The sequence below is a fragment of the Zhihengliuella flava genome (genome assembly GCF_015751895.1).
In the GTDB taxonomy this organism is placed as follows: Bacteria; Actinomycetota; Actinomycetes; order Actinomycetales; family Micrococcaceae; genus Zhihengliuella; species Zhihengliuella flava.
Window position 1 is genome coordinate 747,387 of the sequence record NZ_JADOTZ010000001.1, and the last position, 230,686, is coordinate 978,072.

At 67.4% G+C, this 230,686-nt stretch carries 203 protein-coding genes, 2 tRNA genes and 1 riboswitch (2 of these 206 only partly in view); of the genes, 82 read left to right on the plus strand and 123 right to left on the minus strand.

Annotated elements, in window-relative coordinates; translation table 11 throughout:
• Both IW252_RS03500 and IW252_RS03505 read right to left on the minus strand, forming a co-directional pair.
• On the minus strand, positions 1–575 hold the 5' portion of the coding sequence (locus tag IW252_RS03500; RefSeq protein WP_196835299.1) for a biotin--[acetyl-CoA-carboxylase] ligase. 283 nt of this gene lie to the left of the window's left edge; the window shows 575 of its 858 coding nt (coding positions 1–575); it begins with the start codon at positions 573–575; the stop codon falls past the left edge of the window.
• Between the two features lie 3 nt (positions 576–578).
• Positions 579–1,463 carry an SDR family oxidoreductase gene (locus tag IW252_RS03505; RefSeq protein ID WP_196835300.1) on the minus strand — a complete coding sequence of 295 codons (885 nt, stop codon included), beginning with the start codon at positions 1,461–1,463 and terminating at the stop codon, positions 579–581.
• Between the two features lie 289 nt (positions 1,464–1,752).
• Between IW252_RS03505 and IW252_RS03510 the strand changes: the two genes are divergently transcribed.
• The 8 genes from IW252_RS03510 to IW252_RS03545 all read left to right on the plus strand — a co-directional run bounded on the left by IW252_RS03510 (position 1,753) and on the right by IW252_RS03545 (position 13,855).
• Positions 1,753–3,348 carry an acyl-CoA carboxylase subunit beta gene (locus IW252_RS03510; protein ID WP_196835301.1) on the plus strand — a complete coding sequence of 532 codons (1,596 nt, stop codon included), beginning with the start codon at positions 1,753–1,755 and terminating at the stop codon, positions 3,346–3,348.
• A gap of 10 nt (positions 3,349–3,358) precedes the next feature.
• Positions 3,359–3,610, plus strand: a complete 252-nt coding sequence (locus IW252_RS03515) for an acyl-CoA carboxylase epsilon subunit (protein ID WP_196835302.1) — start codon at positions 3,359–3,361, stop codon at positions 3,608–3,610.
• Between the two features lie 52 nt (positions 3,611–3,662).
• Positions 3,663–5,375, plus strand: coding sequence for a DUF885 domain-containing protein (locus IW252_RS03520; protein ID WP_196835303.1), 1,713 nt, complete (start codon positions 3,663–3,665; stop codon positions 5,373–5,375).
• A gap of 167 nt (positions 5,376–5,542) precedes the next feature.
• A complete protein-coding gene (locus IW252_RS03525; RefSeq protein WP_196837075.1) occupies positions 5,543–6,925 on the plus strand; it encodes a dicarboxylate/amino acid:cation symporter in 1,383 nt (460 codons plus the stop codon).
• A 153-nt stretch (positions 6,926–7,078) separates the two neighbouring features.
• Positions 7,079–7,753: a TetR/AcrR family transcriptional regulator gene (locus IW252_RS03530; RefSeq protein WP_196835304.1), complete on the plus strand. Its 675-nt coding sequence runs from the start codon at positions 7,079–7,081 to the stop codon at positions 7,751–7,753.
• Positions 7,754–7,786: 33 nt separating this feature from the next.
• Entirely contained in the window at positions 7,787–11,155 is a 3,369-nt protein-coding gene (locus IW252_RS03535) for an MMPL family transporter (RefSeq protein WP_196835305.1), read from the plus strand.
• Between the two features lie 91 nt (positions 11,156–11,246).
• Positions 11,247–11,927, plus strand: a complete 681-nt coding sequence (locus IW252_RS03540) for a Maf family protein (protein WP_196835306.1) — start codon at positions 11,247–11,249, stop codon at positions 11,925–11,927.
• A 158-nt stretch (positions 11,928–12,085) separates the two neighbouring features.
• Positions 12,086–13,855: an acetyl/propionyl/methylcrotonyl-CoA carboxylase subunit alpha gene (locus IW252_RS03545; RefSeq protein WP_196835307.1), complete on the plus strand. Its 1,770-nt coding sequence runs from the start codon at positions 12,086–12,088 to the stop codon at positions 13,853–13,855.
• Positions 13,856–13,943: 88 nt separating this feature from the next.
• Here IW252_RS03545 and IW252_RS03550 read toward each other — a convergent pair whose 3' ends face one another.
• Positions 13,944–15,179 carry an ROK family transcriptional regulator gene (locus tag IW252_RS03550; protein WP_196835308.1) on the minus strand — a complete coding sequence of 412 codons (1,236 nt, stop codon included), beginning with the start codon at positions 15,177–15,179 and terminating at the stop codon, positions 13,944–13,946.
• Between the two features lie 113 nt (positions 15,180–15,292).
• Between IW252_RS03550 and IW252_RS03555 the strand changes: the two genes are divergently transcribed.
• Genes IW252_RS03555 through IW252_RS03570 form a run of 4 tightly spaced genes read left to right on the plus strand, consistent with a single transcriptional unit; the run spans position 15,293 to position 20,144 of the window.
• Complete coding sequence (locus IW252_RS03555; protein ID WP_196835309.1) at positions 15,293–16,564, plus strand: ABC transporter substrate-binding protein; 1,272 nt, start codon at positions 15,293–15,295, stop codon at positions 16,562–16,564.
• Between the two features lie 29 nt (positions 16,565–16,593).
• Positions 16,594–17,511, plus strand: a complete 918-nt coding sequence (locus tag IW252_RS03560; RefSeq protein ID WP_196835310.1) for a carbohydrate ABC transporter permease — start codon at positions 16,594–16,596, stop codon at positions 17,509–17,511.
• A 2-nt stretch (positions 17,512–17,513) separates the two neighbouring features.
• Positions 17,514–18,410: a carbohydrate ABC transporter permease gene (locus IW252_RS03565; protein ID WP_196835311.1), complete on the plus strand. Its 897-nt coding sequence runs from the start codon at positions 17,514–17,516 to the stop codon at positions 18,408–18,410.
• Between the two features lie 27 nt (positions 18,411–18,437).
• Positions 18,438–20,144 (plus strand): glycoside hydrolase family 13 protein, encoded by a 1,707-nt coding sequence (locus IW252_RS03570; RefSeq protein WP_196835312.1) that lies wholly within the window; start codon positions 18,438–18,440, stop codon positions 20,142–20,144.
• Positions 20,145–20,216: 72 nt separating this feature from the next.
• Here IW252_RS03570 and IW252_RS03575 read toward each other — a convergent pair whose 3' ends face one another.
• Both IW252_RS03575 and IW252_RS03580 read right to left on the minus strand, forming a co-directional pair.
• Positions 20,217–21,638 carry an MFS transporter gene (locus IW252_RS03575; RefSeq protein ID WP_196835313.1) on the minus strand — a complete coding sequence of 474 codons (1,422 nt, stop codon included), beginning with the start codon at positions 21,636–21,638 and terminating at the stop codon, positions 20,217–20,219.
• Between the two features lie 147 nt (positions 21,639–21,785).
• On the minus strand, positions 21,786–23,186 hold the full coding sequence (locus IW252_RS03580; protein ID WP_196835314.1) for an NAD(P)H-quinone dehydrogenase: 1,401 nt from the start codon (positions 23,184–23,186) through the stop codon (positions 21,786–21,788).
• Positions 23,187–23,301: 115 nt separating this feature from the next.
• Between IW252_RS03580 and IW252_RS03585 the strand changes: the two genes are divergently transcribed.
• From IW252_RS03585 to IW252_RS03610, 6 genes are all read left to right on the plus strand, one after another.
• Positions 23,302–24,111 carry a purine-nucleoside phosphorylase gene (locus tag IW252_RS03585; protein ID WP_331271427.1) on the plus strand — a complete coding sequence of 270 codons (810 nt, stop codon included), beginning with the start codon at positions 23,302–23,304 and terminating at the stop codon, positions 24,109–24,111.
• A gap of 8 nt (positions 24,112–24,119) precedes the next feature.
• Entirely contained in the window at positions 24,120–25,871 is a 1,752-nt protein-coding gene (locus IW252_RS03590) for a phospho-sugar mutase (RefSeq protein WP_196835316.1), read from the plus strand.
• Positions 25,872–25,904: 33 nt separating this feature from the next.
• Positions 25,905–26,576: a deoxyribose-phosphate aldolase gene (gene deoC, locus IW252_RS03595; RefSeq protein WP_196835317.1), complete on the plus strand. Its 672-nt coding sequence runs from the start codon at positions 25,905–25,907 to the stop codon at positions 26,574–26,576.
• A 40-nt stretch (positions 26,577–26,616) separates the two neighbouring features.
• Positions 26,617–26,862, plus strand: coding sequence for a hypothetical protein (locus IW252_RS03600; RefSeq protein WP_231365887.1), 246 nt, complete (start codon positions 26,617–26,619; stop codon positions 26,860–26,862).
• 212 nt (positions 26,863–27,074) lie between these two features.
• Positions 27,075–27,368 carry a YtxH domain-containing protein gene (locus IW252_RS03605; RefSeq protein WP_231365888.1) on the plus strand — a complete coding sequence of 98 codons (294 nt, stop codon included), beginning with the start codon at positions 27,075–27,077 and terminating at the stop codon, positions 27,366–27,368.
• 34 nt (positions 27,369–27,402) lie between these two features.
• On the plus strand, positions 27,403–27,732 hold the full coding sequence (locus IW252_RS03610; RefSeq protein ID WP_196835319.1) for a hypothetical protein: 330 nt from the start codon (positions 27,403–27,405) through the stop codon (positions 27,730–27,732).
• Positions 27,733–27,756: 24 nt separating this feature from the next.
• On the opposite strand, the gene mfd is transcribed toward IW252_RS03610, so the two are convergent.
• Positions 27,757–31,356 (minus strand): transcription-repair coupling factor, encoded by a 3,600-nt coding sequence (gene mfd, locus IW252_RS03615; protein ID WP_196835320.1) that lies wholly within the window; start codon positions 31,354–31,356, stop codon positions 27,757–27,759.
• A gap of 235 nt (positions 31,357–31,591) precedes the next feature.
• Here mfd and IW252_RS03620 point away from each other — a divergent pair, with 235 nt between their 5' ends.
• Both IW252_RS03620 and IW252_RS03625 read left to right on the plus strand, forming a co-directional pair.
• Complete coding sequence (locus IW252_RS03620; RefSeq protein WP_196835321.1) at positions 31,592–32,092, plus strand: DUF2505 domain-containing protein; 501 nt, start codon at positions 31,592–31,594, stop codon at positions 32,090–32,092.
• Positions 32,076–33,200, plus strand: a complete 1,125-nt coding sequence (locus IW252_RS03625) for a hypothetical protein (RefSeq protein WP_196835322.1) — start codon at positions 32,076–32,078, stop codon at positions 33,198–33,200. Before IW252_RS03620 ends, IW252_RS03625 begins: the two co-directional genes overlap by 17 nt.
• A 5-nt stretch (positions 33,201–33,205) precedes the next feature.
• On the opposite strand, the gene lepB is transcribed toward IW252_RS03625, so the two are convergent.
• The 5 genes from lepB to IW252_RS03650 all read right to left on the minus strand — a co-directional run bounded on the left by lepB (position 33,206) and on the right by IW252_RS03650 (position 37,102).
• The gene (gene lepB, locus IW252_RS03630) at positions 33,206–33,976 is read right to left on the minus strand and encodes a signal peptidase I (protein WP_196835323.1); all 771 of its coding nucleotides are present in this window, start codon (positions 33,974–33,976) and stop codon (positions 33,206–33,208) included.
• A 27-nt stretch (positions 33,977–34,003) separates the two neighbouring features.
• On the minus strand, positions 34,004–34,450 hold the full coding sequence (gene sufU, locus IW252_RS03635; protein WP_196835324.1) for a Fe-S cluster assembly sulfur transfer protein SufU: 447 nt from the start codon (positions 34,448–34,450) through the stop codon (positions 34,004–34,006).
• The gene (locus IW252_RS03640) at positions 34,447–35,757 is read right to left on the minus strand and encodes an aminotransferase class V-fold PLP-dependent enzyme (RefSeq protein ID WP_196835325.1); all 1,311 of its coding nucleotides are present in this window, start codon (positions 35,755–35,757) and stop codon (positions 34,447–34,449) included. Before IW252_RS03640 ends, sufU begins: the two co-directional genes overlap by 4 nt.
• A gap of 126 nt (positions 35,758–35,883) precedes the next feature.
• Positions 35,884–36,468, minus strand: a complete 585-nt coding sequence (gene pth, locus IW252_RS03645) for an aminoacyl-tRNA hydrolase (protein WP_196835326.1) — start codon at positions 36,466–36,468, stop codon at positions 35,884–35,886.
• A 16-nt stretch (positions 36,469–36,484) separates the two neighbouring features.
• Positions 36,485–37,102, minus strand: a complete 618-nt coding sequence (locus IW252_RS03650) for a 50S ribosomal protein L25/general stress protein Ctc (RefSeq protein ID WP_196835327.1) — start codon at positions 37,100–37,102, stop codon at positions 36,485–36,487.
• Between the two features lie 252 nt (positions 37,103–37,354).
• On the opposite strand from IW252_RS03650, the gene IW252_RS03655 reads away from it, so the two are divergent.
• Together IW252_RS03655 and IW252_RS03660 are read left to right on the plus strand one after the other, a co-directional pair.
• Positions 37,355–37,663, plus strand: a complete 309-nt coding sequence (locus IW252_RS03655; RefSeq protein WP_196835328.1) for a PqqD family protein — start codon at positions 37,355–37,357, stop codon at positions 37,661–37,663.
• Positions 37,664–37,769: 106 nt separating this feature from the next.
• Entirely contained in the window at positions 37,770–39,353 is a 1,584-nt protein-coding gene (locus IW252_RS03660) for a polysaccharide biosynthesis tyrosine autokinase (protein ID WP_196835329.1), read from the plus strand.
• A 1-nt stretch (position 39,354) separates the two neighbouring features.
• Here the strand turns inward: IW252_RS03660 and IW252_RS03665 are convergent, their stop codons facing one another.
• The 9 genes from IW252_RS03665 to IW252_RS03705 all read right to left on the minus strand — a co-directional run bounded on the left by IW252_RS03665 (position 39,355) and on the right by IW252_RS03705 (position 47,463).
• Complete coding sequence (locus tag IW252_RS03665; RefSeq protein ID WP_196835330.1) at positions 39,355–39,963, minus strand: arsenate reductase/protein-tyrosine-phosphatase family protein; 609 nt, start codon at positions 39,961–39,963, stop codon at positions 39,355–39,357.
• Positions 39,964–40,086: 123 nt separating this feature from the next.
• Positions 40,087–41,067, minus strand: a complete 981-nt coding sequence (locus IW252_RS03670) for a ribose-phosphate diphosphokinase (protein WP_196835331.1) — start codon at positions 41,065–41,067, stop codon at positions 40,087–40,089.
• Positions 41,068–41,109: 42 nt separating this feature from the next.
• Entirely contained in the window at positions 41,110–42,552 is a 1,443-nt protein-coding gene (gene glmU / locus IW252_RS03675) for a bifunctional UDP-N-acetylglucosamine diphosphorylase/glucosamine-1-phosphate N-acetyltransferase GlmU (protein ID WP_196835332.1), read from the minus strand.
• A gap of 84 nt (positions 42,553–42,636) precedes the next feature.
• A tRNA-Gln gene (locus IW252_RS03680) sits at positions 42,637–42,708 on the minus strand.
• Between the two features lie 133 nt (positions 42,709–42,841).
• Complete coding sequence (locus IW252_RS03685; RefSeq protein WP_196835333.1) at positions 42,842–43,417, minus strand: hypothetical protein; 576 nt, start codon at positions 43,415–43,417, stop codon at positions 42,842–42,844.
• 178 nt (positions 43,418–43,595) lie between these two features.
• Complete coding sequence (locus IW252_RS03690; RefSeq protein WP_196835334.1) at positions 43,596–44,639, minus strand: heparan-alpha-glucosaminide N-acetyltransferase domain-containing protein; 1,044 nt, start codon at positions 44,637–44,639, stop codon at positions 43,596–43,598.
• Positions 44,640–44,715: 76 nt separating this feature from the next.
• On the minus strand, positions 44,716–45,231 hold the full coding sequence (locus IW252_RS03695) for a hypothetical protein (protein WP_196837285.1): 516 nt from the start codon (positions 45,229–45,231) through the stop codon (positions 44,716–44,718).
• Between the two features lie 185 nt (positions 45,232–45,416).
• A complete protein-coding gene (locus tag IW252_RS03700; protein WP_196835335.1) occupies positions 45,417–46,376 on the minus strand; it encodes an AraC family transcriptional regulator in 960 nt (319 codons plus the stop codon).
• Positions 46,377–46,458: 82 nt separating this feature from the next.
• Positions 46,459–47,463 carry a LacI family DNA-binding transcriptional regulator gene (locus tag IW252_RS03705; RefSeq protein ID WP_196835336.1) on the minus strand — a complete coding sequence of 335 codons (1,005 nt, stop codon included), beginning with the start codon at positions 47,461–47,463 and terminating at the stop codon, positions 46,459–46,461.
• Positions 47,464–47,531: 68 nt separating this feature from the next.
• Here IW252_RS03705 and IW252_RS03710 point away from each other — a divergent pair, with 68 nt between their 5' ends.
• Positions 47,532–49,607 carry a beta-galactosidase gene (locus IW252_RS03710; protein ID WP_196835337.1) on the plus strand — a complete coding sequence of 692 codons (2,076 nt, stop codon included), beginning with the start codon at positions 47,532–47,534 and terminating at the stop codon, positions 49,605–49,607.
• On the opposite strand, the gene IW252_RS03715 is transcribed toward IW252_RS03710, so the two are convergent.
• The 4 genes from IW252_RS03715 to IW252_RS03730 all read right to left on the minus strand — a co-directional run bounded on the left by IW252_RS03715 (position 49,604) and on the right by IW252_RS03730 (position 54,548).
• A complete protein-coding gene (locus IW252_RS03715; protein ID WP_196835338.1) occupies positions 49,604–51,427 on the minus strand; it encodes an ABC-F family ATP-binding cassette domain-containing protein in 1,824 nt (607 codons plus the stop codon). The two genes, IW252_RS03710 and IW252_RS03715, sit on opposite strands and share 4 nt — an antisense overlap.
• 53 nt (positions 51,428–51,480) lie before the next feature.
• Positions 51,481–52,431, minus strand: a complete 951-nt coding sequence (locus tag IW252_RS03720) for a 4-(cytidine 5'-diphospho)-2-C-methyl-D-erythritol kinase (protein WP_196835339.1) — start codon at positions 52,429–52,431, stop codon at positions 51,481–51,483.
• Complete coding sequence (gene rsmA / locus IW252_RS03725) at positions 52,428–53,300, minus strand: 16S rRNA (adenine(1518)-N(6)/adenine(1519)-N(6))-dimethyltransferase RsmA (RefSeq protein WP_196835340.1); 873 nt, start codon at positions 53,298–53,300, stop codon at positions 52,428–52,430. The genes IW252_RS03720 and rsmA overlap by 4 nt, the downstream gene beginning before the upstream one ends.
• Before the next feature lie 81 nt (positions 53,301–53,381).
• Positions 53,382–54,548: a resuscitation-promoting factor gene (locus IW252_RS03730; protein WP_196835341.1), complete on the minus strand. Its 1,167-nt coding sequence runs from the start codon at positions 54,546–54,548 to the stop codon at positions 53,382–53,384.
• 308 nt (positions 54,549–54,856) lie between these two features.
• On the opposite strand from IW252_RS03730, the gene IW252_RS03735 reads away from it, so the two are divergent.
• Entirely contained in the window at positions 54,857–55,960 is a 1,104-nt protein-coding gene (locus IW252_RS03735) for a TlpA family protein disulfide reductase (protein WP_196835342.1), read from the plus strand.
• Between the two features lie 19 nt (positions 55,961–55,979).
• Here IW252_RS03735 and IW252_RS03740 read toward each other — a convergent pair whose 3' ends face one another.
• The 3 genes from IW252_RS03740 to rsmI all read right to left on the minus strand — a co-directional run bounded on the left by IW252_RS03740 (position 55,980) and on the right by rsmI (position 59,501).
• Positions 55,980–56,840 (minus strand): TatD family hydrolase, encoded by an 861-nt coding sequence (locus IW252_RS03740; protein WP_196837077.1) that lies wholly within the window; start codon positions 56,838–56,840, stop codon positions 55,980–55,982.
• 157 nt (positions 56,841–56,997) lie between these two features.
• Positions 56,998–58,479: an NAD-dependent succinate-semialdehyde dehydrogenase gene (locus tag IW252_RS03745; protein WP_196835343.1), complete on the minus strand. Its 1,482-nt coding sequence runs from the start codon at positions 58,477–58,479 to the stop codon at positions 56,998–57,000.
• A 122-nt stretch (positions 58,480–58,601) separates the two neighbouring features.
• Complete coding sequence (rsmI, locus tag IW252_RS03750; RefSeq protein ID WP_196837078.1) at positions 58,602–59,501, minus strand: 16S rRNA (cytidine(1402)-2'-O)-methyltransferase; 900 nt, start codon at positions 59,499–59,501, stop codon at positions 58,602–58,604.
• A gap of 77 nt (positions 59,502–59,578) precedes the next feature.
• On the opposite strand from rsmI, the gene IW252_RS03755 reads away from it, so the two are divergent.
• On the plus strand, positions 59,579–61,264 hold the full coding sequence (locus IW252_RS03755; protein WP_331271428.1) for a dolichyl-phosphate-mannose--protein mannosyltransferase: 1,686 nt from the start codon (positions 59,579–59,581) through the stop codon (positions 61,262–61,264).
• A 25-nt stretch (positions 61,265–61,289) separates the two neighbouring features.
• Positions 61,290–63,218 carry an AMP-dependent synthetase/ligase gene (locus IW252_RS03760; protein WP_231365889.1) on the plus strand — a complete coding sequence of 643 codons (1,929 nt, stop codon included), beginning with the start codon at positions 61,290–61,292 and terminating at the stop codon, positions 63,216–63,218.
• A gap of 70 nt (positions 63,219–63,288) precedes the next feature.
• Here the strand turns inward: IW252_RS03760 and IW252_RS03765 are convergent, their stop codons facing one another.
• The 3 genes from IW252_RS03765 to IW252_RS03775 all read right to left on the minus strand — a co-directional run bounded on the left by IW252_RS03765 (position 63,289) and on the right by IW252_RS03775 (position 66,322).
• Complete coding sequence (locus IW252_RS03765; protein ID WP_196835344.1) at positions 63,289–64,359, minus strand: TIGR01906 family membrane protein; 1,071 nt, start codon at positions 64,357–64,359, stop codon at positions 63,289–63,291.
• Between the two features lie 20 nt (positions 64,360–64,379).
• Complete coding sequence (gene ahcY, locus IW252_RS03770) at positions 64,380–65,849, minus strand: adenosylhomocysteinase (protein ID WP_231365890.1); 1,470 nt, start codon at positions 65,847–65,849, stop codon at positions 64,380–64,382.
• A gap of 68 nt (positions 65,850–65,917) precedes the next feature.
• Positions 65,918–66,322 (minus strand): DUF3499 domain-containing protein, encoded by a 405-nt coding sequence (locus tag IW252_RS03775; RefSeq protein ID WP_456243196.1) that lies wholly within the window; start codon positions 66,320–66,322, stop codon positions 65,918–65,920.
• A gap of 117 nt (positions 66,323–66,439) precedes the next feature.
• Here IW252_RS03775 and IW252_RS03780 point away from each other — a divergent pair, with 117 nt between their 5' ends.
• On the plus strand, positions 66,440–66,958 hold the full coding sequence (locus IW252_RS03780; protein WP_231365891.1) for a metallopeptidase family protein: 519 nt from the start codon (positions 66,440–66,442) through the stop codon (positions 66,956–66,958).
• A gap of 2 nt (positions 66,959–66,960) precedes the next feature.
• Here the strand turns inward: IW252_RS03780 and IW252_RS03785 are convergent, their stop codons facing one another.
• From IW252_RS03785 to IW252_RS13445, 3 genes are read right to left on the minus strand one after another with little or no spacing between them, the layout of a single operon-like run.
• A complete protein-coding gene (locus tag IW252_RS03785) occupies positions 66,961–68,598 on the minus strand; it encodes a DUF5719 family protein (protein WP_196835347.1) in 1,638 nt (545 codons plus the stop codon).
• Positions 68,595–71,933: a glycosyltransferase gene (locus IW252_RS03790; protein WP_408065778.1), complete on the minus strand. Its 3,339-nt coding sequence runs from the start codon at positions 71,931–71,933 to the stop codon at positions 68,595–68,597. The genes IW252_RS03785 and IW252_RS03790 overlap by 4 nt, the downstream gene beginning before the upstream one ends.
• A complete protein-coding gene (locus tag IW252_RS13445) occupies positions 71,933–72,481 on the minus strand; it encodes a WhiB family transcriptional regulator (protein WP_231365892.1) in 549 nt (182 codons plus the stop codon). Before IW252_RS13445 ends, IW252_RS03790 begins: the two co-directional genes overlap by 1 nt.
• Before the next feature lie 272 nt (positions 72,482–72,753).
• On the opposite strand from IW252_RS13445, the gene IW252_RS03800 reads away from it, so the two are divergent.
• A complete protein-coding gene (locus tag IW252_RS03800; RefSeq protein WP_331271429.1) occupies positions 72,754–73,494 on the plus strand; it encodes a TIGR03089 family protein in 741 nt (246 codons plus the stop codon).
• A 1-nt stretch (position 73,495) separates the two neighbouring features.
• On the opposite strand, the gene IW252_RS03805 is transcribed toward IW252_RS03800, so the two are convergent.
• Positions 73,496–74,062, minus strand: a complete 567-nt coding sequence (locus tag IW252_RS03805; protein ID WP_196835349.1) for a GtrA family protein — start codon at positions 74,060–74,062, stop codon at positions 73,496–73,498.
• 200 nt (positions 74,063–74,262) lie between these two features.
• Here IW252_RS03805 and IW252_RS03810 point away from each other — a divergent pair, with 200 nt between their 5' ends.
• The 4 genes from IW252_RS03810 to manA are packed head-to-tail and all read left to right on the plus strand — an operon-like array spanning position 74,263 to position 78,978.
• Positions 74,263–75,420: a 5-(carboxyamino)imidazole ribonucleotide synthase gene (locus tag IW252_RS03810; protein ID WP_196835350.1), complete on the plus strand. Its 1,158-nt coding sequence runs from the start codon at positions 74,263–74,265 to the stop codon at positions 75,418–75,420.
• A 57-nt stretch (positions 75,421–75,477) separates the two neighbouring features.
• Complete coding sequence (gene purE / locus IW252_RS03815) at positions 75,478–76,017, plus strand: 5-(carboxyamino)imidazole ribonucleotide mutase (RefSeq protein WP_196835351.1); 540 nt, start codon at positions 75,478–75,480, stop codon at positions 76,015–76,017.
• A 9-nt stretch (positions 76,018–76,026) separates the two neighbouring features.
• Positions 76,027–77,679: an LCP family protein gene (locus tag IW252_RS03820; RefSeq protein WP_196835352.1), complete on the plus strand. Its 1,653-nt coding sequence runs from the start codon at positions 76,027–76,029 to the stop codon at positions 77,677–77,679.
• 21 nt (positions 77,680–77,700) lie between these two features.
• Positions 77,701–78,978, plus strand: coding sequence for a mannose-6-phosphate isomerase, class I (gene manA, locus IW252_RS03825; protein WP_196835353.1), 1,278 nt, complete (start codon positions 77,701–77,703; stop codon positions 78,976–78,978).
• Here the strand turns inward: manA and glpX are convergent.
• On the minus strand, positions 78,975–79,997 hold the full coding sequence (glpX, locus tag IW252_RS03830; RefSeq protein WP_196835354.1) for a class II fructose-bisphosphatase: 1,023 nt from the start codon (positions 79,995–79,997) through the stop codon (positions 78,975–78,977). The genes manA and glpX overlap by 4 nt on opposite strands.
• Positions 79,998–80,106: 109 nt before the next feature.
• Here glpX and IW252_RS03835 point away from each other — a divergent pair, with 109 nt between their 5' ends.
• The 3 genes from IW252_RS03835 to IW252_RS03845 all read left to right on the plus strand — a co-directional run bounded on the left by IW252_RS03835 (position 80,107) and on the right by IW252_RS03845 (position 82,862).
• On the plus strand, positions 80,107–80,685 hold the full coding sequence (locus IW252_RS03835) for a DUF4245 domain-containing protein (RefSeq protein WP_196835355.1): 579 nt from the start codon (positions 80,107–80,109) through the stop codon (positions 80,683–80,685).
• A 55-nt stretch (positions 80,686–80,740) separates the two neighbouring features.
• Complete coding sequence (locus tag IW252_RS03840; protein WP_196835356.1) at positions 80,741–81,367, plus strand: carbonic anhydrase; 627 nt, start codon at positions 80,741–80,743, stop codon at positions 81,365–81,367.
• An 85-nt stretch (positions 81,368–81,452) separates the two neighbouring features.
• Complete coding sequence (locus IW252_RS03845) at positions 81,453–82,862, plus strand: class II fumarate hydratase (protein ID WP_196835357.1); 1,410 nt, start codon at positions 81,453–81,455, stop codon at positions 82,860–82,862.
• Here the strand turns inward: IW252_RS03845 and IW252_RS03850 are convergent.
• Positions 82,859–83,362 (minus strand): prepilin peptidase, encoded by a 504-nt coding sequence (locus IW252_RS03850; protein WP_196835358.1) that lies wholly within the window; start codon positions 83,360–83,362, stop codon positions 82,859–82,861. The two genes, IW252_RS03845 and IW252_RS03850, sit on opposite strands and share 4 nt — an antisense overlap.
• A gap of 143 nt (positions 83,363–83,505) precedes the next feature.
• Here IW252_RS03850 and IW252_RS03855 point away from each other — a divergent pair, with 143 nt between their 5' ends.
• Together IW252_RS03855 and IW252_RS03860 are read left to right on the plus strand one after the other, a co-directional pair.
• A complete protein-coding gene (locus IW252_RS03855; RefSeq protein ID WP_196835359.1) occupies positions 83,506–84,198 on the plus strand; it encodes a hypothetical protein in 693 nt (230 codons plus the stop codon).
• Positions 84,199–84,205: 7 nt separating this feature from the next.
• Positions 84,206–84,865: a GNAT family N-acetyltransferase gene (locus tag IW252_RS03860; RefSeq protein WP_196835360.1), complete on the plus strand. Its 660-nt coding sequence runs from the start codon at positions 84,206–84,208 to the stop codon at positions 84,863–84,865.
• Here IW252_RS03860 and IW252_RS03865 read toward each other — a convergent pair.
• On the minus strand, positions 84,862–86,256 hold the full coding sequence (locus tag IW252_RS03865; RefSeq protein ID WP_231366208.1) for a PhoH family protein: 1,395 nt from the start codon (positions 86,254–86,256) through the stop codon (positions 84,862–84,864). The genes IW252_RS03860 and IW252_RS03865 overlap by 4 nt on opposite strands.
• Positions 86,257–86,568: 312 nt before the next feature.
• The gene (locus tag IW252_RS03870; protein ID WP_196835361.1) at positions 86,569–87,342 is read right to left on the minus strand and encodes an isoprenyl transferase; all 774 of its coding nucleotides are present in this window, start codon (positions 87,340–87,342) and stop codon (positions 86,569–86,571) included.
• Between the two features lie 135 nt (positions 87,343–87,477).
• On the opposite strand from IW252_RS03870, the gene trhA reads away from it, so the two are divergent.
• Entirely contained in the window at positions 87,478–88,230 is a 753-nt protein-coding gene (gene trhA / locus IW252_RS03875; protein ID WP_196835362.1) for a PAQR family membrane homeostasis protein TrhA, read from the plus strand.
• On the opposite strand, the gene IW252_RS03880 is transcribed toward trhA, so the two are convergent.
• The 3 genes from IW252_RS03880 to mca form a co-directional block, all read right to left on the minus strand.
• On the minus strand, positions 88,205–90,376 hold the full coding sequence (locus tag IW252_RS03880; protein WP_196835363.1) for a thioredoxin domain-containing protein: 2,172 nt from the start codon (positions 90,374–90,376) through the stop codon (positions 88,205–88,207). The two genes, trhA and IW252_RS03880, sit on opposite strands and share 26 nt — an antisense overlap.
• 75 nt (positions 90,377–90,451) lie before the next feature.
• On the minus strand, positions 90,452–90,775 hold the full coding sequence (locus IW252_RS03885) for a hypothetical protein (RefSeq protein WP_196835364.1): 324 nt from the start codon (positions 90,773–90,775) through the stop codon (positions 90,452–90,454).
• Between the two features lie 43 nt (positions 90,776–90,818).
• A complete protein-coding gene (gene mca, locus IW252_RS03890; protein ID WP_196837085.1) occupies positions 90,819–91,706 on the minus strand; it encodes a mycothiol conjugate amidase Mca in 888 nt (295 codons plus the stop codon).
• Between the two features lie 147 nt (positions 91,707–91,853).
• On the opposite strand from mca, the gene IW252_RS03895 reads away from it, so the two are divergent.
• A complete protein-coding gene (locus tag IW252_RS03895) occupies positions 91,854–92,279 on the plus strand; it encodes a DUF4307 domain-containing protein (protein WP_196835365.1) in 426 nt (141 codons plus the stop codon).
• Between the two features lie 152 nt (positions 92,280–92,431).
• Positions 92,432–92,923 carry a transcription elongation factor GreA gene (greA, locus tag IW252_RS03900; protein ID WP_196835366.1) on the plus strand — a complete coding sequence of 164 codons (492 nt, stop codon included), beginning with the start codon at positions 92,432–92,434 and terminating at the stop codon, positions 92,921–92,923.
• 73 nt (positions 92,924–92,996) lie between these two features.
• Here greA and ilvA read toward each other — a convergent pair whose 3' ends face one another.
• The 22 genes from ilvA to IW252_RS04010 form a co-directional block, all read right to left on the minus strand.
• The gene (gene ilvA, locus IW252_RS03905; protein WP_196835367.1) at positions 92,997–94,244 is read right to left on the minus strand and encodes a threonine ammonia-lyase; all 1,248 of its coding nucleotides are present in this window, start codon (positions 94,242–94,244) and stop codon (positions 92,997–92,999) included.
• Positions 94,237–95,442 carry an AI-2E family transporter gene (locus IW252_RS03910; RefSeq protein WP_196835368.1) on the minus strand — a complete coding sequence of 402 codons (1,206 nt, stop codon included), beginning with the start codon at positions 95,440–95,442 and terminating at the stop codon, positions 94,237–94,239. Before IW252_RS03910 ends, ilvA begins: the two co-directional genes overlap by 8 nt.
• Entirely contained in the window at positions 95,433–96,380 is a 948-nt protein-coding gene (locus IW252_RS03915) for an aldose 1-epimerase family protein (RefSeq protein WP_196835369.1), read from the minus strand. The genes IW252_RS03910 and IW252_RS03915 overlap by 10 nt, the downstream gene beginning before the upstream one ends.
• Before the next feature lie 188 nt (positions 96,381–96,568).
• Positions 96,569–97,402 (minus strand): Bax inhibitor-1/YccA family protein, encoded by an 834-nt coding sequence (locus tag IW252_RS03920; RefSeq protein ID WP_196835370.1) that lies wholly within the window; start codon positions 97,400–97,402, stop codon positions 96,569–96,571.
• A 148-nt stretch (positions 97,403–97,550) separates the two neighbouring features.
• Positions 97,551–97,624: transfer RNA gene (locus IW252_RS03925), tRNA-Leu, on the minus strand.
• A 20-nt stretch (positions 97,625–97,644) separates the two neighbouring features.
• A complete protein-coding gene (locus tag IW252_RS03930; RefSeq protein WP_196835371.1) occupies positions 97,645–99,087 on the minus strand; it encodes an NAD(P)/FAD-dependent oxidoreductase in 1,443 nt (480 codons plus the stop codon).
• A gap of 85 nt (positions 99,088–99,172) precedes the next feature.
• Positions 99,173–100,669 (minus strand): S8 family serine peptidase, encoded by a 1,497-nt coding sequence (locus IW252_RS03935; protein ID WP_196835372.1) that lies wholly within the window; start codon positions 100,667–100,669, stop codon positions 99,173–99,175.
• 42 nt (positions 100,670–100,711) lie between these two features.
• A complete protein-coding gene (locus IW252_RS03940; RefSeq protein ID WP_196835373.1) occupies positions 100,712–101,668 on the minus strand; it encodes a Ppx/GppA phosphatase family protein in 957 nt (318 codons plus the stop codon).
• A gap of 64 nt (positions 101,669–101,732) precedes the next feature.
• Positions 101,733–102,437, minus strand: a complete 705-nt coding sequence (locus tag IW252_RS03945; protein WP_331271550.1) for a DUF501 domain-containing protein — start codon at positions 102,435–102,437, stop codon at positions 101,733–101,735.
• Positions 102,438–102,523: 86 nt separating this feature from the next.
• On the minus strand, positions 102,524–103,201 hold the full coding sequence (locus tag IW252_RS13625) for an FtsB family cell division protein (protein ID WP_331271430.1): 678 nt from the start codon (positions 103,199–103,201) through the stop codon (positions 102,524–102,526).
• A gap of 102 nt (positions 103,202–103,303) precedes the next feature.
• Positions 103,304–104,584: a phosphopyruvate hydratase gene (gene eno, locus IW252_RS03955; RefSeq protein ID WP_196835375.1), complete on the minus strand. Its 1,281-nt coding sequence runs from the start codon at positions 104,582–104,584 to the stop codon at positions 103,304–103,306.
• A gap of 65 nt (positions 104,585–104,649) precedes the next feature.
• Entirely contained in the window at positions 104,650–105,399 is a 750-nt protein-coding gene (locus IW252_RS03960) for a MazG nucleotide pyrophosphohydrolase domain-containing protein (RefSeq protein ID WP_196835376.1), read from the minus strand.
• 5 nt (positions 105,400–105,404) lie between these two features.
• Entirely contained in the window at positions 105,405–106,595 is a 1,191-nt protein-coding gene (locus tag IW252_RS03965) for an adenosine deaminase (RefSeq protein ID WP_196835377.1), read from the minus strand.
• Positions 106,596–106,638: 43 nt separating this feature from the next.
• The gene (locus IW252_RS03970) at positions 106,639–107,268 is read right to left on the minus strand and encodes a DedA family protein (protein WP_196835378.1); all 630 of its coding nucleotides are present in this window, start codon (positions 107,266–107,268) and stop codon (positions 106,639–106,641) included.
• A gap of 124 nt (positions 107,269–107,392) precedes the next feature.
• Complete coding sequence (locus IW252_RS03975; RefSeq protein ID WP_196835379.1) at positions 107,393–108,703, minus strand: thymidine phosphorylase; 1,311 nt, start codon at positions 108,701–108,703, stop codon at positions 107,393–107,395.
• A 19-nt stretch (positions 108,704–108,722) separates the two neighbouring features.
• Positions 108,723–109,118, minus strand: a complete 396-nt coding sequence (locus IW252_RS03980) for a cytidine deaminase (RefSeq protein WP_196837087.1) — start codon at positions 109,116–109,118, stop codon at positions 108,723–108,725.
• An 18-nt stretch (positions 109,119–109,136) separates the two neighbouring features.
• Positions 109,137–110,420, minus strand: coding sequence for an ABC transporter permease (locus tag IW252_RS03985; protein WP_196835380.1), 1,284 nt, complete (start codon positions 110,418–110,420; stop codon positions 109,137–109,139).
• A complete protein-coding gene (locus IW252_RS03990) occupies positions 110,417–111,640 on the minus strand; it encodes an ABC transporter permease (protein WP_196835381.1) in 1,224 nt (407 codons plus the stop codon). The genes IW252_RS03985 and IW252_RS03990 overlap by 4 nt, the downstream gene beginning before the upstream one ends.
• Positions 111,637–113,217, minus strand: coding sequence for an ABC transporter ATP-binding protein (locus IW252_RS03995; protein ID WP_196835382.1), 1,581 nt, complete (start codon positions 113,215–113,217; stop codon positions 111,637–111,639). The genes IW252_RS03990 and IW252_RS03995 overlap by 4 nt, the downstream gene beginning before the upstream one ends.
• A 127-nt stretch (positions 113,218–113,344) precedes the next feature.
• Positions 113,345–114,409 carry a BMP family lipoprotein gene (locus tag IW252_RS04000; protein ID WP_331271431.1) on the minus strand — a complete coding sequence of 355 codons (1,065 nt, stop codon included), beginning with the start codon at positions 114,407–114,409 and terminating at the stop codon, positions 113,345–113,347.
• A gap of 219 nt (positions 114,410–114,628) precedes the next feature.
• On the minus strand, positions 114,629–115,837 hold the full coding sequence (locus IW252_RS04005; RefSeq protein WP_196837089.1) for an amidohydrolase: 1,209 nt from the start codon (positions 115,835–115,837) through the stop codon (positions 114,629–114,631).
• A 177-nt stretch (positions 115,838–116,014) separates the two neighbouring features.
• Positions 116,015–117,127, minus strand: a complete 1,113-nt coding sequence (locus IW252_RS04010) for a mannose-1-phosphate guanylyltransferase (protein ID WP_196835383.1) — start codon at positions 117,125–117,127, stop codon at positions 116,015–116,017.
• A gap of 263 nt (positions 117,128–117,390) precedes the next feature.
• Here IW252_RS04010 and sdhC point away from each other — a divergent pair, with 263 nt between their 5' ends.
• The 5 genes from sdhC to IW252_RS04035 all read left to right on the plus strand — a co-directional run bounded on the left by sdhC (position 117,391) and on the right by IW252_RS04035 (position 121,707).
• The gene (gene sdhC / locus IW252_RS04015; RefSeq protein ID WP_196835384.1) at positions 117,391–117,771 is read left to right on the plus strand and encodes a succinate dehydrogenase, cytochrome b556 subunit; all 381 of its coding nucleotides are present in this window, start codon (positions 117,391–117,393) and stop codon (positions 117,769–117,771) included.
• Positions 117,772–117,774: 3 nt separating this feature from the next.
• Complete coding sequence (locus tag IW252_RS04020) at positions 117,775–118,227, plus strand: succinate dehydrogenase hydrophobic membrane anchor subunit (RefSeq protein WP_196835385.1); 453 nt, start codon at positions 117,775–117,777, stop codon at positions 118,225–118,227.
• Positions 118,228–118,276: 49 nt separating this feature from the next.
• Positions 118,277–120,064 carry a succinate dehydrogenase flavoprotein subunit gene (gene sdhA / locus IW252_RS04025; RefSeq protein WP_196835386.1) on the plus strand — a complete coding sequence of 596 codons (1,788 nt, stop codon included), beginning with the start codon at positions 118,277–118,279 and terminating at the stop codon, positions 120,062–120,064.
• A complete protein-coding gene (locus IW252_RS04030) occupies positions 120,064–120,843 on the plus strand; it encodes a succinate dehydrogenase iron-sulfur subunit (RefSeq protein WP_196835387.1) in 780 nt (259 codons plus the stop codon). The genes sdhA and IW252_RS04030 overlap by 1 nt, the downstream gene beginning before the upstream one ends.
• Before the next feature lie 99 nt (positions 120,844–120,942).
• Positions 120,943–121,707, plus strand: coding sequence for an alpha/beta hydrolase family protein (locus tag IW252_RS04035; protein WP_331271432.1), 765 nt, complete (start codon positions 120,943–120,945; stop codon positions 121,705–121,707).
• A 27-nt stretch (positions 121,708–121,734) separates the two neighbouring features.
• Here IW252_RS04035 and IW252_RS04040 read toward each other — a convergent pair whose 3' ends face one another.
• The 9 genes from IW252_RS04040 to IW252_RS04080 all read right to left on the minus strand — a co-directional run bounded on the left by IW252_RS04040 (position 121,735) and on the right by IW252_RS04080 (position 129,207).
• On the minus strand, positions 121,735–122,883 hold the full coding sequence (locus IW252_RS04040) for a YihY/virulence factor BrkB family protein (protein ID WP_196835388.1): 1,149 nt from the start codon (positions 122,881–122,883) through the stop codon (positions 121,735–121,737).
• Positions 122,870–123,427 carry a 2'-5' RNA ligase family protein gene (locus IW252_RS04045; protein ID WP_196835389.1) on the minus strand — a complete coding sequence of 186 codons (558 nt, stop codon included), beginning with the start codon at positions 123,425–123,427 and terminating at the stop codon, positions 122,870–122,872. The genes IW252_RS04040 and IW252_RS04045 overlap by 14 nt, the downstream gene beginning before the upstream one ends.
• A 35-nt stretch (positions 123,428–123,462) precedes the next feature.
• Positions 123,463–124,533 carry a tryptophan--tRNA ligase gene (trpS, locus tag IW252_RS04050; RefSeq protein WP_196835390.1) on the minus strand — a complete coding sequence of 357 codons (1,071 nt, stop codon included), beginning with the start codon at positions 124,531–124,533 and terminating at the stop codon, positions 123,463–123,465.
• 20 nt (positions 124,534–124,553) lie between these two features.
• The gene (locus tag IW252_RS04055; RefSeq protein ID WP_331271433.1) at positions 124,554–125,402 is read right to left on the minus strand and encodes an exodeoxyribonuclease III; all 849 of its coding nucleotides are present in this window, start codon (positions 125,400–125,402) and stop codon (positions 124,554–124,556) included.
• Between the two features lie 32 nt (positions 125,403–125,434).
• Complete coding sequence (locus IW252_RS04060) at positions 125,435–125,983, minus strand: hypothetical protein (protein WP_231365894.1); 549 nt, start codon at positions 125,981–125,983, stop codon at positions 125,435–125,437.
• A gap of 100 nt (positions 125,984–126,083) precedes the next feature.
• Positions 126,084–126,446: a VOC family protein gene (locus IW252_RS04065; RefSeq protein ID WP_196835391.1), complete on the minus strand. Its 363-nt coding sequence runs from the start codon at positions 126,444–126,446 to the stop codon at positions 126,084–126,086.
• A gap of 65 nt (positions 126,447–126,511) precedes the next feature.
• Positions 126,512–127,372: an ABC transporter permease gene (locus tag IW252_RS04070; RefSeq protein ID WP_196835392.1), complete on the minus strand. Its 861-nt coding sequence runs from the start codon at positions 127,370–127,372 to the stop codon at positions 126,512–126,514.
• 1 nt (position 127,373) lies between these two features.
• On the minus strand, positions 127,374–128,273 hold the full coding sequence (locus IW252_RS04075) for an ABC transporter permease (RefSeq protein WP_231365895.1): 900 nt from the start codon (positions 128,271–128,273) through the stop codon (positions 127,374–127,376).
• The gene (locus IW252_RS04080) at positions 128,266–129,207 is read right to left on the minus strand and encodes an ABC transporter ATP-binding protein (RefSeq protein ID WP_196835393.1); all 942 of its coding nucleotides are present in this window, start codon (positions 129,205–129,207) and stop codon (positions 128,266–128,268) included. Before IW252_RS04080 ends, IW252_RS04075 begins: the two co-directional genes overlap by 8 nt.
• A 225-nt stretch (positions 129,208–129,432) precedes the next feature.
• Between IW252_RS04080 and IW252_RS04085 the strand changes: the two genes are divergently transcribed.
• Positions 129,433–131,037, plus strand: a complete 1,605-nt coding sequence (locus IW252_RS04085) for a Na+/H+ antiporter NhaC family protein (protein WP_231365896.1) — start codon at positions 129,433–129,435, stop codon at positions 131,035–131,037.
• Here the strand turns inward: IW252_RS04085 and IW252_RS04090 are convergent.
• The 3 genes from IW252_RS04090 to glyA all read right to left on the minus strand — a co-directional run bounded on the left by IW252_RS04090 (position 131,034) and on the right by glyA (position 134,210).
• Positions 131,034–131,924 carry a macrolide 2'-phosphotransferase gene (locus IW252_RS04090; protein WP_196835394.1) on the minus strand — a complete coding sequence of 297 codons (891 nt, stop codon included), beginning with the start codon at positions 131,922–131,924 and terminating at the stop codon, positions 131,034–131,036. The two genes, IW252_RS04085 and IW252_RS04090, sit on opposite strands and share 4 nt — an antisense overlap.
• Before the next feature lie 103 nt (positions 131,925–132,027).
• Positions 132,028–132,915 carry a bifunctional methylenetetrahydrofolate dehydrogenase/methenyltetrahydrofolate cyclohydrolase gene (locus IW252_RS04095; protein WP_196835395.1) on the minus strand — a complete coding sequence of 296 codons (888 nt, stop codon included), beginning with the start codon at positions 132,913–132,915 and terminating at the stop codon, positions 132,028–132,030.
• Positions 132,916–132,920: 5 nt separating this feature from the next.
• Entirely contained in the window at positions 132,921–134,210 is a 1,290-nt protein-coding gene (gene glyA / locus IW252_RS04100) for a serine hydroxymethyltransferase (RefSeq protein ID WP_331271434.1), read from the minus strand.
• Positions 134,211–134,267: 57 nt separating this feature from the next.
• Positions 134,268–134,356, minus strand: a riboswitch (ZMP/ZTP riboswitch).
• 190 nt (positions 134,357–134,546) lie between these two features.
• On the opposite strand from glyA, the gene purU reads away from it, so the two are divergent.
• On the plus strand, positions 134,547–135,425 hold the full coding sequence (gene purU / locus IW252_RS04105; protein WP_196835396.1) for a formyltetrahydrofolate deformylase: 879 nt from the start codon (positions 134,547–134,549) through the stop codon (positions 135,423–135,425).
• A 137-nt stretch (positions 135,426–135,562) separates the two neighbouring features.
• On the opposite strand, the gene rlmC is transcribed toward purU, so the two are convergent.
• Entirely contained in the window at positions 135,563–136,735 is a 1,173-nt protein-coding gene (gene rlmC / locus IW252_RS04110) for a 23S rRNA (uracil(747)-C(5))-methyltransferase RlmC (protein WP_196835397.1), read from the minus strand.
• Between the two features lie 57 nt (positions 136,736–136,792).
• On the opposite strand from rlmC, the gene IW252_RS04115 reads away from it, so the two are divergent.
• The 3 genes from IW252_RS04115 to IW252_RS04125 all read left to right on the plus strand — a co-directional run bounded on the left by IW252_RS04115 (position 136,793) and on the right by IW252_RS04125 (position 139,348).
• Positions 136,793–137,308, plus strand: coding sequence for a gamma carbonic anhydrase family protein (locus IW252_RS04115; RefSeq protein WP_196835398.1), 516 nt, complete (start codon positions 136,793–136,795; stop codon positions 137,306–137,308).
• A 67-nt stretch (positions 137,309–137,375) separates the two neighbouring features.
• Positions 137,376–138,017: a winged helix-turn-helix domain-containing protein gene (locus IW252_RS04120; protein WP_196835399.1), complete on the plus strand. Its 642-nt coding sequence runs from the start codon at positions 137,376–137,378 to the stop codon at positions 138,015–138,017.
• Positions 138,014–139,348 carry an MFS transporter gene (locus tag IW252_RS04125; protein ID WP_196835400.1) on the plus strand — a complete coding sequence of 445 codons (1,335 nt, stop codon included), beginning with the start codon at positions 138,014–138,016 and terminating at the stop codon, positions 139,346–139,348. The genes IW252_RS04120 and IW252_RS04125 overlap by 4 nt, the downstream gene beginning before the upstream one ends.
• On the opposite strand, the gene IW252_RS04130 is transcribed toward IW252_RS04125, so the two are convergent.
• Positions 139,345–140,337, minus strand: a complete 993-nt coding sequence (locus IW252_RS04130) for a bile acid:sodium symporter family protein (RefSeq protein ID WP_196835401.1) — start codon at positions 140,335–140,337, stop codon at positions 139,345–139,347. The two genes, IW252_RS04125 and IW252_RS04130, sit on opposite strands and share 4 nt — an antisense overlap.
• Positions 140,338–140,524: 187 nt before the next feature.
• Here IW252_RS04130 and IW252_RS04135 point away from each other — a divergent pair, with 187 nt between their 5' ends.
• From IW252_RS04135 to IW252_RS04150, 4 genes are read left to right on the plus strand one after another with little or no spacing between them, the layout of a single operon-like run.
• Positions 140,525–142,201, plus strand: a complete 1,677-nt coding sequence (locus IW252_RS04135; RefSeq protein ID WP_196835402.1) for an ABC transporter substrate-binding protein — start codon at positions 140,525–140,527, stop codon at positions 142,199–142,201.
• Positions 142,202–142,234: 33 nt separating this feature from the next.
• Complete coding sequence (locus IW252_RS04140) at positions 142,235–143,206, plus strand: ABC transporter permease (RefSeq protein WP_196835403.1); 972 nt, start codon at positions 142,235–142,237, stop codon at positions 143,204–143,206.
• Complete coding sequence (locus IW252_RS04145; RefSeq protein ID WP_196835404.1) at positions 143,203–144,036, plus strand: ABC transporter permease; 834 nt, start codon at positions 143,203–143,205, stop codon at positions 144,034–144,036. The genes IW252_RS04140 and IW252_RS04145 overlap by 4 nt, the downstream gene beginning before the upstream one ends.
• Positions 144,033–145,757 (plus strand): dipeptide ABC transporter ATP-binding protein, encoded by a 1,725-nt coding sequence (locus IW252_RS04150; RefSeq protein WP_196835405.1) that lies wholly within the window; start codon positions 144,033–144,035, stop codon positions 145,755–145,757. Before IW252_RS04145 ends, IW252_RS04150 begins: the two co-directional genes overlap by 4 nt.
• 84 nt (positions 145,758–145,841) lie before the next feature.
• On the opposite strand, the gene IW252_RS04155 is transcribed toward IW252_RS04150, so the two are convergent.
• The gene (locus IW252_RS04155) at positions 145,842–148,064 is read right to left on the minus strand and encodes an NADP-dependent isocitrate dehydrogenase (RefSeq protein WP_196835406.1); all 2,223 of its coding nucleotides are present in this window, start codon (positions 148,062–148,064) and stop codon (positions 145,842–145,844) included.
• Between the two features lie 257 nt (positions 148,065–148,321).
• On the opposite strand from IW252_RS04155, the gene IW252_RS04160 reads away from it, so the two are divergent.
• On the plus strand, positions 148,322–149,248 hold the full coding sequence (locus IW252_RS04160) for an N-acetylglucosamine kinase (protein WP_196835407.1): 927 nt from the start codon (positions 148,322–148,324) through the stop codon (positions 149,246–149,248).
• A 13-nt stretch (positions 149,249–149,261) separates the two neighbouring features.
• Here IW252_RS04160 and purH read toward each other — a convergent pair whose 3' ends face one another.
• From purH to IW252_RS04175, 3 genes are all read right to left on the minus strand, one after another.
• The gene (purH, locus tag IW252_RS04165; protein WP_196835408.1) at positions 149,262–150,935 is read right to left on the minus strand and encodes a bifunctional phosphoribosylaminoimidazolecarboxamide formyltransferase/IMP cyclohydrolase; all 1,674 of its coding nucleotides are present in this window, start codon (positions 150,933–150,935) and stop codon (positions 149,262–149,264) included.
• Between the two features lie 139 nt (positions 150,936–151,074).
• Entirely contained in the window at positions 151,075–151,743 is a 669-nt protein-coding gene (locus IW252_RS04170) for a DUF4303 domain-containing protein (RefSeq protein ID WP_196835409.1), read from the minus strand.
• 138 nt (positions 151,744–151,881) lie between these two features.
• Positions 151,882–153,159, minus strand: a complete 1,278-nt coding sequence (locus IW252_RS04175; protein WP_196835410.1) for an Nramp family divalent metal transporter — start codon at positions 153,157–153,159, stop codon at positions 151,882–151,884.
• 236 nt (positions 153,160–153,395) lie between these two features.
• Between IW252_RS04175 and IW252_RS04180 the strand changes: the two genes are divergently transcribed.
• From IW252_RS04180 to IW252_RS04200, 5 genes are all read left to right on the plus strand, one after another.
• Entirely contained in the window at positions 153,396–154,748 is a 1,353-nt protein-coding gene (locus tag IW252_RS04180; RefSeq protein WP_231365897.1) for an MFS transporter, read from the plus strand.
• Between the two features lie 36 nt (positions 154,749–154,784).
• The gene (locus tag IW252_RS04185) at positions 154,785–155,966 is read left to right on the plus strand and encodes a S8 family serine peptidase (protein ID WP_196835411.1); all 1,182 of its coding nucleotides are present in this window, start codon (positions 154,785–154,787) and stop codon (positions 155,964–155,966) included.
• 132 nt (positions 155,967–156,098) lie between these two features.
• A complete protein-coding gene (locus IW252_RS04190) occupies positions 156,099–157,520 on the plus strand; it encodes a hemolysin family protein (RefSeq protein WP_196835412.1) in 1,422 nt (473 codons plus the stop codon).
• Entirely contained in the window at positions 157,517–158,536 is a 1,020-nt protein-coding gene (locus IW252_RS04195; RefSeq protein ID WP_196835413.1) for a CNNM domain-containing protein, read from the plus strand. The genes IW252_RS04190 and IW252_RS04195 overlap by 4 nt, the downstream gene beginning before the upstream one ends.
• Before the next feature lie 9 nt (positions 158,537–158,545).
• Positions 158,546–158,803 (plus strand): hypothetical protein, encoded by a 258-nt coding sequence (locus IW252_RS04200; protein WP_196835414.1) that lies wholly within the window; start codon positions 158,546–158,548, stop codon positions 158,801–158,803.
• A 15-nt stretch (positions 158,804–158,818) separates the two neighbouring features.
• On the opposite strand, the gene IW252_RS04205 is transcribed toward IW252_RS04200, so the two are convergent.
• Entirely contained in the window at positions 158,819–159,241 is a 423-nt protein-coding gene (locus IW252_RS04205) for a DUF1801 domain-containing protein (RefSeq protein ID WP_196835415.1), read from the minus strand.
• Between the two features lie 65 nt (positions 159,242–159,306).
• Positions 159,307–159,873 carry a phosphoribosylglycinamide formyltransferase gene (gene purN, locus IW252_RS04210; RefSeq protein WP_196835416.1) on the minus strand — a complete coding sequence of 189 codons (567 nt, stop codon included), beginning with the start codon at positions 159,871–159,873 and terminating at the stop codon, positions 159,307–159,309.
• Positions 159,874–159,904: 31 nt separating this feature from the next.
• On the opposite strand from purN, the gene IW252_RS04215 reads away from it, so the two are divergent.
• Positions 159,905–160,471, plus strand: a complete 567-nt coding sequence (locus tag IW252_RS04215; RefSeq protein WP_196835417.1) for a DinB family protein — start codon at positions 159,905–159,907, stop codon at positions 160,469–160,471.
• Here the strand turns inward: IW252_RS04215 and IW252_RS04220 are convergent.
• From IW252_RS04220 to IW252_RS04230, 3 genes are all read right to left on the minus strand, one after another.
• The gene (locus IW252_RS04220; protein WP_196835418.1) at positions 160,458–161,648 is read right to left on the minus strand and encodes a hypothetical protein; all 1,191 of its coding nucleotides are present in this window, start codon (positions 161,646–161,648) and stop codon (positions 160,458–160,460) included. The genes IW252_RS04215 and IW252_RS04220 overlap by 14 nt on opposite strands.
• A gap of 109 nt (positions 161,649–161,757) precedes the next feature.
• A complete protein-coding gene (locus IW252_RS04225; protein ID WP_196835419.1) occupies positions 161,758–163,071 on the minus strand; it encodes a cell division protein PerM in 1,314 nt (437 codons plus the stop codon).
• Positions 163,072–163,164: 93 nt separating this feature from the next.
• Entirely contained in the window at positions 163,165–163,965 is an 801-nt protein-coding gene (locus tag IW252_RS04230; protein ID WP_231365898.1) for a sulfite exporter TauE/SafE family protein, read from the minus strand.
• A gap of 65 nt (positions 163,966–164,030) precedes the next feature.
• On the opposite strand from IW252_RS04230, the gene IW252_RS04235 reads away from it, so the two are divergent.
• Positions 164,031–165,179 carry a glycosyltransferase family 4 protein gene (locus tag IW252_RS04235; RefSeq protein ID WP_196835420.1) on the plus strand — a complete coding sequence of 383 codons (1,149 nt, stop codon included), beginning with the start codon at positions 164,031–164,033 and terminating at the stop codon, positions 165,177–165,179.
• An 11-nt stretch (positions 165,180–165,190) separates the two neighbouring features.
• On the opposite strand, the gene IW252_RS04240 is transcribed toward IW252_RS04235, so the two are convergent.
• Positions 165,191–166,009 carry an aldolase/citrate lyase family protein gene (locus IW252_RS04240; protein WP_196835421.1) on the minus strand — a complete coding sequence of 273 codons (819 nt, stop codon included), beginning with the start codon at positions 166,007–166,009 and terminating at the stop codon, positions 165,191–165,193.
• Positions 165,994–166,779, minus strand: a complete 786-nt coding sequence (hpaH, locus tag IW252_RS04245) for a 2-oxo-hept-4-ene-1,7-dioate hydratase (protein WP_196835422.1) — start codon at positions 166,777–166,779, stop codon at positions 165,994–165,996. The genes IW252_RS04240 and hpaH overlap by 16 nt, the downstream gene beginning before the upstream one ends.
• A gap of 255 nt (positions 166,780–167,034) precedes the next feature.
• Between hpaH and IW252_RS04250 the strand changes: the two genes are divergently transcribed.
• Positions 167,035–168,867 carry an amidohydrolase gene (locus tag IW252_RS04250; protein WP_196835423.1) on the plus strand — a complete coding sequence of 611 codons (1,833 nt, stop codon included), beginning with the start codon at positions 167,035–167,037 and terminating at the stop codon, positions 168,865–168,867.
• On the opposite strand, the gene IW252_RS04255 is transcribed toward IW252_RS04250, so the two are convergent.
• Positions 168,864–169,553, minus strand: a complete 690-nt coding sequence (locus IW252_RS04255; protein WP_196835424.1) for a CE1759 family FMN reductase — start codon at positions 169,551–169,553, stop codon at positions 168,864–168,866. The two genes, IW252_RS04250 and IW252_RS04255, sit on opposite strands and share 4 nt — an antisense overlap.
• Positions 169,554–169,697: 144 nt before the next feature.
• Here IW252_RS04255 and IW252_RS04260 point away from each other — a divergent pair, with 144 nt between their 5' ends.
• Positions 169,698–170,363 carry a DNA alkylation repair protein gene (locus IW252_RS04260; protein WP_196835425.1) on the plus strand — a complete coding sequence of 222 codons (666 nt, stop codon included), beginning with the start codon at positions 169,698–169,700 and terminating at the stop codon, positions 170,361–170,363.
• A gap of 70 nt (positions 170,364–170,433) precedes the next feature.
• Here the strand turns inward: IW252_RS04260 and IW252_RS04265 are convergent, their stop codons facing one another.
• Complete coding sequence (locus tag IW252_RS04265) at positions 170,434–172,281, minus strand: calcineurin-like phosphoesterase family protein (RefSeq protein ID WP_331271435.1); 1,848 nt, start codon at positions 172,279–172,281, stop codon at positions 170,434–170,436.
• Between the two features lie 144 nt (positions 172,282–172,425).
• Positions 172,426–173,061, minus strand: coding sequence for an ASCH domain-containing protein (locus IW252_RS04270; RefSeq protein ID WP_196835426.1), 636 nt, complete (start codon positions 173,059–173,061; stop codon positions 172,426–172,428).
• A 159-nt stretch (positions 173,062–173,220) separates the two neighbouring features.
• Here IW252_RS04270 and IW252_RS04275 point away from each other — a divergent pair, with 159 nt between their 5' ends.
• Positions 173,221–174,612, plus strand: a complete 1,392-nt coding sequence (locus IW252_RS04275) for an acetamidase/formamidase family protein (protein WP_331271436.1) — start codon at positions 173,221–173,223, stop codon at positions 174,610–174,612.
• Between the two features lie 99 nt (positions 174,613–174,711).
• Here IW252_RS04275 and IW252_RS04280 read toward each other — a convergent pair whose 3' ends face one another.
• The gene (locus IW252_RS04280; RefSeq protein WP_196835427.1) at positions 174,712–174,885 is read right to left on the minus strand and encodes a hypothetical protein; all 174 of its coding nucleotides are present in this window, start codon (positions 174,883–174,885) and stop codon (positions 174,712–174,714) included.
• 152 nt (positions 174,886–175,037) lie between these two features.
• On the opposite strand from IW252_RS04280, the gene IW252_RS04285 reads away from it, so the two are divergent.
• Positions 175,038–175,754 carry an alpha/beta hydrolase family protein gene (locus tag IW252_RS04285; protein ID WP_196835428.1) on the plus strand — a complete coding sequence of 239 codons (717 nt, stop codon included), beginning with the start codon at positions 175,038–175,040 and terminating at the stop codon, positions 175,752–175,754.
• An 82-nt stretch (positions 175,755–175,836) separates the two neighbouring features.
• Here the strand turns inward: IW252_RS04285 and IW252_RS04290 are convergent, their stop codons facing one another.
• The 3 genes from IW252_RS04290 to IW252_RS04300 form a co-directional block, all read right to left on the minus strand.
• The gene (locus IW252_RS04290; protein ID WP_196835429.1) at positions 175,837–180,297 is read right to left on the minus strand and encodes a lamin tail domain-containing protein; all 4,461 of its coding nucleotides are present in this window, start codon (positions 180,295–180,297) and stop codon (positions 175,837–175,839) included.
• Positions 180,298–180,391: 94 nt separating this feature from the next.
• A complete protein-coding gene (locus IW252_RS04295) occupies positions 180,392–181,096 on the minus strand; it encodes an alpha/beta fold hydrolase (RefSeq protein ID WP_196835430.1) in 705 nt (234 codons plus the stop codon).
• A 113-nt stretch (positions 181,097–181,209) separates the two neighbouring features.
• Positions 181,210–182,418 (minus strand): MFS transporter, encoded by a 1,209-nt coding sequence (locus IW252_RS04300; RefSeq protein WP_196835431.1) that lies wholly within the window; start codon positions 182,416–182,418, stop codon positions 181,210–181,212.
• Between the two features lie 146 nt (positions 182,419–182,564).
• On the opposite strand from IW252_RS04300, the gene IW252_RS04305 reads away from it, so the two are divergent.
• On the plus strand, positions 182,565–183,140 hold the full coding sequence (locus IW252_RS04305) for a helix-turn-helix domain-containing protein (protein ID WP_196835432.1): 576 nt from the start codon (positions 182,565–182,567) through the stop codon (positions 183,138–183,140).
• A gap of 6 nt (positions 183,141–183,146) precedes the next feature.
• Here IW252_RS04305 and IW252_RS04310 read toward each other — a convergent pair whose 3' ends face one another.
• A complete protein-coding gene (locus IW252_RS04310; protein ID WP_196835433.1) occupies positions 183,147–183,986 on the minus strand; it encodes an SDR family NAD(P)-dependent oxidoreductase in 840 nt (279 codons plus the stop codon).
• 114 nt (positions 183,987–184,100) lie between these two features.
• Here IW252_RS04310 and IW252_RS04315 point away from each other — a divergent pair, with 114 nt between their 5' ends.
• The 3 genes from IW252_RS04315 (at position 184,101) to IW252_RS04325 (ending at position 186,866) form a co-directional block, all read left to right on the plus strand.
• The gene (locus IW252_RS04315; protein WP_196835434.1) at positions 184,101–184,406 is read left to right on the plus strand and encodes a hypothetical protein; all 306 of its coding nucleotides are present in this window, start codon (positions 184,101–184,103) and stop codon (positions 184,404–184,406) included.
• 101 nt (positions 184,407–184,507) lie between these two features.
• Entirely contained in the window at positions 184,508–185,725 is a 1,218-nt protein-coding gene (locus tag IW252_RS04320; RefSeq protein WP_196835435.1) for a hypothetical protein, read from the plus strand.
• A 154-nt stretch (positions 185,726–185,879) separates the two neighbouring features.
• Positions 185,880–186,866: a ribonuclease HI gene (locus tag IW252_RS04325; protein ID WP_196835436.1), complete on the plus strand. Its 987-nt coding sequence runs from the start codon at positions 185,880–185,882 to the stop codon at positions 186,864–186,866.
• A 67-nt stretch (positions 186,867–186,933) separates the two neighbouring features.
• On the opposite strand, the gene IW252_RS04330 is transcribed toward IW252_RS04325, so the two are convergent.
• The 6 genes from IW252_RS04330 to IW252_RS04355 form a co-directional block, all read right to left on the minus strand.
• On the minus strand, positions 186,934–187,422 hold the full coding sequence (locus tag IW252_RS04330) for an SRPBCC family protein (RefSeq protein WP_196835437.1): 489 nt from the start codon (positions 187,420–187,422) through the stop codon (positions 186,934–186,936).
• Positions 187,423–187,600: 178 nt separating this feature from the next.
• Positions 187,601–188,713 carry an NAD(P)/FAD-dependent oxidoreductase gene (locus IW252_RS04335; protein ID WP_196835438.1) on the minus strand — a complete coding sequence of 371 codons (1,113 nt, stop codon included), beginning with the start codon at positions 188,711–188,713 and terminating at the stop codon, positions 187,601–187,603.
• Complete coding sequence (locus IW252_RS04340) at positions 188,706–189,764, minus strand: Gfo/Idh/MocA family protein (protein WP_196835439.1); 1,059 nt, start codon at positions 189,762–189,764, stop codon at positions 188,706–188,708. Before IW252_RS04340 ends, IW252_RS04335 begins: the two co-directional genes overlap by 8 nt.
• Positions 189,764–190,528 carry an amino acid ABC transporter ATP-binding protein gene (locus IW252_RS04345; RefSeq protein ID WP_196835440.1) on the minus strand — a complete coding sequence of 255 codons (765 nt, stop codon included), beginning with the start codon at positions 190,526–190,528 and terminating at the stop codon, positions 189,764–189,766. Before IW252_RS04345 ends, IW252_RS04340 begins: the two co-directional genes overlap by 1 nt.
• Positions 190,525–191,259, minus strand: a complete 735-nt coding sequence (locus IW252_RS04350; protein ID WP_231366236.1) for an amino acid ABC transporter permease — start codon at positions 191,257–191,259, stop codon at positions 190,525–190,527. Before IW252_RS04350 ends, IW252_RS04345 begins: the two co-directional genes overlap by 4 nt.
• Before the next feature lie 89 nt (positions 191,260–191,348).
• Positions 191,349–192,212, minus strand: coding sequence for an ABC transporter substrate-binding protein (locus IW252_RS04355; RefSeq protein WP_196835442.1), 864 nt, complete (start codon positions 192,210–192,212; stop codon positions 191,349–191,351).
• 133 nt (positions 192,213–192,345) lie between these two features.
• Between IW252_RS04355 and IW252_RS04360 the strand changes: the two genes are divergently transcribed.
• Entirely contained in the window at positions 192,346–193,428 is a 1,083-nt protein-coding gene (locus IW252_RS04360; protein ID WP_196835443.1) for a LacI family DNA-binding transcriptional regulator, read from the plus strand.
• Positions 193,429–193,434: 6 nt separating this feature from the next.
• Here the strand turns inward: IW252_RS04360 and IW252_RS04365 are convergent, their stop codons facing one another.
• The 5 genes from IW252_RS04365 to pdhA all read right to left on the minus strand — a co-directional run bounded on the left by IW252_RS04365 (position 193,435) and on the right by pdhA (position 200,646).
• Positions 193,435–196,044: an ATP-dependent RNA helicase gene (locus IW252_RS04365; RefSeq protein WP_231365899.1), complete on the minus strand. Its 2,610-nt coding sequence runs from the start codon at positions 196,042–196,044 to the stop codon at positions 193,435–193,437.
• An 8-nt stretch (positions 196,045–196,052) separates the two neighbouring features.
• Entirely contained in the window at positions 196,053–196,673 is a 621-nt protein-coding gene (locus tag IW252_RS04370; RefSeq protein WP_196835444.1) for a TetR family transcriptional regulator, read from the minus strand.
• 208 nt (positions 196,674–196,881) lie between these two features.
• Positions 196,882–198,324: a dihydrolipoamide acetyltransferase family protein gene (locus tag IW252_RS04375; RefSeq protein WP_196835445.1), complete on the minus strand. Its 1,443-nt coding sequence runs from the start codon at positions 198,322–198,324 to the stop codon at positions 196,882–196,884.
• Between the two features lies 1 nt (position 198,325).
• Positions 198,326–199,429 (minus strand): alpha-ketoacid dehydrogenase subunit beta, encoded by a 1,104-nt coding sequence (locus tag IW252_RS04380; protein WP_196835446.1) that lies wholly within the window; start codon positions 199,427–199,429, stop codon positions 198,326–198,328.
• Positions 199,426–200,646 (minus strand): pyruvate dehydrogenase (acetyl-transferring) E1 component subunit alpha, encoded by a 1,221-nt coding sequence (gene pdhA, locus IW252_RS04385; protein ID WP_196835447.1) that lies wholly within the window; start codon positions 200,644–200,646, stop codon positions 199,426–199,428. Before pdhA ends, IW252_RS04380 begins: the two co-directional genes overlap by 4 nt.
• A gap of 300 nt (positions 200,647–200,946) precedes the next feature.
• Here pdhA and IW252_RS04390 point away from each other — a divergent pair, with 300 nt between their 5' ends.
• Both IW252_RS04390 and IW252_RS04395 read left to right on the plus strand, forming a co-directional pair.
• Positions 200,947–201,399 (plus strand): Lrp/AsnC family transcriptional regulator, encoded by a 453-nt coding sequence (locus tag IW252_RS04390; RefSeq protein WP_196835448.1) that lies wholly within the window; start codon positions 200,947–200,949, stop codon positions 201,397–201,399.
• A 31-nt stretch (positions 201,400–201,430) separates the two neighbouring features.
• Entirely contained in the window at positions 201,431–202,132 is a 702-nt protein-coding gene (locus tag IW252_RS04395) for a class I SAM-dependent methyltransferase (protein ID WP_196835449.1), read from the plus strand.
• Positions 202,133–202,469: 337 nt separating this feature from the next.
• On the opposite strand, the gene IW252_RS04400 is transcribed toward IW252_RS04395, so the two are convergent.
• The 9 genes from IW252_RS04400 to paaA form a co-directional block, all read right to left on the minus strand.
• Entirely contained in the window at positions 202,470–203,099 is a 630-nt protein-coding gene (locus IW252_RS04400; RefSeq protein ID WP_196835450.1) for a superoxide dismutase, read from the minus strand.
• A 156-nt stretch (positions 203,100–203,255) separates the two neighbouring features.
• Positions 203,256–203,792, minus strand: a complete 537-nt coding sequence (locus tag IW252_RS04405) for a flavin reductase family protein (protein WP_196835451.1) — start codon at positions 203,790–203,792, stop codon at positions 203,256–203,258.
• Between the two features lie 103 nt (positions 203,793–203,895).
• On the minus strand, positions 203,896–204,345 hold the full coding sequence (gene soxR, locus IW252_RS04410) for a redox-sensitive transcriptional activator SoxR (protein ID WP_196835452.1): 450 nt from the start codon (positions 204,343–204,345) through the stop codon (positions 203,896–203,898).
• 10 nt (positions 204,346–204,355) lie between these two features.
• Complete coding sequence (locus tag IW252_RS04415) at positions 204,356–205,138, minus strand: enoyl-CoA hydratase/isomerase family protein (RefSeq protein ID WP_196835453.1); 783 nt, start codon at positions 205,136–205,138, stop codon at positions 204,356–204,358.
• 12 nt (positions 205,139–205,150) lie between these two features.
• Complete coding sequence (gene paaE / locus IW252_RS04420; protein WP_196835454.1) at positions 205,151–206,308, minus strand: 1,2-phenylacetyl-CoA epoxidase subunit PaaE; 1,158 nt, start codon at positions 206,306–206,308, stop codon at positions 205,151–205,153.
• On the minus strand, positions 206,305–206,796 hold the full coding sequence (gene paaD / locus IW252_RS04425) for a 1,2-phenylacetyl-CoA epoxidase subunit PaaD (protein ID WP_196835455.1): 492 nt from the start codon (positions 206,794–206,796) through the stop codon (positions 206,305–206,307). The genes paaE and paaD overlap by 4 nt, the downstream gene beginning before the upstream one ends.
• Before the next feature lie 5 nt (positions 206,797–206,801).
• Positions 206,802–207,674, minus strand: coding sequence for a 1,2-phenylacetyl-CoA epoxidase subunit PaaC (gene paaC / locus IW252_RS04430; RefSeq protein ID WP_331271437.1), 873 nt, complete (start codon positions 207,672–207,674; stop codon positions 206,802–206,804).
• Entirely contained in the window at positions 207,671–207,961 is a 291-nt protein-coding gene (paaB, locus tag IW252_RS04435; RefSeq protein WP_196835456.1) for a 1,2-phenylacetyl-CoA epoxidase subunit PaaB, read from the minus strand. Before paaB ends, paaC begins: the two co-directional genes overlap by 4 nt.
• A 3-nt stretch (positions 207,962–207,964) precedes the next feature.
• Positions 207,965–208,942: a 1,2-phenylacetyl-CoA epoxidase subunit PaaA gene (paaA, locus tag IW252_RS04440; protein WP_196835457.1), complete on the minus strand. Its 978-nt coding sequence runs from the start codon at positions 208,940–208,942 to the stop codon at positions 207,965–207,967.
• Positions 208,943–209,133: 191 nt separating this feature from the next.
• Between paaA and IW252_RS04445 the strand changes: the two genes are divergently transcribed.
• Positions 209,134–211,395: a S9 family peptidase gene (locus IW252_RS04445; protein WP_231365902.1), complete on the plus strand. Its 2,262-nt coding sequence runs from the start codon at positions 209,134–209,136 to the stop codon at positions 211,393–211,395.
• A gap of 74 nt (positions 211,396–211,469) precedes the next feature.
• Here IW252_RS04445 and IW252_RS04450 read toward each other — a convergent pair whose 3' ends face one another.
• Positions 211,470–212,861, minus strand: a complete 1,392-nt coding sequence (locus IW252_RS04450; RefSeq protein WP_196835458.1) for a DUF3100 domain-containing protein — start codon at positions 212,859–212,861, stop codon at positions 211,470–211,472.
• A gap of 189 nt (positions 212,862–213,050) precedes the next feature.
• Here IW252_RS04450 and IW252_RS04455 point away from each other — a divergent pair, with 189 nt between their 5' ends.
• A complete protein-coding gene (locus IW252_RS04455) occupies positions 213,051–214,514 on the plus strand; it encodes a chlorohydrolase family protein (protein WP_196835459.1) in 1,464 nt (487 codons plus the stop codon).
• Here the strand turns inward: IW252_RS04455 and IW252_RS04460 are convergent.
• The 3 genes from IW252_RS04460 to IW252_RS04470 all read right to left on the minus strand — a co-directional run bounded on the left by IW252_RS04460 (position 214,508) and on the right by IW252_RS04470 (position 217,529).
• Positions 214,508–215,731: an amidohydrolase family protein gene (locus IW252_RS04460; protein ID WP_196835460.1), complete on the minus strand. Its 1,224-nt coding sequence runs from the start codon at positions 215,729–215,731 to the stop codon at positions 214,508–214,510. The genes IW252_RS04455 and IW252_RS04460 overlap by 7 nt on opposite strands.
• Positions 215,732–215,812: 81 nt before the next feature.
• Positions 215,813–216,463 carry a GntR family transcriptional regulator gene (locus IW252_RS04465; protein WP_331271438.1) on the minus strand — a complete coding sequence of 217 codons (651 nt, stop codon included), beginning with the start codon at positions 216,461–216,463 and terminating at the stop codon, positions 215,813–215,815.
• A 79-nt stretch (positions 216,464–216,542) separates the two neighbouring features.
• Positions 216,543–217,529, minus strand: coding sequence for an ornithine cyclodeaminase family protein (locus tag IW252_RS04470; RefSeq protein WP_196835462.1), 987 nt, complete (start codon positions 217,527–217,529; stop codon positions 216,543–216,545).
• Between the two features lie 236 nt (positions 217,530–217,765).
• Between IW252_RS04470 and paaI the strand changes: the two genes are divergently transcribed.
• The 5 genes from paaI to IW252_RS04495 all read left to right on the plus strand — a co-directional run bounded on the left by paaI (position 217,766) and on the right by IW252_RS04495 (position 222,726).
• Entirely contained in the window at positions 217,766–218,200 is a 435-nt protein-coding gene (paaI, locus tag IW252_RS04475) for a hydroxyphenylacetyl-CoA thioesterase PaaI (RefSeq protein ID WP_408065779.1), read from the plus strand.
• 29 nt (positions 218,201–218,229) lie between these two features.
• Positions 218,230–219,555: a phenylacetate--CoA ligase family protein gene (locus IW252_RS04480; RefSeq protein WP_196835464.1), complete on the plus strand. Its 1,326-nt coding sequence runs from the start codon at positions 218,230–218,232 to the stop codon at positions 219,553–219,555.
• A 19-nt stretch (positions 219,556–219,574) separates the two neighbouring features.
• Positions 219,575–220,210, plus strand: coding sequence for a TetR/AcrR family transcriptional regulator (locus tag IW252_RS04485; RefSeq protein WP_196835465.1), 636 nt, complete (start codon positions 219,575–219,577; stop codon positions 220,208–220,210).
• A 22-nt stretch (positions 220,211–220,232) separates the two neighbouring features.
• Positions 220,233–220,925, plus strand: coding sequence for a hypothetical protein (locus IW252_RS04490; RefSeq protein ID WP_196835466.1), 693 nt, complete (start codon positions 220,233–220,235; stop codon positions 220,923–220,925).
• A gap of 127 nt (positions 220,926–221,052) precedes the next feature.
• The gene (locus IW252_RS04495) at positions 221,053–222,726 is read left to right on the plus strand and encodes a thiamine pyrophosphate-dependent enzyme (protein WP_196835467.1); all 1,674 of its coding nucleotides are present in this window, start codon (positions 221,053–221,055) and stop codon (positions 222,724–222,726) included.
• Between the two features lie 57 nt (positions 222,727–222,783).
• On the opposite strand, the gene IW252_RS04500 is transcribed toward IW252_RS04495, so the two are convergent.
• The 3 genes from IW252_RS04500 to IW252_RS04510 form a co-directional block, all read right to left on the minus strand.
• On the minus strand, positions 222,784–224,517 hold the full coding sequence (locus tag IW252_RS04500; protein WP_196835468.1) for a BCCT family transporter: 1,734 nt from the start codon (positions 224,515–224,517) through the stop codon (positions 222,784–222,786).
• 187 nt (positions 224,518–224,704) lie between these two features.
• Positions 224,705–226,816 carry a phenylacetic acid degradation bifunctional protein PaaZ gene (gene paaZ, locus IW252_RS04505; protein WP_196835469.1) on the minus strand — a complete coding sequence of 704 codons (2,112 nt, stop codon included), beginning with the start codon at positions 226,814–226,816 and terminating at the stop codon, positions 224,705–224,707.
• Between the two features lie 56 nt (positions 226,817–226,872).
• Positions 226,873–228,537 carry an ATP-binding cassette domain-containing protein gene (locus tag IW252_RS04510; protein ID WP_196835470.1) on the minus strand — a complete coding sequence of 555 codons (1,665 nt, stop codon included), beginning with the start codon at positions 228,535–228,537 and terminating at the stop codon, positions 226,873–226,875.
• A 324-nt stretch (positions 228,538–228,861) separates the two neighbouring features.
• Here IW252_RS04510 and IW252_RS04515 point away from each other — a divergent pair, with 324 nt between their 5' ends.
• The gene (locus IW252_RS04515; RefSeq protein WP_196835471.1) at positions 228,862–230,406 is read left to right on the plus strand and encodes a pyridoxal phosphate-dependent decarboxylase family protein; all 1,545 of its coding nucleotides are present in this window, start codon (positions 228,862–228,864) and stop codon (positions 230,404–230,406) included.
• A protein-coding gene (locus IW252_RS04520; RefSeq protein ID WP_196835472.1) for a lysine N(6)-hydroxylase/L-ornithine N(5)-oxygenase family protein crosses the window boundary here: on the plus strand, positions 230,403–230,686 show its start. Its footprint extends 1,024 nt past the window's final position; the window shows 284 of its 1,308 coding nt (coding positions 1–284); the start codon lies at positions 230,403–230,405; its stop codon lies beyond the right edge, outside the window. The genes IW252_RS04515 and IW252_RS04520 overlap by 4 nt, the downstream gene beginning before the upstream one ends.

Sequence of the window (230,686 nt, forward strand, 5' to 3'; positions counted from 1 at the left end):
GCGTCCAGCGAGGCCGCGTACCCCGCCGCCGTCAGGCTCGTGGCGGTCGGCACGGGCAATTCTTGGGCGCTGACGTTGACGTTGATCCCAGCGCCGACGACGACCGCGGTCCGTTGGTCGGCGGCAACCGGCGGCACCAACTGCGCGAGCAGGCCAGCGACCTTCCGCCACGGCCCGCCGTCGGGCGAGGCAATCAGGACATCGTTCGGCCACTTCACGGCGGCGTTGACGCCGCGCGCCTCGAGGGCACTCACCAAGCTGAGGGCGCACAGCATCGAGAGCCACCCGTAGGCACCGTCCTCGAATCGCTCCGGAGCAAACTTGATGGACACCGCGAGAGAACTGCGCGCCGGCGCGGACCAGCCGCGGCCGAGGCGCCCCTTGCCCTGACTCTGATGCGTCGCGATCAGCGCACTGCGATCCCCCGCGGTGGAATCGGCGACGAGATCGGCGTTGGTTGACCCCGTTTCCTCGACGACGTCGATCCGGCTGTAGGGCCCGGCGGGCGCGCGCAAGGCGTCAAAAGCCGCGGAATCAAGTGCGGCACGCCGCGGCGAGGGGTCTGCGGTAGTCATGGACTACACGGTAGCCGGGCCACCTGACAAGAAGATATCCGGTAGCAGAGGACCGCCTGAGTGGTAGGCGCTGAAGTCCGTCACTCCGTCCTCAGCGAGGACCTGCTCGTCCGTGAAGAAATTCCCCGTCACCTCGCCTGAGGATCGGCCGAGGAGGCTGATGGCGGCGTCGGCTACCACCTGTGGCGAACGCGAGGCCGCGGCCATCCGCGCCCCGTCGGGCAGGGCGCGGATCGCCGCCGTGTCGATCAGCGTCGCCGGCCACAACGAATTCACGCCGATCCCGTCACCGCGCAGCTCCTCGGCGAGGCCCAGCGTCGTCATGCTCATCCCGTACTTGGCCATGGTGTAGGCCAAGTGTTTGCCAGCCCATTGGGGGTCCAAGGTCCCGTCGGGACCGCTGGCGATGGGCGGCGAGAGCGTGAGGATGTGGGGGTTGCGGCCAGCCCGGGCCGAATCACGTAGGTGCGGCAGGGCCAGCTTCGACAGGAGGAAGGTCCCGCGCACGTTGATGTCCTGCATCAGGTCGTAACGCTTCATCTCCACCGCGTCCGTCGTCGACAGATCGATGGCAGAGGCGTTATTAACGACGACGTCGATGCCCCCGAACGCGTCGACCGTGGCGGCGACGGCGGCGGCGACGTCGTCGTCATGACGCACGTCCCCCACCACCGGCAGCGCGCGGCCGCCGGCCGCCTCCACGGCCTCTGCGGCGGTGTAGACGGTGCCTTCGAGCTGGGGGTGCGGCTCAGCCGTTTTGGCCAGCAGCGCGATGTTTGCTCCGTGACGGGCCGCGGCGCAGGCGATCGCGAGCCCAATGCCGCGACTTCCGCCGCTCATGATCAGGGTGCGTCCAGCCAGCGCGGGCGTGGGGGTGTTCTCACTCATGCCGATCAGCGTAACGCGGATCACACCAAAAAGTTACCCGCCAGTAGCGTTTCCAGCGCCGGTCGCCGAGGCGCGCGCCGCGAACATTGCCCGCGTTTTTGTAGGCTTCCTACAGCCACACCGCAGCCCTAGCTCACTAGACTTGCCAGAGTGGGCGCTTGGATTGTGTTGTTCCTACAGTGCGAATCTCAGGAAAGCCCGCGCGCCGTCGGGGTGACGGGCGGGCCACGCCCCACCCCAACCGGCAGCCCCGCATGACCCGTAGGACGAGTGAAGGAGCCCTCGAAGGATGAGCGACGCCGCAGCGATCGATCTAAACACCACGGCTGGCAAGATCGCCGAATTCCGCCGTCGCCAGGCAGAAGCGATGCTCCCCTCCGGCCCTGAAGCCGTCGAGAAGCAGCACGCCCGCGGGAGGAACACCGCACGCGAGCGCATCGAGATGCTGCTAGACCAGGGCTCGTTCGTCGAGTTTGATGCCCTCGCCGTCCACCGCACCACCGCCTTCGGCATGGGCAAGCGCCACCCCCTCGGCGACGGGCTAGTCTCCGGCTACGGCACCGTCGATGGCCGCCCAGTGGCCGTCTACTCGCAGGATTTCACCGTCTTCGGCGGCTCGCTGTCCAAGGTCAATGGGGAAAAAATTGTCAAGGTCCAAGAGTTCGCCCTGCGCAACGGCTGCCCCGTGATCGGCATTAACGACGGTGGCGGCGCACGCATCCAGGAGGGCGTAGCCTCCCTCGCCATGTTCGCGGACATCTTCCGCAACAACGTCCACGCGTCCGGCGTGATCCCGCAGATCTCCGTCATCATGGGCCCCTGCGCGGGCGGCGCGGCGTATTCACCCGCGCTGACGGACTACGTGATCATGGTGGACAAGACCAGCCACATGTTCATTACCGGGCCGGATGTCATCAAGACCGTCACGGGCGAGGACGTGGACATGGAGACGCTCGGCGGGGCCCGCCAGCACAACGCCACCACCGGCACCGCCAGCTACCTGGCCTCGGATGAGACGGATGCGTTCGAATTTGTCCGGGACCTGCTGGACCACCTGCCGTCCAATAACCTCGCCGAGGCCCCACAGCTGGAGTTCACCGATGAGCCGGAACTCACCGAGGATGACCTGGCGCTGGACGCTCTCATCCCGGATTCGGCCAACCAGCCCTATGACATGCGCACCGTCATCGAGCACGTGGTTGACGACGGCGAATTCCTCGAGATGCAGGCGCTCTACGCGCCCAACGTGATCATCGGATACGCACGCGTCGAGGGACGCTCCGTGGGCATCGTCGCCAATCAGCCCCTGCAGTTCGCGGGCACGCTGGACATCGCCGCCTCGGAAAAGGCCGCTCGTTTCGTGCGAAATTGCGACGCCTTCGACATTCCGATCCTGACCCTCGTCGATGTTCCGGGCTTCCTCCCCGGCAAAGACCAGGAATTCCAAGGCATCATCCGCCGCGGCGCGAAGCTGCTCTACGCCTACGCCGAGGCCACCGTCCCCAAGCTCACCGTGATCACGCGCAAGGCCTACGGGGGCGCGTACATTGTCATGGGTTCGAAGAAGCTCGGGGCCGACATCAACCTCGCCTGGCCCACGGCACAGATTGGCGTGATGGGCGCCCAAGGCGCCGTCAACATTCTCTACCGCCGCGACTTGGCACAGGTCGAAGCCGAAGGCGGCGACGTAGAGGCCAAGCGAACCGAAATCATTGAGGGATACGAGGCAGAGCTGCTCAACCCGTACCAAGCGGCTGAGCTCGGCTACGTGGACGCGGTCATTGCCCCCAGCGAGACGCGCCTGCAGATCATCCGCGGCCTGCGCGCCACCCGGGACAAGCACGCCTCGATCCCGGCCAAGAAGCACGGCAACATTCCGCTGTAAGGAGCCGGGCATGAGCGAATCATCAGGAGAAAACCCCACGACGACGACCGCCGAGGCGGCCCCTCACGCCTTCGAGGTCACCCGCGGCCAGCCCACGGCCGAGGAGCTGGCCGCGTTGGCCGCCGTCGTCCTCTCCGCGGCTGCCTCCGGCGAGGAAACATCCCGAACCGGGCGGACCCGCAAAGACACGATCAGGACGCGAGTGCGGGATAGCCGCCGCATGGTCTCGATGCCGGGGGCGTGGCGCAGCGGCCGGTTCTAGCCCGCTGCCGCAGCAGTGACCGCAGTGGCCCCGCTCACGATAGGCTCGGGCCATGACTGTCACCACCGAGACGCCGAGCCGTGCCTCGTCCCGCATTGATGCCGTCGCCAACGAGTACTACGACCAACTGCTCCGCCTGCACCCCGAGTTCGCCACCATGCTGGGGCTGGAGGGCCGGGAAAGCGAATACGCCGATTACTCCCCCGCTGGACGTGCCGCGGATGCCGAGGCAGCCCGCCAGGCGCTGGATGCCCTCGAAGGACTTGAGCCGGTCGACGCCGTCGACGCCGTCACGCTGGATGCGCTGCGTGAGCGGCTCGGACTGGAGCTGGAAATCCACGCCACGGGGATCACCGAGCTCAATAACTTGGCCTCCCCTGCGCAATCTATCCGCAGCATCTTTGACCTGATGCCCACCGAGACCGTGGAGCAGTGGCAACACGTCAGCACCCGGCTGGCGAACCTCCCCGAAGCGCTCGGCGGGTACACCACCTCACTGCGCACGAGCCGTGATGCAGGTCAGGTCCCGGCCCGCCGGCAAGTGGAGACCGTCATCGGCCAATGCCGTGAGTATGCGGCCGAGGACGGGTACTTCGAGCAACTTGCCCAGAACGCCAGCCCCGCCGAGGGGACGCTGCCCGCCGAATTGCAGGTGGACTTGACCACCAATGCGCGCATCGCCGCCGAGGCGTACGGCACGTTCGCCGACGTTCTCGAGACGGACCTGCTCCCGCACGCGCCGGATCGAGACGCCGTCGGACGCGAGTACTACCAGCTCATGTCGCGCTATTTCCTCGGCGCCACGGTGGACCTCGAGGAAACCTACGCCTGGGGCATTGCCGAACTCACCCGGATCATCCGTCAGCAGCAAGAGGTCGCCCAGGCCGTCCGCCCGGGCGCCAGCGTCGCCGAGGCCAAAGAGATCCTCAACAGCGACCCGGAGCGCACCCTGCACGGCACGGACGCGTTGCGGACATGGATGCAGGACCTCTCTGACACCGCACTGAAGGCCCTGCAGGACGTGCACTTTGACATTCCGGCGCCGATGGACCGGATTGAGTGCATGATCGCCCCGACCCAAGAGGGTGGGGTCTACTACACCGGCCCGTCGGATGACTTCTCCCGCCCAGGCCGCATGTGGTGGTCCGTCCCAGCCGGTGAAGAAGACTTCACCACGTGGGCCGAGACGACGACGGTCTACCACGAGGGCGTGCCGGGCCACCACCTCCAAATTGCCACGCAAACGCGGCTCAAAGACACGCTCAACAATTGGCGCCGCAACGTGTCCTTCACCTCCGGGCACGCCGAGGGATGGGCGCTCTACGCCGAGCAGCTAATGCTGGAGCTGGGTTTCCTCTCCGACCCGGGCGATCACCTCGGCATGCTGGACATGCAGCGGATGCGCGCAGCGCGCGTGGTCTTCGATCTGGGGGTGCACCTGGAGTTGGACCTGCCCGCGGACTGGGACGCGGAGCTCATGGGCGCTGGCGCGCCGGGTCAAACGTGGGATCCGGAGCTGGGCTATGCCTTCCTCAGTCAGCACCTCGACATCTCCCCCGGGCAGCTCAACTTTGAGTTCATCCGCTACTTGGGGTGGCCGGGACAGGCGCCGTCGTACAAGATCGGCCAGCGGCTCTGGGAAGAAATTCGCGCCGAGCGGCAGCGCCGCGAAGGCGAGGACTTTGATCTGAAGGCCTTCCACACCGAGGCTCTCGCCGTCGGCTCGGTGGGCCTCGATACGCTGCGCAACGCCCTCCTCGGTTAAGCGCGCCTCGCGGGTGGGCAAGCCCTCCGCCCCACCCGCGAGGTGATGCTGGGCACATGAGTGTCACAAAGCGCCATAGAGGCTTCATCTTCTTGGCGTGGGACACTTAGTCTCTCTCGGTGACCACTCAACCTTCTGCTTCAACGAAACCCCGCCTGCCCCGCTGGATGACAGCGTTTGGCCCGCAGGTCATCGCCGCGCTCGTCGTCGGCGTGGTCCTGGGCCTCATCGCGAAGGCCACCGGCAGCACCGCCGACGACCCCAACGCGCTGGGCCAGACCCTGCAAATCATTGGCTCGTCCTATGTGTCCCTGCTGCGCACCGCGGTGATCCCGCTGATTTTCTTTGCGATCATCGCCTCGATCGCCAACCTCTCGCAGGTCTCTAACGCCGCTCGGCTCGCGTGGAAGACCCTGCTGTGGTTCATGATCACCGCGCTCATTGCCGTGGTGATCGGCATCGCCTTGGGCACTATTTTCCAGCCAGGCGTCGGCACCGGTCAGGAAACCCCCGCCGGTTACGAGGGCGGCACGGGCAGCTGGCTCGGGTTCCTGCAGGGCCTCATCCCGGCCAACTACCTCGGCCTCGACGTGTCCGCCGGGTTCTCCGCCGATGAGCAGTCCGTGTCCACGCGCGTGAACTTCAACGTCCTGCAGATCATCGTCGTGGCCATCGCCGTCGGTATTGCCGCGCTCAAGGTGGGCGCGGCGGCCGACCCGTTCCTCAGCTTCGCCCGCTCCACGCTGGCCATCATTCAGAAGGTCCTGTGGTGGATCATCCGCTTGGCCCCGCTGGGAACGATCGGCTTGCTGGGCAACGCCACCGCGACGTATGGCTGGGACACCATTGGGGCCCTCGGCCAATACACGCTGGCCATCTACGTCGGCCTCGCCGCCGTGCTCTTCATCGTCTACCCCATCCTGCTGAAGGTCAGCGGCCTGTCCTTCCGCAAGTACTTTGCGGGCGCCTGGCCGGCGATACAGCTGGCTTTCGTGTCCCGGTCTTCGGTAGGGACCCTGCCGCTGAGCCAGCGAGTCACCGAGCGCAACTTGGGGGTGCCGAGCGGCTACGCCTCCTTCGCGGTGCCGCTCGGCGCCACCACCAAGATGGACGGCTGCGCGGCCATCTATCCCGCCATCTCTGCCATCTTCGTGGCACAGTTCTTCAACGTTGATCTGAACATCATTCACTACCTGCTGATCGTGTTGGTCTCGGTCATCGGTTCCGCGGCGACCGCGGGCACGACCGGCGCGACCGTGATGCTGACGCTGACCCTCACCACGGTGGGCTTGCCCCTCGAGGGCGTGGCTCTGTTGCTCGCCGTCGACCCGATCTTGGATATGGGCCGCACGGCCGTGAACGTCGCCGGACAGATCCTGGTTCCCACCATCGTCGCCAAGCGCGAGGGCCTTCTGGACGAAGACGTGTACAACGCATCCAACCCCCTCGACCCGTTTGAGGACGACGCCGCCGCGGACACGGCTGATGCTGCCGACGGCGTGCGCGCCGACGAGGACGAGGCGCGTGACCTGAGTCAGTCGCGCGCGTAAATTCATCGCCGCGCTTCACCCCGCAGCCGATGGCTGCTGATCGACCCACTGGGCCGGTACTGCACTGCAGTGCCGGCCCAGTGGTATGAGATGGGTCTCACTGACTACCCATGAATTGCACAGCGTGCAAAGTTGCACGTAGTGTAATTCTTTGTGACCACTCCACCGCACTCCGTCTCCCGCCGCGAGCAAAACAAAGCAGCCACCCGCGCCGCCATCGTTGAGGCGGCGCTGGACCTCGTCCGCCGAGCCCCCACCGAGCCGGTCACGGCCGAGAGCATTGCCGAAGCGGCCAACATCTCCCGGCGGACGTTCTTTAACTACTTCAGTTCGGTCGAAGCCGCCCTCAACGTTCCGCTCGACGACTTCCTGGAGTCCGCCGTGGCGCACCTTGCCACCGGGCCGGAGAGCTTGCCCGCCGCCGAGGCGGCCATCCGGGCGCTGCGAGAGAGTTTCACCCCCGAGCGCCTCGAGCCCGTCGCCGAGCTGTTCTTGCTCGCCCAGACGAATCCGCAGCTCTCCCGGATGCAAATGGAATCGTGGAACGACTGCGCCGAGCGCGTCGTCGACTTCCTGCGCACTGCGGCGCCCGATGCTCCAGCCCTCGCGTCGGCCGCCTTTGCCCACGCCGTCGTGGGCGTCGGCCGGGCCGCTTTCCTGCACTGGGGGCAACGGTTCGACGACGCCGCGGTGCTCGACTCGGCTCCACCGAGTGCTCACCGCTTCCGCCCCGATCACGAGGCCACCGAGGAGCTCCACGAGCTCCTCCTAGAGGCCATGACCCAATTGCGGGACGGCTTTAGCGCCCTACAAACCCGCGCCCAATAACCCACCCCCTCTGCTCTTCGAAAGGTCCAACCCGTGGCTTCTTTCCTCTACCGGCTCGGCCGCGCCGCAGCCCACTTCCGCTGGTGGTTCGTCAGCGCGTGGGTGGCGGTCATCGCGATCGTCGCGCTGGGCGCGTCCATGTTCATGGGCACGCTGACCAATCAGTTCTCCATCCCGGGAACGGAAACGCAGCAGACGCTGGACCGGCTCCAGGAAGAGATGCCGGACGCCGCTGGCGGCACGGGCACCATCGTTTTCCAAACCCAGGACGGTAGCGAGTTCACCGAGGAGCAGCGCGCCGAAGTTCAGCGCGCCCTCAAAGAACTGGCCGCGCTCGACGAGGTGAACGAGGCCCGCGACCCGTTTGCGTTGCAGGACGACCTCGACGACGCCGTCACGCAACTGGAGGACGCTCGAGAGGAAATCGCCTCCGGCGAAGAGGAGCTAGCCGACGGCCGCCAACAGCTGGAGGACGGCAAAGAGCAACTCGCCGACGGACGGGCCGAGGTCGAAGACGGGCGCGCCCAGTTGGAGGAGGCCCGCGCTGAGGTGGCCGACGGCTGGGAGCAGCTCGAAGCCGGTCAGGCGGAACTCAACGCCGGTGCTGCCGAGCTCGAAGACGGACGCGCTCAGCTCAACAGCGGCCGTGCCCAGCTCGAGGACGGCAAGGAGCAGCTCGCCGCCGGAGAGGCACAGTATCAAGACGGTCTCGCCGAGTATCAGGCCGGCGCCGCGCAGGTTGCCGACGGCCGCGAACAGCTCACGGCCGCAGAGCAACAGCTCGAGGAAAGCGCCGCGCAGCTCGAGGCCGGTCAGCAGCAGTACGAGGCGGGCGTAGCCGAGCTCACCAGTCAGTTCGGTGTCTCGACGTTGGAAGAGGCCTCCGCCGCGCTCGATGCGCAGCAAGAGCAGCTCGACGCCAACACGGAGCTCTCCGACGCCGAGCGCGCGGCTGCGCAGGAGCAGATCGATACGGGCCGCGCCGGCATCACCGAGTTGCAGGAGTCCTCCGCGCAGCTGGAGGCGGGCCGCGCCGAGCTGGAGTCGGGACGCCAGCAACTCGAAGCCCAGCGCTCCGAGTTGGAGGCGGCCGCGGCCCAGCTGCCCGCGGCCAAGCAGGAACTCGACGCCGCCCGCGCCGAGCTCGACGCAGCCGCGGCCGAGATCGAGACCAACGAGGCGCGCCTACAACAGGCCGCCGCGGAGATTGCGGCGGGCGAGGACGAGCTCGCCGCCGGCCAGGCGGAAATTGCGGAGAACCGCGCCAAGCTTGAGGCCGCGGAGCAAGAAATCGCGGACAACGCGGCCCAGCTCGACGAGGCGGAAGCAACCCTCGACGAGGAGGAGGCCAAGCTGCCCGAGGCGGAGCAGGAGCTCGCCGACGGTGCCGCCGAGCTAGAGCAGGCGCGCGAGGACATTGCCCTCGGCACCCGCCAAGCCGCGGCCAGCGAGGGTCTGCGGTTCATCTCCGAGGACGGCACCACCGCGGCCGCCACCATCCAGTTCTTCGGGCAGACCGACGCGCTGGACACTGAGACGCGCGACGAGATTCGTGCCATCGCCACCTCCGTCGAGTCGGCCGGAGTGCAGGCCGATTTGTCCCAGCAACTCGTCCAAGACGTCTCCGAGGTGTTCGGTATCGCCGAGGTGATCGGCTTGGCGATTGCCGCCGTCGTGCTCCTGGTCATGCTCGGCACGGTGGTGGCGGCAGGACTGCCACTCATCATGGCGGTCTTGGGCGTCGGCGTCGGCGTCGGCGGAACGCTGGCGTTCTCCTCATTGATCGAGATGCCCTCGATCACCCCGGCCCTAGCGCTCATGCTCGGCTTGGCGGTCGGCATCGACTACTCGCTGTTCATCGTCCATCGCCACCGCACCCAGCTCCTCGGTGGCATGGAGCTGCGCGAGTCGATCGCTCGTGCCACCGGCACCAGCGGCAACGCTGTGGTCTTTGCGGGCCTGACGGTGGTCATCGCGCTGGCCGCCCTCGTGGTCCCGGGCCTGCCGTTCCTGTCCATTTTGGGCCTGTCCGCGGCCTTCACGGTGGCCGTCGCCGTGCTCATGTCCGTGACACTCACTCCGGCGGTGCTGTCCGTGATCGGCATGCGCCTGCTGTCCCGCAAGGCCCGGGCCAAGGCGGCCGTCGCAGCGCAGGCACCGGTGCCCGCGGCGCACGAGTCCCGCACGTCCTCCCCGCGGGGCTGGGGCGCCGTCGTCACGCGCCACCCGTGGCTGACCACGATGGCGACAGTCCTGCTGCTCGGCGCCGTCGCGCTGCCCGCCACCGACCTGCGGACCGCACTGCCCGACGGCGGTGCAGAACCGGCCGGCAGCACCGCGCGGACGGCGTACGACACGATGAGCGAGCGCTTCGGCGCGGGGTACAACGGACCACTGCTCGTCGTCGCCGATCTGCCCCGGGACGAGTCGGGCGAGCCTCTGAACGACGACGATGCCCTGCGCGCCAACCTGGACGTCGCTGACTACTTGCGGGACGTCGACGGCGTCGTGGCAGCCGTTCCCGCCTCCATCAACGAGGACAACACGGTCGGCATCCTCCAAGTGGTCCCCGAAGAGGGGCCCGCGTCTGAGGAGACGGAGGCGCTCGTCCACGAGTTGCGCGACGCCGCGGCGGACATCGAGGCGGCGACGGGCGCCGACGTGGCCCTCACCGGCCAGGTCGCAGCCCAGATCGACGTGACCGAGAAGCTCATGGACTCCCTGCCGCTGTACCTCACGGTCGTCGTCGGGCTGTCGCTGGTCCTGCTGCTGCTCGTGTTCCGGTCGATCGTGGTTCCGCTGCTGGCCACGGCAGGGTTCCTGCTCTCGCTGTTCGCCGCCTTCGGCGCCACCACGGCCGTCTACCAGTGGGGTTGGCTCTCCTCGGTCTTCGGCGTGGATTCGCCCGGTCCGATCATGAGCTTCCTACCCATCCTCCTGATCGGCATCCTCTTCGGCCTGGCCATGGACTATCAGGTGTTCTTGGTCTCCGGTATGCGCGAGGCGTACGTCCACGGCGAGGATCCGCGCCGAGCCGTCACCTCCGGGCTGAAGCAGGCCGCGCCGGTGGTCACCGCGGCAGCCCTGATCATGGCCAGCGTCTTCGCCGGCTTCATCTTCAGCCATCTGACCATGATCCGCGCCCTCGGGTTCTCCCTCGCGGTCGGTGTGCTGGTCGACGCGTTCCTCATCCGCATGACGTTGACGCCGGCGGTGATGTACCTGTTGGGCAGGCACGCCTGGTACCTGCCCAAGTGGCTGGACAAGATGCTGCCGGACGTGGACGTCGAGGGCGCCAAGCTCAACGAGCACCTGCCCGGCGCGGACAGCCCACGCTCGCCGGAAACGGCCGAGCTGCCGGCAACCTCCTATGCTGAGGCCGGAGCGGGCAGCTCGCGGTAACTCGGAGGCCACCCCGTTGAACGGCCGTCGCCCGTGTCGCAGCCAGCAGGCTGCCGCACCGGCGGCGGCCGTTGCCGTATACGGTGGTGCCATGACCGAGATTGCCTCCGCACCGGACGAGTCCCCGCTACCCCTGCTGATCCTCGCGTCCCAGTCGCCGGGCCGCGCCCGCATTCTGCGCGATGCGGGCCTTGCCTTCGAGACGATCGTCTCCGACGTCGACGAGGACGCCGCACTGGAGTCGGCGCGCTCCCGGTTCGGCGAGCTTTCCCCCGCGGACGTGGCACTCTTGTTGGCTCGCGCCAAGGCCGAGGCCGTGGCCGGGCTGGATGCGGCCGACGGCGCCGTCGTCTTGGGGTGTGACTCGGTCTTCGAACTGCACGGCATCGGCTACGGCAAGCCGTACACCGAGGAGGAGACCCGCAGGCGGTGGGTTGGCCTGCGCGGCCAGACCGGCGTGCTGCATTCGGGTCACTGGCTCATCGACAATCGCGCCCCGGGGCCGGAGGACGACGCCGGAAGCGGCGTCACCGACGGTGCTGTCGCCTCGGCGGCGGTGACGTTTGGGCGCCCCACGGACGAGGAGGTGGCCCGCTACGCGGCCTCCGGCGAACCGTTGCACTGCGCGGGAGCCTTCACGATCGACGGGCGCGCCTCCGCCTTTATCGAACGCGTTGAGGGAGACCCGCACGCCGTGGTGGGCCTCTCCGTGTCGACTCTGCGCGGACTGCTGGAGCCCATGGGCCTGTCCATCACCGACCTCTGGGAGTAGGTCCCCCGAACCTCGACGCGCTGGCACCGCGAGCTCCCGGTTGTAGGGACCCTACAAAGTTGCGGCGCAGGCACGCGGAAATACGCCGTTTGTCCGGTTGAAACCCCACAAGTGGCGGTAGGCTCCCTTGTGTCCAAGAGAAGGAGACCGCACACACTATGGCCACGCTGTCCAAGGTCCTCATCGCCAATCGGGGCGAAATCGCCGTCCGCGTGATTCGCGCCGCCCGGGACGAGGGCATTTCCTCCGTCGCTGTCTACGCCGACCCTGATCGCGACGCGCTGCACGTCCGCCTCGCCGACGAGGCCTACGCCCTCGGCGGAGAGAGCGCCGCTGATTCCTATCTGGTGATGGACAAGATCCTCGACGCCGCCGCGGCCTCCGGCGCCGACGCGATTCACCCCGGTTACGGGTTCCTCTCCGAAAACGCGGAATTTGCCCAGCGGGTGATCGACGCGGGGTTGACCTGGATCGGGCCACCCCCGCAGGCCATCGCGCAGCTCGGGGACAAGGTCCAGGCCCGCCACATCGCCGAGAAGGTCGGTGCCCCTCTGGTCCCGGGCACCAAGGACCCCGTCGAGTCCACCCAAGAGGTCCTCGATTTCGCGGACGAGCACGGACTTCCCTTGGCCATCAAGGCCGCCTACGGAGGCGGCGGGCGCGGCATCAAGGTGGCCCGCGATCGCGAGGAGATCGCCGAACTGTATGAATCGGCGGTCCGCGAAGCCACGGCCGCCTTTGGCCGCGGCGAGTGCTTCATCGAGCGTTTCTTGGACGCACCCCGCCACGTGGAAACCCAGTGCCTCGCGGATGCGCACGGCGACGTCGTCGTCGTCTCCACTCGAGATTGCTCCCTCCAGCGGCGCAACCAAAAGTTGGTCGAGGAGGCTCCCGCCCCCTTCCTGACCGACGCGCAGAACGAACGCCTGTACGCCGCCTCCAAGGCCATCCTCAAGGAGGCCGGGTACGTCGGTGCCGGCACCTGCGAATTCCTCGTGGGGCAGGACGGCGTGATCTCCTTTCTGGAGGTCAACACGCGCCTGCAGGTGGAGCACCCGGTCTCCGAAGAGGTTACCGGGATTGACTTGGTGCGCGAACAGTTCCGGCTCGCTCGCGGCGAGGCCCTTGGTTATGCCGACCCAGAGACCCGGGGTCACTCCTTCGAGTTCCGGATTAACGGCGAGGATGCGGGCCGCAACTTCATGCCGGCGCCGGGCACCATTTCCTGCCTGAAGCTGCCCACCGGACCCGGCGTCCGCATCGACTCCGGAGTGGAAGAGGGCGAGACCGTCTCGGGGAACTTCGACTCGATGATCGCCAAGCTGATCGTCACCGGCTCCACCCGCGCCCAGGCCGCGACGCGTGCCCGCCGCGCGCTGGCCGAGCTGATCATCGAGGGCATGCCGACGGTGGTCCCCTTCCACCGTGCCGTGATGGCCGACGCCGCCTTTGTCCCCGACGAGGGCCCGTTCAGCGTTCATACCCGATGGATCGAGACCGAGTGGGTCAACGAGGTCCCTGCGTTCGACGCCGCGACGGCGGCTTCAGCCGAGGACGCGGAGGAACGTCAGGCCGTCACGGTCGAGGTTGGCGGCAAGCGCCTCGAAGTCGTCCTGCCCGCCGGGTTCGGCGCCGCGGCCGCGGCCAAACCTGCCAAGGCCAAGCGCAAGCGCGGCTCGCGCTCGGGCGGCTCCGCGGCGGCGGGGGCGTCCGGAGATGCCTTGGCGTCGCCCATGCAGGGCACCATCGTCAAGGTAGCAGCCGCAGACGGCGATGAGGTGGCCGAGGGAGACCTGATCGTCGTGCTCGAGGCCATGAAGATGGAACAGCCGCTCACGGCTCACAAGTCCGGCACCGTCAAGGGGCTCACGGCCACCGTCGGCGCCACGGTATCGGCCGGCGAAGCCGTAGCCAGCATCGTCGACTAATCCGCTAGCAGTCCGCACGACGGCGGGGCCCGCCAGCTGCATCCCGCAGCCCGGTGGGCCCCGCCGTCGTCGATGGTGAGGCCGCCAGCTAGGACGCCGCAGTTCCCAAGGGGCCAGAGCGAACCATCGCGATCGCCGCTTCCACTGCCCCCTGAAGCACGACGCCGTTTCCCCACGTTGAGGCCACGAGTTCTGCATGGGACATCGTCACGTCGTGCGCCATGATCTGCCGGGCGCGCTGCAGGACGGGCTCGATGGATTCGGCCACGGCGCCGGCGATGATGATCCGGTCGAGGTCCAGCAGACCGGAGAGCAGCATCACGACGGGTGCTAACCGCTCGCCGAGCGCGTCCACGACCTGAAGCGCCAGCGCGTCGCCGCAGCGCGCCGCGGCGAAGACGTGGTGGGCCTCGATCTGGTCCCGCTCAAGGTTGCCCAAGGCGCTCTCCTCCAGGAGTCCCCGCTCGGCGGCGGCCTGAATCTCTTGACGCGCCCAGTGGGCTAGCCCGTGCGGGTCACCCACCCCGGACACCATGTCGAGGACCCGCATTTCGCCAACCCCGCCGCGGGAGCCGCGCAGCAGGCGTCCATCCACCACGATTCCGACGCCGAATCGCTCGCCGGAGAGCAAGGTCGCGTACGCGTTGACTGCGTCGCCGGACCCGGCCTCGGCGAGCGCAGCCAGGTTCGCATCATTGTCGACGATGACGCTCCAGTCTCGTTCAGCGAAGACCGTCACGAAGTCCGGGTTCATGCGCGGCCAGAAGTTCTCCGCTGCGTCCGAGGGCGAATGGCCGTCGAGATCCACCGGCGCGGGCGCACCAATGACGACGCCGGCAATGCGCTCGGCGGATACCGCGGCGTCGGACAGGGCCTCATCCACGACGGTGGCGAGCTCGGCGCGCCGCGCGGGTCCATCGGCCGCCGGGTCCTGGGGCCGGCGGGCCCGCCCCAGGACTCTGCCCTGCAGGGTGGCCACGTGCGCCTTGAACGAGTGCTGGCCGGCGTCGACGCCGACCACCAAGCGCGATGCGGGGGCGAAGCGATACCGCAGGGCTGGCCGTCCACGGGCGTATGAACCCGCCTTGCGGGCGTCGTCCTCCTCGGTCAACCAGCCCGCGGTGACCAGCTCCTTGCACACGGAGAGCACGGTGGCACGAGTTAGTGCGGTCCGGTCCATCAGTTCGCTGGCGGTGCGTGGCTCACCATCCCACGCCGCTGCGAGAATCCGGCGCGCAGTGGCCTCACGCTGTGATGACGTGGCCCCCGGCAGACGTTCCGGACGGGCCCGATGACCGGTCTGTACCCCCGCTAAAGTCTTCACCCTCCGCAGTATAGACACCCCTAAATTTAGGTGCTAAATTTAGGGCCGCGACTTAGTGGTCACCATCACATTTTGCGAACAACTCACTAGCACTTCCCGACAAGGAGATGGACATGGGCGTGAAGCCACCATCGACTCTCTCCCGGCGAACGCTCCTGACTGGCGCGGCCGGCTTGGCCGGCCTCACGCTGGCCGGCTGCGGCACGGGTGCACAGCAGGCGACCGAGATTCGCTTCTATCAAACTAAGCGAGAAGTCATCACCTACATCAGGGATCTCTTGGAGGACTTTCACACCGAATATCCCGCGATCCAGCCGATTCACGACACGAGTGAGGGAACGCTGAACGGGCAGTTCGTCCGCAGCTCTCCGCCGGACCTCTCCCTGCATCTGTACAACTATGAAATGGCTCGCTTCCAAGAGCGCGGCGAGCTCAGCGACCTCTCCGATCTCCCCGCGGCGCACAACGTCACGGAGTCGGTGCTGGAACAGATCAAGCTCTTCCCCACGTACCCGGGGAGGATGTCCGTGCTGCCGTATTCCATGATGTCCGCGGCCGTGATCTACAACCGGGAGATTTTTGCCGAACACGGCGTTGACGTGCCCACCACGCACAGCGAGTTCATCGCGGCCTGCGAGACGTTTGCGGCCGCCGGCATCACGCCGATCTACGGCACGTGGGCCGATCCCTGGACCCTCGCTCAGGGCCTCGTGGATTACAGCGTGGGAGGCATGGTGGACGTGATCAGCCTCTTCCAGCAATTGCGCGAGGCGGGCGCCGACGTCGGCCCCGACTCCCCCGTGTCCTTTAGCCGCACGCTCCGCGAACCACTGGAAAAGATGCTCACGCTCTTGCCCTACCACCAAGCTGACGCCAAGGGCCGCAACTACGGCGACGGGAATAACGCGTTCGCCAACGGACAGGCGGCCATGTACCTGCAGGGCCCCTGGGCGCTGGTCGAAATTCATAAGATCAACCCCGACGCCCAGGTCGGCACGTTCCCTCTGCCCATGACCGAGGACCCGGCGGACAACAAGGTACGGATCAACCTCGACTTGGCCCTGTGGATCCCCGAGGGTGCGCAGCACCCCAGCGAGGCGCGCGAGTTGGCGAACTACCTGACCCGGCCAGAGATTCAGGACGCGTACAACGAACACGCGCTCGGTTTCGGCGTCCGGAAGGACGCGCCAGCGGTAACGGATCCGCGCATTCTCGACATGCAGCCGTTCGTCGACCGCGGCGCCGTCTATCAAGGGGTGTCCCAAGGCATCCCCACCACCATTCCGTTCTACAACTACTGCCAAGACCTCGTCTTCGGTGCAGACCTTGAGCGCATGCTGGCCACCCTCGACGCCGACTGGGCGCGCCTCGCCCAACGGGCCTAACCGGCGGATCGAATCAGGAGAACCCTTCCATGACGTTGATGACCCCACCCGCTCGCCACACGGCGCGCCCCCACGGTCTGCGGCCAACCCCCAAGAAGCGCCCAGACCCCACACACTTCTTGTTCCTGATCCCGACGCTCGTCGCCTTTACGCTGTGCATCGCCCTGCCCGCCGTGATGGGCATCTTCTTCAGCTTCACCAACTCGGTCGGCTATGGCGACTGGGACTTCGTGGGGCTGGCGAACTACCAGCTCATGTTCACGGACCCAGCCATCATGGCGTCCTTTTGGTTCACCCTCTGGTTCTCGGCCGTCACCGTGATCGTCACCAACGTGATCGCGTTCCTGCTGGCGGTCGGCCTCACGTCACAGATCCGCGCGCGCGTTCCGATGCGGGCCATCTTTGTGATCCCGATGGTGGTTTCCCCCATCATCATCGCGTTCGTCTTCCAATTCCTCTTCGCTAAAACACTCCCGGCCGCCGCGCAGGCCGTGGGATTCGGTCCGCTCGAGGAATCCATCCTGGCCAACCCTGACCTCGCGTGGGCCTCGATCGTGGTGGTGACCGCCTGGCAGGCGATCCCGCAGGCGCTCCTGATCTATATCGCCGGACTGCTGGCGATCCCGGCGGACTTGTACGAGGCCTCGGCGCTCGACGGCGCCGGCGCCTGGCAGCAAATGCGTATGATCACCATCCCCCTCATGGCCAGCTACATCAGCATCAACGTGATCATCGCCTTCAAAAACTTCTTGAACGCCTACGACATCATTGTGGGCTTGACCGAGGGCGGGCCTGGCACGTCTACCCGGTCCGTCGCAATGACCATCTTCTCCGGATTCGAAACGGGCGACTACGCCTATCAGATGGCCACAGCCACGATCTTCTTCCTCATCACGCTGGCGATTGCCCTCGTGCAACTGCGGCTGACGCGCCGAAAGGACCAGTGACCATGTCTGCATTGACCATCGATTCAATTGGCACCACGCGCAAAGTCCCCACCAACCGCGCGAAAGGGCGGATGAGCCGGGACAAGTTCAACATCCCGCTGACGGTGACCCTGGCACTGTGTACGCTGGCGGTTCTCATCCCGCTCTTCGTCACGGTCAACATGGCCTTCAAGACGGGCTCGCAAGCGGTACAAGGCGAGGCCTTCGTCCTGCCCAGCCCCCTCAGCATCGAAGGGTTCGTTCAGGCGTGGGAGCTCACCAACTTCCCCGTGGCGTTCGGCCTGTCCGCCTTCGTCTCCGCCATTGCCGTCGCGGGCGCCGTCCTGATCAGCAGTATGGCCGCCTACGCCATTCACGCCAATTGGGAGCGGACATTCTTCAGGTTCGCGTTCTTCTACGTTTTGGCGGCCATGTTTCTGCCGTTTCCGGTGCTCGCGCTCTCTCAGATCAAGCTCAGTGGACTCGTCGGGCTCGACACCCCGCTTGGCGTCGGCATCCTGCACATCATGTTCATGCTGGGATTCAATGTCCTGCTGCTCACCACCTTTCTGCGCGGCATGCCGCAGGAGTTGGAAGAGGCAGCGCGCATCGACGGCGCCTCCACGTGGCAGACCTTTTGGCGGGTCATTTTTCCCGTGCTCTCCCCCATGGCCGCCACCGTGGGGATCTTTGCGTTCCTCTTCTCCTGGAACGACTTCATGATGCCGTCGATGATCATCGCCGACCCGGCGTTGCAGACGCTGCCCGTGGTGAACCAGTTGTTCCAAAGTCAGTTCAGCAGCAACTACCACGTGAGCTTCGCCTCTTACCTCATGGCGATGGCGCCCGCCATCGTCGCCTTTATCTTCACCCAGCGCTGGGTCCTCGCGGGCGTCACGCAGGGTGCTGTGAAGTCCTGACCCCCCCATGATCGAAAGGATCCTCCTGTGACTCTCACCGATGCACGCCCCACGTCCACGCCGCGCTCAGACGACGCCAACTGGTGGCGCCAGGCGGCCGTCTACCAGATTTACCCACGCAGCTTCGCTGACGCTAACGGCGATGGGATCGGCGATCTGGCCGGCATCATCTCCCGGGTCCCCTACCTCGCCACGCTGGGGATCGACGCCGTGTGGCTCAGCCCGTTCTACCCCTCAGAGCTGGCCGACGGCGGCTACGACGTCGCCGACTATCGAGACGTGGACCCGAGGATCGGCACACTGGCCGAGTTCGATGAGATGGTTACCGCGCTCCACGCAGAGGGGATCAAGGTGGTCATCGACGTCGTCCCCAACCACTCCTCGGACCAGCACGCGTGGTTCCAGGCCGCTCTGGCCGCCGGCCGGGGCAGCGCCGAGCGCGAGCGGTACATCTTCCGTGAGGGCACCGGGCCCGACGGCTCCGAGCCCCCAACCGACTGGCAGAGCATCTTCGGCGGCCCGGCGTGGACTCAAGTGGAGGACGGGCAGTGGTACCTGCACCTGTTCGCCTCGGAGCAGCCGGACTTCAACTGGTCCAACCCGGAGGTGCGGGCCGATTTCCTCCACACCCTGCGGTTCTGGTCCGACCGCGGCGTGGACGGGTTCCGCATCGACGTCGCCCACGCCCTCACCAAGGACCTGACCGATCCGCTGCCCTCTCGCGCTGAGCTGGACGCTATCCCGCGCGGCGACGGGCAGCACCCCATCTGGGACCGGGACGAGGTGCACGAGATCTACGCCGAGTGGCGGCAGGTCTTCGACGCCTACGATCCTCCCCGCACGGCCGTGGCGGAGGCGTGGGTGGAACGCCACCGCCGTCCGCGCTACGCCAGCGCTGACGGACTCGGCCAGGCGTTCGAGTTTGACCTGCTGACACAGGAGTTCGACGCCGCCGCGTTCCGTGAGGTGGTGACGGACAGCCTCGCGCTGGCTGCGGAATCCGGTTCCTCCTCCACGTGGGTCTTGTCCAACCACGACGTCGTCCGGCACGCGACCCGCTACGGGCTGCCACCGCTCTCGGCGACGGCGGGAAGCACCGAGCAGGACCGCAAGCAGGGGGCGGACTGGCTGCTCGCCGGCGCCCCGGAGGCGGAGCTCGACCGGGAGCGCGGCCTCGCCCGCGCCCGAGCGGCCTCCCTCTTTGAACTCGCGCTGCCGGGCTCCGCGTACCTCTACCAGGGCGAGGAGCTTGGCCTGCACGAGGTCGGGGACATCCCTGAAGCGGCGCGCCAAGACCCGACGTTCTTCCGCAACCCGGGCGTGGACATCGGCCGCGACGGCTGCCGGGTCCCCCTGCCATGGGAGCGTTCAGGATCGTCGTTCGGCTTCGGCCCCGGCAAGGCGCACTTGCCGCAGCCAGACTGGTTTGGCGCGTCCTCCGCGGCAGCGCAAGACGGCGTCGCGGGATCCACTCTGGAGCTCTACCGCCGGGCGCTGCAGCTGCGCCGGGCCCTGCAAACGCAGGAGACTCTCGCGTGGATCGAGACCTCCCGCCAGGACGTCCTTGCTTTTGAGCGTCCGGGAGGCTGGGTCACCGTCACGAACTTCGGTTCCGAGCCTTGGGTCCTACCGGCAGAGTTGGCCGCCTGCGAGCTGCTCGTGGCCTCCAGCGACCTAGAGGGCCACGCCGTGCCGGCAGAGGCCACGGTCTGGCTCCGCCGGCGGGCCGCCTAACGGCACGATGCACGACGGCGCCGCTCACCGTGCAATGGTGAGCGGCGCCGTCGAGCGGTTTCTCCTGAGGGCCTACGCCACGTTGTTGTCGTAGTCCACGTCACGCGTTTCACGCGTGAGCCAGAGGGCAATAAGCGTGGCGATCGCGGCGATGCCGAGGTAGACGCCGACTAGGACGGTGGATCCGCCGCCGGCCTGCCACAGCGCGATGGCCACAAAGGAGGCCGGCGCCGCGCCAATGACGGATGCGAGGTTGTAGGCGATCGCCGAGCCCGTGTAACGCACGTTGGCCGGGAACAGCTCCGGCAGAATCGCGGCCATTGGCCCGAACGTGAAGCCCATGAGGGTGAACCCGATGATCAGGCCCACCATGGCCGCGGCAGTCCCGGGGCCAAAGAACAGAGACCACGCCAGTCCGAAGACCAGGATGCCCGCCGTGACCCAGAGCAAGAACTTCCGGCGCCCGAATCGCTCGGCCAGCGGCCCGGAGACCACCGTGAAGATGCCGAAGAACACCACGCCGATGATCAGCATGGTCAAGAACAGCGGCCGTTCGATGCCGAGGCCGGGCACGAACGCGGCGGCGTCGAAGGCCTCCCCCGCGGCGGCGGCCTCCGCGCTGGCTTGCTCGGTGGTCTTGGCCGTTCCGTAGGTCAGCGTGAAGGAGGTCATCAGATAGAACAGCACGTAGGTGGCCACCATGATGAACGTCCCGGCGATGACGGGGCGCCAGTGACGGGTCAGCGTGGCGGCCAGCGGGGACTTGGCGACCTTCTTCTGGGCCACCACGTTGGTGAAGGAGACGGATTCGACCAGTTTGAGGCGAACGTAGAGGCCCACCAGCACCATGACGGCGGAGAAGATGAACGGCACGCGCCAGCCCCACGCCTGGAATTGCTCGGCATCCAGGCCCAATTGCAGGCCAACGAACATCAGGTTGGCCACGATGAAGCCGATCGGGGCCCCCAATTGCGGAAAGGTGCCGTAGATGGCGCGCTTACCCTCCGGAGCGTTTTCCGTGGCCAACAGCGCGGCGCCGGACCACTCGCCGCCCAATGCGAGGCCCTGCGCGAAACGGAGCAGCACCAGCATGAGTGGCGCGAGCACCACGAAGCTCCCTTGGGCCGGAGGCAGGAAGCCGATCAGGAACGTGGCGATGCCCATGGTCAGCAGGGAAGCCACCAGGGTGCCCTTGCGGCCGATCTTGTCACCGAAGTGGCCGAAGACGATGGAGCCCAACGGGCGGGCGACGAAGGCGACGCCGAAGATCGCAAACGCGCTGAGGATGGCGTTAATCTCGGTGGCATCCGGAAAGAACAGGGCCGGGAACACGAGGACCGACGCGGTGGCGTAGATGTAGAAATCGTAGAACTCGATCGTGGTGCCGATCAGGCTCGCGAAGATCACGCGGCCGCGCGTGTTTTGCTTCGGCACGTGGGCTGTTGGTGCTGACACGGGTTTTCCTTCTTTCACTGTGCAGTCGATGCTGAGCATCAATCTGGGTCAACATCCTAGAAAGTGTCACCATATTCTGGACAGCTCGTCCATATTGTGGACACGTCGCGGCGTGCGTAGGGAAGACAAAAGCCCGATCACCCTGAAGGGGGTGATCGGGCTCAGCCGGCGTGGGGCCAGTTCCTCCTACAGGTGCACGTGCAAGCGACGCGCAGCCTCCGAGATCGACCCAGCCAGCGAGGGGTACACGGTGAAGGTCTCGGCGATGTCGTCCACGTGGAGGCGCTTATGGACGCCCAGCGAGATCGGGAAGATCAGCTCCGAGGCACGCGGGGCAACCACCACGCCGCCGATCACGGTGCCGGACCCCTTGCGGGCCAGAATTTTGACGAAGCCCTCGTGGACATTCATCATCTTCGCCCGCGCGTTGGTCGCGAGGTTCAACTTGATGATGTCCGCCTGATACTTCCCCTCCGCGACCTCGGCCTCCGTGACGCCGACGGTAGCGATTTCCGGGGAGGTAAAGATGTTGGCGGAGACCTCGTTGAGCTTCAGGGGACGCACGCCGTCGCCGAGTAGGTGCGCCATCGCGATGCGACCCTGCATGGCGGCGACCGAGGCGAGGGCAAAAACTCCCGTGCAATCGCCTGCGGCGTAAACATTCGGCGCCGTCGTGCGGGAGACGCCGTCGACCTTAATGTGCCCGGAATCGGTCAGGGCCACGCCGGCCTCCTCGAGGCCCATGTTTTCCGTGTTGGGAATCCCGCCGACCGCGACGAGGCAGTGGCTGCCGTCCAGCACTTCTCCGGACGAGAGCTTCACCTTCACCCGCTCGCCGTCGCGCTGCACGGCCTCGGCACGCACCCGGGATTTCACCGTGATGCCATGCCGCTCGAAGGCGCCCTCCAAGACGTTGGCCGCGTCCGCGTCCTCCCCCGGCAGCACGCGATCGCGCGAGGAAACCAGCGTGACCTTGGTTCCCAACAGGTTGTACGCGGACGCGAATTCGGCACCCGTGACACCGGAACCGACCACGATCAGGTGCTCGGGAATCTCCTGCAAGTTGTAGATCTGCGTCCAGTTGAAAATCCGCTCGCCGTCCGGCTGGGCACTCGGCAATTCGCGCGGGTGCGCACCCACCGCCAGCAAGACGGCGTCGGCCTCCAGCGTGGTGGTGGCGCCGTCGTCGCCCGTCACCTCAACGGTGCGGTGATCCACGAGGCGCCCCCTGCCAATGAGAACCTTCGCGCCCGCGCGCTCCAGCCCGGCGTGAATGTCTTCCGACTGGTTTTTGGCCAGATCCAAGAGGCGTTGGTTGACCACACCGAGGTCCGCTGTGGCCTCCTCCGCGCCGACTTGGACACCGAAGTTCACCGCGGTGCCGACCCGGCGCATCGCATCTGCGGTGGCGATCAGCGTCTTGGACGGGACCACGTCCGTGAGCACTGCCGAGCCGCCCATGCCATGGCGTTCAACCACGGTGACCTCGGCTCCGAGCTGGGCGGCGACCATGGCCGCCTCGTAGCCACCGGGGCCGCCACCGAGAATGACAAGTCGAGTCGTAGAAAGCGCATGTGTAGTACTCACGCCCCCTATTGTTCACGACGGGCGCAACACATGCACACCGCCGGGGGTGAAACGCGGCACATTCGCCGCCCGTGACCGGGTGCCGAGAGCGCACATTACCGGTAAGTTGGGGTGCGTGAGCGAACATCTCGAAAACCCCTTTGACCTAGCGGACCGCGCGGCGGCCGCGATTGCCGAGACCACCGGCATTGAATCCCACGACATCGCCCTCGTGCTGGGCTCCGGGTGGGGCGGCGCGGCCGACCTGCTCGGCGAGACCACCGACACGATCGACGCGGCGACGCTGCCGGGTTTCCATGCCCCGGCCGTCGCTGGCCACGTGGGGACCATCCGCTCCATCGTGACCTCCAGCGGCAAACGCCTGCTCGTCCTCGGCGCCCGTACGCATTTCTATGAGGGCAAGGGGGTGCGCGCCGTCGTCCACGGTGTGCGCACGGCGGCAGCGGCCGGCTGCCAGTCCCTCGTGCTGACCAACGGCTGTGGCGGGCTCAATCCCGACTGGGCTCCGGGAACGCCCGTGCTCATCAGTGACCACCTGAACCTGACGGCCACCTCCCCGCTCGAGGGGGCCACCTTCGTCGACCTGACGGACCTGTATTCGCCGCGGTTGCGCGCCATCGCCCGCGAGGTCGATCCCTCGCTCGCCGAGGGCGTCTACGCGCAGTTCCCCGGGCCGCACTATGAGACTCCCGCCGAGGTCCGCTACGCCAAGACCATCGGGGCGGATTTGGTCGGCATGTCCACGGCGCTGGAGGCCATCGCGGGCCGGCACGCCGGACTGGAGGTCTTTGGCATTTCGTTGGTCACGAATCTGGCCGCGGGCATCAGCGACGAACCGCTGAGCCACGAGGAAGTGATCGAGGCCGGCCAAGCCGCCGGGCCGAGGATTTCCGCCCTGCTCGCCCAGATCGTCGAGCGCGCCTGAGTCCCGCTATGGCACACACTCCTGTCCCGGACGATCGCTTCTACCCACCGGCCGATGTGCTCACGGAGGCCCGGCGCTGGGCGGCGGAAGAACCCGATGCCACGACGGCGTCCGAGCTCGGCCGGATGATCGATGCCGCCGCCGCGGGTGACCCTGCCGCCGAGGCGGAGCTGACCTCACGCTTCGCCGCGACCCTGGCCTTCGGCACCGCCGGACTCCGCGCGGAGCTCGGTGCCGGTCCGAACCGGATGAATCGCCAGGTGGTGCGCCGCACCGCCGCCGGGATCGCCGCGTTCATCACCGAACGCGCGGCCGGTCAGTACACGCCGCGGGCGGTCATCGGATTCGACGCCCGCTACCATTCGGACGTCTTCGCCGAGGAAACCGCCGCCGTTTTTGCCGCCGCCGGCATCGAGGCGCACCTGATGCCCTCGGCCCTGCCGACGCCGGTTCTCGCCTACGCCGTCCGCCGCCTCGAGGCAGAAGTGGGGGTCATGGTCACGGCCAGCCACAATCCTCCTCGGGACAACGGCTACAAGGTCTACCTCGGCGGCCGCGCGGTGGAGACGGACGGCCGCGGAGCTCAGATCGTCGCTCCGGCCGACGCCGAGATCGCGTCCCACATCAGTTATTCCGGGGCCCTGGCGGACATTCCCCTCGCTGAGTCCGGATGGCACACCATCGAGACGGCGACGATCGACGCCTACGTGCGCGACGTCGTCGCCCTTTCCCCCGCCACGCCGGCCAACCGGGCCGTGCGGCACGGGCTTCAGGTGGTGTTGACCTCCATGCACGGTGTGGGGGCCGACACCATGGGCAGAGTCTTCGCCGCCGCCGGATTCACCGCGGTGACTCCCGTCGAAGAGCAGGCGCAGCCGGACCCGGACTTCCCGACCGTGGACTTCCCCAACCCAGAGGAACCGGGAGCCATCGACCTCGCTCTGGCCACCGCCGAGCGCGTGGGCGCAGACCTCGTGATCGCGAATGACCCCGACGCGGACCGGTGCGGTGCAGCGGCGCGGTTCCCGGACGGCTGGCGGATGCTCCGCGGTGACGAGGTGGGCGTCTTGTTGGGCGCGCACGCCGCCGAGACCGCGACGGCCGAGGGCACGGCGGGCGCGCAGGTTTTTGCCAACTCGATCGTCTCCTCACGGCAGTTGAGCCGTGTGGCTGCCGCCCATGGCATTTCCCATCGCCAGACGCTCACGGGCTTTAAGTGGATTTCCCGTGTCCCGGGCTTGACCTACGGGTACGAGGAGGCCCTCGGCTATTGCGTCGCTCCGGAGCTCGTCAAGGATAAGGACGGCATCTCGGCTGCCCTGTTGCTCGCCGATCTGGCCGCCTCGCTGGCGGCGGCGGGTTCGTCCATCCCGCAACGTTTAGAGGAACTCGCGGCCCAGACGGGAGCGTTCGCCACAGACCAGCTCTCCGTGCGAGTGGACAACCTCGCGCTGCTGACGGACCTGATGGCCCGGCTGCGCGCCGCACCGCCCACCGCCCTCGCCGGGGCCGCCATCGCCGAGACGCAAGACCTCAACGACGGCGCCGATCTGCCACCGACCGACGCCCTGTTGTACGTCACGGAGGATGACTCACGAGTCATCGTCCGCCCCTCCGGGACCGAGCCCAAGCTCAAGGCGTACCTCGAGACCGTCGAACCGGTCGCCGAGGGCGAGGCTGTGGCCGCAGCCCGGGACCGTGCCACCGACCGCTTGGCTCGAGTGCGCGCGGACATCGCCGCCGCACTCGGCCTTTCATGACCCGCCCGAATTCACGACCTGAAAGTAGGCTCCATGACCACCATCGCCAGCTACATTGACCACACCCTGCTCAAGCAGGACGCCTCGGCCGAGGACATCCTGGCCCTTGCCGGGGAGGCGAAAAAGTATCAGTTCAAGTCCGTGTGCGTGAACCCGGTGTGGGTCCCCACCGTCGCCGAGGCACTGGCTGGGACCGACGTCCTGACCTGTTCCGTCATCGGTTTCCCCTTCGGCGCCACGCTGCCTCAGGTCAAGGCCTTCGAAGCGGCCGAGGCCATCAAGGCCGGCGCCCAAGAGATCGACATGGTGATCGACATCGCCGCGGCCAAGCGCGGCGACCGTGCGGCGCTCGTCAATGACATCAGCACCGTGGTCAAGGCAGTGCATGCTGGCGGAGCGATCCTTAAGGTCATTATCGAGACGGCCATGCTGGACGACGACGCCAAGGTGCTCGCCTGCCAGGCCTCGGTTGAGGCTGGCGCCGACTTCGTGAAGACCTCCACGGGCTTCGGTGGCGGCGGTGCCACGGTCGAAGACGTCACGCTGATGCGCCAGACGGTGGGCCCCAAGATGGGGGTAAAGGCTTCCGGCGGCGTGCGGTCACTGCAAGATGCGCAGGCATTCATTGAGGCCGGTGCGACGCGGCTCGGAGCAAGCTCTGGAGTTGCTATTGTAGAGGGCGAACAATCTTCGGCCGCGTACTAATCGGCCACATCAGGATGGGCCTGCGGCCCGCACAAGGAGCGTGACAGTGTACTCGGACGGTAAGAATCGGGCCTACTCCGGCCAGGGCCAGTTTGCATCGAACATCGCCGCCTTCGCGGTGATGTTTGTCCTCTTCATCGCTTCGCTGTACGTCCTGAGCTTCTGGACCTTGGAGAACGCTTGGTGGCCGGGCATCACCTGCTTGGTGCTGGCCACCGCAGCATTCCTCATCCCTCAGCAGATCATGGGCCGTTCCGACATCAAGGTCGAACGCGAACAGCGCTAACGCGGCGTCGCCGCCTCGAGCCCACGTCTGGGGCCGGTTCCCGTTCCGCGGGAACCGGCCCCAGACTTTTGTGCTCCCCTTCCGCGCCCGTGGCCGGTGGCCCCGACGGGCGATTCGCGGCAGATTCTTGCGCGCGCCAGCGCAGATGTGCGTACTGTAGATGACACAGATGGCATTCCGATGCCACCGAGCGAACCGGTCTGAGGAGGCCAATGATGCGTATTTTGACGTTTCTCACGGGAGCCGCGGTGGGCTATGTGCTGGGCGCCCGCGCCGGTCGTGAAAAGTACGAGGCAATCCGCGCCAAGGCTGCCGAGCTGTGGGATGACCCGCGGACCCAGCAGCAGGTCTCCAAGGTCACCGCTGCCTGCGAGGAGAAGGCCCCTCAGGCCACCGCCTTCGTGAAGGAAAAGTCGCCCCAGGTGGCGTCCTTCGTCAAGGAAAAGGCACCGCAAGTCGCGGACAAGGTCCGCCAAACGTCCGCTAAGGTCGCCGGCACCGCGTAGGCGGCGTGGCCGGCACGTTGAAAGGGGAACCCTGGTGAGCGCATCAGAGCAGGAACACCACGCCTCGGACGAGTACGACGCCGGCTTTGAGCAGGCGCACGACGGCCCCTTCCGTGCCGCGGCGCGGTGGGCGACGGGCCTCGTGGACGTCTTTTGGGGCGGGGACGGTTCGGAGGCCGCAGGCGCCACCGTCGTCGTCCGTCGCATTGACGACGACGCCGAGATCCTCCACATTACGGGCTACAACATCACCGAGGCCGAAAGCCTCTTAGCGCTCGTCCGCCATGATCTTGCGTCCATGAGCCGCGAGGACTTCCTCGCCACGTGGCATGCCAAAGACGGGGTCGAGACCCGGGAACTGTAGCTCGGCGGCCTCGAGAGCCCCGCCTCAATCCTCGAACAGCGCCTTGAGGACGCCGGAGGCCCACTCGAGGATCTCCCCGTCGGCCAGATCCCGTCCGCCGACGGGAGCGGTTTTCGGCTTGGGAATCAGGACGGCGTTGTTGAGCGCGGGCTTGACCTGAGCACCCTTGTAGATGCGGTTCATCCGCAATTGCTTGGACTCGGGCAGCTCGGCCGGGGCGAACTTGATGAAGTTCCCTTGGCTCGCCACGTCGGTGAGCCCTGCGGCGCGGGCCCGGACCCGGAATCGGGCCACCTCGATGAGGTGGCGCACCGGCTCCGGCGGCTCGCCGTAGCGGTCCTGAAGCTCCTCCACCACCGCGTCGATCGCCTCAGGGTCCGAGGCCGCGGCCAATTTGCGGTAAGCCTCGAGGCGCAGCCGCTCACCGGGCACGTAGTCGTGCGGCAGGTGAGCATTGACCGGCAGCTCAATCTTCATTTCCACCGGCTTCTCGTCGGCCTCGCCGCGGAAGTCCGCCACGGCCTCACCCACGAGACGCAAGTACAGATCAAAGCCCACACCGGCGATGTGGCCAGACTGCTCCCCACCCAGTAGGTTCCCAGCGCCACGGATCTCGAGGTCCTTCATCGCCAGCTGGTAACCGGATCCCAACTCGTTGTGCGCCGCCACCGCCTTGAGTCGTTCGAGCGCCACCTCGCCGAGCGGCTTCTCCGCGTTCCAGAGGAAATACGCGTACGCGCGCTCGCGACCGCGCCCGACGCGCCCGCGCAACTGGTGCAGCTGGGAGAGTCCGTAGGAATCGGCGCGGTCAACGATCAGCGTGTTGGCATTGGAGATGTCGAGCCCCGTCTCGATGATCGTCGTCGAGACGAGCACGTCGAACTTCCGTTCCCAGAAATCGACGATGATGCGTTCCAGTTGGGCCTCGCTCATCTTGCCGTGTGCGACCTCCACGCGGGCCTCTGGCACGAGCTCACGCAGCTGGGCGGCGACGCGGTCGATCGAGGACACCCGGTTATGCACGAAGAACACCTGCCCCTCGCGCATGAGCTCACGCCGGATGGCGGCCGTGACCTGTTTGTCCGTGTACGCGCCAACGTAGGTCAGCACGGGGTGGCGCTCCTCCGGCGGCGTGGCGAGCGTCGACGTCTCCCGGATACCGGTCAGGCTCATCTCCAGCGTGCGCGGGATCGGTGTGGCCGACATGGCGAGAACATCGACGTTGGTGCGCAGGTGCTTGAGCGCTTCCTTATGTTCGACGCCGAAGCGCTGCTCCTCGTCAACGATGACCAGGCCGAGATCCTTGAACTCGATCTCCTTGGAGAGCAGGCGGTGCGTGCCGACCACCACGTCCACCGTGCCGTCTTTCAGCCCCGCAGTGATCGACTTCGACTCCTTGGGCGTCTGAAAGCGGGAGAGGGCCTCCACCCGCACGGGGAACCCCGCGAAGCGCTCCGTGAAGGTCTCGTGGTGCTGCCGGGCCAAGAGCGTCGTCGGGACCAAAATCGCGACCTGCTTGCCGTCCTGGACGGCCTTGAACGCCGCGCGGACGGCGATTTCCGTCTTCCCGAAGCCCACATCGCCGGAGACCAGACGGTCCATGGGAATCTCTCGCTCCATGTCAGCCTTGACCTCATTAATCGTGGTCAGCTGATCCGGCGTCTCAATGTAGGGGAACGCGGCTTCAAGCTCGCCCTGCCACGGGGTGTCCGGACCGTAGGAGTGGCCGCGGCTGGCCATGCGCGCCGAATAGAGGCGAATGAGCTCCGAGGCGATCTCCTTGACCGCACGCTTGGCCTTGGACTTGGTGTTGGACCAGTCAGCCCCGCCCATCTTCGACAGCGCCGGCGCGTCGCCGCCGACGTAGCGCGTAACTTGATCCAACTGATCGGTGGGCACGAACAAGCGGTCCCCCGGAGCTCCCCGCTTGGCCGGGGCATATTCCAGCACCAAGTACTCGCGCATCGGCGCGGTGGGACCGCCGCCGACCTTGCGCTGGATGAGTTCAACGAACCGGGCGATGCCGTGCTGCTCGTGCACCACGAAATCGCCCTCGGTCAGTTGCAAGGGGTCGACGGCGTTGCGGCGCTTCGCGGCGAGCTTGCGGCCCTTCTTGCCCGCTGCGTAGGCACTGGAACGGCCCAGCAAGTCGGCCTCGGTCAGCAAGCCCAGCTTCAGCGAATCGAAGACGAAGCCGCGGCCGGCCACCGCCGTCGTGATTTCGATCAGCCCCGGGGTCGGCTCGGTGTCGAGGGAATCGATGCGGTGGCACGGAATCTCGGCGTCGTGGAAGAGCTCCGCCAAACGCTGGGCTGGGCCCGGCCCGTCCGTCGCGACCACCAGCCGCCACCCGTCGGCTACGCGGGAACCGATGAATTCGGTCATTTCGGCAACATCCCCGCGGTACCCGCGCGGCTCGCGCGCCGCGACGGCCAGCGAATCGATGTCCAGCACCACGTCTTCGTCCCGCTCCAGTGACGTCATGGACCACCAAGAGACCTCGGCGGCGAGGGCGGATTCCAGCGTCGTCGCGAGGTCGGCAAAGCTTCCGGCCTCAAGGGCTTCGGCGAGTCCGGACTGGGCGAGATCGACGGGCGCATTGCCGCCGTCGGATGCAGTGGACCACGCGGCGGCGAGGAACTCCTCATTGGTGGCCACCAGGTCGTGCGCCCGTGCACGCACCCGCTCCGGCTCCATCACCATGGCGATCGAGTCCGCCGGCAATTGCTCGACGAACGGGACCATCGCGTCTACGAGCACGGGGGCCAGGGACTCCATGCCCTCCACCGCGATGCCCCCTGCGACCTTTTCCAGCAAGTCGGCGGCGGCTGGCATCGTGGCCTTGAGCTTGGCGGCACGGGACATGACCTCGGGGGTGATGAGCAGTTCGCGGCACGGCGGCGCGTAGAGAGTCCTCGGCTCTTCACCGTCCTCGGCGGTGAGCGATCGCTGGTCGGCGACGGCGAACCAGCGCATCTGTTCCACCTCGTCCCCGAAAAATTCGATGCGCAGCGGGTGATCCTCCGTCGGTGGGAAGACGTCGAGGATGCCACCGCGCACCGCAAACTCGCCGCGCTGGGTCACCATGTCCACGCGTGCGTAGGCGGCATCCGCGAGGGACCGGACCACCGCGTCAAAATCGCGCTCCTCGCCCACGCGCAGGTGGACTGGTTCCAAATCCCCCAGCCCGGCCACCAGCGGCTGGACCACGGAGCGGATGGGCGCCACCACGACTTTGAGAGTGCCGTCGGGGTGGGCCAGCTGGCGCAGCACCGACAGGCGGCGTCCTACGGTATCGGAACGGGGCGAGAGGCGTTCGTGCGGCAAGGTCTCCCACGCGGGGAACTGAGCCACCGAGCCGGCCGGGAGGTACGCATCCAGCGCGCCAACGAGGTCTTCGGCCTCCCGGCCCGTGGCCGTCACGGCGAGCACGATGGCGTCCTGCCGGCTGGCCCCGCCGGCCAGGCCGTCGACGGCCTCGGCGACGACGGCGGCACGGAGCCCTGCCGGGCCGGACACTTCGAGGTCCTTGCTCCGCGTGTCAAAGGCACGCGAGGCGTACTGGCGGACCTTGGCGTAGGTCGAATCGGCAGAAAGCGCGGCGCGCAGACCGGACAGAGACATGGGGGTTCGCCTTTCACAGCCGCCAAAAGAGCAACACAAATACCCGGTCACCAGCGTCGCGGTCCGTCTCACGGCGCATCGGGCTGGCTCCGGGGAGCCTTCCCAGCTTACCGCGCTGGCGCGGGGGCCGCGGCGGCGCGAATTTGTGTCCCGCCTCGCATAGCATGGGAGCCACGTACAACACGCACACTCCACCGGGCACACCGTCCGGAACCTAGTCGAAGAGGAGCTTCACGTGGCCCTGAAAGCCAGCACTACCCTGCCGTACGCGCCGAACGAGGTCACCGAAGCATTTACCGACCGCGGATTCATCGAGCAGGTCAGCGCGAAGGTGGGCGGTGAGCTGACCGACTTCTCGGTCTCCGGCCCGACGACGGAGGCGTTCACCCTCACCGTCGTGCGCGCGATGCCCACGGACCGGCTTCCCGATCTGGCGCGCAAGGTCGTCGGCTCCACCATGAAGGTGACCCAGACCGAGCAGTGGTCCGCCCCCGCCCCGGATGGCGGCCGCACCGTCCAGATCTCCATCTCGGTGGCCGGCGCCCCCGTGGACGCCCGGGCCACGCAGCAGTTGGTAGCCCAGGACGGGTCCACCGTCGTCGAGCTCGACGGCGAGGTCACCTCCTCCATTCCGTTCATGGGCAAGAAGATCGCCGCGGCGGCCGAACCGTACCTCGGCAAAGCGCTGAACCTCCAGGCGTCGCAGGCGCAGGTCTGGCTTGACGCTCGCTCCTAAGGCAGCCCCACCGGCAGAGGCGCTGCTGGCGGTTTCCGCCCGCGCCCTCGGCGGAACGGTGTGGGCGCACGGGCTGACCCGGGCCGAGGCTGCCGAGCTGACCACCACGTGGTCCCGCTGCGCTCCACAGCAAGTCGGTACCGCGGAGGCACCCCACACTGCCGAGGCCGTGGAGCGTGGCTCCGGCGACTGGGCCGTCTTCCACGAGCGGTTCGTCTACAAGGCCACCGCCACCGCCATCGCCTCCGGACGCGGCCACTACATGATGTTTCACGCGGCGGCCGTCAGCGAGCAGGCCTCCGGCCGCTCCGTGGCCCTCGTGGCCAGCAGCGGTACCGGGAAGACAACGGCCACGAGGGTCCTCGGGCAGCACTTTGGCTACCTGACCGACGAGACGGTGGCCGTCGACCCCGAGCGCGTCGTCAGCACCTTCGAGAAGCCGCTTTCGCTGCTGCCCGCGACGGGGCGCCGACCGAAACGTCAGGCGGGCCCCGACGAGCTCGGCCTCTTGACCGCCAGCGAGCGCCCCCGACTGACCCGGATGGCGGTGCTGGACCGCAGGCCGGGGCTCGATGCGGCCCGGGTGGAACGCCTCAGCCTCCTCGCCGCCCTAGAAGAGCTGGCCCCCCAAAGTTCTGCGCTAGCCTCCCTTGATCACGGCGTGGACCGGCTCTGCGGGCTGTTGCGGGACTGCGGCGGCGCGGTGCGCTTGATCTATTCCGAGGCCGAACAGCTCATTCCGGTGGTCCGGGATCTTCTCGCGGCCGATCCGGAGCCGGCTACCGACCACTGGGAGCGGTTACCGACCACCGTGTCCGGCGCGGACCTTCCGTCCGGCGCCGACCAGTATCGCCGGGTCCCCGTGGACGACGCGGTGGCTGTGGACCAGGCCGACACCTCGGCCGTGGTACTCCTCGACGGGGAAGAGTTGACGCTCCTGCACGGCTTCGGTCCGCTGCTTTGGGAGGAGTGTGCGCGGTGGCGAAGTTTCGAGGAGCTGCTGGCGCTGGTCACCACGGTCGCCGGGGGTCACCCGCAAGCGCGCATTCTTCTGCGCGAGCAGCTCGCGGCGTTGCAACGGCGCGGGCTGCTCGAGGCCACGTCTTAACGCCCCTAGCCGCTTCCCTCTGCCGGATTCTCGTCGAGGCCCTCCCTGCCCAGCGGCCACATGGTGAGCACCACGCGCCCCACGACGGCCTCCTCCTCGACAGTCCGGGCGCACGTTTCCGCCTTGGTACGCCCGCGACAGCTGATGACCGAATCGGCAGAATTGGCGCGATGATCCCCCAAGACCACGTACTGCCCCTCCCCCACACGCACCGGGCCGAAGCAGCGGGCCGACCGTGCCGGCGTCGTACAGTCCTGCACTCCCGGCGAGAACGGATAGTCGTTGTACACGTAGGGTTCGTCCAGCGGCGCGCCGTTGACGGTCACCGCCCCCTCTGCGGTGCAACACTCCACCGTGTCCCCGGGGGTACCAATGACGCGCTTGACGAGGTAGTGGGTGCTCGACGGGCCGATGCCCGTGAGGTCGCCGAACCACTCAGCTGCTTGCCGTAGACCTCCGCTTGGCTCCCGGCTCGGCTCCCAGTCGCCCTGGGCGGAAAAGACCACGACGTCGCCCGTCTGCGGCGCGGATCCGGTGTAGGCGAGGCGATTGACGAGGATTCGGTCCCCGACGTTCAGGGTCTGCTCCATCGAACCACTGGGGACGTTGAACACCTTGACGACGAACGCTTGGACGAGGGAGATCACCACCAGCGCCACGATCAGGTTCAAGGCAAAGCTCAGCCAAAACGGACGCTCGCGGCGCGGGGCGGCCTGACCCTCTGGCGGGGTGGGGCCGGCAGGCCCGTTACTCGGCTCACGGTCCTGATCCGGCATTCGTCTCCTCTACCCGGGGTGCTGCGCCTACGCTGCGGCCAGCAACGCGTTCTCAGCGGCGACCCACGCCAGCATGGCGCACTTCACGCGCGCCGGGAACTTTGCCACACCGGCGAAGGCCGCGCCATCGCCCAACACGTCCTCGTCTGCCTCCACGCTACCGCGCGACCGCATGACGTCACGGAACTGGTCGATCAGCGAGACCAACTCATCGCGGCTCAGCCCCTCAGCCAGCTCCGTCAGGACGGAGGCCGATGCCATCGAGATGGAGCATCCTGAGCCTTCCCACGAGATGCGCACCATGCGGTCCCCCGCGGTCTCGACCCGCAACGTGATCTGGTCGCCGCAGATGGGGTTGTGTTGACTGGATTCACCGTGAGCGTGACCCGCCTCTGCCTCGACCAGCGGCTCGCCGAGACGCCGTTTCGAGTGATCCAAGATGATCTGTTGGTACAGCTGCTCGAGCCCGCTCATGCGTTCACTCCAAAGAATCCGCGGACGTCGGCCAGCGCGCTGAGCATCGCGTCGACGTCCTGTTCCGTGTTGTAGAGGTAGGTGCTGGCCCGCGTGGAGGCGTTCACGCCCAACGCACGATGAAGCGGCTGCGCGCAGTGGTGCCCCACGCGCACGGCGACGCCGGCCGCGTCGAGGAACTGCCCGACGTCGTGCGGATGGACCCCGTCCACGTCGAACGCGGCCGTGCCGATGCGCGGCACTCCTGCTGGCCCCAGCAGGCGCACCCCGTCCAATGGCTCGATTCCGGCGGCGAGCCGGGCCCCCAGCTTCTCTTCCCACGCGGCGATGCGGTCCATGCCCACCTCGGAGAGGTACCCGACGGCGGCCGCGAGGGAAACGGCTTGGGCGATGCGTTGGGTGCCGGCCTCGAACCGGTTGGGCGCCTCGAGGAATTCGGCGCGTTCCATGGTGACGGTCGTGATCATCGACCCCCCGGTGAGGAACGGGGGCAGGGCATTGAGCAGCTCGCGCCGACCGTAGAGCGCGCCGATGCCAGTGGGGCCCAGCATCTTATGCCCGGAGAAGGCCATGAAGTCCACGTCTAGGGCCTTGACGTCGACGGGGAGGTGCGGGACCGACTGGCAGGCATCGAGCACCGTGACCGCGCCGGCCGCCCGGGCTAGTTCCACGAGCCGGGCCACGTCCGTAATGGTGCCGAGCACATTGGACACGTGGGTGAACGCCACCACCCGAGTGCGTTCGCCGATCACCTGCGGCGCGAGGTCCATCCGCAGCGCGCCGTCCGCTGCGACGGGAATATAGGTCAGCGTAGCGCCGGTGCGCAGCGCGAGCTCCTGCCACGGGATCAGGTTGGCGTGGTGCTCCTGTTCGGTCACCACAATTTCGTCACCAGGGCCGAGCCGGAACGGTTCCGCCGCCGCTCCCCCGCGTCCCGCGGAGGCGTTGGAGAACGCGTACGCAACGAGGTTGATCGCCTCCGTGGCGTTGGAGGTCCACACCAACTCATCGGGGCTGGCCCCCACGAATCCGGCGACGGCGGCCCGCGCGTCCTCGAAGTGATCCGTGGCCTCGACGGCGAGGCTGTGGGCGCCGCGGTGCACGGCGGCGTTGAACTGCTCGTAGTACTGCTGCTCCGCTTCAAGGACGCACCGGGGCTTTTGGCTGGTGGCCCCTGAATCGAGATAAATCAGGTCGCGGTCACCGATTTTGCGGGAGAGAATCGGGAAATCGGCGCGCAGACGCTCAACCTCGGCGGCGTCGAGGGAACGTGCTGCGTCGCGAGTCGGGACGTCGGGTGGGACCACGGATGCATCCTTCGGTTGGGAACGAATTCCGCTTCAAGTCTGTGCGCTTATCATCCCACTTGTGCTGCGAGGGCACACGTGAGCCGATCCTAAGTCGGCGTCTCGCCGGCGACGGGGAAGCAGGTGCTAGGTGCGATTGAAGCGGTCTTGGGCGGCGTCGAAGCCCGCGGCAACGATCGCCTCGGCGGCGTCCGCGGCGTCGTCGATCACGAAGGGCAGCAGTGACTTCTTCTCCGTGGCGCTGAAATCTTTGAGCACAAAGGCGGCTGCGTCCATGCGGCCGGGCGGTCGCCCGACGCCGATGCGGACGCGGAGGTAGTTCTTGGTGCCGAGCGTCTTGGACAGGTCCCGCAGTCCGTTGTGCCCGCCTTCGCTGCCGCCCTGTTTGAGGCGCACGGTGCCGGCGTCGAGGTCGATGTCGTCGTGGAGCGCCACGACGCGCTCGGGCGGAATCGAGAAGAACTTGGCCAGGGTCGCCACCGGACCCCCGTTGAGATTCATGTAGGTGCTGGGCTTGGCGATGACCAGCCGGGGACCACCGATCCCCGCGCGCCCCTCGGCGACGACGGCACGGGCCTTGTGGGTCTTGAAGGTGGCGCCGAGGCGCCCGGCCAGCTCGTCTGCGACGCGCTGGCCAATATTGTGCCGATGACCGGCGTAGCCGGGCCCGGGATTCCCGAGCCCGGCTACCAACCAGGTGTCTTCAGACATCGTGAGTCGACGAGTCTTACTCTGCGGACTCCGCCTCAGCGGCGGACGCCGTGGTCTCGCCCTCTGCGGCGTCATCGGCCGACGCTGCGGTCTCGGCGCGCGGCGCGTGGACGGTGGCGACGACGGCGTCGTCCTCGATCTGCAGCTCGACACCGGACGGCAGGACCAGGTCGGAGGCGTGCATGACGTCGCCCACTTCCTTGCCCTCGACGTTCAGGGTGACGTGCTCCGGCAGGTGCGTGGCCTCGGCCTCGACGGTCACGGTGAAGAGCTCCTGCTCGAGCAGGCCGCCCGGCGCGATCTCGCCCTCGGTGTGGACATTGATATCCACGGAGACCTTCTCGCCCTTCTTGACCACGAGCAGGTCGACGTGGACCAAGAAGCCGCGGATCGGCTCGCGCTGGATGTCCTTGGCGAGCACCAGCTGCTTCTTGCCCTCGATGTCCAGTTCCAGCAGGGCGTTGCTGTGGCGCAGGGCCAGCGCGCCCTCGTGGGCCGGCAGCAGCACGTGCACGGGCTCGGAGCCGTGGCCGTAGATGACGGCGGGAACCTTGCCGGCCGCGCGGGCACGGCGGGCGTACCCCTTGCCGAATTCGGTGCGGAGCTCGACGGGGAGCTTGATCTGATCAGTCATGATGACTCCAATGTTGCGTGGTTTCAGGACACACGCCCGGGTGCCGATCAGTGGCGGCGGAGTACGCGGCCGGAGGCCATCACGTGCTCCGGCGCCGAAGAATCTCTGGGTCACCGCGCAGAAACGGTGCCACGAGCCTTGTCGATCACGGAACGGTGATGACCGTTCCCTCGCCTGGGCATACGCAGACATCTTAGCAGTCTTCGCAGACGCCGCTGACCGCCGGCGCCGGTCCCGCCTAGGATGTGGCGTATGGACTCCCTCACACACCCCGGAGCGGTCCGGTGGCGGCGCGCTGAGCACGTCGCTGAGGTCTCCACCGCAGCGAACCGCGTGGCCGTCCTGCCGTTGGACGCCGATGTGCACGTCCCTTACCTGCTGACGGGCACCGCGGCGGCGATCTGGTCGGAAACCCAGCGTGCGGCCACCGCCGAGCAAATCGTGACAGCGCTCGCGCCGCAGTACGAGGTACCCGCCGATGAGATTCGCGAGCACGTCGGTTCCTTCCTGCGGCAACTCGAGGCCTGTCACTTAGTGATCGCGACCACGGAATCCGGCTAGACTCGCGAACAACGGAAGTACTCGGGCCCGACGTCGCCGCTACTCAGCGCCGGGCCACACGAGATCAACGGAACGCGAGCGGCACAATTCTTCGAGGACGTACTACGTGGACACAACAGACGTCGAGACGGCCGCAGGGCCCGACCTGAGGCACTACCTGTCGATCCTGCGCGGATACTGGCGCGGCATCGTAACCATCCTCGTCGCCGCCGTGCTGGTGGCCTTCGTCTGGACCCTGACACAGCCCAAGATTTACGAGGCCTCGTCCTCCGGGCTCGTCGCGGCCAGTGGAGCCACCAATCTGGGCCTGGCCACGGCCGGTGACACGCTCGCCAAAAGCAAGGCCACCTCTTACGCCTCGATCGCCAGCACCCGACCGGTCGCCGAGGCTGTCAAGGACGAGTTGGGCCTGACGACCAGCGAGAACCAGTTGCTGAATGACGTCTCGGTGCAGGTCCCCGCTGACACGGCAGAGATTCGAGTCAGCGCCCTGTCCGAGGACCCGGCGCAGGCGCAGGAGATTGCCAACGCCTGGGTGCAGGTTCTCGCTGAGGAGGCCGCGCAGATCGAGGCCGGCGAGGACGAGGCCTCCCCCGTGCTGGTGCGCCTCATGCCGTTGGGCCGAGCCGCCTTGCCGACGGCGCCCGTTTCCCCCGACACCCGACTCGCGCTGGCCATCGGCGCCGTCGCCGGGCTGGCGGCCGGACTCGGCTACGCACTGATTCGCCACCACTTGGACCGCCGCATTCGCTCGGTCGACGCGGTCAACCGGCTCGGCCAATCGGTGGTCGGGACGATCCCGGCCGATGAACGCCTGGGTGCCGATCGTCAGATCGTCGATTCCGGCAACGCCAAAACGCGTGATCGCGCGGCCCACGCGTTCGCCGAGTCGTTGCGCGAGTTGCGCACCAACCTGGCCTACATGGATGTCGATCACCCACCGAAGATCATGGTGGTGACGTCCTCCGTGCCTGGGGAGGGAAAGTCCTCCATCGCCTCGAATCTGGCGGTGGCGATCGCGGCCACGGGCCGACGCACGGTGCTCATCGACGCCGACCTGCGCCGCCCGGTCCTGACGGACCTCTTTGGCTTGCCGTCCGGCGCGGGCCTGACCGATGTGCTCTCCGGCGCGGCCGAGATCGACGACGTCTTGATGCCGTACGCCAACGCGCCAGCCCTCGAATTGTTGGGGTCTGGGCGCGTGCCCCCCAACCCATCTGAGCTCTTGGGCTCCAACGCGATGAAGTCACTCCTGCAGGAGTTGGCCCAAGATGCGGTGGTCCTGATCGACGCGCCCCCGCTGCTGCCCGTGACGGATGCGGCGATCCTCGCCAAATCCGCGGACGGGGCCCTCGTGACCATTAAGGCGGGCAAGACGACCATCGACGAGCTCGAGAAGTCGCTGCAGAACCTCAACAAGGTCGGCGCCCATGTCCTCGGGACGATCTTGAATCAGGTCCCCACCTCGGGCGCGGACTCGGCGCAGTACGGCTATTACGGCCAGTATTACTACTACGCCAGCTCGGACGATTCCGCATCGTCCGCGGCCGGTCCCGACGCCCCGTCCCCGGGAGCGCATCGCTCCACCGCGCCGGACTCTGCATCGTCCCCCGCACCACCGCAGCCCGCCGTGGCGGCGGTGGGCGCCCCGATGAGCCGGCGCGCCCGCCGGGCCAACAGCGCTGACTAGCTCAGCCCCGGGCGAATCGCTCCTCGAACGCAAGGATCGCCCGCAGGGCTGGAATGAGCTGGTCCGCCATCTCCTCATAGACGGCATCAGCGCGGCGATACGGGTCCGTGACGTCGTCGTCCGCCGGACCCCCTGTAGCGCGCGTGCGCAACAGGGTGGCGTACTTGATGACCGCCTTCCACCGCCGATCCACCGCCTCGGGCTCAGCCCCCGTGGGGATCAGCCCCGCATGCTCGGCCTCGATCAGCTCCAGTAGGCGCGCCAGCTCCCGCACCGTATAGGCGCGCTTCAGGAGCCGAGGGCTGCGCGCAATGATGCTGTCCCGGTGCTCCCGGCTCATGGCCAAGACCAGGTCGACCGCACCGAGATCCACGTCCTCGATGCGCCGGGCCGTGAACGAATCCACCGAATAACCGCCGTCGGGAACATCCGTGGCCGCGAGGATGGCCGCACTGCGTTCGTCCATGCTCTGCCCAGTCAGGCCCGCCATACCGGCGCTGGAGATGTGAAAGGCGCCGGGGGCCATGGCCTCTAGGTGGGCTGCCAAATACAAGTGAGCCAAGGGCGAGCGGCAAATGTTTCCGGTACAGACGGTCAGTAGAGAGGTCACCGCTTCAGCCTAGCGAGGCCGCACCGAGGCAGCGAAACGCCGTGCCCACCGGGCCGTTAACGTCGGCGGGGCGGCACCTCGCAGAAGAAGTGCCGCCCCGCCGAGGCGCTCAGCGCAGGGTGGTTAGTTGTGACCGTCGAAGAGGCTGGTCACCGAGCCGTCCTCGAACACTTCCTTGACCGCGCGGGCAATGAGCGGGGCAATGGAGAGCACGGTGAGCTTGTCGAATCGCTTGGCCGACGGGATGGGCAGGGTGTTGGTGACCACCACTTCCCGGGCCCCGGACTCGGAGAGCCGCTGCGCCGCCGGGTCGGAGAACACGGCGTGCGTCGCCGCAATGATGACGTCCTTCGCTCCGGCGTCCTTGAGGACCCGGACGGCGCCGGAGATCGTGCCACCGGTGTCGATCATGTCATCGATGAGCACGCACGTGCGGTCCTTGATGTCGCCGACGACGGTCTTGGACACGGCCTGGTTCGGCACCGTGAGGTCGCGAGACTTGTGCACGAAGGCCAGCGGGACGCCGCCCAGCCGGTCCGCCCACTGCTCGGCCACGCGCACGCGCCCCGTGTCCGGGGACACCACCGTGACGTTGTCCGAGCCCACGCGGCCGCGGATGTAATCGGCGAGCAGCGGGATGGCCACCAGATGGTCCACCGGGCCATCGAAGAAGCCCTGAATCTGGGCTGTGTGCAGGTCAACGCTGATCACGCGGTCGGCGCCGGCCGTCTTGTAGAGGTCGGCCACGAGTCGAGCGGAGATCGGCTCGCGCCCGCGGCCCTTCTTGTCCTGACGGGCGTAAGGGTAGAACGGGGAAACCACCGTGATCCGGCGAGCGGAGGCGCGCTTCATCGAGTCGATCATGATGAGCTGCTCCACGAGCCAGTTGTTCAGTGGGGCCGGGTGGGCCTGGATGAGAAAGACATCCTTACCGCGAACCGACTCGCCCGAGCGCACGTAGATCTCGCCGTTGGCGAAGTCGTACGCGCTCATCGGGAGCAGGTCGATACCCAGTTCGGCTGCGACTTCTTCGGCGAGCTCGGGGTGGGCACGTCCAGACGCGACGACCATCTTCTTGTCTTCGGTGCGGCGCAGTTCGGTCATGAGTCCTCTTCCTGGATTCAGTGGTGGGGGCGGGAGGGGTGATCAGGAATCGTGGGTTTGCGCGGCCGCTGCGGCGCGCGCTGAGTCCGAGTCGGGGCGCTTAGCCTGCGTCCATCCTTCGGAGTTTCGTTGCGGCGCCACGCTGAGGGCCAGCGCACCGGCCGGGACGTTTTTGCGCACGACGGCGCCCGCACCCGTGTAGGCACCGTCACCAACGGTGACAGGGGCGACGAACACGGTGTTCGAGGCGGTGCGGACGTGGGAACCGATGACCGTCCGGTGCTTGTTCTCGCCGTCGTAGTTGGCGGTGATATTGCCGCAGCCGATGTTGGTGAATTCACCGATCTCCGAGTCGCCCGAATAGCCGAGGTGGCTGAGCTTGGCGCCCCGGCCGATCTTGGCGTTCTTCGTCTCGTAGAACGCACCAATCTTGGCCTCTGGGCCCAGCTCGGTCCCGGGGCGCACGTAGGCGAACGGGCCCACACTGGCGCCGGCGCCGATGGTCGAGTCGGTGACGTCGGACCGCTTCACCGTGGCGCCTTGACCCACGTGCACATTGGTGAGTGTGGTGTCCGGGCCAATGACGGCGTCCGTGCCGATGGCGGTAGCACCGTGCAGTTGGGTGCCGGGCTTAATCGTGACGTCGTTGCTGAGCGCCACCTCCACGTCGATCCACGTGCTCTCCGGATCGACAATGGTCACGCCAGCGCGCATCCACTGGGTCAGCGTGCGGCGGTTCAGTTCCTTGCCGAGGGCGGCCAGCTGGACGCGATCGTTGGCGCCCTCCACCTGCCAGCGGTCCTGCGTCACCACGGCGGCCACGCGCCCGCCGGCCTCGCGGGCAATCGAGAGGACGTCCGTGAGGTACATCTCCCCCTGCGCATTATCCGTCGTCACACTCTGCAGCGCGGTGCGGAGGACGTCTGCGTCGAAGGCGTAGATGCCGGAGTTGACCTCGGTGAGGGCACGCTGGGCCTCGGTGGCATCCTTGTGTTCGACGATCCCAGCCACCGAACCGTCGTCGTTCCGCACGATTCGGCCGTAGCCCGTGGGGTCATCCAGGCGAGCGGTCAGCACGGTGACGGCGTTGCCGTCCGCCTCATGGGTGGCGACGAGCTGGCCCAGCTGTTCGCCCGTCAGCAAAGGGACGTCGCCGTAGGTCACCACGACGGTGCCGCTCGCGTCGGCGTCCAGCGCCTCGAGGCCCACCTGGACGGCACGCCCGGTGCCGGGAATCTCATCCTGGTCGGCGATGCTGAGGTCCGGGTGGATGTTGAGCAGGTGCTCGACGACGCGGTCACGCTCATGCCGGACGACGGCGACGAGGCGCTGGGGGTTGAGCTCGGCGGCGGCAGCAAGTGCGTGGCCAACCATGGATTTGCCGCCGATCTCGTGGAGGATCTTCGGCTTCGCGGATTTCATCCGGGTGCCTGCCCCGGCTGCGAGGACAATGACGGCGGCCGGTGCGTTGGCTTCCACGCTCAAGTTCTACTCCCTGCGTTGACTGCGTGAGGCCCGGCGCAGTCGCCGAGCGTCGTCAGTCTATCCGTTGTTCATCCGCGCGTAGTGTTCCGCCCCTAGGATTCGAACCTAGACTGCACGGCTCCAAAGGCCGGCGTGCTGCCATTACACCAGGGCGGATAGTGCTTCGCGGCAATGCGCGGAACACGATCAGCCATTCTGCCATATTTCTCCGCCGCGCCCTTAACCAGCGGTGGCCGGTGTCCCCGCAAGGAACACCGGCCACCGCAAGCGTGCGCTCGGGGCACAACCGCTAAGCGGCACAGACGCTGACGAGACCAGTGCCGACAACGGACGTTTGCGTGTTGCTCAGCGAATCGGCGTTCGCTCCACTCCCCGATTCCTCGTAGCCAGCCGGAGCTGCTGCGAAGGACAGCGTGTAGCTGCCGAGCAGGTCGGCAGCGACGACGTCGTTGGGCGTCGGGATATAGAACTCCGTCGAGCTTCCCTCACTGATGACCGTCGTCGTGGTGAATTGCGCCGAACCGTCTTGGAGGATGTCGACGTCGAGCAACGAGTTGCCTGCGTCAATCACGCCCAAACTCAGTAGGGCATCACTCGTCAGAATAAACGTGGTCCCCACCGGAATGTCACCTGTGGTCGCGGTAATCGTGAACGTCGGATCACCGAAAGCGGTAACAACGAGAAGGTCAATCCCACCCGTACACGAGGCGCTGACCGTGACGTCGAACTGCTGGACAGTGGACGCGGCGGCGGCTGGCGCCGAGACGGCCGCGGCGATGACGGGTACGGACCACGCGGCCCCCTTGGTGAGAGTACGGCGGTCAATGCCGGACCGCCGCCCCACGTTGTCATTGTGCTCCTGCACGGTTCCCTCCTTGCGTGGATGCCTCACCGCTCGTGCGGCTCGTTCTCCCATTACAGGCCGTGGTCCGCACCCTGCGTCACCCCCACGTCGACCAATTGGCGCAATTTGACGCAACTATCGTCGGAAATCGTTCCAAATGCGATGACATGTCACGAGGATGAACTACGTGAGATCCACGTCAGCGACGGCCTGACGCGAACGAGATCAGTCGCTCGAGGGGGCCCTGCTGGGCGACGAAACGAAGCCACAGCCACGCGCCGATCAGACTGGCCGCAGTGATCGCCGCCATGAAGGACCACGAGTCCGTCACCGGCACCCAACGCTCGAAGACAGCAAAGAGGATGACCTGCGCGCTGTAGATGGTCACAGGCATACGGCCCGCCGCGGCCAGCGGAGCCATCGCCCCCGAGATGAGGCGAGGCAGAGTGACCGACGTCAGCAACAGCAGTGCGCCAATCAACAAGGCTGCGCACCCGACGGCCACCAGATGTGCCGTCGTCGACGTGGCGCCGGGGTAAACCGAGGTGCCCAACAGGCGACCCAGCAGCACCGCCACGATCACCAGCGACGGGCCACCCAAAGCCAGGCACCAAGCCGTGCCGCGACTCCTGACATCACTGCGGGCCACGATTAATCCGCAGACAGCGAAGAAGAGGAACATGGGCAGCCAGTAACTTGGCCCGGCTGCCAGCCATGAGACGACCTTCGCTGCGGCCGGGTTCACGCTGGCCTGCGCCGCCAGGCCCGAGCTCACGGACCATTGATGGATGATCGGTGAAACCACGACGCCCACAGCTGCGACCACAGCCAGAACGCTTCGGGGCAGGAAGAGCATGGGCACGAGCACGAGCACGGTGACGCCGATGTAATCCAGCACCACCGCAATAGGCGAATCCAGCTGCCACAGGATCAGCCCCAGCAGGATCAGCAGGAAGCCGCGGCGCAGCAGCTGCAGACGCGTGTCCCGGCGCGAACCTCGAGGGTGGGGAGAAGCTCCACCGGACATGAGCCCTACCGAGATGCCCGCCAACGTCACAAAAAGGGGCGCGGTCACCTGCGCTGCCGCGGCGACGGCTTTCAGGCCCACGTGACTGTCCGCCGTCACGGGGCTCGAATGGGCGAAAAACATTCCCAAGATGGCGATCCCGCGCGCGATGTCCAGCGCGACGACGCGGCGGCCACGTCGTTGACGGATGGCCGAGCGTGATCCTACAACTGTCATCACTTCATGCCTTAGCGCTGACACCGGCAGAAGGTCAGCACTGCGTACGCCGACCTCCTGCCCACAGCAGACTCCCTTACGAGCAGAGGATGAGGGTGCAGCTGAACGAATCCGTGTTGGCACCCGTCCCGCCCGCCGGCTCCGCCGACAGCAGAGTCAGCGTGAAGCTGGAGAGAAGGTTGACGCTCAGCAAACCGAAGTCCAGACGCGCGCCGCCGCCAGCAGGGATCGGGGCATCCAGCTGAAGGGTCGCGTTGTTCGCGTCACCTAGCTCGACCAAGCCGAAGACAGTGCCATCGAGAATGCCTAGGAGGCCATCATCTCCGAGCGCTTGCAGCGAGAGCCCGGTGGTGGTGAGCTGGAACTGCGTACCGGCCGGGATCTCCGTGGTGCCGATGTTGTTGATGTCGAATCCTTGCGCAACCAAGTTCAGAGTTCCGGGGTCACCGACAATTTGAACGTCCCAGGCTTCGACAACCGACGCCGCAGCGGACGGTGCAGCGACAGCCGCCGCGATGACCGGTACGGACCATGCTGCACCCTTGACGATGCCGCGGCGGCCGAGGCCGGACTGATTGGTGCTTTCTTCCATATTGCTCCCCTTGTCGTAGCGCCCTCGAGGCGAATCTGCGAGTTCCCTGTGAGTCAGCACTCACAGCTCCAACTCAATCCGAACCCCGGTTCTCAGCGGAGTGTGCGCGGGGTGATTGGCGCAAAAAAGCACTAAGTCCGTCACGCATCGTTCTCAGCGAAAATTTTGCGTCGCGTCGTGACGCTCTACCGGCCGCGTTGGGCCCGAATTTCCAGCGGCGCACCCCACCCGTGCGCGGCCAGCGCGCGCCGCAGTAACTGGGGTGAATTGAATCCGGAGTGGTGAGCCACCTCGGGAATGGAGAGCACGTCGTAACGCTCGTCCCGCAACAAGTGGACCGCCTGTTCGACGCGCAGGCGCCGCAGGGTGGCCGCCACGGAGGTTCCGTGCTGGGAAAACGCGCGCTGGAGGTGCCGGAGGGAGACGTTGAGGTCACGCGCAACGGCCTCCGGCATCAAGTGAGGATCCGCTCGCCGCGCAGTCATGAGCCGCAGAGCCCGGTCATACATCGACGACGGCGCGCTCTGCGCAGGATCGGCCATACCGCGATTCGAGAGCAGCAGCGCCCCCACCATTTCTTGGACCAGCTTCTCCACGAAGTAGGCCTCGAGTGCGCTCGCCTCCTCGTCAGTGTCCGCCGCCGCATCGAAGAAGCGCAGCGCGGGCTGCATGAGCGCCTGCGCGGTGGTCAGGGGCCCATCCACCACCTCGGGCGAGAGCCCGAACTCGTCCAAGATGTCGTACGGGACGCCTGCGGCCAGCAGTCGACAATCGCGCTCCCACGCCACGGCGTACGTCTGGTTCGTCCGGTACACAAAGACATCGCGCTCGCCCGCCCTGAAGGCCGGCCCCGCCTTGGGGTCCACGCGCACCCCGCCCCGCTCCACCAAGCACACCATCAGCAGGTCTTCTTGGCCGCGCGCGGGCACCATCGTGCCGTGTCCGGCCGCCACCTCGGTCCGCATCACTACGCTGCTGCGGATCTCGGAGACGGAGAGGGTGGCGCCCCACGCCGGATGACGCGGCACGATCAGCCCAAAATCGCCCACCCCACCACCGGGAAAGATCTCTCCGTTGACTTGGACATGGTCCGCCGAGTAAACCACCACCGTGCGGCTCACACTGCGCTGCCGAACCTGCGCCATCAAACCCCCTCCAGCACGCCTCTTCCGTTGCCTCGATCCTAGCGAACGAGCCGCTGGGGCCGCCGTCGCCAGGCGCGCACTTTCAGGAGCTGCGGCGCACCACCAGCTCCGCCTCCAACAACACATCCCGCGGCGGCGCCCCGCCCACAAGGTCGACGACGGCGTCGGCCAGCGCCTGGCTCAGCTCGTCCCACGGCTGCGCCACGGTGGTCAGGGGCGGGTCCAGCGTCTCCGCCAGCCCCGAGTCATCGAAGCCCACCAGCGAAACCTGATCCGGCACGCCGAACCCGCGCTGCCGCAGGACGGTCAGCGCGCCGGCGGCCATCTCGTCCGAGGCCGCGAACACGGCATCCGGAGTCAGCTCCGGGCGTGCGTTGCGCTCCAGCACCTGGCTCATGGCCGCCGCGCCCGAGGCGCGGGTGAAGTCGCCGACAGCGACCAGCCGAGGATCCGCCACCTCCCCCACCGCCTCCACGAATGCCTGGCGCCGCAACCGCCCGCCGGGGGCGTTCGCGGGCCCGGCAAGGTGCGCGATGCGCCGGCGTCCGCGCGCGCGCAGGTGCGCGACGACGTCGTACACCGGCTCCTGTTCCCGGACCGAGACGGTGGACAGGCCGGCTGCGGATTCCACGCCGCTGCACACGGTCGGGATGCCCGCCGCCGCCAACTCGGCGGGAAAAGGATCGTCCTCCCGTGGGGCCACCACGATGGCGCCATCAACATGGCCGGCCCGCGCGTAGTCCAGGGTGCGGGCCCGTTCGGGCGCGTTCGAGGCCATCAACAGCACGAGCGTCACCTCCCGCTCGGCGAGCGCAGCCGTGACGCCCCGGAGCATTCTTGCGTACGTCGGGTCCGCGAAGAGCAGGTGCTGGGGCTCGGTAATCAGGAAGGCGACGGAGCCGCTACGGCCCGTGGCGAGGCTGCGTGCATGGTGGTTGGCCGCATACCCCGTGGCGGCCATGGCGGCCTCGATGCGCTCGCGCGCCACCGCAGAGACGTGGTGCCCACCGTTGAGAACGCGAGAGACCGTGCCGCGGGAGACGCCGGCGGCTGCGGCCACGTCGCGAATGGTGGGGCGAGAGCTCATGCACCTGAGATTAGCAGTGCATCTGTGGCAGACTGTGACCGGTCACAGTCCAACGTGAGGAGACGCACATGCCCGCACCGAACCACCACTGGCCGGAACTCGACGGAATTGTCTACGGCGGTGATTACAACCCCGAGCAATGGCCGCGGGACGTGTGGGCCGAGGACGCGCGACTCATGCAGGAGGCCGGGGTCACCATGGTGAGCCTCGGCATCTTCTCTTGGGCCCTGCTTGAACCCGAAGAGGGCGTGTTTGACTTCGAGTGGCTCGACGACGCGATCGACCTCCTGCATCGGCATGGAATCGCCGTGGATTTGGCCACTCCCACCGCCTCGCCGCCCGCCTGGTTCTTTGCTCGCTACCCGCACACGCAGGTGGTGGACCGGGACGGACGCACCCTCGGATTCGGCTCCCGCGGCATGGTCTCCCACTCCGCGCCGGAATACCGGGAGGCCATCGTTCGGATCGCCAGCGCGCTGGGTGAGCGCTACGGCACCCACCCCAACGTGGTGCTCTGGCACGTGCACAACGAGTACGGCGTGCCGGTTGCCGAAGACTACTCACCCTCGGCGGTGCGCGCCTTCCGCGATTGGTTGCGTGCCCGCTATGGCACGCTCGACGCGCTCAACGACGCCTGGGGCACCGCCTTCTGGGGTCAGCGCTACGAGCAGTGGGAGCACGTCGGCGCGCCCGCGGCGGCGGCCACCACCGTGAATCCGGCCCAGCGCCTCGACTTCGCGCGCTTCAGCGATCACCAGTTGCGCGCCTGTTACTTGGCCGAACGCGACGCCCTGCGCGCTGTCACGCAGCGCCCCATCACCACCAATTTCATGGCCAACCAGGAGTGGACCACCGACCTCTGGGCGTGGGGACAGATCGTCGACGTCGTGGCGGACGACCACTACCTCACGGCAGCGGACCCGCAAGCCCACATCGGACTGGCCTTCGCCGCCGACCTGTCCCGTTCTGTGGGCGGGGGGAAGCCGTGGATGCTCATGGAGCACTCCACGTCCGCGGTGAACTGGCAGCCGCGCAACGTCGCCAAGCGCCCCGGCGAGATGCAACGCAACTCGCTGGCCCACTTTGCCCGCGGGGCGGACGCCATCATGTTCTTCCAGTGGCGGGCCTCCCGCAGCGGCGCGGAGAAATTTCACTCGGCAATGGTCCCGCACGCGGGGACCGACTCGCGGCTCTGGCGCGAGGTCGTTGAGCTCGGCTCCGCGGTGCGCCAGCTGGGTGAAGTCCGTGGCGCTGCCGTCCGAGCCGACGTCGCCATCTTGCTCGACTACGAGTCGATCTGGGCCCAACGCCTCGAGTGGCGGCCCACCAACGACGCGGATCCGATCGAGACCATCCGCCGCTTCTATGCTGCCCTCTGGCGCGATGGCGTCACCGTCGACTTCGCGCACCCTGGACAGGACCTCAGCGGCTACCGGCTGGTCCTGGCTCCGGCGCAGTACCTGCTGACCGAGGAGCAAGGCCGCAACCTCACCGCGTACGTGGCCGGCGGCGGCACGCTGGTCACGTCCTATTTCTCCGCCGTGGTCAACGAGCACGACACCGTGCATGCCGGCGGGTTCCTCTCGCCCTTGCGCGAGGCGCTCGGGTGCGATGTGGAGGAATTCCTCCCCCTCCGCGCCGGGGTCACGGAGGCGGTGAGCTATACGACGGCGGCCGGCGAGCGCGTGGAGCTGTCCTGCGACGACTGGCAAGAGGACCTGCGCCTGCGGTCCGCACCGACAGGTTCCGGCGGCGCGGACGTTCGCGCCGTCTTCACCTCCGGACCGGGCGCGGAGCTCGCCTCCTGCGGCCTGAAGCCCCAGGCCGCAGCGATCACGCGCCACCGGCACGGTCACGGCACCGGCTGGTACCTCTCCACCCGGCTGACGGAAGAGGGGTTGGCCACGGTCCTGGCGGACGTTTACGCGGATGCCGGCGTCACCCCGCGGCGCGCCGCGGGGATCGAACGCGTGGTCCGCGTCCACTCCGATACCGAGTACGTCACCTACATCAACCACACCGACGCCGCGGCCACCGTTGACGCCGCGGGAACGGATCTGCTCACCGGCGAGAGGGCGTCGGGCGAACTGACGCTGCCCGCCGGGCGCGTCGCCGTCGTGCGGGTGAACGACGCCGCGCGCTAGCCCTCGGCGATTTCGGCGGCCTCGAGCCACTGCAGCTCGAGGTCGCTGTGGGCTTCCTGGAGCTGGCCCAGCTGGCCGGTCAGGCCGGTGAGCCGCTCGAACTCCAGGGCCTCCGACGCCGCCGCCATGTCCGCCTCCACGGCGCCGATCCGCTCCTGCAGCTTGGCCATCTGCTTCTCCAGCCGGTTCAGGCTCTTGCGGGCCTCACGCTTGTCGGCCTCGGAGTACGACGACGCCGCGCTCGGCGCCGGTGAAGGGCCTCCCGCCGCTGGGGACGCCGGGGGCGAGTCGGCCCGCTGGGCCGGGGTCGACCCGGCGGCGCGCAGCTCGAGGTACTGCTCCACACCGCCGGGGAGGAACCGAATCTGCCCGTCACCGAGGAGCGCCAATTGGTGATCGGTGGCCCGCTCCAACAGGTAGCGGTCGTGGCTGACCACCACCAGCGTCCCCGGCCACCCATCGAGGAGATCCTCGACCGCGGCGAGCGTGTCCGTGTCCAAGTCGTTCGTCGGCTCGTCCAACATCAACACGTTGGGTTCGCCGATCATGAGGCGCAACAGCTGCAGCCGCCGGCGTTCACCGCCGGAGAGATCCTTGATCTGCGTCCACTGCTTCGACTGGTCGAAACCGAGCTGCTCCACCAGCTGCCCGGCGGAAAGCTCCTTGCCCCCGACCTCGAACCGCTGCTGTTCGTCCTTGATCACCTCGATGACGCGCTTGTCCGCCAGCGGCTCGAGCTCCTTGACCTCCTGCGTCAGCATGGCGGTCACCACCGTCTTGCCCCGCTTGATGCGGCCTCCCGTGGGCTCCACGTCGCCGTTGAGCAAGCGCAGCAACGTGGACTTGCCCGCACCGTTCACGCCGACGATGCCCACCCGCTCACCCGGGGCCAACCGCAGGGTGACCTGGTCGAAGAGGGAACCGGCGGCATCGTAACCGAGGGAGACGTCCTCGAGGTCGATGACGTCCTTGCCGAGCCGGGCGGTCGCCATCTTGGCGAGGGCCACGGAGTCCCGGGGCTCCGGCACATCGTTGATCAGCGCGTTGGCTGCCTCGATACGGAACTTCGGCTTCGACGTTCGGGCCGGGGCGCCGCGACGCAGCCACGCCAACTCCTTCTTGGCCAGCTGCTGGCGCTTCTGTTCCTCGACGGCTGCCTTCCGGTCCCGCTCCACTCGGGCAAGCGTGTACGCGGCGTAGCCGCCGTCGAACGGATCCACGACGCCGTCGTGCACCTCCCACGTGCGGGTGCAGACCTCGTCAAGGAACCAGCGATCGTGGGTGACCAAGAGCAGGCCGCCCTGATTGGCCCGCCACCGCGCCTTGAGGTGTTGGGCGAGCCACGCGACGCCCTCGACGTCGAGGTGGTTGGTGGGCTCATCCAACATGATGACGTCGTCGTCTCCGATGAGCAGCTTGGCCAGCGCGACTCGACGGCGCTGGCCGCCGGAGAGCGAGGAAACGCGGGCGTGCCAGTCCACCTCCTGCACCAGCCCGCCCATGATCTCGCGGACCTTAGGGTTCGAGGCCCACTCATGATCGGCGGCGTCGCCCACAATCGCCTCGCCGACGGGGAGGTCGCCATCCAGCACATCGCGCTGATTCAGGTAGCCGACCCGCACGTGTTTGGGCTTGGTGACCAGCCCCTCGTCCGGGCTTTGCGCGCCGGAGAGCAACCGCATCAATGTCGATTTGCCGTCGCCGTTGCGGCCGACCATGCCAATCCGGTCCCCGTCGTCGAGGCCGAGGCTAACGCCGTCGAGCACCGTCCGCGTGCCGTAGGAAACGCGCAGGTTCTGCGCGCCGAGCAAGTGAGCCATGAAGTCCTTTGGTTGGGTTCGTGCAGTCGTTCAGTCCGGGAGCTCGCTGAGCGCTAGATCAGTTCAGCGCCGTGCACGGGCCCCTGAACGGCGTGCGCCGCGAGGCCGGGCTCATCGCCGAGCTGCACCACGAGCTGACGGGCGTGGGCCGCGTCTTCGGCGAGCAGCGCTGCCGTGGGGCCGGAGCCGGAGACGATCGCGGCCAAGGCGCCGTCGCTCACCGCTTCAGTGAGGGCCTCCCCCAGCTCGGGAGCGAGACTCACCGAGGCTGCCGCGAGGTCATTGTGTAGCAACGGCGCGAGCGCCTGCGGGTCGGCGGCGATGAGCGCCTTGAGCACCTCGGGGTCCACCTCGGAGGGGGTGGGCACGTCCTGCCCGGACCGGAGCGCGTCGAGCGCGCTAAACACTTTCGGGGTGGAGAGACCATAGCTCGCGGGCAGCACCACCCAATGGGTGGGTTGACGCACGAGGACCGGCGACAGCTCGTCCCCCACGCCGAGCCCCACCGCCGCGCCTCCGGCCAAGGCAAACGGGACGTCTGCTCCCAGCTCACGGCCGAGTTGGCCCAGCTGGTCGCGGGTGAGCCCGGTCCCCCACAGGGCATTGCACGCGACGAGCGTGGCCGCCGCATCGGCCGAGCCGCCGCCCATGCCGCCCGCGATGGGCACATGCTTGGTCACCGCGAGGTCCACGCCGGTGCCAACGCCCGTGCGCTCGGCGAGCAAGCGCGCGGCCCGCACCACGAGGTTCTCCGGCCCGAGCGGAAAGTCTTCCGGTTCCCGCACGGCCGTCGACTCGTCCGTCAGGCGCACCGTGACGCCGTCGTCCTCCCGCGGCGTGGCCGCAACCTCCTCATACAAGCTCACCGCCAGATACAGGCTGGCTACGCAGTGATAGCCGTCCTCCCGGGGTGGGCCGACGCGAAAGTACACGTTGATCTTGCCCGGCGCCCGTGCTGTCACGGTCCGCGCCACGGCCTGGCCTGCGCTCTCCCGGCCGATCATGCCTCCCCCGCCATCGACGGGTGATGCGCTGCAATGGCTGCGAATTCCTCAATCCCTAGCTTCTCGCCGCGTGCCTGCGGATCCACCCCGGCCGCGCGCAGGGCCGTCTCAGCCGCGGCGGCGCTACCGGCCCAGCCGGCCAAGGCGGCGCGCAGCGTCTTGCGCCGTTGCGCGAAGGCGGCATCAATGGCGGCGAAGACCTGCTCTCGACTCGCCGGGGTCTCCGGCGGGTCGTGACGGGTGAATCCCACGAGGCCGGAATTGATCTTAGGGGCCGGCCAGAACACGTTCTTGCCGATGATTCCGGCCTTGCGCATGTGGGCATACCACGCCGCCTTGACGGACGGAACACCGTAAATCTTGCTTCCCGGCGTGGCGGCGAGCCGGTCGGCGACCTCGTCCTGGACCATCACCAAACCATGACGTAGCGACGGGAAGTGCTCGAAGAGGTGCAGGACCACTGGGACGGCCACGTTGTAGGGCAGGTTGGCCACCAGCGCGGTGGGCGCGTGCGGCAGCTCGGTCACCTGCATCGCATCGGACAGGACGACGTCGAGCGCGTCGGCCTTCTCCGGGCGAAATTCGGCGATGGTGCGCGGCAATCGCGCGGCCAGTTTCGGGTCGATCTCCACGGCCACCACACGTCGGGCGGCGTCGAGGATCCCCAGCGTCAGCGACCCCAGGCCGGGACCGACCTCCAGCACCACCTCATCCGGTTCCACGTCGGCGGCAGCGACGATCCGGCGGATGGTATTGCCATCAATGACAAAGTTTTGGCCGAGCGTCTTCGTCGGGCGGACGTCGAGTTCGCCGGCTAACCGGCGAATCTCGGTCGCGCCCAATAAGGCGGTGGTGGGGTCAGAAGTCACGCATCCATCCTAAGCGCTCCGGGTACGACGGCGGCCCCACACCCGGAGTGGGTGTGGGGCCGCGCGGGACCGATGGGTGCCTTAGCGCAGGCCGAGCTGCGCGGAGCAGGAGGGCCAGTGGCCCCAACCGCCATTGGCGCGCAGGCGCTCCGCAGCCGCGATCTGCTCCGACGGGCTGGCCTGATGCGGGTAGGCCGCGTACTGCGTGCCACCGACGGCCTGCCAGCTGGACAGGCTGAACTGCAGCCCACCGTAGTAGCCGTTGCCCGTATTGATGGACCAGTTGCCGCCAGACTCACACTCGGCCAGAGCAGCCCACGCACCCGAGGACGGGCCGGATGCCGTGGTTCCGCCACCGGATGAGGATGCGGAGGAGCTCGACGAGGTCGACGGCGCCGGGGCCTCTTCCTTGGTGCCGTACGTGACCACCTCAGTCACCGGCTGAGAAACAACGGACGAATCCACGGCCTCGGTGGAGTACACCTCGCCGTCATGGAGGATGACCTCGTAACTAATTTCCCGCGCGCCGTTCTTGCCCTCGGTAGTCACCTCAGAGTCACCCTTGTCCATGGATGAATCGGAGACCTTTTTGGTCTCGTGCGCGATGGCTTCGGTCTCCGTATGCGACTCGGTGCTGACGCGGATGATGCGAATGCGCATATCGTCGCTCGTGGCCGCAGACGTGTTGGACGGGTACACGATGTCATCTGAACCGACCTTGATGCCCTCTGCCGCGAGGACCTCGTCCACCGTCAGCGCGGTGGTGCTGAGCTCTTGGCTCTCTCCCCCGACGATCAGTTCAATGGACTTCGGGGTCTGAATCTCCAGAGCGGAGCTCAGCGACACGAGTTCCATATCGGCCCCAGCCGAGACCTCGGCCTGATCTTCTAGGCCCAGCTGGGCCAGGACGTCGGCGACGGTCACGCCGGTGGTGCCCACCGTGCGCTCTTGACCGTCCACCACCAGCTCGACGCTCTTGTGGCTGTTGACGGTGATTTCCGAGTCATCTTCAATGGCGGCGTCCAGCGCCGGGGTGACCTCGTCTTGCTCCCCCACCTCGATATCGGAGGAGGCCAGAGCCTCGGCCACGGTGCTGCCGAACGTCGTCACGGACTGTGTCTCGCCATCGACGGTCACGGCCAGGGTCTTCGAGGCGCCCACGTAGGAGACGACGCCGAGGATCAGCGCAGCAAGCACCACGGCCTGCGCGCCGACCTTCGCCCAGCGGTGGCGGAATACGTTCTTCATAGGTTTCCCAACTTCTCTGCCATCCAGGCACGGGGAAACGCACACACGGCCATCCAGTTGGACATACGAACGGAATGCCCACGTTTTTCGATGGTGCTGCTGGCTGCGCGCGGTGCTCAGTAGCCCCGCGCCAAACGCGCATACGGTGGCGGAACGCAGAAGCGATCCTTACCCGAAACCTTCCCCGATCCCGGCTATTTCCCGTTAACCGTAACCGTTCTGTTATCAAGTCACAAACAGCAAACGGAGATTGTCACAGCTCGGCCACCACGCGTGGCGCCGACCTCGGCGGTGCAACAATGGGGATCATGACGGCATCCGCACTAGTCACCGCCCCACTTGCGCTGGCGGCCATCCTCGCCGTGGCGGCCGTGGCCAAGGTCACCCCACCCCGGGCACATTTGCGTCACGAAGCCGCGCTCACCGGCCGCGGTATCCCTTCCGTGATCAACGCCGCGTGGGTGCGCCGCTTCCATCCGTGGCTCGAGCTAGTCCTAGCGATCACGCTGCTAGCGCTGCCGTGGCCATGGGTCCTTCTGCCGGCCTCGGCGACGTTGCTGCTGTGTGGCGCCTACCTGTGGATCATCGCCGCCGTCGTGGCTACCGACGAACCTCAAGATTGTGCGTGTTTCGGTCGGCTGAGCTCCGGCCCCGTCACGCGCGCAGACCTCGTCCGCAACGTCGGACTCCTCGCTCTTGCGGCCGTCGCTTTCGCGTGGGCCGTGGCCGGCCGGTCCGTCGGAGCGGACGTCGCCGCGTTCTCCACTGGCGACTGGTGGTGGCTCGCCGTCGCGGCGCTCGCCAGCCTCACGCCCTGGGTGTTCCGCCTCGCGACGCGGCGCCTGCGCGCCGTGGATCAGGGCGGGCGCCCGACGGCGGTCGGCCCGACCCCGTCGTCGCACGCGGCCGATGCGGCCGCTGGAGCGGTGCGGCACAACCTGGCCCCGCGCCGGGCGCCGGCCTCACTCGACGAGGCCCAACCGGAGGATCTGACCTCGCTGGCCCTACCCGACATCGTCGTCACGGACGCGGCCGGTCAGCCGGCCCCCTTGCGTCGAGTGTGCTCCGGCGTCGCGACCCTGCTGATCCTGGTCCGCCCCTCGTGCCATGCGTGCGACGCGGTGCTGGCGCAACTCGGTCCGTGGCAAGAGCGGTTCGGAGACCGAGTCCAGGTCCGGCTGCTCGTTTCCAAACGGCCGGAGAAGTTCGCCGAGCAACACGCCGAGCTCGCCGACCTGACGCTGACCGATGCCAGCCGCGCGATTGCCCCGTTGCTGGGGGTGCACTACACGCCGTCGGCGCTCCTCATCGCCCCGGACGCCTCCATCGCGGCAGGGCCCACCACGGGCGCCGAGTACATCACCTCGCTCGCCGAGGTCATCATCGATTCCATCCAGCCCCCGCAGGAGTAAATCGCACCGCCGTGGGGCCTCAGAAAGTTCCGTAGACCCGTTCGGTGTTGGCGGCCAGCCGCGCGCACAGGTCCCCGAGGTCCTCCCCACTGCGTTCGGCCATGAACCGCACCGTGTAGGGAATCATGTAGGACGAGTTGGGCTGCCCGCGGAACGGGTGCGGGGTGAGGAACGGCGCGTCCGTCTCCACCAGCACATGTTCTGGGTCCGCGATGTCCAAGGCCGCGTGAAGGTCCACCGAGTTCTTAAAGGTCACCGTTCCGGAAAAGGACAGGTACCACCCGTGTTCGTTGCAGATCCGCGCGAGGTCGGCGTCCCCGGAAAAGCAGTGAAACACCACCGATTCCGGCAGCCGCTCGGCGCTGAGCAGCACGTCCACCACGTCCTCGTGCGCGTCGCGGTCGTGGATCTGCAGGGCTTTCCCGTGCTCGACGGCGAGCGCGAGGTGCGCTTCGAAGGACGCTCGCTGGGCTGGGTGCCCCTCCACGCCGGTGCGGTAGTAGTCCAGCCCCGTCTCCCCGATGGCGCGCACCCGCTCGTGGCCAGCCAGCGATCGAATGTCCTCGAGGGCCGCGTCCAGTTCGCCGCGCTCGGCCAAGACCGCGGCGTCGTTGGGGTGGATGGCCACCGCTGCCAACACGCGCCGGTCGGCGGCCGCCAACTCCACCGCGGCGCGGGAGGATGCGACGTCGCACCCCACTTGAATCACCGAGGACACCCCGACGGCGTTCGCCGTGGCCAACGCGTCGTCGAGGGCCACGGTCTGCCGGCCAGACCGGAAGTCGAGGTGGGTGTGGTTGTCCGGTACGGGGACAGGGAGAGGCTCCGGCGCGGGCGGAAATTCGTGACGACGGCGGCGCTTCGCCGCCTTGGCCCGCATCCGCTCAGCTTCCTCGGCGCTCGCCTCAGCCGGGATGACGACGTCGTCCTCAGGGACCGAGGAGGCGAAAGCGGGCGGGATCGATCCGGGACTCACACGCGTAGTTTTCACGCGTGCCATCCTATCGATCCCGCCCGCAGTGGGAGAGATTCACCCGCTAGTCGGCGTAGGGATCCCCGATACCGATGTACTGCACGGTGGAGTATTCAGCGATGCCCTCGCTGCCGCCCTCCCGGCCCATGCCCGACTGCTTCACACCACCGAACGGTGCGGCCGCGTTGGAGATCACCCCGGCGTTAAACCCGACCATGCCGAACTCAATCTGCTCGGCCACCCGGAACATCCGGTTGTAATCGGCCGTGTACAGGTAGGACGCCAGCCCATACTCGCTCGCGTTGGCGAGGCGGATGGCCTCCTCCTCCGTGGCGAACGTGGTCACGGGCGCTACCGGCCCAAAGATCTCCTCGGAGAGGATCTGCGCGTCGTTCGGGACGTTGCCGAGGACAGTCGGGGCGTAGAAGTAACCGTCCCCAGCCAGTGGCTCGCCACCGGTGATGGCGACGGCCCCGGCGGCCACGGCGTCGGACACGAGAGCGTGGACATCGTCCCGTGCCGAGGATTCGATCAGCGGGCCGACCGTTGAGGAGTCCTCGGTGCCACGCCCCGGGCGCAGAGCCTTCATGGCGGCGGCAAACTTCTCGGTGAACTCGTCCGCCACCGTGTCCTGCACGAGGAAGCGGTTCGCGGCGGTGCAGGCCTCGCCCATGTTGCGCATCTTCGCCGCCATCGCGCCCTCCACCGCCTTGTCCAGGTCGGCATCTTCGAAGACGATGAACGGCGCGTTGCCGCCCAGCTCCATCGACGTGCGCAGAACGTTGTCCGCGGCGTCCTTGAGCAGGCGCTGGCCCACCGGGGTGGACCCCGTGAAGGAGACCTTGCGCAGGCGCGAATCGGCCATGACGGGCCCAGAAATCGCCGAGGCGCTCTTGCCGGCCACCACGTTGAGTACTCCGGCTGGCAGCCCGGCTTCAAGCAGCGTGGCGGCGAACAACTGGCTGGTCAGCGGGGTCAGCTTGGCGGGCTTGAGCACCATGGTGCAGCCGGCAGCAATCGCCGGGCCCACCTTGCGCGTGGCCATCGCTAGCGGGAAGTTCCACGGCGTAATGAGCAGGCAGGGACCCACCGGCTTGTGCTGGACCAGGATCTTGTTCTTGCCCTCCGGCGTGGTGAGGTAGCGCCCGTAGTCGCGGACCGCCTCCTCCGAGAACCAGCGCATGAACTCGTTGCCGTAGGCGACCTCGCCCCGGGCCTCCGGCAGCGGCTTGCCCATCTCGAGGGTCATCAGCAGCGCGAAGTCCTCCGCGCGCTCGTTGATGAGGTCAAACGCACGGCGCAGAATGTCGGAGCGAGTACGCGCCGGGGTCAGCGCCCATTCGGCCTGGGCGGCGTCCGCCGCGTCCAGAGCGGCCAGGGCATCCTCGCTGGTGGCTGAGGCCAGCGTCGCGAGGACTTTGCCCGTGGCCGGGTCGTGCACGTCAAACGTGCCGCCGTCCGACGCGTCGCGCCACTGTCCGTTGATGAGCAGTCCGGTGGGGACGGAGGCCAGCAGTTCGGCTTCGCGCTCGGGTGTAATCGTCATTGGTTAGCTCCCGGGATTCGACAGGGCTTACGTGTGTGCCAAATCTATTCCAGCGGCTCGCCGCAACCTAAATCGAAGTTCGATCCCCGTCATATCCCGCTCACGGAGCGGTGAGCCCGACGCTACGATGCGGGGCGCGAGCGGGCTGCCACGACGTCGGCATACAGCTGACGCTTCGGAATGCGGTCCCGCTCGGCGACGGCGGCGACGGCGTCCTTGAGCCGCACGCCCGTTTCCATCATGGCCTGAACCGCCGCCACGTGATCGACGTCGTCGGCCTCCTCAGACGCCACAGCACCGCCGACGACGACGGCCAACTCACCGCGCACGCCGGGCTCGGCCCACGCGATCAGCTCATCCAGCGTGCCGCGGGCGACCTCCTCATGCAGCTTAGTGAGCTCGCGCGCTACCGCTGCCCGGCGCGAGCCGCCGAACGCTTCGGCGAGCGCTGTGAGCATCGGCGTGACCCGGTGCGGGGCCTCGAAAAACACCATGGTGCGCTGCTCCCCGGCGAGGTCAGCGAGCAGCGCGGCCCGCTCCCCGGGCTTGCGCGGCAGGAATCCTTCAAACGTAAAACGATCGGTCGGCAGCCCAGACAAGGCCAGGGCCGTCAACACGGCGGAGGGCCCCGGCACCGCGGTCACCTCAAGACCGGCCTCGACGGCGGCCTCCACGAGCCGGAACCCCGGGTCGGACACCGCCGGCATCCCGGCGTCGGAGACCACCAGCAACGTGGAACCCGCGGCCACGGCCTCCAACAATTCGGCGATGCGGGACGACTCGTTGTGCTCGTGGTAACTGATGAGACGCCCCGGGATGCGCAGGCCGAGCGCGTTCGCGAGGTGGAGCGTGCGGCGCGTGTCCTCAGCAGCCACGAGGTCCGCGCTACGCAACAGCTCGATCAGCCGCGGCGAGGCATCCGCCAAGTTCCCGATCGGCGTGGCGGCCAACACGATCCGGCCCTGTCCGGTTGGTCGTGAGGAGGCCCCGTCCGCAGGGCCCGTTGCGCCGCCGTCGTTCACTGTGGTGTTCACCCGTCCACCCTACCGCCGCCGCAATATGCACACGCAGCCGCATCGCGCCCATTAGAGTGGCGTGGGTGAGCCACTGGATCGTCCCGCCCGAACGAGCGCGCAGCGTGACAGGGCTACGCACTCGTTTACTCGGCGAGGACTCTCCTCGCGCCACCGAACCGGCACCGCGCTTTCTGCCGGCCCCGGCGGCGAGGGTGTGGAACTTCGTCATCGCCAACGCGTTCTGGTTGGCGCCGGCCCTCATCACCGCGCTCGCGGCCTGGCTGCGCCTGACGGGCCTGAACACGCCGCACGATCTCATTTTCGACGAGACCTATTACGTCAAGGACGCCTACACGCTGCTCGAGTCGGGCTACGAGCGGCAGTGGCCGGCCGAGGGCGCGGACGAGGCGTTCCTCGCGGGTCGCCCGGCTCCACTGACCGAGAGCGCCTACGTGGTGCACCCACCGCTCGGCAAATGGCTCATTGGGCTCGGCATGCTCGCCTTCGGTGCCAGCGATGGCCTCGGTTGGCGCGTGGTTCCCGCCTTGGCTGGCACGGTCTCCGTGTTGCTCGTCTTCTTGGTGGCGCGCCGCCTGTTCCGCTCGCTCACGCTAGCCTCCATCGCCGCATTGCTGACGGCCATCGACGGGCACCACATCGTCATGTCCCGCACGGCGCTGCTGGATATCTTCGTCATGTTGTTCGTCCTGGCCGCGTTCTACGCGCTGCTGATCGATCGCGACGACGGCCGCGACCGCCTCGCCCGGGCCCTCGCAGACCGCCGCCACCAGAGGGCCGATGCCCTGTTGTACGGGCCGTGGGTCCTCTGGCGCCCGTGGCGCCTCGCGGCCGGCGTCATGCTCGGTGGTGCGGTGGGCGTGAAGTGGTCGGCGCTGGCCTTCGTCGCGGTCTTTGGCCTCATGACGGTGCTCTGGGACGTCGGCGCGCGCCGGGCCGCGGGGATCCGGTACTGGGGCATCGCCGGACTCTTCAAGGACGGCGTCCCGGCGTTTTTCACGATCATCCCCGCCGCCGCCATCACCTACCTCGCCACGTGGACCGGGTGGCTGGTGACCGCCGGCGGGTATCACCGCACGTGGGCGGCCGAGCACCCGGACCGCGCGTGGCCGCTGGTTCCGGAGGCACTGCGCTCCCTCGCCGAGTATCACCGCAGCGCCTACGACTTCCACCGTGGCCTCGGGTCGGATCACTCGTGGGAATCCGGCCCGGAAACGTGGCTGTTCGCTGGCCGCCCGGTCCTCTACCACTACGAGACCCCGACCGCCGCCGACGGCTGCACGTTCGAGACCTGTAGCCAGGTGGTGACGGACCTACCCAACCCCCTCATCTGGTGGTCGGCCGCGCTCGCCTTATTCGTGGTGCTCTTCTTCTGGGCCGGGGCGCGCGATTGGCGTGCCGGGGCCATCCTGGCCGGTGTTGCCGCCGGATTCGTGCCCTGGTGGTTCTACCCCGAGCGCACCATGTTCTTCTTCTACACCATCGCCTTCCACCCGTTCATGATGCTGGCGCTAACCTTTGTCCTCGGCTGGATCCTCGGTCCGCGTCCACCGGCTCGGGCCCGGGACGACGACGTGCCGCAGCCAGGCACCGCCGCCGTCAGCGAACGCCGCCGGGCGGGCGCCGCCGTCGTGGGTGTGTTTATGGCCCTCGCCATCGCTGTGTCCGCGTTCTTCTGGCCCATCTGGACCGGGCAAATCATCAGCTACGACGCATGGAATCTGCGCGTGTGGCTGCCCACGTGGGGATAAGCATTTCTCAGTAGACTGGGGCCGAATGTCGCCGCCACAGGAGATGATTGTGCACGAAGCCCGCACTGACCTACTCGTCGAGCTCCCGCCGTCCTACAACACCACCCAGCTGTTGATCGATCGCCTCAACCGCGAGAACACGAACCCCGAATCGGCGTACCCGGTGTACGCGGTCAAAGCGCCATCCGGCCACTGGGTTCACGTCAGCACCGCCGAGTATGTGGCGCTGGTGCGCCGGCTGGCCAAGGCACTGATCGACGCCGGCGTCGAGCGAGGCTCCACCGTGGCGATCATGTCCCGCACGCGCTTCGAGTGGGCACTCGTGGAAGAGGCCGTGTGGTTTGCGGGCGCCGTGTCCGTCCCCATCTACGAGACCAGTTCGGCGTATCAGATCGAGTGGATCCTCCAAGACTCCGGCGCCCGGCACGTCTTTGCCGAGTCCGCCGAGCGCGCGGCCGTCATCGAAGACGCCGTCGCACAGCTCGGGGACGACGTGGCGATCTACTGCTTCGACGCCCAGCACAGTGTGGCCGGTGGCCGCGGTTCACACGTCACCGGTGGGTCGGTACCCGCCGGCATCACCGCGGGTTCCGACCTGGCCCTCCTGCTCGCCGGTAGCTCCCGCACCAGCGTGACCGACGCCGAGCTCGAGGCGGCGCGGACCTCTGCCGGCTACGGTGCCACGGCGACCCTCGTGTACACCTCCGGGACGACGGGGCGCGCCAAAGCGTGCACGATGACGCACGGCAACTTCGCCGGTGTCGCCGTCAACTTGGTCCCCCACATGCGCGAGGTCGTGCATGAGGGATCCCGCACGTTGATGTTCCTGCCGCTCGCGCACGTGCTCGCCCGTGCCGTCCAGCAGTGCTGCGTGCATTCGGGAACCACGGTGGCCCACGGGCCAGACGTGTCCCACCTGATGGAGGATCTTGGGTCCTTCCAGCCAACGTTCCTGCTGGCTGTCCCGCGCATTTTTGAGAAGATTCGAGCCGGCGCGCTGGCCACCGCGGAATCGGCCGGCAAGGGGAAGCTCTTTGCCGCGGCCGAGCAGGTGGCCACGGCCGTCTCGCGGCACCGCGATGCCCTGGCCCGCGGGCACGAGTCACGCCTGCCCGCGGTGACCCGCCTGCAGCACGCCTTCTTCGACAAAGTGCTCTACCCCAAGCTGCGCAGCGTCCTCGGCGGGCACGTGCGGTACGCGATCTCCGGGGCCAGCGAACTCAATGACGATCTGGCGCACTTCTTCCGCGGCGCGGGAGTGCAGTTGTTGGAGGGGTACGGGCTGACGGAATCCACGGCGCCCGCGACGGTGAACCAACCCAACTATGTTCGCGTCGGTTCGGTCGGTTTCCCCATCCCCGGAACCACCGTGCGCATCAGCGACGACTCCGAGGTCCAGCTGCGGGGCGTCGGCGTCTTCGGCGGCTACCACAACAACGCTGAGGCCACCGCGGAGGCGTTCACCGAGGACGGGTTCTTCGCCACCGGGGACCTCGGTGAACTCGACGAAGATGGCTTCCTCACCATCACGGGGCGCAAGAAGGACCTCATCGTCACCGCCGGAGGCAAGAACGTCTCTCCCGGCCCGCTGGAGGAACTGATTCGTGCCCACCGACTGGTGGACCAAGTCGTTCTCGTCGGAGAGCAGCGCCCCTTCATCGGCGCGCTCGTCAGCCTCGATCTGGAGGCCCTCGGGCCATGGGCGGCCGCGCACGGCCTCGAGGGCCTCACCGCGGAAGAAGCCGCAGGACACCCCGACGTGTATGCGCAGCTTCAGGCGGCGATCGACGAGGCCAACATGACCGTCTCCCACGCTGAAGGCATCAAAAAGTTCACCATCGTGTCCCAGCAATTCACGGAGGACTCCGGGCACCTCACCCCGTCGATGAAGCTGAAGCGAGCCGCCGTCGTCGAGACCTGCGCTGAGGACATCGAGGAGCTCTACGCTCACTAGCTCCACTCACCACAGGCCAGTGGCGGGTCACCCACCGTGGTGACCCGCCACTGGCGCCTCAGTGCGCGGCTTAGGCGGCTGCCCGGCGCCCGGCCAGCCGAGCTCGAGAGGCCTCGCGACGGGACCGGGTCGGCCACGTGGCGAGAAGCGTCACCGCGACGGACAGGAGCACGAGGATACCGACGCCCAGCCCAGCGTCGATCCAAAACTGTGCCGGATAGAGGCGGATCAGCGCGTCCGAATAGTTGAAGGTCCACGTCCCCTCAGCGAAGAACACCGCGTGCACCGTGGTAAAGAACGCTGACCAATTCAGCGCGGCCAAGGCGCCAAGCACCACGGCGACGGCCAGGGTGGCGACGGCGCCAGCGAACAGGCCCCGCCGGATCCCGCCGGGCGAGCGCACCGCGAGGTACCAGACGAGAAAGATCCCGACGACGACCAAGGCGAACCCGGCAGCGAAGCTCGTGGCCAGCACCGCCTTCACATCCGCCATATGCGCCACCTCGGCGCCGGAGAACAGCGGCTGGCCGTCAAGACCGAGCAGGTTCCCTAAGTACTCCGGCCCGGCCGCGTTGCTGAGATAGTCCACCCCGTAGGAGCCGAACGTCATCCGCTGCTCTGTCCCCCACCCGAATTCGTCGGCAGGAAACCCTGGACGGTGGTACTCGAGCCACAGGAACCACGGGCTCGCGATCGTCTTCAGCGCGCCAATCACCAAAATGAAGGGGTAGATCACTGCCAGCAGCACTTGCACGATGCGGGGGGCCAACGGCTTGGCGCTCAGCGCCGCATCGCGGGCGCGGCCCCGGCGATCGTCAACGCTCGACTCGGCGCCGGCGGTCACCGGCGCCGGACCAGACCTCTGCGCAGCCGCCTCCGCCGAACGCAGCACGCTGCCCGCGGAGCTGGCGCCCTTACTCGGGCTTTTGACCGCGTCGACCAGTGGATCCTGCGTTCCCGGCTCGCCGCCGTGAGCACCGACGGTCTCGTCCGTGCCCGCGGCGCGACGGCCACGACGGCGGCTGGTCACCGGCAGCGCCGCGGTCTGCGGCGTCGTGCCGTCTTCGGTGGCAGGCTGTTCGGCGGCGGCCTGTGGGCGCTCCATCGGCTCCGTTGCCTCACCGTGCTGCTTCTGGCTCATCCGGTTCCTCCCTCAGGCCTTTAGTAGCGGTAGTGATCGGGCTTGTACGGGCCTGCCGCGTCCACGCCAAGGTAGTCCGCCTGGCCGGGCGTGAGCTCCGTCAGTTCGACGCCGAGCGCCGGCAAATGCAGGCGTGCCACCTTCTCGTCCAGCAGTTTCGGCAGCACGTACACGTCGCGCTCGTACTCGCCGGTGCCGTCCTTGGTGAACAACTCGATTTGGCCGATGGTCTGATTGGCGAAGGAGTTGGACATGACGAAGCTCGGGTGGCCGGTCGCGTTGCCGAGGTTCAGCAGGCGGCCCTCGGACAACACGATGATCGAACGCTCAGTCGCCGTGTCGGCGTCGAAGACCCACTCGTGCACCTGGGGCTTGATCTCGACCTTACGCACGCCCGGCACGGCGGCGAGACCGGCCATGTCGATCTCGTTATCGAAGTGGCCCACGTTGCCCACGATGGCTTTGTCCTTCATCTTCAGCATGTCGGCGGCCATGATGATGTCCTTGCCGCCCGTCGTGGTGATGAAGAGATCGCCCTCGGAAATGACCGAATCGAGCCGGGCCACTTGGTAGCCGTCCATGGCCGCCTGCAGGGCGCAGATCGGGTCCACCTCGGTGACGACGACGCGGGCTCCCTGGCCGCGCAGCGCCTCCGCGGCGCCCTTGCCGACGTCGCCGTAGCCGCAGACCACAGCGACCTTGCCGCCGATGAGGACGTCCGTCGCGCGCATGATGCCGTCCGGCAGCGAGTGACGGATCCCGTACTTGTTGTCGAACTTCGACTTGGTCACCGAATCGTTGACGTTGATCGCCGGGAAGAGGAGCTTGTTCGCCGCGGCCAACTGGTAGAGGCGGTGCACGCCCGTCGTCGTTTCCTCGGTGACGCCCTTAATTTGCGGGGCGAGACGCGTGAACTTTTGCGGATCGCGTGCCAAGGACTCGCGCAGGCGGGACAGCACGATCGTGTACTCGTGCGGGTCCTGATCCGTTGCCTCCGGCACGGCGCCGGCGGCCTCAAACTCCACGCCCTGGTGCACCAGCATGGTGGCGTCGCCGCCGTCGTCCAAGATCAAGTTCGGGCCGAGCTCCGGGTTCTCGGCGGCACCCGGCCACGTCAAGATCTGCTCGGCAGTCCACCAGTACTCTTCGAGTGTCTCGTTCTTCCACGCGAAGACGGGCACGCCCTGCGGATCCTCCGGCGTGCCGTTCGGGCCGACCACGACGGCGGCCGCGGCCTCATCTTGGGTGGAGAAGATATTGCAACTGGCCCAGCGGACCTGCGCGCCGAGGGCCACGAGGGTCTCGATCAGCACGGCCGTCTGGACGGTCATGTGCAGGGAGCCCGCGATGCGCGCCCCGGCCAGCGGCTGCTGGTCTCCGTACTCCTCACGCAGGGCCATGAGGCCCGGCATCTCGTGTTCGGCTAGGCGGATCTGATGGCGACCAGCCGCGTGCAGTGACAGGTCGGCGATCTTGTAATCGGCGGTCATGGAGGCCTCTTTCGCGTGGTGGGTGGACCGGCTGGGCATCTGGGCAGTGGAGCGAGCCGCAGCGCGGGTTACGACAGGTGGGGGTTCCGCAGAATGCGCAGCGCGGGCTTGTCGCCGGGCTTGGGGATTCCGTCCGCACCGTCCGGCGGGGTGAGGCTGCGCCGGGAGGTGTCCTCGCTCGACGCCGGGGACCCGTCAGCTCCCGCCTCCCGGTGGCCGGCGTCGTCGTCCATCTTCGGCGTGGCATCACCGTGATCTCGGTGCTCGCGCACCGCATCGGCGAGCGCCGAGAGCTCGTCAGAGGCCAACCTGGGCGCTGCCGGCAGGTCGAGGCGCAGCACGTCCCAGCCGCGCGGGACCGTCAGGCGGGAGGCGTGGGCGGAGCAGAGGTCGTAACAGTGCGGTTCGGCATAGGTGGCCAGCGGTCCCAGGACCGCGGTGGAGTCCGCGTAGACGTACGTCAGCGTCGCCACCGCGGATTCGCGGCAGCCTGAGCGCGAACACAGACGAATTGATCCCACGTCGACCTACCCTACCGGCTGTCCATCGCGACTGGGCGCATCGGCACGGCCCGCACTACGCTGAGGTCCATGGGAAGCTTGTCCTTCAATGCGGGAGCCGACAGCGCTCCGGACGGCGCGCGCGGGTTCCGTGACCGCCGGCGCAACCGCCATGGCCGCGGTTTGCGCACGCCACTGATGTTGCCCATGCTCCCAGGCGCACGGACGCGCGGGGAGCGCTTCGAGGATCTCGTGGCCGAGTCCGGGATGCGCTTGGAACAACTCCACGGAACCGAGGTGGCGGGCATCGATTTTCGGATCGGGTTCGTCCCTGATCGCGACGCGCTGGACCGTGCCGCGGCTCGTGGTGAAGCGCCTCCCCTGGGACAGAGCCTCCGCGCGCAGGCGTCCACCGGTTCCGGGCCCACCCGCGAGTTGAAGCGGGTCATCGTCTATCGCCGGCCCGTGGAGCAGCTGTGCCCCTCCCCCGTGGTACTGCCGGAATTGGTGCACGACGTCGTGGTGGAACTGGTCGCGGAGCTCATGAACTTGCCACCGGAACAGGTGGACTCGACGTACGGGCGCAGCGGGCTGCGCGGCGGCCCGTAACCTCAGCGTCGCACGTCGACCTCGATGCTGCGCCGCCCCTCGCTCGCCGGGGGCAGCGGGGTCATGGACACCGTGCGCTCGTCCTCACCCAGCACGCGCAATCCGCCGTAGACAGCCTCGCCGGAAGCATCGAGAAGGAAAGCCACGGCCGAGGAGGAGACCGATTCAAGGTCCACCATCTCGGTCGCAGCGCCGGTGAGCTCGATCGTCTCAGCGTCCCCGATCGTCCCGTCCGCGGAAACTGGCCGCAGATCGACGCTAGAAGTCCCCCCGGCAGACCCGAGCATAAGGTCGGCATCGTCGCGTCCGGGCATCGCGACGAGATGTTGATGTCCGAGTCGCGATGTGGCGGGCATCCACCCAAAATCGACGTTGGCATCAGAGGTTCCGCGCACCGACCGGGCCCCCGCAATGACGGACTCGCTCGATTGCAGGGCAACGGTGTAATTGCCGTTCTCTAACTCTTCGAGGGAGAACTGCGCCACCGAGTCTGCGGGGACCGTCCGTTCGGCGCCGCCCGGAACGTCCACTTCCCCGTCTTCGCCGAATATCCGCAGGCTGACTTGAGCCTCCTGGGAACTGGGATTCGCAACCTGCAGCTGACTGGTGGCATCGGAAAAGTCTCCCGCCGTGGAGAGCTCGAGTGAATCCTGTTGCACGAAGAGGCCCGGCACCAGCTGGCTCCGGGCGGCGGGTGCGCCCGGGGTGAGGTAGTCCACGCCGCCGGGGGTCAATCCCCGCAGCACGGACTGCTGCACGACGGCGGCCAAGGGGGCGCCCTGGGATCGGACGCGAACACTCACGGCGGGATCGTCGGCAATGAAGCCGGCCAAGACGATGTCCTTGGTTTGGCCCGGGCCCACCACGATGCCGCGCAGATTCGCGGCTTCTGCGCGACCCGTCGAACCGAGCACGTCGAGGTCCACCGTGGCCGCGGAATCGGAGGGGTTCGACAACATGAGCACCGCGGTGCGGCCCACCTCGGTGGAGGCTCCGGTGATCCATTGATCGTTCGACGGCGGCAGGCACGCCGCCGTGGCTTGCCCGGCGAGGTCTCCGTCCGTGGCCTCGTAATGGCGCGTGAGGCCAGCGGTGGACTTGAGGCCGCCCAACGGCTGGGCCCGCAGTAGCGCCCAGCCCGAGGAGGAGACCTCGCTGGCCGACTCGGCCGTCTGCCCGCTGTAGCCGTCCTCGCTGGCCCCCAATTGCTGATCCGCCTCGTCGTCCGGCAACCGTTCCGCTAGGTCCTCCAACGACTCCCCGTCGAGGGATTCGATCGCCGTGCCGGGGATCCGCTGGGCCGGATCGGAGATCACGGTACCGCTCACGGTGGACTCGGCCGATTCGGCGTCGGGAGCAAACTCCGGGTCGGTCCCTTCGGCCGTCGTGCCCTCAACAAGGCGCGGCATCGGGGCGCAGGCAAACACCGCATCGCCCGCCGGGACGGTCGACGCCGTTAAGCCAATGTTCTGGGCGGCTGAACCGGTTCCCCACAGGCCCTGAGCCACAACTCCCCCACCGGCGACCAGCACCAGAGCCGCGCCGGTCCCGGCGGCAACGGTGCGCCGGACGCGCTGGCGCATCAGGCGCCGGGCCCTCCGCGTGTCGGCGCTACTGCGCTCGGCGTCGGATTTGCTCATGTTGACTCCTCCTGGCCATGCCGCGTCGTCGTGTCAGGGGCCATCGGTTCCGGACCATCCGTGCTGTGCGCGTGATCTGTGGCGCGCCACCGTGGTTCGCTCAATTGATTCCGGCGGCGCGCACGGATCGGCAGCACGAGCAGGATCACGATCACGGCCAGCACCGCCTGGACGATGCCGATCGGCAGAGCCCAAGGATTGTGGTAGCTCACCGTCACCGTTCCAGCCTCGGCCGGCAGCTCGAACGCTTGCGCCCACTCCAAGGTGGTGGCCCGCAGCGGGCGGCCGTTGAAGCTCGCCTGCCATCCGGCATCGGCGCGCTCGGCGAGGACCAGGCGTCGCCCGTCGTCACCAGCGGGCACGTCCTGCTCCGTGACGCGGGCCCGGTTCGAGTCGAGCAAGTATTCCTGATTGACCTGGGCATCAACGACGCGCACGCGCGAGGTGAAGTTGCCGCTCTCCTCCTCGGCTCCCGCCGGCTCCACGCGCCACAGCCATCCGGCATCGGTCCGGCCGATTTCGGCGAGAGAGGGAACGACGTCGATGAGGCTGGCCGTGTAGTCCCCGGAGGAGTCCGTGTTGGTCAGCACCACAAAGTCGACGCCGAGGATCGCGAGATCCCGCCGCGGGTCGAGGGCCTGGCCGGAAACGATCGAGGCGACCGTTGCGCGTAGCGCCGTCGTTGCGTCGTCGTCCTGACGTCGTTCGGCAGCGAACAGTGGCCCGTACAGCGCACCGGCCTCAGCCACGGCAGAGACAGAGTCCAGCGTGGAGCCGCTGCCGCTGACCAGCGACGCTTCGACGGAACCGCCGTCACGCCGCGTCATGACCAGCGTGCGGGTCTCGTGCGGGCTCACGCCACGGTCAGCTGCCGTGGCCGGCAGGCTGCGGGCGATCGTCGCTTGCACCTGCGATTCAGCCCCATAGGGCCCGCTCGCCACCAGCCAACCAGCGCCCGCCACCACGACGGCGATGCCGGCCAGCACGGCCACGGCTGACACGCCCAGACGGCGCGCGCGGCTGGCCGACCCCAGCGACTCGATTTGCCCGGAGGTAAAGCGAAGGTTCCCGGCGCCAGCGGCCGCGGCGACGAGCAATGCGAGCACGACGGCTGATGTGAACGTCCCCGTGAACGGAGTCACCGTCTGCGCGCCATCGACGCCCGTGGCCACCAGTTGCGCGCCAGCCGAGGCCGCGAGGAGGACGACGGCGGCGGCGAGCGCCCCACGCGCGGTCCACCCGGCGCGGTCCGCGGCAACGGATCCGAAGACCGCGCAGAGCAGCACCGGGAGCGCCACAAGCACTGCGGCGATAGCGAGCCACGGTACCCCGGGAGCCACGTCGGTGAGCCAGGGTAAACCGTTGGCCGTGTCTAGGGTGACGGGAAAGCCGAGCGCCTGCTGCCACAACGGCGCCGCGTCGAACGCGCGAGGCACGGACGGATCGGCGAAGAGGACGCGCAGGTCTTCGGTGGCGGTGACAGCCAGCGGGGCCACCACGCCGATCGCCGGAAGGGGCACCCACCACAGGGCTTTGGCGCGGCGACCGGCCGCCAGCGCCACGATGATGATCACGGCCACTGCTGGCCACAGGAGGGCTGGCGCGGCGGACACCAGGCCGGCGAGGGCGAGCGCGGCTCCCGCGGCCGCCGTCCACGACGGGGTGCCAGCGACGCCCGGGCGGGCGGTCGCGGCGGCGTCGTCGTGGTTCAGCGTGGCCTGACCGCGCCGCGGGGCCCCACCAATGCTGCGGATGATGCCGAGCGCGGCGAGCGGAAGCAGCAGGTGCACCACGACGGCGCTCAGGCGCCCCTGGCCGAGAGCGACCTGCAGGCTGGGTGCCAGACCGTACAACACAGCACCCAGCAATCGGATCCCGCGCGAGCCAGTCACCGCGCCGAGGGTCAGCCAGGCGAAGAACGCTGCGAGCGGCATGGCCGCGAAGAAGAGGACGACGACGGCCACGTTGGGCGCCCCGGCCGCCGTGAGCCCGAGCAGCCAGAGCAGACGGTCGAACGGGTCTGGCGCGCCGGCGACTCCAGACCCCGTCGCCTGCCACCATTCGGTCGCGTTGGCCCAGAGCGTGCCAGCCCGATCCGAAATCGGCAACAAGGCGCCTCCGGTGAGTGCCTGCGCACCGATGAGGTGGCGCAGGCCCAACAGGGACAGCCCGGCCGTCAGCAGGACCGCGACGATGGCGCCGACGGCGGAGCTGAGCCGATTCGTCGTGGCGAGCTCGGCGAAGTCGTCCCGGTCGTCACCGGAGGGATTGGAGGCTTCGGTCTGGGCGAGGCTATGCGAGCCAACCCCCACCGGTTCGTCCTCCACGCGGGCCGTCAGGTGCCGACGGTGCTCGCGGACCTCTCGGGGATTCGTCATCAGGGCGCGAACGGCTCCACGGCGCTGCTTGCGCGTACTGGCGGCCTGCCGACGCGACTTGATGAGACTCACGGGGCGCAACACGGCGGCGAGGGACGCGATCAGTTGTCCGGCGCCGTGGCCCGGGTCCTTAGAAATCAGGCCGGCGATGAAGCGGCCTAGGCCGCCCAGGACGGCGAAGAGCGTGATGAACGGGACGGCGAGCAACGGCGCGTGCTTCAAGCGCAGGTAGACCTGGGACCGGCGCGCGGCCATGGGACCACTGAAGTGCTTGACGGCGTCCGGCGCGTGATACATGCGGGCGGCAGGAACGATGACGACGCGGTGCCCCGCGAGGCGAGCACGCCAGCAGAGATCGAGGTCGTCCCCCACCCCTGGCAGCGCCTCGTCGAAACCGCCGAGCGCCTCGAACACGTCACGCCGGATGAGCAGGCCAGCGGAGTTCACGGCAAAGGAGTCGCTGCGTCGATCGTGCTGTCCCTGATCGAGTTCGTCGGCCTCGATCATGGTCAAGCGTTCGCCCGCTCGGCTCATGGACAAGCCCACGTCGAGCAGGTGACGCGGCCGGTCGGCGTCGAGCTGCTTGCAGCCAGCAATCGCCACGGACGGGCTCGCCTCCACGGCGCGCAGGAGCTGCTCCAAGGCGTCCGGGGCGGGGGCCGAGTCGTCGTGGATCAGCCAGATCCATTCGTTCCCGGCGACCTCTAGGGCGGGAGCCTCCGCGAGCCCGGCGGCCACGGAATGCCCGAACCCGTGGGCGGACGTCTGCGTCACCAGGGCGTCGTCAGGCAGGTATCCTCGCAAGAGCGGCGCCGAGTCATCCCGCGAGGACGCGTCCACCCCGATGATCCGGTCAACGCGTCGCGTCTGCTGGGTCAGGGCGCCCAGCGTTTGGGGGAGAAACTCCGCACCGTCACGCGTGGCAACGACGGCGGTGACGGCAACTTGTCCGTAAATTAGACCGCTCGCTTCCGCAGCCGGCGGCGTTCGCGCTCGGACAGGCCGCCCCAAATTCCAAACCGCTCGTCGTTAGCCAGCGCGTACTCGAGGCATTCGGAACGGACATTGCAGGCGCCGCAGACCTTCTTGGCGTCCCGGGTCGAGCCGCCCTTCTCCGGAAAAAAGGCCTCGGGGTCAGTCTGCGCGCAGAGGGCTTCCGTCTGCCAGCCCAGTTCGCCTTCGTCCTCGTCATAGCCGACGAGTCCGAGCCACAGCTCCCGCTCAGTGTTTTTCTGCTGGCCGCTCTCGGCCGGGGCCTGGCGCAGCGGAGCCACGAGCGCCTCGGGCTCCGCGGAGTCGCTGCCCGCCTCGGCTTCCTCGTGCGCAGCGAGGAACGCGGTCGCGCTCTCTTCGAGGACCTGTTCGGACGCCTCGCGGAATCGCTCCGCCGCGGCGTCGTCCGCCGGGTCGAGGAACCAGTCCCCGGGCACGCCACGGGAACCATAGTGCTTAGAAGCCTGTGCCTGGCTAGTGCTGTGCTCGTAAATGCGTTCTGGTGTCCCCATTGTTGAGCCCTTCAATGTACTGGTCGGCTGTGCTCGTCCGTGCGCTATGGCCATCGAGGCCCGAGCGCTGTGAGAACGTATGAGGGAAGCTCATGCGTGTTCTACGCGACTAATTACACGTGTGTAACTCTCCCCCGTCAAGCGGATCGGGGATTTTAGAGGCCGTTCGCGCGTGTCGTTTCGCGCCACGCCGGAGAAAATCCCCGCTAGACCACGGGGGAGGCAACTTCGCCGGATTGTCAGGGTTTTCACAGCATCAAGAGGAGTTCGCCGTGCCGACACATCACGAAACATTGCGGCCCATCGAGTCACTATTGGCACCCCTCCGGGCGTCTGCCGCGCCCCTGCTGACGTGGCACGGGCCCTCCGGCGAGCGCGTCGAGCTCTCCGGGCGCGTGGTCGACAACTGGGTGGCTAAGTCGGCAAACCTCCTGCAGGAGGAATACGACGCCGGCCCCGGCACGATGGTGCGTCTGGACATGGAACCACATTGGAAATCCATCGCACTCGCTCTGGCCGCATGGCACGTGGGAGCCACGGTGACCACGCGCCCGGACGGGCCCGCCGACGTCGTCGTGACGGATTCCCCCGAGGGGGCCTCCGGCGACGAGGTTCTCGCCGTCGCGCTCCCCTCGTTGGCCCTGTCGTTCGGGTCAGACCTCCCCGCCGGCGCCCTCGACTATGCGTCGGAGGTCCGCTCGTTCGGTGATGTGGCGTTTCCGGAGCCCGTCGACGCCGGCGCGACGGCGCTCGTGACGCCGGACGCCGAGCTGACCTTCGGCGAGCTCGTCCAGGAGCCAACGGGCACGTTCGGACTGGCCCAAGACGCCGGGGCCGTGGCGTTCGCCACCGACGCACAGACCGGGGCCGTGCGGAACGGCATCAGCACCGTGGTGCACGCCGCCGTGGTCCTCTTCGCAGCACAGCGTCCGCTCGTCGTCCTCGGCGCCGGCGTCGAGGCGAGCGCTCGCCTACTGGAGCAAGAGCGCGTCGCCGAGATGCTCGGGGCCTAGGCTAGCTCGTTCGCCCCTCGTCCGGCTCCGCTCGGCCGGGAACCTGGACGGCGCCCTGCGTTGCCGCCGAGGCATCGGCATGGCCAACGATCTCGTGATCGTGGGCAAATTCGGGCTCCTCGTCCAGCTCGGCCGTGAAGACCCAGAAGCGGTAGGCGAAAAAGCGGAAAATGGTTCCGAGAATGAGACCCACCACGGATCCGGCGATGAAGAGGCTGGTGGTGTCGGTGAGGTGGAGCAAGTACTTCGTGACCCACACGCACGCCGCGGCGATCCCGAGGCCGATGGCGTTCATGACGAGGAAGAGCACCAGTTCGCGGGCCACGTTATTTTGCCGGCGGTGACGGAACGTCCAGTACCGGTTAGCCACCCACGAAAAGAGCGTCGCCACCACGCCAGCAACGATCTTGGCTTTGACTTCAGAACCGGCCATGGGCCCACCCATGAGCCACACGAAGATGCCCGTATCCACCACGAAGGCGGCGGCCCCGACTACGCCGAACTTGGCGACCTCCCGCCACAACATCGAGACCAAGCCCTGGACGCGTCCCACGAGCGAGCTGAACATGTTCCTCCACACAACCGGTTGCCGCCATCGGTGCCCGTGGGCGGCGATCCGTTTTTCTCAAGAGAGCGCCACGGCCGGACGGCATAGTGGCGACCAGTCTACGGGTGTCCGCTACGTGTTCGCTGTGAATCGGTACCAAAATCGAGGTGCCGGCGCTCACGGGTTCGGGTGGTCGGCGTCGCTTTCGGTACGCTGGGCGGGTGAGTTTTCCTGTGATTGGTGTAGTAGGTGGCGGCCAGCTCGCCCGGATGATGGCCCCGCAGGCCGTGCACTTGGGCGTCGAGCTCCACGTCTTGGCCGAGGGCCCCGACGTCTCCGCGGTGTCCGCCGTGGCCCACGCCCCCGTCGGTGATTACACGGACCTTCAGGCGCTGCGGGACTTCGCCCGCGGTAAAGACGTCATCACCTTTGATCACGAACACGTCCCGAACGCCCACCTGCAGGCGCTCATTGACGACGGCGTCAACGTACAGCCGCGCCCGGCCGCACTGGTGCACGCCCAAGACAAGCTCGTCATGCGGCGAGCCATTGAGAAGCTGGGCCTGCCCAATCCCCAGTGGGACGCCGTCGCCACCGTCGAGGACCTGATCGCCTTCGGCGAGAAGATCGGGTGGCCGGTGGTCCTCAAGACGCCGCGCGGCGGGTACGACGGCAAGGGCGTGCGCATCGTTGACTCGGCGGCCGCTGCGCGAGACTGCAGCGACTGGTTCGATGGCACTTTTGACGCGCTGCTGGCCGAGGAGAAAGTCCCGTTTACTCGAGAGCTCTCCGCCATGGTGGCCCGAACTCCGAGCGGCACGGCTCGGACGTGGCCAGTGGTCCACACCATTCAGGTCGACGGCGTCTGCGACGAAGTGATTGCCCCGGCCGCTGCGCTGGATCCGGCCGTCGAACAGGCCGCACGTGACGCCGCACTGACCATTGCGGAGGAGTTCGGCGTGACCGGAACCATGGCCGCGGAGCTTTTCGAGACGGACTCCCACCCGGCCGGATTCGTGGTTAACGAACTGGCGATGCGCCCGCACAACACCGGCCACTGGACCATGGATGGCTGCGTCACCAGCCAATTTGAACAACACCTGCGCGCCGTGCTGGATCTGCCCTTAGGCGACACGTCGGTGCTCGGCGAGCGCGTCGTCATGAAGAATTACTTGGGCGGGGACAACCATGATTTGTACGCCCTGTTCCCGGCAGCCTTAGCGGCGGAGCCACGAGTCAAGGTCCACGCCTACGGCAAGTCGGTGCGCCCTGGCCGTAAGATCGGGCACGTCAACGTCGTCGCAGAGCCCGGGGAAACCATCGAATCGTTGCGGGCCCGTGCGGACCGCGTCGCCTCACTCATTCGAGACGGCCGGTAAACCCCACCCACCGCGGGCACTGCCTTGGACTCAGTGCCGTTGAACGAAGGAACCAGCATGAGCAACACGCAGCCGCTCGTCTCAGTCGTCATGGGATCGGACTCGGACTGGCCCACCATGCGCTTGGCCGCCCAAGCACTCGAGGAACTCGGCATCCCGTTCGAGGCCGACGTCGTCTCGGCGCACCGGATGCCGCAAGACATGATCGCTTACGGACTGGCCGCCCACGAGCGCGGACTGCGTGTCATCATCGCCGGAGCCGGCGGGGCAGCACATTTGCCGGGCATGCTGGCCTCGGTGACGCCGTTGCCGGTCATCGGCGTGCCGGTCCAGCTCAAGACTCTGGACGGAATGGACTCGCTGTTGTCGATCGTCCAGATGCCCGCTGGCGTGCCCGTGGCCACGGTCTCCATCAACGGCGCCCGCAACGCGGGCCTGTTGGCGGCGCGCATGCTCGCCAGCGGCGAGGGCGATGTCGCCGAGCGGCTGCGGAGCCAGCTGGTGGACTTCTCCGCCGAGCTACGGCAGGTCGCTGCGGACAAGGGCGCTGCGTTGCGCCAGCGCATTGCAGAGAACGGCACGGGCGATCACGCCTAGCGAGACACGATGACTGATTCACGACGCCCCCGGCTCACCGATCCCGTGCGGAATCCGGAGCAGGCTCCAGCGCCCGTCCGCACCAAGCGGGCCTTCTTTCTGCTCTTGCTGACCATCTTCGTTCCCGGAGGCGCTCAGGTCGTCGCCGGAAACCGCACGGTGGGCCGCCGCGCGCTCACGGTCACGATCACGGTGTGGGGCATCGTGCTGGTGGCGCTCGTCGTGGCCCTCGTCAACCGTGCGTGGCTCATCTCCCTCTTCGCCCAACCCAGTGTGCAGTTGGTCGCGGCGATCGTGCTCTTGGTGCTGGCCATCGGCTGGCTCTTGCTCTTCATCAATACCCTGGCGATCATCCGCCCTTCGCTCCTTGCCCCCGGGGCCCGCGGCGCCCTGGTCGGCGCCACCGTCGTGGCTCTGGTCTGCACCACGGGCGTCCTGGGCTACGGCTCCTTTGTGATGAACACAAGCCGCGGAACCATCCTCAACGTCTTCTCTTCCGGCCCCGCCATGGACCCGGTGGACGGACGCTACAACATCATGGTGATGGGCGGCGACGCCGGCGAAACACGTGAGGGCCTGCGTCCGGACACGATGATGCTCTTCAGCATCGACGCGGAGACGGGACGCACGGCGATCATCTCCTTCCCCCGCAACTTCCAGAACGCGCCGTTCCCGGAAGATTCACCGCTGGCCGACGTCTTCCCGGACGGCTTCAGCTGCGGCGACGAGTGCATCCTCAATGCCCTCTACCCAGTGGTTGAAGCCGACTATGCGGACCTCTATCCTGAGGGCTCAAACGCCGGCGCCGAGGCCATGCTGGACGCGGCTGAAGGCATCACCGGCCTCCCCGTTCAGGGGTACGTCCTCGTGGACATGGGCGGCTTTGAGCAGCTGATCGACGCCATGGGCGGTGTCACCGTGGACTCGGGCGGCTGGGTTCCCTACCGGGGTCCGGTGCGGGACGACATGGCGGTGCGCACCCGATGGTTCGAGCCGGGGGAATTGCACCTCGACGGCGCGGATGCGCTGTGGTACGCACGTTCGCGCTATTTCACGACCGACTACCACCGGATTCGGCGTCAACAGTGCCTCCAACAGGCGATGATCAAGCAATTCAATCCGCAGACGGTCTTGACGCGTTTTAGCGACATCATGTCCGCTGGCGAGCAGCTCGTCGAGACCAACATTCCGCAGGACCAGTTGGGCAGCTTCCTCAACCTCGCCGACAAGGCCCGGGACCACAGTTTTGAGCGCCTGACATTGGGTGCACCGGACTTCGGCACCAGCGCGGACCAGTTCTCCACGTATCCGGATTTCGATCAAATCCACACGCGGATCGATGAGCTGCTCGTAAGCGCCTCCGCGGCAGCCGAGGACGAATCGTCGGCCCCGGCCGAGCAACCGGAGCCAGAAGCCCCGGCACAGGCGGAAGATGAAGCGGGTTCGGAAGCGGACACCCCCGCTGCCGACGACGAACCGGCGGAAACGGAGTCAGCGGACTCCGGGACGTCTGAACAGATCGAGGGCTGGACCACGACGGCGCCCACCACTCAACCGGACGGGTCTGAGCTCACCGAGGACTATCTCATCACCCTGGAACAGATCGGCCGGACGGACCTACTAGAACTCATCGCCGCCAATAACAGCGACTGCAGCGCCTAGGCGCAGCGGAAGGGAGCCGGAGTGTTTCGTCTGCAGAACACCATCCGTGACTACGCGTGGGGAACTGACGGCCAGATTTCGGCTGTGCTCGGCTACGAGCCCACCGGCGCTCAGGAAGCAGAACTGTGGCTGGGCGCCCATCCCGGGGCCCCGTCGCGGTTAGTGGGCCACGCCGACCGGACGGACGGGCAGCGTCTGGATGAGGTCATCGCGGCAGACCCAGAGGGCATGCTCGGCGCCGGCCCTGCCGCGAAGTTCGGGCGCCTGCCCTTCTTGACCAAAGTGCTATCAGCCGGCTCTCCTCTCTCCTTGCAGGTCCACCCCACCGCCGATCAGGCCGCGGCCCGCTTTGCGCAACAGAGCGCGGCAGGTGGCGACCCGGCAGACCCGGCAAGCAACTACAAGGACCCGTGCCATAAGCCGGAGATGATTCTGGCGCTCACCGATTTCACGGCCCTGTGCGGGTTCCGCGAACCGGCCGAGGCCGGCGCGCTCTTCGGTGCGCTCGAAGCCACCGGTCGGCTCTCCGTGAGTGCGCGGCGGGCCGTCGCAACCGTCCGGGCGGCGCTGTCGGCCGGTGAACTCAACACGGCGTTTGCTTACCTTCTCGGCGGAGCCGAGCGCGCGGTCCCCCCTGAGGTGTCCGCGCTCGTCGCCGAGGTTCCCGCCGTGGCGCCGGCCGCGGCCCGCGCCACGCATGAGGCGGGCGTGGCCGAGCTAGAACGGCTGGCGGCGCACTACCCGGCAGACCCCGGCGTTTTGATCTCCCTGCTGCTCAATCACGTCCAGCTCGCCCCCGGCCAGGCGATCGCTCTGCCGGCCGGGAATGTCCACGCCTACCTGCGCGGTCTGGGAATTGAGGTCATGGCCAGTTCGGACAATGTCCTGCGCGGAGGATTGACGCCCAAGCACGTCGACGTGGCAGAACTGCTGTCCACGGTCGACTTTCGCCCCCTGCCCGTCCCCCGCGTGGAGCCGGTCGAGGACGAACTCGGCCGGCAGATTTACCGGCCCGGGTTCGACGAGTTTGAGCTGCAAGTCCTGCGGGTTGGGGCGCAGAGCGACGTCGCGGTCGATCAGCGCGGCCCCGCCGTCGTCCTCGTGACTGATGGTGCGCTCCTGCTGGACTCGCCGACGGGTACACTGCGGCTCAGTCGCGGTGACTCCGTGTTCATCCCCGCCAGCGAAGCACCCGTCGTCGCACGCAGCGCGCACTCCACCGCCGGCGGCAACGACGACGGCGGCACGGCCACGGCATATGCCGTCACCCTGCCGCCGTCGTGGGACGAGTCAGCCTAGCGAGTGTAGGGCTCCCATTTCTTGGCCTGGTGCTCCCCGTCGACGAAGCGAATGGTCCCGGACTTCGAGCGCATCACGATCGACTGAGTGCGGATGGTGTTGTTCTTATAGCGCACCCCGCGCAACAGGTCCCCGTCGGTGATGCCCGTCGCCGCAAAATAGCAGTTGTCGCTGGTGACGAGGTCCTCGGTGGTCAGCACGCGATCCAGATCATGGCCGGCATCGATGGCACGCTGGCGCTCCTCATCGTCCTGCGGCCAGAGGCGCCCCTGAATCACACCGCCCAGCGCGCGGATGGCGCACGCGGTCACGATGCCCTCCGGCGTGCCGCCGATACCCATCAACGCGTCGACGCCGGTGTCCTCACGCGTGGCGGCGATAGCGCCCGCCACGTCACCGTCGAGGATGATCTTGGTGCGGGCACCCGCTGCGCGAATGTCATCGATGAGCTCTTGGTGCCGTGGGCGGTCCAGGACACAGACGGTCACCTGGCTAATCGGCTTGTTCTTCGCCTTGGCAATCAGGTGCAAGTTCTGCTTCACGGGCAGGCGCAAGTCCACGAGATCGGCGGCTTCCGGGCCCGTGACGAGCTTCTCCATGTAAAACACTGCGGACGGGTCGAACATCGCACCCCGCTCGGCGACGGCCAAGACGGAGAGCGCGTTGTTGATGCCGAGCGCGGTCAAGCGCGTGCCGTCGATCGGGTCGACGGCGACATCCACCTCGGGGCCACCACCGTTGCCCACGTGCTCGCCGTTATACAGCATCGGGGCCTCGTCCTTTTCGCCCTCGCCAATCACCACCACTCCGTTGAAGTTCACGGTGGAGAGCAAGGAGCGCATGGCGTCGACCGCCGCACCATCGGCACGGTTCTTGTCTCCCAAACCCACCCACGGGCTCGAGGCGATGGCGGCGGCTTCGGTCACGCGGACCAGTTCGAGGGCCAGGTTACGGTCAGGTTCGGAATCGCCGACGGAGAGTCGGGGGGACAACTGGGCGAAATTCGTGTCTTCTGTCACTTAAGTCCTCGTCGTTGAGATCGGCGTTACGGGCGCTCCCCGCTCAGTCGATCATATCGGCTGGGCGTCCGCGTCGCCCGTGTGCTTCGCGATCAGTCACAATAGAAAGGTGAGTGACGAAGAACTTCCCAAGCCGATTCTGACCCAGGCCCAAGCCAAGCGCGCCAACCAGACGCTCAAGGGCATGGTGATCTCGGTGCTCCTCACCCTGGCGGTCGTCATCCCTGTGATGTTCCTCAATCCGTTCAATCAGGAAAACAACTTCGACCCCAACGTCGATGTCGACGCGGTAGCCGCCCAAGCGGAACAGGCGGCGTCGTTCACTCCCGTCGTCGCGGAGGTTCCCCCAGAGTGGACCGCAAACTTTGCGCGCTGGAAGTCTGGCACGAGCGATGGCGTGTCCTACTGGGAGGTCGGCTATCTGACCACGGACGAGGGGTTCGTGTGGATCAAGCAGACCGATGCCGCCAACCCCACGTGGATTAGCCAACATGCCGACTCCGCCCCCGTCACCGGCAGCCGGTCGATCGGCGGCGTCGACTGGGAAGAACGGGAGACCCTTGACGAGGATGGGGTTCGCTCGGTCACACTCGTGGGAGAGGTTGCCGGCACCACCGTCTTGCTGAACAGCGATTCCGGTTCGGAGGATTTGAAAACGGCCGCCGAGGCCGTCATCGCCGCCGCCTAGCGCGCGGCCGTCACGGACCTGCGTGCCCCCAGAGGCTGGACGTAGGCTAGAGGGCATGACTGACGTTGATCATCGCCCCCAAACACCCGCCGAAGCATGGGATCTGCTGACGCAAGGCAACGCCCGCTTCGTCACCGGCGAAACCGCGCACCCGAACCAGAACGCCGAGCGCCGCGACGCGCTCGTTAACTCCCAGAGCCCCTTTGCCGTGATCTTTGGCTGCTCTGACTCGCGCCTCGCTGCGGAGATCATCTTCGATGTCGGGCTCGGTGACGTCTTCGTGGTGCGCACCGCCGGCCAGGTCATCGATCCGGCCGTTTTGGGCTCGCTCGAGTACTCGGTGGACGTGTTGAACGTTCCCCTCATTGTCATTCTGGGGCACGATTCGTGCGGCGCCGTGACCGCAGCCATTGACGCGTACCGCTCCGGCGACATGCCCCCGGGCTATATCCGCAACCTCGTCGAACGCATCACCCCGAGCGTCGTCGCCGCGCGTCGTAACGACGTCGAGGACGTGGACAACACGGTGGTGGAGCACGTCAAGCAGACCTCGGCACGCCTGCTGGAGATGTCCGGGAGCTTGAACGACGCCGTCGCCGCCGGCCGCACGGCCATCGCCGGCGTGACCTACCACTTGGCTGAGGGCAAAGCCGAGCTGGTCTCGCACCACGGCGATCTCTAGGCCGATCCGCGAGGCCTCTGACGTCACCGGCGACTATGACGCATGCCCTAGTCGCCGGTGACACCATGGGTCTACGGTGGGGACTATGAGCGAAGACTTCCGCATAGAACACGACACGATGGGCGAGGTCCGCGTTCCCGCCGACGCCCTCTACAAGGCCCAGACGCAGCGCGCCGTCGAGAACTTTCCGATCTCCGGCAAGCGCCTTGAGCGGGCACACATCGCAGCCTTAGCGCGCGTCAAGAAAGCAGCGGCCCACGCCAACGCGTCCCTGGGCGTCATCGACCGGGATGTGGCCGACGCCATCGTTGCCGCGGCCGACAAGGTGGCAACGGGCGACTACGACTCGCATTTTCCGATCGACGTGTTCCAGACGGGCTCCGGCACCAGCTCCAACATGAACATGAATGAGGTGCTCGCTGGGCTGGCCAGCCTGCACCTCAAAGATGCCGGCAGCGCCAAGGCGGTGCACCCGAACGACCACGTGAACGCCTCTCAGTCGTCCAACGACGTTTTCCCGACCTCGGTGCACGTCGCCGCCACGGGCGCGCTGACGCACGACCTCATCCCCGCGCTCGATCATCTCGCGACGTCTCTCGAGCGCAAGGCGGAAGAATTTTCCGACATCGTCAAGTCCGGCCGCACGCACTTGATGGATGCCACACCGGTGACCCTCGGGCAGGAATTCGGCGGATATGCGGCCCAGATTCGCTACGGGATCGAGCGCATCGAGTCATCGCTTCCCCGCGTCGCAGAAGTGCCGCTGGGCGGGACCGCCGTGGGCACGGGAATCAATACGCCGGACGGATTCGCAGCCAAGGTGATCGCGCTCCTCGCCGAGGACACGCACCTGCCCATCACTGAGGCCCGCAACCACTTCGAGGCCCAAGCCAATCGAGACGCCCTCGTGGAGGCGTCCGGCCAGTTGCGCACCATCGCCTATTCACTGATGAAGATCAACAACGACCTCCGGTGGATGGGGTCCGGCCCCAACACGGGTCTCGGCGAAGTGGCCCTTCCCGACCTGCAGCCGGGCAGCTCCATCATGCCGGGCAAGGTCAACCCGGTGATCAGCGAAGCCGCCATCCAGGTGGCCGCGCAGGTGATCGGCAATGACACCACCATTTCTCTGTCCGCGACCAACGGCGCGTTCGAGCTCAACGTTGGCATTCCCGTCATGGCGGCCAACCTCTTGGAGTCCATCCGCCTGCTCACCTCGATCAGCCGCGTCATGGCGGACAAGATGATCTCTGGGATTGAGGCCAATCGAGAGCGGGCACGGTTCCTCGCTGAAGCGTCGCCTTCCGTTGTGACGCCGCTGAACCAGTTCATTGGCTATGAGAACGCGGCCACCATCGCCAAGAAGGCCGTCGCCGAGAAGATCACCGTCCGCGAGGCGACGATCGCCCTCGGGTTCGTGGACGGCGAGAACCTGACCGAGGAGCAGTTGGATCAGGCACTCGACGTCACGACGATGACGGGGAACCACCGCTAGCCAACCAGCAGCGCCGCCGCGGTGCCGACCAGCATGAAGGGGCCAAACGGAATCATGGATTTCCTGCTGGCTTTGCGGGTGAGGATGAGCGCGGCGGCGTAGGCACCGCCGAGCAGGAACGCCGCAAGCGTACCGAGGAGCAGGTGTTCCCAACTCGCCGCTCCCAGGTACATCCCCAAGACGCCAGCGAGTTTGACGTCACCCATGCCCATGCCTTGGGGCTGAATGAGGTGGAGCAGCAGATAGAACGCCAGCAGGATGGCCCCGCCGGCGACGATGCGCAGCACGTGGCCGGGCTCACCAGCAGCCAGCGCGGCGCCCACTAAGAGGGGCGCCGCGCACAGGTACCAAGGCCCCACCAGGCGGTTGGGCAGCCGATGAGTCCGCGCGTCAATGAGCGCTAACCGGGTGCCGAGGAACACAAACACCACGACGGCGGCGGCCAGCAGGCACACGGCGAACACCGAGGCATCTGCGTACTGGGAGAACACGTAGGGCATGCGCACCACGCTACTGCACCCGGACTGACGAACGGGGCCGCAGCGTCTACGCTGTGGATATGCCAGTCAGTGCCGAATCCGCTGCAAGATTCCGTCGCCTCTGCCGCTCATCCCCGTGGCGGTGGCACACGCTTCGCTTCACCTTGAGCATCATCGCGCCACGGGCACGGCACGGCGAGCCGGGATCCGAGTCCGCGGCCCCCGGGACGCTGAGCGTGCACCTGAAGCGTCCCGATGCCCTCCGTGTGGACAACGACGCCGGCCGGGTGTTGCTGGCGTCGCCGCAACTCACCTCCAGCCGCGACGCGTTCTACGTCGCGGGCACGCGCTCGTCGTGGTTGCTTCCACCCGCGCTCATTGCCCCGGTTTACGACGACGATCAGCTGGTGCTGCGCCGCCCAGAGGCCCGGTACGGCGACCCGGGATTCGGGGACGACCGGTTGACGGCACTGCTCGATCCGGTGGAGTTCGCCGGCGCGGCGCCGCCGCGCGAGGGACAGCTCTTTGGTGGACCCGTCCGCATCGATGAATTGGCGCAAACGGAGCGTGAGGGGCGCGCCACGTCGGTCGCGACGGTGGTTCCTAACCTCTCCTACTCCCCCGCCTACGGGCCCGTCGGGTTGTTAGAACCCTCCGTCCCCTGCCGCGTGGAGATCGATGAGGTCACCAGCGTGTGCGTGGGGCTCGAGCTCCTGGCCGGCCCCAACGCCGGGGCGGGACACAGCGTCACGATTCTGGGTGTCAACGAGGATCTTACGGACGACCTCTTCACCGAGCAGTCGGCCTCGTTGACGGACGTGCGGGCCCACATTCCGTGGGTCGTCGGGCAGTGGTAGCCGCCCCATGGGACCGGCGTCGTTAGCTCACCTGTGGCCACTGTTCGGCCTCGAATTGCGCACGCCGCGGCTGTTCCTGCGCGTGATCCGAGACGAGGACTTGTCCCCCATGGTCGAGGCCGCGGCTTCTGGCATCCACCCGCCAGAGCGTAACCCGTTCACCTTCCCATGGACGTCGGTGCCCGGGGATCAGTTGCCGACGAACACGGCCGTCCACGTGTGGCGCACCCGCGCCGAGACGGGACCAGACCAGTGGACCATTCCACTAGGGGTGTGGCTCGACGGCGCGTTCGTGGGTGTTCAGGACCTGCGCGCCGCCCGGTTTACCGCCGTGCGCAGCGTCACCACTGGCTCGTGGCTGCGCCGCTCGGCCCAAGGCCGGGGCGTGGGGCGGGAAATGCGCGCCGCCGGGTTGGTGTACGCGTTCGATTACCTCGGCGCCACCGAGGCCACGTCCGAGGCGGCGAGCTGGAATGCCGCCTCGCTCGGCGTCTCCCACTCGCTGGGCTACACCGAGAACGGCAGCCGCCGCGAGTTGTGGGGCGACGCCGTCGAAGACGTCACGTACGTGCGGATCACCCCGCAGGCCCTGCGACGGCCACCGTGGACGCTCCACGTCGCGGGACACGACGCGGTGGCCCGATTCCTCGGCCTCGGGGCCCCTTAGGCGCCCTCGAGCAAATCAGTGACGAGCGCCGCAATGGGCGACCGTTCGCTCCGGGTGAGCGTGATGTGGCCGAACAACGGGTGTCCCTTGAGCGTCTCGACGACGGCCGCGACGCCGTCGTGCCGCCCCACCCGAAGATTGTCGCGCTGGGCCACGTCGTGCGTCAGCACAATCTTCGAGTTCTGACCGATCCGGCTCATCACCGTAAGGAGCACATTCTTTTCCAACGACTGGGCCTCGTCGACGATCACGAACGAATCGTGCAGCGACCGTCCGCGAATGTGGGTGAGCGGAAGGACTTCCAGCAGTCCCCGCTCCATGACCTCCTCCATGACGTTGTGGCTCACGAGGGCGCCCAACGTGTCGAAGACGGCCTGCGCCCACGGGTTCATCTTCTCCGATTCGCTGCCGGGCAAGTAGCCCAAGTCTTGGCCGCCGACGGCATAGAGCGGGCGGAAGACCACGATTTTTTTATGCTCGCGACGTTCCAAGACCGCGTCGAGACCTGCGCACAGGGCCAGTGCAGACTTTCCGGTTCCCGCGCGCCCGCCGAGGGAAACAATCCCCACCTCGGGATCGGTCAATAGGTCGATGGCGAGCCGCTGCTCAGCGGAACGCCCGTGCACACCGAAGACGTCGCGGTCCCCGCGGACGAGGCGGGTCCGCCCGTCCTGGCCCATGCGTCCCAGCGCGGAACCGCGGGAGGACTGCAGGACGAGCCCGGTGTTCGTGGGCAGTTGAGCGGCTTCGACGATGTGGGCTGACTCCTCGCTGTAGAGGTCATTGACGTCCTCATCCGCCACGGAGATCTCCGCCGTGCCGGTCCAGCCGGAGTCGGCAACCAACTCGTTTCGGTACTCGTCCGCTTTGAGCCCCATCGCGGAAGCTTTGACGCGCATGGGCAGGTCCTTGGAGACCACCGTGACGTCACGGCCCTCATCGGCGAAGTTCTTGGCGACGGCGAGGATGCGCGAATCGTTGTCCGATCCTCGAAAGCCCACCGGCAGGACCTCAGTGGAGACGTGATTGAGCTCAATCCGCAAGGAGCCGCCGTCGGGCAGATCGATCGGCTGATCGAGTCCGCCGCGGCTGACGCGCAGCTCATCCAGTAAGCGCAACGCCTGCCGGGCGAAGTAACCGATCTCCCCATCGTGGCGCTTCTTCTCGAGCTCCGCGATCACCACGATCGGCACAATGACCTCGTGCTCAGCGAAGCGCGTGAGGGCCTTCGGGTCCGAGATCATGACGGAGGTATCTAGCACATAGGACTTGGTGCCGACGCTTTGCCGTTCGGCGCTGGCGGCTGCCTCTGCCGCTGCCGCGAGCGGTCCGGTCAACGGCTCGCTGCCGACCTCGCCTCGGCGGACTTCCCCATCCGCCGCGGTGCTCATCATTCCCGTTTCTGCAGCCACTGCTCGCTCCCCATCTCTCACCGCCCCGATAGCGCAGGGCGCCAGGGCGGACTGGTTCGGGTGGTCCGGCCACGGCCGCGAGGCCGAAACCGGCCTCCCTGTGTGGGTGCGAGCGCGATGGTGAAATCCATGCTCTTCCAGGTGGCGTGTCCGGTGAGGCGGCGGGCTTGCCGCCTCTGAGGCCCACGCTAATCACATGGTTGTGATTTTCCTAGAGCGCGGGGCATTAATTCTCGGTGAACGCGAACGACGCGACGCACGGAGAGCCCCTTGGCCGGCCGGGTGCGCAGGTCAGGATCCGAAGCGCCGCTGCCGCCGGGCGTAGTCTCGCAGGGCGCGCAGGAAATCGACTTTTCTGAAATCGGGCCACAGGGCCTCGCAGAAATAGAACTCGCTGTAGGCGGACTGCCACGTCATGAACCCGGAGAGCCGTTGCTCCCCGGAGGTACGGATCACGAGGTCCGGATCCGGTTGGCCGCGCGTATAGAGGTACTTCGAGATGTCGTCGATATCCAAGGCGTCGGCAATCTGTGCCGCCGTCTTGCCTTCCGCCGCCTCGGTCCTCAGGTGCTCGCGGATGGCATCCACAATTTCCCGGCGTCCGCCGTAGCCAACAGCCATGTTGACCACCAGCCCCGTCCCGTCACTGCTGCGATCAGCGAGTGCGCACAACTTACTGGACAGATGCTCGGGCAGCAGCTCGAGTGCGCCCACGGGGTGGATCTTGCGCTCCGGCGTCTGGCCCAGCCGGTCGAGGAGATTGGCGATGACTTCAATCAGCTGCTCAATCTCTTCGGCGGATCGCTTCATGTTGTCCGTGGACAACATGTAGAGCGTGACGGCCTGAATGCCGAGGTCCTCGCACCACGTGAGGAACTGCAGAATGTTGTCCGCGCCCGCCTGATGCCCGTGAGCGGTCGGCGCCCCTGCCAATTTGGCCCAGCGCCGGTTACCATCAACCATCATGCCGATGTGCCGGGGCAATTTATCCGCCGGAAGTTCGCGGGTCAGGAACTTCGTCAGCCGCCGTTCGTAGTACCGGTAGAGGACCGTAGGGAGCTTCACGGCGCCTCCTTCCACTCCTGCCGCGCCATGGGATGTGACCACCACGCTACCGTGCCCACCGGCCCGTCAGTGGCGGCCGCGCGCTGCGTGACCGGCACAACAGCATGTTACTCGTTAGTAAGTTAGGCTTCATTCATGCACAACACCGTCGCGTCGCCGGCCTCCTCCCCGGCTCCACGGCACCGCCGCCGCCCCCTCAGCACGGCCACCGCACGCCGCCTGCGCGCCAAACTCAAACTCGCCACCATCAACTTGGACGAGTTCAAGCCGCGCCTGCGGGGCTGGATCCACGCCGGCATGGTGCCCATCGCACTCGCTGCTGGCATCGTGCTCATCGCCCTGGCCCCCGGCACGGTCGGCAAGGTGACCACCAGCATTTACGCGGTCACCGGCCTGCTCCTCTTCTCCGTCTCGGCGGTGTATCACCGCGGCAACTGGTCGCCGCGGGTGCGGATGATCCTCAAGCGGCTGGATCACACCAACATCATGCTGATCATCGCCGGTAGCTACACGCCGCTGGCCGCGTTCCTCCTCCCGGAGCAGAAAGCCACGTGGCTGCTGGCCGGGGTCTGGATCGGCGCCATCGCGGGCATCATCTTCCGGCTGTTTTGGACCAACGCCCCGCGCTTCCTCTACGTGCCCGTGTACATCATTCTGGGCTTGGCCGCCCTGCTGTTCATCGGGGACTTCTTCGCGGCCTCCGTGCCCGCCGCCGTCCTGATCTGCGCCGGCGGCGCCGCGTATATCGCTGGCGCTGTGTTCTACGCGCTCAAGCGCCCCAACCTGCACTTGGAGTGGTTCGGCTTCCACGAGCTGTTCCACGCCTTCACGGTCGGCGGGTTCGTCTGCCACTACATCGCGATCATGTTCGCCGTGCTCGGCGCCTAACCGCCTCCAACTGCTCCACGCTCTCCACCGGCGCCGCGCACACGTGACCGTGGCACAGATACGCGCGCAGCTCCCCCTTCGGTCCGGCGGGTTTCTCCCGGCCCAGCGCAGGACCAGCGTCGACGACGTCGGGGCTCGCCCACGCCGTGATCCCCGCCAGGGCGGCCCAACGCAGGCATGCTCGGCGCTCGTGCGCGTGGCCTCCGACGACGGCCAGGCTCGCGGCGCGCTCGAGCCGGACGTCGACGGCCAAGGCGGTCCCGAAGGACGACGGCGCCCGGGAGCCGAAGCGGCGGGCGTGAGCCACCAGCCGCGCCGCCTCGCGTTCCGCCTCTGCGTCAGCATCAAAGGCCCCCTGCGCCGCGCGAGCCGACGCGTAGAGCGCCACCGGGCTCGGCGTCGCTGAATCAACCACCTCAAGCCCGGCGCGGCCGCCGCGGGCGGACCGCAGCAGGCTGTTGTCCGGCCCGTCGGCGAGGTCGAGTCCGCTCAGGCCGAACTGGCCGCAAGCGGCCTCCAGCACGTGCCCTGCGCGCTCGCTCCAGACGTGTGCGCCCGGCCGCCCCTGGCCCGCGTCGCTCGCATGCGTAGCAACCGCTTGGAAAGCCAGCGCCAGACCGGCGTAGTCCTCCAGCATTCCGCCGGCCCGGCGATAGGCCAGGCGGCGCACCCGGAAGCACTGCGGGTCCACGTGGTCGTGCCACAGGTACTGGGCCACCGCGGCCGCGATGCGGTTCCACTCCGGCTCTCCCAGCAGCGTTCCCGCCTCGGCCAGCGCCGCAACAGCGAGCCCATTCCAGCTGGCCACGACCTTTTCGTCGCGCGCTGGGTGCGGACGACGCGCCCGCGCGTCACGCAGGGCCGGCAGGACCGCGTCCCACGCGGCCCACTGCGCGCCGCTCGGCGGGGCTGCGAACGCCACCGTGGCGGCGACGTCGTCCGCGGGCCGGCCGGCGGCGGTGGGCGCGTCGGGACTGCGCCCGTCGACCAGCGGTTCAAGGGTGAGCCAGTGCTCGCCGGCCAAGGCACGCAGCTCGCTCCGACTGAACAGGTAGGTGCCGCCTTCGACGCGGCGGCCCTCGATCACCGTGTCCGCGTCCAATGAGGAGGCGAAACCGGCGGGCCGGCCCTCGCTGTCCCGCACGAGCAGCTCGCGGATGAGCCACTCGGCGGTGCCGCGGGCCGCGCGCAGAATCGCCTCCCGCCCGACGGCCTGGGGGCCGGTGACTCCGGAGGTGGCGGCGGCGAAGCGCGCCGTGTGGCGCAGCAGCGCGGCGTTGTCGTAGAGCATCTTTTCAAAGTGCGGCACGCGCCAGGCCTCGTCCACGCAGTACCGGGCGAACCCGCCCCCGACGTGGTCGTAGAGCCCCGAGGTGCTCAGCGCCGCCAGCGTCCGGCCCGCGAGCGCCTCGGCACGCGCGGCCAGGTCCGGGTTCGTCCCATCGTCCCCCGCCACGGTGAGGAGAAAATCGAGGACGCTGGAGGGCGGAAACTTCGGAGCCGGCGCGAAGCCGCCCGTGGGCCGCTCGTCCTGCTCCACCTGAGCGAGAACTCCGTCCCAAGCGGCGCGGGCGGCAGGCGACCGCCCGGAGGAATCGCTGCTCGCTTGCCCCACGTGAAGCCCTAAGAGGTCACGGGACGAGTCAGCGAGGCCGCCGAGGTAGTCGGCGAGGTGGCCGGCCTGTTCTTCGACCTCGGCACGGCGCTCAGTCCACGCCTCGTGCACGCCGGCGAGGACCTGGCCGAACGCGGGTAGTCCGTGCCGTGGCGTGGGCGGGAAGTAGGTGCCGGCGTGGAAGACACGCCCGTCCGGGAGGGCGAAGACGCTCAAGGGCCAGCCACCGTGGCCGGTCAGGGTTTGCGTGGCGGCCATGTACGCGGCATCGACGTCCGGGTCCTCTTCCCGGTCCACCTTGATGGCCACGCAGTGGCGGTTAAGCGCCTCGGCGAGGTCCGCGTCGTCGAACACTTCGGCCGACATGACGTGACACCAGTGGCAGGCCGCGTAGCCGATGGAGAGGAAGACGGGCACGTCCCGGCGCGCGGCTTCCGCGAAGGCCTCCTCGCCGTACGGCCACCAGTCCACGTGCTGGTGGGCGTGGGCGCGGAGGTAGGCGGAACGTGCGTCCGTGAGTCGGTTGGCCATGCCGCCCATTGTGGCAGCGTGATTGGCGCGTGACGAGGTCCTCGGCCACCGCGGACGACGGCGCCGCGGAACGCGTCAGGCCTTCGGCTGGTCCTCGCCGTCGCCGTAGCTGCGCTTGCCTTTTTCGACGAGCTCTTCCTGCCGCTGCTCCAGCTCACCGCGGTACCGCACCCGGCGGATCCGGCGCACCATGTCTCGAATCAAGAAGATCGCGGCAATCACGATGAAGGCGGTGGCCACAAATCCAACGAATCCGGGGCCGATCTCGCGGGCGGCGTCACCCGTTGGCGCGTCCATTAGTGACGGGTCAGCCGAGGCGAGAACGTAGAGGAGATTCACGGCGGTCAGCGCTTTCTGTTGATCAATCTCAGTGCGGGAGCCCTGCTCGGGCTCCCGCACTATTGTACGCGCGAATTTCTACGCGCCGTCGAAACCTCGGGGCTCAGTCCCGTAGGCCGGAAAAGAGATCGTCCTCTGGCTCGTTCGGGTCCACCTCATACCCCTCGATCCGATGGCGCGCGAGGGTGAAGTCCTCCCACGGGTAGTGCTCCGCAGCGATCTCATTGGGGACAGCGAAGAAGAACCCGTCCGGGTCGATCTGCGTCCGGTGGGACTTCAGCGCGGCGTCCCGGGTGGCGAAGTGGTCGCTGGAGAGCACCCGCGTGGTGGTCGGGTGATTCTTGACCCAAGCGAACATCGGCTGACCTTCGTTTTCCTGCATGAACTTGATGCGCTCGGCGTAGGGCGATTCCAGCCCGGCGTCGAGCATGCCCTGGTGCAGGGTGAGGAAACGGTCCGGTGAGAAGCCGCGGTCGTAGTAGACCTTGGACACGCTCCAAGCGTCGCCGAGCTCCGGCCGGAACTCCGGGTCGGCAGCCGCCTCGAACGCAAAGACGGACACGTTGTGGCACTGAATGTGGTCCGGGTGCGGGTAGCCACCATTCTCGTCGTACGTGGTCATCACGTGCGGCTTGAACTCGCGAATGAGCTTGACCAGCGGCGCCGCGGCCCGCTCCACGGGCTGCAGGGCAAAGCAGCCCCCGGGCAGCGGTGGCAGGGGGTCGCCTTCCGGCAGGCCCGAATCCACGTAACCCAGCCAGCGGTGTTCAATGCCGAGCGCCTGCGCCGCCTCGGCCATCTCCCGCCGGCGCACCCCCGGCAGGTCGCGGTGGGCATGGGCCAACTCTCCGACCGCCGCGTTGAGGATGTCGCCGCGTTCGCCGCCCGTGCAGGACGCCACCATGACGCGCGCCCCCGCCTGAAGATAGGTGGCCATCGTCGCGGCGCCCTTGCTCGACTCGTCGTCCGGATGGGCATGCACCGCCAACATCCGCAGTCCTGTCGAATCGGGAACCGGTACCTTTCGAGAATTATCCACGCGTCTGCGTCTCCCTCACGATGATGTGATCCGTCTAGTGGTGCCTGGCGGCCGCCGTCGCGGACGCCGCTACGTTACGGACAACGTAAACTAGTGCTGATGACTTCCCGCACTGACACCTCCGGCACGTCCTCCAGCCTAGCCAATCGCTACGGGGCCCGGAAACGTGCCCTCGGCCAGCGCACCAAGACGGCGCTCATCGGCGGCGCGCTGGCGGTCGGCGTCGCCTTCGCCGCCTACGCGGGCGTCTCCAATTCCGCCACCATCACCCACAAGGACCTCTCCTTCTCCATCGACTCGGCCACCGAGGCCACGGTGACTTTCCAAGTCGAGAAGGATGCCGCCGCCACCGTGCAGTGCGGCGTGCAGGTGCTGGACGAAACGTACGCCGTCGTCGGCTTCACCACCGTGACTTTCCCAGCCACCGGCGATTCGGGCCGCGAGGCGCATCGTGAGACGGTGTCAGTCCGGACGGAGTATCTGGGTGTGTCCGGCACCGTGGAAAGCTGCTGGGAACTGACCTAAATTTCCCTGCCCGACGTTGCCGGATGCCCACACGGGGTGATTTCGACACGTCGAATCAGCGATTCTTTGGGGACAGCCCCGGTCTCTGGCTAAGATACTTCGAATGGTTCATGGGAATTTTCCGTGATCTATGACATATCAAGGAGAGACACGTGTCTACGAACAACGAAGCCGCAGTGTGGCTCACGCAAGAGGCGTTTGACCGCCTGAGCGCTGAGCTCGAGCACCTGCAGGGTCCCGGCCGTCAAGAGATCGTGGACCGCATTGAACAGGCCCGTTCCGAGGGCGACCTGAAGGAGAACGGCGGCTACCACGCCGCGCGTGAGGAGCAGTCCAAGGCAGAAGGGCGCATCCTGTACCTGAAGGATCTGCTGGAAAAGGCCCATGTCGGCGAGGCGCCGAAGAACGACGGCACCGTGGAGCCGGGCACCCTCGTTGAGGCCACCATCGCGGGCGAAGAGACCACGTTCCTGTTCGGCAGCCGCGAGGTGGCTGGCGATTCGGACCTCGAGGTCTACAGCGAGAAGTCCCCCATCGGCGCCGCGGTACATGGCGCCAAAGTGGGCGACACCCTGAGCTACGAGGCCCCGAACGGCCGCAAGATCGAGGTCAAGATCATCTCGGCCAAGCCGTTCACCGGCTAGGCACTCGTCCAAAACGACGGCGGGGCGGTCACCACCTACGGTGGCCGCCCCGCCGTCGTTTCTGCTGCCTAGGCTAGAGCTTGACGACGACGGGCTGGAAACCCTCCGCGCGCAGATTATTCAACACGGTCTCGGAGTGTTCGTGCCCCTTGGTCTCCATGTCGATGGTGATGGCCACGTCCCCCATCGACAGCGAGCCCCCGATGCGCGTGTGGTCCACGCGGGTGACATTCGCATCCGATTCGGCGATGACCCGGGAGATGGTTGCGAGTTCGCCGGCCCGGTCGTCCAGCATCATCCGCACGGTCAGGTAGCGGCCGGCCACGGACAGGCCGCGCTGGATGACCTTGAGCATGAGCAGCGGATCGATATTGCCGCCGGACAACACCACGGCCGTGCGCCGTGCGTCGATGCCCGCCTCGGCCAGCTTGTTTTCGAGCAGGGCCGCGACGCCCACGGCGCCGGCTGGCTCGACCACGAGCTTCGAGCGTTCGAGGAGGAACACCAAAGCTTGCGCGAGCGCGTCCTCAGACACCGTGACGACGTCGTCAACCAGCTCCTTGATCACCTGAAACGGCAGCTGCCCCGGGGTGCCGACGGCGATGCCATCAGCGATCGTTGAAACCTTCTCCAACGGGACCAGCGCATCGGCGGCGAGCGACGGCGGGTAGGCCGCGGCGTTTTCCGCCTGCACGCCGACCACGCGAATCTCACGTCCCAGCTCCCGCGCCCGCTCCTTAATGGCCGTAGCGACCCCCGCCAAGAGGCCACCGCCTCCGACGCCCATCACCACGGTGTCCACGTCGGGTAGCTGGTCCAGGATTTCGAGGCCGATGGTGCCCTGCCCGGCGATGATGTCCACGTTGTCGAAGGGGTGAACAAACACGGCCCCGCTGGCGTCCGCGTAGCGTTTGGCCTCGGCGAGCGCCTCGTCCACATTGTGGCCGTGCAGGATGACCTCAGCGCCGTGGTCCTTGGTGGCCGTCAGCTTCGGCAGGGCGACCCCCAAGGGCATGTAGATGCGCGCACTGATGCCGAGGGCCCGGGCGGCCTGGGCCACGCCCTGAGCGTGATTGCCGGCCGAGGCCGCGACGACCCCGCGCGCCTTCTCCTCGCTCGAGAGCCGTGCCATGCGCACGTAGGCGCCGCGCACCTTGAAGGAGCCGGCGCGCTGCAGGTTTTCACATTTAAGGAAGACCTCGTTCTCCGCCGTGCTCAGCGCGCGGGAGTGCTGAATCGGGGTCTTGTCCACGACGCCGTCGAGCAGCTCGGCGGCGCTGACCACATCAGACAGCAGAACAGGCAGGGTGGTGTCAGTCATCGATTCTCTCTTCAGGTGAACGCACGGGGCGAGGGGGCAGGGGCGGTTCTTCGCCGTCGACGTCGGGTGGAGCGGGCATGGGCGGCCCGCTGGGCACCAAATCCGGATCGTGCTCCCACTGACGGTGGGCCACGTATTTGACCATGGTGTTGGCGATGGCCATGACCGGCACGGCGAAGAGTGCGCCGGCGATGCCCGCGACCATGGTGCCTCCAGCAACCGCCACGACGACGGCGAGAGGGTGCAGGCTGACGGCCTTCCCCATGACCAGCGGCTGCAAGATGTGGGATTCGGCCTGCTGCACCGCAAGGACCACGATCAACATGATCAGCGCATTGACCCATCCGTTGGCCACGAGGGCCAGCAAGACGGCCACGGTGCCGGTGACCAGCGCGCCGAGAATGGGGATAAAGGAACCGAGGAACACCAGCACGCCCAGCGGCAGCGCCAAAGGCACGCCCAGGATGAAGGCGCCCAATCCAATACCCACGGCGTCAACAAACGCGACGAAGAGCTGGACGCGGACGTAGTTGACGAGGCTCCTCCAGCCCCGGCGCCCGGCGCCATCCATCGGTGCCCGGGCCCGCGTTGGAGCCAGGCGCACCACGAACGCCCAGATGCGCCGGCCCTCGAGGAGGAAAAAGATCAGGGCAAACAAGGCCAGCAATGTGCCGGCCGCCAAGTGGCCGAGCGCCGATCCCCACGAGAGCGCTTCGGAAAGAATCTCCGAACTGTTCTGGCGTAATTGCTGCAGGGCCTCGTCGATCAGCGAGGTGACGTCATCGTTGCTCATGTTCAGCGGGCCGGAGAAGACCCACTGCTCCACGGTTTCCAACCCGTCCATGGCTTGCGTCCACAACGGCTCGAATCCACGGGCCATGGTCCGGCCCACCACCGTCACCAGCGCTCCGAGCAGACCGAGGAAGGTGATCAGCGTGAGCCCGACCGCGAGGCCGGCGGGCATCTTCAGGCGCCGCAGCCACGCCACAATCGGGCTAAGCAATCCGGAGAGGAGCGCGGCGATCATGAGCGGGATAACCAAGAGGGACACATAGCTCAGCAGCCACACCAGCAGGCCCGTCGTCCCGAGGATGACGGCCACCCGCCAGGCCCACGCCGCGGCCACGCGCACCCCGAAGGAGACCGATTCGGAGGCGTCCCGGGCGGGTCCGCCGTCCTCGCCCGGCGTTACAGCCACGAAGTGATCCCCCAGCGCGCCACCAGCTCTTCGCCGGGCGCGAGCCACGTGAGGCCCTCGCCGGTGTTGAAGGTATTGGCCGGTGCCGTCATCGGCTCGAGGGCGACCACGGCGTCCCGGCCCGGGAACTGGTCCGTGATGAACACGTGGACGTAGGGACACGTGGCGTCGGCCCAGAGTTCGACGCCGCGGCCATCCGGGGCATCGAGGCGGTGATGATAGCGGCCGTCGCCGGCGAGCTCGAGCCCGCCGAACGCGGTGTCCGTCCGGAACCCCTCGAGGGGGCGGCCGGCCCGGAAGTTCATGTCTCCGGCCGCCTCCCGGGTGCCCACGGGAATCATGTTCTCGTCCACGGGCAGGTACGTTTCCGCCGTCGTCGTCAAGGTCAGGTGGTCGGTGGGGACGTCCCCCACCCGCAGGAACGGATGTGCGCCGAGTGCGGCGGGGGCCGAGCCGCCGTCGACCGCGCCGTGGTGGACGAGTCGCTGCGTCACCGAGAGCTGGCCGTCGTCATCGAGCTCGTAGGCGGCCACGTGCGTCATGCGGTAGCCGTACCCATGCTGCGGGAAGATCTCCGCGGCGAGCACCACACGCTCCTCCGTGTGCTCCAGCGCCCGGTAGGCGGTGTTGCGCAGGAGGCCGTGAATCGCATTGCCGGTGGCCGGTTCGGTGACGTCGAGCTGCTGGGTCACGCCGTCGTGCTCCCAGCGGGCGTCCGCCACGCGATTCGGCCAGGGGGCCAGCAGGATGCCGGAGGCGAAGGGCGGGGTGGCGTCAGCGTCAAAGGTTTCGACGAGGTCCACGCCGTGGCGCCGATAGACGCGCAACGCGGCCGCGAGGGCGGCAATGGTGGCCTCCGCACCGCCCGCGCGGAGCGTGAACTGTTCGCCGGAGAAGTAGTGGGACAGGCCGGGCTGATCAGGGTGACGCGCGTTCATGGCTCCACGGTAGCGCCCCGGGGCCAGCCGTGCGCAGTGCGTGACGGTTCTGGGTCAAACGTGCTAGGAATTCGTGCAGCCACTGGTCAGTTTGTCGCCCTTTTGCGCAGCAAGAGATGCAGGATGTAGAACGACGGCGGCGCCCCACCATTCGGTGAGGCGCCGCCGTCGTGCTGGTGCGGTGGAGGCTACTCGTCGCCGCGCAAGATCGCGATGATCCGGAGGATCTCGACGTAGAGCCACACCATGGTGACCGTCAGGCCAAACGCTGCGGTCCAGGAGTACTTGGCCGGAGCGCCCTGCTCCACGCCCTGCTGAACGGAGGTGAAGTCCAGCACCAGCGCGTAGGTGGCCAGCAGCACGGCCAGAGCGCCGATTGCGAGGCCGATCCAGCCGCTGCGCAGGCCGAACATGCTGTCGGTGACGCCAAAGAGCATCAGGCCCAAGTTCACCAGCGAGAAGACCGCGTAGGCGGCCATCGCGATCATGAACATCTTGGTCATCTTGGGGGTCGCACGGTACTTACCCGAGCGGTACAGCACCAGAGTCACGGCAAAGACGGAGAGGGTCGCAATGACCGCCTGCACGGCAATGCCGGGGTACATCCCTTCCAGCACACCGGACAAACCACCGATGAACAGGCCCTCCGCCAGCGCGTAGAGCATGATGAGGACCGGCGATGGTTCCTTCTTGAAGGCGTTGACTAGGCCGAGAACAAGTCCCGCGATGAGGCCGATCATCATCAGGCCGGGCAGCTGCCACCCGACGACGGCACCGGCCAGAATGCCGATGAAGCACAGGACCGTCTTGTTGATGACGTCGCCATAGGTCATGCGGCCCGTCTGGGCCGGACCGGCCGACGGCTGCGTGTACATCTGCTGCAGCTGCTCCGGGCTCAGCGTCTGGCCCTGCTGCCGCGGATCGACCGCGACGCCGCCAGCCGGGCTGTGACCGTTCTGCGCCGCACCTGTCTGCTCGCGGAAGTTCCGCGAGTTGAAGACCGGGTTTCCACCGAGTGCCATGGATGTGCTCCTCACTAAAGTTCTCTGGCTACGAGCTTACCGGGTATAACGCACATCTGGGCCACAAAGTTCCCGTCGTCACCTGCTGTTAACGCAGCGATCCCCGCGCCGACAGGCGCGGGGATCGCGATCGGGTCACCCGTGCGGGTACCCCCAGTGGGACTCGAACCCACAACACAGAGATTTTAAGTCTCCTGCCTCTGCCGATTGGGCTATGGGGGCGCCCCTCAAGTGTACTCAGGTCAGGCGCTTGCTCCGGCCTTCTGCGACGACTTTGCGTCAGATCCCTGAGCGTCGCCCTTCTTCTCTTCGGGCTTCGGCTTCGGCGTGGCCGCATCGACGAACGCGCTACGCGGTTCCTCGAGGTCATACACCGGAGTGATATCGCGGCCCCACACGAACGAACCGATCCAGCCGCCGATCACGCGGGCCTTGCGCTCGAAGGTCGGCATGGCCATACCGTGGTAACCGCGGTGAGCCAGCCACGCCAGTCCGCCCTTCATCTTGATGCCCATCACCTTGGCGACACCCTTCCAGGTACCAAAGCCGGCCACGGCACCCAGGTTCTTGTGAACATAGGGGGTGACGGTGCCGACGCCGTAGCGGTGGGCGTAAATGTTCTTCGCCAGCAGCTTGGCCTGGCGCACGGCGTGCTGGGCATTCGGCACGCAGGTGCCGTCCGGCAATCCGCCCGTGACGTCCGGGACCGCGGAGACGTCGCCGGCCGCCCAAGCGCCCTCGACGACCTCGGTACGGTCCTCGTTCATGATGCGCAGGTCCTGTCCGGTGACGATCCGGCCGCGCGGCTCGAGCGCGAAGTCCGTGGAACGCACCATGGGGTTCGCCATCACGCCGGCGGTCCACAAGAGGGTGTCCGCACCGAAGGAACCGGCCGAAGACTTGTCGGTCATATCCGTCAGCTCGAGGACGCCGTCCTCAGCCTTGGCCAGCGAGGTGTTCAGCAGGACCTCGATACCGCGGGAACGCATGTGGGCGACGACCCACTCGGCCTGCTCCTCGGTGACCTCCGGCATGATCCGGCCCATGGCCTCGACGAGCTTGAAGCGGATCTCGTCCTGCTCCACACGCTCGTTCTTCTTCACCGCGCTGCGGACCATGTCCTCAAGTTCGGTGATGGCCTCGATGCCGGCGAATCCGCCGCCAACGACGACGAAGGTCAGGGCCGCTTCACGCTCGGGTCCGGCGGGCAACAGCGAGGCCGTCTCGATGCGCTCAAGCACCTTGTTGCGCAGCGCCACGGCCTCCTCGATGGTCTTCAGGCCGATGCCCGCCTCGGCCAAGCCGGGGATCGGGAAGGTTCGCGTCACCGCGCCGGCGGCCATGACGACGTCCTGATACGTCAGCTCGAACGGCTCGCCCTCGGCGGGCACGACGACGGCCTTACGGTTGGCGTGGTCCACGGCGGTGACGCGGCCGGTCACCAACTCGGCGTCAGGCAAGTGGGTCCGGTGAGAGACGATGGCGTGACGGGCCTCGATCTGGCCGCCGGCCACCTCCGGCAAGAAGGGCTGGTAGGTCATGTAGGGCAGCGGGTCGACGACGGTCACGATGCCGCCGTGGGCCTTAACCTTTTTCTGCAGGTTCTTCGCGACGTAGAGGCCGACGTAGCCACCGCCGACAACCAGAATGCGCGGACGGTCCGAGAGCTGGGGAGTGTTAGGCATGACTCCAGCATAGACCGAATCGGCTGGTTTGTGAAAACATTCACTAGCTGGTCAAGGGGCCGACCAGCCCCTGCAGGCTCCGCCCCTAGCCGCGCTTCTCCGGTAAATCGTCAAAGGGGTCATGCCCGCGGCCCGTCGTCCACTCGTTGCCCGCGATGGTGCCCTCTTGGACCTGCTCCCCTAAGGCCGCGCGGCGGGTGGCGCGCACTCGCCACAGACCGAGTGCTGCGACGAGGAGCAGGGCGAGGGCGGAGGCCCCCAACGTCACGGGCCCGACGACGGCGCCGCGCTCGGGCGGCTCAACGGCCGCCGGCGCCGCGATCGGTTCCACCGTCGACTCGGCGTCCATGCTCGGTGCGGGCTCGCTGGGTTCCGGCTGCGTCTCACCCCGGCGGTGCACCCGGATCCACTCGGAGATCGTGCCCAGCGGGTTGGTCTCTACCGGGTCAACGTCGGCGGTCAACGCCGCCTCGGCGTCCAGAATGCCGTACCCGTAGAGGTTGTCGAAGCCCGGCTCCCCCGCGTCTTCGGCAGTCTTCAGGATGCGATTGATGACATTCTCCGCCGACAAATCGGGTTCGGCGGAGCGAATCAGGGCGGCCACGCCGGCCACCAGCGGGGCAGCACCGGAAGATCCTGACCATCCGGCGTACCCGCCACCGGGCAAGCCGCCGACGAGCGGGTCCGCAGGGGCCGCCACGCCAATGGTGATGCCCTGGGTCGAGGCATCCCAGCTGGCTTGGCGCTCTCGGTCGACGCCGGCGACCGTCAGGACGCCGGGAATGGTGGCGGGCGCGCCCACTTGCGTCATCCCACCGGCGCGGTTGCCCGCGGCGGCCACCACGACGACGTCGTTCTCCTCGGCGTAGAGAAACGCCTCATCCCACGACGTAGGCCACGCCGTACTGGTGGAGCCCATGGACAGATTGATGACTTGGGCGCCTTGATCCACGGCCCACCGCACCGCGTTGGGGATCTGCTCCTCGATGCTCACGCCCGCCGGGTTTTGCCCTCCGAGCCACACCGACGCGGTCAGCAGTTCGGCCTCAGGGGCCACCCCGATCATTCCGTCGTCGCCGGGACCCGGCTCCGGGATCTCGATTGGCTCCGGCTCTTCGGGCGGTTCCTCCCCCTCTTCCTCGGCGCTCTTCTTGGCCCGGTTATAGGCCATCTCCTGCTTGCGCGCGTCCGATTCGGCCTGCTTGATCTCCGCCGTGTTGTTCCCGTGCCCGGCCAGCATGGTCGCCACGAGCGTCCCGTGTTCGGGCAGCGGGCCGATCGGTTCGGTGCCATCGCTGCTGCCGGCGCCCGAGGAATCGACCCCACCAATCACTTGCCCCGTGAGATCGGGATGATCAGCGTCCACCCCGGTGTCGATCACGGCCACCTTGACACCCTCGCCACGGCTGACCTCCCAAGCGGCCTCGATGCCGAATTCGGAGAGCCAATACTGGTCATCGCGCGGGTGCGCGGCAGTGGCGCCGGGCGCCACGAACACACTGGAGACCATGACCGCAGCCGCGACGGCGGCCGCCGCCATCAGCCGCGTGAGGCGTCGGGGACGCTGCCTAACGTGGGCCATGCTCATGCTGCTCCTTCCGCGCCGTGACGCCGGGTGGTGCGCTCAGACGCGAGCGGCCACGTTCAGCGCGATTCCGTCGAGGATATCGTGCTCGCTGGTGATCGCCGCGGAGACGCGTGATCCGGTGACCTCTCCTACGTGCGTGACGATGGCCCGCCAAATCAGGGCACCGGCCCCGATCACGTCGACCCGCCCGGGGTGCATGAAGGGCAGCAACTCACGACGCTCGCGGCTGAGCTCCAACAACTCGGTCGCCGCCGCGCCGACGACGCCGAGCGGGAGTGACGCACCATTGATGCGGTCGGGGAGATACTTCTCGAGGTCGAGAGCGTGGGCCGTGATCGTGGTGATGGTCCCAGCCACACCGATCACGCGATCAACTTGGGTCAGGTCCACGCTCTGCTGCACCTCGGCGAGGTACTCGGCGACCGTGCTTTCCGCAGCGGCAATTTGCGCGCTGGTCGGCGGGTCATCGTGCAGGAAGCGCTCGGTGAAGCGCACACAGCCCATGTCGATGCTCTTCGACGCCGTGACGCCGTCTTCGTCGCCCACGACGAACTCCGTGGATCCGCCGCCGAGGTCCACAACGAGGACCCGCTCACCCGCCCGGGGCGGGTGGACGGAGACGGCGCCAGCAAAGCTGAGGGCGGCCTCCTCCTCACCCGTAATCACCTCGGGGTCTACGCCGATGCGAGCCCGAACGCCCGCCATGAATTCCTCGCGGTTCTCAGCATCACGGGTGGCACTCGTGGCCACGAAGCGGACCGCCGCGGGCCCGACGTGGTGGTGGTTCAGCAGCTGGGCGTACTCGTCGAGCGCGGCGAACGTGCGCTCAAGGGCGGCGTCGTCGAACCGGCCCGTGGCATCGACGCCCTGGCCCAGCCGGACCACCCGCATCTGGCGCTCCACGTCGAGTAGCCCGGGGGTGCCGTCGTCAGGCACATCGGCAATGAGTAGGCGGATGGAGTTGGTTCCGCAGTCAATCGCGGCAACGCGCATGAGGTCCTCCTCGGTGGATTGCCCGGCCACGCGGGGCGGGCGGGGTCTAGGGCCGGTGGCTCGGTCAAGCAGAGCGCGCCGAGGGGTTCTCCCCCGCGCCGTCCGCTTCCGCGCCCGCCTGGCCTGTGGGACTCGTGTCCCCTGTGTGGGCGCGGCGACGCGCCTCAGCGCGATCGCGCTTCTTCGCCTCGGCGTCCTGTTGCTCCTGAGTTTTCACGTGGCGGCTGCGGTCACGGCTCGGCGCCTCGCCGGTCACGTCCCAGGCGCCGTGACAGTAGCACCGGTCCGCGGTCCACCACTCGGCAATTCCCGCGAGAGCCTCGTCGCCCAGGGGGTTCACCCCGGGACCAGCCGCCAACGAATGCCCCACCAAAACATGCAGGCACTTGACGCGATGGGGCATGCCGCCGGCGGTCACCCCCGCGATCTCGGGTACCTCGCCGACCCCGGTCCGGGAACCGATCGCGTCCCGTGCAGCGAGGTAGTCCTCGTGAGCGGCGCGGTACGCGGCGGCCAGCGACTCATCCTCTTCGAGCCGCTGCGTCATCTCCGTCATCAGGCCGCCGGCCTCCAGCCGGGACACGGCCGCGGTGATGACGGGGTGGGTCAAATAGAACGTGGTGGGAAACGGAATGCCGGAGCTGAGCCGCGGCGCCGTCGTCGCCACCAAGGGGTTACCGCACACGCATCGGGCACCGATTTCGACGACGTCACGGACCGGGCGTCCCAGCTGACGGCTCAGCGTGTCGAGGTCCTCCGGACTCGGCACGCGAGCAGCGGCATCGAGCGACTCGTGGCGTTCGGCGGGGTGGGGGTGCGACGGCTGCTGGGGCACGTCTCTCCTTGCTCGTTGGGTTAATCGGTGGCGGCGCGCTTGACGGAATCCCAGAGGGCATCCACCCACGGGAGGTCCGTCCTCACGTCCTCCGAGCTGGCATTCTGCTGCTGGAGCTCTTCCTCGACCTCCGGCTCGCCGATCACCATGTACTGGCGCTCGCCCGGCATCACCAAGTTTATCCGCTCGCGGGCCTGTTGCCGGATGTACGCGGGGTCTTCCCACCGGGTGATGAGGTTCTGCAAATCGTCCTGCTCTTGCTCCAGCTCGCTGATGCTTGCGCGCAGTTCGCCGAGCTCCTCGCGCTGGTCCATGTAGACGCCCACGGAAGGCAACAACATGATGGTCACGGCGGCCAAGACGACGGCCAAGGCCACGAGTCGGCCGGAAAAGCTCCGGGCCGGGACCGGACGCGCGTCGTCTTGATGCGTAGGTGACGTGCGGGCCGCGCGCGGCCCGTCGGCACGGATTCCGCCGGAGAGAGCGGCGCGCTCACGCAAGCGCACGTGAGACTTGGGCGGCTTGGCCTTGGCCGCGCTAGCTCGCGACGCGGCTGCGGCGCGCTCGGCGGCCACTCGCTGCGCCTGAACGCGCTCACTTTCCGCCCGCTCGGCCTCCGCCCGCTCCTCCGCCGCGCGCTCGGCGGCGCGCTGCGCCTCGCGATTCGCGCGAGGCATATTGGGGCGGCGGCTGGGCACGGCAGGCTCCTTAGAACTCGACTGCGATCACTGGCGCTCACGCCAGAGGGGAGCCGCCCCATCGGGCAACTCCCCTCTCACTGTACGCCGCGAGGCGAGTGATTAGCCGTTGAAACGCGGGAACGCGTCACGCCCGGCGTAGGCCGCGGCATCGCCCAGTTCCTCTTCAATGCGCAGGAGCTGGTTGTACTTGGCCACGCGCTCGGACCGGGCCGGGGCGCCGGTCTTGATCTGGCCGGCGTTCGTCGCGACGGCGATATCCGCGATCGTGGTGTCCTCGGTCTCGCCGGAACGGTGCGAGGTGATCGTGGTGTAGCGGGCACGCTGGGCCATCGAGACGGCGTCCAGCGTTTCCGTGAGCGAGCCAATCTGGTTGACCTTGACCAGCAGGGAGTTGCCGATGCTGCGGGAGATGCCGTCACCCAGACGCTCCGGGTTGGTGACGAACAGGTCATCGCCGACCAACTGCACCTTGTCGCCAATGGCGTCGGTCAACGTCTTCCAGCCATCCCAGTCGTTCTCATCCAGCGGGTCCTCGATGGAGACCAGCGGGAAGTCGGCGACGAGCTGGCCGTAGTAATCGCTCATGTCCTGGGCGGACAGGGCCTTGCCCTCAAACTGGTAGGCGCCGTTCTCGAAGAACTCCGAGGAGGCGACGTCGAGGGCCAGGGCGATCTGCTCGCCCGGGGTGTAGCCGGCCTTCTCGATGGCGGAGACGATCAGCTCCAGCGCAGCGCGGTTGCTCGGCAGATTCGGGGCGAACCCGCCCTCGTCGCCAAGACCCGTCGCCAGCCCCTGCTCCTTCAGCACGGACTTCAGCGAGTGGTAGACCTCGACGCCCCAGCGCAGGGCCTCGGAGAAGGTCTCAGCGCCAATCGGAGCGATCATGAATTCCTGAATATCGACGTCGGAATCCGCGTGGGAGCCACCGTTAAGGATGTTCATCAGCGGTACCGGCAGGACGTGGGCATTGGGACCACCCAGGTACTTGTACAGCGGCAGGTTGGAGGCTTCGGCGCCAGCGTTGGCGACGGCGAGGGAGACGCCCAAAATGGCGTTGGCGCCCAGCTTCGCCTTGTTCGGGGTGCCGTCCAAATCCATCATCGTCTGGTCGATGGCGCGCTGGTCCGTGGCATCCAGGCCAATCAGTGCGGGCTGGATGGTGTCCAGCACGGCGTCGACGGCCTTCTGCACGCCCTTGCCCAAATAGCGACCCTTGTCGCCGTCGCGCAGCTCAACGGCCTCGTATTCGCCGGTGGAGGCACCGGACGGGACGGCCGCGCGGCCGAGCGAGCCGTCGGAGAGCAGGACCTCGACCTCAACGGTCGGGTTGCCGCGGGAGTCTAGGATCTCGCGGGCGTGAATGGCATCGATCAGGGCCATGGAAGGAACTCCTCAAACAGATTTGTAATGGGCCTTACTCTGGGCACGCCGGTGGGCCGCAGCACCTAGCCTAGCGCGCGTGTGACGTCCTCGGTAAAGCGTGCGACGGCGCCGCGCAATGCACGCTCAGCATCCCAGCCGTCGCGGCGCGCTGCTGCCACGATCCGCAGCAGCTCGTCACCGAGCTCTTCCTCGGTCGCGACCGTTCGCTGGCCGGCGGGGTCCCGCAGGCGTTCGACGACGGCGCCAGCGCCGGCGCGTTCGGCTCGACCCAACGTTTTTTGGGCGCGCGCCAAGGCCGGCAGATGACGCTCAGGGGCAGCGAACGCCACCGTGCCCGCCGAGCGTCCGGCCGCCGGGTCCGCGGCAGCCGCCCGTTCGGCGCGCTTTGCCTCGTCCCATGAGGCGATGATCTCCGCCTCAGTGCTGGGGTAGTCGCCCAGCAAGGACCCGTCCGGCGCGAAGACGTGCTTGTTGCGGCGGATCATCTTCTCGGCCAAGTGATCGGCCACGTCGGCAAAGTCGAACGAGCCAGCCTCCTCCGCGATGGCGGAGTGCAGGACGAGCTGCCACAACACATCGGCGATCTCTCCGCGGACCTCCTCCGGGCCGTGGTCGTCCTCGATCGCCTCGACGAGCTCGTAACTTTCCTCGATGAGGTACTCGACGAGGGCAGCGTGCGTGAGGTTTCGGGTCCACAGGCAGTGCGTACGCAGGTCGTCGATGATGCGCAGCAACCGGGTCACGGACTCGGCGCGGCGCGCGTCGTCCGGGACCCGGCTGGCGGTGCTTCCGCGGGCAGCGGGGTGCGGCATGCCGCTTACTCCGCGCCCTCGGCCGCCTCGGCGTCGGCTTCCGCTCCCGCGCCGAGCTCGGCGTAGGCGTTGTTGATGTAATCCACCAACACCTCGCGCTCCTCAAGCGGCAGGAACGCCGCCTCGGCTGCGTTGAGCGTCAGCTCCAGGAAGTCATCGAGGTCGTAATCGAACGCCTCGACGAGGAGCTCGAACTCGTCCGAGAGGCTGACGCCGGACATGAGGCGGTTGTCCGTGTTGATGGTGACGTTGAAGCCGGTTTGGTAGAGCAAATCGATGGGATGGGTCTCGATGGTCTCTCCATAGGCGGCCACCGCCCCGGTCTGCAGGTTCGACGACGGGCAGACCTCCAGCGGAATGCCCCGATCTCGAACCCAGTTGGCGACGGGACCGAGCGTGACGAGACCGGTAGACTCATCGACCTCTTGACCGTCGTCGTCGACGCCGCCGAAGGTGATGTCAATGTCTTCGGCGATCCGGACGCCGTGGCCGAGCCGGTTGGCGCGGCCGATCACGAGAGCCTCACGGATGGACTCCAGCCCATCGGCCTCGCCGGCGTGAATGGTCACGGGGAACATGCCGTTGGCCAGGATCTCGAAGGCTGCGGCGTGCTTTGAGGGCAAAAATCCCTTCTCTGCTCCGGCGATGTCGAACCCCACTGCGCCACGCGAGCGGTGACGCAGGGCCAGCTCAGCGATCTCGGTGCCGCGGTCTGCGTGCCGCATGGCGGTGATGAGCTGCCCCACCTGGATCGGGGTGCCGGCCTCGTCGGCGCCAGCCATGCCCTCCTCCAAGCCCGCCTGAACGGCCTCGACGGCGTCGTCCAAGCTGAGGCCGCGCTGCAGGTGCTGCTCGGGCGCCCAACGAACCTCACCGTAGATGACGCCGTCGGCGACGAGGTCTTCGACGAACTCGCGGGCCACCCGGGTCAGGGCCGAACGCGTCTGCATGACGGCGATGGTGTGGTCGAAGGTTTCGAGGTAGCGCTCGAGCGAGCCGGAGTCCGCGGATTCGAGGAACCAGCGGCCGAGCTCGGCGGCGTCCGTGTGGGGCAGTTCATGGCCCACTTCGGCGGCCAGCTCGATGATCGTCGCCGGGCGCAGGCCTCCGTCGAGGTGATCGTGGAGGGAAATTTTCGGCAGGGATCGGAAGTCGAATTCGGGCGAGTACGCGGTGTGGATCAGCTCTTCAGTCACGCTGCCAGTCTAGGGTGCGCACGGCGTCGCCGTCACCCATGTTTTAGGTGCCGCTGTGCTCCTCGGCGAGGTGGCGATGGTGGCGGCCGATGAAGAAGTAGATGATTCGGTCAAGGACGTACCCAATCACCAATGCCAACAGAACGGACAGGACGACGCCGACGAGCTTGTGCTCCTCGAACCACCGGCCTGCCACCGATCCAATCCCCACCGAATACACGGCCCAGACCACGCAGGCGATGGCGTCGAGGAGTACGAATCGACGCTGGGAAAACGCGGTGGCCCCTGCCGTGAAGTTCACGGCCGTGCGGCCCAGCGGGATGAAACGCGCGGTGAAGATCAAGAGGGCACCGCGCCGCACCAGCTCCCGCTCGGCAAAAGCGAACACTTTGCGCGCCCGCTGCCGTTGCATCCACGCAAACCGCTCGGTTCCAACGGCCCGGCCCATCCGGTAGGCGATTTGGTCGCCGATGAAGGCACCGACGGCACCGCACACGCCGAGCAGCACCAGATCTTGGCTGCCGGTCGTCACGGCCACTGAGGCGAGACCGACGAGCAGGGACTCACTGGGAACTACCGGGAAGAAGGCGTCAATGCCGCAGAACAAGAAGACGACAACCAGGACCCACCACTCCCCCGATGCGCTGAGGATGGCCTCATTGATTGCGTCCACGTGCTCCCTGTTCCCTTGGTGATCCCTCACCCTTTCTCACGTGCAAGGGCACCAGAAAAGTTCCCGCAGGGGAAGGACCCCGGTGAATCCGCGGCCGGTGCGCAGGTCACCGGGCCGGCGGGCGTTACTCGGCGATGCGATCGATGACCAGCTGGCGGGAGGACCGCGATCCCTCCGGCGCGATCACGGCGGCCCCGTCCAGCGCCTGGCGCGCCCGCTCGAACCGCTCCGGTGTGTCCGTCAGCAGGGTCATGAGTGGCTGGCCGCGGCGGACCACATCCCCTGGCTTGGCGTGCAGGCGGACTCCGGCCCCAGCCTGCACCGGGTCCTCCTTGCGCGCGCGGCCGGCACCAAGCCGCCACGCCGCATGACCCACCTGCAGGGCGTCGAGCTGGGTCAGCACGCCGTCGGCCTCGGCAGAGATGACCTCCGACTCGCGGGCAACCGGCAACGAGGCCTCCGGGTCTCCGCCCTGGGCAGAGATCATCTTCTTCCACACGTCCATCGCGCGGCCGTCCGCCAGTGCCGCCGCCGGGTCGGCGTCGTGCACCCCCGCCGCGGCGAGCATTTCCTCGGCGAGCTTCACGGTGAGTTCCACGACGTCGGCGGGGCCGCCACCGGCGAGCACCTCTACCGACTCTTCGACCTCGATGGCGTTCCCCGCGGTGAGGCCGAGCGGCGTGGACATGTCCGTCATCAGCGCCACCGTCTTCACGCCAGCGTCCGTACCGAGCGCCACCATGGTCTCGGCCAGCTCCCGCGCCATGGCCTCATCCTTCATAAAGGCGCCGGAGCCCACCTTGACATCCAGCACCAACGCCCCGGTGCCTTCAGCAATCTTCTTAGACATGATGGACGAGGCAATCAGCGGGATCGCCTCTACCGTGCCGGTGACATCGCGCAAGGCGTAGAGCTTCTTGTCTGCCGGGGCGAGGCCCGACCCGGCCGCACAGATGACGGCTCCCAGATCCTGCAATTGGTTGAGCAGGTGCTCGTTGGAGAGGTTGGCCTGCCAGCCGGGAATGGATTCCAGCTTGTCGAGCGTACCGCCGGTGTGGCCAAGGCCCCGGCCGGAGAGCTGCGGCACTGCGACGCCGAACACGGCGACCAGCGGGGCCAGTGGCAGCGTGATCTTGTCTCCCACACCGCCGGTGGAGTGCTTGTCGGCGGTGGCCTTGACCTCGCCCGTCGGCGTGCGCAGGGAGGAGAAGTCCATCCGCTCGCCCGAGGCGATCATGGCCGCCGTCCAGCGCGAGATTTCCGTTCGATCCATGCCGTTGAGCAGGATCGCCATGTTCAACGCGGACATCTGCTCGTCCGCGATCACGCCGCGCGTGTACGCGTCGATGGTCCAGTCGATTTGCTCCGGGGTCAGGGTGCCGCGGTCCCGCTTAGTGCGGATAATGTCGACGGCGTCAAACGCTTCGGTCCTCATCGTGGCCTTTCAGTGGAAACTAGTACTCGGTCAGGTCGTCGGGCCCGAAGGCGTCCGGGAGAACCTGGTCCATGGTCTTGATGCCGTTCACGGTCATGAGTTCCATGCCGGGCGCACGGTGTTCAAAAAGCAGCTGGCGGCAGCGGCCGCACGGCATCAGCACCTCGCCGTCGCCGCCGACGCAATAGAAAGCCTGCAACTGGCCACCGCCGCTCATGTGCAGTTCGCCCACCATGGTGCATTCGGCGCAGAGGACCACGCCGTACGCGGCGTTCTCGACATTGCACCCGCTGATCAGGCGGCCGTCGCTGGTCAGAGCGGCGGCGCCCACGGGGAACTTGGAGTACGGGGCGTAGGCCTTGCCCATGGCCGACTGGGCCGCCTCCTTGAGGCGGTCCCAGTCGGCCGTGGTCATCGGTTCGCGGCTCACGCGCTACCCCTTCACGTAGGGTTTGCCGGAGGCCGCGGGCGCCCGGGAGGCCCCCACCAGACCCGCGACGGCAAAGATCGTGATGACGTAGGGAAGCATCGCCAGGAACTGGCTGGGGACGTCCGTCCCCGCCTGGCTCAGCACGTACTGCAGGTTGGTGGCGAACCCGAACAAGAGTGCGGCGAAGAACGCGCCAATCGGATTCCACCGGCCAAAGATCAGCGCGGCCAGGGCGATGAAGCCGGTGCCGGCGGTCATGTCCCGCGAGAACTGGGACACCGACACGAGCGTGTAGAAGCTGCCGCCCAGGCCAGCGACGGCGCCGCCGAGCAGCACGTTGAACACGCGCGTGCGGTTGACGTTGATGCCCACGGTATCCGCGGCCTTCGGGTGTTCGCCCACGGCCCGAATCCGCAGTCCCCAGCGGGTCTTGTAGAGCCCAAACCACAGGACGCCGACGGCCACGAACATGATGTACCCGAGGGCCGTCTGGTCAAACAGCAGTGGCCCGAGGATCGGGATCTCGCTCAGGCCCGGGATGGCCAGCGAGGGCAGGCGCGGCGGACGGTTGAGGTCCGGGTTATTGGCGAACAGCGTGCCGAAGAGGAATCCGGTCAACCCGGAGACCAAGACGTTCAGCACCACGCCGACGATGATCTGATTGACGCGGTACTTTACCGCGAACAGCGTCAGCAGACTCGAGACGACGACGCCGCCCAAGGCGGCCGAGACCATGGCGCCGATGACCGAGCCGGACAGCGAGCCGCCCAGGGCCGCAGCGAAGGCGCCCAAGAGCAACTGGCCCTCGATCGCGATGTTGACGACGCCGGAGCGCTCGGCGAGCACGCCGCCCAGGGAGCCGTAGACCATGGGCAACGCGAGCGTGAGCGACCCCGTGAGCAGGGTCAGCAGGGAGATCGCCGAGGCGTCCGAGCTGCCGACGAGCCACACGAGGATGCCGATCACGAAGAGCAGAGCGAAGACCGCGGGGACCCACCCGCGCAACGGGCGGGCGTTCTTCTCGCTCCAGAACGCGAACACGGCCCCCGCGACCAAGAGGACCGCAATGATCCACCCCGCGGCAGTGACCGGGACGGTGACGACCGGCAGCTGAACGGCGTCGTTCGCCGAGGACAGCCGGAAGGAGGCGTCTCCGCCCGGGGAGAAAAATCCGAAGACGAGGACGGCCAAGAAGGCTCCCACGCCGTAGAGGACGAGGGCACGCTTATTGACGACGTGAACGGCGCCGGTCGTGGATCCCGGCACGGTGGCGGTTGCGGTGCTCACTTGTCTCCTCCTGCAGCTGCAGCGACGGCCTGCTTCGGCTCGCCCTTCGACGGACGCTCACGCTTCTTCTTGCGCTCTCCCAACCCGAACAGGGAACGCACCAGCGGCGGCGCCGCGATGAAGAGGACGATGAGGGACTGGACCACCAGCACGATGTCGATGGGGGTGCCCGTGGCGATCTGCATCGTCAACCCGCCGGCGCGGAAGGCACCAAAGAGCAGGGAAGCGAACAACACGCCAATCGGATGGGAGCGCCCCAGGAGAGCAACGGTGATCGCGTCGAAGCCGATCGAGGCGGCCACGGACTCGGTCAGGAAGCGTTCCGTACCGTTGACCTGTGCGGCGCCCGACATACCGGCCAGCGCGCCCGCGATGACCATCGCGAGGACGGTGACCTTGACGGTATTGATGCCGGCGGTCTTGGCGGCATGGCGGTTGGAGCCGACGGCCTTGATTTCGAACCCGAGGGTGGACCGGTTCATGAGCCACCACACCACCGCCGTCGCGGCCAGCGCCACGAGGAAGCCAGCGTGCAGGCGGAAGTCTTCCCCGAAGAGCAACGGGTACATGCCGGAGGGATTCACCTGCGGGCTGACCGGGTTGGTCGAGCCCGGGCGCTGCAGCACCGGGGTGTTGAGCAGGTAGCCCAGCAGGTTGAGCGCGACGTAGTTGAGCATGATGGTCAGGATGACCTCGTGCGCACCCGTCTTCGCCTTGAGCCAGCCGACGAGACCGCCCCACAGGGCGCCGCCCAGGATGGAGCCGAGGATGACCAGCAGCAGGTGCAGCGGCCAGGCAAGTTCGAGGGTGAAGCCGATCCACGTGGCAAACATCGCGCCGAGGATGAGCTGACCTTGGGCGCCAATATTGAACAGCCCTGCGCGGAAGGCGACGGCGACGCCCAGCGAGGCGGTGAGCAACGGCGTCGCGTAGGTCAGCGTCTCCGTCAAGGGCCGCATCATGCCGGCGAACGTGCCGGCGTCGTAGTTGAAGATGGCCCCGCGGAACATGGCCGCGTAGGAGCCGGCCGCGGCGTCCCACGCCGCGGCGAGCGTATCCAACGGCCGGGCGAAGAAGTAGGTGGCCGCCGAAGTGGTCTTCTCATCCGTCGCGGCAATCAGGATGCCACCGACAATGAAGGATGCCACGATCGCGAGGACGGAGACTAGCGCGCTGGAACTGCGCAGCCTGGCGAGGAAGGACGGACTGGGGGTGCTCATGCGATGCCTCCGGGCAGCTGCGGCTCATCGTGTTCGGTGGTGTTCAGGTGGGCGGCCTCGGCCTCGGCGAACGCCTCGTCGGCCGTCGAGCCGGCCATCATCAGGCCGAGCACGTCCCGCGACGTATTGCCGGGAACGATGCCCATCAGGCGCCCATGGAACAGCACGGCAATCCGGTCACCGAGTTCGGCGACCTCATCAAGTTCAGTGGAGACCACGATGACGGGGACGTCCTTGTCCCGCTCCGCCAAGATGCGGCGGTGCAGGAATTCGATGGAGCCGACGTCCACGCCGCGGGTCGGCTGCGAGGCAATGAAGAGGTTCAGGTCCCGGGAAAACTCGCGGGCCAGGACCACCTTCTGCTGGTTGCCGCCCGAGAGCTGGCTGGCGGTGTGCTGGGCGGATTGCGTGCGGATATCGAATTCGTCGATCTTGGCCGCAGCGTTCTCCGCGATAAAAGGCAGCTGCAGCGTGCCGCCCTTGGCCACCGGCGCCCGATCGTAGCGGTTGAGCACAAGGTTATCGGCGATCGAGAAGTCGCCAATCACGCCATCCGTACTGCGGTCTTCCGGCACGTAGCCGACGCCGGAGTTGATGATCTCCTTGGTGCTGCGGCCGAGGAGCTCTTGGCCACCCAACCGGACGGAGCCCGTGGTGCGTTCGGTCAGGCCCATGATGGCCTCGACCAGCTCCGTCTGGCCATTGCCCTGAACGCCTGCCACGGCGAGGATCTCGCCCTTGCGCACCTCAAGGCTGACGTGGTCCAGGGTGGGTACACCGAGGCCGTCGATGACGGTCAGGTCCTCGATGGTGAGCGCCACCTCCGTGCCGTCGGAATGTTGCCGCCCGAGCGAAAGGTCGACGGCACGGCCGACCATCAGCGAGGCCAGCTCCATGGCGTCGGCGCTCGGGTCCGCCTGGCCGACGACCTTGCCGCGACGAATCACGGTGATGTCATCGGAAATCGCTTTGACCTCCCGCAACTTGTGGGAGATGAAAATAATGGACGTTCCGTCCGCCTTGAGCTGGCGGATGATATCCATCAGCTCGTCCGTTTCCTTCGGCGTGAGCACTGCCGTCGGTTCGTCCAGAATGAGCAGGTCCGCTTTGCGCACCAGTGCCTTGATGATCTCCACGCGCTGCTGGACACCCACGGGCAGATCCTCGACGACGGCGTCCGGGTCCACGTGGAAACCGTACTTGTCGGAAATCTCCCGAATGCGGCGGCGGGTCTGCTCGAGGTCGAGGATGCCGCCGGCCTTGGTGTGTTCATCGCCCAACGCCACGTTTTCCGCGACGGTGAACACGGGGACCAGCATGAAGTGCTGGTGCACCATGCCGATGCCAGCGGCCATGGCGTCGCCGGGGCCCCGGAACTGCACCGGCGAATCGTCAATGCGGATCTGACCCGCCGTTGGCTCATAGAGCCCGTAGAGGACGTTCATCAGCGTCGACTTACCGGCGCCGTTCTCCCCGAGGAGGGTGTGCACCTTGCCCGGTTCGACCAGCAGATCAATGCTGTCGTTGGCGTAGAAATCGCCGAAGGCCTTGCTGATGCCCGTGAGTTCCAGTTTCATGCGTCTTCCCGACCGTTTGTTGCCATGGGTATTGGCTCGTGGCCCCGCTGGACGCGAATAAGGCCGGGGGCGATCTTAGCGCCCCCGGCCGTTACCCGTCATCTATCCAATGAAGGGGCCCAGAGGGTTAGCCGAGCGGATCGATCTCGCCGGCGATGATCTGTTCCTTCAGCGCGTCCAGTTCGTCGATCGTGCCCTTGGGCAGATCGCCCTCGAACTCGTAGAACGGAGCGATGCCCACGCCGCCGTTCTCCAGCGTGCCGAGGTAGGCCTCGGAGGCAAACTCGCCGTTCACGTCCATCTCGATGGACTCGAACACGGTCAGGCCCATGTTCTTCATCACGGAGGTCAGCACAGCCGTGTCGCCGCCGTTGGCGTACTCGTGGCCATCGGTATCAACCCACACGACGGCGTCTGTCTCCGACGAGGACTCGTTCACCGCGTCCACCGTGGTCTGACCCAGCGGCCCGGCCACCGGCATGATGACGTCCACGCCGGAGCTCAGGAGGTTCTCCGAGATCTGCTTCGCCTTGACCGTGTCTGAGAAGTTGCCCACGAAGGTTTCCATACCCTCGACGGCGACGTCGGCGCCCTTGTCCTCGTTGAACTTCTGCACGCCCTTCTCGAAACCGACCATGAAGTCCGTGACCGTCGCGATCTCCGCGCCGCCGAAGGTGCCGACCTTGCCGGACTCGGAGTACGCGGCGGCAGCGTAGCCGGCCAGGTAAGCGGCCTCGCCCGTCTTGTAGTTCAGGGTGCGCATGTTCTCCGGAAGCTCTTCGTAGCCGTAGTCGACGACGACGAAGTTGGTCTCCGCGTTGGCCTCGGCCTCGTTAAGCGGCAGGTCTTCAAACATGAAACCGGCGGTGACGATCGTGTCGCAGCCAGCCGAGACCATCTGATCGAGGTTCGGTCCCATGTCGGTCGAGGCGCCGGACTCGGCCTCGCGGGTTTGCACGCCGAGCTCTTCCTCAGCCTGAACCAGGCCCTCGTAGGAGGCTTGGTTGAACGAGCCGTCGTCAAAGCCGCCCTCATCGGAGACCATGCACGCGAGGTAGTCGACCTCTTCGGCTCCGCCACCGGCGGACTCCTCCGGCGCGGCACCGCAGGCCGAAAGGACGAGCGCCGAGGCGCCTAGGACTGCGGCGGCGACGCCGGTGGAGCGCTTGGTGTTGCGCAGGGAATTCTTCACAGTTCCTCCGTTGACTCACTGGGCCCGTTGCCAATTCGAGTGAACAGGTGCCCACAACGTCCCGCCTGGGGGGACGTTCAAAGTGTTGAACGTAACAAAGCGTAGCGCTCTTGGTAGTGAGATGTCAGCTCGCGCAGGACAACACCACAGGATCGTTGAGATTCTGTTACCGACGAGTAGCACTCCGGGCCGCAACGCCGCCTCGCCCGGCCCTCGGAGTTATTCCGCGATGACTCCGGTGGCGGTTTCGACGGCCGCGCGCACCGCCGCCGCAGCCATGACCCGAACCCCGACGCCGATGGCCCGCTCGTCCGGGGTGTAGTCGCCACGGTGCAGGTCGTAGGTCTCCCCGCCCGGCGTGCGGGTGCCCAGCCGCAGCATAGAGCCCGGGACCTTCTGCGTCATCCACGCAAAGTCCTCGCCGCCCATCGATTGCGGCGTGAGCACGATCGCGTGCGCCCCAATCTCGGCCCGGGCGGCGGCCTCAATCAACTCGGTCTCCGCCGACGCGTTCATGACCGGCGGGACGCCGCGCACGTGCTCCAGCTTGACGTCCACCCCAAAGGGCTGGGCCACCTGTTGCACCACGGTGTCCAGCATGTCCCCGGCGGCTTCCCAGGCCTCAGCGTCGAGGCAGCGCATGGTGCCAGCCAGGTATCCGGCCGAGGGGATGGCGTTGGGAGCCGACCCGCCGCTGATTTGCCCCCAGACCACAGAGACCCCGCTGCGCACATCGACGCGGCGGCTCAGGACGGCCGGAACATCAATGGCCACCTTGGATAAGGCGAAGACCAGGTCCTCCGTCAGGTGCGGGCGGGAGGTATGCCCGCCCCGGCCGGTCAGCTCAATCTTGATGGTGTCCGCGGCGGAGGTGATCGCGCCGATGCGCGTGCCAATCTTCCCGGCATCGATCCGCGGATCGCAGTGCAGCGCCACGACGCGTGGCACCTCGTCCAAGATCCCCTGCGCAATCACCGCCTTGGCACCGCCCGGCATGCGTTCCTCGGCGGGCTGGAAGATGACGCGCACACGGGCGGCGAGCTTTCCGGCGTCGTGCAGCTTGCTCAGGGTTAAGGCAACCCCCAGCGCCACCGTGGTGTGGATGTCGTGCCCGCACGCATGGCAGACCCCCTCGGTCGTGGAGGCATAGTCCAGGCCGGTTTCCTCCAGCACGGGCAGGGCGTCGATATCGGCGCGCAGGCCCAGGGCCAGGGGCCCCTCGCCGATGTCGACCCACGCACCGGTGCCCTCGCCGGGGCCGGTGCTGGCCATTTGAACCGGTTCGAGGCCCGCCTCACGCAACGTAGCCAGCAAGCGTTCCGTCGTGCGGTGCTCTTGGAAGGACAGCTCGGGGTGCGCGTGGACATCGCGCCGAAACTCGATGAGGGAGTCCAGCAGCGGATCGACCCAAGGGCCGACGGCGGGCACGCCCGCAGTGGTGACGACGCGTTGGCCGGCACCGACGGGGTGCGCGGGGGCTGGCTGGGATGGCTGATCGCTGGTTCCACTCACAGGGGTCACCTTAATACGGACGACGCCGCCAGCGAGACTCGATGGCGGCGTGCGTCGCGTCGCGTCCACTGCCGGTGGGCGCGTGCGCAGCCGCTAAAGCACGTCGACCTCGCCGGAGGCTTTGAGGGTTTCGACGGCCTGTTTGACCTGTTGGGCATGGTCCTCGGTGGTCACCAACAGCGCATCAGGGGTGTCGACGACAACGACGTCGTCGATGCCAATGAGGGCGATGACCCGCTTCGAGTCGGAGACGACGACGCCGGATGCCTGGTCCGAATACACGCGCGCACCGTCCCCCAAGACGGTCAGATGGTTATTTTCACTGGCCGGATTCAACCGACCGATCGCCGCGAAATCTCCGACGTCGTCCCACGTAAATACGCCGGGAACCATGGCCACATCGCCCGCGTCCGCAGCGGGCTCGGCCACCGCGTAGTCAATGGCGATCTTGGGCAGGGTGGGCCACACGCGGGCCACGACCTCGTCCCGCTGCGGGGTGTCCCATGCCGCCGCGATCTCGTCAAGCCCCCGGTAGAGCTCAGGCTGGTTGAGCTCGAGATGCTTGAGCATGAGCGCGGTGGGCGCCACGAACATGCCGGCGTTCCACAAGTAGTCCCCACTGGCCAAATACTTCCGGGCCACGTCCTCGCTGGGCTTCTCCACAAATTCGGCGACGGCCGTGGCGCTCGGCGCATCATCGATGCTCAGCCGTTCGCCGGCTCGGATGTAACCAAACCCGGTGGACGGCACGGTGGGACGAATGCCGATCGTGACGATCTTTCCGGTGGCGGCCGTGTGGACGGCCTCGCGGACCGCCTCGAGGAAGACGTCGAGCGGGCCCACCACCTGATCGGCGGCGAAGGACCCCATGATCGTTTCGGGATCCCTGCGGTGAAGGATAGCGGCGGCGAGGCCAATAGCGGCCCCTGAATCCTTCGGCTCACTCTCGAGGACGAGGTCCTGCTCGTCGAGCTCCGGCAACTGCTCACACACGGCCTGACGGTGCACTTCCCCGGTGACCACCATGATGCGCTCTCCCGCCAGCGGAGTCAGCCGGTCATACGTCGACCGAATCAGTGTGCTGCCGCTCCCGGTGAGGTCATGTAGGAACTTGGGAGCCGCCGCACGGGAGAGCGGCCACAGCCGGGTTCCCACACCACCGGCAGGAATCACCCCGTAGAAACGGTCGAAAGTATTTTGAGCCATACGTAAAAGGCTAAATCACAGAGATACATTTCCCGCGCACCACGACCGTGATTTAGCGCATGGTTTTGTTGCAGAATTCGGCGGCCGGGCCGCGCCAACTCGCGGATGCGTCATGGTCTTGTGAGCCTGATCACACAGGGGGCAGGATAGGCAGATGAGGTTTCTGATCGTGCACTAGGATCGGTGGGGAACGCACACACACCGGCGTTAATTCTTTGTGCGGAAGCCGCACAGGCGCCCTGTGATGCTTGGAGGTTATTTCAGTGTCGAAGACTTCGTCAGGCACCCTCTACCGCGGCCGGGAAGGCATGTGGTCTTGGGTGGGGCATCGGATTACCGGTGTTGTCATCTTTTTCTTCCTGTTGGTGCACGTGCTGGATACATCGCTCGTGCGCGTCTCGCCGGGCGCCTATGACGCGGTCATCGGCACCTACCAGAACCCCCTGATGGCCTTCGGCGAAACCGCACTCGTCGCCGCCATTCTGTTCCACGCGTTCAACGGCCTGCGCCTGATCCTCGTGGACTTCTGGAAGCAGGGCCCCAAGTTCCACCGCCAGCTGCTGTGGGGCGTCATTGTCGTCTGGGCCGTCGCCACCATCGGCTTCGCTGCCCGCCACCTCACCCTCGCACTTGGAGGTCACTAAGCCATGGCCACCACCACCGAATTCGTCCCGCCGCGCTCCGGCCGGATTGACCAGAAGTACACTCGCGTCCCGGGCAAGAAGGGCAACTTTGAGATGCTCGCCTGGCTGTTCATGCGCATCTCCGGCCTCTTCCTAGTCGTCCTGATCTTCGGCCACCTGATCACCAACCTGCTCATGGGCGAAGGCATCAATGGCATCGACTTCGGCTTCGTCGCCGGTAAGTGGGCCGACCCGGTGTGGCAGTTCTGGGATTTGGCCATGCTGTGGCTGGCCATGCTGCACGGCACCAACGGCGTGCGCACGATCATCAATGACTACGCCGACAAGGACCGTACCCGCTTCTGGCTGAAACTGGTCCTGTACTTCTCGACCGTCGTCATCATCGTGCTCGGCACCCTGGTGATCTTCACCTTCGATCCGTGTATCCCGGGCTCGACGCTCGAGGTCTGCAACTAATCTCGGCGTTGACGCCGAACAAGCTTGAGAAAAGAGAGAAGCAACCGGTATGCAGGTACATAAGTACGACGTCGTCATCGTCGGCGCCGGCGGCGCTGGCATGCGCGCGGCCATTGAGGCCGGACAGCGTGCCCACACGGCGGTACTCACCAAGCTCTACCCCACCCGCTCGCACACGGGCGCCGCTCAGGGCGGCATGTGCGCGGCCCTCGCCAACGTCGAAGAAGACAACTGGGAGTGGCACACGTTCGACACGATTAAGGGCGGCGACTACCTGGTGGACCAGGACGCCGCGGAGGTCATGGCCAAGGAAGCCATCGAGGCCGTGCTGGACCTCGAGAAGATGGGCCTGCCGTTCAACCGCACGCCCGAGGGCAAGATCGACCAGCGTCGCTTTGGCGGCCACACCCGCGATCACGGTAAGGCTCCGGTGCGCCGCGCCTGCTACGCCGCGGACCGCACCGGCCACATGATCCTGCAGACCCTCTACCAAAACTGCGTCAAGCACAACGTTGAGTTCTACAACGAGTACTACGTGCTGGACCTGCTGACGGTCGACGAGGAAGCCACCCGCGAGGATGGCACCACCTACCTCCAGAAGCGCGTCGCCGGCGTCGTCTCCTACGACCTCGCCACCGGTGAGCTGCACGTCTTCCAGGCCAAGTCGGTGGTGTTCGCCTCCGGCGGCGCGGGCAAGGTCTTCAAGACCACGTCCAACGCCCACACCCTGACCGGAGACGGCATGGGCATCGCCTTCCGGCGCGGCATCCCGCTGGAGGACATGGAGTTTGTGCAGTTCCACCCGACCGGCCTGGCCGGTCTGGGCATCTTGCTCTCCGAGGCAGCCCGCGGTGAGGGCGGCATTCTCCGCAACTCGGAGGGCGAGCGATTCATGGAGCGCTACGCGCCGACCATTAAGGACCTCGCCCCGCGTGACATCGTGGCCCGCTCGATGGCCAATGAAGTCCGCGAAGGGCGCGGTTGCGGCCCGAACAAGGACTACGTCCTGCTGGACCTCACGCACTTGGAGCCGGCGCACATCGACGCCAAGCTGCCGGACATCACCGAGTTTGCTCGCACCTACTTGGGCGTGGAACCGTACACGGAGCCCGTGCCGGTCTTCCCCACCGCCCACTACGTCATGGGCGGTGTCCCGACGGATATCGAGGGCAAGGTTCTTCAAGATAACGACACGACGATCCCCGGCCTGTATGCGGCCGGCGAGGTCGCCTGCGTGTCCGTGCACGGCTCCAATCGCCTGGGCACCAACTCCCTGTTGGACATCAACGTCTTCGGCAAGCGTGCCGGCAAGTACGCGGCTGAATACGCCAAGACGGCAGAATTTGTCGACGTTCCCGAAAACCCGTTGGGCGAGACCGAGGCCTTGCTGGAGAACATCCGCAACGGCAACGGCACCGAGCGCATCGCCGCGATCCGCAAGGACCTGCAGGACACCATGGACGCCAACATGCAGGTCTTCCGTACAGGCGAGACCATCAAGAAGGCCGTCTCCGACATTGAGGCCTTGCGCGAGCGTTACAACAACATCGGCATCCAGGACAAGGGCAAGCGCTTCAACCTGGACCTGCTGGAGGCCGTGGAGCTCGGCTTCCTGCTCGACCTTGCCGAGGTCATGTCCGTGTCCGCTCTGGGCCGCGAAGAGTCGCGCGGCGGGCACTTCCGCGAGGACTTCCCGGATCGAGACGACGAGAAGTTCATGAAGCACTCGATGGTGTACAAGGACGAGGCGGCGGAGATGCAGGGCATCAAGGGCCTGCGCTTCGATACCAAGCCGGTCGTCTTCACCCGTTACCAGCCGATGGAGCGTAAGTACTAATGAGCACTGAAGTAGCAGAACCAGCATCCAAGGTGGAGCTCAGCGCCGGTGGCGGCGGGGGCGAGATCAAGCAGTTCGACATCACGCTGCGCGTGCGGCGCTACAACCCCGAGGTCTCCGAGGAGGCCGAGTGGGAAGATTTCGAGCTGACCATGTACGGCACGGACCGCGTGCTCGACGCCCTGCACAAGGTCAAGTGGGAGGTGGACGGCTCGCTGTCCTTCCGCCGGTCCTGCGCCCACGGTATTTGCGGCTCCGACGCGATGCGCATCAACGGCCGCAACCGCCTGGCCTGTAAGACCCTCCTGAAGGACCTGGACACGTCCAAGCCCATCACGGTGGAGGCCATCAAGGGCCTACCGGTGGAGAAAGACCTCATTGTGGACATGGAGCCGTTCTTCCAGTCCTACCGCGAGATCATGCCCTTCCTCGTCTCCAAGGGCCACGAGCCCTCGGGCGAGCGCTACCAGTCCCCCGAGGACCGCGAGCGCTTCGACGACACCACCAAGTGCATCCTCTGCGCCGCGTGCACGTCCTCGTGCCCGGTGTTCTGGACCGACGGTCAGTACTTCGGCCCGGCCGCGATCGTCAATGCACACCGCTTCATTTTCGACAGCCGCGACGATGCCGGTGACATGCGACTGGAGATCCTCAATGACAAGGAAGGCGTGTGGCGCTGCCGCACGACCTTCAACTGCTCCGAGGCGTGCCCGCGTGGCATTCAGGTCACCAAGGCCATCGCCGAGGTGAAGCAGGCCGTGCTGGCCCGCTCCATGTAATTCGAGCAGACGATGCGGCGGCGGGGCGCCGAGAGAACTCACCGTTCTCTCGGCGCCCCGCCGTCGTTTGTGGACCGCCACTCGTTCTAGACTGGCCGGGTGGCTACTGAGAAATTCACCTTCACCAGCGCAACCGGCGATACCCTGACCGCGGCTTTGGACGTTCCTGAGGGCGAGGCGATCGGATGGGGCATCATGTCCCACGGGTTCACCCTCGGCAAGGATTCACTCGCGACGGCTCGGATCTGCCGCGGGCTCGCCTCCCACGGCATCGGCATGCTGCGCTTCGACAACCTCGGCCTCGGCGAATCTCAAGGCGACTTCGCGGCGACCTCATTCAGCCTAAAAATTCAGGACACCATTCGTGCGGCCGAGGCGTTGCGTGAGCGCGGCCACGAGCCCGAGCTCCTCGTGGGCCACTCCCTCGGTGGTGCCGCCGTGATCGCTGCCGCGAGCGAGATCCAGCCCAATGCGATCGCCACCATTGGCGCTCCCTTCGACCCGGGCCACGTCACGCACAACTTCGAGCACCTCATGGAGGAGATCGAATCCGCGGGCAGCGCCGAACTGAAGCTCGGCCCCCGCCGGTTAGAGATCACCCGGGCGTTCATTGAGGACGTCCAGGAGTACAACCTCACCAGCTCGATTCAGGACCTGCGCGCCGCTCTGCTGGTCATGCACGCGCCGACGGATAACACCGTGGGCCTCGAAAACGCCGGGCGCATCTTTACGGAGGCCAAGCACCCCAAGTCGTTCTTCTCCCTCGACGGGGCGGATCACTTGCTCACCCAGCGCGTCCATGGCTATCGCGCAGCCGCCATGATCGCTGCGTGGGCCGAACAGTACTTCGACGCCTCCGAGTAGCCACGGCTCCGGTGAGCCGGGCCTCTCCTAGGGCGCCCAGCCGGCGTCGTGCTCAGGGGCGCTCTGCGCCTTCTTGAGAGCCGCCCGCTGGCGGAGCGTCAGCCGCGCTCCCCCGGCCGCGGCCTCGGCGGCCTCAATGTCCCCCGTGCGCACTGCGCCCCAGCTGGCGGCGATCAGATAGACCTGCGAGAGCAGGAAGAACCACACGAAGAGTCCGAGGATCACGGCAAAGGGCGCAAGGAGGTCATTTCCCTGGCCGACGCTGCCCAGCAGTTGCGAGGAGAAGAACCGCAGGACCGTCGCCCCGCCGCCGGCGATGAGCGCCGCCTCCCAGAGCGCTCGCTGGGGCATATTGATGGAGGACGCCAGCCGGAAGAGGACCACCGCCACCAGCATGTCCAGCAGGAGCATGACCAGGAGGGAGACCACGCGCGTGGCGAACTGACCGAACACTGAAGCGATACCGAGTAGATTCAAGATCCAGTCCAGCGCGGCGCCCGCGACGAAGCCCACAGCGCTCGTCAGGACCAAGCCAATGCCCATGAGCACCAGAATGCCGAGGTCCCGCGCCTTGGCGACCACCGGGTTCATCTCGACGGTGGCCAGCCCAAAGACGCCACGCATGCCCTCGCGAATGCCCTTGATCCACCCTAGGGCCGTAATGAGCATCGTGGCGGTGGAAATCGCCAGTGCCCAGCCGAAGCTTGACGAGTTGTCGAAGAGTTCCTCGGCAGTCGCGAGGCCCGGCTGCGTGTCCGTCGCAATCAAGCCGGGAGTACTGCGGGCCACCGTGTCCACCACGAGGTCCTGCAGTTCCTTATTGCCGGCAGCGATGAGGCCGAAGATGGAGAAGCCGGCTACCAGCAGCGCCGCGATGGAGAAGAACATGCGGTACGCCGTGCCGGCCGCCATGAGCGGACCGTGGCGCTTGGAGTAGACCGTCCAGACGCGCATCGGGCGGAACGCATTCAGCTCCGCCACCAGCCACTTCGCGACGGCCAAGGTGCGCTGGAGCAGCGGCTGCCCTTCGCGCCGCGCCTGCCCCACGTCGGCCCGTTTACTCAACGCCTCGCGGCGCACGAACGCCCGATCGAGCGCGGGGATGCCCTCAACGGAGGTTTGGCCCGTGCCGCCCGCGTGCGCTCCGCGGACCGCTGACCCGTTAGTTTGCCGCATTTTTACATCCGTCCGTGCCAAGTGTCAGCTCCTCAGTGAGCACCCAGTGTCCGTCGTGATCCGTGGTGAACAGCCCGATGGACTCGACGACAAACTCGGCGTCGAAATCTTGCAATTCATCCAATGCGCGCCGCATCTGGGGCCGCGGCGCGTCATGAGTCACCGTAAGGTGCGGGTGGTAGTCGAAGGCAACCCGATGTTCCAGCGGACCGTCACAAAGCCGCGCGTGCAGCGCTCTGCACTCCTCCGCCCCTTGGGCAACCTTGAGGAAGACGACCTCGCTGGCCGGGACGAAGCTCGCCACTCCCTTGAGCGAGACGGTGAAGGCCTCGCTCCGGGAGGCCACCAGCGCGGCGTGCGCTCTCGCCGCCTCCCAGGTACCGGAAATCTGGCCGGACACTAACGTGATGTGCGGCGGTTCCAGCCCGGCGCAGGGACCTTCAAAATCCGCCCGCAGCTGTCCGATGCGTTGCCGCAACCCCGCGGGCAGCGTGATGACGACGCCGAGCGCGGCGGCATTCCTCCCGTGCTCTCGGTGCGTCATCGCGAGTGGTTCCTCGGCCATGGCGGCTCGGGGCGCTACGCCGCGCCGTCTCCGGCACGGCGAACGACGGCGGCGGCCTCGGCGCCGAGCTGCAAGAACCCCACGTTGCGGTACACCTCGTCTAGAGTCCGTGCCGCCACCTCGCGAGCCTTCGATGCGCCGATCGCCAGCAGGCGATCCAGCTCGGCCGGGTCATCGAGGAGCTGCTTGGTCCGTTCGCGCACCGGCTCCACCGCGGCCACCACGGCTTCGGCCACATCCACCTTCAGGTGCCCGTACATCTTGCCCTCATACTCAGGCACCAGTTGCTCCACCGTCTTCCCGCTGACGACCGCCAGGATGTCCAGCAGGTTGGACACGCCCGGCTTGTTTTCGCGATCGTAGGCCACCACGGTGTCCGTGTCCGTGACAGCGGACTTGATGCGTTTGGCGATGGTCTTCGAGTCGTCGAGAACATTGATGAGCCCGTTGGGGCTCTCCGCCGACTTGGACATCTTCTTGGTCGGCTGCTGCAGGTCGTAGATCCGTGCGCCCTCTTCCGGGATGAAGGCCTCCGGCACGCGGAAGGTCTCTCCGAAGCGGTGATTGAACCGATTCGCCAACGTCCGGGCCAGCTCCACGTGCTGCCGTTGGTCGTCACCGACGGGAACGCCGTGCGGCTGATACATCAAGATGTCCGCGGCCATAAGCATGGGGTACGTGAAGAGGCCGACGCCGGCGTTCTCGACGCCGCCCTTGGCGGACTTGTCCTTGAACTGCGTCATGCGGGAGGCCTCGCCGAACCCAGTCAGGCACGTCAGGACCCACGCCAGCTGAGCGTGCTCCGGCACGTGGGACTGAACGAACAGCGTGGATTGGTCCACGTCGATCCCGCCCGCGATGTATTGCGCCGCCGTGCGGCGCGTGCGCTCGCGGAGCTCGGCCGGATCCTGCGGCACCGTGATGGCGTGCATATCCGGGACAAAGAAGAAGGCGTCGTACTGGTCCTGGGACTTGACCCAGTTCACGAGGGCCCCCAGGTAGTTACCGAGGTGCAGCGAGTCGGCGGACGGCTGCATACCGGACAAGACTCGAGGGCGGTGGGTGCTAGTGGGTTCGGTACTCATGGTCTTCCTGAAAGCGTGCTCTAGAACTGGTAGTCGACGACGACGGGGGCGTGGTCAGAAAAGCGCGTGTCGTACGTCGCGGCGCGGTCCACAACGGCGTGAGTGGCCCGCGCCATGAGGGCGGGGGTCGCCATGTGGTAATCGATCCGCCACCCGGCGTCGTTGTCGAAGGCTTGTCCTCGGTAGGACCACCAGCTGTAGGGGCCTTGGACATCGCCGGCCAGTTGCCGTGCCACATCGCGGTAGCCGATGTCCCCAAAGAAGCGGTCAAAGTAGACGATTTCCTCGTCCATGACGCCGGCACGCTTGTTGTGGTTCGGCTTCCAGTTCTTGATGTCCCGTTCGGTGTGGCACACGTTGAGATCACCGGTGATCAGCACGTGATCTGTGCGCTCGGCGAGTGCCGGCATGCGGCGGGTCATGGTCTCCAAGAAGCGGTACTTGTCATCTTGCTTCTGGGTGCCGAGCTCACCCGAGTGCACGTAGGCACTGACCACGGTGACCTGCTGCCCCTTGACCGTGAAGTCGGCTTCGACCCAGCGGCCGGAGTCAGCGAAGTACTCCTCGCCGATGTGCTCGCGCACGGCGTCGGGCTCACTGCGGGAGCAAATGGCGACGCCGGCTCGCCCCTTGGCGGCGGCCTCGGCGTGGACTAGGTGCCAGCCCTCGCCGATCAGCTCCCGGAAGAGCGCGTCGGGGGCGCGCACCTCCTGCAAGTTCAGGATGTCGACGTCACGGCCGGCCAGCCACTCGGCCATGCCTTTCTTATAGGCTGCCCGGATCCCGTTGACGTTGACGGATGCCACGCGGAGGGCGCCCGGAGCCTTGGTGTACACGTTCGCGGTTGCTGGAGTTTCGGCGTTGGTCACGGGCTCCACACTACCGCGTCGCGGCCACAGAATTAGTCGACGATGTCACCCGAGAGGGGCTCACCTGGTCCGCTCTGCCCGTCCTTCATCATGGAGCGCGCATTGTGCGCGGTGATCTCGATGGTTTCCAGCGCGCGGTCCACCATGCCACGCGCCTCTTCGCCGTCCTGATCCAAGTATTCCTTCACGACGCCGGTCTGGACCTGAACGATCTTGAAGGAGTGATCCAGCTTCATATCCCGGACCTTGGTGCCGTCGTCGACCAGCGTCGTGTTGCCGCCGCCGTTCTGCTGGGCAAAGTCAGCACGCACGCCGGCTACTTGTTCCTGCACCTTCTTGGCGCCGCGGGAAATTCCGAACACCAGGAAGGCCGAGAGCAGCAGCCAGCCCAGCGAAATGATGACCACGAGCCAGCCGATGATGTCATTCTGGTTGGCGGCAAACACCACGGCCACCAGAAAAACCGTGACCACCACGGCGAGAGCGAGCGTGCTGGCCTTGATGGTGATCTTGCTGTCCTGCATGGTCCTGTTCTTTCCTGCCGCGCCGGGCGCGGCCGATCCGCTGGGAAGGGTTTGCATGCTTCATTGTCTCAAATCCTGACACTCCTCCGGTCCCACTGCGCCGCAGGCGAACACGCGACGTGCGCTCTGGGAGGACAGCGCAGTGTGCGCCCGGCGCTCACCAACTCACGAGGCAGAAGGGATGACCCTGCGGGTCCAAGTACACCCGGAAGCTCTCACTGCCTTCGTTGAGGGCGGTGGCTCCGAGGGCCAGCACGTGTTCTTCGCCGATATCGAGGTCACTGACCCGAATGTCGAGGTGAGCCTGCTGGGGGACGTCTTGACCGGGCCAGGCCGGCGGCGTGTAGTGCTCAACGCGTTGGAAAGCGAGGGCTGGCCGGTCCGGCGCATCGCCAATCGTGATCCAGCCGTCGTCGTCATCCTGCTGGACCCGCACCATGCCCAAGAGCTGCTCGTAGAAGGTGGCCAGTTGATCCGTATCCGCACAATCGAAAACCAGTGCGTGCCACGTGCCGATCATGGTCTGCTCCTTGCCTTGGCGTCTCCTCCCAAGGTACGCCGCTTGGTCCGGCAGAAACAGGGGCGTTAGCGCAGGAACAAGGCGCGCAAACGGCTCGTCGTCAAGACCACTCCGACCGCAATCATGACCACAAAGTAGGCCACGTGCACCAGCATGGCTGGCGTGAAGTATCCGACGGAGAGGGAACGCAACAGTTCCACCCCATGCCACAGGGGCAACGCTTGGATGACCCACTGGATGGCTTGCGGGTACACGCTCAGGGGATACAGCGTGGCGGAGAACAGGAACATGGGTAGCAGCGCGAAGTTGATCCAGTCCAAGTGCTGGAATCGGGTGAAGTAGCTGGTGATGCCCATGCCGAGGGACGCGAATCCGAACGCCACCAGCACGGCGGCGGGCACCATGAGTAACGCCCACCAACTGCTCACGTAGCCCAGCGGCAGCATGACCAACATGAAGCCAACGGCATACAAGAAGCCGCGCTGCAAGGCGAGGTAAATCTCCCCCATCGCCACGTCTAAGGGCCCGAGGGAGGTGTTGAGCATGGTCTGATAGAGCTTGGAAAACCGCAGCTTGAAGAACACGTTGTTCGTCGAGTCGTACACGGCACCGTTCATGGCGGAGACGGCCAGCAGCGCCGGGGCAATGTAGGCGCCGTAGCTCACGGCTGTCCCGCCCGGCCCCTCGACGGTGCCGATCAGGGGGCCGAGTCCGATGCCCATCGCCGCGAGGTACAACACGGGCTCGATGAACCCGGAAATAAAGACGGCCCAGTTGTTAGTTTTGAGCGCCATGAGGCCACGGGCGACGACGGCGCGCACGTTGCCGGAGTAGAGGCCGGCTAGGGGGCGGTGGCTGGGCTCGAGCAGCTCGGCACGCAGGGGCTGCGAGCGCTCGGCAACGGGCTGGCTGAGGCGGTGCGTCATGTCAGTCCACCAACCGGTTGTAGTAGGTACGGAACGCGAGCAGCAGTCCGCCGCCGGCGAGCGCTACCAGGTAGAGCACGTGAACGATGGACAGCCAGAGCGGTTCGTCGTACCCGTAGGTGAACACCCGGCCGATCTCGCTGGCGTGCCAGAGCGGGGAAACCCAGCCAATCCATTGCAGGAAAACCGGCAGGTTGGTCAAGGGGAAAAAGGTGCCGGAAAACAGCATGAGTGGCATGACCCCAAACCGCTGGATCATCACGAACTGGGCCTTCTCCACCCTGATGGTGGCTGCGTACGCCATCAGCGGGGTGCCGATCGCCAGGCCGGCCAACGTGGACGTGATGATGGCGAGGAAACCGAACCCACTGGGCACGGCCCCGAAGGCCGCGACGATCAGGAAGTAGACCAGGGATTGCGCGAAGAGTCTCAGGGCGACGGCGAGGGTGTGGCCGGCGGCGATTTGCCACGGTTGCAGCGGGCTGACGAGCGGTCCGTGGTAGACGCGGCGCCATTTGAAGCCGTCCATGATCGGCCAGGTGAATTCGTTCGACGCCGCCACGAAGGTCCCCGATGCCAGCAGCGCGGGCACGAGGAAGACGAGGTAATCCACGCCGCCGAAGTCTCCCCCACCGTTGGCGTCAACCAAGCTGGCGAGGCCGACTCCCATGGCCACCAGATACAGCAGCGGGTGCCCGACCGAGTACGCAACGATCACGGACAGGTAGCTGCGCATCGTGCGCAATTGATGCTCGGCGAAATACCAGACGCCCCACCGGCGGGCTCGTCTGGCCAGTTCCTCGGCACCCGGCGCGGGCTCCACGCCCGGAGTCGGGCCGACGGCGGATTCAGGCTCGCGCGGCCGGTCCGGTGCGGCCGTCGTGTCGGCGCGCTTACTCAACGAGGGACCGTCCGGTCAGGCGCAGGAAAACGTCCTCCAACGAGCTTCGGCGCACGAGCGAGGTGACCGGCTGCAGGCCCCGGGCGGCCACCGCTTCCAAGGCGGCCTCGCCGTCGTGCGCGTAGAGCAGAACCCGGTCCGGCAAGGCTTCCACGCGATCTCCCAGATCGTGGATGCGCTCGGCGGCCGCCGCGTTGCGGTCCGCGCCGAAGCGCAGCTCTACCACCTCCCGGCTGGAATAGGTGCGGATCAGCTGGGCTGGCGACCCTTCCGCCATGATGCGGCCGCCATCCACCACGATGAGCCGGTCACAGAGTTGCTCAGCCTCATCCATGTAGTGCGTCGTGAGCACCAGCGTGACGCCCTGTTCCTTGAGGCGAAACAACCGGTCCCAGAGGACGTGGCGGGCCTGCGGATCGAGCCCCGTGGTGGGCTCGTCCAGCAAGAGCACGCGCGGGTCATTGACGAGCGAGCGCGCGATGGTGAGGCGCCGCTTCATGCCTCCCGAGAGGTCGTCCACGCGGGCGTCGGCCTTGTCTTGTAGTTGGGCGAAATCCAGCAACCGCTCCACCTTGGGAAGCAGGTGCGCGCGGGAGAGGCCGAAGTACCGCCCGTAGATGAGCAGGTTGTCCCGCACCCTGAGGTCCTCATCCAGGTTGTCCTGCTGCGGCACGACGCCGAGGTGGGCGCGCACGGTGGGGCCTTGCTGCTGCGGGTCCAGTCCCATGATCTGCAACGTTCCGGACGTGCGCTGCGAGACGCCGCCGATCATCCGCATGGTGGTTGACTTTCCCGCGCCGTTGGGGCCGAGCAACCCGAAGGACTCGCCGGCGGGTACCTCAAAGCTGAGGTCGTCAACGGCGGTGAAGTCGCCGTAGCGCTTCACTAAGTGTTCGGCGCGAATGACGATCGGGGCTGCAGTGGTTTGAGACACATCGTGAGCTTACCGAGGCCTAGCGATTGAAACAAGCCAATCAATGCGTGGTGGTGCGTTCGGCGGGAGCCTCTGCTACTCTCACGTGCCGGGGACGGGGCGCTGACGGCTGCCCCGCTGACGCAGCAGCCACGGACTGAGCCTCCGCCGAGGAGCTGCCGGCTGCACCGAGCTATCGCCCTACCACGTCCGCGTTCTTGCCCCGCGGCTGCACCGAAAGGCACCATGACCGACCTGACGACGTCGTACCCCCTCCTGACACTGGTGCCGCCGGTGTTGGCCCTCGCCTTGGTGATTCTCACCAAGCGCGTGCTCATCAGCCTGGGCGCCGGCGTCGTCGCCGCCGCACTGTTGATTCACGACCTCAACCCCCTCGAGGCTGCGGGCTCCGTCTGGGGCGCATTTGCCGCGATTTTTTGGGTCGATGGTGCCGCCAATACGTGGTCCGTCTACATTTTGGTCTTCCTGCTGATGCTCGGCATCATCGCCGCGTTCATCTTGATGTCCGGGGGAACGACGGCGTTCGCCGCGTGGGCCATGCGTCGCATCCGCAAGCGCCCCGGCTCGATGGTCCTGCCGGCAGTCCTCGGCATCATCATCTTTATCGACGACTACTTCAATGCTCTGGCCGTCGGGCAGATCTCGCGGCCCGTCACGGATCAGCACAAGGTCTCCCGCGCCAAGCTCGCCTACATCATCGACTCCACGTCGGCCCCCGTCTCCGTGCTCTCACCGTTCTCCAGCTGGGGCGCCTACATCATGGGCATTCTGGCGCCGATCATCGCGGCTTCGGCCCTCTCCATGAGCAGCGTCCAAGCCTTCCTCGGTGCCGCCGTCGCCAACTTCTACGCCATCGCCGCAGCCCTGATGGTGTGGCTCGTGATTGTCTTCCGGATCGATCTGGGTGCCATGCGCACGGAGGAGCGCCGCGCCATCGCCGAGGGCCAGGTCTTCAACCCCGATGACGCCGTGCCCGGTCAGCTCTCCGATGACCTCCCGGTCCACGACCCGGGCGCGCGCCGCGCCCTCTTTGTACCGTTCATCCTGCTCGTGGCGGGTGTGTTCGCGGGCATCATCTGGACCGGCCAGCGCGCCTCCGGATCATGGAACGCCATCGACATCTTGGGCGCGACCGACGCCTCCTTGGCCCTCATCGTGGGCGGAGCGCTCGGCCTGATCTCCGCGGTGTATTACTACCTGCGCAACACCCACAAGAACCCGGAGTTTGCCGTGTCCACCTTTGGCCGCGGCTGGACAGAAGGCATCAAGTCCATGCTGCCGGCCATCGCTATTCTCCTGCCCGCGTGGATGCTCGGAGATTTGATCTCCCAGCTCGGCACCGGCGACTACCTAGGCCAGCTGGTCCAGGCTTCGAATATCTCCGCCGGCTGGCTGGCCCCCGTGGTGTTCCTGATCGCCGCAGGCATGTCCTTCGCCACGGGCACCTCGTGGGGGTCCTTCGGGCTGCTGCTGCCGATTGCCGGAGGCATTATCAACAGCATGGAAGAGCCCACCTTCTTGCTTCCGGTCCTCGGAGCGGTCTTGGCCGGAGCCGTGGCGGGCGACCATGCATCGCCGATTTCCGACACGACGATCCTCTCCGCCACCGGCTCCAGCTGCAACGTCATCACCCACGTGCTGACACAGTTGCCGTACGTCATCAGTGCCGTCGTGTGTGCCAGCCTGGGCTACGTCGCGCTCGCCCTCACGGGCAGTACGCTGCTGGGCCTCGCCGTCGTCGTGCTGGCGCTCGTGGGGTTCGTGCTCGTCATGCGGGCGGTCACGACGCCGGTGGAGGCGGACGCGAAGCGGGTCTCCGCCGGGGCCTAAACGGCAGCGTCGAACAGGGCTTGCGCCGCCTGCCGATGCTCTGGCTCTCCGGTTAAGAGCGCGAACTCGGCGTACCCCAGCGCGCTGGCTCCGATCAACGCATCGCACCGCTCAGCCAGGCGATCCGGCACGCGACCGCCGGCCTCCCGGTAGGCCCGCAGGACGAGCTCAAAATCCTCGGGTGCGGTCATCGACCGCTGCAGGGCGAAGTCGGCCACCGGATCCGTGACCTTCGCCGTCGTCCAATCCAGCACGGACAGCACCCGCCCCTCCTCGGCCAAGAGGAGGTGCGCCGGGTAGAGCTCGCCATGGCTGAAATGCACGTCGCCGGACCACAGGGCATCGTCCGCAATCCAGGCGGCCCACCGCCGGCTCGCGGTGGCGGGGACCGCAAATTCCGCCTCGGCGGCCTCCAACCGGGACCGCCACGCGGCGCGGACGTCGTCGTACGTCTCCACGCGGAGGCCCGCCGAGCGCGCCTCATCCGCGTCGATGGCGTGCAGCTGGGCCAACAGCTCACCAAAGGAGCGCAGAAACGCGCCGGAGCTGGGATCGAAGTGCAGCACCGGGGCGCCCGCCTCGTCGAGGGTCAGCCCCGGCTCGCCCGGAAGCAACGGATACGCGATGAGTTCCTCGGTGGCCACGCGCCAGTCAGGGACGGCGGCGTCCAACCGGGGGCCGACGAATTCGAGGATGCGGCGCTCCTCATGGATCTTGGCCGCGACGTCGGCCCTGCGGGGCAACCGCAGCACCCAACCGTCACCGTCCTGATCCTCGGCCAAGGCGACCTGATAGTCCAACCCGGCCTCGTTGACCCGCAGTGAGTCCGGGCGCAGAGTGATTCCGTGGCGGGCGGCTAACGCCAGCAAGTGCTCAGCATCGATCATGAGCCGACCCTAGCGCACGGTGGCGGCATGTAAAACGGCGGCCGCCCCACCCCCGGGGCGACCGCCGCTTTTCACCTCGCCGCCGGCGAGCGCTGCCCTAACGCTAGCGCAGCTCCGCCCGACGCTCGGCCGTTTCGACGACGTTCGTCATCAACAGCGCCACCGTCATGGGGCCGACGCCACCCGGGTTCGGCGACAGGTAACCCGCCACCTCCGCCACAGCTGGGTCGACGTCGCCATACACCTTGGACTTGCCCGTCTCCGGGTCCTGTTCGCGGGTCACGCCCACGTCCAGCACCGCGGCACCCGGCTTCACGTGCTCGGGCTTGATCAGGTGCTTCACGCCGGCGCCCGCCACGATGACGTCCGCCTGTTGAAGGTAGGGCGCCATCTCCGGCGTTCCCGTGTGTACCTGGGTGACCGTGGCGTTGATGGAGCGCCGCGTGAGCAGCAGCCCCATGGGCCGGCCGATAGTCACCCCGCGGCCCACGACGACGACGTGCTTTCCGCCCAAGTCGTAGTCGTTGCGCAGCAACAGCTCAATCACGCCGCGCGGGGTGCACGGCAGCGGCGTCTCCAGAGGGCCGTTGACGTTGAGCACGAGCCGCCCGAGGTTGGTCGGGTGCAGCCCGTCGGCGTCCTTGGCCGGGTCAATCCGCTCCAAGATGGCGTCCGTATCAAGGTGCCGGGGCAACGGCAGCTGGACGATGTATCCGTGGCAGGACTCATCCGCGTTGAGTTCGTCGATGAGCGCCTCAACCTGCTCCTGCGTGGCATCGGCGGGCAGCTCCCGCTGAATGGAGTTCATGCCGATGGCCTCGGACTGCTTGTGCTTCATGCCGACGTACAGCTGTGACGCCGGGTCGGCCCCCACCAGCACCGTCGCGATCCCTGGGGTAATGCCCCGGTCCTTGAGCGCGGCGACGCGCTCCGCCAACTCGTCTTTTATGGCCGCCGCGGCGGCCTTGCCGTCGAGGATCTGCGCGGTCATCCGGTTTACCACTCCTCGTGGCCGGGGTAGAGCGGGAAGGCCTTCGCCAAGGCGTCCACGCGAGCGGACAGGGCGTCCTTGTCCGCGTCCTGGCCGCTGATGAGCGCGGTGGCAATGATGTCCGCCACCTCGGTGAACTCGTCGGCGCCGAATCCGCGCGTGGCCAGGGCCGGCGTGCCGATGCGCAGGCCGGAGGTGACCATCGGCGGGCGCGGATCAAACGGCACGGCGTTGCGGTTCACGGTGATGCCGATTTCGTGGAGCAAGTCCTCGGCCTGCTGGCCGTCGAGCTCCGAATTGCGCAGGTCCACCAGCACCAAGTGCACGTCGGTGCCTCCGGTCAGCACGGAGACCCCGGCCTTCGCGACGTCGGACTGATTGAGGCGGTCGGCGAGCGCCCGGGCACCAGCCAGCGTGCGTTCCTGACGCTCCCGGAACTCCGGGGAGCCCGCGATCTTGAACGCCACGGCCTTACCGGCGATCGCGTGCATGAGAGGGCCGCCCTGCTGGCCGGGGAAGACGTTGGAATTGATCTTCTTGAAGATCTCCAAGTCGTTCGTCAGGATCAAGCCGGAGCGCGGTCCGGCCAGCGTCTTATGCACGGTGGAGGAGACGACGTCGGCGTGGGGCACCGGGCTGGGGTGCAGCCCGGCGGCGACAAGGCCTGCGAAGTGGGCCATGTCCACCCAGAGCTTGGCACCGACCTCGTCGGCGATCTCGCGGAACTTCGCGAAATCCAGCTGGCGCGGGTAGGCGGACCAACCCGCGATGATGACATCCGGCTGCTCGGCGATCGCCTGCTGGCGAAGCTTGTCCATGTCGACGGTGAAGGTCTCGGGCTCCACCTCGTACGCGGCCACCTCGTAGAGCTTGCCGGAGAAATTCAGCTTCATGCCGTGGGTCAAGTGGCCACCGTGGGCCAGGGACAGGCCGAGGATCTTGTCGCCCGGCTCAATGAGCGCCGCGAGCACTGCGGCGTTAGCGGACGCCCCGGAGTGCGGCTGGACGTTGGCGTACTTGGCGCCAAAGAGTTCTTTAGCGCGGTCCCGGGCCAGGTTCTCCGCCACGTCCACGTGCTCGCAGCCGCCGTAGTAACGGCGCCCCGGGTAGCCTTCGGCGTACTTGTTGGTCAGAACCGAGCCCTGCGCTTCGAGCACCGCGCGCGGAGCGAAGTTCTCCGAGGCGATCATCTCCAGGGTGTCCCGCTGGCGCCCCAGTTCGGCGTCGAGGACTGCGGCGATCTCTGGATCGAGTTCGGCCAGCGGCAGGTTGGTCACGTTCGAGTCAGTGCTCACTCTGTGCTCCTTATGAGAGGCAGGTCGTTACGTTGCGGGCGTAGGGGTGTTCCTACGACCCTGGGCCCAGGCGCGCGGTCCTAACAGGTCTGCATGCGTGCCGCTCCCCGGTGGTGCTCCACCTCACGCCAGTTGCGGCAGTCCTACCCTACCGAACAGGGCAGTGGTTCGTCGGCCTCGGCCGCCGCGCGAATCCATCCACCGCAACAGTGCCGTCACAGTTGCCCATGACCCGGAAACGTGACGCGCGGCGAGTGACGCACCGGCGTCGTCCGTTCGCCGCGGTGAGCTGGTGCGCCACCGGCTTCACCCCGCGCAACCGGTACCCTAGTGCGGGTGAGTAGTGAACAATCCCGGGGCGATTCCGCCTCCTCCCGCAGCTTTATTGTGACGCTGTCCTGTGCCGACCAGCCCGGGATCGTCCACGCGGTGTCCGGAGCCCTCTTGCAGACGGGCTGCAACATCACGGAGTCCCAGCAGTTTGAGTCGCCAGAGACCGGCACGTTTTTTATGCGCGTGGCCGTGAGCACGTCCGCGAGCCAATCCGCGGTCTCCGAGGCTTTGGCCCCGGTGGCCACCGCGTTCGGCATGCAACTCAACGTCTTTGACGCGGCCCAGCCGGCGCGGACGCTGATCATGTGTTCGCGCGAGGGGCACGCGCTCAATGATCTGCTCTTCCAGCACCGGGCCGGAATGCTCTCCGTCGAGGTCCCGCTGATCGTGTCCAACCACGAGGACCTCCGGCCCATGGCCGAGTTCTATGGAGTCCCCTTCGTCTACCTGCCGGTGACCAAAGACACCAAGGCCGAGGCCGAGGCGCAGCTGCTTGAGCTGGTGCGGGAGCATCAGATCGACGTCGTGGTCCTCGCCCGCTACATGCAGATCCTCTCCGACGACCTGTGCCGGGAGCTCACGGGCCGGGCCATCAATATCCACCACTCGTTCCTGCCGTCTTTCAAGGGGGCTAAGCCCTACCACCAGGCCCACGCCCGCGGGGTCAAGCTCATCGGCGCCACCGCCCATTACGTCACCGCGGATCTGGACGAGGGGCCGATCATCGAGCAGGAGGTCATCCGCGTCAACCACGCGCAGACCCCGCAGCAGTTCGTGGCCCTCGGCCGAGACGTCGAAGGGCGCACGCTCGCCACGGCTGTGCAGTGGCACGCCCAGCACCGAGTGCTACTCGACGGCACGCGCACGGTGGTGTTCAACTAGGCGGCCTGCACCGACTCAGGGTCGGGGCAGGCGCCGGGTCACCACGGCCGCGACGCGGACCTGAGTCCGCGCAACAGCTGTCCCCAGCGCCGTCCCCTGCCCCATGCGCGCCCCCTTCGTTCCGTCCGCTCAGCGTCTCACACGCGGGTCAGCAGCGTGATGACCTCGTAGTGAGTCGACTGCGGAAACATATCCATCACGCGCGCCTTGACCGGACGCAGCGAAGGCATGCGCCGCAGGTCCGCTGCGAGCGTGACGGCATTGCAGCTGGAGTACAGCACGTGCTGGATGCGTGAGTTTTCCATCCACTCGCACAATCGCGCCCCCACTCCGCGCCGTGGAGGGTTGACCACCAGCAAGTCTGGGTGGTCGGCCGGATCCGATCCAAGCGCAAACTCGGTGGCGTCCGCACACACGAAGTCGACGCCGGTCAGTCCACGCTCGGCGCGCGTCAATTCCGCGCTAGCCACCGCGTCCTGGCTGACCTCGATGCCGGTCACCTGGCGCGCCACGGCGTCGGGCCCGGCCCCGGTCACGTGCCCAGCGCCAAACCCCTCGGCCAGGTGCAACGCGAACCCGCCGACCCCGCAGTACAGGTCCCACACAGACGCTGGCCCGGCCGCGCTGGCCCACGCGGCGCCTTGCCGGTACAGCGCGGCAGCGACCTCGGTGTTGGTTTGGAAGAACCCGCCGGGGCGCAGGTGCAGGCCGATCCCGTTGATCTCCATCGTCAGGGACTGGGCCGCCGTGAGCGGGATTTCGCGTTCCCCCTCGAGGACCGCTTTGTGCTCTGGCTGAAGATTAACGCTGGCCACGCGGAGGGTCGGCAGGCGGTCGGCCAGCCCTGGCAGATGTTCACGCAGCGTCGGGACGAGCGCCTCACTGCGCAGCACGAACCGCACCATCAGCTCGCCGGAGGGCGCCTCGGTGACGAGGAGGTACTTCAGCTCCCCCTGGCGTGACGGGACGTCGTAGGGCGTGAGCCGTGCGGCCCGGATGAGGTTGGACAGCACCCGCAGCGCCTCCTGCAAGCCGGGCGTGATGAGCCCGCAACGACGCAGGTCAATGCCGTGCCCCTCCGCGTCGAGAATCCCGATCCGGGGGCGCCGGGTGGTGCCAGAGACCACCATCTTGGCCTTGTTGCGGAAGCCTGCTTCGGCACCGGCGAAGGGCTCCACCCAGTCAATGCCGTCGAATTCCGCGAGCAACTGCTGACACTGGGCGACCTTCTCGGCCACCTGCTGGAGGTGCTCCTGCCCCATGTGCGCACAGGAGGTGCAGCGGCCGGCGTCGTAATAGTCGCAGTGCATGGCCACCAGTCTAATTTGGGTAGGTCGGGGCACGACGACGGCAGTAGGGTAAGTGTTATGGCTCACCTCATCGAGATTGACGGCAAGGCTCCCGACGTTCACCCCGAGGCCTTCGTGGCCCGCACCGCGGTGCTCAGCGGCGACGTGGTGATGAGCGCCAGATCCAGCGCGTTCTACGGGGTGTCGGTGCGCGGGGACTCGGACGCGATCCGCATCGGCGAACGGACCAACCTGCAGGACAACGTGGTGGTGCACGCCGATGCCGGAGTGCCGTGTTCCGTCGGCGCCGGCGTCTCGGTGGGGCATTCCGCGGTCATTCACGGCTGCACCATCGGTGACGGCTGCCTGATCGGGATGAGCGCCACCGTGATGAATGGTGCGGTCATCGGTGCGGCCTCCCTGGTCGCGGCGGGCGCCCTGGTCCTCGAAGGGACGAACGTTCCGCCACGATCGCTGGTTGCCGGTGTGCCCGCCAAGGTGCGGCGTGAGTTGACGGACGAGGAGGTCGCCTCCCTTCAGGTCAATGCGGAGACGTACCTCGATTTGGCGGCCAAGCACCGCGCCGCGCAATAAGTAGGAAGCGCCAAGCATTCTAAAGAGTTCTTGCTAAAGCTTTCTTTATAATGCTACTGTTCGAGGCATGCCCATCCCCACACCTGCTTCGGACGCTCGCCGGCAGGCGCATGTCACGACGGATCCCCGCCAGATCCGCGCCCTCGCGCACCCGGTTCGCTTGGCCCTTCTGGACCACCTCGGCACCGTCGAGGAGGCCACCGCCACCGAGTGCGCAGAAGCCATCGGGGAATCCGTGGCCAGCTGCTCCTTCCACCTCCGGTCGCTGGCCCAGCACGGCTACATCGAACCGGGCGAACGCGCCGGGCGGAGCAAGCCGTGGCGCAAGGTCCACTCCACCTACACCCAACAGATCGATCCCGAGTCCCCCGGCAGCGACACCGCCGTCGCGGAAATGGCCCGGCTCTCCTTCGGGCGAGAAGCCGACCGCCTGAGGCACCTATTGGCCGCCCTGCCGGACCTCACCCCGGAGGACGCGAACCGCAACACGCTCAGCACCAGCACGTTCTACGTCACGAACGAGGAACTGGCCGAGCTGCGGACGGACCTGCTGGCTCTGGCCGAACGGTTCGCTGGACGCGCGCGCGATCCGAGGACCCGCCCCAACGGGGCTCGCCAGGTCCACCTCCTCGCGGCACTGACTCTTGATCTCGACGAGGCGCACCGCAAGGACACCCCCGGCCCGCAGGCATCTCAGGGTGCGTCATGAGCCCGACCCCGCCGGCCCCGTCAGCCGATGAGAGGACCGGGCTCGCGAGCGCTTCAACCGCCCTGCCCGTCCCCACCGTCAGCGCTGAGGAGCTCGAGCCAACGGGCCAGCCGGACTACACCCCACCGACCCGGCACGGCGGCAACAAGGAGTTACTAGCTCAGGGCCCCTACCGCCGCCTCTTGACGGCGTGGACGGTCAGCAACCTCGGCGATTCCGCCCTGTACATCACGGCGGGCATCTGGGTGAAGGTCATGACGGGCTCCGATGCCCTCGCCGCGTCCGTGTTCCTCGTCATGGGCATCCCTTCCCTACTGGCCCCGTGGATCGGCCTCCTCGCGGACCGAGTCCCGCGGCGAGCGCTGATGATGGCCAACAACGTGGCCACAGCCGCGGTCGTCCTGTGCCTGCTCGCCGTCGAACCCACCGGCCAGCTCTGGATCGTCTACGTGGTGATGGCGCTCTACGCCACGTGCGGCATGGTCAACTCCAGCGCACAGGCTGGGCTGCTCAAGGCGATCATGCCCCACCACCTCCTCGCCCCCGCCAATGGCATGTTCGCGAGCATCGATCAAGGCCTGCGCATCGTCGCACCGCTCGCTGGAGCCGCCGCCTTCGGGCTCTGGGGCATGCCGGTCCTGGTGTATGCGACGGCCACCTTTTTCCTCTTGGGCGCGCTGCTCATGCTGCGCATCGATCCACAACCGGTGCTGCGCCTCGAGGAGGAGGGGTCGTTGCTGCGCACGACGTTTGCCGGATTCGCCGCCCTGCGCTCACGCCCCGCCGTGGGGGCGGCCACCGCGGTCCTCGCCCTCGCCTGCGTCGGCGGCGGCATGACCAACTCGACGACGTTCGCCGTCATCGACCGCGGGCTCGGATTGCCACCCGAGGCCCTCTCCATCATGGTGGCCGTCCAAGGCGTTTTTTCCATCCTGGCCGGTCTCAACGCGGCCCGAATCCTCAATCGCTTCGGATACACGGCCTCGCTCGCGGCGGGGGTGGCAGCCTTTGGACTGGGCTACGGCGCCCAAGCCTCTGGCGTCCTGTGGCTCACCGCCCTCGGGATCATTCCGTTTGCGTTCGGTATCACCGTGGTCATCGTGGCCAGCAGCACCATCCGCCAGCTCGAGCTACCGGACCATCTCCAAGGCCGCGGGGCCGCGGCGACGCACATGATCGCCAACGGCATTCAGGCCCTCGCCGCCGGGGCCGCCGCCGCCGTGCTAGACGTGATCGATTTTCGCTATCTGGTCCTGATCGGGGCCATCTTCGCGCTGCTCGGGTTGATCCCAGCACTGGCGGGGCGCCGGGCCATCAATCAGGTTCGCTAGGGCGCGGGCAGCCGCTCGTCGGCAGGTTCGTCCGCGGCCAACCGCGCCGCGGGCACGGCACGACGCCGCCAGACCGCGGCCATGATGGAGCCCGTGACGTTGTGCCACACGGAGAACACGGCGCCAGGCAGCGCCGCCTCCGGCGCGAAGTACTGACCGGCCAAGCCCGCCGCCAGCCCCGAATTTTGCATGCCCACTTCCAGCGCGACGGTGCGGCGGGAGGCGACCGGCAAGCGGCAGGCGCGCCCCACCAGATACCCCGCCGCCAGCCCAGCGGCGTTGTGCAGAACGACGGCGGCGAGGATCACCAAGCCCGCGGCGGCAATGGCCTCGGCGCTGCGGGCCACGATCACCATGACGACGAGCGCGATCGCCGCCACCGAGACCCACGGCAACGCGGGCAGGGCGGCCTCAACGAGGCGTGGAAACAGCGTCCGCAACAGCAGCCCCGCCAAGACGGGAACCAGCACGATTTGCACGATCGAATACGCCATGTCGCCCGCAGCGACGGGGAGGTAGGACCCCACGAGCCACCACGTGAGCAGCGGCGTCAGCAGCGGTGCCAACAGGGTCGAGACACTGGTCATCGCGACGGAAAGGGCCACGTCGCCGCGCGCCAGGTAGGCGACCACATTGGACGCCGTCCCGCCGGGGGCGCACCCCAGCAGAATCACGCCGGCGGCCAGCACGGGATCGAGTCCAAGGATCGACGCCACGGCCCACCCCAACACGGGCATGAGTCCGTATTGGGCCCCCACGCCGATGAGCACTGGTCCCGGATGCCGGGCCAAGAGGGCGAAGTCGGGAAAGGACAGCGTCAGGCCCATGCCGAACATGATCACCATCAGCAACGGGTTGATCAGGAAGGCCCCCTCCGCGAAGGGCGTGGGCGCCAGAAACGCCACCGCGCCGCCCGCCAGGATCAGCAGCGGGAAGACGGTGACGGCGAGGCGCGCGCCGGCGTCGCGGGAGTTCGGTGCGTCGGGCATAAAGACAACCTAGTCAGATCCGGCGGTGCGGCGCGAATGGCCTGAGGACAGTGTGACGGAGGCCACCTGCGTGAAGTGCGCAGTGCACTGCGGGCGCACCCACCGGCGTCGTGCACTACCGTGTGCACTACCCTTGGTGGGGGCCGACAGGCCCTCATCACCCGTGCCCCACAGGAATAGGTCACCCATGACGTCGACTGCTCGGCGCGCCGCTCAGCGGCGCGCGTTCGTCACCCCCGCACTTGCCGTGACAGCCGCGCTCACGCTTTCCGCGTGCGGTACCGGCGACCCCGCGGAGGAAGCCGCCGCATCCCCCACCGCCGGCGGCACGCTGGTGTACGCCTCCGGTGACGCCGAGCCGACCTGCCTGGATCCACACGTGGGCGGCAACTACCCCCAAGCCCTGCTGGCCGGGCAGTTCCTCGAGACCCTCTACACCAAGGATTCTGACGGCTCCGTGGTGCCGTGGCTCGCCGAAGGGGCCGAGGTCTCCGCCGACGGCCTCACCGTGACGCTGCAGCTGCGCGAGGGCATCAACTTCACCGATGGCACGCCGTTCGACGCCGCCGCGGTGAAGGCGAACATTGAGCACGTGCAGGACCCAGAGACGGGCTCCTCCACCGGCTACCTCGCCATGGCCAAGGTCGAATCGATGGAGGTCCTCGACGCGCAGCGGTTGCAGCTGAACCTCTCCGCTCCCGATTCGGCCCTGTTCGAGTCGTTCGCGCAGCCGTGGAACGCCATCATGTCCCCCGCCGGGCTCGAGCGCGGTCAGGAGGAAAATTGCGCCGCGCCCATCGGCACGGGGCCGTTCGTCGTCGAATCTTGGCAGCGCCAAGACGCCGTCACCCTGACCCGCAACGAGGACTATGTGGTCCCCGATCCCGAGGCGACCGCTGACCCGAGCCACACTGGTCCCGCGTACCTCGAAGGCATCGAATGGCGCTTCATCCCCGAGGCCGCCACCCGCTATGCGGCCCTCCAATCCGGCACGGTGGACATGATCGACAACGCCCAGCCGGACACAATCGTCTCCGCGGCCGACGACGAGGCGATCGGACACCTCAACGCCCCGCGGCCGGGCGCCTCCAACCGCATTGAGCTCAACGCGTCCCAAGCCCCCTTCGACGACGTCCGCGTCCGGGAGGCCTTCATCCGCGCGGTCAACGTCGACGCCGCCGTCGACTCCCTCTTCTTCGGCACAGCCGAACGCTCATACTCCCCACTGTCCTCGGTGGAGCCGATGAGTTACAGCGACGAGTCCCTCTTTGGGTACGACCCGGACGAGGCCGCCCGCCTCCTGGACGAGGCCGGCTGGGACGAGTTCGACGACGCCGGCTACCGCGTCAAGGACGGAGAACGGCTCAGCGTGCACCTGCCGGTGTCCACGAACCAGTCCGTCCCGGCGGAGCAGTCCCTGTTCGAACAGCTGCAGGCCACCGCCAAGGAGTCCGGCATCGAGGTCACCGTGGAACTGCTGGACCTGGCCAGCTGGTACGGCGCGCTCGGCGAGCACAACTACGACCTGGTCTCGGCGCCGTACACCAAGGTGGGTCCGGACGTGCTCCGCATCCTGTTCCACTCGGACTCGACGCAGCCGGCCCCCTCCGGCTACTTCGCCAATCACGCCATGGTGCAAGATCCCGCGGTGGACGCCGCGCTCGAGGCGGCCTCGGCGGCCCAGGACGACGCCGAGCGGGCGGAGCTGTATGAGCAGGTGCAGGCGAGCGTTCTGGAGGGTTTCTACCTCCTGCCGCTGTACGACCAGCAAAACCACTTCCTCTACCGCGAGAGCCTGCGCGGCGTCGGCGAAACCACCGCGGTGGCCTCACCGACCTTCCACAACGCCTGGCTCGCCGAGTAGCCGGCCTCTCACCGCTCCCCCGTCGCCTCGCCCATGAGACTCGCACGCTGGCTCGCCGCCCGGATCGCCTCGGGACTCGTGGTGCTGTGGGCCGTGGCCACGCTCATTTTCGTGGGCATTCGGCTCGTACCGGGTGACCCCGTGGAGGCGATCGTGGGCGGCCCGGGTTCGCAGGCCTCCGCCGAGGCCTATGCCGCGGCCGAGGCCGAGTTTGGGTTGGACCAGCCCGTGGCCGTGCAGTACCTGACCATGCTCACCAACCTCGCCCGGGGTGATCTGGGCACCAGCTACGCGCTGCAGCGCCCGGTGGCGGACGTGGTCGGTGAGCAGCTCGGCGGCACCCTGGTCCTCGCCTTCGTGGCGTGGGGCGTGGCGTGGGCGTTGGCGATCGTCCTCGCGCTCTTCGTCTCCCTCGCCAGGGGTCCACGGGTGGCCCGGATCGCTGATGCCACCGGCTCCGCGCTCGAGATTCTCGCCGCCGCTGTCCCCCACTTCTGGCTGGGCAGCGTGTTAGTCCTCATCTTCGCGTCCACGCTGGGCTGGTTCCCGCCGGTCGCCACGAGCACGCCGGCGGGATTGGTGTTGCCCGTGCTAACCCTCGCGCTGCCGTTGGCCGGATTCCTCGGCCAAGTCATGCGCGAATCGCTGGCCACCGCGCTCACCAGCAACTTTGCGCTCTCCGCCCGGGCCCGCGGGGAAGCGGAGCCGGCTGTGCTGCTCCGCCACGGCCTCCGGCACGCTGCCCTGCCGGGCGTCGCCCTCTCCGGCTGGGCCCTTGGCTCGCTGATCTCGGGCGCCGTGGTGGTGGAATCCCTGTTTGCCCGTCCGGGCCTCGGCCGCACGTTGCTCTCCGCCGTCACGGACCGGGATATTCCGCTGGTGACCGGAGTGGTCCTCGTCTCCGCGCTCGCCTACGTGATCATCATGGCGGCCGCCGACGGCGTCGAGCGGCTGATCGACCCGCGCCTGCGGGCCCGAACCTCGGTGGGAGGGCTGCGTCCATGACGGCACGTCTTCTCCCGGCCCTCGTGGCGGCCGGCGTCGTCGCCTTCCTGCTGGTGGCCGCGGTGGCCCCACGCCTGCTGGCGCCCGGGGATCCCCTCGCCATCGACCCGGCCTCCGCGTTCGCCGCGCCCAGCGCCGCGCACCCGCTCGGCGCGGATGAATCCGGCCGGGATATCTACACGCGCATCGTCCACGGCGCTGGCCAGTCGTTATCGATCGGCGTGGCCGCCACGGGAATCGGCCTCGCGTTGGCCCTGCTGCTCGGCGTGCCCGCGGGCCTGACGGCGGGCCGGCGCGGTCGGCACGTGCACCCGAGCTGGGTGGACGCGGCCATCGGCCGCGTCCTCGAGGTCCTGTTCGCGCTGCCCGGGCTGCTGTTGGCGCTGGTATTTATTGCGTTCGCCGGCCCCGGCGTCGTGACCACCGTCATCGCCGTCGGACTGTCCACGGCGCCGGGTTACGCCCGGATCGTTCGCACCCAGGTGCTGCGCCTGCGGGAGGCGGAGATGGTGCAGGCGGCGCGCGTGTTGGGCCGCAGCCGCTGGCGCATCCTCACCCGCCACGTGCTTCCCAATGCGCTGGGACCCGTCGCCGTGCTCGCCACGCTCGGCGTGGGCCAGGCCGTGGTGTGGGCCTCCGCACTGAGCTTCCTGGGTCTGGGGGCGCCGCCCCCTGCGCCCGAGTGGGGTGCCATGCTCTCGGCGGGACGGACCTACCTGTCCGTCGCGTGGTGGATGACCGTTTTCCCCGGGCTGGCCATCGTCGCCGTCGCCGCGGCCACGACCGTGCTGGGCCGCTACTTCCAGCGCCGGGCGGAGGGACTCGCATGAGCGCGCAACAGCCAACCCCGACAGATCCGAGCCGCCACCTCGTGGACGTTCAGGGCTTGAGCATCACCTTCGGTGCGGGCCGAAACTCCCTCACGACGGCGGTGGATGGGCTGGACCTGCGGATCGAACCGGGCGAATCGGTCGCCTTGATCGGCGAATCCGGGTCGGGCAAGTCCGTCACCGCCCGCGCACTCCTCGGATTAGTCGACGGCGGTGCTGGCGGCGGCGCGGAGGTCACCGCGAGGCGGTTCGACCTCGGCGGAAGGAGCATGCTGACCGGTGCCGGGCGCCTGACCTCCGCGCGTCGTCGCTGGCGCGGGATCCGCGGGCGGGACACCGGGTTCGTGTTGCAAGATGCGCTCACGGCGCTTGACCCGCTCCGGCCGATCGGCCGGGAGATCTCCGATGCGCTGCGTCTGCACACGCGGCTCTCTCCCGCTGACCGGGCGGATCGGGTGGGTCAGGTCCTCGCCGACGTCGGGCTCGGGCCGGGTGTGGCGTCGATGCGCTCCGGCGAACTGTCCGGCGGCATGCGCCAGCGCGCGTTGATCGCCACCGCCTTGGTCGCCCAGCCGCGCCTGCTGATCGCTGACGAGCCGAGTACGGCGTTGGACGCCACCGTCGCCGCCGGCATCATGGACCTGCTGACCCGCCTACGCCGGGAACATCACATGGCCCAACTGCTGATCAGCCACGATCTCGCCGTGGTGGGCAGCGCCGCGGACCGGGTGCTCGTCATGCATCAGGGCCGCGTCGTCGAATCCGGGCCGACCCGGGACGTCTTGACGAACCCCCGCCACCACTACACGCAGATGCTGCTGGACGCCGTCCCCGCCGGCAAGCCGCGCGGCACCCGGCTCTGCCCCGGACCCGCGCCAGACGCCGCGCCGGCGCGATCAGTGTCCGCCGATGGTGCTGACCCGGTGCTCCGGGCTCACGGGCTCAGCAAGAGCTTTGACCGCCCGGCCCCCGGCGCGGGCCGGGAGCGCTTCACCGCGGTGGACGGGGTGAGCCTCGAGGTCGCGGAGGGAACCACGCTCGGCATCGTAGGTGAATCCGGTTCCGGCAAGACGACAACGGCGCGCCTGCTGCTGGGCCTGACGGAACCGGATGCCGGCCGCGTCGAGCTCTTCGGCCGCGCGTGGGCCGGCACCTCGGGATCCGGTCACCACGTCCGGGAGGCCGAACGCCGGGACCGGCGCCATCAGCTGGGCGCGGTCTATCAGGATCCTCTCTCCTCCTTTGACCCGCGGTGGACCGTCGGCGCGCTGCTGGCCGACGCCCTCTCCCGCGGACGGACCGCGCGCGCGGGGCGGTACATGGGGCGGATTCAGGAGCTCCTGGGACTCGTGGGCCTGAGTCCGGAGCTGTCCGGCCGGCACCCGCGCACGCTCTCGGGAGGCCAGCGCCAGCGCGTCGCGATCGCCCGGGCGCTGGCCCCAGAGCCCCGCGTGATCGTGTGCGACGAACCTGTGTCAGCCCTCGACGTCTCCGTACAGGCCCAGGTGCTAGACCTCCTCGATGACCTGCAACGAGAACTAGGGCTGACGTACCTGTTCATCTCTCACGACCTCGCCGTGGTCCAGCACGTCAGCGATTCGCTGGTGGTCATGCGGGAGGGCCGGATCGTCGAGTCCGGTCCGGCGGCCGACGTGTTCGCGGCGCCCCAGCACGAGTACACGCGCGCCCTGCTGGCCGCTGCGCCCACGCTGCCGGCCTAGCCAGCGCCCCGGCCCGACGCACTGGGGCCCGGCCCGCATGCTGTTCATGCGGGCCGGGCCCCAGTGGTGTCGGCGCGGCTGACGTTACCGAGCCAAGTCCTCCAGCACCTTGTTCAGCGTGGCGGACGGGCGCATGGCAGCGGCCGCCTTGGCGTCATCCGGACGGTAGTAACCGCCCAGCTCCACCGCGTTGCCCTGCACGGCAGCCAACTCGGAAACAATCGTCTCCTCGTGCTGCGTCAGGGCCTCCGCGACGGGCGCGAAGACCTCGGCCAAGCGCGCGTCATCGGTCTGCTTCGCCAGCTCCTGCGCCCAGTACATGGCCAAGTAGAAGTGGGAACCGCGGTTGTCGATCGTGCCCAGCTTGCGCCCCGGCGAACGATTCTCCAGCAGGAACGTCGCGGTGGCGTCGTCGAGCGCCGTGGCCAACACCTTCGCCGACGGGGTGCCCGCCTGCTCCGCATACTTTTCCAAGGAAGGAACCAGAGCGAAGAACTCGCCGAGGGAATCCCACCGCAGGTAGTTCTGCTCCACCAACTGCTGGACGTGCTTGGGGGCGGAGCCACCGGCACCCGTCTCGAACAGGCCGCCGCCGGCCATCAGCGGGACGATCGAGAGCATCTTCGCGGAGGTGCCCAGCTCAAGGATCGGGAACAGATCGGTCAGGTAGTCGCGGAGCACGTTGCCGGTCACGGAAATCGTGTCCTCGCCCCGGCGCAGGCGCTCGATCGTCACCTGCGTCGCCTCAATCGGCGAGAGGATGCGCACGTCCAAGCCGTCGGTGTCGAGCGTTTCCAAGATGGCCTCGGCCTTGGCGATCAGGTTGGCGTCGTGAGCCCGGGTGGAATCGAGCCAGAAGATCGCGGGCATGCCCGACTCGCGGGAGCGGCGCACGGCCAGCTCCACCCAGTCCTGAATCGGGGCATCCTTGGTCTGGCAGGCGCGCCAGATGTCTCCGGGCTCGACGTCATGCTGGATCAGCACCTCGCCGGCCTGGTTCACGATCTGCACCGTGCCGGCCTCGGCGATCTCAAACGTCTTGTCGTGCGAGCCGTACTCCTCGGCCTTCTGGGCCATCAGGCCGACGTTCGGGACCGTGCCCATGGTGGTCGGATCGTAGGCACCGTTGGCACGGCAATCCTCAATCACGGCCTGATAGACGCCGGCGTAGGAAGAATCCGGCAGCACCGCCAGCGTGTCGTGCTCCTCGCCGTCGGGGCCCCACATGTGGCCGGAGGTACGGATCATGGCCGGCATCGAGGCATCGACGATCACGTCGGACGGCACGTGCAGGTTGGTGATGCCCTTGTCCGAATCCACCATGGCCAGCGCCGGGCCCTCCTCGAGGCCCTTGGCAATCTCCGCCTTGATGCCCTCACGGACGTCCTCGGCGACGTCGTCCAGCCCGTTGAGAATCGCGGCCAGGCCGTTGTTGGCGGACAAACCGGCAGCGGCCAGATCCTCACCGTACTGAGCAAAGAGATTCGGGAAGTACGCCTTGACGATGTGGCCGAAGAGGATGGGGTCGGAGACCTTCATCATGGTGGCCTTCAGGTGAGCCGAGAAGAGCACGCCCTCTTCCTTGGCCCGCCGGATCTGGGCGGTGAGGAACTCATCGAGGGCGGCAGCGCGCATCACGGTGCCGTCCACGACCTCGCCGGCCTGCACGGGCAGTTCCTTCTTCAGCACCTTGACCGTGCCGTCGGCCAGCACCTGTTGGATGCTCAGCACGTCGGCCGCTTCCAGCACCACGGACTGCTCATTGGAGCGGAAGTCGTTCTCCCCCATGGTGGCCACGTTGGTCTTGGAATCCTTGGACCACGCCCCCATGCGGTGCGGGTTCTTCCGGGCGTAGTTCTTCACCGACATCGGCGCGCGGCGGTCAGAGTTGCCCTCGCGCAGAACCGGGTTCACGGCGGAGCCCTTGATCTTGTCGTACCGGGCGCGGATGTCCGTTTCCTCGTCGGAGGCCGGGGACTCGGGGTAGTCCGGCACGGCGTAACCGGCGGCCTGCAGCTCGGCGACGGCGGCCTTGAGCTGCGGCACGGACGCGGAGATGTTCGGCAGCTTGATGATGTTTGCGTCCGGCGTCTTGGCCAGCTCGCCCAGCTCGGCCAGCGCGTCCGACTGGCGCTGGTCCTCGTTCAGGTAGTCGGAGAAGTTAGCGATGATGCGACCCGACAGTGAGATGTCCCGGGTCTCCACCTCCACACCAGCGGTCGAGGTGAAGGCCTCGACGATCGGCAGGAACGAATACGTGGCCAGCATCGGCGCTTCGTCGGTGTGGGTGTAGATAATCTTTGCCATTAGTGCGGCATCTCCCTCAGGTTCTTCGGGGTCATGGTCTGCGGGCCGCAAGCGCGGGCGCCGCATCAAACACCCCCAATTTACCCGAGTGTGTCTCCGATCCCATCCTCGGCCTCCACAGGTGACTTCCGCCGTCGCCCGTCACCGCGCTGCCCGCGGCGGGTCACGCGCCCGCTCGCCCCGACGGGGTGCCGGTAGTCTAGCCGCGTCACAGCACGAACAGGCGCCGCCAGGCGGGGCCGCGAAAGGACTCACGGATGCAGGACGCGGTGTTGGCTATCGACGGCGGTCAGACGGGCGTGCGCGCCCGATTCGCCTCGGGCAGCGGCGAGATCTTCGAATCCGCTGGCCTGATCACGCATCAACCGCTCTCCACGCAGATCGCCGACGTGGTGGCCCACGTGCGCGAGGCCAGCGGCCGCCCCATCAAGACCGTGGCGGCAGGGCTCAGTGGGCTCGTTGACGCGGAAAAGACGGCCCACGAACTCCTCAGCCGCACCGCCGGGGCCGGTGTCGAGCACGTCGTCGTGACCCATGATTCGGTGACCAGCTACCTTGGCGCCCTCGGCGAGGCCCCAGGCGTCGTGACGGCGTCCGGAACGGGCGTCGTGACGCTCGCCGTGGGGCGAGAACGTCACGCCCGCGTGGACGGCTGGGGGTTCTCGATGGGGGACGCGGGCAGCGGGTTCTGGATCGGCCGCGCCGTGTTGGAAGCGGTGATGCGCGCTCACGATGGCCGCGGCCCCGACACGGCGCTGACCGAGGTCGTCGAAGCCGAGTTGGGCGATCTACCCACCGCGTACATCCGGCTGCAGGCGGATCCGCGCTGGGTCAGCCGCACCGCTCAATTTGCCGCCGCGGCGGCCCGGCTGGCTCATCACGACGCCGTGGCGCGCGGCATCTGCGAGGCGGCCGCTGCCGAAGTGGCGCTCTCCATCCGCGCCGCTGCTCGGGCCGCTCAGCTCACCGAGCAGCCGGTGAGCGTCTGCCTGCTCGGCGGCGTCCTCCGGCCCGGGCCCGTCCGCGAGGCCACCCTCGCGGCGCTCGCCGCCGGAGCCACTGGACCGGATGAGATCCTCGTGGAGGTCCGCCGCCCAGCGGCCGATGCCCTTGCCGGCGCAGCGAGGCTGCCCGCCCTTAACGCGGACAGCCCGCTACGCGAACTCGTCTGCGCAGCGGGCTGACCGTCGTCGTGGCCTAGTGGAAGAAGTGGCGGGTCCCACCGGTGAAGTACATGGTGATTCCGGCGGCGTTCGCCGCGTCGATCACTTCTTGATCCCGGACAGAACCGCCCGGCTGGACCACGGCCTTCACCCCGGCATCAATCAGGATCTGCAGCCCGTCCGCGAACGGGAAGAACGCGTCCGACGCCGCCACGGCCCCGCGAGCGCGCTCCGGCGCCGCGGTACCCTCCACGTTTTCGGCGCCGCCGGCCGAGTCGGCACCGGACGCTACGGACACGCCGAGCGTGTTGGCGCGCTCGACGGCGAGGCGGCAGGAGTCGAGGCGATTGACTTGGCCCATTCCGATACCGACGGCCGCGCCGCCGGAGGCCACCAAAATGGCGTTGGACTTGGCCGCTCGCACCGCACGCCACGCGAACGCCAAGTCGGCTAGCGTTGCCTCATCCGCGGCGTCCCCGGCGGCCAGCGTCCACGCCGCCGGATCATCGCCCTCCGCGTCCACGGCGTCACGCTGCTGCACGAGGGCGCCTCCGCTGATCTGGCGGGTCTCCGCCGGGTAGCGATCGAAGCCTTCCGGCAGCTGCAGGAGCCGAATGTTCTTCTTGGCGGAGAGGATCTCCACCGCCGCCGGCTCGAAGCCGGGGGCCACCACGACCTCGGTGAAGATGCCCTTGACGGTCTCCGCCATGGCCTGCGTTACCGGGCGATTCGCCGCAATCACTCCGCCGAAGGCAGAGACCGGATCCGTGCCGTGAGCCTTCGCATGGGCATCGGCGATCGGGTCCGCCGCGCCCTCCGTGGCAACCGCGATGCCGCACGGGTTAGCGTGCTTGATGACCGCGACGGCGGGGTCGGCGAAGTCGTAGGCGGCGCGCACGGCCGCGTCGGCGTCGACGTAGTTGTTGTAGCTCATGGCCTTGCCGTGCAGTTGCTGGGCCTGCGCGATCCCCGCCGGGGCGGCCGGATCCACGTAGAGCGCAGCGGGCTGATGCGGGTTCTCGCCGTAGCGCAGCACCTGCGAGCGCTCCAAGGTCAGCGCCGCGAAGGAGGGCCAGCCCTGGGCCTCGTCACCCGCATCGTCACCGAACTGCGCGGCCGTCCACGCGGCCACGGCCGCATCGTACGCGGCCGTGTGGGCGAAGGCGGCGGCGGCGAGCCGCTGGCGCTCGGCGAGCGTGAATCCACCCGCGTTCGCGGCTTCCACCACGCGCGAGTACTTGGCCGGGTCAACCACGATGCCGACGGAGGGGTGATTCTTTGCGGCCGCGCGCACCATGGAGGGGCCGCCAATGTCGATCTGCTCGACGACGGCGTCCGGCGCCGCGCCGGACTTGACCGTGTCCACAAACGGATACAGGTTCACGACCACCAGATCGAACGGCTCGACCTCCAGCTCGGCCAGCTGGCGGACGTGATCCGGCAGGCGCCGATCAGCCAACACGCCGGCATGCACGCGCGGGTGGAGCGTTTTCACGCGGCCGTCGAGGCACTCCGGAAAGCCGGTGACCTCAGAGACCTCGGTGACGGGCACGCCGGCGGCGGCAATCCGCGAGGCCGTTGAGCCCGTAGACACGATCGCGACGCCAGCGGCGTGAAGGCCCTGGGCGAGTTCCTCCAGCCCAGTCTTGTCGTAGACGGAAATCAGGGCCCGGCGGATCGGGACGCGGTCCAGGACGGTTTCGCTCACAGAGGTCTCCCAGTTGAGGTGTTCGGGGTCGGTAGCCTCAGTCTACCGGCGCGATCGGCGCGATTCCGAAGTGTTGCTAGGCGCGACGGACCCCGCCGGCCGGGAGTGCGGTCTGCGCGGACTGGGAGGCCCGGCAGCCTTAGCGCGCGGCTTCGACCTCGGCGTCGTCGTCCTGCTGACCCACCTCATCCTCGAGGTCCAAGAGCTCGGGGAAATGCTGGCTCAGCTGCTCGTGCGTCAGGCACCGCAGCAGCAGCTTCTCCGCGTGTTCCTCGTCGGAGACGAAGGCGACGAGGTGGACACGGTGCCGGTCCAGCTCCTTGCGCACGGCGATGACGGCCGCAATGAGGCACCGGTAGTACCGACGCACCGTGTCTTCCCACCCGTGCTCGGCGGCCGCGGCGTTGAGCCGGTCGTTCCACGCCTCCGCGTGATCGTCATCGAACAAATCCATGGAACACCAATGCCACGAACTGGCGTCCCAGCGCGGCGAGTAGAAGCCGTCCGAGACTTGGGGTTCATCGAGCTCGGAGAAATCGGCGTCGTCGTCGACGGCTTGGTCATGGGCCAGCACTTGACGCGCCTCGTCGTCGAGATCGCGGCCGAAGGCCTCTTCTGAATTAAGGGCCAAGACGGGCAGGCGTAGTGGTTCATCGGCGCTCGCGCCGGCGGCGTCCGGCGCGGTGGCCGTCACTTCCAGCGCCAGACCGTAGAACGTCTGGGACGGGTGATCGGAGATCACTTCCCCCGCAATACGGGCCGCGGCGGAACGGATCTCGCATTCGAGGAGATTCCAATCGAGTTCCATATCCAGACACTACCGCCGCGAAGCGCCGCGCGACACTAGCCAAGCGGAATTTGCGCAGAATCGTCACAGAAAAAGTCGGCCCCGGAGCGCCCTGCGTTATCTCGCAGGTGCTCCGGGGCCGTCCCCGAGCGCGGGCGGCTACCCCGCGACGACGTCCATGACTTTAGAGACCAGCTGGTAGCCGCCGAGCCAGACGAACAATGCCGCAGTGATGACCAGCGCCGTGTTGGTGTACCAGCGGTTCTTCCACTCCGCCGGAATCCCCCACCGGCTGCCGTTGAGCAGCGGTAGCAAGGTGATGGCTAGGAACGGCATAAAGAGCGAGCCCATGACGCCGTAAGCGAGCACCAATGCAATCGGCTGATCCAGCATGAGCAACAGCATCGGCGGGAAGGTGAGCCAGATCAGGTAGAAGCGGAAGTACTTGCCGTGGGCCTTGGCATCCGGGTGCTCCGAGCCCTTGCCCCGCACGTTGGCCCAAAAGTCGGCAAACATCAGGGAGACGCCATTCCAGACGCCCAGCATCGAGGAAAACGCGGCGGCAAAGAATCCGACGAGGAAGACCTTGGCGATCACCATGCCGTACTCGTCCTCGAGCACCGCGGTCAGATCCAGCAGGCCCTGATCACCGGAGGAAACGGCCACGCCTGCCGCGCGGATCACCTCGGCGCCGACGATCATCATGGCGATGACGAAGATGCCGGTCATGACGTACGCCATGGTGTTGTCCAGGCGCATGACGCGCATGAACTTGGGCTGGTACCAGCCCTTCTCGCGCAGCCAGTAGCCGTAGGCGGCGAGCGTGATGGTGCCGCCGACGCCGCCGGCGAGCGCCAGCGTGTATAGCAGACCGCCCTCGGGCAGCAGCGGGACGAACCCGGTGAACATCTCCGGCAGGTTGGGGACGGCCAGAATGGCCAGGCCCACGATGGTGAAGAACATGATGCCCACCAAGATGGCGGTGATCTTCTCAAACGCCGCGTACCGGTTCAGCCACACGAGCGCGAAGCCGAGCAGCGCCGTCCCCACCGCAAAGATCCACAAGGGGACGGACGGGAACAGCGCGGCGAGCGGCAGGGCCGTCGAGGACATCGCCGAGGCACCGTAGACGAAGCCCCAAATGACGATGTAAGGACCGAAGTACCACAGCGGCCAGCGCCCCAGCTTCCGCCACCCCTCCAGGATGGTGTTGCCCGTGGTGATCGAGTAGCGGGCCGTGCCCTCGACGAGCACGATTTTGAGCACGACGCCAATGATGACGGCCCACAAGAGGCCGTACCCGTAGCGGGATCCTGCGGCGAGCGTGGCGACCATATCCGCGGCGCCCACTCCCGTGGCCGCGACGACGAGGCCCGGCCCGATGACTTTCCATTTCTTGGGCGGCTCGAGGCCCGCCTGGTTGACTTCCTGACTCACGAAAGGTTCCCTCCTGCTCGGTGGCGTGCGCGCGCCGTCCCCCGCGTGAGCGCACGGCCGGTGGACCGCCTGACGGCGGCGACTTCTCACCAGCACGGCAATGTGACGCGGAACAGCATACCGAGTGTTCGGGACCACGGGCACGACGCCGCGGCCTATACGCTAGGAGGGCGCTGCCCTCGCGGCGAACCGTTCCATGTCTAGTCCTTGATCAGTCCTGATAGAGGGGACCCTCGTTGAGCAACGAATACCGTCAGCTTCCCTCCGGAGCCGCCGTGGTGCAGAACCTGCCCTGGCGGTGGGGCGTACAGGGAAAAATCTTCCTCATTGGCGGGCTCGGCTTCATGTTTGACGCCTGGGACGTCACGCTCAACGGCGCACTGATTCCGCTGGTCAGCGAAGAATGGGGTCTCGAGCGCAGCACGGCGGCGCTGCTGAGCACCGCCAACCTCATCGGCATGGCGGTGGGCGCCTTCGCGTGGGGCACGATTGCTGACCGGGTGGGCCGCAAGAAGGCCTTCGCGTGGACGCTGCTGCTGTTTTCCCTCTTTACCGTCGCTGGCGCGTTCGCGCCGTCGTTTGAACTGTTTGTCCTCTTCCGGTTCCTCGCCGGCGTCGGCCTCGGCGGCTGCATCCCGGTGGACTACGCGCTGGTCGGAGAGTTCACCCCGGCCAAGGCGCGCGGCCGGGTGTTGACCGCCATGGATGGTTGGTGGCCCATTGGTGCGGCGCTCGCGTTCTTTGTCACCGCGCTGATCCAGCTCTCCACGGACAATTGGCGGCTCATCTTGTTGGTCATGGTGTTGCCCGCGCTGCTGGTCTTCTGGGTGCGGCAAGGCGTGCCCGAGTCCCCCATGTATCTGATCCGGCAGGGCCAGAGCCGGCGCGCGGCCGAGGTCATTGATGAGTTGGTGGCGCGCACCGGTGCGGAGGCCACCCCGTATACCCTGCCGGACCCGCAGGACGCACCCCGCCTGTCGGCCGGGTCCGTCGGTGAACAGCTAGCCAAGGTGTGGCGCTATGACTGGAAGGTGACGACGGGGGCGTGGAGCCTCTTCTTCTCCGTGCTGTTGGTCTATTACTTGGCACTGACGTGGATGCCCTCGCTCTTGGCCGACGCCGGTATGAGCCAGGTCCGCTCCTTCTTCTCGACCGCAGGCATGGCGGCCGTGGGCCTCGCCGGCGTCGCCGTCTCCGCGCTGCTGGTCGAACGCGTGGGCCGCAAGTGGCTCCTCGGTGTCTCCGGGCCGGCCTCCGCGCTGATCTTGGTCATCACCTCTTTGATGTTGGGCAACCCAGAGGTTGCTGTGATCTGGCTGTTGATCTTCGGATTTGTGGTCCAAATTGCGATCCCGGTTCTCTACGCTTACGTATCAGAGCTGTACCCCACTGATCTGCGCGGATCGGGTTTCGGTTGGGCGTCCACGTTTAGTCGCGTCGGCGCTGGGATCGGGCCCCTGGTCTTTGCGGTGGTCTGGCCGGTGATCGGCCTCGCCAACGCCTTCCTGATGGCCGGGGCGCTCGTCGTAGCGGCCGTCGCCTGGATGGCCCGCTTCGCGCCGGAGACGCGGGGCAAGGTGCTGCACTAGTGCCGCCTCCGGTGGCACCGATTCGAGGAGGAAGTCATGTTTGACCCGCACGCACGATTCGATGTTCAGGCCGCCACTGACCGCTTCGTAGTGGTCTTCGAGACGGAGGATACCGACGCGCTCGAGCGCGAGGTGCCGTCCCTGCTCGACGCCGAAGGTTACGGCACGGACACCTACTTCCCCCGCCTCGGCATCGCCATTGTGGATTCTGACCCGGACCACGTGGGAGCCTTCCAGGCACGCCATGCTGAACGACGTCGGCGCCTCGCCGTCGTGCCGGAGCTCACCTATCACGCCCTGCCCGGAGGCGGCACGGTGCCGCCGGCAGCCGGGGATCAGGCGCCGGACTCCTTTGCCGATTCTGCCGCGCTGACGTGGGGTGTTCAGGCCGTGCGCGCCGTCGAGTCCGGCGTCACCGGCGCTGGCATCCGGGTGGCCGTGTTGGATACCGGATTCGCGCTGGACCACCCGGACTTTGCAGACCGGCAGGTCACGGCCGAATCGTTCGTCCCGGGCGAGGACGCCCAGGACGGCCACGGCCACGGCACCCACTGCATCGGCACCGCGTGCGGCCCCCGCGAGGCCTCCGGCGACACCCCTGGCTACGGCGTGGCGCCGGGCGCCGAGATCTTCTCCGGCAAAGTCTTGGGCGCCTCCGGATCCGGCTCGGATACCACGATCCTGGCCGGCATCGAGTGGGCCCTCGAGAACGAATGCCACGTGATCTCCATGTCCTTGGGTGCCGATGTGCGTCAGGTTCACCCGCCCTACGTTGCCGCCGGGCGCGCGGCGCTGCGCGCCGGTTCCCTCATCGTTGCCGCCGCCGGCAACAACGCCCGCCGCTCGTCCGGAGACGCCGGCTTCGTGGGCGCGCCCGCGAACAGCCCGTTCGTCATGGCCGTGGCCGCCCTGAACTCCGAGCTCGGGCTCGGCGACTTCTCGGCGCGCACCCTACCCGGCCGAGGGGGCCAGATCGACATCGCGGGGCCAGGCGTGGACGTCTTCTCCGCGTGGCCGGGCGCGCAGCGCTACAACACGATCAGCGGCACCTCCATGGCCACCCCGCACGTCGCCGGTGTGGCGGCTCTCCTCGCCGAGGCCACGGGCTTCCGCGGCCGTGAGCTCTGGGCGGAGCTCGTCCAGGAAGCGCAACGGCTGGACCTGTCCTCGCTGGACGTGGCCGCCGGGTTGACGCTAGCGCCGCCTGCGCAGCGCTGAGGGAGGCGCAAAGTGTGCGATTATTGAGCCAACCACTTCAACCACATGGAGCGTGAATCACAAGACAGTGGACAGATCCTCTGCCCCCTCTCGATTATCCAAGCAGTTCCACCCGGCTGAGGCGGTGACACCGTGCTCGAGCCACTGCTGATTCTTCTCCTCGGCGTCGTGGTCATGTCCGCCATCATCGCGGCCAACGGCTACTTCGTGGCGCAGGAATTCGCCTACATGTCCGTGGATCGTTCCCGCCTCGCGGCGCAGGCCAAGGCGGGGGACAAGATTGCTCAGCGCGCCCTGAAAGTGACCCGCCGGACGTCGTTCATGCTCTCCGGAGCCCAGCTGGGCATCACGGTCACTGGCCTGATGATCGGCTACGTCGCGGAACCTCTGATCGGCGAATCCCTGGGCGTACTCTTGGGCGGCATCGGCGTCCCCGCGGCCGTGAGCATCTCGGTGGGCACGGTGGCTGCCCTCGCGCTCGCCACGATCGTGCAGATGATTTTCGGCGAGCTCTACCCCAAGAATCTCGCGATCGCCTCCCCGGAGCCCTTGGCCCGGCGCCTCGCCTCGTCCACCCTGATTTACCTCACCGTCTTCGGCTGGCTCATCACGATCTTTGATCACGCGGCCAACGCCTTCCTGCGCCTGTTCAAGATGGAACCGGTGCATGACGTTGACTCCACCGCCACGGCGGACGATCTGGAGAAAATCGTCGCCAACTCGCGCAGCAGCGGAGACTTGCCCGACGAGCTGTCCCTCCTGCTGGACCGAATCCTCGACTTCCCCGACCGCGACGTCGAGCACGCCATGATCCCACGGTCGCAGGCCGACTCGGTGACCCCAGACACCACGGTGGGCGAGCTCAAGCAGCTCATGTCCACGGCCCATTCGCGCTACCCCGTGCTGGAGGACGACCAGCCAGTCGGCGTGGTCCACTTGGTAGACCTCCTCAAGCACCCGGTCGCGGAGGAAACGCCGGCCGCGCAGGTGATGCGTGAGCCCCTGGTCCTGCCAACCCTCATGGCGTTGCCCGATGCGCTCAATAAGCTGGTCGGGTCCCACAACGAGCTCGCCTGCATCATTGACGAGCACGGCGGATTCGCTGGCGTGCTCGCGCTCGAAGACCTTGCCGAAGAACTCATCGGTGAGCTCACCGATGAGCACGACGACGCCGAGGACACTGAGCTCACGGCCGCCGCCGAGCCCAACACGTGGCACGTCGCCGGCGACATCCACATCGACGAGGTTGAGCGCGCGATCGGCCACCCCTTGCCCCCGGGTGATTTCGAAACGATCGCCGGCTTGCTGATCGCCACCGTGGGCGAGCTGCCTGCGGAGGGCAGCACCATCCGCGTGGAACTTCCGCAGCAAGCCGAGGACCTCGTCTCCGACGCCCCCACGGTGAGGCGCCTCGACGTGACGGTGGACTCGATCGACCGCCACGTGCCGGATCAGCTGACCGCGCGCCTCGTCGAGCTGCCGGTCGAAGACGACGAGCCAGCGGAGCGGGCCACGGCTCGCGACGAGACGGAAGGGACGGGACACAACCAATGAGTGGACTGCTCGTTGCCGCGATCACCCTCGGACTGATTGTCCTGAGCGCCTTCTTTGTCATCATCGAATTCGCGCTGCTGAGCGCCCGCCAGCACCGCTTGGAAAACGACGCAGCCCAGAGCGCGTCCGCCCGGGCTGCGCTGCGCGGCATGAACGAACTGACCCTGATGCTCGCCGCCGCCCAGCTCGGCATCACGGCCTGCACGTTTGCCCTCGGCGCCATCACCAAGCCGGCCGTGGACCAGTGGCTCGGCCCCGTGTTGACCGGATGGGGCGTGCCGGCCGGAATCGCCGATGGCACGGCGTTTGCCCTGTCCCTCCTGTTCGTGACGTTCCTCCACCTCGTGATTGGCGAGATGGCCCCGAAGTCCTGGGCGATCGCCCACCCGGAAACCTCGGCGAAGCTCATCGGCCTTCCCGCCCGCGGGTTCATGTGGGTGTTGCGGCCGCTGCTGATCTGGGTCAATACGATTGCCAACCGGTTGGTTCAAGCCAGCGGCGTCACGCCGGTGGAGCGCGCGGCGGTCGGCGGTCAGGACATTGACACCATCCGCCAGCTCGTCGAGCAGTCCACGTCGAAGGGCGCACTCGAGAGCGAATTCGGCCATCACCTGACGGACGTCATCGGCCTCAATGACCTGACGTTGGCGGATTTGGTCCGCCAAGACGTACCGCCGACCAGCGTTCCGGAACACGCCACGGCGAGCGACGTGTGGCAGGCCTCGGCGGCGTCCGGCCACATGCGCATCCTCATCGCGCAGCAGGGCGCGCCCCCGGCCCTCATTCACGTGCGGGACACGCTCTTGGCTGACCCGTCCGATCCGGTCGAGTCCTTGGCCCGGCCGGCGTTCACACTGAGTGCTGCCACGCCCGTCTACGAGGCGCTGGCGTCGTCGCGCCGGGCCAGCGAACAGCTGATCGTGGTCACGGAGGAGGGCGGGCCAACGCCCTTCGTGGGGGTGGTCAGCGTCAAAGACATCATTAACAGGGTTCTGCCCACGGCCCGCCGGGTCTAGTCTGGGGGCGTGGAGAAGAACTCGAAACCGCAGGATCTCGAATGGGTCGTCACGGTGGACGAGGCCTACGTCGGGCGCATCGGCGATGTGACGGCCCAGCTCGAGTCGGCTGGCCTGCGCGTAGAGCGCGTGATGAAGCGGCTCGGCATCGTGTGCGGGGCGGCCGACGGCGAGTGCCGGGCCGCGCTGGAGCACGTCACGGGCGTGGCGTCCGTCGAGGTGCAGCGGCGCGTCCGCCTCGCCCCGCCGGACTCGTCCCTGCAGTAGCTCGCGGCGCTCAGCCTAGGGCTGATGCACCCGCGTTCTCATGTGGGTAAAGCCCCGCACGATCAGCTCGCGCAAGACCGCGACGTCGACGTCCGCTAGCTTGTTCACGTAGACGCAGGACGCGCCGCGCTTGTGCTTGCCCAGCCGGGCCAGCATCTCCTCTGCAGCGGCCTCATTGGCCAGCCCGTAGAGCGCCAAGTTCGCCTTGCGGGGTGAAAATCCTACGGCCAGTGAATCGCCCTCACGGCCAGACTCATACCGGTAGTGGTAGCTACCAAAACCCACGATGCTCGGGCCCCACATCACGGGCTCGCACCCGGTGGCTTCGGCAAAGAGGTCCAGGAGGACGAGGCCATCGGCCCGGCGGGTGGGGTGTTCGACGGCGTCGACGAAGGCGCGCGCATCCGCCGGGGTGGGCACGGTCACGGGGCTACTCATGGGCTTATTGTGCGCCGCCGCGGGGCCGCTGACAACTCACGCGGCGGGCCTCTATGCTCTGTGAGTTAGGGTCGCGAGGCCAGATCGGCCAAGACCTCAATGAGCAGTTCCCGCTCCTGGACCTTGATGCGCTCGTGCAGCGACTCCTCGGTGTCGTCCTTGCGCACGTCGACGGCGCGCTGGGCCAGAATGGGTCCCGTATCCACACCGGCGTCGGCAACGTGCACCGTGCAGCCGGTGACTTTCACGCCATAGGCCAGCGCGTCCCGCACGCCATGCGCGCCGGGAAAGGACGGCAGCAGGGCCGGGTGGGTGTTCAGGTACGTGCCGTCAAAAGCGGCGATAAACTCTTCGCCCACGATCCGCATAAAGCCGCTGGAGACGACGTAGTCGGGTGCATAAGAGAGGCACTTCTGCGTCAGCGCGTGGTTCCACTCTGCCCGGTCCGCGTAGTCCCGGAAATTGACTTCAAAGGTGTCGAGACCGGCAGCGGAGGCGCGCTGCACGCCGCCTGTGTTGGGCCGATCCGCGCCGACGGCGGCGATCTCCACGTCCAAGTCGCCCGCCGCGACGGCGTCAATCACGGCCTGCAGGTTGGATCCGGTCCCGGAGACTAGTGCCACAATTCGCATGTCCCCCAGCCTACCGGTCTACTCTGGTGCCATGAGCACCCGCACGCCCGCCGAACAGCCCGAGGAGTGGACCCCCGACACCAAGGACTGGACGTGGGTCCTAGAGCACCCCTGCCCCGAGTGCGGCGCGGAGGTTTCCGCCTTGACCCCGCAGGATGTGGCCGCCCGGATCCGCGACTGCCTGCCGGCCTGGCGTCACCTGCTGCTGGAACGGCACGACGACGCAGCCGCGTTGCGCGCGCGTCCCGCGGGCAACGTGTGGTCGCCCTTGGAATACGCTGCGCACGTGCGCGACGTCTTCCGCATCATGCACTACCGCCTCGATCTGATGCTGCGCGAGGACTCCCCCACGTTCCCCGATTGGGATCAGGACGCCACGGCCGCCGAGGACGGCTACAACGAACAGGCTCCGCAGACGGTGGCCATTCAGCTGGCCTCCGCCGGCCGTGGGCTCGCCGATGCTTTCGACTCCGTGTTGGCCCGGGACGTCGAGCGCACCGGATACCGCAGTAACGGTTCCACGTTCACCGTCCGCACGTTAGCGCAGTACGCGTGGCATGACATCGCCCATCACCTGCATGACCTCAAGGTCTCGTGAGCGGCCGGGTCCCGGCCTGTCCCGGAGCGGCCGCGGTCCCCGTGACCGCCGTCGTATTCCGGATAAAGACCACCAGCCAGCTGAACACAATCCCCGCCGCGGCCAACTCCAGCGCCGTGAGGTTGTAGTACTGCAGCGGGTACCACAGGAACGCGGCCCCCGCGAGCATGGCGGTGGATACATAGGTGAACACGTAGAACGGCCGCGGGTAGCCCGGCGCCCAGAACGGGATCCCCAGTAAGAGCACCAGCAGGATCACGGCCAGCAGCTGCACGAAGAACGTGTGCACCGGCTCCGAGGCGTGCAGGGTGACGAGCCCGATGCCTACCATGCACAGGCCCACACCGATGAGGCACCAGCGCACGACTCCGGCGCGCGGCCGCAGCCAGCGCCGGCTCGTTCGGCCCGAGGCGGCGTCGTGCGCGTCCCGCGTGTGGGCCCAGCGGCTGAGGTCCCGGGTGACGAAGGCGGACAGGGTGGTGAGCACGATTCCGGAGGTGGTCAGCGTGGTGTTGAACGTCCAGAAGGAGGTCATCCCGGCGGCGCCGGTGCCGAGCTCGCTGAACATAATGTGCCACCAGAGCCGGTTCTCGGCGGCGAGCATGCTGACCAACATTCCGGCAGCCATGAAGACGGCGAGCAGGAGGGAGAGGCTGGCCGCGTTGATGCGGGCTCCCGAATCATAGGCGGCGTAGGCGGCGATTCCCGCGACGAGGGCCAGCATGCCGCCACCGCCGTAGGAATCGACGGTCAGCCCGTAGAAGGCGTCTTGGAAGACCCGGAAGGCGACGAGGGAGGTCATGACGGCGATGGCCGCGTGGACCACCACGAGGGCCGCGCCGTCGACGATTTGCCGGAGCAAGGGACGCGCCGCCAGCCACGCGTGGGTGCCGCGGATGGTTTGGAGATAGCCGGCCACGAACCCGGCACCGGCGGCGAGGCCTGAGGTGGCCGCGGCGAACAGCGCCACGGAGCGTTCGCCCCACAGCGGCGGCCGGAACCCATCGAAGCCCACCAAGCCCACGGCGAGGCCAACGACGGCGGCGATGCCCCCGGCCCATAGCGCGCGGGACTCGACTTGCGCGGGGGCCGTGGAGGTCGCCTGTCCCGTCGAGTCCGGGGCGGGCTCTCGCGTCGGCTCGACCGGGTCGATGGCCCGCCGATCGTGCTCGGACATGCTGCCTCCTCCACCCATTCGTCTCGCCCCGGCGGCCCGTGCTCCGCAGGGCCCTTGCGCGTTCTATGGTGCCACGGCCGCCGCCCGCTCCGCGGGTGCGCCCGTCACCTCAGCGGGCTTCGCCGTCGTACACCGGATCCGGGACCAGCAGCGGGCCGGACAGCGCGCCGAGCATCGTCCCAATGGCGACCTCGGCGCCCACCAGTGCCCCCGTGAGCCACAGGTCAGGCCCGATCTCGGTGAGGCGTCCGATCCCGACGGAACCGGAGGCGATCCAGCTGCCCACGAGGGAGATCAGGCCTGCGCCGGCACCGGTGAAGAGCCCCAGCAGCAGGGTGGACAGAGAGAGCGAGAGCCAGCGGTAGGGGATCTTGAGCGAACACCAGTCATCCAGATGGTCTTCGCCTTCCCGGACGAACCACCACCCTGCAATGAAGCCGGCCACGACGGGCAGGGCCATGAACATCCAGGCGCTGCCCAGCACGTCCCCGGTGGGCAGCGCGGCCAAGAGCGGAAGAGCCGGCAGCGGGCCTACCGTGGTTTCCAAGGTACTCAGCGTGGATCCGGTGCCCAGGCTGAAGCCACCGCCGCTGATCCAGGCCAGCGTGTAAAACACAAAGTTGGGCACGAGCCCCAGCTGACCCACCGTCAGCAAAATCCCGCCGATGACCCCGGTCCCGAGCTGCTGGTAGAGGTTAGACATTTGGGCCCAGTGGGCCCCCAAGTCCACGGCCAGCACCAAGGCGGCCAAGGCCAAGGCTGCAAAGTAGGCGACCACCGAAGCGCGGATGACGGCCCACACGTAGGTGCCGGCCCAGCGCGCGTGCTGGCTGGTCTTGGCAATCCACGTCACGAGGTCCACGCCGATCAACCGCGCCCACGAGCCCGCCTCGCGGCGGCACCCGATGACGACGCCGGCACCCGCGACGACCAGCGGGATCAGTCCCGCCGCGACGAGGGGCACCTCCACCTCGGCGGTGGGGACCGCGAACCCGGTGCCCACCCCGAACAGGGCGTAGGCTCCGAGCGCGCCGAGCAGCCCCTGCCACAGTTGGTCCGCGTACGACGCGCGGGCGATCCGGCGCCCGGCTCGCCACGAGAGCAGGAAGGGCACGAGAGCGAGGCCGAGCGGGGTCAGGGACAGGGTTCCGGTCAACGGAGCGGCCGCCTCCGTGGGGATGCTCAGGTGCAGGGGAACCCCGTGGATCAACAGCCAGGCCTGGCCGCAGAGGCGCAACAGATTCTCTAACTCGAGGTCCTCGAACCCTCCGGCGAACCACACGGCGACGAGCGGCACAATCACCAGCAGCGCGGAGAGGATGGCGCTTTGCAGCAGCTCGAAGGCGCCCTGAAGCCACAGGGGCATCGGGATCCCGTCCGTGAAGGCGTCGCGAGCGCGTTCGCGTAAAGACTTGTTGGCCATCGGTTCACATCCTGCCACCGCCCCGGGGGACAGCGGACGAACGACTCGGGAAATCCTGCGCACACCCAGCGGATCGTCAGGCGGGAAACGGCGCTAGGCCAAGGAGGCGAGGCCCTTGACGAACGTCATGAGGGCGCCGACGAACGCGAGCAAGAGGACGAAGAGCCGGGCGGCCCGATCCGTGACGAATCGGCCCACCCACTCGCCGCCGAAGATCCCCACGACGATGGCGGCGACCATGACGGCCCACATCCACCACTCGAGCACCGGGGTGCCCGCCGGATCAATCGCGAGCTTCACGGCTAGGGTCGTCGCGGCCACCGTGGCGAAGAACGGTTGCAACGTGGCGGCGAAGGGCCGCTGCGGCCACCGCGCGAGCACCGCGTAGGCGCTGACCGCGGGCCCGCCGACGCCGGCCATCGCAGTCGTCAGCCCGGCGGCGGTGCCCGCCACGGCGCGGGCGGGCTTACCGCGCACCACGACCGCGGTGCGGCTCAGCGCGACGGAGAGCAGCAGGCCGACCAACACCAAGCCGCCCACCACGGTGTAAAGGACCGCTTCCGGCAAGAGCGCGGCCAAGAGCGCCCCCGGGATGATTCCGGCAACGGCGGAGAGCGCCAGCCAGCGGTACATGGAGAAGTCGATGTCACGCCACACCCGCGGGACGATGAGCAGGGAGGAGACGGCGCCGAAGACGTTGATGAGGAACACCCCGTGCTGCGGGCCCACGAGCAGCACCAGGAACGGGGCCACCAACATGGCGAACCCCAGGCCAGCGACCCGTTGAGCGACGGCGCCAATCACCGCGAGTCCTACGACTAACCACAGCGCCATGACATCCACCGAGCCAGCGTATCCGGGAGCACGGCCCGGCCGCCGGATGGTGCGACACAAAGTGTTCACCTTCACTGCCCGTCGATTTCACTTCAGCGCCAACCTCGCCGCGCACGCTGGATACCGTGAAGATTGTAGTGGTTGCTGAATCGTTCCTGCCGCACATGAACGGCGTGACAAATTCCATCCTGCAGTTGCTGGGGCACCTGCGACGCCACGGGCACGACGCCGTGATCCTCGCCCCCGCTACCAGCTGGGCGGGGCCCGCGTGGGCCACCGAGCAGGCGCCCGCCACCGTGGAAGGCTTCGAGGTTCACGCCTTGCCGGCTCTGCCGCTGACCGGATATTCCAACGTCCGCGTCGCCGCGGGGACCGTGACGAGGGTGCGCAGACTGCTCGAGCGGATCTCCCCTGACGTGGTGCACGTGGCGAGCCCCTTCGTCCTCGGCTGGCGGGCCATCCAGGCGGCCAATCAACTGGGGGTCCCCACGGTGTCCGTGTATCAGACGGAGATTCCCGCATACGCGCAGCGCTACGGGGCCCCGTGGCTCGAGCAGTTGCTCTGGAACCACGTACGCACCATGCATCAGGCCTCCACGGTCAACTTGGCCCCCAGCACGTACTCCATGAACCAACTCCACGGCGTGGGCGTCCCGCGATTGCAACTGTGGCGCCGCGGCGTGGATACCCAGCGCTTCACGCCGGCCCGGCGCTCTGGCGAGCTTCGCGCCCAGCTGGCCCCGCATGGCGAGCGCCTCATCGGGTTCGTCGGCCGCCTCGCCGCCGAGAAGCAGGTGGAGGACCTCGAGGTGCTGGCCGATTTGCCGGGCACCCGCTTGGTCATCGTCGGCTCCGGGCCGCTCAAGGAGGAGCTCCAGCAGCGGCTCCCGGGCGCCCACTTCGCCGGCTTCCTCAGCGGTGACGCATTGGGCGAGATGGTCGCTTCCCTCGACGTCTTCGTCCACCCCGGCGAGTCGGAGACGTTCTGCCAGACCATCCAAGAGGCCATGGCGTGCGCCGTTCCCGTCATCGCGGTGGGCCGCGGTGGGCCGCTGGACCTCGTGGACAATTCGCGCACCGGTTGGCTGTACGCTCCCGGACGGTTGGAGGACCTGCGCGGGCACGTCACCGACTTGGTGTACGACGACGCCAAGCGCCAGGCCTTCGCGACGGCGGCGTGGCAATCGGTACAGGGCCGGACGTGGCCGGCGCTCTGCGACGAGCTGCTCGGCCACTACCGGGCCGCGATGGCCATGGCCCGCGCGCGGGCCTAGCCCGGCCCGCTTTAGTAGCTGGCCGGGCCGTCCCCATCGGCCTCGCCGATGAAGCGTGCCGCCAAGGCCTCGGTACCGCGCGCCAACAGGGCCACGTCCGCCCCGACGTTGACGAAGTCCGCTCCCGCGACCAAGTAGTCCTGCGCCTGAGACTCGACGAAGGCGTTGACACCCACAATCTTGCCGGCCGCCTTGACCTCTGCGATGGTCTGCTTCACACCGGCGACGACGTCGGGGTGCGATTGCTGCCCAATCAGCCCCATGGTGGCTGAGAGGTCGGAGGGGCCGATGAAGACGCCATCGATGCCGTCCACGGCCGCGATGGCGGCAGCGTTCTCGACGGCTTCCGCCGACTCCACCTGCACCAAGAGCGTCAGAAAGTCCTCGGCTCGCGTCAGGTAGTCGGGCACCCGGTTCCAGCGCGCCGATCGCGCCAGGGCCGAGCCGACACCGCGCACGCCCGCTGGGGCGTAACGGATGGCGGAGACGGCCGCGGCGGCGTCGTCCGCGTTGTTCACCATGGGAACGATCAGCGACTGGGCGCCCAGGTCAAGGAACTGCTTGATGAGCACGGGATCGTTGAACGGGACCCGCACCACGGGCACGGCCGGGTAGCCGGCGATCGCCCGCAACTGATCCAGCACGGACTGCAGGTTCATGGGGCCGTGCTCGGCGTCGATCAGTAGGTAGTCCATCCCGGAGCCAGCACAGATCTCCGCGACGGACGCGTCCCCGGAGCACACGAACATGCCGGCCACGGTGCGGCCCAGCGCGTGCTCGCCGTGGAAGAGGTCCTTAAAAGACCGGGGCGGGTCTACACGAAACGACATGTCACCGTCCCCAAGGGTCCGTAGTCGGCCAACACGGTATCGCCCTCATACACCCACATGGGCCGGGTGAACGATCCGGCGAGGATGATCTCTCCCGCCTTGAGCCCATCGCCATGCGGGGCAATCTTGTTGGCGAGCCAGTGCACGCCAGAGGCCGGGTGGTTCAGGACACCGGCGCCGACGCCCGTCTCTTCGACGATTTGGTTCTTGAACAGGATGGCGGAGACCCACCGCAGGTCGACGTCGTGCGGCTTCACGGGGTTTCCGCCGATCACCATGGATCCCATCGCCGCGTTGTCCGAGATGGTGTCCACAATCGTGCGGCCCTCCATCTCGATCCGCGAATCGAGGATTTCCAGCGCGGGGACCACGTAATCTGTGGCATCGAGGACGTCGAAGATCGTGGCACCCGGGCCGGTGATGTCCCGGCCCAGCTTGAAGGCGAGTTCCACCTCCACGCGCGGGTGGGTGTAGTCCGCCCACGTGATCTCCACGCCCGTCTCATGGATCATGTCGTCAAAAATGATGCCGTAGTCCGGCTCGGTGATGCCGGTCGCCATCTGCATGGCGCGGGAGGTGAGGCCGATCTTGCGACCGGCGAGCGTGCGCCCGTTCTCCTCGCTGCGCTGGCGCCACAAGTTCTGGACCCGGTAGGAATCCTCAACGGTCATCTCCGGGTACCGGGCCGTCAAACGCGCCACCGGCGTCCGGTTCTGGCCGGCGGCGACGAGTTCGTCGGCGATCTGGGTGATGGTCTCATCACTGAGCATGCGTGCGCCTTCCGCTTCATTGCGTTCCCGCCCTAGCGGGTTGTCTCTCGCCGGCGGGCCACGCCCGCCGATCCCAGACCATGCTAACGGCCCCGCGTCCGCAGCCCGCGGTTGGTGGCCGCGTATGAACGCACGGACCCCGGCATCCAATTTCTATGCGCTAACTCACAAGCAGGATAGGTATACCAGTTCTTAGACTCGGGCTACGGACCCCGGGATCCCACCGCCGCGATCCCACCCACACCAGGAGGAGCCATGACCACAGAACCCCGCAGCCCCATTGCCCGCCGCCGCTTTATTCAAGGTGGCGTGGCCGGGCTCGCCCTCGGAGCCATGGGCGCCGCCGGAGTCGCCAGTGCCCCCTATGCCGCGGCCGCCAATGCCCGGCCGCTCGTCCTGCACGGGGGCAAGATCTTCACCTTTGACGGCAGTGACCGCGTGGTGGACTCCGTGGCGATCTCCGGCGGGCGGATCATCGCCGCCGGCTCCGTCAGCGAAGTGCGCCGAGCCGTCAAGGGGCCGGCGGAGAGCATTAATCTCCGCGGGGCCTGCGCCTTTCCCGGCGTCAACGATTCTCACCTGCACGGGCTGAACTTCGGGCTCACCCGTCCACCGTTCACGCTGGACGTGGGATACCCAACGGTCAACTCGATCGCGGACATCCGCGACGCCGTCGCCGCCCGCGTGACCGAGAGCGAGCCCGGGCAGTGGATCCGCGGCCGCGGCTGGGATCCGGCCTACTTGGGCGATGGCCGTCAGCCGCATCGCGACGACCTGGACGCCGTCTCCCCGAACAATCCGGTCATCCTGACGGAATGGTCCGGTCACGCCGTGTGGGTGAACACCGCGGCCCTCGAGGCGGCCGGGGTGACCGACACCACGGTGCCGCCGGCTGGCGGCGTCATCGTCAAAGACGCGGACGGTCAGCCCACGGGCGTGCTGCTGGAGGGTGCCGCCTACCTGGTGCGGGACCACGTGCCGGACTTCACCGCGGAAGAAAAGCGGCAGGCACTCACCCAGGCCTTCGACATCATGCACGCCGAGGGCATCACCAGCTACACCGAGCCCGGCCTGAAGCTCGCGGACATGAAGGTGTACGACGAGCTGCTTTCTGCCGGCACGCTCTCCGAGCGCGTCTCGCTGATGCTGCGCGCCCCTGCGGGACCCGCCGGGTTCGAGGAAACGCTGACCCAGTACGCCGCGCGTGACATCTACGCCCCCGAATGGTTGAACTCGCAGCAGGTGAAGATTTTTGCCGACGGCGTCCCGACCGTGAACAAGACTGCCTGGCTTTCAGAGCCCTACGTCGGCGGCGGTTACGGTTCCATGACCATGGACGGCAGCACGCCGGAGGAACAGGTCGCGAGCCTCGAGGCGGTCATCAACCTGGCCCACGAATACGGCTTCCAGATTGGCACCCACGCCACGGGAGACCGCACGATCGACGCCGCCGTGGCCGCCTACGCGCAGGCCCTGCAGGCCAGCGGCGAATCGGACCGGCGCCACTACATCATCCACTGTGACCTGCCGAGCGCCCAGACGCTCTCCACGATGGCGCAGCTGCAGATTGGCGCCAGCTTCAACCCGAACATCAAGTGGTCCCTCGTCGATTCGCAGCTCCAAAGCATCGGCCGCGAGCGTGCGGAATACGAGTGGCCCTACGCCTCCGCCTTGCGCGCCGGCGTCAACGTCTCCAGCACCTCCGACGCCCCGGTGGTCTACCCGGACTTCCGCCGCGGCATTTCCATGATGATGGAACGCCGCGGCCGCTCGAGCGGGGACATCTACGGCCCGGAGGAAGAGATCTCGTTCGAGCAGGCGCTGCGCTCCTACTGCCAGACGCCGGCGTGGCAGGACCGCGCCGAGTCGTGGAAGGGGCGGCTACAGCCGGGCTTCGCCGGAGACATCACGGTGGTCGACGGCGACATCTCCCGGATGAGCCCCACCGAGATCGCCGACGTGCCCGTCCGCGCCACCATCATCAACGGAGAGGTGGTCTACGACACGGTGAACAAGCCGCTGGGACGCGAGAAGCCGGCGTCGTGGCAGCGCAACCCCCACCCCAAGGCGGTGTGCGGCTCCCACTAGGATCCGCCGTCGGCACCGGAGGCGAGGCGGTTGCCATTGACGCCCGCGAGGAGTTCCGCGAAGGACGCGGTCTCCTCGCGGGCGTTCTGCTGCCCACTGGCGCCGTGGTCGACGCCGCCGCGCACCTCGGCGGCACCGGCCAGAGCGTGGGCGATGTCAAGCCCGGCCCGCCGCACGCGCTCGCTGAGGGGTTCGCCGGCAGCGTCACCGTCACCGGCGCCCCAATCGGCGGGCGCCGCGAAGACGCCCGTGGGCAGGATGGCGGCCTTGAGGTAAGCGAAAATGGGGCGCATCGCGTAGTCGATGACCAGCGAGTGCCGCACGGAGCCACCCGTGGCGGCCAGGAGGACGGGCTTGCCCACGATCGATTGCGGATCCATGAGGTCAATGAGGGATTTCAGCAACCCGGAGATGGAGGCAGTGAACACCGGGCTGACGACGACGAGGGCATCGGCCGCCCGCACGCGCTCGAGGACGTTCTGCACCTCACCACTGGCAAAGCCGGCCACCATGCTGCGGGCGATCTCGGAGGCCAGCGGGCGCAGTTCGATCACCTCATACCCGACATCGAGCCCGCGGCCTCCGGCCGCGGACGCTGCCGCATCGGCGATCATCTCGCCCAGCATGCGGCTCGTCGACGGCGAGGACAATCCGCCGGAGAGGACCACCATCCGTTGTTCAGCCATGACCTTCCCTTCCGCCGCACGCAGCGGCTATATATGCATTTGCATATAAAACGTTCGGGTGGTCCGGTTCATTCCCGCCACTCTTCATCCCCGCCACCACGGCGTGACCTACGCTAGAAGCATCATCAGGCGAAGGAGCAGCACATGAGTGACGTCACGGACCTACTCGCGGAGCTGGACGGCCTCGAAGACGCCAAAATGCGGGCCATCAACGAAAAGCACGGAGATGACCACGGCATCAAGCTCTCCGATCTGCGCGCCATCGCCAAGCGCCTCAAGAAGCAGCAGCCGCTCGCCGTCGAGCTCTGGGCCTCCCAGCAGACCTCCGCGCGCCTGCTCGCGCTCCTGATCTGCCGGCCCCGTGACTTTAGCGCGGCGGAGTTGGACACCATGCTCCGGGCATCGCGGGCCCCGAAGGTTCAGGACTGGCTGGTCAACTACGTCGTCAAGAAGTCCGCGCACGCCGAGGCCCTGCGCGTGCTGTGGTTCGACGACGAGGACCCGAGCGTGGCCAGCGCCGGCTGGGCGCTCACCTCCGAGCGCGTCGTCAAGAACCCGGACGGCCTAGACCTCCCGGCGCTCCTCGAGATCATCGAAGCCCAGATGGCTGACGCCCCGGAGCGCCTGCAGTGGGCCATGAATACCTGCCTCGCCCAGATCGGCATTGAGCATCCCGAGCAGCGCGAGCGCGCCCTCGCCATCGGCGAACGCTTGGGCGTGCTGCGGGATTACCCGACCCCGCCCAACTGCACCTCGCCCTTCGCCCCCGTGTGGATTGAGGAAATGGTCCGCCGCCGCGAGTCCGCCTGACGCACCGGACGCCCACCCCACCGGCCGCGCTGAGCGGATCCGTGCGGGGCGGGCGCCGTCGTCGTCCGCGCTAGCGCGCGATCGTGAAGGTGATGTCCTCGGTGAATTCGCGGCCGTGGACGTCGGTGGCGGTGACCGTCGCGGTGTGCTCACCGGCGGCCAAGTCCTCCGGAAGCTCAAAGCGCCACAGGTGCATGGTCCGGTCCGCCAGGCTGCCGCCGTGCACCAACTGCTCCTGAACGGCCACCGGGTCCGAATACTCGGCACCAACGTGTACGTCCTCGCCCTGCATGGGCTGCGTGCGGACGGCCTCGGTGGTCTCACCGTTGAGCTCGACCTCCACCGTGGAGCCGGTGGAGCCCATCCAGAAGTTGGTGGTCAGCCACGTGGTTCCGGCCAGATCGTCGCCCGTCACGGTGGCCGGCGCGGCGAACTCTTCGGCCTGGCCCGCGTTGTCGAGGTTGGCGGCGTACCAATCGCGGTACGTCGGGGTGTTCAGGCCCAGCGCCATCTGGAAGTCATCGTCCTCGCCGCGGACGGTGAAGCGTTCGACGACGTCCGTGTCCTTGATGTCCAGCGTCAGCACGCCCGGGCGCCCGCCGTCGCGCTGAATCGCCTCGGGGTAGCCGTTGCCGGTGTCCGCCCCGGAGAACCAGTCGCCGGAAATCGCGCCGGCGGTGATGTGCGTGAACGGAAGTTCCTTGACGCCGAACAGCTCGTTCCAGCCGGCCAAGGAGTCCCCGGCCCGCATGTTCTCGATGCTGTGGGTGTGGCCGCCCAGGGCCACGGCCTCGCGGCCCTCCAGCATCTCGAAGATTTCTGCGACCTGATCCACCTGATGGCGGGACGCGCTGGAGTCGGCGAAGTCGAGCAGCGGGATGTGAGCGCCGAGAACCACCAGCTTGTCCTCGGGAGTATTGGCCAAGTCATTGCGCAGCCACTCGAGCTGGCGCTCATCGAGGGCTCCGTTGTAGCTGCTGCCGGCCTGGTAGTCCACCGTGTTCAGGGCGATCACGTGCGCGTTGCCGACGTCGTAGGAGTAATACTCCGGCGCCAGCTGCTCGCGGAACGTATCGAAGGAGTGCTCGTTGCTGACCGCGTCGAAGTCCAGGTCGTGATTGCCCGGCAGAAAGCGGGCTGGGCCGTTGAGCATGCCGGCCAGTTCACGGGTTTTGCCGTACAGGGACAGGTCATCGCCCACCACGTCTCCGATGAAGAGGGCGCCGCAGCCCGTGTAGTCCGTCCGTGCCGCCAAGTCGGTAAAGGCACCCTCCCGGGCGAACTCGACTTCCTGCTCGGTGTACGTCTGGATGTCTCCACCAATCACGCAGCTCTGCTGCTTGCCGCCCGTGGCCCGTGCTTTGACCAGCGGAAAGTTAACGGCCTCCGGCAGCGCCCCGGTGGGGGCAATGCCACCGAAATCGAGGTCCTCCGGGGTGCCCTCCGGCAAGTGGTTGTAGTGGAATTGGGCGACGTTGTCCTCGTCGACGGGGACTTGCCACCCGGAGGGCTGCGTGACGAACGCCGTCATGTTCTCGTACGCCGGCAGCTCGTAGGCACCGTGTGCATCCGTGGTGACCACCTCCCGACCGTTGGAGACCTTCACGCCCTTGATGCCCCGCTCGCCGCGGTCCTGCGTGGAGTTGTGATTGCGGTCATCGAAGACGACGCCGGTGAGGGTCTCCGCATCGGCGGCGGCCCCCTCGGCGACGTCGACGTGGCCGCGGAAGGCGGTCTCTGCCCAGTCCCCCTGGGCGTGGGAGGGAGCCTGGCCCTGCACGGAGCCCTGACCTGATGGGCCAGCGAAGGCACCCGTCGCGGCGAGGACGGTGAGGCCAGCGGCCGCGGTGAGTGCGGCGCCGGCGCCACGGCCCCAGCGAGCCACGCCTCGCTTTTGGGTTGAAATGAAGTTCTGCACGGTAGTCCTCCAGTCGGAAACGAAAACGGGGGAAACCACCGATGGCTTCCCCCGTTCTCCAGACTGGTTCCCGCGGGTAAACGCCGTGATGCGCCCACGAGAATCTTGGCTAACCAACGCCTAAAGTACCGCTGAGTAGGAGTTTTAAGTTGAAGGATTGACTTCCTGTTCGGGCTCGCCATCGGCCAGCTCGGCCGGCCACACCACCGTGAACCGTTCTTGGATGACTTCCCGTCCCGGCGTGCGGGTGTCCTCGGGCGACCAGTGCTCCCCCGCCGCTTCCCGGGTTCGGCGCCAGTACTTCTCGTGCTCGCGCCGCCACGAGTCGAGACTGCGATCATCCTCGGCCTCCGCGGCCGCAAAATCCGCGTCGACGTCGTCGAACGTTGACAACGCCAGGGCCATGGTGCGCAGCACGACCGCCGGTTGCCCCGTGGAGTCGCACGCCACCCAGTGGCCGCCGATCGTGGGCAGCGGATCCTCGGGATCCGTGTATTCGTCCATGAGGGAGGCCGTGGCCCGCTTATCCCCCTCAGTGACCTCCTTCAGCAGCGCATCGGCGAGCTGCGGCGAATCGCCGAAATAGTCCACCTCGTATTGCTGGTTCCCTTCGGGCACGACGCCGGTGGCGGCGATGTATTCGTCCCACATGCGGCGGGCCGCGGCGCGGTCGATCGGCGGCAGGCGGTCCGCCACGGTGCTGACGGTGACTTCCTCTCCCCCACCGCCATCTTCCGGCGGCTGCTCGAGCGAGGACTGAACAGCAGGATCATCTTTCATACCGCCCACCCTAGGCCCCGCGGCGGCAAACGCGTAGCGCAGCTGGCTGGCAACGTCACACCACCCCTGCCCCCGCCAGTCAATCCACCGGAAACACCCCCGAAAACCTCAAGAAACTGCGGCTGACTAGCATCAACGCACAACTACCGAGGAGGACGTGTGAACACAGAAGTAGGACGCAAGGCGGCGGAGACGCTGGTCAAGGGGCTGGGACGACGCCGGTTCATGGGCGCCGTCGCGGCGCTCGGGACGCTTTCGGCGGCCACGGCGTGTTCGGGCGCGAGCGCACAGGCCGGCAGCTCGCGCGCCTCCGGAACGGCAACGGCATCAGCCAACGCCTCCGGTGCCGCGCCGTCGACGGGATTCGGTGAGATCCTGCAACCGCATCGCGGCCCCCTCAACGGCGACGCCTATCTGGCGTCCACTCCGGAGGAGGTGCTGTGGGGTTACGTTCCCACGGTCCACGCCAGCCCCGTCCTGTCCATGAAGTCGGGCCAAACGGTCACGATCGATGCGGTGTCCCACGAGGGCATCCTCGAGGACCAAGGCCGAAGCCCCCTCGACTACTTCGGCGAGCACGGCGTCGCACAAGATCAGGTGCTCGAAGACGCCGTCGCCATCGCCGCGGACTATAACCGCACCGAGCGGGACTTCGACGCCGATGGACCGCATGTGGTCACCGGCCCCATCCAGGTCGAGGGGGCCGAGCCCGGCGACGTCCTGAAGATCGACATCTTCGAGGCCCTGCCCCGCGTGCCCTACGGCGTCGTCTCGAGCCGCCACGGCAAGGGCGGACTCGCCATCCAGTCCGACGGCTCGGCCCCGGACGGGATCACGCTGGAGGAAGTGATGCCGCCGGTCGCGATGGACCAGCGCTCCTCCGGGATCCCCAGCGACTACGGAAACGTCTCAGTTTTCACCGCCATCGAGGAGGGGAAGGCGGTCATGCGCAGCGGTGACCTGACGGCGCGGTTCCCCCTCCGTCCGTTCATGGGCATGATGGGCGTCGCCTACGCGGACTCCGACGGGCTCACCTCCCCCGAGGCCAACTCCGTCCCGCCGACGCTCGGCGGTGGCAACATCGACATTCGTCACCTGGGCGCCGGATCGACGTTTTACCTGCCGGTGAGCGCCGAGGGCGCCTTGTTCTACGTGGGCGATCCTCACATGGGGATGGGCGACGGCGAGGTGGCGTTGACCGCCATGGAGGGGTCCCTGCGCGGCACCTTCCGGCTGACGGTCTGCAAGCCGGACTCCGGCGACGCGCCCTCCGTGGCCTACCGGTATCCCTTTGGCGAAACACCGGATGCGTGGATTCCGATTGGCCTCTCCGATCCGGACGGGCTCGACGGCGGCGGCGTCGGTAGCGACCTGAACATCGCCATGCGCCGGGCGATCGTCAACGCCTTGGACTTCTTGGAGCACGATCGCGGGATGGACCGCGCCATCGCTTACGCCTACCTGTCCGCGGCGGCCGACTTCGCTATCTCCCAAGTGGTGGACCGGACCGTCGGCGTGCACGGGCTGATCAGAAAGGCCGACTTCGCGTAAATCCTCGCTCTTCCGGCGCCGGGCGGGCAGACGCGGAGCCGCCGGACCGGGAGCCGTAGCTGCCGGCCCGGGTGCTCAGCTCGGGCGTTCGTCCCGGGGTTAGTGATGCGGTTGGATCGCGTCGAAGCCGGTCTTGGCGGCCGCTTCCTTCCGCTCGGACGATTCCTGAGAGTGGTGCTGCATGTCCTCGAGGTGCTCATGCTCCAGGACTTCGGAGCCGAAGTCCTTATCCGCGAACTTGTGCCCCTGCTGGCGCTCCACGGTGTCGGTCATCGTGACTCCTCCTTCCACTTTCACCGGGGGGCCGCCCGGCCGGTGGCCCCTGAGTACCTCGGATGGTAGACCCGCTCGGGGGCGACTTCAAGAGGTGGGCGGGCCGACGGCGCAACCGGCGTCACGCGGCGTGGGTCTGCGATGATGGGGCCATGAATTTGCCTCCCGGTACCGTCACGATCCCGGTCACCGCCACGACGCCGCGCGGCACGGTGAACACTGAGGTCAGCGGCGCGTGGGTGGCGGCCAGCCAGCCGCATAGTGTCGTCGTCCTCGCCCACGGCGCCGGCGCCGGGCGTGAGCATCCGTTTCTTACCGGGTTCGCGGGCGCGCTGGCCGCGGAAGGGCACGCGGTGTTGAGCTTCAATTTTCCCGCGATGGATGCCGGCAAAAAGTTTCCCGACCGTCCTCCACTGGCGGTGGGCACGTGGGACGCCGTTCTCGCCTACGCTGCCGGGGTGGCGGAGACGACGACGGGGCGCATCTGGGCGGCCGGCAAGTCCTTCGGGGCGCGGATGGCCTCGCTGGCGGCCGCTGGGGAGGAGCTGGAGCGGCCCATGACCCCGGCCGGGCTGATCTATCTGGGGTATCCGCTGCACGCGCCGGGAAAGCCGGAGAAGCTGCGGGACGGGCACCTCGACGGGCTCGCCGTTCCGCAGCTCTTTGTCGAGGGCACACGGGACGCCTTCGCACGGATCGACCTCATGGAGGCGGTGGCCGAACGGTTGATGGCTCCGGCCGGTTCCCGCGTGGAGGTCGAATGGGTCGAGGGCGCGGATCATTCGTTCAATATCAAGGGGCATCGCCGGCCCCCGGAGGAGTGCGGCGCCTCCTTGGCCCCTGCCGTGGATCGCTTCCTGCGGGCTTAACGCCGAACGGGCCAGCCGGTGACTCTTGGGTCACCGGCCGGCCCGCGCGGCTCGCTGGCTAGCTCCGGTCAGTCGAGACCGCCTAGCGGTTCCACGGGAGCCAGTCCCAGAACCCTGGCTGCCCGTTGCCGTGGCCATTCGTATTGCCTTGGCCCTTGCCCGGCTTCCCGTTCCCGTTCCCGTTCCCGTTCCCGTTCCCGTTCCCGTTCCCGTTCCCGTTCCCGTTCCCGTTCCCGTTCCCGTTCCCGTTCCCGTTCCCGTTCCCGTTCCCGTTCCCGTTCCCGTTCCCGTTCCCGTTCCCGTTCCCGTTCCCGTTCCCGTTCCCGTTCCCGTTCCCGTTCCCGTTCCCGGGATGATCATCGCCGATGACGATGTCCTGCACAGCGGAGGTGTCGACGCCGCCGTGGGGATCGGAGGTGCGCACGTACCAGCCATAGGTGCCCGGCTCGCCGAAGTCCGCGGTGACGGCCACGGTGGATCCGCTCGCTACGTCCTGCTGGGCGCCGAGTTCGACGCTCGTGAGGATTTCCACGGTGAAGCCCGTGGTGGTCAGCGACTTCTCCACCACCTCAATGCCCAACTGCTCATAGCCGAGCGTGAAGTCCTGGTACATGTAGGGGTCCGTCTCCGGCCCCATGAGGGAGGGATCCTCGGAGTTGTACTTCGCCAGCGACGGGCTGAAGGTCCGCACCCGCATTTGCTCTCCCAGGTTGTCGAACTGCAGCAAGCGCAGGTAGCCCAGGCCACCCTGTTCCAGCCCCTGGTAGTCGAACAGCATGGCGGTCGCCGTGCGGTCCATGACGCCGTCGCCGTCGTCGTCGTACTCGAATTCGCGCTTGAACGCATCGTGATAATGCCCGGAGGTGACCACGCGGACGTTCGGGTTCGGCTCGACGACCTCATCGAGGATCCGCTGCGGGATGGGCCCCAGCCCACCCGTGGTCAGCATGAACTCGTGCAGGTTAATCACGGCCACGCGCTCGGGATACTGCGCCAGGACCTCATTCATCCACTCGATCTGCTCGTCCTGCGGGTCCCAGCCCATGTAGAGCATCAGGAAGTCGACGCCGCCGGCGGTGATGAGGTCATAGTGGCCGCGGTTGTCTTGATGGCTGCCGCCGTACCACGGGTTGCCCGCATAGCGCTCCTCGCCAAAGTACTGCGAGTACGCACCATAATCGGCCAAAATACCGCCGACGTCGTGGTTACCCGCCAGCACACCGTAGGGCATGCCCGCGTCATCCAGCCGCTGATATTCCGGATCCGCCGCGTCCCACTGGTACTGCTGATCCCAGTTGTTGACGATGTCCCCGGTGTGGATCAGGTACTGGATGTTCTGTTCTTCGCGCTGGTCCAGGACAAAGTCGTGGATGGCTTGCTGGTGCTCGAAGTACTCCGGCGTCTGGTGGTAGTACTGCGTGTCCGACTCCCAGGCGATGGAGAAGTCGTACTCGCTGCGCTCGGTGTCCTCCGGGTGGTTCTTCTCCACAGTGGATTCGCGGCTCGTGTGGTTCTCACCCGCGAAGCCTTCCGTATGCTGCACCAAGGCCGTGATGGTGCCATCCGCCGCGCGGGCCGCGTCCACGGTCCCGGAGAGTTCGACGGCGCCGCCGTCGCCCACCGTGCGGGTCACCTCGGTCCATTCGGAGCCGTCGGCCGTGAGGGCGTACAAGATCAGTTCCGCCCCGGCCTCGGACTCGCCAGTCCACGTCAGGCGGGCTGTCGCGTCGTCGCCCGCGTCGGCCGGGACCGGGACCTCGAACTGGTAGAACGGCAGCGCATCGGTGCTGGTCACCGGTGCCAGTCCGACGTCGGTCGTGAGCGCCGTGCCGTCGACGACCTCGCCCGCGCGGTCCGTGGCGTCGGAGGAACCGGTGGTGCCGGCCAGCGCGTCCACCTCGCCCTCGGCCAGGTCGAACCGGTGGCCGCGCCGGAAGGACACGTCCAGCGCGTCGCCGCTGGGATCGGTCACCGTGGCGGAGAGCTCTGCTTCGCCACGGACCTCGGCGCCGTCCTGCGGGGCCAGGTCTGAGGCGGTCGGCGCCTCCACCGGGGTGGTAAACGTGATGGTCTTCTCCGCGCTGTTGCCCACCGCGTCCTCCGCGGTGACCGTCAGCGTGTGCTCGCCGGCCTCCAGCTCCACCGAGGAGGTGGCGGTGCCGGGCTCGATGACCTGCCCGTCAAACGTCAGGACGGTGTCCGCCACGCCGGAGCCCGCGTCGGAGACCTCGGCGTCCAGCACGATCTCACCCTGGTAGGTCTCGCCGTCGGCCACCGTGGGCTCGATGCTGGGCGCCGTGTTGTCCACGGTCACCGCCGCCTCGGCCGTGGCCTCGCCGTCGGTGGCGGAAACGATGTGCGTTCCGTCCTCCGCGTTCGTGGTCTCCCAGTCGTGCGCCTGGGCCGCGAAGGCGTCGTCGGGCAGCGTGAACGTGGAGTCAAAGAAGTCGTGCTTGCCCGCGCTGTCGCCCATCTTGATGAGCTCGCTCGGGTCCTCGTAGCCCGCTGGACGCAGGGTGCGCCCGTCCGGCAGCACCAGGCGCATCCCGGAGATGACGAAGTCGTCGTTGTTCTCGTCCTCGTCAATCCACGGCCCGGCCTTGGTGCCGGCCCACACGCTCACGGTGAGGTCTTCGCCCTGTTCGACGTGCTCGAGGCCCACCGGCACCGCCATCGTTTCCGTGTTCGCGTAGGTGCCCTCGAGGAAGATGTGCAGCGTCTCGTCCCCGATCCGCACCCCGTTGCGGAAGTAGTAGTCGGTCTGCGAAACCTCAAAGACGAAGTACGGCTCGGATTCCAGCGAGGCGCGGGTCTCGACGCCGGTGCCGTCGATGCTCAGCTCAATCGGTGACGGGTACTCCTCCCCCGCTGCGGACACCGTCGTGGTGCCGCCAACATACTGCCCGTCGTCGACGTTAAGGCGCACGGGGTCCGTCTCAGCGCCGTCGATCGCGACGCGGCGGGGCTCGGTGGTGATCTGCCGCGTGCCGTCGGAGACGGTCACCGTGTACTCGTACCACTGCTTGCCCCGCAGGTCGGCCGAGGCCACCGTAGAGGAGTAGCCGTCTTCCCCGGAGGCGAGCATGTTCAGCTGGATCGGCTCAGTGTCGACGTCGTTGTGGAGGTTGAGCGTGACGGTCTTGACCTGCACGTCGTCCGTGATGGACAAGTCGACCACGAAGTCCTCGGCCGGGTCGATGGTGTCCACGGTGTGGTCGGCGACCTCCGGGGCGGATTGGTCCTCCGCGACGACCATGAGACCGCCGGGGACCTGGTCCGTTTGGACGCGGCCGGGGCTGGCGGGCTGGGTGTCCAGCAGGTCCTGCAGCGCCACGTCGTCGCTGCCGGTGTACCGGATGCCTTGGTCCGCGGCCGTGTCATCGGCCTCGGTCATGTTGTAGTAGGCCCGGTTGATGCCATGGCCGGTGTTGGTGCGCAGGGCGACCCCGCGGGCGCCCCCATTGGAGAGGCCGCCTTGGTGGATCTCGACGAGGTTCTCGCCGGCGGTCAGGTCCGCACCGAAGTGGGCGTTGAAGTCCTCTGCGGTCAGCGCATCATTGCTGCCGTTCTTGATCCACGCAACCAGCGTTTGGCCGGCGCCAATGGTCACGTCGGCGGGGGCCACCGGCCAGAGGGCCTCGTTGGTGTTGGTCTCGAAATCCTTGGGGTAGAGGTACGTCAGCGCGTAGTCGGAAAAGTCCACCGGCTGGGAGCTGGCGTTATAGACCTCCACGAACTCGTAACCGTCCGCTCCGCCCACGTTGGTGCTATCCGGCAGCACCTCGGTGATCTGCAGGGGCGCCGTGACCACGGACTCGTCAGGCTCCAGCCCCGAGACGTCGCCCGGTCCTTCGGGTTCCGGCTCCGCCGGCACCAGCGCCTGATCGGTCACGGTGCCGGGGGTCATGGGCGCCAGGGTGGCGAGGACGCTCGCTGCGTGGCCGGTCGCCGCGGGAATCTGGAAGTCCACGGAGAGATCGTCGCCCACGGATCCGGCCGGGTAGTAGGACCAGCCGAGCACGCCGGAGGGATCCGTAATGCGGATGCCGCGATCGCCCCCATTGGCGAAGGCTCCTTGGCCCGTGATGCGGGAGACGCGCGTGGATTCGCTCGCCCCCGTGGCGGCCTTGAAGTCGGCGACGCTCGCGTTCCGGCTCGCATCGGTGGTGGAGAGCCAGAAGACGTGGGATTCGCCCGCGGCGAGGACCACGTTCTTGCTCGTGACGGCGTCGTCCTCGACGATGCTCAGCGGGTTGTCCCCGTCAGCGGCCACGCCGTCCGTGTAGGTGTAGGAGAAGGAAATGCCGGCGGCGGCCAGATCGAGCGGCTCGTCCGTGGTGTTGGTGACCTCAAAATACTCGAGGTAGTCCGCGCCGGAGTTGTTGGCCATGATCTCCGAGACGAAGACGGCCGGCGGCTGCGGTGCCGCGCTGGCCGCGGCGGGGTCGATGATCGCGGTGCCTGCCAGCACGGCGGCTGCCGTCAGGCAGGCCAGCGGGCGGCGCGCGGCGAAGGCCGCGCCGCGTTGAGATGGGTTAGTCATGCTGTCCTCAGGTGGGCTGTGAAGTACCTGAAGAGTTGACCAGTAGCTCTCGACCGTCCGGTGGACGCGAGGTTAACGACTACTCAGGAATACCTTAAGCCTTCGTCCCGACGATGCGGGCCAGCAGGTCCCCCAGCTCGGCCGGGCGCGTCAGCTGCGGCCAGTGCCCGGTGGGCAGCTCGTGAATCGCCAGGTCATCGAGCTGGGCGAGCTCCGCCGTCTCCGGCACCCCGGCCTCCATCCAACTCCGGATCTGTTCTTCCGTGAATTCGCAGGCGATCACGTGGGATTCGATGCCGAGGCGGGCCGGGTTGGACACCGCCACCGGCTCGGTCGCGACGAGCGCGGGCTCGGGAACGGCCATCAGCCGGAACTGGTCGCGGAGTTCGGGGGTCAGGTCCCGCAGATCGGCCTCTTCGAAGACGTCCCATGCCGGCAGCGGCAGCGAGCAGCCGCTGGCGGGCAGTTCGTCATTGATCACCCCGCCGTCGGGCAGCGGGATCGCGTCCACGTAGATCACCCGGCCGACCTTCTCCGGGCGGGCCTCAGCGGCTCCTTGGACGATCACGGCTCCGCCGGAATGCCCCACGAGGCTCACGGGGCCATCCACGGAGTCGAGGACGTCGACGACGGCGTCAATATGGGTGCGCAGTCCAATCCCATGACGGGACGCGATGGGCGATTCCTTGCCCGGCAGCGTCATGGCGAGGCAGCGATGACCGCTCGCTTCGAGGCCGCCGGTGGCGGCATTCCAGGAGTCGCCGCTAAGCCAAAAACCGGGGATGAGAATGACGTCCATCCGCCCAGCCTACGTCGCCGAATTCAACTTGGGCAGTGGCGCACCCGCTCACGCCGTGCAGGCACGGGCAGCCCGCCGCCGTCGTGCCCGGGGCGGCCGAGCCAGAGCGACCGTCAGGCGCGCAGGCGAGCGACGCGCCACACGCGCCGCGGCCGGCCCGTGCGAGCGTTGCGCGCGGGCGGCTGTCCCCGCCCCACGAGGGCGGCGAGCGCGACGCCCGCGAAGGTCAGCATGGCGCCCATGGACAAGGCCATCTGACCACCGAACAGGTCGATCAGGACGCCGGCGAGCGCGGAGCCGCCGGCGATCCCGACGAACTGGGCGGTGGTGGACCAGCCGAAGGCCTCGGCCACGTCGCCGGCGGCCACGGCGTTGGAGGTCATGTGGGTGATGGCTGCAATGACCGGGGCGATGCCCGCGCCGGCGATGACGCCGGAGGCGAGCACCCACCAGAAGTCGGTGCTGACGGAGGCCAACGCGAGGCCAATGCCGACGAGCCCCAGCCGGCGGACCAGGGACCAGCGAGTAAGCTCGCGCTGCCCGACGGCGAACCCGGCCACCAGCGAGGCGCAGCAGAGCACCGCCAGGATGAGGCCGGCTTGAATGCCTCCCTCACCAAAGGTGGCCACCGTGGCGGCCTCCAGCATGGCGGTCGCGGCGGAGATGACGAATCCGATGGCGAGCACCATGAGCAGCGCGTGGGAGCTGAGCACGGCGCCGAGCTTGCCGCTCGGCGCCTCCGGGCGGGCGCGCACCACCTGCGGCGAGGCGAGGAACCAGACGCCGCCGGCGGCCAGCAGCGCGGCGGCGGCGAGGATGCCGAGAGCGCTGTGCACGTTCAAGGAGAGGAACGTGACCATGACCGGCCCGATGATCCAGATGACCTCCTGCACGGAGGCGTCAAAGGAGAACAAGGCGGTGCGTTGGGCGGGCGGCACCATGGACGGGTAGAGGGACCGGGCCGCGGGCTGGATCGGGGGCGTGGAGACGCCGGCGATGAAGGCGATCACGGTGTAGAGCGGCACGGAGAGGTTCGGGATGGCCAGGGAGACGGTGGCCAGCGCGGAAATGGTCAGGGTCACGCCTACCACGCGGAACATACCGAACCGCTCGAAGATACGGCTGGTCAACGGCCCGGCGACTGCCTGGCCGATGGCGAGCGCGGCGAGGACGAGGCCTGCGGCGGTATAGGAGGCGTGCTGGTGCTCGATGTGGATCAGCGCGGCCAGCGCGAGCATGCCGGCCGGGAACCGCGCGATCAGCTGGGAGATCACAATCCGGAAGACGCCTGGGGTTCGGAAAAGGTCGCGGTAGCTGGTCACCGCCCCACCGTACCGTAGCGTGCAGAATACTGCATCATGCGGTGCATCACAGGGTGAGGCGTCCGGTGGGCGCCCGGCCCCCGTGATCTCCGGCCCACCCCGTTAGACTGATCTTCACCCCGTGCCCGCCACCGACGAGGATCTACGTGACCGAGAATCAGGACATCGCCGCACTGATCGGCCAGCGCGTGCGCGCGTTGCGCGGTAAGCGGGCCTGGACGCTGGACGATTTGGCGGCCCGCTCCGGCGTGAGTCGCCGGACGCTGGTGACCATCGAGCAAGGGCAGGCCAACCCCTCCATCGCCGTGCTGTCCTCGATCAGCGACGCGCTCGGCGTCGCCTTCGTCTCCCTCGTGGAGACGGGCCCCAGCGAACAGATTCAGGTGGTCAGGGCTGGTCAGGGACCGCGCTTGTGGGAAGGGAACGACGGCGGCTCGGCGCACCTTGCGGGGTCTCTGCCCGGGACGAACATCGCGGAGCTCTGGGAGTTCCGCATGTCCCCCGGCGAAGGCTACCTCGGCCAACCTCACCCTGGCGGCACACGAGAGCTCGTGCACGTGGCCTCAGGCGAACTGACCCTCAGCGTCCTCGATCAGGAATTCGTTCTGAAGGCCGGTGACGCGGCCACGCACCCGGCCGACGTCGCCCACGGCTACCGGAACACGGGCACCCGCACCGCGGTGTTCTCCAACGTGGTGCAGTACCCCAACCCGCAGGAGTAGCGCAGGCTACTGAGCCATGCCCGCCATCTTCTTGGCGATGATAGTGATGGCCCTGGAGGGCATGATGCGGGCCATGCGGTCCATCATCACGGCGTCTTTGCCGATGAGCACGCGTTGCTTGTTGCCCTCGATGGCCCGGACCATCTCCGCCGCGGCGTCGTAGGCGCTCGTCATCTGGTGCTTGGCGGGCTTCTTGGCCTTCTTCCGCTTCTTGCCCGCGGGGATTTCCTCGGGTACCGATCGTTCCCGCATCTGGGCGCCGGAGTTCTTGGAAATCTCCGTTTCAATGGCCCCGGGGAACACCACGGACACGGCCAGCTTGGTTCCCTGGTGCTCAGCGATCAGCCCTTCGGTGAACAACTTCACCGCCGCTTTGGAGGCGCCGTAGGCGCTCTGACCCGGGAACGGAATGAGGCTGCCCATGCTGGCAACGTTCATCAGCGTTGCCGGCGGTCCGGCCATCAGGTCCGGCAGGAACGCTGTGGTGGTGTTGACCGTGCCCCAGAAGTTCACGTTCATCACGCGCTCGATCGCGGAGCGGTCCAGTTCGGAGATCGGCTTGAAATCGTGAATGATCCCGGCCACGTTGATGAGGCCATTCACCTGCCCGTGAATCTGCTTCACTTGGGCCGGTAGGGCTTCGACGGCCTCGCGGTCAGTGATGTTGAGGGCGTGAGTGGAGAGCTTGTCTCCGGCATTGGCCAAGCGCACGGTTTCCTCCAGTGCGGCCTCGTTGAGGTCAACGGCGGCAACCCGCGCGTTCTTGCCGAGGAGCTGGAACACTACCTCGCGTCCGATGCCCGCTCCACCGCCGGTCACCACAAACACCTTGTCGATCGTTTCCATGCTTCTCCTCATCTCAGGGCCGGGCCGCGGCGCTGTCCACACCGTAGGTCTCTGACACGCATAATTTCATGCGCGCCAGTCAGGCGCCATGGTCCGGGCCCATACTATGGAGTCATGACTGTGCCTGAGCAGGTCCCCACGGTGGTTGTCGCCGAGCGCAAGGGCGCCAGCATCACCTCGTTGGTGCTGGGGCTGGTCTCTATTCTGCTTGGCTTCACGATTCTGATTCCGATGGTGGGCCTTGCCTTCGGAATCCTCGGCTTAGTGCAGGAGCCCGCCGGCCGCGGCCCCGCCCTCGCCGGGGTCATCCTCAACTCGCTCACGATGATCGCCTGGATTCTGCTGATCATCATCTTTCTGCCATTCCTCATCATGGCGCTGATCTATGGGATCGCGCCGAACGAGTCGGTCCCGGCCTAGGCGCGTGGCGGGCCACCTGACCCGTGCGCACTCCCAGCGTGCGTCCGGCCAGCGGCCCTAAACTGGCCTCTCCTGAACGCTCCCCGAACGGATTGTCCCCGATGCACCGTGCACCGCTGACCTTGGCCGGAAACTCCCACCTGGTGCACTTCCAGCGCGCCATCGACATGGGCGCCACACCGGCGCCCCGCCGGCCCCTCCAGTTCCACGCCCGGCTGGCGCTCTCCCTGCTCCACCCGTTCTTTGAGGACGACGCAGTCACCCGGCCAGGGCAGGAATGCCTGCTCATGGTGCCCGGTTTCCGGATCGGCAACCGCGTCCTGACCGACCCGGCCCACCCCGAGGCACACGCCTCCGTGGACGCCGCTCTCATCACGCCGGAGCATGACGCTCAGATGCTGGAGCGCTACCTGAACCGACTCGACGATCTGCGCCGGCGCAACCCGGCCATCCGCTTTCTCTTCTGGAGCCTCGTGGCCGGCGAGTACCGCGCGCGTAGCGAGGGGCGCTACCTCCAGCCGGACGGCACGTACCGGCACCCCACGTGGAATCTGGCGGAGATCGAGCGAGAGTTCCCCGAGCACACCATCTCCTTGGCGCCGTTGCTGGATTCCGACGTCCTGCCGGCGCTCCTGAAAGACTCCGGCGGGCATCCCACGGAGTTGGCCGCCGCGCTCTTCCACCGCTTCATCGAGGACCCCGAGCGCCCCACGGATCAGGCCCTCGCCGAGGTCCGCCGCACCGCCACTGTGCCCTGCCTGAGTTTCTGGGAGCCCACGGTCCTCACCGGCGACTCCGCGTGGCTCGCCACGCTGGCCGACTACGCGGAGCGCGGCATTATTCGGCTCAATCAGCACGTGCGCATCATCGCGGACAGCGCGCGCATCACGGCGCGGGACGGCGTCGTCCTCTACATCACGGACCTGGACGGCACGGCCCTGCGGGCCGGGCAGGGTGACCACGGGTCCGACGCCGCCCGGCTCCCGGAGGAAGCACTAGCCCCGATCCGCCGGCTCGCCGCGTTGGGCCTGCGCCCCCGCGTCTTCACCTGGGCCAACAAGGCGAACGAGTTCACCAACCCGCCCGTGACCTGGGCCCCGGATCATCCGGGTTCGCCCATGGCCCTCGATGAGCAGTTGGCGGCCCGCCTACCCGAGGCCGACGTGTTGCGGGACGCCCACTGGGCCCCGCATTCGGTGAGCCTGCGGGACGTGGACATTGAACAGCTCTCCGGACGCCCCAAGCCCACCGTGGACGGATTGAGCCAGGTGGTGCGCCTGCTCGGCGGCGGCCGCACGCTCCAGTGGCTGGACGAGTAAGCGTGTGCTGAGCCGGCGGATCTGTCCGCAGCCTGTGCGTTGCCGAAGAGGTTGGGCAAGATGACGCTGTGGCCTCCCAAAGTGTGGGTGCCCGGGCGTACTCTTCACACTATGAGCAACACGCTACTGTGATCGACCAACGTGGGGAGTGCCGATGGAGTGGAAAAAGTTCATACCCAAGCCCAGCGCGCCGAAGCTGCGCTTGACCAAGGTAGAACCCCACACCGGCCACCGCACGGGCATCACGGTGGACGCGTCCAAACGTTTCGGCTTCCTCTGCTGGTCCGCCGTGAAGTTTCACGGGGACGCCGTCGTCGAGCGCCTGACGGGGAACTTTGATCCGGTAGATCTCAAGGGTGCGCCGCGGCTCACCGGGACCGCCCTGCAGGACGCGGTGGATCAGGAGCTCCAGCGCCAGCTCGCGATTGCGGTGATAGACCTCGGCGTGGGGGTGGACTATTCGGTTCATCGCCCGCTGACCACCAGCGCCTCCTGCGGGGTTCACGATGCCCTCGCGGAGCTCGGTATACCCGTCTCTAGTGCGGCCGCGCCCTCCGCCGTTCGTGCGGCCGCGGCGGAGGCCCTCACCCAAGAGGGCATCGCCCACCTCGGTGAAATCAAGATTTCAACCGACGCCTCGTGCGGGCGGACTACGACGTCGGGGCACGGCTGGTTCATCGAATCCGCCACCATGTACCGGCCGGTTATGGGCCGCACCACGTCCACGCAGCGGACGGTGCGCGCCGCCGAGCTCTACAGCATCCTGAAGGCCCTCAAGGCGGCGGATCGGCAATTCGGCCGGGAGGCGCTCCGCACGGGCGGCCTCCGGGTGCGCAGTGACTGCGCCATCGCCGTCCGCATGCTGCGGGAACCCGGTTGGCTGCCGGAGAGCGCCACGTCCCGGGAGATCGCGCTCGCCACCTCCATCCGGGACTTCACCAAAAATCTTCGCGTGCGGTTCGTCTGGGTCCGCGGACACAACGGGGACCTCGGCAATGAGACTGCGGACCGGCTGGCCGTCGCGGCCCGGCGCCTGCACTACGCCCGCACCCCGAAGGACAGCGCGGCAGCCATCATCGCCAATATTTGCCATGAGGCCACCGAGCGCTTCCAATCGGAGCGCCACCGCCTCGCCGCCTGACTCCGCCTGCCCGTCACGCGGCAGACATCCGCTAACTCAGGACGATGCCAGTGACCGCGTGGCGGCCTCACGCAGCCGCGAGGAGCAGCTTATCCATTTGGCCCACGCACGCTGACAGGGTCTCCTCGAAATCAGCCTCGGCCATGGCATCCAACTGGCGGGCGGAGGAAAACTCCACGCACAGGCGGACCAAGGTTCCGGGCTGATTGCCCGGGAGCGCATCGAGGGACAGGGTCATCTGCGTGGTGCCGCGCGGAAGGTCTTGGCCGGGCTCCCGGCCATCCTCAAAGATCAGCCGGTGATGCTTCTCCACTTCAAGGATTCGCCACCACCCGGAGGCCACCACACCGTGTTCGAAGATGGTGAACCGGCACCGCTCCCCCGGCGTCAGGCTGTGTTCGCTGAACTCGGCCGGGTGGCCTGGTGGACCCCACCAGCCCTCCAAGAGGGAAGGATCCTCGATCAACCGCCACACGGACTCGGGCGCCGCATTCACACGGGAGGACACCGTGAAGGTCAGCGCCTCCAGATCTGTGACCACGCTAGTCACCGGCATATCCGCCTCCTCACCCCGACGGGAAGGATCCCGGCCTCAGGCTATATGTTCGAGGGTACGGCCCCGGCTCAGGCCGGTAAAGAGCAGAGCTCGGATTGATCGACGGGTAGGCGGCGCAGATGCCCCGGGCGCCGGCAGTGGTCCGCCGGTATCCGGGGCATCGCTCACACCCCTCTACTTACCCGAATCGTTCGGGACGGAACGTCTCCAACATCGGATGCTTCTGACCAGCGGTTACTTCATAGGTGATCAGTTCGCCCGCGAGCAGGCCCAGGGTGGCACCCGAGTGTGTGAAGGCGGCGTAGCATCCAGGGACGGCTTCCAGTTCGCCGAACACTGGTTCTCCATCCCCCGGGATCGGCTTGCGGCCGATCTTCCACGAGGCTTTCGGCAGTTCCTCGACGCCGTCCAGCAATCTCGCGGCCTCTTCCATCAGCTCGTCCACGACGCCCTCCGGGATCTCGTAGCCATCCTCGGATTCGATAATCGACTCCTCGTACCAGTCGTGATCTACCGCCACGGCGCCTCCCGGATTCGGGCGAATGGCGGCACGCGGAGTATTCATCACGGTGGTGACCGGAGACGTCAGTGGTTCGGAGATGACGACCATCGAGACCGGCGAGGCATCGCCGATCTGCACCCCGAGCGGGGCGATCACCTGTGGGGTCTGTGGCCCGCAAGCCACCACGACGGCTTCACCCGCGTAGACCGTGCCGTCGGCCGCGCGCACACCGGTAGCGCGTCCGCCGTCGACCACCACGTGGCACTGGCCTGCGCCGGTCACCAGCGTCCCACCGGCGGCGGTGAAGCCCTCCAACAGGAACTCGATGAGATGCGGCAGAGACACCCACCCCTCGCCGGGGTTATAAACGCCGTCAGCGACCATAGCCTGGGGGTCCACATCCGTGGTCAGCTCACGCACATTGTCCGCGGTCACGTACCGGGAATCGTACCCGTGGCGGAGTTCGTAGGCATGACGTTCCTTCGCGGCGGCGGCATCCTCAGCGGCCGGCCAGTAGACCGCGCCATCGAACTGCAGCCAGTCCCGGGTGGGATCCTGGGCGTAGAGCGTTCGGTAGCGATCGATGCCCGCCATGCGCAGGTCGTGGTAGGGCTTGGACCGTTCGCCGGCCGAGTTCAGCCAGGACAGCGAGCGTCCGGAGGCACCGGACGCCGGCTCCGCGTCGGTCACCAAGGTCACCTGCACACCGGCCCGGGCCAAGTGCGTCGCGGCGGACACTCCAATCACCCCACCGCCGAGGACAACGGCTGTCTGCACCTTGTTAGTCATGCTGTTCCTTTCGCTTCGGCCGCGCACGGCCGTGAATCTGTTCGATGATGTCGAGGGAGGTGACGGCCTCCGCGGGATCGACGGGGACGGGGCCGCCGTTCAAGAGGTGCTCGGCGAGGAGGCGATAAAACTCTCCATACGCGCCGCGCTCCGGTTCCACTTCCCGCGCTCCCGTGGGTGTCGTGAGCGTGCCCCACGATTCGGGTGGTTCGACGCCGAGTCCCGCATCGCCGGGGCGCACCCCGTCGATCAACTGCGGTTCCTGCCGGTCCAGTCCACGTTTGGTGTAGGTCCCCGCGGTGCCGAGCACGTGGAAACGCGGGCCCGGGGCTACGGAGACCGCATTCATGGTCAGCCGGCTGCTGACGCCACTGCTGTGCGTGAGCAGGACGACGGCGTCGTCCTCGGCATCCGCGTCATCGGAGGCCAGATGCCGGGTGAGCTCACCGTGCACGGAATCAACGGGGCCGAAGAGCTGGATGGCCTGATCAATGAGGTGCGGCCCCAAGTCGTAGAGGATCCCTCCCCCGTCGGCGACGTTGGTGCGGCCCTTCCAATCCCGCATTCCTTCGGGTTTCCACCACTCGAACCGCGATTCGAAAACCAAGGGCTCACCGAGTTCGCCCGCGGCTATGAGCGCCTTGAGCGTCAGCAAGTCCGCATCCCAACGGCGATTCTGAAAGACCGTCAGACTCACCCCAGCAGCCTCGGCCTGCCGCATGAGAACGCGCCCCTGCTCGGCACCGACCACGAACGGCTTGTCCACCACGACGTTCAGCCCGGAGGCGATGGCCTCCGCAGCCAGCTCCGCATGGGTCCGGGGCGGGGTTCCAATCACCACGAGGTCTAGGTGCTCGGCCCGCGCGAAGAGTTCCTCGGGGCGGGCCACGATCATGGCGTCCGGGTATTCCGCCCGTGCGTGAGCCGCACGTTCGGGATTCGAGGTGACGATGTGGGTGAGTTCGTACCGGTCATCAGCCGCAAGGAATGGGGCGTGAAAAATTCGCCCGGAAACACCGAAACCGATGATGGCCGTGCGGATCCGGGTCATTACAGCACCTCCGAGAGGAAGGTCTGCAGTCTCGCGGAGCGCGGGTGGTCGAAAATCTGCTCCGGGGTCCCGGACTCCACCACCTCGCCTTCATCCATGAAGACCACCTGATCAGCGACCTTGCGGGCGAATCCCATCTCATGCGTCACGACCACCATGGTCATGCCGCGTTCGCACAGCTCGGCCATGAGACGCAAGACGCCCTTGACCAGTTCCGGGTCAAGCGCAGACGTGGCTTCGTCGAACAACATGACCTCAGGGCGCATGGCCAAGGCACGTGCAATCGCGACGCGCTGCTGCTGCCCACCCGAGAGGTCCCGCGGCCGGTGATCCATGCGTTCGCCCAAGCCGACTTCGCGGAGCCGCTCCTCGGCCAATCGGCGGGCCTCCGCTTTGGACAGCCCCTTCACTTTCCACGGGGCCAAGGCCACATTCTCCAAAGCCGTGTGGTCCGGGAACAGATTGAAGTGCTGGAAGACCATGCCGATGCGCAGCCGCAGGTCGTCCGGCTTGTCCCCCAGAACTGACCGGCCAGCCACCTGCACGTCTCCGGAGGCCGGATCGTGCAGCCGGTTAATTCCACGCAACAACGTGGACTTGCCGGACCCCGAGGGCCCGATGACACACGTCGTCGTGCCCGGTGCCACCGTCAGCGATACGTCGCGCACCACCGCTACATCTCCGTAGGCCAGGGAGAGGTCTCGCAGTTCTACGCTTGAGCCCTCATACACAGCGTCCGGCGTGGTTGTCTCTACTGCAGTCATCGCGTGGCACCTGCCGTTTCTCGATCTTCCAGTTCGGTCACTTCTTTGAGGCCACTCGTTGGACCGGTGGGCTTCCGACGTCCCGTTCTGAACTTGTGATCGAAGTAGTTCACGAGGTGGGTCAGCGGGACAGTAATCGCGAGGTAGAAGATTCCCGCCAGCACCAAGGGAGACAAATTGCCCGTCAATACAGCCGCGTCTTGGCCCACGCGGAACAGTTCGCGCTCGCCCACCATCAACCCCAAGAAGTAGACAAGTGACGACGCTTTGACGATGGAGATGAACTGGTTGACGAGCGCGGGCAACACTCGTCGCACGCCCTGAGGAATAACCACCAAGGCCATTGCGCGGCCGTAGCTCATGCCGAGGGCTCGGCACGCTTCCAGCTGGCCTTTCTCCACACTCTGGATGCCGGAGCGGAAGATTTCGCCAATGTAGGCACTGGAGATGAGGCTCAGTGCGATGATTCCCAACGGATAGGGTGACGGACCGAAAAGCTCCGAGCTAATCCGGTAAAAGCCTTGTCCAATCAGGAGAATGGTCAAGATTTCTGGCAAACCACGGAAAATGTCCGTGTAGACGCGCGCAGGCGCGCGGACCCAACGGAGCGGCGAAATTCCCATGACGGCCAGCACCATCCCAAAGAAGATGCCAATGATGGTCGCCGCGATGGACAGCACTAGGGTGTTGACAAGGCCCGTGCCCAGCAGTTGCGGCAGCACCTCTCCCATGGCTTCGAAGTCCAAAAAGGTTCTGGAGAGATTGTCAAAAAAATCCACGAGCTGATTCCTCTCAGTGGTGTAGTGGGAGAAGCGAAGGGCTAACCTTCGGCGCCCGCTTCGTCGGACTCACCCGTCTGCTCGTCACTCGGCAGGTACTGTTCGGGCATCGGAGAGCCTGGGAACCACTTCTGGTACAGCTCCTTCCACGTCCCGTCCTCCATGGCAGCGTGCAATGCTTCATTGAGGTCTTCACGGAATTCGTCATTTCCCTGCGCGACGGCAAATCCCGCCGGGGCGTCAAAGGACGGGATATCAGCCGCTGATACGTGGCCGTACTGCTCCATGTAGTCCTTTGCGGCTTCATAATCGAGGAAGTGAGCGTCAACAGATCCGCTGTTCATGCCGCTGACGGCGGTGTTGTTGTCCGGGAAGCGCACCAAATCCGTGTCGGTGAAATTCTTCTCCGCATAGGCCTCTTGCAAAGTTCCTTGTACGACGCCGAGGCGGTGCCCCGACAAGGACTCCACGTCTTCGACCTCCGACCCTTCGGGCGTCAGCACGGTCAGATAACCAGCGAGATACCCGTCGGTGAAATCGACGGTTTGCGAACGCTCGTCCGTGATGCCGATGGCCGCGGCGCCGACGTCGAACTGACCGTTGGCTACGCCAGGCAAGATCGCAGCAAAGTCTTGGCCCGTGAACACGACATCGTCAATCCCGATGCGACCGGCGACATCGGTAAAGAGCTCAACGTCAAAACCCGTGAATTCGCCGTTGGCGTCGGTGTACGTGTACGGCTTCGCGTCGCCGATGCTGGCCACCCGAATTGATCCTGGGTCGATGAGGTCGTAGGGGTTCTCTCCGGCTGCCTCTCCACTGCCGGAACATCCCGTCATCATCAGCGCGGCGGCGGCCGTTACCGCGCACACGCCCGTCAGCCGAGTCATCATCTTCTTCTGCATGGTGCGATCCAATCTGCGAGATAGTGAGTCCGGTCTCACCCTTGCATTTATTGAGTGAGTCCGGTCTCATGAGGATGTGAAGTAAGCTACAGTCGTTGCGAGATCGCCGTCAAGGGTTCGGAGAACAATTTTCATGAGCGAAACACAGGCACGACGCCCGGCCACCGTGGCCGACGTTGCTCGCGCGGCGAAGGTGTCCAAAGCTCAAGCGGCCCGTGCACTCGGCGGGTACGGAGCGGTCAGCGAAGCCGTTCGGCAGAAGGTACTCGACGCCGCCGACGCCCTGGCGTACCGCCCCAACGCACTCGCGCGCAGCATGAATACAGGTCGCTCACAAACCATCGGAGTCGTGATCGGCGATGTCGAAAATCCGTTCTTCGGCCTGGCCACCAGAGGACTGTCGGACACCCTGCGCGATCAGGGGTATGACGTCGTGCTCGCCAACACCGGCGAGCGCCCCGACGTCGAACAGGACGCCGTCAGGGTCATGCTCGACAAGCGCGTCGACGGCCTCGTTGTTTCACCGGCCAGTTCGGCCAGCACGGACCATCTCAGGACCTTTCTCGACTCCGAGCGGCCTCTGGTGTTTTTGGACCGACTCATCGAAGGCCTGGACGTCGATGCCGTGACGGTCAACCTGCGCGGCCTAGCCCAACAGGCAACTCAAGGACTCGTGAGCCTCGGGCATCGGCGCATCGGTTTCATCTCTTCAATCACCGCCCCCACCTCCGGATACTCTCCGGACCTCGCCTTGACCAACTCATCCGTCGCCGAGCGTCTTGGCGGCATTCTGGATGCCTGCCGCGAAGCAAATATTGTGGTTGACCCGGCATGGATTCAACTCAATGCCCACACCCCGTCCGCCGTGGCTGCTGCGGTTGAGGGCATGCTCTCCAGCGCCGAACGGCCGACGGCGTTAATCGCCTCGGACTCCGTGGTGGGGCTTGAAGTCCTCACCACTCTTCGCCGCTTGGGACGCGCGGTTCCCAGCGATGTTTCCTTCCTCATGTTCGATGACATGCCGTGGTCGTCGCTGGTATCCCCGCCCATCTCTGTCATTTCGCAACCGGCATACGACATGGGAGTCGTCGCCGCGAAAACGCTCTTGGAACGGCTTGCTGGCCCCCGGCCCACAGCCGTTCATCACGTCCTAGAGGGGCAGGTTATTCATCGGGATTCTGTGTCAGTTCCCGCAGCATTATCAACGTCTAACTAGTGGACTCTACATCCGGTTTTTCGTGCGCGCCGTTGCCGGCGCCGTCCACGGATCCTCCGGCCACGGGTGCTTCGGGTAGCGCCCCCGCATCTCAGCACGCACCTGCGCGTACGGACCCTCCCAGAACGAGTGCAAATCCGCCGTGACCGCGAGCGGGCGTCCGGCGGGCGAGAGCAGGTGAAACAACACCGGCACCCGCCCGTCCACCAGCCGCGGCGTCTCGGCCCAGCCGTAACACTCCTGCAGCTTGACCGCAACCACGGGCTGACCGTCGTCGTACGTCACCCGGGCCGTGTTCCCGCTGGGAACGCGCAGGCGCTCCGGAACCAGTTCGTCAAACCGGGCCGCGTCCGGCCACGGCAAGAGGCGCCGGAGCGGTTCCGCCAGATCGATCTGCCCGGCAGCGGCACCCCCGGCCAGCCGCCCGATCTCCGGAGCCAGCCAGTCCTGCAAACGGCCCAGCAAGGCCTCCTCACTCACGTCCGGCCACGGCTCCCCGAGCTCACGGTGCAGCAACGCCATGCGTTGGCGCACCGCGTGCGCCGCCGGAGACAGCCCGAGCACCGCGAGCCCCTCGGCCCGCAACGCCCGCTGCACCGCCGCTTCCGCCTCCGCGGGACGCGGCGTGACGGGCGTGGACTCCAGCAGCACGGAGCCGAGCCGCCGCTGCCGGCGCGCCCGCACCTTGGACCCCACAAATTCCGCCTCCACGCAGTCCGTCAGCAGGTGCGCACCCGCCTCCAGCGCGGTGGCCTCATCCACCGCGGCGCCCGCCCGTATCACCGCGGCACCGCCCGTCCGCGCCACCTCAGCCGCCGCCACCCATGGCTGCCCGGACAGCGCACTTCCGTGGGCCAGCTGGGCCCTGGTGCCGGAGGCCAGCAGGTACTCCTGCCCGTCCGTGCGCCGGGCGATCCACTCCGGGTTGGCCAGCGCCGTCACGACTCCCACGGCCCGGGCGTCGTCCGCCGCCGACCGGTTCACGCGCTGGGGCACGACGCCGTCGGCCAGCGCGGCAAACCGGCGCACCTCGGTGCCCCAGCGCTTGGCCTCGGGGCCTTTCCCGGTCCTCAGCGCGGCGAGCGCGCGGGCGACGTCTCCACCGGCAGGGGCGATCCCGTAGCCGCGCAGGTCTCCGGCCAGCAGGGCCACCACCTCGGCGGCGGGCTGCACCCCGACGATCCCCGCGCCGTCATACAGCGCACGGGCCAGCCGCGGGTCCGCGGGCACCTCCGCTAAGCGGCGACCCGTCTCCGTGGCGTGGCCCGATTCGGTGATGGCCCCGAGCCCGCGCAGCACCAACTCGGCGTCGGCCAGCGCGGACGGCGGCAGCGCATCGGGCAGCGGGAGCCCCTCGCCGCGGGGCGATCCCCAGCAGGCTAACGTCAACGCCGCCTGCGTCAGGTCCGCGGTGTGGACCTCGGCCGTGGCAAAGGGCGCGGCCGCGGCCCACGTCTTCTCCTCAAAGCAGCGCACCACCGTGCCCGGGCCTTGGCGCGCGGCGCGTCCGGCACGCTGTTCGCACGCGGCGCGGGACGCGGACACCGTGACGAGTCCGCTCATGCCACGGGCGTCCCGGCGCGGCTCGCGGGCCAGCCCGGCGTCAATGACGAGCCGCACGCCCGGCACGGTGAGTGAGGATTCGGCCAACGCCGTGGAGACCACGATGCGCGGCGGTCCGCCCGGCTCACGCCCCGAGACGGCACGGTCCTGCGCGGCCGCGGCCAGCTGGCCGTGGAGCGGCAGCACCTCGGTCCCCGGCGCCAGTCGCTCGAGGTGGGCGGCCACCCGGTCCACCTCGCGCGCACCGGGCAGGAAGACCAAGGCGTCCACGGCGGCGTCGGCCGCCAGGGCTTCGGCGTGAGCGCTGGCCGCCGTCGCCGCCACGTGCTCGAGAAATTCGGGGCGCACCCCGCGCTCATCCAACCGCCCAGACGACGACGCCGGTGCCGCGGCTCGGCCACCGGAACGGGACCCGCGCGCGGGCAGGGGCGTGTAGCGCACCTCCAACGCGTGCAGAACGGAGGGCGAGTCGACCACCGGGGCCGGACCGCCGCCGTCGTACCGGCCCAAGAGCTCGGCGAAGCGCGGCGCGTCGAGGGTCGCGGACATGGCCACCACGCGGAGGTCGCCGCGGAGCTCATGCACGTCCGCCAGAAGGCCCAGCAGCAGGTCCGTCTCGAGGCCGCGCTCATGGACCTCGTCGAGGACAACGGCGCCGACGCCGTCCAGCCCCGGGTCGCCGAGGAGGCGGCGCAGCAATAGCCCGGCGGTCACGAACTCGACGCGGGTGGCCGCCGAGGTGCGGGACTCGCCGCGCACCGTGTAGCCCACCAGTTCGCCGAGGCGGGTCCCGGTCAGCTGGGCCAGCCGGCGCGCGGCCGAGCGGGCGGCGACGCGCCGGGGCTGCGTGACGATCACGCGCGGCGACGCCGGCTCGTCCGCCCCGACCAGGCGCGCCACGAGCGGCGGAACGAGGGTGGTTTTGCCGGTGCCCGGCGGCGCTTGCACCACGGCGGTGGCGCCCGCACCCGTCAGCGCCTGACGCAGATCGGCCAGGGACTCTGCGAAGGCGAGCCCCTGACCGATGCGCTGCAGGTCAAAGTCCTGCGTCAAAATTGTGCCTAGAGGACGACGTCGACGGCCTCGGCCAAGTACGGGGCCGGGCTCTCATCATCGGAGAGCGCCCAGAGCACCCACGCGGCATGGATGGCGGAAATCACCGCGGCGCCCAGGTAGGAGGCTCGCGGCTGCGCGATGCCGGAACGCTCGAGGTACTCCGCGATGGCTCGGCCGCGCTCGGCCAGGAAGCTGTAGCCGTAGCCCGCCAGCTCACGGTGCTGGTTGGTCAAACGCAGCCGGATGCGCGTGACCTCCGCGTCCAGGTCCTCGCTGCTGGCGCGAGCGTACTCGCGCAAGGTGGCAAACGCGTCCTCGGGGGACTTCGCCTTCTTGCCTTCGATCAGGGAAACCGCCTTGGACGCCACCGGCAGCGAACCGCCCCACACCAGATCCGCCTTGGAGGCGAAGTACCGGTAGAGGCTCTTGCGGCCGATGCCCGCGGCCTTGGCCACCTGCTCCATGGTCACGGCGTCATAGCCATGCTCATCAAACAGGCGCAGGGCACACGCCGCCGTCGCCTCCGGATCAATCACGGCCGGGCGGCCCACGCTGCGGCGCGGCCGTCCATCCTTGGTGCCCCGGTCCGGCGAGAGAATGGCGAATGGCTTGATGCCCTGATTCATGTGGTGTGTTCCCTTCATCGGCGCTCGGTGCGGGTGAAGCTATGCGCTGCGGTTGCTCAAGGAACCCGAAGTACGGGCCTTGGAGTGTGTCATTATTGTGCACATTCTGGAGTGCTCGACACAACCCCAAGGCCCATAGAGTGCCTTAACGCTACCGTGACCTGAGCTTCGATTTGCCCGGCCATGACACCGATGGTAGTGAACTACATCACAGGTCGGCCAGTACCGTCCCGGGGTTCTCGATCGCGTCGGCGATGTACCGCAGGAACCCGCCGGCCGCGCCGCCGTCACACACGCGGTGATCGAACGCGAGGGTCAGCACGGTGACCTTGCGGACGGTCAGCTCGCCATCGACCACCCACGGCTTGTCGATGATGCGCCCCACGCCAAGGATGGCGACCTCCGGGTAGTTAATGATCGCCGCGGAACCGTCCACACCGAACACTCCGTAGTTGTTCAGGGTGAACGTCCCCCGCATGAGCTCGGCGGGTGAGCACTTGCCCTCGCGAGCCTTGGCCGTGAGCTGACGCAACTCCACGTCGAGCTGGCGGGCGCTCAGGGCCTCCGCGTGCTCGACCGCGGGAACCACGAGGCCGCGGTCCGTCTGCGCCGCAAAGCCCAGGTTCACCCCGTCGAAGCGCACGATCTCCTGGCTATCCCCCACCTGCTCAATCCGCGAGTTCAGCTCCGGATACTTAGCCAGCCCGGCGGTCACGAACCGACCCATCAGGGCCAACAGTCCCGGTGCGCCCGCTGCGGAATTCTTGAGGGACTGACGCAGCTCCAGCAGGGCCGTGGCGTCCACGTCCACCCACACCGTGGCCTCGGGGATCTCATCCCGCGAGCGCGTCATGGCGTCGGCGATCGCCTTGCGGACCCCGCGCACCGGAGTGCGCTCGGCAACACCCAGGCCGGTGCGCGCGTCCTGCTCGCCCGTGCCCGCGGCGGAAGTGCTCGGCGTGGCCCCGGCCTGCGGGGCGGCGTCGGCGCCCCCAGCGGCTGGCGCGCCGCTGATGGCGGCCTCGACGTCGGCGCGCAGGATCAGGCCGTCCTCACCCGTGCCCTGCAGTCGTGCGACGTCGACCCCGTGCTCGCGCGCCATGCGCCGCACGATCGGGTTGACCACGCGCGGGGCGAGGGCCGGAGCGGCGGCCTCAGCTGGCGCGGCGGTCTGGGCCGGGGCAGCGGGCGCCGGCACGGCGTCGTTCGCGCGGCCGGAGGCCTTGGGCGCCCGACGGCGCTTCGTGGCACCAGCACCGCCGGGGGTGCCGTAGCCGATGAGCACGTTCCCCGAGCCGGACTCTGCCGCGGCGTCGTCGGCTGGCGACTCGGCCGGAGCCTTAACGCCCGCCAACTCCTCCTCGGCGTAGCTCTGCGCCCCCTCGCGTTCGTGAGTATCCGCGGCGGGGGCACTTCCCTCGGCGGCCACGCGGATCAGCGGCGCGCCCACCAGCAGGGTCTGCCCCGGCTCGCCGCACAGCTCGGCCACGGTCCCGGCAAACGGGCACGGCACCTCCACCGCGGACTTGGCGGTCTCCACCTCGGCGATCAGCTGGTCCACCACCACGGTGTCCCCGACCGCCACGTGCCACGAGACGAGCTCCGCCTCGGTCAGTCCCTCACCCAAATCGGGCAGGTTGAATGTCTGCATCTCAGGCCTCCCACTGCAAGTCGTCAACAGCGTCCAAAATGCGGTCCACGCTCGGCAGGAAGTACTCCTCCAGCTTCGGCGCGGGGAACGGGACGTCGAACCCGGTCACCCGGAGCACAGGCGCGGCCAACGAATGGAAGCAACGCTCCTGAATCCTGGCCACCAATTCGCTGGCCACCGAGGCAAAGCCCGGAGTCTCAGCGACCACCACGGCCCGGCCCGTCTTGCACACCGCCTCCGTGATCGTCTGATCATCCAGCGGCACGATCGTGCGCAAATCCACGACCTCGAGGCTGCGCCCCTCCTCGGCGGCAGCCTCGGCGGCGGCCATCGCGGTGGAGACTGACGGCCCGTAGGCGATCAACGTCGCGTCCGTGCCCTGGCGGGCCACCACGGCGCGCCCCTCCGAGCGGGAGGCGTCCGCGCCGTCGTCGTACTGCTGACGCAACGCGTCCAGGTCCAAGGTCTCCTTGGACCAGTAGAGCTTCTTGGGCTCAAAGAACACCACGGGATCATCGGAATCGATGGCCTCGCGCAGCATCCGGTACGCGTCCGCCACCGTGGCCGGCGCGTACACCTTCAGGCCCGGCGTGTGGGCGTAGTAGGACTCGGACGAATCGCAGTGGTGCTCCACGCCGCCGATGCCGCCCGCGTAGGGAATGCGGATCACGATCGGCATCTTCAGGGCGCCACGGGTGCGGTTGTGCATCTTGGCGATGTGGCTAAAGATCTGCTCCAGCGCGGGGTACGCGAACGCGTCGAACTGCATTTCCACCACGGGGCGCATGCCGTTCATGGCCATACCGGCGGCCATGCCGGCGATGCCGGACTCGGCCAACGGCGTATCGAAGCAGCGGTGCTCGCCGAACCGGGCCGTCAGCCCATCGGTAATCCGGAACACGCCGCCCAAGGTGCCGATGTCCTCGCCAAAGAGGACGACGTCGTCGCTCGCGGTCAGCGCGTCGGCCAGAGCCGTGTTGAGTGCCTTGGCAAACGTGACGGGCTGCGGGGCAGCGGCCGCGGCGGACTCCGCCGCGCGCTCGGTGGCCCGAGCCGTCGCCGCGGACACGTTGCCGTTGGCGTCAGAAGAGGTAGTGACAGTCATCGGGTGGCCTCCGTCTGGGTTGCGGCATCACGGGCGAGTTCATCGGCGAGCCGAGCCTGCTGCTCGGCGAGCTGGCTAGTGGGCTCGGTAAAGACGTAGCGGAACAGGTCCTCCGGATCCGGCTCCACCTCGGCGTTCAGGCCGTCGCGCAACTGGGACGCCATGGCCTCCGCGGCCTCGGCAATGCGGGCCTCCGCCGCCTCGTCGAGCACGCCCTCGCCCTGCAGGTAGGTCCGCATGCGGGTGACCGGGTCCTTGGCCATCCACTCCTGCACCTCGGCATCCTGCCGGTAGCGGGTGGCATCATCCGCGTTGGTGTGGGCCTGCATGCGGTAGGTGTGGGCCTCCACGAGCAGGGGCCCGTGGCCCTCACGGGCCAGCCGCACGGCGCGGCGCATGACGGCCATCAAAGCGATCAGGTCATTGCCGTCCACGCGCTCACCCGCCATGCCGTAGCCGACGGCCTTGTGCGCCAGCGAGGGGGCCACGCTCTGCTGAGCCAGCGGGACGGAGATCGCGTATTGGTTGTTCTGGACGAAGAACACCACCGGCAGCTTGAAGACGGCCGCGAAGTTCAGCGCCTCGTGGAAATCGCCCTCACTGGTGGCGCCGTCGCCGCACATGGCGACCACCACGGTGTCCTCCCCGCGCAGTTTGGCGGCGTGAGCCACGCCCACGGCGTGCAGGAGCTGGGTGGTCAGCGGGGTGGACTGGATGCCGACCTTGTACTTGGCCGGGTCGTAACCACCGTGCCAGTCGCCGCGGAACAGCGTCATGGTCTCCACCGGGTCGATGCCCTTGGTCATCACGGCCACGGAGTCCCGGTAGGTGGGGAACATCCAATCGTTGTCCCCGAGGCAGAGGGCCGCGGCGACCTGGCAGGCCTCCTGGCCGTGGCTGGACGGGTACACGGCCATGCGGCCCTGGCGCACGAGGGCAGAATTCTGATCGTTGACGCGGCGGCCGACGACGAGGGCCTCGTACGCCGCGAGGAGCTCGTCGGCCTCCGGCATCGGGTACTCGTGCCCCGGCGCGGTGCCCTGCTCGCCGACGTCGCGGAGGCGGCCCGTCTCATCGAGAATCCGAATGGACCCGTGGGTGGGCAGGAGGTAATCCTCCACCGAGATCCCAAACTTCCGCGCCGTCTCATCGAGGTACGCGGCGCGGTCCACCTCGCCAGCGCTGGCGGCTGCGGCACCCGGCTGTTCCGTGCCCATGGCGGTCTCCTTCTTCGTTGAAAGCTTCCCGCTGAGTCGCCCCGTCACCGAGCCCGCGTGGGCCGTTCAACCCGCGTGGCAGGACCGCGCGGGCGCATGACATGAGCCACACTCAGTGGCGTTCATGCCACCAGTATGCGCCGATCTGAACAATCTGTAGTCACCGAACGCCCCTATGGCAGACACTTCGGAGCCTATTGCCGTAAAATAAAAGACGAAAGCTCACTGTGAGCGGCGCAATAGCCACGATTGTGAACAGGCTGCCGCGGCGTCGTTCCGGACCCACCTTGGAGGGCACCAGTGCAACAGCCACCCGTCCCGTTGGACGCCACCGACGAGCGCATTCTGGCCGAACTGTCCCGCGACGGGCGCCAATCCGTCACGGCGATCGCCAAAAAGGCCCACATCTCCCGCGCCCACGCGTATTCGCGCATCAATCGCCTCCAGGACGAGGGCGTCATCACCCGCTACACGGCTGTCATTGACCCCGTGAAGGCCGGCCTGCAGGCCTCGGCTTACGTGACGCTCAAGCTACGCCAGCATTCGTGGCGGGAAATGCGCGAGCGCCTCGCCGCAATCAAGCAGGTCCAGCACATTGGACTCGTCGGCGGAAATTTCGACGTGATCCTCTTGGTCCGCGGGCGGGACAACGCGGAACTGCGGCAAGTCATCTTCGACCAGCTGCAATCCATGCCCGGGGTGTTGGACACGCAAACGTTCCTCGTGTTCGAGGACCTGGATACGCGATACTGAGCGGGAGAAGCCGCCCACCGAGGAGAACGCCATGACGCACACGTTCAACAAGGCCTACTGGGAAGAGCACTGGGAGCAGCGGCCCGCCGGCGGCATGCTGGCACCCAACCCTCACACCGTGCAGGCCACCCGCGGACTCACGCCCGGCACCGCCCTCGACGTCGGCTGCGGCACGGGGACGGAGGCCGTGTGGCTGGCCGAGCGCGGCTGGTGGGTGGCCGGGATTGACATCTCCGCCACCGCGCTGGCGACGGCGCGCGAATTCGGGGCCACCGCCGGCGTCGAGGAGCGCGTGCAATGGATCGAGGCGGACGCCAGCACGTGGACACCGGAACAGCGCTTTGACCTCGTCACCACGCATTACGCCCACGCCCCCATCCCCCAGCTGGAGTTCTACGCGAGGATGGCCGCGTGGGTCGCCCCGGGAGGGACGCTGATTCTGGTAGGCCACCTGCACGGTCACGGCGGCGGGCACGCTCACGACGACGGCGCCCACGGCGGGCACCAGCACGGCCACGGGGCGGCGGAGGAGCTGGATCCGCCGGAGGAGGCCACCGTAACGCTGGAGCAGATGCAGGCGGTGCTGGATCCCGCGGAGTGGGACGTCGTCGAAGCGTTCGCGACCACGCGTGAGGCCATGCTGCCCGGCGGCGAGGTGCGCGCCCTGCACGACGTCGTCGCCACCGCCCGCCGTCGTCCGGACCCGACTGCCCCCGCGGACGTCTCCCACTAGCGGGGCCCGCACACGCGGCGGCCGCACCAAGATGTGGACGGAAGATCGGAACGGGCCGGCCGCAAGGAGGGGGTTTTGCGGCGCCGGCCCGTTCCGAACGTTCATCTCCGGCGTCGAACGGAAAACGCCGCCGGAGGCAAGTGCGCGAACGGAAAACGCGCCCTCTTATTGTGGGCAGTGCCCGGCACCACCGGTGACCACTCCGCGGCGCGGGTGCCGTGATTCACCCGCAAATTCACCCTGCCCCGGGCCACACGGCAGCGGACCCAGAACGCGGCAGGGCGGCCACCGCGCACGGTGGCCGCCCTGCTGTTTCCCCGCGGGCGCGGGATGGCGCTTAGGCCGGGGTGATCAGGCCCTTGGCGCCGGAACGCGCGGCGTCGAAGCGCTTGGCCACGTCCGCCCAGTTCACGATGTTCCAGAACGCCTTGACGTAGTCGCCCTTGACGTTGACGTAGTCCAGGTAGAAGGCGTGCTCCCACATGTCCAGCATCAGCAGCGGGGTGGTCGCCACTGGGACGTTGCCCTGCTGATCGTAGAGCTGCTCGATGACCAGGTTGCCACCGATGCCCTCGTAGGAGAGCAGCGCCCAACCGGAGCCCTGCAGGCTGAGGGCGGCGTTGTTGAAGTGCTCGCGGAACGCATCGAAGGAGCCAAAGGCGTCATCGATGGCGGCGGCCAGCTCGCCCTCCGGCTTGTCGCCACCCTCCGGGGAGAGGTTCTGCCAGAAGATCGAGTGGTTGGTGTGGCCGCCCAGGTGGAAGGCGAGGTCCTTGGACAGCTTCGGGATGTTGCCGTACTCGCCCTTCTCACGCGCCTCGGCGAGCTTCTCCAGCGCGGTGTTGGCGCCAGCCACGTAGGTGGCATGGTGCTTGGAGTGGTGCAGCTCCATGATGCGAGCGGAGATGCTCGGCTCCAGCGCCGCGTAGTCGTAGTTCAGCTCGGGCAGAGTGTACTTCTCGGTCATGCCAGTTCCTTTCGTTGATCCGCGGCGGCTTTCGTCGTCGCGGCGTGACGGTGCCCGGACTGCCCGGGCGCACCGTCCACAACTTGGGGTGACAGCGGCGGCGGCGCCGTCGCCGTCGTACCGGATGGAACATCCGGTACTCGACTATTAGCCTAGTCAGCCAGCGTCCCGAGGCTGAATCAATGACGCCTCGGTGAGTCGGTGAAAGGCACGGTTGTGGTAGACCATCGGTTCGCTGTGTTCGCCGCGCAGGATCTGATCGACCTCCGCGGCCACCAGCAGTGAACCACCCACCGGGACCCGGCGGACGATCCTGCAGCGCAACGCCCACGGCGCGTCGTTGAGGACCGGCTCGCCGGTGGCGGCCGGCTCCCACGTTCCCTCGAGGAACCTTGCGGCCCCGGGAGTTGCGTACCGTTTGACCGTATCCACGTGGGCCGCATCCATCAAGTGCACGACGACGGTTTCTGCCTCCGCGACGCGGGCCGCCGAGGATCCTCCCGAGACGGAGAAGGACAGGGCCGGAGGGTCGGCGGAGACGGAGGCGACGGATGAGGCCGTAATCCCCACCGGAGACGGATTCGCCGCGGTGACAATGGCGACGCCGGCCGGGTGGTGCCGGAAGGCCTCGCGGAACAGCTCATTCGTGGCGTGCACGGGGTGAGTGGGCTCCGCGCTGGTGGGCAGTGACATACAAACGGCTTTCGATCGACGGCTAATACCCCCACCGTAGAACCTCAAGTTCAGTTGAGGTCAAGGGAAAGGGGCCGGGATGTGCCAGACGCCACAGTCGGCCTTAGAGATCCAGTGCCGGAGCGCCGGGGCCTTCCCTGCCGAGCCGATCCTCCGGGTTGACCAGTGCGCAGGAGGTCATGGACAGGCAACCGCACCCAATGCAGCCATCCAAGCGGTCGCGCAGGTGCTCCAACCGGTCGATCCTGCCTTGAATTTCCTCCCGCCACGCCTGGGACATGCGCTCCCAGTCAGCCCGGCTCGGGGTCCCCCGCTCCGGGAGCTGCGCGAAGGCCTCCTCCACCGTGGTCAAGGGGATGCCGGCCCGTTGCGCGGCGCGAATCACCGCCACACGGCGCAGCACCGACCGCGGGTACCGGCGCTGGTTCCCCGCCGTGCGGCGGCTATGGATCAGGCCCTTGCGCTCATAAAAGTGCAAAGCAGAGACCGCCAGGCCGCTGCGCTGTGCCAGCTGCCCGACGGTCAATTCCTCGGCAAGTTCTTCCGGCGTCACACCCCGGACTCTACCGCCCGGAGAACTCCGGCTTCCGCTTCTGCTGGAAGGCCGCGAAGCCCTCGGCGTAGTCGTCGGTGGAGCACAGATCGGCTTGGGCGCGATTCTCGTTCGCCATGGACTCCCACAGCCCGAGCCGCTGGTCCCGAATCTGGGCCACCAGTTCCTTAGAGGCGCGGAAGGCCCCGGTGGCTCCTGACGCGACGCGGGCGACGATCTCTTCCGAGCGCTCCATGAGCTCATCCGCCGGGAAGGAGCGGCTGAACAGGCCCTCCGCCACGGCCTGCTCGCCGCTGATGAGTTCCGCCGTGTAAATCAGATCCAACGTGCGGTGTGCCCCGAGGCGCTCGGTGAACAGCCAGTGCCCGCCCGAATCCAGCGTGGCCCCGAGGTTGGCGAACGGCGAGCCGATCTTGGCGTTGTCCGCCACGTAGACGACGTCGGTGGCGATCGCGAGGCCGAGCCCGACGCCGAGGCACGCGCCCTGGACGGCCGCGAACGTCGGGGCCGGGAACGCGGCCATCTTTTCCAGCACCGGCTGAACGGTGCCGCCGAGGTACCCGATGACGTCGTCGTCCGCGGGGTCCACGCCGGAGATGTCCCGCCCGGCACAGAACCCGCGCCCCTCCCCCTTCAGGAGCAGGGCGCGGACCTCGCCGCGCTCGACGGCGGCCGCGGCCGCATCGTAGGCCTCGGACAGTTCCGCCAGCGCGGCGGGGTCCAGCGAGTTCATCTTCTGCGGGGCGTTGAGGGTGACGGTCGCGATACCGTCCGCGATGCTGAGCTCGATCACTGGGCTTCCTTTCTAGGCGTCGAAATCGACGCGGACGCGGTCGCTCGTGGGGCGTGACTGGCAGGTGAGGATGTATCCGTTGTCCACCTCGTCCTGTTCCAGCGCGTAGTTCTCCCCCATCTTCACGTCGCCGTCGGTCAACTTGGCCCGGCACGTGCCGCACACGCCGCCGGCGCACGCGAAGGGAACGTCCGGCCGGGCACGCAGGGCCGCGTTCAGGATGGTCTCGCCGCCCGACTTGGGAGACTTCACCTCGCCCTGCAAGCCGTCGAGGCGGAACTCGATCTCAAAGTTGTCTCCGGCCTCGTCCACCTGCACGGGGCGGCCGATGTGGCCCTCCGGCTTGGCCGGCTTGCCCGTGGTGAACAGCTCGTAGCGCACATGGTCCGCCTCGACGCCCTTGGTGTCGAGCGAATCCCGCACCAGCTGCACCAACTCGAACGGTCCGCACAGGAACCACTCATCGACCTGATCGGTGCGGATCACGTTGTCCAACAGCGCGGTCAGCTTCTCCGCGTCGATGCGCCCGGACAACAGCGGGGAAATGCGCTGCTCGCGGGAGAGCACGTGGTGCAGCGCGAAGCGGGAGGGGTAGCGGTCCTTCAGGTCCGCCAGTTCCTCGAGGAACATCACGTCCGCGGAGGCCTTGTTCGCGTAGATCAGGTCGAACCGCGTCGAGTCGTTGGCGGCCAGCACGGTGCGCGCGATGGCCAGCACCGGGGTGATGCCGGAGCCGGCGGCCACGGCCACGAACGTGTGCTCGGTGTCCGTGTCGATAGATTCTGGGTCGTTGAGCCCGGTCATCTTGTGCTTGGAGATGAACGCCCCCGTCGGGCTCATCACGTCAATTTTCTCCCCGGCGGCCAGGTGCTCGTTGGCCCACGTGGAGAAGATGCCGCCGAGGTCCCGCTTAATGGCCACCCGGATTTCCCCGGGCACGGGCTCGGCGCAAATCGAGTAGCTGCGGCGGATCTCCTGGACCGTGCCCTCAGCGTCCGGCAGTTCCTTGCGCAGGGCCACGTACTGGCCGGGCACGTAGTCGAACTCGCCCTCGAGCGACTCCGGCACCGCGAACGTCACCTCGACGGCGTCCGCGGTCAGTCGGCGCACCTCGGCGACGTCGAGCGTGTGGAACGCCGCGCGGCGGCGGCTAGTTGCAGTTTCAGTCATGACAAAACCTTGAAGTAGTCAAATGGTTCCAAGCACTCCTGGCACTGGTAGAGCGCCTTGCAGGAGGTGGAGCCGAAGCGGGAGAGTTCCTTGGTCTTCAGCGAGTGGCAGCGCGGGCACTTCACGGTCAGTCCCAGCGAGACGGGGCCGGCGGGCTTGGTGCCGGTGGGCGGGGCGATCCCGTAGGCCTCCAGCTTGGCCTTGCCCTCCTCACTCATCCAGTCCGTGCTCCACGCTGGCGTCAGCACCAGCTCCACGCGGGCGCCGAGGCCGTGCTTGCTGAACACGTTTTCCAGATCCACCTGGATGGTGCCCATGGCCGGGCAGCCGGAGTAGGTCGGGGTGATGGTGACGACGACGGCGTCTTCGCCCTCGCGCTGCACGTCACGCAGGATGCCCAGATCCTCGATGGTCAACACCGGGATCTCCGGGTCCGTCACCTGCGCGGCGATCGTCCAGAGGTCAGTGTCCGTGTTCTGCAGAGCCATAGCAGTTACCAGCTAGCGCCCGGGTGCTTGCGAGCCAACACCTGCATCTCGGCCAGCAGGTAGCCCAAGTGCTCGGTGTGTTCGCCGTGGCGTCCGCGGCCCATGGCGGCGGGAACCTGCGGCACGTCCAGGGCGGCGTCGGACAGGATCGCGGTGATCTCCTCATCCCACGCCGCGCGCAAGGTGGACGGGCGCACGCCGGCGTCGCCGACGTCGTCGTGCAGCTGCTCGTCCGTGAACAGCTCCTCCACATACGGCCACAGGTCCGCCAGTGCGACGCGCATGCGGCGCGCGGACTCCTCCGTGCCCAGACCCAAGCGCAGCGTCCACTGGATCGCGTGATCCCGGTGGTAGTCCACTTCCTTCACGGCCTTCGCGGCGACGGCGGCGATGGTCTCATCCGAGGACTGCAGCAGCGCGGTGTACAACAAGTTCTGGTAGACCGAGACCAGCAGCTGGCGGACAATCGTCACGGCGAAATCGCCATTGGGCTGCTCCACGAGGGCGCAGGAGCGGAATTCCTCCTCCTCGCGCCAGTAGGCCAGCTCGTCCTCGGACTTGCCGAGGCCCTTGCCCGCATAGATGAGGAAGGACCGGGCATGGCCCAGCTGATCGAGGGCGATGTTGCCGAGGGCGATGTCCTCTTCGATCTCGGGGCCGCGGGAAATCCACCAGGACAGCCGCTGCGCAAGGATCAGGGCGTCGTCGCCCAGCCACAGCGCGTACTCGGCGATGGCGTCGCTCGCCGGCGCCTCACCCGCCACGGCAATATCCTCGGGGCGCAGAGCGTTGCCCGGCGTCACGCGCGTCGCGGACGCCGTGATGTCACCGTAGGACTGCAGGTCCTCGGCGATCTCCTCTTCCAGATGATGGCTCACAGGTGCTTCACCCCTTCACTCTTGGTGTAGTACGTGGCGTGCCGGTAGTCCTTGCCCTTGGGGGACTCGAAGAACTGATCCTTGGAGTCGGGGTCGGAGGAGATGATGTCCTCGGACTGCACGACCCACAGGGAGATGCCCTCGTTCCGGCGCGTGTAGAGGTCCCGAGCGTTGCGGACGGCCATCTCGGCGTCCGGCGCGTGCAACGAACCCGCATGCACATGGGACAACCCGCGGGAGGAGCGAACGAAGACTTCCCACAGGGGCCAGCTCGTGTTGTCAGTCATTCCTTAGGCCACCTTTTCTGCCTGCTGAGCCGCGTAGGCCGCGGCGGCTTCGCGCACCCAGGCGCCGTTCTCATGTGCTTCGCGGCGGCGCGCCAGGCGCTGCGCGTTGCAGGGGCCGTTTCCGGAGATCACGGCCTTGAATTCGTCCCAGTTCAGGTCCTGATGAATCCACTGTCCGGTTTCCTCGTCGAACCGCAGTTCGGGATCCGGCAAGGTCAGGCCCAGCACCTTGGCCTGTTCCACGATCATGCCCACGAACCGCTGGCGCAGGTCATCGTTGGAGAAGCGCTTGATGTTCCATTCCATGGACTGCTGCGAGTTCGGCGAGTCCGCGTCCGGCGGGCCGAACATCATCAGCGCCGGCTCGTAGAACCGGTCGACGGCGTCTTGGGCCATCTTCTTCTGTGCCTCGGTGCCGTTGGCCAACTCCAGCAGGATCTCGAAGCCCTGCCGCTGGTGGAAGGACTCCTCCTTGCAGATGCGCACCATCGCGCGGCCGTAGGGGCCGTAGGAGGCGCGGCACAGCGGGACCTGATTGGCGATCGCGGCGCCGTCGACCAGCCAGCCGATGGCCCCCATGTCCGCCCACGTGCGGGCCGGGTAGTTGAAGATCGAGGAGTACTTAGCGCGCCCGGAGAGCAGCTGATCGTTCAGCGTGTCCCGCGGGGTGCCGAGGGTTTCCGCGGCGGAGTACAGGTACAGACCATGGCCGGCCTCGTCCTGCACCTTGGCCATCAGGATGGCCTTGCGCTTCAGGCTCGGAGCCCGGGTGATCCAGTTGGCCTCCGGCTGCATGCCGATGATCTCCGAATGCGCGTGCTGGGAGACCTGTCGCGTCAGGCCCTTGCGGTAGGCCTCCGGCATCCAGTCACGGGGCTCGATGCGCGAATCCTTCGCAATGATCTCGTCAAAGTGCGCCTGCCCGGCGCGATCTTCCTCGGATGCGACGGCCGTTAGGCGGGCGCCGTTTTGCTCAGCCATGGTTACCTCACTCAGGAATTATTTACTGACCGTTCGTTCAGAATATGCGATCGGCGCCGGGTGGTCAACACCACATTCGGGCCCGCCGTCGGGCTGCCCGACGGCGAACCGACCGCCACGCTATGCGGCTGTCGGCGAACACGGGCGTGCACGGCGCGCGCCCCGCCCCGCCCGTGGCGTTCAATGGGGGCATGAGTGATCCCATGCTGTCCGCGAGCTCCCCGGCAGAGCCCGGCCCCTCCCACCGCGACCTCACCGCGGCGACGACGTCGGCCCCCGCCCCCGTCGCGGCCAAGGTGCCCACCGAGCGCACCCATCACGGCGACACCTTCACCGATGATTACGAATGGCTGCGCGCGAAGGACAACCCCGATGTCCTGGCCCACCTGCGCGCAGAGAACGAGTACTCGCAGGCGGTCACGGCCCACCAGCAGCCGCTGCGGGACGCCATCTTCAGCGAGATCAAGGCCCGGACGGAGGAAACTGACCTCTCCGTACCCTCCCGCAAGCGCGGCTGGTGGTATTTCACGCGCAGCGCCGAAGGTCAGCAATACACCGTCCAGTGCCGCGTCCCCGCGGCGACCACGGGCGACGACGTTGCCGATTGGACCCCGCCGGCGATCGAGCCGGGGCAACCGATCGACGGCGAGGAGATTCTGCTCGACGGCAACGCCGAGGCCGAGGGCCAGCCCTTCTTCTCCCTCGGCGGCATGGCGATTTCCGAGGATGGCCACCTGCTGGCCTACGCGGTGGACAACGCAGGTGACGAGCGATTCACGCTGCGCGTGAAGGACCTGCGCACCGGCGAGCTGCTGCCGGACACCGTAGACAACGTGTTTTACGGGCTGGCCTTCTCCCCGGATGCCGAGCGCATCTACTACACGGTGGTGGACGATTCGTGGCGGCCCTATCAGGTCAAGGTCCACACGCTGGGGACCGCGGCGAGCGACGACGTCGTGCTCTATGAAGAGGCAGACCCCGGAATGTGGACCGGGTTCGAGCTCTCCCCGGACCGGACAGAACTGCTGATTCAGGTGGGCAACTCGGAGTACGCCGAGACGCACAGCCTAGACCTGACCGACGCGGCGGCCCGCCCGCGGCTGCTCATTTCCCGCGAGGCCCGCCTGCTGCACGGCATGGACCCGTTGACCCTGCGCGGCACGCGTCACTACCTCATCACCCACAACCACACCCCCGGCGGGGACGCGGCACCGAACAACATGGTCTCGCTCGTACCGGCGACGGAGCTAGAGCGGGAATTCTCGGACCAGTCCTGGACCACGGTGCTGCCCCACGCAGATGACGTCAAGATCGAGGGCACCGCCCTGACGCACACCCACCTGCTCGTGGTGCTGCGCCGGGAGACCACCGAACGGGTGCAGATTCTTCCGCTGGACGGGCTGGGCACCGCCGCGCAGGCCGAGCCCGTGGAGCCCGCGTTCGACGAGGAGCTGTACACGGCCGCCTTGGCCGGCGCGGACTTCGAGTCCCCGGTGGCCCGCCTGACCTACACCTCCTTCCTCACCCCGCCGCGGGTCTACGACTACGTACTGGGCACCGGAGAACTCCTGTTGCGCAAGGAAACCCCCGTGCACGGGTACGACGCCTCCGAGTACGTGGCCGAGCGCGACTGGGCGACGGCGGCCGACGGCGTGCGGATTCCGGTGACCATCATGCGCCACCGCTCCGTGACCGCTGACGGAACCAACCCGGCGCTCGTCTACGGCTACGGCAGCTACGAGATGAGCATGGATCCAGCCTTCGGGATTCCCCGCCTATCCGTGCTGGACCGCGGCGTGGTGTTTGTCATTGCCCACGTGCGTGGCGGTGGCGAGCTGGGCCGCCAGTGGTACGACGACGGCAAGAAACTGCGCAAGAAGAACACCTTCACGGACTTCATCGCGGTCACGGAGCACATCACGCGTGCCGGGTGGGCGGCGCCGGAGCGGATTGCCGCGATGGGCGGCTCGGCCGGCGGCCTCCTGATGGGAGCCGTGGCCAACCTGGCCCCACAGCTGTACCGCGCCATCTTGGCCCAGGTGCCCTTCGTGGACAATCTGACGTCCATTCTGGATCCCGACCTGCCGCTGTCCGCCCTCGAATGGGAGGAGTGGGGCAACCCCATCGAGGACGCGGCCGTGTACGAGTACATGAAGTCGTACAGCCCGTACCAGAACATTGCCGCCGTCCCCTACCCGAAGATCGCGGCCGCAACGAGCCTGAATGACACGCGCGTGCTCTACGTGGAACCAGCCAAGTGGGTCCAGAAGCTGCGTGAGGTCACCACGGGGACCGAACCGATCGTGATGAAGATCGAGATGGACGGCGGCCACGGCGGCGCCTCCGGGCGGTACGAGGGGTGGAAGGACCGCGCGTGGGACTACGCCTACGTCCTCGACGCCCTCGAAGCGACCGCTCGGCTGAGCACTGCCTCGGACGTGCCCACCCGCTAAGCCTTAACGTGCTCGGCCCGGACCCGTGCTGCGGGTCCGGGCGGAGGCCCGTTCGGGCGGGCCGAGCGCGCGGGCTAGAGGTTGATCACGGTTTCCGCGAGCAACGCGGCGGCGATGAAGGTGGAGGAGAACGTCATCATCGCCACGATGACGATCTTCCAATTCAGCGTCTTCAACGCATTCACGTCCCGCCCCAGATTGAGCCCCAACAGGGCGATCGAGGCGAGCCCCACGAACAGGGCATCGAGGTGCTGAGTCGCGGCCACCACCACGTCGGCGGTGGGCATAAACGGCGCCGTCACGAGCGTGGCCAACGCGAGGACCCACACGCTCGGGGGCACGCTGCGGAAGCGGTGGGACAGGACAAAGGCCACCGCGGCCAACCCGCCGAGGATCAGGATGCCGGCCACGTCCGCGAACCGGAAGCTCCCGGTGCCCAAGACGTTGAGCAGCAGCCCCACGGCGAGGGCGACGGCGAACACAAAGACCCACGTCCTCGGGCGCATCCTGACCTCTGGATCGGCCACCACGGCATCGACGTCGACCTCCCGAGCGCGCAGTGCGGCCGCTTCCTTGCGGCCGCCGATGCGGTGGCCGTCGTCGTTCCTGCGGAACACCTTGGACCAGAACGGGTAGAGCCGCTGTGCCAGCGGCAAGGAGAGGAAGACGCCGGCGTAGAACCCCACCAAGTTGGTCACCAGGTTGGACAGGGCCGCCAGCGCGAGGATTTCACCCGCGCTCTCGGGATAAATGATGGACAGGGCCGCCACGCCGCCCATCATCATGGATCCCGACCCGAGCCCCAGCCCGAGCGCTAGGGACCGCGGGTCGAAGAACCCGGTGCCACCGAGCAAGCCCGCCAACAGCGAAACGAAGACCGCGCCGAAGACGCTGCCGAGCAACCACACGGAAAAGACGCCCCGGTAGATCGGCGACGTGACGCCAAACTTCTGCAGGGCGTACGCCAAATAGGATTCGCGATCAATCGCCCACGTGGCACCGATGGCGGCTCGCCCCATGCCGAGGCCCACCGCAACGGGCAGGGCCAGGATGACGGTGCCGAAGATGTGTCCGACCTCCTGCAGGAGGACGGCCGGCCCGATGCCGGTCAGTTCGCTCAGCGCGGGCCCGACGTTGACGCCCAGCGCGGCCAGGAACAGCACGATGCTGACGTTGAGCAGCACGGAGGACACCGCGCGACTCTGCCCGGAAAGCGGCCGCAGGCGCTGGACGCCGACGATGGCTCCCATCAGCACGGCCCACAGGATGGGCATCAGGACAATGGCCGCATTGCCGAGCTCTATCTTGTAGGTGCCCAGCAGGATGGCGCCCGCGCAGATGGCCGTGGACAACACGATGACCAGGCCCCATTGCCGCGGTGTCGGGGTGAATCGCTGGGGTGCGGCCTCCCGGACCGGCGATTCCTCCGCCGGTCCTGCCGCGTCAGCCGTTGCCTCGCGCTCCATGTACTCCACCTCTCGCCGATGCCGCTACGGACACTCATATTTGGTATACCTGAGTGTAAGGTGGATCACAGGTCCGAACAAGAGAATGACGCCGGAAATTCACAAACACCGGCGATGACCTGACTCTTGATCGCGCACCGAACGACCGATCGGCTTAGTTTTGGAATACTGAAAATTACTGGAGGCACCATGATCACGCAGCTCACGGCCCGGCACGTCCTCGGATTCGACGGCACGCAGCACGTCCTCTTCACCGACGGCCAGGTGATCATGGAGGATGACGTGATCCGCTACGTCGGGACGTCTTACGACGGCCCCGTCGACGAGTACCGGGACTACGGCAACAGCGTCATCACCCCGGGACTCATCGACCTCGACGCCCTCACGGACATCGACCACCTCATCATCGACTCGTGGCCCACCCCCGAGACCGCTCCCGGCCTGCAATGGTCCCGGGACTACTTTGAGCAGCGCCGCCGCGACGTGTTCACCCTCGAACAGCGCCACACCGTCCGCCGGTTCGCCCTGGCCCAGTTGGCCCTGCACGGCGTGACCACGTTCATGCCGATCGCCTCAGAAATCCACAGCGCGTGGGCGGAAAGCCTCGCCGAGCTCAAGGACATGACGGCCACCACACTGGAGCTGGGGCTGCGCGGCTTCCTCGGCCCGGCGTACCGCTCCGGGATCAATGTCACCGACGACGACGGCTCCCGCGTCATCCTCTTCGACGAGGACGAAGGCCGGCGCGGCTTACGCGAGGCCGTGGAGTTCCTCGACTACACCCAAGAGCTCCATCACCCGCTGGTGACGGGCGTCCTGTTGCCGTGCCGCATCGAGACCCTCTCCGCGGATCTCCTCCGAGAGACCGCGCGTGTGGCCCTGGACCGGGACGCCCTGGTGCGCCTGCACTGCCTTCAGTCCCCCGCCGAGGACGACTTCCTACGGGAACGCACGGGGAACACCGTCCTGCAGGAACTCGAGGACTCACGCATGCTGCAGGCGCGGCTCCTCATTCCGCACGGGATCGTCATCGACGCACTGGGCCTAGAAGCCACCGCAGCGGGCGGCCCGCTGGAACTGCTCGCGCGCCACGGCGTCAGCGTGGTGCACTGCCCCTTGACCACCTTCCACTACGGCAAGGCGCTGTCCTCCTTCGACGCCTTCCACGCGGCGGGGATCACGATGTGCCTCGGGACGGACTCCTTCCCGCCGGACCTCATCCGGGGCATCGACGTCGGCACGCACCTCGCCCGGCTCGTCGAGGGCCGCAGCGATGCCGGCAAGGTCTCAGACTTCTTCAATGCGGCCACCCTCGGTGGTGCGACGGCGCTCGGGCGCCCGGACCTAGGGCGGATCGCCCCCGGAGCGCAGGCGGATCTGACGATCTTCTCCCACGATGACTTCCGCGACGGCGTCCAGGAGGACCCCCTGCGCACGCTGGTGCTCAACGGGTCAGCGCGCAACGTCACGGACACCTTCGTCGCGGGGCGGCCCGTCGTCGTCGACTCCGCCCTCCCGGGCATCGACTTGGCCGAGCTCATGCGCGACGGCCAAGAGCTCTTCGAGCTCATGGTGGCCGCCTATCCGGAGCGCGACTACCGTCGGCGCAGCGCCGAGGAGCTGTTCCCCGGCACCTACCCGGCGGCTCAGTAACTCGTCGGCACCGACAGCACCTTCAGCGCGTCGGCGACCACCCGGCCGCGGTGGATCACGGTGCGGTCCTGCCCGCGGTCCATCACGGCGGAGGCCACGGTTTCGCCGTCGACGAGGACCAGCTCCGCCGGATCCCCCACCCCCAGGCCGGGCCGATCCTCGACCGAGGTGAGGCGGGGAATCCTTCGATCCATGATGGAGGCCCCGCCCATCGTGGCAATGGCCAAGGCGTGGCCGATCAGGGCGTCGTCACGGTAGCCGTTAATGAAGGACAGCTGCCACGTCCGGTCCAACATGTCGCAATTGCCGTACGGGCTCCAGTAGTCCCGTTGCCCGTCCTCCCCCAAGCCGATGCGGACGCCGGCGTCGGTGCAGGAGGCGATCGGGAGGTGCTCGGTCACGCGCGGGGCGACCGTGGTCCAAGAGATGTCGAGCTCGGCAAACAGCTCGATGAGCCGGCGCGTGGTGGCGTCGTCAACACCGCCAAGGCCGAAGGCGTGGGAGATGTTCACGCGGCCCTGCATCCCCAGGGCCCGGGTGCGCTCCGCAATCAGCTCGGCCGAGAAGACGCCCATCGTGCCCATCTCGTGGAGGTGGACGTCGATGTCCACCTGATACTTCTGTGCCAGCTCAAAGACCGTATCTAGATGAGCCGCCGGGTCCCGGTCCAGCGAGCACGGGTCAATCCCGCCCATGGCATCAGCGCCAGCGCGCAGGGCCGCCTCCAAGTAGTCCCGCGTCCCCTGTTCCCGCAGGATGCCGGCCTGCGGGAAGACCATGACCTGCACATCGGCGTCGGCCGCGAACTTCTCCTTGGCCTCGATGACCGCCTCATACTTCTCAAGGCCACAGTCCACGTCCACCTGCGCGAAGGAGCGGACCCGCGTCGTGCCCCGAGCGATCATGCGCTCGAGGGTGCCTGCCACCCGCTCCGGCAGCGGCCGCTCGGCCTCTCTCCAGTTCTCGCGGTCGTTGGTCATCATGGTCCAGACACCCGGCCCGCCGGTGTGCTCACGGAACGGCAGGCCGATGCGCGTCGAGTCGAGGTGCACGTGGACGTCGGAGAAAGCGGGGATCAGAAGGCGCCCCCGACCGTCGAGCGCATCGCCCTCTGGAGTTCGCTGAGGCTCATGTGGCACCACTGCCTCGATGACGCCGTCCTTCAGCCGAACATCACTGGATTCCCCACCCCACGGGCGGACGTTGCTGATGAGCACGGTGCTACCTTTCCGTTGAGGATCTGCCGATGCTCTGAACTGTATACCAAATGAAACGCGTGTCGGGGCCGTCCGCGTGGCTTAGCTCAGTTCGTGGCCCGTCGCCTCGGCCGCGTTGGCGCGGCTGGTCTCCAAGTGGGCAATCACAAGGTCGCGCATACCAGCCACGTTGCGCGCGGCAATGGCCTCATACAGGGCCACGTGTTCGCGGGCGATCCCGTGGAGGTCATGATGCTGGGACAGGAGCCAGCGCATCCGAGCGGATAACTGCGTCTGCACCTCCAGCAGGAGCTCATTGCCCGCCAGGCGCGTGACCACCTCGTGAAAGCGCACCCCAGCGCGGCGCGCCTCCACGGCAGCGCCCGCGCGGGCAGCGGCGAGTTCCTCGTCGACGGCAGCGCGCAGCTGTTCCAGATCCTGACGGTGGTGCCGCTGGGCGGCCAGCTCGAACGTGAGTACCTCCAAGGAGGTACGGACCTCAATCAGATCCGCGATGTCTGAGGCGGTAAATTCGCGCACAATCGCCCAGCTGCGTGGCCGCGGCGTGACGAGGCCCTCGCCGACCAGCGCCTGCAGGGCTTCACGCACCGGCAACCGGCTCACCCCGAGCTCAACGGCCAGATCCCGCTCCACCAGCTTGCTGCCGGGAGCCCGGACGCCGTCCACGATCTCGTTGCGGAGCAGTTCGGTGACACGCGCCGCCTCCGACTTGAACTCGGCCTGCTCTGCCACTTGATGCCCCCTGCGTCGTGATTCGTCTCCAAGCATTCGCTCCCCCGCGATCCTAGAGCATTGACGCACGCCGCGTCGGCTAGGCGGATAGATCAATCTCGCATCCTAAACCGCGCTCCCGGGCGCGGTCGTAGGCCAAGCGACCCACGGCGAGATCCTGCAGGCCGATCCCCACCGAATTGAACAGCGTGATCGCCCCTTGATGCCCGCGGCCAGGGACGCTGCCGGCCACCACCTCTCCCAGCTCGCCGCGCAGCTGAATGGCCTCCGTGCCCCGCTCGCCGACCGCCAAAAGATAGTCGCCTGACTTGGCCGCGACGGTGCCACGGTGGTCCACGTAGACGTCCGCCCTGGCCAGGCCCTCGGCGTCGATCTCCCGCTCCGTGGGGCGTGGACGCGCGCCGACCGCGTTGATGTGCTGCCCCGCGCGGAACCATGCGCCCTTCACGAGCGGCTCAACCGACGGCGTCAGCGTGCACACCACGTCACTGACCGCGAAAACCGACGCGACGTCGTCGGCGGCCTCGACCCTCAGCCCGTGGTGGGCCACGGCCTGCCGGAACTGTTCCACGCGCTCACGGGTGCGGGACCAGACCACCACCCGCCGCAAGGGCAGCACGTGGACCAAAGCCTCGACGTGGGCGACGGCCAGCGCGCCGGCACCCACGAGGCCCAGCACACTCGCGTCGGCACGCGCCAAGTGCCGGCTCGCGACGGCGCTCGCGGCCGCCGTCCGCACGCGGGTCGGGACCCGCCCGTCGAGAATCGCCAGGGACTCGCCGGTGCGGTAATCGCTCAGCAGGAGGGTGGACCGCTGGGACGGCAGCCCACGCTCGGCGTTGGACGGGATGTCCGCCAAGAGCTTGACCGCGGAGGCCTGCTGGGTGGAGGCCAGCGAGGGCATGACGATGAAGTGTGAGTCTCCGGCCGGCACCGTCATGGCCACGGGATCCGGTTGGCGCGCGCTGCCGCGCACGGTATCCGCAAACACCTGTTCGACGGCGGCGATGGTCGAGGGCATGTCAATGACCTGTTCCAAGTCGGAAGCGGTGAGAATCAGGGTCATGGAACGGCCTTCCGCGGGCGAGTGATCAGGGAAACTCATCCTACGCCGCTTTGGTATTCCAAATCTAGAGCGCTCCCCAAAAAGATGTGCCCCGCCGCCACACTCTTGCATTTTCTCCTTGATGTGGGTCACACTTTCTTCATTACCTAATGATCGTTCGGTAAATAAAACGAGGAGGACCCGCCATGACGGAGGCCACCACCCAGACCGCCGTTGCGGGCCCGGAGTACTTGTCCGTGGCGCACGAGGACGCCGCGAGCCTGGATCACCCCATCCTGGCCGAAGACCGCACCGCCGGTTGGCTCGGCCTCAAAGTCCGCCACCTCGCCGACGGGCACGCGGTCACCACGATGACGCTCCGCGAGGAAATGCTCAACGGCTTCGGCATTGCCCACGGCGGCATGATCTTCGCGTTCGCGGATACGACGTTCGCCTTGGCCTGCAATCCGCACACTGGCAGCGTCGACACCATCACGGTGGCTTCCGGCGTCGACGTGAACTTCCTCAAGGCCGGCATCCCCGGCCGCACCCTCACCGCCGTCGCAGACCGCCGCGCCCAGAGCGGCCGCAGCGGGATCTACGACGTTCGCATTTACCAGTCCGTTCCCGGCGCCGATGACGAGGTCGTCGCCGAGTTCCGCGGCCGCAGCCGCACCATCGCCAAGAAGTAGCCACCCCACCAACACAGAGGTACGCCGCCATGACGCAATCCGCCGCCGAGACCACTCCCGACCTGGCCAACCCGCTGGATCCCGAAGAGACGATGAGCCGGGACCAGATCGAGTCCCTGCAGCTGGAGCGCCTTCAGGAAACCGTTTCCTACGCGTACAACCGAGTCCCCCTCTACAAGGAAAAGTACGACGCCGCGGGCGTGCACCCGTCCGATCTCAAGGAACTGGGCGACCTGGCCAAGTTCCCGTTCACGGAGAAGGAAGACCTGCGCAAGACGTACCCGTTCGGGATGTTCGCGGTCCCGCGCGAGGAAGTCGCCCGCATTCACGCCTCCTCCGGCACCACCGGACGCGCCACCGTCGTCGGCTACACCAAGAATGATCTCCACAACTGGGCCACGCTCGGCGCCCGCTGCCTCCGGCTCTCCGGCGTCAAGCCCGGCTGGCGCGTGCACAACGCCTACGGGTACGGGCTCTTCACCGGCGGCCTCGGCGCCCACGCGGCGGCCGAGCAGCTGGGCGCGACGGTCATCCCCATGTCCGGCGGCCAAACCGAAAAGCAGATCACCCTAATTCAGGACTTTCAGCCCGAGGCCATCCTGTGCACGCCGACCTACCTGCTGACCATCGGCGATGCAATGCAGCGCGCCGGCATCGACCCGGCGTCGACCTCCCTGCGGAAGGCCGTCCTCGGCGCCGAGCCGTGGACGGCCGAAATGCGCCGCGAGCTCGAGGAGATGTTCGGCCTGGATGCCTGCGACATCTACGGATTGTCCGAGGTCATGGGCCCGGGCGTCGCCGGCGAGTCGGATGAGCTCAAGGACGGCTCCCACATTTGGGAGGACCACTTCCGCCCGGAGATCGTGGATGCGTTCGACGAGACGAAGGTGCTCGGCGACGGCGAGCACGGCGAGCTGGTGTTCACTTCCCTGACCAAGGAAGCCCTGCCGATCATCCGTTACCGCACGCACGACTTGACGCGTCTGCTGCCGGGCACCGCCCGCGCCGGCCACCGCCGCATGGGCCGCATCACCGGCCGCAGTGACGACATGATCATCCTGCGCGGCGTGAACCTGTTCCCGACCCAGATCGAGGAGCTCATCCTCAAGGTTGACGGCCTGTCCCCGCACTTCCAGCTGGAAATCACCCGCCCGGACCGGATGGACCAGCTGGCCGTGAAGGTGGAGCGGCGCACCGACTGCACCTCGGACCGCGCCGATGCCGCCGGATCGGAGCTGCAGAAGCTCATCAAGATCCACGTCGGCTCCACCTGCCGGATCGACGTCGTCGACCCCGAGTCGCTGCCGCGCTCGGTCGGCAAGCTCAAGCGGATCCACGATCTGCGCAACCTCTAGGAATGACAGAATAGGGCGCATGCCAACCACCACGCAGAACGGGGCCGGTTCGGCCGCGACGCAGTCCACGCGTCGCGGCCGGCCCGGCTACGACCAGGACACGGTGCTCAACATCGCCGTGCAGGTCTTCAATAAGCACGGATACGACGCGACGTCGATGGGCACCTTGGCCGAGAACCTTGGGATCAGCAAGTCGGCGATCTACCACCACGTGCCGTCGAAGGGAGACCTGCTGCGGCTGGCCCTCAACGAGGCCTTGGCGCCGCTGGAGCAGCTCGGCGAGGACGAGCGCGGCCTGGCGGGCACCGCCGAGGAGCGCCTCGAGTTCCTGCTGCGTGGAACCATCCGCGTCCTCATGGAGCGCCAGCCCTACGTGACCCTACTGCTGCGCCTGCGCGGAAACACCGAGGTGGAGCGGGCGGCCATGGAGCGGCGCCGTGCGATGGACCGCCGGGTTGCCGAGTTGGTGGTGGCCGCGCAAAAGGAGGGCAGCCTCCGCGGCGATATCGACCCGCGCACCACCACCCGCCTCTTGTTCGGCACCATCAACTCCCTCGTGGAGTGGTACCGCCCCGACGGCCCGTTCTCCGCGGAGGCCGTGGAGGAAAACGCCATCGCCATGATGCTGGACGGCCTGCACACGCGCAACAAATAATCAGCGGGTAGGATGGCTGGCCGTGGATCAGTTGTTCAGCACCCTCTTTAATCAGCCGTTCGGCACGGACACCGGCCTGCAGGTGGCCCTCTCCGCGGTGAGCACGCTGCTCACCGCGATCGCCCTCATGGTGCTCGCCCACCGCAATGATTTGGGCTGGTGGTTCCAGATCCTCGCGGTCTTTGCCGGGCCCTTGGTGCTGGCCCTCACGTTTGGATATGAGGGGCTGTTCTATGCCGTGCCGGCCTTGGGCATCGCGGCCTACGGCTTGTGGCGCTACAGCGCCTTTGATCTGCGCGGCAAATTCACCCGCCTCGTCCCGCCCGCCGGATTCTCGATCGGACAACTGGCCTGGGGCGTCGCGCTCGTCGCGCTGCTCACCGCGGCCCAATGGGGCCCCTTCCTCTTCACCTCGGCGATTATCGATGCGCCCATGACCTGGCTGCAGTTCGGCGCCCTCGCCGTGACCACGGCCTCGTTCGTCGGCATTGCCCAAGGCGTGCGATGGGCGTGGTTGGCCAGCGCCGCCGGCACGGCCGCTTATCTCGGTTGGCTCCTGACCTTCGCCCCCGGGTTCGGCAGCCTGCTGGTCTTGGTGCTGCAGTTCCTGGCCGCTCTCTACGGGTTCGTTCTGGCCGGCGCGTCCCGCCGCGGTCCTGAGGTCGACGACGCGCAGCAGGGCGCCGCGTACCCGCCCAGCCCCTACGCCGGCTAGCTTCCTAGCCGGCGGACTGTGACGTACTCCGGTTTCGTCACAGTGCCACACCCATCTTCGTGAGTTGGACCGCCCTCGGGTAGCTTGAAAGCAATCCCGACTTTCAATGGCGAAAGGTCCTCTCACCATGACTGAAACTCTCTCCTCCCCCGCCGTGAACTCCGCGGCCACGCCCACGAAGTCCGCGGGCCACGTGATCGTCGATACCCTCGAGGCCCACGGCGTCCAGCGCACCTACGTGGTCCCGGGCGAAAGCTACCTCGACGTCCTCGACGGGCTGCACCACTCCAGCATCGACACCGTGGTGTGCCGTCATGAGGGCGGCGCCACCTACATGGCCGAAGCGGACGGCAAAATGCATCCGGTCCCCGGCGTCGCCATGGTCACGCGCGGCCCCGGCGCGGCCAACGCCCACGTGGGCCTGCACACCGCATGGCAGGATTCGACGCCACTGGTGCTGTTCGTGGGGCTGATCCCTTACGAGCATCGGGAGAAGGAGGCGTTCCAGGAGTTTGACCCCAAGGCGTGGTTCGGCACCGGAGCCAAGCGTGTCATGGTGCTCGACCACGCGGAGCGAGCCTCCGAGGTCGTCGCCGAGGCCATGTTCGCGGCGGTTTCCGGCCGGCCGGGCCCCGTCGTGGTCGGCCTGCCGGAGGACATCATCAAAAAGCAGATCCCGGCCGAACTCCACCCGCCGATCCCCGTCGCCTTCGGCGGCATGACGGTCACCGACTGGAAGGCCCTCAACGAGGCCCTGCAGGGTTCGGACAAGCCGCTGTTCATCTTTGGCGGTAACGACTGGAGCCATGAAGGCGCGGCGGAGTTCACGCAGTGGCTGGAAGCCAACCATCTTCCTGCCGCCGCCGAGTGGCGCTGCGAGGGCACTGTTCCCTTCGACTCTCCGTCCTACGTCGGCCCCATCGGCTACGGGCGCCCGAAGCCCACCTATGACCTGCTGGAGGAAACGGACCTCTTGGTCTTCGTGGGCACCGTGCCCGGCGACGTCATCACTGACGGCTTCAATATCCGCCAGAACTGGGATCAGAAGAACTTCTTGGTCACCATCGATCCGTCCCTGCGCGGCCGCTCCGGTCCCGTCACGCACCAGATCGTTGCCAAGCCGGACGTGTTCGTGCGGGACTTGGTGCGCATGGATTTGACGGTCAAGGACTCGTGGAAGGAATGGACCACCAGGATGCGCGGCGAACAGGAGAAGTTTGCTGCGCTGCCCGAGGCTACCCCGGCTTCCGGCCAAGCCCGGATGGCCACGCTCATGGCGCACCTCGTCCCGCAACTGCCGCGCGACGCGATGGTCACGTTCGGCGCGGGCGAGCACACCAACTGGGCGCACCGCTACTTCCCCACCAACGGTTATGCCTCCATGCTCTCGGCCCGCAACGGTTCCATGGGCTACTCAATCCCGTCCGCCGTGGCGGCCTCGCTCAGCTACCCGGGACGCACCGTGGTCACCATCGCGGGCGATGGTGAGTTCCTGATGAACGGCCAGGAGTTGGCCACCGCGGCCCAGTACGGCGCGACGCCGCTGGTCGTCGTCATGGACAACCAGGAGTACGGCACCATCCGCACTCACCAGGAGCGGGACTACCCGGAGCGCATCTCCGGCACGCAACTGCAGAACCCCGACTTCGCCGCCATGGCGCAGGCCTTTGGCGGCGTGGGGGTACGGGTGGAGAACGACGCCGACGTGCCGGCCGCCGTCGAAGCCGCCTTGCAGGCCACCCAGCAGGGCCAGTTTGCCCTCATCCACCTCATCGTCGAACAGCGCGTCAAGGCCTACTAACACAACAGAAATCCCCCGCCACGGTCGAGACCGTGGCGGGGGATTTCGTGTGTGCGCTTACTCCTTGACGGAGGACTTGTCCTTGTCCTGATCCGGGTCGGAGGAGAGATCGAACGGCTCGTCCGTGTACTCCGGTTCCGTCCCCTCGATCGGTTCGGGCACCATGACCGCGTCCTCGGCCTCGCCGGCACGACGGCGGCGCATCCACTCCTCCGGTGGAAGCACCCGCATCCAGCGGCGGGTTTGTAGCGGTGGTAGCTCGCCCGCATCCTCCTTGAGGGCGCGTTTGAGGTTGATCATCATGAGGAAGCCGAGCACGAAGAACGGCAACCCCACCACAGTGATGAAGTCCTGCAGAACCGCGAGTCCCTCATCGCCCGAGGCCAACAACAGGGCCGCGGCCACCAGACCCACGGCGAACGTCCAGAAGACGCGCTGCTTGGTGGGTGCTGGGTCCTCGTGGCCGTTGGACATGGTGTCCAAGACCAGGCCCGCGGAGTCCATCGAGGTAATGAAGAAGACGCCTACCAGCATGATGCCGATGGCCGAGGTGACGCCGGCCAGCGGGAAGTTGGAGAGGAACTCGAACATGGCGCCCGGGATGTCTCCCTCCCCGACCACGCGGTCCACGAGGCCACCTTCGCCGTTCATCTCGATGTCGAACACACCCATGCCAAAGATACCGAACCAGATGATGGTGAAGAGGGTCGGCAGGCCCAGCACGCCCAAGACGAACTGGCGGATGGTACGGCCCTTGGAAATCTTGGCGATGAAGATTCCGACGAACGGGCTCCACGTGATGGTCCACGCCCAGTAGAACACCGTCCAAGAGCCCTGCCACCCGGTGTCAAGGAACGTGTCATTCCAGAGCATGAGCTCCGGCAGCATGTACAGGTACGTGCCCGCGGACTCCACCGTCCCCTTGATCATGACCAACGTCGGGCCCGTAATCAGCACGAACACCAACAGGCCGATGGCCACCAGGATGTTGACGTTGGAGAGGACCTTAATACCCTTGTTCAGGCCAGCGGCCACAGAGAGAATCGCCACGCCCGTCACGACGGAAATGATGATGATCTGCGCGATGGCCGATTCACTCACCCCAAAGAGGTCGGACAACCCGGCGTTGATCTGGAGCGTGCCCAGACCAATCGAGACGGCCACGCCCAGCACGGTTCCGACGATGGCGATCGTGTCGATCGTCTTGCCGGCGGGCCCGTGAATCTTTTCGCCGAGCAGCGGCTGGAACATGGAGCTGACCCGCGGCGGCAGGCGGCGCTTGTGAATGAAGTACGCGAACGCGAGGGCCGGCAGCGTGAAGATGGTCCACGTGTGCAGGCCGAAGTGGTAGAGCGTGAAGCCCATGGCCTCCTGGGCGGCCTCGATGCTCTCCGGCTCGACGCCGGCGCGCGGGGGCTGGGCGAAGTGGTACGTCGGCTCCGCAACGGCCCAGAACATCAGAATGGTGCCGATACCGGCAGCGAACAGCATGGCGAACCACGCCTTGTCTGAGTGCTCCGGCTTTTCCTCCTCATCGCTGAGGCGCACGCGGCCCCACCGGCTCAGCGCCAGGTAAATCAGGAAGAAGAGAAAGACGGTCACGCCGAGAATGTAAAACCAACCCAGATTGGCCATCAGCCAATCGGAGGCGGTTCCAAAAGCCGACCCCATGGGGCCCGTGAAAATGATGGTGGCGACAGCAAAGACCACCACGATTGCTGCGGAGACAAAGAAGAGAAAAGTCCCCGTCTTAAGCCCCCATCTTTGAGCAAGTCGATTCAGCACTGTCATGGATTCTCACCTCAGAGAGTTGGTTCAGTTGCTGACATGCATGATGTCCAACATATCCACCGCGCCCCCGGCACGCTAGGCAATTGCGGGACCTGAGCGCATTTTTGTCGAACCGTGATAAGTTGTCCCCTTTAACGCGCCACGGCGCGGCCGGGGCTGTTCGCCCGGGCCGCGCCGTGGATATTTTTTACCAGTTCTTGTACGTGGTGTTTTCCTTTTCGACCAGCGTCAGCACATCGTACTGAGCCACGATTTCACCGTCCTGATTGTGCAGCACGGCATCCCAGCGGACCTCGCCGTATTCATCGGTCACGCGCGGGGTCACCTGCTTGGCGGTCAGCGTCACGCGGACCGAGTCGCCGGCGGCCACCGGGGTGATGAACCGCAGGTTCTCCAGTCCGTAGTTGGCCAGCACGGGCCCCGGTGCCGGCTCAACGAAGAGCCCGGCTGCCCAGGAGACGAGCAGGTAGCCGTGCGCCACCTGCCCCGGGAAGAACGGGTTGGCCTCGGCAGCCCTGGCATCCGTGTGAGCGTAGAACGTGTCCCCGGTCTCCCGGGCGAAGTCCTCGATGTCTTGGAGCGTGATGGTGCGCAAATCTGAGGCGAAGGCGTCGCCGATCTGCAGTTCTGCCAGCGACTTGCGGAAGGGATGCTCGTGAGCGGCCTCTGCGCCGAACGCCTCGCAGCCGGCGATCGTGCGGTCCGCACCCGTGTGCCACACGCCGGTGACCGCGGTGAGCAGGTTCGGCGAGCCCTGCAGCGCCGTGCGCTGCATGTGGTGCTTGACGGAGCGGATGCCGCCGAGTTCCTCGCCGCCACCGGCGCGGCCCGGGCCACCATGGACTAGGTGCGGTACGGGCGAGCCGTGCCCCGTGGAGGTCTTGGCCGTCTCCCGGTTGAGGATGTGCACGCGGCCGTGGTGCCCGGCGATTCCAACCGTCAACTCCCGCACCGCCTCCGGATCGTTCGAGCAGACGGTGGCCACCAGCGACCCGGCGCCCGCTGCCGCCAGCCGCACGGCGTCCGCCACGTCGTCGTACCCCAGCACCGAGGACACGGGGCCGAAGGCCTCCTTCGAGTGCACGGCCTCGGCATTGACGTCGTCCCACGTGAGCACGAGGGGGGACATGAAGGCGCCCTCCGGCACGACGGCGTCTTCACCGCCCTGCGTCTTGACCACCGGCGCGTCGAGGCTGCCGTAGGCCAGCTCGCCGCCGGCGGCCAACATCGCCTCGACGGCCCCGCGGACGTCCTGCAACTGGTCGAGCGAGGCCAAGGCGCCCATGGTGGTGCCCTCGGCACGCGGATCGCCGACGACGACCCGCTGCTCGATCCGGTCCCGGAGCGCCTCGACGACGGCCTGCTCGCGGCCCTTCGGGACGATCGTGCGGCGGATGGCAGTGCACTTCTGCCCGGCCTTGACGGTCATCTCCGTCACCACGGCCTTGATGAAGGCCTCAAACTCCGGGGTGCCGGGCTCCGCGTCCGGGCCGAGGATCGCGGCGTTCAGGGAATCCGTTTCCGAGGTGAAGCGGACGCCACCCTCGATCACGTTTGGATGGGACTTGAGCCGGTTGGCCGTGCTGGCGGAGCCCGTGAAGGAGAGCATGTCCCGATAGTCCATGACGTCCAGCAGCTCCCGGGCCGAGCCGGAGATGAGCTGGATGGAGCCGGCCGGCAGAATGCCGGAGTCCACCATGAAGCGCACGCAGGCCTCCGTCAGGTGGCCGGTGGGGGTGGCCGGCTTGACGATCGTGGGGACGCCAGCGATGAAGGCGGGGGCGAACTTCTCCAGCATGCCCCAGACGGGGAAATTGAAGGCGTTGATCTGGGCGGCGACGCCAGGAATGCGAGTGTAGATGTGAGTTCCGAGGAAGGACCCGTCCTTGGACAGGGGCTCGGCCGGACCGTCGAGGACCACGTTGGAGTTCGGCATCTCGCGGCGGCCCTTGGAACTGAAGGTGAAGAGCACGCCGATGCCGCCGTCGATATCCACCATGGAGTCGATCTTGGTGGCGCCGGTGCCGAAGGACACCTCGTAGAGCTCCTTGCGGTGCTCGTTGAGGTAGATCGCCAGTTCCTTGAGCTTGAGCGCGCGCTCGTGCAGCGTCAGCTGCCCGAGTTCCCGCTGGCCCACCGTCCGGGCGTGCTCCACCATGGCCGGCAGGTCGAGGCCGTCGGAGCCGAAGCGTGCGACGATCTCGCCGGTGTTGGCGTCGCGAACGTCGGCCGTCCGGCTGTCCTCAGCGGGGGTCCACCACGTGTCCTGCACGTAGCTGGGCACAATCTGGGTTGTCATCGGCGACAATTCCTTCCTGAACGATCGGTCAGTAATCAGGTTTAGCGTAGCAGGGATCACACCAGCGCACTAGTGAGATGCCACCGCCGGCTGGGCGCGAGCTGTTGCGCGAAGTCCTCGTCATGGCTCACGAAGACGACGGCGCCGCCAAACCCCTCGAGGGCCGTCACCAGTTGACCCACCGAGGCGTGATCGAGGTTGTTCGTCGGCTCGTCCAAGATCAGCAACTGCGGCGCCGGATCCGCCAACAGGAGGCGAGCCAAGGCCACCCGGAAGCGCTCACCACCCGAGAGCTGCCCCACGGCGTCGTTCACGCGGTCGCCGCGCAGGTGAAAGCGCGCCAACTGGGCCCGCACTTGGGCCTGGGTGCCGCTCGTGGCGATCTGCTCGGCCACCGTGAGGTCGTCACGCAACCCCTCCCACGCACCGTCCGCGTCGAGCTGTTGCCGGAGCCACCCCAGCGGGACGCGCGCCCCGGCCGCCACCTGAGCCAAGAGCGTGGACTTGCCGACGCCGTTGCGGCCTGTCACCCACACGCGTTCCGGCCCGCGGATCGAGAGGTAAGCATCGGCCGCGTCGAGGCGGGTTCCCTCCGGCAGCCTGAGCGAGTTGAGCGCGACGTCGAGGACGACGCGCTGGGCCGCGATCTCCGTGCCCGGCAGGTCAATCGAAATGGACAGATCCGCGGGAACGGACTCGTGAGCAGCCTCGAGCTCGGCGCGCGCCCGCTCCTGACGGCTCGCGAGCTGGGCCCGGAGCTTTCCTCCCGCGGCCTCGGCGTCACTCCGGCGAGCGTTGGCGAGGATTTTCGGCAGACCGTCGGCCGCCTCTCGGCCCGCCCGGGCGCGGCGGGCCATTGCCGTCTCGGCCGCGGTGCGGCGCTGGCGCTCCGCGTTGACCACCGCCCTCGCGTCCCGCACGCGCCGCTCGGCGGCCTGACGCTCCACCTCGGACTCCCGCTGGTAGACCTCCCAGGCACTCTCTGCCGCCGCGGCCCCAAACTGCCGCACGACGACGCCGTCGGCGGCCATGGACCGCACGCGCCGCGGCCGCAACTCGAGGATGGTCTGAACCCGGCGCAGGATGGCGACGTCGTGGGTCGCCACCACCAGCGTGCCAGCATCCCACTGCTCCACCGTCTCGGCGAACCGCGCCTGGGCGACGGCATCGAGATTGTTGGTCGGCTCATCACACAGCGTCAGGGCGGCCGCGCGGCGCTCGAGGCCCGCCAGCGCGGCGATCGTCGCCTCACCTCCGGAGAGGCTCGCGAGTGGCCGCACCAGCAGGTCCGCGCTGGCTCTGACCCCGTACGTCCCCAGCAAGGCCACGAGGTGCTCCTCGAGATCCCACGCATCGCCGACGCAGTGGAACGCTTCGTCGAGCTCGTCCTCCGGCACGCTCCCGGCGAGGATCCTGTGCAGCGCCTCGAGCTGCTGCTCGACACCCAGCACATGGGCCACCGTCCGGTCCCGCGAACGGGCCACGTGCTGAGGCAGGTAGGCCACATCCTGCGGTGCCACGACGTGCCCGGACGTCGGGCGCAACTCGCCGGCGGCCACGCGGAGGAGGGCTGACTTGCCGAGGCCATTGGAACCAACGACGCCGACGGTCCCGGTCAGCGTGACGGAGAGGTCCGCGAAGACGTTGCGGCCATTCGGCCACGTCAGGCCGAGGTGGTCAAAGGTGAGAGAAGAATCATTTCGTAATGGGCGTGAAGGCATGGGCGCTCCCGAGGTTGAGGTGGGCGCACCAGCGGTTGGCGGCGCGCTTTAGGCGGGTCGGCGCGCTGTCTTCACTGCATCAACTCCCGGATCGGCCATCACGAACCTCACCAGCATAGGCGATTGGTTGATCTTTGCCAATCAGTGAGCGGCGCATTGCCACACCGGCGCGCGCAATCTATCGGACACCCTGAGACTTGAATTAGGTACCAGATGTGTGCGCTTAATGTTCCGGCTTTAGGTAAGCCTTACTTAAACATTGAAGTGTCAGCGCTCCCGTCGTGCACCGAGAGTGCACGTCAGGAGCCAACATCAGGAGAGTTCATGACTGAAGTGAACGCCGCCGGTGACGCCACCCGGCCACACGCCCTCGGCCGGCTCGACGCCGTCGTCGCCGAGCCACATCCGCTCGCCGCAGCCAATCAGCTGCTCGCGGGTGAGACGGTGCACCAGTACATCGCCGAGTCCGGCGCGGCCACCCTCCTCGCGGCGTCCGCCATCACCGGCGCTCAGGGGCCCACTACCGGCCCGACGCCCGAGGCTCTGTCCCACCGAATTGACGCCGTGGACCTCGGCACGCCGCTCGGCGACACGAATGCCGCGCTCGCGGAGGCCCAGCACCTCTACCTCGACGACGCCGTCTACTTCCACCACCCCCGCTACCAGGCGCACCTGAATTGCCCGGTACTCATCCCCGCGGTGGCGGCCGAGGCGCTGGTGACCAGCATCAATTCCTCGCTGGACACGTGGGACCAGTCGGCCGGCGGCACTCTGATCGAACGCCGCCTCACCCGCTGGGCCGCTGACCTCATCGGATTCGGCCCCACCGCCGACGGCATCTTTACCTCCGGCGGCACCCAGTCCAATCTGCAAGCCCTCCTCATTGCCCGTAATCGGGCGGTCGCCCCACGCTCCGGACCCTTGCCTCAGCGGCTTATGGGGCTGCGGATCTACGCCTCCACTCAGGCCCACTTCAGCATTCGCAACGCCGCCACACTGCTGGGACTCGGCGAAGACGCCGTCGTGCCAGTCCCCACCGATGCTCACCGGCGGCTCGACGCCGCCGCACTGCGCGCGGCCGTCGAGCGGGACGTGGCCGCGGGCCACACCCCGATGGCCATCGTGGCCACGGCGGGAACCACCGACTTTGGGGCGATCGATCCGCTGGCCGCCTGCGCAGACCTCGCCGCGGAACACGGCGCGTGGTTCCACGTCGATGCCGCGTATGGTTGCGGACTGCTCATCTCCCGCCGGCGCGATCGCCTCGCCGGGATCGAGCGCGCCGACTCGGTGACCACCGACTTCCACAAGTCCTTCTTCCAGCCGATCGGCTCCAGCGCGCTGCTGCTGGCCGACGGCACCGACTTTGGGCACATCACGCACTACGCCGACTACCTCAACCCTGCGGCCGAGGCCGGCACCGTGCCCAACCAGGTGGACAAGTCCCTGCAGACCACGCGGCGGTTTGATGCGCTCAAGCTCTGGATCTCCCTGCGCTCGCTCGGCGCCGAGGCGATGGGTGCGCTCTTCGATGAGTTGATCGACCTCGCCGAAACCGCTGCCGACCGCGTCGACGCCCACCCGCGCTTGGAGCTCGCCGCGCCGGCCCAGTTAAGCACCGTGGTGTTCCGCTTCCGGCCCGCGGCCCACGACGCCGGGTCCCCGGCCGCGCTGGACGCCCTGCAGGATCGCATCCGGGCCGCGCTCTATGCCTCCGGCGAGGCGATGGTGGCCGCGACAACGGTGGACGGAGCCCGCCACCTGAAGCTCACCCTGCTCAATCCCCGCGCCCGCATGGCGGACCTCGAGGCGGTGCTCGAGGCCGTCGTCGCGGCCGGCGAGCGCCTCAGCCAGGAGGTGGCGGCATGATGTATGACGCCGTCGGAATCGGTGCTGGCCCCTTCAACCTGGGATTCGCCGCGCTCGCGGACGGCGCGCCCGAGCTCTCCGTGGCCGTCTTTGAGGCGGCCGAGGACTTCGCCTGGCACCCGGGCATGATGCTGCCGGGAACGCACCTGCAAGTCCCCTTCATGGCGGACCTCGTCACGCTGGCTGACCCTACCAGCGAGTACAGTTTCCTGAACTACCTCAAACTCTCCGGGCGCCTTTACCCGTTCTACATTCGGGAGAACTTCTACGCTCTGCGCCG

Excerpts from the sequence above, each read along its gene's own strand:
- IW252_RS03505 (WP_196835300.1), bottom strand. The coding sequence starts at position 1,463 with ATGAGTGAGAACACCCCCACGCCCGCGCTGGCTGGACGCACCCTGATC.
- IW252_RS03510 (WP_196835301.1), top strand. The coding sequence starts at position 1,753 with ATGAGCGACGCCGCAGCGATCGATCTAAACACCACGGCTGGCAAGATC.
- IW252_RS13445 (WP_231365892.1), bottom strand. The coding sequence starts at position 72,481 with ATGGGGACACCAGAACGCATTTACGAGCACAGCACTAGCCAGGCACAG.
- IW252_RS04470 (WP_196835462.1), bottom strand. The coding sequence starts at position 217,529 with ATGACCCTGATTCTCACCGCTTCCGACTTGGAACAGGTCATTGACATG.
- IW252_RS03915 (WP_196835369.1), bottom strand. The coding sequence starts at position 96,380 with ATGAACGCGCGTCACCCTGATCAGCCCGGCCTGTCCCACTACTTCTCC.
- IW252_RS04405 (WP_196835451.1), bottom strand. The coding sequence starts at position 203,792 with ATGTCACTGCCCACCAGCGCGGAGCCCACTCACCCCGTGCACGCCACG.
- IW252_RS04315 (WP_196835434.1), top strand. The coding sequence starts at position 184,101 with ATGACTGTGCCTGAGCAGGTCCCCACGGTGGTTGTCGCCGAGCGCAAG.
- mca (WP_196837085.1), bottom strand. The coding sequence starts at position 91,706 with ATGTTGGCGGTGCATGCCCATCCGGACGACGAGTCGAGCAAGGGCGCC.
- sdhA (WP_196835386.1), top strand. The coding sequence starts at position 118,277 with ATGCAGGTACATAAGTACGACGTCGTCATCGTCGGCGCCGGCGGCGCT.
- IW252_RS04380 (WP_196835446.1), bottom strand. The coding sequence starts at position 199,429 with ATGACTGTCACTACCTCTTCTGACGCCAACGGCAACGTGTCCGCGGCG.
- IW252_RS03520 (WP_196835303.1), top strand. The coding sequence starts at position 3,663 with ATGACTGTCACCACCGAGACGCCGAGCCGTGCCTCGTCCCGCATTGAT.
- pth (WP_196835326.1), bottom strand. The coding sequence starts at position 36,468 with ATGTCTGAAGACACCTGGTTGGTAGCCGGGCTCGGGAATCCCGGGCCC.
- IW252_RS03780 (WP_231365891.1), top strand. The coding sequence starts at position 66,440 with ATGGGAAGCTTGTCCTTCAATGCGGGAGCCGACAGCGCTCCGGACGGC.
- IW252_RS03695 (WP_196837285.1), bottom strand. The coding sequence starts at position 45,231 with ATGGAAGAAAGCACCAATCAGTCCGGCCTCGGCCGCCGCGGCATCGTC.
- IW252_RS03560 (WP_196835310.1), top strand. The coding sequence starts at position 16,594 with ATGACGTTGATGACCCCACCCGCTCGCCACACGGCGCGCCCCCACGGT.
- IW252_RS04135 (WP_196835402.1), top strand. The coding sequence starts at position 140,525 with ATGACGTCGACTGCTCGGCGCGCCGCTCAGCGGCGCGCGTTCGTCACC.
- IW252_RS04295 (WP_196835430.1), bottom strand. The coding sequence starts at position 181,096 with ATGGACGTCATTCTCATCCCCGGTTTTTGGCTTAGCGGCGACTCCTGG.
- IW252_RS04335 (WP_196835438.1), bottom strand. The coding sequence starts at position 188,713 with ATGACTAACAAGGTGCAGACAGCCGTTGTCCTCGGCGGTGGGGTGATT.
- purN (WP_196835416.1), bottom strand. The coding sequence starts at position 159,873 with ATGCGAATTGTGGCACTAGTCTCCGGGACCGGATCCAACCTGCAGGCC.
- IW252_RS03960 (WP_196835376.1), bottom strand. The coding sequence starts at position 105,399 with ATGCCGCACCCCGCTGCCCGCGGAAGCACCGCCAGCCGGGTCCCGGAC.
- IW252_RS04150 (WP_196835405.1), top strand. The coding sequence starts at position 144,033 with ATGAGCGCGCAACAGCCAACCCCGACAGATCCGAGCCGCCACCTCGTG.
- paaB (WP_196835456.1), bottom strand. The coding sequence starts at position 207,961 with ATGACTGACAACACGAGCTGGCCCCTGTGGGAAGTCTTCGTTCGCTCC.
- IW252_RS04070 (WP_196835392.1), bottom strand. The coding sequence starts at position 127,372 with ATGACGCACCGCCTCAGCCAGCCCGTTGCCGAGCGCTCGCAGCCCCTG.
- IW252_RS03990 (WP_196835381.1), bottom strand. The coding sequence starts at position 111,640 with ATGAGCACCCCCAGTCCGTCCTTCCTCGCCAGGCTGCGCAGTTCCAGC.
- IW252_RS04350 (WP_231366236.1), bottom strand. The coding sequence starts at position 191,259 with ATGGGAGAGGTGCTGCCGCAACTGCTGGGCACGGGCCTTGTCAACACC.
- IW252_RS04355 (WP_196835442.1), bottom strand. The coding sequence starts at position 192,212 with ATGCAGAAGAAGATGATGACTCGGCTGACGGGCGTGTGCGCGGTAACG.
- IW252_RS04250 (WP_196835423.1), top strand. The coding sequence starts at position 167,035 with ATGACCACAGAACCCCGCAGCCCCATTGCCCGCCGCCGCTTTATTCAA.
- IW252_RS03850 (WP_196835358.1), bottom strand. The coding sequence starts at position 83,362 with ATGCCCTACGTGTTCTCCCAGTACGCAGATGCCTCGGTGTTCGCCGTG.
- IW252_RS04140 (WP_196835403.1), top strand. The coding sequence starts at position 142,235 with ATGAGACTCGCACGCTGGCTCGCCGCCCGGATCGCCTCGGGACTCGTG.
- IW252_RS04290 (WP_196835429.1), bottom strand. The coding sequence starts at position 180,297 with ATGACTAACCCATCTCAACGCGGCGCGGCCTTCGCCGCGCGCCGCCCG.
- IW252_RS04220 (WP_196835418.1), bottom strand. The coding sequence starts at position 161,648 with ATGTCCGAGCACGATCGGCGGGCCATCGACCCGGTCGAGCCGACGCGA.
- IW252_RS03705 (WP_196835336.1), bottom strand. The coding sequence starts at position 47,463 with ATGAGCTCTCGCCCCACCATTCGCGACGTGGCCGCAGCCGCCGGCGTC.
- IW252_RS04375 (WP_196835445.1), bottom strand. The coding sequence starts at position 198,324 with ATGCAGACATTCAACCTGCCCGATTTGGGTGAGGGACTGACCGAGGCG.
- IW252_RS04030 (WP_196835387.1), top strand. The coding sequence starts at position 120,064 with ATGAGCACTGAAGTAGCAGAACCAGCATCCAAGGTGGAGCTCAGCGCC.
- mfd (WP_196835320.1), bottom strand. The coding sequence starts at position 31,356 with ATGTCTCTGTCCGGTCTGCGCGCCGCGCTTTCTGCCGATTCGACCTAC.
- IW252_RS03820 (WP_196835352.1), top strand. The coding sequence starts at position 76,027 with ATGACTGATTCACGACGCCCCCGGCTCACCGATCCCGTGCGGAATCCG.
- rlmC (WP_196835397.1), bottom strand. The coding sequence starts at position 136,735 with ATGCACTGCGACTATTACGACGCCGGCCGCTGCACCTCCTGTGCGCAC.
- IW252_RS04480 (WP_196835464.1), top strand. The coding sequence starts at position 218,230 with ATGACGCAATCCGCCGCCGAGACCACTCCCGACCTGGCCAACCCGCTG.
- paaE (WP_196835454.1), bottom strand. The coding sequence starts at position 206,308 with ATGACTGAAACTGCAACTAGCCGCCGCCGCGCGGCGTTCCACACGCTC.
- IW252_RS04065 (WP_196835391.1), bottom strand. The coding sequence starts at position 126,446 with ATGATCGGCACGTGGCACGCACTGGTTTTCGATTGTGCGGATACGGAT.
- trhA (WP_196835362.1), top strand. The coding sequence starts at position 87,478 with ATGCACAACACCGTCGCGTCGCCGGCCTCCTCCCCGGCTCCACGGCAC.
- IW252_RS04485 (WP_196835465.1), top strand. The coding sequence starts at position 219,575 with ATGCCAACCACCACGCAGAACGGGGCCGGTTCGGCCGCGACGCAGTCC.
- IW252_RS04205 (WP_196835415.1), bottom strand. The coding sequence starts at position 159,241 with ATGAGTAGCCCCGTGACCGTGCCCACCCCGGCGGATGCGCGCGCCTTC.
- IW252_RS04345 (WP_196835440.1), bottom strand. The coding sequence starts at position 190,528 with ATGACTGCAGTAGAGACAACCACGCCGGACGCTGTGTATGAGGGCTCA.
- IW252_RS04325 (WP_196835436.1), top strand. The coding sequence starts at position 185,880 with ATGGAGTGGAAAAAGTTCATACCCAAGCCCAGCGCGCCGAAGCTGCGC.
- IW252_RS03515 (WP_196835302.1), top strand. The coding sequence starts at position 3,359 with ATGAGCGAATCATCAGGAGAAAACCCCACGACGACGACCGCCGAGGCG.
- deoC (WP_196835317.1), top strand. The coding sequence starts at position 25,905 with ATGACCACCATCGCCAGCTACATTGACCACACCCTGCTCAAGCAGGAC.
- hpaH (WP_196835422.1), bottom strand. The coding sequence starts at position 166,779 with ATGCTCAGTGATGAGACCATCACCCAGATCGCCGACGAACTCGTCGCC.
- IW252_RS03735 (WP_196835342.1), top strand. The coding sequence starts at position 54,857 with ATGACGGCATCCGCACTAGTCACCGCCCCACTTGCGCTGGCGGCCATC.
- IW252_RS04455 (WP_196835459.1), top strand. The coding sequence starts at position 213,051 with ATGATCACGCAGCTCACGGCCCGGCACGTCCTCGGATTCGACGGCACG.
- IW252_RS03765 (WP_196835344.1), bottom strand. The coding sequence starts at position 64,359 with ATGAGCCAGAAGCAGCACGGTGAGGCAACGGAGCCGATGGAGCGCCCA.
- IW252_RS04225 (WP_196835419.1), bottom strand. The coding sequence starts at position 163,071 with ATGGCCAACAAGTCTTTACGCGAACGCGCTCGCGACGCCTTCACGGAC.
- IW252_RS04215 (WP_196835417.1), top strand. The coding sequence starts at position 159,905 with ATGAGCACCCGCACGCCCGCCGAACAGCCCGAGGAGTGGACCCCCGAC.
- IW252_RS03995 (WP_196835382.1), bottom strand. The coding sequence starts at position 113,217 with ATGAAACTGGAACTCACGGGCATCAGCAAGGCCTTCGGCGATTTCTAC.
- IW252_RS03980 (WP_196837087.1), bottom strand. The coding sequence starts at position 109,118 with ATGACCACGGCCGACTGGGACCGCCTCAAGGAGGCGGCCCAGTCGGCC.
- IW252_RS04310 (WP_196835433.1), bottom strand. The coding sequence starts at position 183,986 with ATGGAAACGATCGACAAGGTGTTTGTGGTGACCGGCGGTGGAGCGGGC.
- IW252_RS04445 (WP_231365902.1), top strand. The coding sequence starts at position 209,134 with ATGAGTGATCCCATGCTGTCCGCGAGCTCCCCGGCAGAGCCCGGCCCC.
- IW252_RS03730 (WP_196835341.1), bottom strand. The coding sequence starts at position 54,548 with ATGAAGAACGTATTCCGCCACCGCTGGGCGAAGGTCGGCGCGCAGGCC.
- IW252_RS04330 (WP_196835437.1), bottom strand. The coding sequence starts at position 187,422 with ATGCCGGTGACTAGCGTGGTCACAGATCTGGAGGCGCTGACCTTCACG.
- pdhA (WP_196835447.1), bottom strand. The coding sequence starts at position 200,646 with ATGGGCACGGAACAGCCGGGTGCCGCAGCCGCCAGCGCTGGCGAGGTG.
- IW252_RS04145 (WP_196835404.1), top strand. The coding sequence starts at position 143,203 with ATGACGGCACGTCTTCTCCCGGCCCTCGTGGCGGCCGGCGTCGTCGCC.
- ilvA (WP_196835367.1), bottom strand. The coding sequence starts at position 94,244 with ATGACTGACACCACCCTGCCTGTTCTGCTGTCTGATGTGGTCAGCGCC.
- IW252_RS04400 (WP_196835450.1), bottom strand. The coding sequence starts at position 203,099 with ATGACCGAGAAGTACACTCTGCCCGAGCTGAACTACGACTACGCGGCG.
- IW252_RS03540 (WP_196835306.1), top strand. The coding sequence starts at position 11,247 with ATGACCGAGATTGCCTCCGCACCGGACGAGTCCCCGCTACCCCTGCTG.
- IW252_RS04120 (WP_196835399.1), top strand. The coding sequence starts at position 137,376 with ATGCCCATCCCCACACCTGCTTCGGACGCTCGCCGGCAGGCGCATGTC.
- IW252_RS04260 (WP_196835425.1), top strand. The coding sequence starts at position 169,698 with ATGAGTGACGTCACGGACCTACTCGCGGAGCTGGACGGCCTCGAAGAC.
- IW252_RS03805 (WP_196835349.1), bottom strand. The coding sequence starts at position 74,062 with ATGTTCAGCTCGCTCGTGGGACGCGTCCAGGGCTTGGTCTCGATGTTG.
- IW252_RS04155 (WP_196835406.1), bottom strand. The coding sequence starts at position 148,064 with ATGGCAAAGATTATCTACACCCACACCGACGAAGCGCCGATGCTGGCC.
- IW252_RS03670 (WP_196835331.1), bottom strand. The coding sequence starts at position 41,067 with ATGACCGAACTGCGCCGCACCGAAGACAAGAAGATGGTCGTCGCGTCT.
- IW252_RS03920 (WP_196835370.1), bottom strand. The coding sequence starts at position 97,402 with ATGGCACTCGGTGGAAACCCGGTCTTCAACTCGCGGAACTTCCGCGAG.
- IW252_RS03865 (WP_231366208.1), bottom strand. The coding sequence starts at position 86,256 with ATGAGCACCGCGGCGGATGGGGAAGTCCGCCGAGGCGAGGTCGGCAGC.
- IW252_RS03565 (WP_196835311.1), top strand. The coding sequence starts at position 17,514 with ATGTCTGCATTGACCATCGATTCAATTGGCACCACGCGCAAAGTCCCC.
- IW252_RS03575 (WP_196835313.1), bottom strand. The coding sequence starts at position 21,638 with ATGCTCAGCATCGACTGCACAGTGAAAGAAGGAAAACCCGTGTCAGCA.
- IW252_RS04195 (WP_196835413.1), top strand. The coding sequence starts at position 157,517 with ATGAGTGGACTGCTCGTTGCCGCGATCACCCTCGGACTGATTGTCCTG.
- IW252_RS03720 (WP_196835339.1), bottom strand. The coding sequence starts at position 52,431 with ATGATCGGCCGGGAGAGCGCAGGCCAGGCCGTGGCGCGGACCGTGACA.
- IW252_RS04285 (WP_196835428.1), top strand. The coding sequence starts at position 175,038 with ATGAATTTGCCTCCCGGTACCGTCACGATCCCGGTCACCGCCACGACG.
- IW252_RS03975 (WP_196835379.1), bottom strand. The coding sequence starts at position 108,703 with ATGAGGACCGAAGCGTTTGACGCCGTCGACATTATCCGCACTAAGCGG.
- IW252_RS03650 (WP_196835327.1), bottom strand. The coding sequence starts at position 37,102 with ATGACTGATCAGATCAAGCTCCCCGTCGAGCTCCGCACCGAATTCGGC.
- purE (WP_196835351.1), top strand. The coding sequence starts at position 75,478 with ATGAGCAACACGCAGCCGCTCGTCTCAGTCGTCATGGGATCGGACTCG.
- IW252_RS03555 (WP_196835309.1), top strand. The coding sequence starts at position 15,293 with ATGGGCGTGAAGCCACCATCGACTCTCTCCCGGCGAACGCTCCTGACT.
- sufU (WP_196835324.1), bottom strand. The coding sequence starts at position 34,450 with ATGAGCGGGCTCGAGCAGCTGTACCAACAGATCATCTTGGATCACTCG.
- IW252_RS04255 (WP_196835424.1), bottom strand. The coding sequence starts at position 169,553 with ATGGCTGAACAACGGATGGTGGTCCTCTCCGGCGGATTGTCCTCGCCG.
- IW252_RS03935 (WP_196835372.1), bottom strand. The coding sequence starts at position 100,669 with ATGGCCCACGTTAGGCAGCGTCCCCGACGCCTCACGCGGCTGATGGCG.
- IW252_RS04280 (WP_196835427.1), bottom strand. The coding sequence starts at position 174,885 with ATGACCGACACCGTGGAGCGCCAGCAGGGGCACAAGTTCGCGGATAAG.
- IW252_RS03605 (WP_231365888.1), top strand. The coding sequence starts at position 27,075 with ATGATGCGTATTTTGACGTTTCTCACGGGAGCCGCGGTGGGCTATGTG.
- IW252_RS04115 (WP_196835398.1), top strand. The coding sequence starts at position 136,793 with ATGGCTCACCTCATCGAGATTGACGGCAAGGCTCCCGACGTTCACCCC.
- IW252_RS04040 (WP_196835388.1), bottom strand. The coding sequence starts at position 122,883 with ATGCGGCAAACTAACGGGTCAGCGGTCCGCGGAGCGCACGCGGGCGGC.
- IW252_RS04240 (WP_196835421.1), bottom strand. The coding sequence starts at position 166,009 with ATGTCGTTTCGTGTAGACCCGCCCCGGTCTTTTAAGGACCTCTTCCAC.
- IW252_RS04130 (WP_196835401.1), bottom strand. The coding sequence starts at position 140,337 with ATGCCCGACGCACCGAACTCCCGCGACGCCGGCGCGCGCCTCGCCGTC.
- IW252_RS03895 (WP_196835365.1), top strand. The coding sequence starts at position 91,854 with ATGACTTCCCGCACTGACACCTCCGGCACGTCCTCCAGCCTAGCCAAT.
- IW252_RS04095 (WP_196835395.1), bottom strand. The coding sequence starts at position 132,915 with ATGACCGCGCAGATCCTCGACGGCAAGGCCGCCGCGGCGGCCATAAAA.
- paaA (WP_196835457.1), bottom strand. The coding sequence starts at position 208,942 with ATGGCTGAGCAAAACGGCGCCCGCCTAACGGCCGTCGCATCCGAGGAA.
- IW252_RS04185 (WP_196835411.1), top strand. The coding sequence starts at position 154,785 with ATGTTTGACCCGCACGCACGATTCGATGTTCAGGCCGCCACTGACCGC.
- IW252_RS04500 (WP_196835468.1), bottom strand. The coding sequence starts at position 224,517 with ATGACAGTGCTGAATCGACTTGCTCAAAGATGGGGGCTTAAGACGGGG.
- IW252_RS03590 (WP_196835316.1), top strand. The coding sequence starts at position 24,120 with ATGGCACACACTCCTGTCCCGGACGATCGCTTCTACCCACCGGCCGAT.
- eno (WP_196835375.1), bottom strand. The coding sequence starts at position 104,584 with ATGGCCCTGATCGATGCCATTCACGCCCGCGAGATCCTAGACTCCCGC.
- IW252_RS03845 (WP_196835357.1), top strand. The coding sequence starts at position 81,453 with ATGAGCGAAGACTTCCGCATAGAACACGACACGATGGGCGAGGTCCGC.
- IW252_RS03655 (WP_196835328.1), top strand. The coding sequence starts at position 37,355 with ATGGACTCCCTCACACACCCCGGAGCGGTCCGGTGGCGGCGCGCTGAG.
- IW252_RS03710 (WP_196835337.1), top strand. The coding sequence starts at position 47,532 with ATGCCCGCACCGAACCACCACTGGCCGGAACTCGACGGAATTGTCTAC.
- ahcY (WP_231365890.1), bottom strand. The coding sequence starts at position 65,849 with ATGACCGCCGATTACAAGATCGCCGACCTGTCACTGCACGCGGCTGGT.
- IW252_RS03715 (WP_196835338.1), bottom strand. The coding sequence starts at position 51,427 with ATGGCTCACTTGCTCGGCGCGCAGAACCTGCGCGTTTCCTACGGCACG.
- IW252_RS04340 (WP_196835439.1), bottom strand. The coding sequence starts at position 189,764 with ATGACCCGGATCCGCACGGCCATCATCGGTTTCGGTGTTTCCGGGCGA.
- paaD (WP_196835455.1), bottom strand. The coding sequence starts at position 206,796 with ATGGCTCTGCAGAACACGGACACTGACCTCTGGACGATCGCCGCGCAG.
- IW252_RS04170 (WP_196835409.1), bottom strand. The coding sequence starts at position 151,743 with ATGGAACTCGATTGGAATCTCCTCGAATGCGAGATCCGTTCCGCCGCG.
- IW252_RS04395 (WP_196835449.1), top strand. The coding sequence starts at position 201,431 with ATGACGCACACGTTCAACAAGGCCTACTGGGAAGAGCACTGGGAGCAG.
- IW252_RS03840 (WP_196835356.1), top strand. The coding sequence starts at position 80,741 with ATGACTGACGTTGATCATCGCCCCCAAACACCCGCCGAAGCATGGGAT.
- IW252_RS04020 (WP_196835385.1), top strand. The coding sequence starts at position 117,775 with ATGGCCACCACCACCGAATTCGTCCCGCCGCGCTCCGGCCGGATTGAC.
- IW252_RS04010 (WP_196835383.1), bottom strand. The coding sequence starts at position 117,127 with ATGGCTCAAAATACTTTCGACCGTTTCTACGGGGTGATTCCTGCCGGT.
- lepB (WP_196835323.1), bottom strand. The coding sequence starts at position 33,976 with ATGCCGGATCAGGACCGTGAGCCGAGTAACGGGCCTGCCGGCCCCACC.
- IW252_RS03880 (WP_196835363.1), bottom strand. The coding sequence starts at position 90,376 with ATGGCCAACCGACTCACGGACGCACGTTCCGCCTACCTCCGCGCCCAC.
- IW252_RS04270 (WP_196835426.1), bottom strand. The coding sequence starts at position 173,061 with ATGAAAGATGATCCTGCTGTTCAGTCCTCGCTCGAGCAGCCGCCGGAA.
- IW252_RS03860 (WP_196835360.1), top strand. The coding sequence starts at position 84,206 with ATGGGACCGGCGTCGTTAGCTCACCTGTGGCCACTGTTCGGCCTCGAA.
- IW252_RS04450 (WP_196835458.1), bottom strand. The coding sequence starts at position 212,861 with ATGGAGCGCGAGGCAACGGCTGACGCGGCAGGACCGGCGGAGGAATCG.
- IW252_RS04060 (WP_231365894.1), bottom strand. The coding sequence starts at position 125,983 with ATGCAAACCCTTCCCAGCGGATCGGCCGCGCCCGGCGCGGCAGGAAAG.
- IW252_RS04085 (WP_231365896.1), top strand. The coding sequence starts at position 129,433 with ATGACCGACCTGACGACGTCGTACCCCCTCCTGACACTGGTGCCGCCG.
- IW252_RS04360 (WP_196835443.1), top strand. The coding sequence starts at position 192,346 with ATGAGCGAAACACAGGCACGACGCCCGGCCACCGTGGCCGACGTTGCT.
- IW252_RS03525 (WP_196837075.1), top strand. The coding sequence starts at position 5,543 with ATGACAGCGTTTGGCCCGCAGGTCATCGCCGCGCTCGTCGTCGGCGTG.
- IW252_RS04125 (WP_196835400.1), top strand. The coding sequence starts at position 138,014 with ATGAGCCCGACCCCGCCGGCCCCGTCAGCCGATGAGAGGACCGGGCTC.
- IW252_RS03930 (WP_196835371.1), bottom strand. The coding sequence starts at position 99,087 with ATGCCTAACACTCCCCAGCTCTCGGACCGTCCGCGCATTCTGGTTGTC.
- IW252_RS04045 (WP_196835389.1), bottom strand. The coding sequence starts at position 123,427 with ATGACGCACCGAGAGCACGGGAGGAATGCCGCCGCGCTCGGCGTCGTC.
- paaZ (WP_196835469.1), bottom strand. The coding sequence starts at position 226,816 with ATGACAACCCAGATTGTGCCCAGCTACGTGCAGGACACGTGGTGGACC.
- IW252_RS03700 (WP_196835335.1), bottom strand. The coding sequence starts at position 46,376 with ATGGCGCAGGTTCGGCAGCGCAGTGTGAGCCGCACGGTGGTGGTTTAC.
- IW252_RS04160 (WP_196835407.1), top strand. The coding sequence starts at position 148,322 with ATGCAGGACGCGGTGTTGGCTATCGACGGCGGTCAGACGGGCGTGCGC.
- IW252_RS04515 (WP_196835471.1), top strand. The coding sequence starts at position 228,862 with ATGACTGAAGTGAACGCCGCCGGTGACGCCACCCGGCCACACGCCCTC.
- IW252_RS04320 (WP_196835435.1), top strand. The coding sequence starts at position 184,508 with ATGCACCGTGCACCGCTGACCTTGGCCGGAAACTCCCACCTGGTGCAC.
- trpS (WP_196835390.1), bottom strand. The coding sequence starts at position 124,533 with ATGAGTACCGAACCCACTAGCACCCACCGCCCTCGAGTCTTGTCCGGT.
- IW252_RS03745 (WP_196835343.1), bottom strand. The coding sequence starts at position 58,479 with ATGACGATTACACCCGAGCGCGAAGCCGAACTGCTGGCCTCCGTCCCC.
- IW252_RS03940 (WP_196835373.1), bottom strand. The coding sequence starts at position 101,668 with ATGCGCGTTGCCGCGATTGACTGCGGAACCAACTCCATCCGCCTACTC.
- IW252_RS03690 (WP_196835334.1), bottom strand. The coding sequence starts at position 44,639 with ATGACAGTTGTAGGATCACGCTCGGCCATCCGTCAACGACGTGGCCGC.
- IW252_RS03740 (WP_196837077.1), bottom strand. The coding sequence starts at position 56,840 with ATGCGGGCCAAGGCGGCGAAGCGCCGCCGTCGTCACGAATTTCCGCCC.
- IW252_RS03785 (WP_196835347.1), bottom strand. The coding sequence starts at position 68,598 with ATGAGCAAATCCGACGCCGAGCGCAGTAGCGCCGACACGCGGAGGGCC.
- IW252_RS04370 (WP_196835444.1), bottom strand. The coding sequence starts at position 196,673 with ATGAATCAGGGCATCAAGCCATTCGCCATTCTCTCGCCGGACCGGGGC.
- IW252_RS03760 (WP_231365889.1), top strand. The coding sequence starts at position 61,290 with ATGTCGCCGCCACAGGAGATGATTGTGCACGAAGCCCGCACTGACCTA.
- IW252_RS04495 (WP_196835467.1), top strand. The coding sequence starts at position 221,053 with ATGACTGAAACTCTCTCCTCCCCCGCCGTGAACTCCGCGGCCACGCCC.
- IW252_RS04510 (WP_196835470.1), bottom strand. The coding sequence starts at position 228,537 with ATGCCTTCACGCCCATTACGAAATGATTCTTCTCTCACCTTTGACCAC.
- IW252_RS03545 (WP_196835307.1), top strand. The coding sequence starts at position 12,086 with ATGGCCACGCTGTCCAAGGTCCTCATCGCCAATCGGGGCGAAATCGCC.
- IW252_RS04090 (WP_196835394.1), bottom strand. The coding sequence starts at position 131,924 with ATGATCGATGCTGAGCACTTGCTGGCGTTAGCCGCCCGCCACGGAATC.